Source organism: Streptomyces spectabilis (assembly GCF_008704795.1).
Taxonomy (GTDB): domain Bacteria; phylum Actinomycetota; class Actinomycetes; order Streptomycetales; family Streptomycetaceae; genus Streptomyces; species Streptomyces spectabilis.
In genome coordinates this window covers 3,990,951-4,221,636 of sequence record NZ_CP023690.1, presented here as the reverse complement: position 1 = coordinate 4,221,636, position 230,686 = coordinate 3,990,951, and the positions used below count along the sequence as shown (strand labels likewise).

Here is a 230,686-nt window from a genome sequence, read left to right as displayed (position 1 = left end):
CCGCCACGAGGGCCGCGAGCGGACCCTGGAGTGCGCGTACGTCGCCGGGTGCGACGGCTTCTGGGGCGTGGCCCGCGCCGCCGTGCCTGCCGCGCTCTCGCGGACGTACGAGCGCGCGTACCCCTACGGCTGGCTCGGCGTCCTCGCCGACGCGCCGCCCTCGCACGACGAGCTGGTCTACGCCCGCCACGACCGCGGCTTCGCGCTCCTCAGCCACCGCTCGCCCACGGTCTCCCGGCTCTACCTCCAGGTGCCCGCGGACACCGACCCCGCCGCCTGGGGCGACACGCAGATCTGGGACGAGCTGGAGCGCCGCTGCGCGACCGAGGGCGGCGGGCGGCTCACCCGCGGGCCGCTCACCGCGAAGTCGGTCACGCCCCTGCGCTCCTACGTGCACGAGCCGATGCGGTACGGGCGGCTCTTCCTCGCCGGGGACGCCGCGCACATCGTGCCGCCCACCGGAGCCAAGGGCCTCAACCTCGCCGTCGGCGACGTCGCCACCCTCGCCCGCGCCCTCGTCGCGCACGCGCGCACCGGCGACACCGCGCTCCTCGACGCGTACTCCGCGACCTGTCTGCGCCGCGTCTGGCAGGCCGAGCGGTTCTCGAACGCGCTGACGGCCCTGTTGCACCGGCACCCGGACGCCACCCCCTTCGACGACCGCCTCCAGCTGGCCCAGCTCGACCGCGTCGCCACCTCGCGCCCGGCCCGCGCGGACCTCGCCGAGGCCTATACGGGGCGTCCCCTGGACGGCGTACTGTGACCTGCGACACCACCCGATGGGAGGACCGCGGGCGGGCCGGGAACAGCGCGCCCGGTCCCGGGCGTTCTCCGGGCGAGGAGTAAGGGCGAGACAGGGATCCCCCGCCACCTGGCGGGAAAGATCCTCCCCAAGCACTAGGCACATCCTTTTGCCTACGCATTACCCTTGAACCAAAGCCACGCACGGTGGCCATGGAGGAGTGAGATGAGGAGCAGCAACCCGGTCTTCTCGCGACGGGGGTTCAGCCGCGACAACGGCTATGCGGGCTTCAACGCGCAGCCGCAGGCCGGGGGCCCCGCAGTCGCGACCCAGGGCAACGCATACGCCCCGGGCAACCCGTACGCGGGCCAGCAGGCCCCCACCAACCCGTACGCCGCGAACCCGTACGGCCAGCAGGACCTCCAGGGCGCCCCGCCCCAGGCCCCGGTGACCACCGGCCGCATGACGATGGACGACGTCGTCATGCGCACGGCCACCACGCTCGGTGTCCTCGTCGTGACGGCGGCGCTCGCCTGGGCGCTGCTCCCCGTCGACGACGCGAACATCAGCAAGTCGTACGGCATCGCGATCGGCGCCGGCCTCGTGGCGATGGTCCTGGGCTTCGTCCAGGCCTTCAAGCGCAAGGCGTCCCCGCCGCTGATCCTGGCGTACGCCGCCCTGGAAGGCGTCTTCCTCGGCGTCGTCTCCAGCGTCGTCGACAACCGCATCGCGAGCGGCGCGGCCATGCAGGCCGTGCTCGGCACGATGGCCGTCTTCCTCGCCGTCCTGGTGGCGTACAAGGCGGGCTGGATCCGCGTCAACCGCCGCTTCTACGGCTTCGTGATGGCCGCGGCCCTCGGCTTCGTGCTCCTGATGGCGGTGAACCTGCTGTTCTCCGTCTTCGGCGGCGGTGACGGCCTCGGCTTCCGCAGCGGCGGCCTCGGCATCATGTTCGGCATCATCGGCGTGCTGCTCGGCGCGTGCTTCCTGGCCCTGGACTTCAAGCAGGTCGAGGACGGCATCGCGTACGGCGCCCCGCGCGAGGAGGCCTGGCTCGCCGCCTTCGGCCTCACGATGACGCTGGTCTGGATCTACCTGGAGTTCCTGCGCCTGATCGCGATCCTGCAAGGGAACGACTGAGCGCCGCCGACCGGCCGGTGACCCCACCGGCCGGCCGGCGCCACAGCGGCCGAAGGGCCCGCGGATCGCTTTCCGCGGGCCCTTCGTCGTGTCGTGGCGGGGATCGGAGTCGGGGGAACTCGGGGGAACTCTCGGGGGAACTACGGGTGCCGGTCAGCCCAGTTTGCGCGCGGCGCGCCTGAGGTCGTATTCGTGGATGATCGCCTTGGCGTGGCCGTAGGCCAGATTGTGCTCGCCGCGGAGCCAGCTGACCTTCTCCTCGAATCGGAAGAGGGAAGGGCCCTCGTCGACGGTGCGCAGCCAGTCGGAGACTTCACGACCGGTGCAGTGGGGGATGCGAGCGAGCAGATTCCGGTGGGTCTCCTCGGAGAAGACTTGGGACATCGGCGCCTCCGGACGCGTTCGATGTGGTCCGTCCTTCACGCCACCGTGCCTGAGCGTTCGGACATTGGCAACAGTCCCGGCTCGGCGCATAGGGTCGCGGTGTGCTCGATACGACGCCTTTGATCGCCGCCGTGGACCGGTTCGCCGACCGGCTGCGGGCCGCGCCCCAGTCCCGGCTGCAGCGCGGCGCGGCCGCGGAAGCCCTGGCACTCGCCCGAGAGTTGGCGGTGCGCTCCCAGCTCAGCGAGGAGCCGGGGGCCGAGCCCCGGGTGATGCCGGACGCCGGGATGTTCGCGGCCGCCGACCAGATCACCGTGGCGGGACGCGACTTGGCGGTCGTCCTGCGGGACGAGGAGGAGCTGACGGAGGCGGTGCGCCTGGTGGAGGAGGCGCTGGCGCGGGCCGGGGTGTGACCGGAAGCCGGGGGTCGGCGGGTCTCGGCCCCGCCGCTCAGACCGAGGCGATGACGCGGTCCGCCAGGATGTAGACGTTCTCCGTGCCGCACGCGAACGTCAGTGCGTACGCGCCCGAGACGCCGGAGCCGCCGAGCAGCACCGGGGCCTTGCCGTCGCGCAGGGCCGCGGCGAGCAGCTCCGCGGTCTCGCGGTGGCCGGGGGTCATGCACAGCGTCGTACCGTCCGCGAAGACGTACACGTCGAGGGTGCCGAGCGGTCCCGGGCGGACGTCGGCGAGGGCGGTGCGGGCGTCGGCGAGCTCCTCCAGGCAGGCCACCGTGCGCTCGTGGTCGGTGTACGCGGGGGACTGCACCGGCACGAAGTCGGGGTGCGAGGGGTGGCGGCGGCGGGCCGCGGCCAGCTCGGCGGAGTCGCCCGCGAACTCGTCGGGGTCCGCGAAGGGCTCGACGACCGGTTCGAGACTGTCCGATTCCAGACCCGCCAGATCGGCCTGGCGCGGCAGGAACAGCTCGTCCGCGATGCTCTCCGGAAGGCCGCCGAGCAGCGAGGGGGCGTCCGCGATGTCGCGGGCCTCCTGCGCGGCCCAGAACGCGCGCGCCTCGGCCAGCTCCCGCTCCCGCTCCTCGGCGAGGGCGTCGGCCACCGCGGCGCGTATCTCGTCGGTGTCCACCGTCGTACGGGCGGCCGGCACGGTGGCGCGGCCGCCGGTCGTCGCGTGGCTCTCGGCGAGCTCGGTGCGCAGGTCGGTGATCTGCTGCCGCAGGCCCCGCACGGTGTGCAGGGACGCGGCACCCACGGCCGTGGCGGCGGCCGCGGAGAGCAGCAAGGCAAGACTCATGGCGCTCACTGACGTACTCCCGGTTTCAAGTCGACCCCCGACTTACTACATCAGCTTGAAGCCTGCACCATCTCGCTGTCAGTGCATTACGTCACGAATTGGACAGGACTTTTGGCCCGGTGTTTATCGGTCGATGAGCGCTGACCTGGGCATATGTATCTCCCCCAGGAGATTGGTCACATCCTGGGGGAGATTGGGTCACGAATGTGTGGAGAGGGCGGAGGTGCCGCCGTTTCCCGCCTGGTGAGACGGGCGGCCCGGGGCGCGGGCCGCGCGCGTCAGCTGAGGCGCTCGATCACCATGGCCATGCCTTGGCCGCCGCCCACGCACATCGTCTCCAGGCCGAACTGCTTGTCGTGGAACTGGAGGCTGTTGATCAGCGTGCCGGTGATGCGGGCGCCGGTCATGCCGAAGGGGTGGCCGACGGCGATCGCGCCGCCGTTGACGTTCAGCTTGTCGAGGGGGATGCCCAGGTCGCGGTACGAGGGGATGACCTGGGCGGCGAAGGCCTCGTTGATCTCGACCAGGTCGATGTCCCCGATGCCGAGCCCGGCGCGCTTGAGGGCCTGCTTGCTGGCCTCGACCGGGCCGAGGCCCATGATCTCGGGGGAGAGGGCGGAGACGCCGGTCGACACGATCCGGGCCAGCGGGGTCAGGTCGAGCTCGCGGGCCTTGGTGTCGGACATGATCACGAGGGCCGCGGCGCCGTCGTTCAGGGGGCAGCAGTTGCCCGCCGTGACGAGCCCGTCCGGGCGGAAGACCGGCTTGAGGCCCGCGACGCCCTCCATGGTGACGCCCGCGCGCGGGCCGTCGTCCTTGGCGACGACCGTGCCGTCGGGGAGCGTCACCGGGGTGATCTCGCGCTCCCAGAAGCCGTTCTTGAGGGCCTCCTCGGCGAGGTTCTGGGACCGTACGCCGAACTCGTCCATGTCCTGCCGGGTGACGCCCTTGAGCCGGGCCAGGTTCTCGGCGGTCTGGCCCATCGCGATGTACGCGTCCGGCACGAGGTCGTCCTCGCGCGGGTCGTGCCAGTTGGTGCCGGTCTGCTCGGCGCGGGCCGCGGTGCGGGCCTCGGCGTCGGCGAAGAGCGGGTTGTGGGTGTCGGGCAGGCCGTCCGAGCTGCCCTTGACCGAGCGCGACACCATCTCGACACCGGCCGAGACGAAGACGTCGCCCTCGCCCGCCTTGATGGCGTGCAGGGCCATGCGGGACGTCTGGAGCGACGAGGAGCAGTAGCGGGTGATCGTGCAGCCCGGCAGGTGGTCCATGCCCATCTGCACGGCCACGATCCGGCCGAGGTTGTGGCCCTGCTCGCCGCCGGGCAGGCCGCAGCCCAGCATCAGGTCGTCGATGTCCCGGGGGTCGAGCGCGGGGATCTTGGCGAGGGCGGCCTGGACGATCGTGGCGGTCAGGTCGTCGGGGCGGAGCTCCTTGAGCGACCCCTTGAAGGCGCGGCCGATGGGGGAGCGGGCGGCGGAGACGATCACTGCTTCGGGCATCAGGGGGCTCCAGGGGTAACGGGCAGGGCTTAGTGGGAAGTTACCCGTACGTATCGTGAGGGTCACGGGGTGCGCGCTGTGACTCGGGCCGCATTTCTAAGCGGGTGCTCAGGGCGCGGGCGGGGGCGGGTCGGCTTCGGCTCGGCGCGGGCGGGGGTGTCGCCACTGCCGCGGCGGGGCCTTTCCCACCCACCCGCCCATGGCTCCCCAGCTTCGCCCGCGCGGCCTTCCGGCTCCGCTGCTCGTGCCCCGCCCGTGGCCGCTACCCGATCGGTGACGGGTCCGGGGTCTGGATGCGGCGGCGGCGCCTGCGCTTGAGGAGGGCGAAGGGGCCTCGGGGGCCGGAGGGGATGGCTCCGGTTACCTCCGTGCCGCCCTCCGCCGCGGCCCGCGCGGCCGCCCGGGCCACCGGCAGGAAGCCCTCGCGCCGCGACACGTCGGGGCGCTCCTCCTCCGGCCACAGGCCGAGCGCGGCGCAGAGCGTGGGCAGGACCGCCATCGCGGCCGTGGCGTACCCCTCCGCGGAGGGGTGGTAGTTGTCGGGTCCGAACAGCTCGCGGGGGTTCGCGGCGAACTCCGGGCCCAGCAGGTCCCCGAGCGACACCGTGCGGCCGCCCTGCTCGACCACGCCGATCGTCTGCGCGGCGGCGAGCTGCCGCGACACCCTGCGGGCCAGCCACCGCAGCGGCTGGTAGACGGGCTCGATCGTGCCGAGGTCCGGACACGTGCCAACGACCACCTCGGCGCCCGCGGTGCGCAGCCTGCGCACCGCCGAGGCCAGCAGCCGCACCGACCGCGTCGGCGGCATCCGGTGCGTCACGTCATTGGCCCCGATCATCACGACGCACACGTCGGGCACCGGGCCCGTCTCGTCGGACAGGACCAGCGTCACCTGTCGGTCGAGGTCGTCGGACTGCGCCCCGGCCTTGGCCACGACCCGCAGATCCACCGGCCGCTCGGCCACCGCGGCGAGCCCCGACGCGAGCAGCGCGGCGGGCGTCTGCCGGGCCCGGTGCACCCCGAGCCCCGCGGCCGTGGAGTCCCCGAGCATCGCGAACCGCAGCGGCTCCCCGCACGCCGCCCGGGCCGCGAACGCCGCCCCGTACCGGCCGTCGGCCCGCGGCGGCGCCCCGTGCCCGCCGTTGCCCACGGACCGCTTGGCCAGCTGCACCTCGGCGAGGACGAGCCCGACCGTGGCCGCGCCGAGCAGCCCGATGCCTCCGCCGCCGTACGCCGCACCCGCGGCGATGCGCCGCGCCACCCTCGCCCTCGACATCCCCGCTGTCACCTCTGCCAGGTCCTTGTGGAGCCGTTCGTCCCTTACATCCAGTCATTGCCCCGTGGGGACGGTCGGCCAATCGCGACAGGAGGTGACTCGGGCAGATGGCCCCGTAGTCTGACGGTTACCGAAAACCGAAATACGAACACCTCGTGCGAGCAGCCATGCCCTCACGACGTCGCGCCCCGGATACCCGGCCGGATACACGGAGACAACGTGCAATTCCACGACTCGATGACCAGCCTCGTCGGCAACACCCCGCTGGTCAGGCTCAACAACGTGACGCAGGGCCTGAAGGCCACCGTCCTCGCCAAGGTCGAGTACTTCAACCCGGGCGGTTCCGTGAAGGACCGCATCGCCCTGCGCATGATCGAGGCGGCCGAGGCCAGCGGCGAGCTCCGCCCCGGCGGCACGATCGTCGAGCCGACCAGCGGCAACACCGGCGTCGGCCTGGCGATCGTGGCCCAGCAGAAGGGCTACAAGTGCGTCTTCGTGTGCCCGGACAAGGTGAGCACCGACAAGATCAACGTGCTGCGCGCCTACGGTGCCGAGGTGGTCGTCTGCCCGACCGCCGTCGACCCGGAGCACCCGGACTCGTACTACAACGTCTCCGACCGCCTGGTCCGTGAGATCCCGGACGCCTGGAAGCCGGACCAGTACTCCAACCCCAACAACCCGCTGTCGCACTACCACTCCACCGGTCCCGAGCTGTGGGAGCAGACGGACGGGAAGATCACCCACTTCGTCGCGGGCATCGGCACCGGCGGCACGATCTCCGGCACCGGCGGGTACCTGAAGGAGGTCTCGGGCGGCAAGGTCCGGATCGTCGGCGCCGACCCCGAGGGCTCCGTGTACTCCGGCGGCTCCGGGCGGCCGTACCTGGTCGAGGGCGTCGGTGAGGACTTCTGGCCGACGGCCTACGACCGCAACGTCACCGACGAGATCGTCGCCGTGTCCGACAAGGACTCCTTCCAGATGACGCGGCGCCTCGCCAAGGAGGAGGGCCTCCTGGTGGGCGGCTCCTGCGGCATGGCCGTCGTCGCGGCGCTGCGCGTCGCCGAGGGCCTCGGCCCCGACGACGTCGTGGTCGTCCTGCTGCCCGACAGCGGCCGCGGCTACATGAGCAAGATCTTCAGCGACGAGTGGATGAACGACTACGGCTTCCTGGAGGAGGCCGGCGACCAGCCGCGCGTCGGCGACGTCCTGAGCCGCAAGGAGGGCGGCGAGCTGCCCTCGCTCGTCCACATGCACCCGGAGGAGACCGTCGGCGAGGCGATCGAGGTCCTTCGCGAGTACGGGGTGTCGCAGATGCCCATCGTGAAGCCGGGCGCCGGGCACCCCGACGTCATGGCCGCCGAGGTCATCGGCTCGGTGGTGGAGCGCGAGCTGCTCGACGCGCTGTTCGCGCAGCGGGCGTCGCTGCACGACCCGCTGGAGAAGCACATGTCCGACCCGCTGCCGCAGGTCGGCTCCGGCGAGCCGGTCGGCGACCTGATGTCCGTGCTCGGTGGCGCGGACGCGGCGATCGTCCTCGTCGAGGGCAAGCCCACGGGCGTCGTGAGCCGCCAGGACCTGCTCGCCTTCCTGGCGGAGCAGCAGGGCAGCTAGGGCCCCCGGGGCCGGACTTCGCGGAACCGGTACGTACGCGACACGTGCGCGCAGCACCCCCTTAACACGGCTCCGGCACGGTAGGGGGTGTCGGCGTCAGGACTTCCGGAGCGGCTCCCGGACCTCCAGCGACGCCCCGGACGCGAGCGCTCGGCCCTGACCCCGCGCCCGTCCCTCGCGGGGACCGCCGTCGTCCCGCCCCTCGGCCACGCCCGGGGGTGCGGCGGTCCCCGCGCACCCGCTCCCCTTCAAGAACCGCGCTACCGCGCTTGTCCTCAAACGCCGGACGGGCTGGATGATCTCGGCTGCCCGCCATCGCCGACGACGGCGTGCAAGCCGCTAGGTCGGGGCCGGGCCGGATGGCTGGGGTGTCACGGGTGGGCGGGTGGGGGAAGGCAGGCGACGGCGTGCAAGCCGCTAGGTCGGGGCTCGCACGGCGTGCCGGGGCAGGTACGGGTGGGTGGGTGGGAGAAACCCCCCAGCGGGGGAGGCTCAGTCCTCCCAGTCGGGCTTGCGGGGGGAGCGGCGGAGGAGGGGGAGGAGACCCGTGCCCCGCACGGCGTGAACCGCGTTGACGCCGACGATGCCGAACCACGTCACGAAGAGCCCGGAAAGACCCGCGTTCACCACACCGATCGCCGAGAGGGGGATCGCGAGGATGAGCGAGACGATGCCGAAGCCGAAGCGCTCGCCCCAGGAGTCGACTCCGCTGGAGGGGTTGCGCGCGCTGCGGGCCATGATCATCTGCTGCTCGGCCAGGTGACGGCGCATCTGCCGGTCGATCGTCCCGTCGAGCCGCTTCTCGACCTTTTCGAGGAACGAGTCGACGAGCGCGGACTCGTACTCTTCGCCGAGATCCTTGCGCGCGTGCAGGGCGGCGTCGAGTTCCTTCTTGAGTTCGGCGTCACGTGTGGCTTCCATATCCCGTACGGTACGCAGCCCCCGCCGTCCGTGCAGTGGGGCTAACCCCCCATTCCGTCCTGGGCGAGACCCCCGGTCGCCGGCGCGCGCCGGGCGAGCAGCCAGTACAGGAGGGCCGGGACCACGAGCCCCACGATCCAGGAGACGTCCGCGCCGCCGAGCGGGTCCACCAGCGGGCCGGTGTAGAAGTGCGTGACGAGGAAGGGGAGTTGGGCCAGGAGGCCGACCCCGTACACGGTGAGCGCGTCCCAGCGCCAGGCGCCGTACCGGCCGTGCGGGTCGAACAGGGCCGGGATGTCGTACCGCTCCTTGGAGATCAGGTAGTAGTCGACCAGATTGATCGCCGACCACGGGGTGAAGAACGTCAGAAGGAAGAGCAGGAAGTCCTTGAACGACGTCAGGAAGCTGTCCTTGCCGAGGAGCGCCACCGTGGTGCCCACGACCATGATCAGACCGATGTACGCGGCCCGGCCGCGCGGCGAGATCTCCTTCTGGGTGCGGAAGCCGCCGATGCTGGTGACCATCGACATGAAGCCGCCGTACGTGTTGAGCACGTTGATGGTCAGCTTGCCGAGCGCGATCACGAAGTACAGGAGCGAGGCCACCAGGCCGGTGCCGCCGAGCTCCACGACGTACGCGACCTGGTCGTCCAGGAACACCCCGCCCGCGCTCGCGGCCACCAGGACGCCGAACGTCATCGACCACTGCGACCCGAGCGCGGAGCCGGACAGCGTCCACCAGAACGTGGCGCGGGCCGACGTCGTACGCGGCAGATAGCGCGAGTAGTCCGCGACGTACGGGCCGAACGCCAGCTGCCACGAGGCCGAGAGCGAGACCGCGAGCAGGAACACCGGCAGGTCGAAGCGGGCGTCGGCGAGGAGGGCGGAGAGGTCGACGCGGTCCAGGAGGCGGATGCCCAGATAGACGAAGGCGAGCGCGCAGACGACGCTCGCGATCCGGCCGAGGACGTGGATCACGCGGTAGCCGACCGCGGCCGTCACCGCCGTGACCGCGGCGAAGAGGACGATCCCGGTGGTGTCGCCGGTGTGCGTCAGCTCGGCGGTGGCCTGCCCGGCGAGCACGCTGCCGCTGGCGAAGAAGCCGACGTACATCAGGATGACCAGGAGGAGCGGCACGACGGCGCCGCGCACGCCGAACTGGGCCCGGGACTGGATCATCTGGGGCAGGCCGAGCTTGGGGCCCTGGGCGGAGTGCAGGGCCATGACGGCGCCGCCCACGACGTTGCCGAGGGCCAGGCCGACGACGGACCACACCACGTCGCCGCCGAAGACGACCGCGAGCGCGCCCGTGACGACGGCCGTGATCTGGAGGTTCGCACCGAGCCAGAGCGTGAACTGGCTGAAGGCGCGGCCGTGCCGCTCCGCGTCCGGTACGACGTCGATGGAGCGGCGCTCCACCAGGGACTTGGGTGACTCTGTCATGGTGCGCCGGTCCTCGTCTCGCCGGACTGTATATGGTCATGCAGAGTTCTGGTTTGCTGAATACTTTGTCAATGGTCGGGTGGCGACAAGAGCGGGAGCGGCGTGAGGAGTCCGGCATGAGTGACAGTCCAGCGGCACGGCTTCAGGTGCTCTTCGAAGGGCACCGGCTCACGCCGACGCAGCGGCGCATCGCCCACTGCATGGTGCGGCGCGCCGCCGACGCGCCCTTCCTGTCCAGCGTCGAGCTCGCCGAACTCGCGGGCGTCAGCCAGCCGTCCGTGACCCGCTTCGCGGTCGCGCTCGGCTTCGACGGCTACCCGGCCCTGCGGCGGCACCTGCGCGACGTGGCCCCGGCCGAGGCGCCGGAGGACGCCGAGGCGAACGAGTACCAGCAGGCCGTAGAGGCCGAGATCGAGAACCTGCGCCACCTCGCGGCGGTCCTCGCCGACCCCGCGCCCGTCGAGCGCGCGGGCCGCCTCCTGGCCGCCTCGCGCCCCCTGCCGGTCCTCGGCCTGCGCGCCGCCGCCTCCCAGGCCTACGGCTTCTCGTACTTCGCCGCGAAGGTCCACCCCGACGTGCGGCTGCTCGACGAGGGCGGCTCCATGCTCACCGACCGCCTGGACGCGGCCGTGCGCGCCGGGGCCACCGTGCTGCTGTGCTTCGCCCTTCCCCGGCATCCGCGCGAGGCCGTGGACGCCCTGGCCCACGCCCAGGGCGCGGGCCTGACCGTCGTCACCGTCGCCGACTCCGCCTTCGCGCCCGTGGCCGCGCACTCCGACCTGCTGCTGCCCGCCGCCGTCGGCACCGGCCTCGCCTTCGACACGGCCTGCGCCCCGATGCTGCTCGGCCGGGCGCTCCTTGAGGCCATGTGCGACGCGCTGCCCGACGCGCAGGCACGCCTGGAGGAGTTCGACGCGGGGGCGGCGGAGCGGGGCCTCTTCGTGGAGTAGCGCCCGCTCCGTCAGGCGACGCGGGCGCCGCGCCGCCAGACCGCGGAGACGAGCGGTACGCCCGGCCGGTAGGCCAGGTGGACATGGCTCGGCGCGTCCAGGAGCGCCAGGTCGGCGCGGGCTCCGGGGGAGAGCCGGCCGACGTCCGTGCGGCGCAGCGCCGCCGCGCCGCCCGCGGTGGCCGCCCACACCGCCTCGTCGGGGGTCATCCCCATGTCCCGTACGGCGAGCGCGACGCAGAACGGCACGGACGACGTGAACGACGAGCCCGGGTTGCAGTCCGTCGACAGGGCGACGGTCGCGCCCGCGTCGAGCAGCCGCCGGGCGTCGGGCCACTCGGCGCGCGTGGAGAACTCCGCGCCCGGAAGCAGCGTGGCCACCGTGCCGCTGTGGGCGAGGGCGTCCACGTCGGCGTCCGTCAGGTGCGTGCAGTGGTCGGCGCTCGCGGCGTCGAGCTCCACGGCGAGCTGGACGCCCGGGCCGTAGCTGAGCTGGTTGGCGTGCACGCGTGGGTGCAGACCCCTGGCCTTCCCCGCCGTCAGGATCGCCCGCGCCTGGTCGCCGTCGAAGGCGCCCTTCTCGCAGAACACGTCGATCCAGCGGGCGTGCGGGGCGCAGGCGTCCAGCATCTCGCCCGTCACCAGGGCCACGTACGCCGCCGGGTCTGCGGCGAAGTCCGGCGACACGATGTGGGCGCCGAGGAACGTGACCTCGTCCGTGTGGCGCCGCGCGATGCGCAGGGCGCGGGCCTCGTCCTCGGTCGTCAGGCCGTACCCCGACTTCGTCTCGAACGTCGTCGTGCCCTGGCGCAGGGCCTCGGCGAGGTAGCGGGCGAGGTTCGCCTCCAGGGCCTCGTCCGGTGCGGCGCGGGTCGCCGCCACGGTGGTGCGGATGCCGCCCGCCTCGTACGGGCGGCCCTCCATGCGGGCGTTGAACTCCTGGGTGCGGTCGCCGGCGAAGAGGAGGTGGGAGTGCGAGTCCACGAAGCCGGGCAGGGCCGCCCGGCCCTCGGCGTCGTACGCCTCGTCCGCCGCCGGGGCCTGCGCGCCCGGGCCCACCCAGGCGACCTCCTCGCCGTCCAGGACGACGGCCGCGTCCTCGACGAGCCCGAGGGGGCCCTGGCCGAGGGCGGGGTCGTTGGTGACGAGGCTGCCGATGTTGCGGATGACGGTGGTGGTCATGGGGGTGTGTCCTGTTCGTGGGTGGGTGCGGGTGGTGCCCTCGCGGCGCGCCCCTGACCCGCCCCTTCCCGACCTGGGGGCTCCGCCCCCAGACCCCCGCTCCTCAAACGCCGGAGAGGCTGGAAGACCCAGCCCGTCCGGCGTTTGAGGACGAGGCGCGGAGCGCCGAAAAGGGGGTCCAAGGGGGCGGAGCCCCCTTGTTCGGGAAGGGGCGGGTCCGGGGCGCGCCGCGAGGGCTAGTGCAAGGCTGCCACCGCTCGGGCCAGGGACGACGGCACGTCGGGGAGGAGGGTGTGGGCGCCGTCGCGGACCACGTGGCGGCCCCCGACCACGGTGTGCCGCACGTCCGCCGCGCTCGCCGCGAACACCGCCACCTCCGCCCCGAGCCGCGCCGCGGCCCCCGCGGTCCGCACGGAGTCGAGCGCGACCGTGGCGAAGTCGGCGAGCGCGCCGGGCGCCAGGGCCCCGGCGTCGGCCCAGCCGAGCGCCGCGTGCCCGTCGGCGGACGCGGCCCGCAGGAGCGCCGCCGCGGTCCAGTGCCCGCGCGTATGCGAGCGGAGCCGCTCGTTCAGCTCCATCGCCCGCGCCTCCTCGAAGAGGTCGATCACGGCGTGGCTGTCGCTGCCGAGGGACAGCGGGCTGCCCGCCCGCTGGAGGGCGGGCGCGGGCCCGATGCCGTCGGCGAGGTCCCGCTCGGTGGTGGGGCACATACAGGTGCCGGTGCCCGAGCCGCCGATGAGGGCGATGTCGGCGTCCGTGAGGTGCGTGTTGTGGACGCCCGTCGTGCGCGCGCCGAGCGCCCCGTGGTCGGCGAGCAGCCGCGTGGGCGTGCACCCGTGCACGGCGAGGCACGCCTCGTTTTCGGCGGTCTGCTCGGAGAGGTGGACGTGCAGCGGGACGCCCCGCGAGGCGGCCCACTCCACCACCGTGCCCAACTGCCGCGCGGGCACGGCCCGCACGGAGTGGACGGCCGCGCCGACCCGGGCGTGCTCGCGGTCCTTGAGCAGCGCGGCCCGCTCCGCCCACGCCTCGGCCGTGCCGTCGGAGAACCGCAGCTGGTGGTGGTTGGGCGGCTCGCCCTCGGTGGCGTCGCGCAGCCCGGCGGCCACGTACGCGGTGTCGAGCAGCGTGATGCGGATGCCCGCGTCGGCGGCAGCCGCGATCAGGGCCTCGCCCATGGCGTTGGGGTCGGCGTACCGCTTGCCGCCGGGCGCGTGGTGCAGATAGTGGAACTCGCCGACGGCCGTGACGCCCGCGAGCGCCATCTCCGCGTACACCGCTCGCGCGAGCTCGTGGTACGTCTCGGGCGTGAGCCGGTCGGCGACGGAGTACATGACCTCGCGCCACGTCCAGAACGTGCCGCTGCCGACCTGCACGGTGGAGCGCAGCGCGCGGTGGAAGGCGTGGGAGTGGGCGTTCGCCAGGCCCGGGATCGTCAGGCCGCGCAGGACCGTCGCGCCCGGCGGCGGGGCCTCGACGCCGGTGCGGACGGCGGCGATCCGCCCGTCCGCGCCCACGTCGAGCGCCACGCCGGGCTCCACGACCGGATCGAGCCAGGCCTGCTCTGCCCAGTACGTGTGCGTCACCGGCACGCCAGGCCCTCCAGTACGTCGGCGAGCGCCCGCACCCCGGCGAGGCAGTCGTCCTCCGCCGCGTGCTCGGCGGGGGAGTGCGAGACGCCCGTGGGGTTGCGGACGAACAGCATGGCGGTCGGCACGGACGCGGAGAGGATGCCCGCGTCGTGCCCGGCGCCGGTGCCGAGCACGGGCACTTCGCGGCCGGTCCGCCCGCGCAGGATCGCGCCCAGCTCGTCGCGCAGCGCGTGCTCGAACTCGATGACCGGTGTGAACGACTCGCGCACGACGGCGAGGTCGACGCCGTGCCGGTCCGCGTACTCGCGGGCGGCCTTCTCGACGGCCGTCACCACCGTGTCGAGGGTGTCCTGGTCCGCGGCGCGCGAGTCGAGCCAGCCGCGCACCAGGGACGGGATGGCGTTGACGCCGTTCGGTTCGACGGAGATCTTGCCGAACGTGGCCACCGCGCCCGCGAGTTCCGCCTCGCGGCGGGCGGCGAGGACCGTCTCCGCGTAGCTCAGCATCGGGTCGCGGCGGTCGACGAGGCGGGTGGTGCCCGCGTGGTTGGCCTCGCCGCGGAAGTCGAAGCGCCAGCGGCCGTGCGGCCAGATGGCGCTGGCGATGCCGACCTCGTCGCCGGACAGGTCGAGGGCCCGGCCCTGCTCCACGTGCAGCTCCACGAACGCGCCGATCCCGGCGAGCCGCTCGGGGTCGGGGCCGATCGCGGACGGGTCGTACCCGGCCGCCTCCATCGCCTCCGGAAGGCGTACGCCGTCGCCGTCGCGCAGCTCGTACGCCTGCTCCTTGGTGAGCTGCCCGGCAGTGAGCCGGGAGCCGACGCAGGCAAGGCCGAAGCGGGCGCCCTCCTCGTCACCGAAGTTGGTGAGGGCGAGGGGGCGGGTGAACTCCACGCCCCTGGCGCGGAGTTCGTCGAGCGCGGCGAAGGAGGAGACGACGCCGAGGGGACCGTCGAAGGCGCCGCCGTCGGGGACGGAGTCCAGGTGCGAGCCGGTGACGACGGCGTCCCCCGCGGCCGGGTCGCCGAGCCACGCCCACTGGTTGCCGTTGCGGTCCGTCTCGTACGCCAGACCGCGACTCTCCGCCTGCTCCTGGAACCAGGTGCGGCAGTCGGCGTCGGCCCCGGTCCAGGCGTAGCGGCGGTAGCCGCCCGTTTCGGCATCGCGGCCGATGGGGCTCAGATCGGCCCACATGCGCTGGAAGGAATCAGCCCGTCCGGCGTTTGAGGACGAGGCCGCAGGCCGATCGGTGGCGGTCACTCGCCCTCCCGCATGGGGATGCGCACACCCCGGTCGTCGGCCACCGCGTCCGCGGACTCATAGCCCGCGTCGACGTGCCGGATGACCCCCATCCCGGGGTCGTTCGTGAGGACCCGGCGCACCTTCTCACCGGCCAGCTTCGTACCGTCGGCGACGCTGACCTGGCCCGCGTGGATGGAGCGGCCCATGCCGACGCCGCCGCCGTGGTGCAGGGAGACCCAGGAGGCGCCGGAGGCCACGTTGACCATGGCGTTCAGCAGGGGCCAGTCGGCGATGGCGTCGGAGCCGTCGCGCATGCCCTCGGTCTCGCGGTACGGCGATGCCACCGAGCCGCAGTCGAGGTGGTCGCGGCCGATCGCGAGCGGGGCCTGGAGCTCGCCGGAGGCCACCATGTCGTTGAAGCGCTCGCCCGCCTTGTCGCGCTCGCCGTAGCCGAGCCAGCAGATGCGGGCCGGGAGGCCCTGGAAGTGGACGCGCTCGCCCGCCATCTTGATCCAGCGGTGCAGCGACTCGTTCTCCGGGAAGAGGTCGAGGATCGCCTTGTCGGTCTTGTGGATGTCCGAGGCCTCGCCGGAGAGGGCCGCCCAGCGGAAGGGGCCCTTGCCCTCGCAGAACAGCGGCCGGATGTACGCGGGGACGAAGCCGGGGAAGGCGAACGCGCGCTCGTAGCCCGCCAGTTGGGCCTCGCCGCGGATGGAGTTGCCGTAGTCGAAGACCTCGGCGCCCGCGTCCATGAAGCCGACCATGGCCTCGACGTGCTGGGCCATGGACTCGCGGGCGCGCTGCGTGAAGCCCGCCGGGTCCTTCTCGGCGGCCGTGGCCATGTCGTCGAAGTCGACGCCGACCGGCAGATACGCGAGCGGGTCGTGGGCGCTCGTCTGGTCCGTGACGATGTCGACGGGGGCGCCCTCGGCGAGCATGCGCGGCAACAGCTCCGCCGCGTTGCCGAGCAGGCCGATGGAGAGCGGGCGGCGGGCGTCGCGGGCCTCGGTGGCGAGCTGGAGCGCGTGCTCCAGGGAGTCGGCCTTCACGTCGAGGTAGCGGTGCTCTATGCGGCGCTCGATGGCGCGCGGGTCGCAGTCGATACAGATCGCGACGCCGTCGTTCATGGTGACCGCGAGGGGCTGGGCGCCGCCCATGCCGCCGAGGCCGGCGGTGAGGGTGATGGTCCCGGCGAGCGTGCCGCCGAACTTCTTCGCCGCGACCGCGGCGAACGTCTCGTACGTGCCCTGGAGGATGCCCTGGGTGCCGATGTAGATCCAGGAACCGGCGGTCATCTGGCCGTACATGGTGAGGCCGAGGGCCTCCAGGCGGCGGAACTCCTCCCAGTTCGCCCAGTCGCCGACCAGGTTGGAGTTGGCGATGAGCACGCGCGGCGCCCACTCGTGGGTCTGCATGACGCCGACGGGGCGGCCGGACTGGACGAGCATCGTCTCGTCCTGCTTGAGCGTCTTCAGGGTGCGCACCATCGCGTCGAAGGAGCGCCAGTCGCGGGCCGCCTTGCCGGTGCCGCCGTAGACGACGAGCTTGTCGGGGTGCTCGGCGACCTCGGGGTCGAGATTGTTCTGGAGCATGCGGAGGGCGGCTTCCTGCTGCCATCCCAGGGCGCTCAGTTCGGTGCCGCGCGGCGCTCGTACGGGGCGGGGTCCTGACATGGCGGGTGCCTCCTCCGGGCTGTGACCTTGTTATTCACATCCTCGGCCGATGAATAGCTCTAGTCAATAGCACCGTAGGGCCAGCGGGCGCGGCGCTCGGGTGATTGTGTGGATCACATGAGCCTCGACGACGCGACGGTTCCCGGCCCCACCGTCGATCCCACCAGTCCCCCGGGCGCGGAGGCCGCCGCCCGCCGCGACCAGGCCGTGCGCGCCGCGATCGAGCAGGGTCTCGTCAGCCCCGAGAACCCGCTCGCCGGCCTCATCGACGTCACCGGCGTCCGCGCCGCCGCCACCGCCCTGCGCGCCGCCTTCGCCGGGGTCACCCCGCCCGGCACCCCCGTCCTGCACGCCTTCGCGGTGAAGGCGACGCCCCTGGTGCCCGTCCTGCGGCTGCTGCGCGAGGAGGGCATCGGCGCCGAGGTCGCGAGCCCGGGCGAGCTGGCCCTCGCCCGCGCCGCCGGGGTGCCGCCCGCGCACACCGTCCTCGACTCGCCCGCCAAGACCCCCGCCGAGCTGCGCGAGGCGCTCGCCCTCGGCATCGCCGTCAACGCCGACAACTCGCAGGAGCTGGCCCGCATCGACGCCCTGGTGCGCTCGGCGCCCACCGGCGCGCCGCTCGGGGTGCGGGTGAACCCGCAGGTCGGCGCGGGCTCCATCGGCGCGCTCTCCACGGCGACCGCGACCTCCAAGTTCGGTGTGCCGCTGCGCGACGAAGGCGCCCGCGAGTGGCTCGTGCGGGCCTACCTCGACCGGCCCTGGCTGACCCGGGTGCACGCGCACACCGGCTCCCAGGGCATCCCCCTCGACCTGCTCGTACGGGGCGTCGCGGCGGTGTACGAACTCGCCGAGGAGATCAACGCCCGCGCCGGGCGCCGCCAGGTCGACACCCTCGACATCGGCGGCGGACTGCCCGTCAACTTCGCGTCCGACGAGGCGGATCCGACCCACGGCGCCTACGCGCGCCTGCTCAAGGAGCGCGTCCCCGGCCTGCTCGACGGGCGCTACGGCCTGGTCACCGAGTTCGGCCGCTCGCTGCTCGCCAAACAAGGGGTGCTGCTGGCCCGCGTCGAGTACGTCAAGGAGGCGGGCGGGCGCCCCATCGCGCTGACCCACGCGGGCGTCCAGGTGGCGACCCGCACGGTGTACGCGCCCGAGTCCTGGCCGCTGCGGCTCGCCGCGTACGACGCCAAGGGCCGTCCCAAGCAGGGGCCCGCCGTCGGCCAGGACGTCGCGGGCCCGGCCTGCTTCGCGGGCGACCTGCTCGCCGCCGACCACCCGCTGCCACGCCTGGAAGCGGGCGACCACGTGGCGGCCCTGGACACCGGCGCCTACTACTTCGCCCAGCACTACTCGTACAACAGCCTCCCGCGGCCCGGGATCCACGGCTTCGCCGCGCGGGCGGACGGCACGGTCCGGTTCGCCACCGTGCGGGCGCCGCAGCCGGTGGCGGAGCTGGTCGCGGAGGCGGGCGGCGGCGTGCCGGACGCGCTGGACGGCTTGTGAGGGCCGCGCCGAGGGCTCTGATGTTCCTCAACTCCGGCATCGTCGCGGCGTGTCCCGGGCAAGAGATCCTTCCCAAGTGCCCGGTCACGTTCGGGGGAGGCTCGTGTGACGACTTCAGGAACGAGCGGTAGCACCACACACCCGGCCGAGGAGGAGCCCGGCCTGCGCCGGGTCCTCGGCCCCAAGCTGCTGATCCTCTTCGTGATCGGCGACATCCTCGGCACCGGCATCTACGCCACCACCGGCAAGGTGGCGGGAAAGGTGGGCGGCGCCCTCTGGCTGCCCTTCCTCATCGGCTTCGTCGTGGCGATCCTGACGGCCGCGTCGTACGTGGAGCTGGTCGGCAAGTACCCCAAGGCGGCGGGCGCCGCGCTCTACACCCAGAAGGCCTTCAAGGTCCCCTTCCTGACCTTCATCATCGCGTTCATGGTGATGTGCTCGGGCCTGTCGTCCGCGAGCGCGGCCGCCCGCGCCTTCAGCGGGGACTATCTGAGCGAGCTGACCGACGACGCCCTGCCGCCGACGCTCGTGGCGATCGCGTTCATCCTCGCCCTCGCCGCGCTGAACCTGCGGGGCGTGTCGGAGTCGGTGAAGACGAACGTCGTCCTGACGGTGGTCGAGCTGACCGGCCTGCTGATCATCCTCGCGATCGGCGCGTGGGCCGTGCTCACGGGGGACGGGGAGCCGTCGCGCCTCACCGAGTTCGAGGCGAGCGGCACCGGATACGCCCTGCTCACCGGCGTCCTCGGCGCCACCGCGCTCGGCTTCTTCGCCTTCGTCGGCTTCGAGGACTCGGTGAACATGGCGGAGGAGACCAAGGACCCCACCCGCACCTTCCCGCGCGCGATCTTCATCGGCGTGGCGGTGACCGGCACCATCTACGTCCTGGTCGCCCTGGTCTCCTCGCTCCTCGTGGACTACGAGACCCTGGAGGGCTCCAGCGGCCCGCTCCTGGAGGTCGTGAAGGCGGGCGGCGTCGACTTCCCGCACAAACTCTTCGCGCTCATCGCCCTGTTCGCGGTCACCAACTCCGCCCTCATCAACATCATGATGGCGTCCCGCCTCTGCTACGGCATGGCCAACGAACGCATCCTGCCGCGCGCCATGGGCCGCGTCCTGGCCGGCCGCCGCACGCCCGTCGTGGGCATCGCGTTCGTGTCCCTGCTGGCCATCGGCCTGGTCTCCACCGGGGAGATCGAGGGGCTCGGCGACACCACGGCGTTCCTGCTCCTGTGCGTGTTCGCCGTCGTCAACGTCGCCGTCCTGGTGCTGCGCCGGGACCCCGTGGCGCACGACCACTTCCGCGCGCCGACGGTCCTGCCCGTGCTCGGCGCGATCACCGCGCTCGTCCTGGCGAGCCCGCTCGCCGACCGCCCCGCCGAGGTCTACATCCGCGCGGGCGTGCTCCTCGTCATCGGCATCGCCCTGTGGGCGGTGAACAAGCTGGCCATGACCGTTCGGGCGTAGGAGAGGCGAACGCCGGACGGGCTGGAACTCTGCCGCGAGCGGCACGATCCAGCCCGTCCGGCGTCCGGCGTTCGAGGGCGCGGCGGCGGCCCCCTACTCCTCGACCGTCAGGCCCCGGCGCAGTCGCACGAGGGTGCGGGACAGCAGACGGGAGACGTGCATCTGGGAGATGCCCAGCTCCTCGCCGATCTCCGACTGGGTCATGTTCGCCACGAACCGCAGGGAGAGGATCTTCCGGTCCCGCGGCGGCAGGTCGGCGATCAGCGGCTTCAGCGACTCGACGTACTCGATGCCTTCGAGGCCGTGGTCCTCGTAGCCGATGCGGTCGGCGAGCGCGCCTTCGGAGTCGTCCTCCTCGGGCTGCGCGTCGAGCGAGCTCGCGGTGTAGGCGTTGGACGCCGCCATGCCCTCGACGACCTCGTCGTGCGAGATGCCGAGGCGCTCGGCGAGCTCGGCCACCGTCGGCGAGCGGTCGAGCTGCTGCGCGAGTTCGTCGCCCGCCTTGGCGAGGTCGAGGCGGAGCTCCTGGAGCCGTCGCGGCACGCGCACCGACCACGACGTGTCGCGGAAGAAGCGCTTGATCTCACCGACGATGGTCGGCATCGCGAAGGTGGGGAACTCGACGCCGCGGCTCAGCTCGAAGCGGTCGATCGCCTTGATCAGGCCGATGGTGCCGACCTGGATGATGTCCTCCATCGGCTCGCTGCGGGAGCGGAACCGGGAGGCGGCGAACTTCACCAGGGCGAGATTGAGCTCGACGAGGGTGTTGCGTACGTACGCGTAGGCGTGGGTGCCTTCTTCGAGGGAGTCGAGCCGCTCGAAGAGCGTCTTGGAAAGGGCTCGCGCGTCGAGGGGGCCCACCTCGTCGAACGGGGGGATCTCGGGGAGCCCGGAGAGTGTCTCGGGCCGCTCACCGGTGTGCGACGGGTCCGTCGCGGCCGGCGGCAGCGCCTCTTCGGCGGGGCCGGGGATCGTGGTGCGGGTGCGGTTCGGCGGGGGTGTCGACGTCGCTTGGTCAGTACGCGATTCGTCGAGCCGGGGTGACATGGTGTCCTCCATCGTTCTCGGCATATGGCTGCCGATGCCACTACGTGCACTGCGGTGTGCGGCGCCTCCATGGCCGTCCGGGTCGGGTGGTGTCCCTTCTACCCCTACCCGCTTCCGGCGCGGAGTCGCAAGTGCGTTGCGTGGCGAAATGTCCGAATTCAGGGGGATGTTCGGGTACCCCGGAACGTAGGGAAGGCGTAATGTTCAGGGGCGTCATCGCGCGTCACGGCGCGCGCCTGTAACAGCCCAACGGTCGGAAGAGAGTGACGGCATGGACCGCGGGACAGTCGGCAGCGCACACAGGGGCCGACTTCTGGTCGAAGTCCGAAAAGAGGGCCGCAGCGCCGTCGTGACTCCGGCGGGTGAGCTCGATCACCACACCGCCGATCTGCTGCGCGAGCCGCTCGAGGGCTGCGTCGACGAGGGCTTCTCGCGCCTCGTGGTCGACTGCTCACGGTTGGAGTTCTGTGATTCCACGGGTCTCAACGTGCTGCTCGGGGCCCGCCTCAAGGCCGAGGCCGCGGGGGGCGGGGTGCATCTCGCCGGGATGCTGCCGGTGGTGGCCAGAGTGTTCGAGATCACTGGGGCCGACGCCGTCTTCACCGTCCACGAGACGCTCGAAGCGGCGCTGGCTGACTGAGTCGGACCTCTCTTCGAGTGGATTACGAGGTGTGTGGGGGGCGATGTGATGGATGACGTGAAGCGTTATGTGTCAGTTGCCGCTGTGTGATCAATGCGTTACCAGCGTCACACGGTTCCCACCGAATCCATGGGTGTTCGTCCGGTTCGACCGGGCAGAAGTCACCCTGAATCCGGAGTCGGCCGTCGTCCGGCGGACGCCGGACCGCACAGCAGACCAACGTCGGATCAAACGTCAGAAACGGCAAGCGGCCGAGGAGCGGCCGGGCGGGCAGCAGGCCCGCCGTCGGGCTCCCGAGGTCCGTCACTTGTCCAGAGTCCTCTTGTCGGTGAGGTGAAGTGCTGATGAGCGCCACCCGGCCTTACTCGCCGGGCGACCGTGGCCCGGAGCCGGAGGCCGCGGTCGCGGACGCTCCCGCGCACGCGGCAGGCCCCGGGTCCGGGGGCCGCCAGGTCCGCAGGCTGAGCCTGGACGGCGCGAGCGGCGTGGTGCCGCTCTCGCGGGACTTCACCCGCGAGGCGCTGCACGCCTGGGGCTGGCTGCCCGCGGCCGCCGCCGACCGGCGTGCCGCGGCGGAGGACGTCCTGCTCGTGGTCTCCGAGCTGGTGACCAACGCCTGCCTGCACGCCGAGGGCCCCGACGAGCTCTGGCTGTCCTGCGACAACGGCAAGAAGGTGCTGCGCATCGAGGTCTCCGACCGCGGTGCGGGGCAGCCCGCGCCGCGCACGCCGCACCGGGCCGGGCGGCCCGGCGGGCACGGCATGTTCATCGTGCAGCGGCTCTGTCTGGACTGGGGGGTCGTGCGGACCCCCGGGGCGACGGGCAAGACGGTGTGGGCGGAGCTGGGGGCGCCGGGCTAGCGCCCGCGCCCGCAAGGGTTACCCACGGTTCACAGGACGCGCCGGATCTCCACGGATCCGGCGCGTCCTTTGTCTTCCCTCGACAAGGTCCCCGGCGTACCTTGAGCGCCCGATCTGATGTGCCGTCAGCAAATCAGTGCGCGCGGCACGGATTTCGCCACCGGCATGAGGGGACAACGAGGTGCCGTACCAGAGGAAGCCCACCGCGCTCGCACTCACCGCCGCCCTGGCCGGATCGGCGCTGCTGTTGACCGCACCCGTCGCACGGGCCGAGGTCCAGGACGTCGACTACCAGTGCAAGACGCCCATCGGGAACAAGGGCGCCGTCTCGCCGATCGACATCAAGAGCGTGAAGAGCGGCAGCGGCTACAAGCTCACGATGTCCTTCCAGAAGGGCGTCTCGTCCAGCCCCGTCGAGCTCGGCAAGGGCGCCATGAAGCCGAGCGCGCTCATCGAGCTCGGCGGCGCGGAGAGCGGCACCGTGCCGGTGTCCGGGCCGCCCAACTCCGGGCCGATCCCGGCCAACACGCCCATCAAGATCAGCACCCTGACGGGCACCTACACGCCCAAGAAGTCCGGCAAGGTCACCTTCACCGCCGGGGTCCTCACCATCAAGGCGCTCGGTACGACGACGACGTGCACGCCCGGGAACGACCCGAAGCCGTCGCTGACCCTGACCGTGAAGGGCAGCGGCTCCGCCCCGGGGTCGGGCGGCGGCTCCGGCGCGGACTCGGGATCCGGCGCCGGTGACAAGTCCGGCTCCGGCTCCGGCTCCGGTTCTGGCTCCGGCGATACGTCCGACGGCTCGCGGGGCACGCCGTCCGACGGCGAGGACCTGCCGCAGACAGGGCCCGCCGACTCCGCGATCGCGCTCGGCACGCTCGGCGGCACGGTGCTGCTCGCGGGCGCGGCCGGAGTCCTGTGGCTGACGCGCCGCAACCAGGCGCCGCGCTGAGGGCGGGGACACGGGCGATGCGGGCCACGCGGGCGCTCGGCGCGGGCGTCGCGCTGCTCGCGTGCGGCGCCGCGCCGCTCGCCCACGCGGCCGACGGCGCCTGGTCGCTCGCGCCCGCGGGCTCCGGGCGGCCCTCCCTGTACGCGGAGGGCGCCCCCGGTGCCGTCCTCGAGGACAAGGTGTCCGTCACGAACCGGAGCACCGAGCCCCGCACGGTGACGCTGCGCGGGACGGGCCCCGGCGGCATGGACAAGTGGTTCGCGTTCGCCCGGCGGAAGGTGACGGTCCCGCCGCGCACGCGCGCCGACGTGCCGTTCACGGTGGCGGTGCCGAAGGGGGTCGCGCCGGGCGACCGCTCGGGCGCGGTCGTCGCGCGCGGCGGCGCCGTGGACGCCCGGGTGCCCCTGCGGCTCCGGGTGGCCGGGCCCGCCCTCGCCGCCCTGACCGTGGAGCGCGTACGCCTCGACGCGGACGCGGGGCGGATCACGTACGAGCTGGTGAACCGGGGCAACACGGAGCTCGCGCCGCGCGTCGCGGTGCGGGCCGACGGCGTCTTCGGGGAGCTGCTCGACCGCGCGCCGCACCGGGTGCCCGCGCGGGTGGCGCCCGGGAGCCGGGTCGCGCTGAGCGAGCCGTGGTCCGGCGTGCCGTCGTTCGACGTCGTCGACGTGCGCCTGACGGTCACGGCGGCGGGCGGGGTCAGGGCCGAGGGGTCCGCGTCCGCGCGCCTCGTGCCCTGGCCCGCCGTCGCGGGGGCGGGCGCGGGCGCCGTCGCCGCGGGCGTCGCCGCGGGGTTCGCCGTTCGGCACGTCGTACGCCGCAGGAGACGCCGAGCCCGCCTACCGGAGGCGGAATCGGCAGCGACGGAGGCGGCGGCGCAGCGGGATCCTGCGGCCACGGGGACGGGAGGCAAGCCGTGAACGTACAGCGGACGTGGCCGCGCGGCTGCGCCGTGGCCCTGGCACTGGCCCTGGCCTTCGCCCTGCTCGGAGCCGCCCCGGGCGCCGGGGCCGCGGCGGAGCCGAAGCCGGCGGTCACGCTCTCCAAGTCCCAGGCGGGGACCGGCGGCTCGGTCACCGTGACCGGCAAGGGGTGGCGGCCCCGCGCGCTGCTCATGATGCTCGTCTGCGGACAGGGCACGCCCGCCGCGGGCGTGCCGGGCGGCACCAACTCCTGCGCCAACGCCGAGGGCCGTGCCGTCACCACCGGCGGCGACGGCACGTTCCGCAAGCGGCTGCCCGTCGCCGAGCCGCCCGCGCCCTGCCCGTGCGTCGTGCACGTCGCCACGGTGACCGGTGAGAAGGCCGCCGTGGACGCGGCGTTCACGGTCGCGGGGCACCCGGTGAAGCCGCTGTCGAAGCCGCGCGGTGGCCGTCTCGCTGTGGTCGCGGACACCCGCCTCGACGGGTCGAGCGGCCTCCTGACGTGGTTCGGCTCACCGCCGTCGCGGCACCTGGTCGTCACCGTCGGCAACATGGGCACCGCGCCGGTCAAGGACCCCGTCTTCCAGGTCGGCACCTCCCACGGCGTGTTCGCCCCGCAGTGGGAGGAGCAGCAGTGGCGCGGCACCATCGCGCCCGGCGCGAAGGCCAGGGTCAGGCTCTCGGTCGAGCTGCCCGCGGGCGCCCACGGCGACTATCTGGTCTCGCTCCGGTACGGCAGCGAGGTCCTCGCCGAGCAGCCGTGGGGCGTGGGGCGGCCGTGGGGCGTGACCCTGTTCTGGGTGCTGCTCGCCCTCGTCGTGCCCGCGGCCGTCTTCCGCGTCGGCATGGTGGCCGTCGACCGGCTCCGTCCCGCCAAGGGGCGCACCCGCCCGCCGGGCCGCCACCGCACGCGGCGCGTCGGCGGGGCCCTGCCCGGCGTCACGAGGCTCACCAAGAACGCCCTGCTCGCCAGGGCGGCGCTGCTCAGGAGGACGGACACCGCCCCCGGCGACGCCGCGCACACCTCCCGGGACACCGGGTCCACCGGCCTGCCGTGGTTCACCCCGGACACCGATCCGGGCGCCCCGGCGGGACAGCTCTCCGCACCGTCCGACAACGGCCCTCCGACGAAGGGAAAGCCGTGACGAGGACACCGTCCCGCCGACCGGCACCGCCACGGTCGGCGACCGTGAAGGCCGCCGCGACCATTAAGGCGACCGACGGCGGCGGTACGACCTCCGGCGGCGGCGACAGCGGCGGCACTTCGGGAGGTACGACGGGCGGCTCCGCCGGGCGGCGCGGTGTTCACGTTCCCGCCCCGAGGCCGCAGGCGGCCGCACCGAGCGCCCCGAAGGGGCGCGGGGAACTGCGCGACCAGCCACACTCAGCGGTCAGTTGTCGCGGGACGTCCGGGCGTGGTCCCGCAGCCAGCGCAGCACATCGGCGGCGAGCCCCCGTTCCTTGAGGAGCGGGCCACCGTGCGACGCGCCCGGCAGGGTGCGCACGGTCACGTCCCGCAGACCCGCGCGGCGCTGGGCCGCGGCGAGGTCGGCGGAGTGCGCGGGCGGCACGAAGTCGCCCTCCGAGTGCACCAGGTACAGCGGCGCGTCCCGCGCGCCCGACGCGTGCGAGGCGGCCGCCAGATCGCCCCACCGCTCCCAGCACACCCGCCCGGCGCGGTCCGGATCGCAGCCGGCGAGACGTTTCGCCGCCCGCGCGAGCGCCCGCCGCTGAGCCGGGGCGCCGGGCGCGGTGCCGTCGCGCCAGGCCCGGTACGGCGAGGCGACGGGGGAGAGGGCGACCACGCCCCGGGTGTAGGCGCGCCCGTCGCCGTACGCCCCGACGCTCACCGCGAGGTGCCCGCCCGCCGACGAGCCGAGGAGCAGCGGCCGGGCGGCGCCCGGTCCCTCGCGGCGGGCGACCCAGCGCAGCGCGGCCAGGACGTCGGCGCGCTGCGCGGACCACACGGCGTCCGACGAGAGCCGGTAGTCGGCCTCGTACACGGTGAAGCCGCGCGCGGCGAACCACCGGGCCGGACCGCTCCAGTCGGTGTCCCGCGCCCAGGAGCCGCCGTGCAGGACCACGAGGGCCGGGCCGCGGGCGCCGTACACGGTCACCGTCTGGCGCGGGTGCGGGCCGTAGGAGTACGCGCGTCCCGGCTGCTCGCGGGCGGGCGTGTGCGAGGCCTCGGCGGCCGCGCTGGACGACAGGAGCGTGCCGCACAGGGCGAGCGCCAGGAGCGTACGACGTACGGTCATGGCCCGATGCTGCACCGGGCGGGCCCGCGCCGCCCGGGGAAAGCCCGAGGGCCACCGCACCGGGTGGTGCGGCGGCCCTCAGTTCGTACGCGGGGTGGGCGCGGCTAGTGGACGTCGCCCATCAGCGCCTTGACCTTCTTGCGGTACATGAACACCGCGACGGCCGCGATGATCGCCATCGTGGCCTCCATGGCGACCACGCCCGACTTGTTCAGGTCGACGCCCGCGATGGACAGCAGACCCGTGGTGCAGTCACCGGCGGTGACGGCGAGGAACCAGACGCCCAGCATCTGCGAGGCGTACTTCTCCGGGGCCATCTTCGTGGTGACCGACAGACCGACGGGGGAGACGCACAGCTCACCGATGGTGTGGACGAAGTAGATCGCGACGATCCAGTACGCGCCGACCTTGTCGCCGTCGCCCGCCATGGACAGCGGGATGAGGAAGACGAAGAAGGAGATGCCGACCAGGAAGAGACCGGAGGCGAACTTCACGACCGAGTTCGGCTCCTGGCCGCGCCGGTTGAGCGCCAGCCAGATCCAGGCGACGACCGGGGCCATCGCCATGATGAGGACCGGGTTGACCGACTGGAACCAGGAGACCGGGAAGTCGAAGCCGAAGATCGAGGTGTCCGTGGAGTTCTTGCCGAACAGGGCCACGGTGGACGCGCCCTGGTCGTAGATCATCCAGAAGATCGCGGCGGCCACGAAGAACCAGATGTACGCCGTCATCTTGGACTGCTCGGTGTCGTTCAGCGACTTGTCGCGCTTGATCTTGGTGAGCACCCAGATCGGGATGAGCAGACCGGAGACCGTGATCGGGACGATGGCCCAGTTCAGGGTGTAGACGTCCGTGGCGACGGCGACGCCGTAGAAGACGACGGCGGCGATGATCCAGAGCATGGCCTTGCGGACCAGGCCCATCAGCTCGGCGCGCGGCACCGGCTTCGGCACGACGCTGCTCTGCGGGCTCAGGTGGCGGCCGCCGAGCAGGAACTGGATCAGGCCGAGGCCCATGCCGAAGGCGGCGATGGCGAAGCCGAGGTGCCAGTTGACCTTCTCGCCGACGGTGCCGATGGCCAGCGGGGCGAAGAAGGCACCGAGGTTGATGCCGATGTAGAAGACCGTGAAGCCACCGTCGCGGCGCGGGTCGTCCGGGCCGTTGTAGAGGTGGCCGACCATCGTGGAGATGTTGGCCTTCAGGAGGCCGGAGCCGATCGCCACGAACACCAGGCCGAGGAAGAACATCGCCTGGCCCGGCAGCGCGAGCGTGAGGTGACCGAGCATGATCACCAGAGCGGCTATCGTGATCGTCTTGCGCGGGCCCCAGAGGCGGTCCGCGAACCAGCCGCCCGGCAGGGCGAGCAGATAGACCATCGCCATGTAGATCGAGAAGATCGCCGTGGCTGTGGCGGCATTCATGTCCATGCCGCCGGGCGCGACCAGGTACAAGGGGAGCAGGGCCTTCATGCCGTAGAAGCTGAAGCGCTCCCACATCTCGGTCATGAAGAGAGTGGCCAGGCCGCGGGGGTGGCCGAAGAAGGTCTTCTCGGAGCCAGGAGTGCTGGCCGAGTCCTTCGTCAGGCTGGACGCCATGGGTCGATCCTCGTGGTGTACGGGACGCGCGTGACGAAAAGCCGCCGTGGGCGCGCCCGGTGGGGGCGGTCGGCACCGGCGCCGGGCCGTCCACCCCCCACGCCTGCGAGGGGATCCGGTCCGCTGGGCGGAGCACGAGAGACGGCGACACCGAGATCCACACCCCGGACGCATCTTCGCGAGCGGGGCCCGACCACAGGTCATTGCTTCAGGCTGGTGATCACCAGCCCACACACAGAAGAGACCCTTGGCGCGCAATAGCGGGCCAAAGGTCCTTGAGTAGTGCTACAGGCGTCTCGCCACCATACGCCACGACAGAGCGCGATTTGGAAGGACTTGAGACATGGATCACAGGTGACCAAGGAACCAATGGAACACATTCCAAGGTGTCCACTAGTTGTATCCAAGGATCGCATCCTGGATTGTGATCTTCCGGTCCTGGGGAGTCACCCCGGACGGTCCCTCGGCGGGTGCCGCGCCCGCACCCGGCGATCACCCCTCGACGGCCGTCCGCAGCGGACTACCATCACCCCATGACCCGTGTACTGCTCGCCGAGGACGACGCGTCCATCTCGGAGCCGCTGGCCCGCGCACTGCGCCGCGAGGGCTACGAGGTCGAAGTGCGCGAGGACGGTCCCGCCGCCCTCGACGCCGGGCTGCAGGGCAGCGTGGACCTGGTCGTGCTCGACCTGGGCCTGCCCGGCATGGACGGCCTTGAGGTCGCGAGGCGGCTGCGGGCCGAGGGGCACACGGTGCCGATCCTCATCCTGACCGCGCGAGCCGACGAGGTCGACACGGTCGTCGGGCTCGACGCGGGCGCCGACGACTACGTCACCAAGCCGTTCCGCCTCGCCGAGCTGCTCGCCCGGGTCCGGGCCCTGCTGCGGCGCGGCGCCACGGAGCCGGCGCAGCCGCCCGCCACACACGGGGTGCGGATCGACGTCGAGTCGCACCGGGCCTGGATGGGCGAGGAGGAGCTCCAGCTCACGGCGAAGGAGTTCGACCTCCTGCGCGTACTCGTCCGGGACGCGGGCCGGGTCGTCACCCGGGACCAGCTGATGCGCGAGGTCTGGGACACGACGTGGTGGTCCTCCACCAAGACCCTCGACATGCACATCTCCTGGCTCCGCAAGAAGCTGGGCGACGACGCGGCGAACCCCCGCTACATCGCCACGGTCCGAGGAGTCGGCTTCCGCTTCGAGAAGTCTTAGGCGCTCTCCCGGCCGGGGCGGGCCCACCCACCCGCCCCACCCGGGGCACGCGGGCACCGGCCGGCAGCGCTCCGCGTCGGGGCCGGCCCTTCGCAGCCGGGGAGTTTCGGGCGGGAGGGTGGGAAAGGCCCCGCCGCGGCAGCGGCCGGGCACGGTGCGCGCCGAGCAACCGGAAGCCGAGGCCCCGCCCAGGCCAGACCCGGGGCCCGGGACAGGCAGGGCCGGGGCACACTGGTCAGGTCCGTCCCCCTGCCCGGCCGGAGGGCCCCGTGCGTCGTCGTCTCATCAACTCGACCCTCGCAGTCGTACTCGTAGTGATCGCCGTCTTCGGCGTCTCACTCGTGATCGTCGAGACCCGCACGATCAGCAACAGCGCCCAGGAGCGCGTGAACTCCGAGGCCGTCCGCCTCGCGAGCATCGTGGACAGCCGGCTGATCAGCGACGAGCGGGTCAGCGGGGCGATCCTGCGGGAGCAGGTGGACACCGAGCGGTACGCCCGCATCGACATCCCGGGCCGCGCCCCCATCGAGGTCGGCACCCGCCCCACGGGCGACGTCATCCGCGCCACGGAGGACGGCGAGGAGGGCGAGAAGGTCACCGTCGAGGAGCCCCGCACCGCCGTCACCCAGGAGGTCGGCCGCACCCTGCTGATCATCGGCGGCGTCGCCCTGCTCGCCATCGTGGCCGCGGTCCTGCTCGCCGTACGCCAGGCGAACCGCCTCGCGTCCCCGCTCACGGACCTCGCGGAGACCGCCGAGCGCCTGGGCTCGGGCGACCCGCGCCCCCGCCACCGCCGCTACGGCGTGCCGGAGCTGGACCGGGTCGCGGACGTCCTGGACGCCAGCGCGGAGCGGATCGGCCGCATGCTCACCGCCGAGCGCCGCCTCGCCGCCGACGCCTCGCACCAGCTGCGCACCCCGCTGACCGCCCTGTCCATGCGCTTGGAGGAGGTCGCCGTCACCGACGACCTGGACACGGTGAAGGAGGAGGCGACGATCGCCCTGACGCAGGTGGAGCGGCTCACCGACGTGGTGGAGCGGCTGCTCACCAACTCCCGCGACCCCCGCACCGGCTCCGCGGTCTCCTTCGACCTGGACGAGGTGATCAAGCAGCAGCTGGAGGAGTGGCGCCCCGCCTACCGCAGCTCGGGCCGCGCCATCGTCAGCTCCGGCAAGCGCCACCTCCAGGCGGTCGGCACCCCGGGCGCGGTCGCCCAGGTCCTGGCGGCGCTGATCGAGAACTCCCTGATGCACGGCGGCGGCACCGTGGCCCTGCGCACCCGCGTCACCGGCAACCAGGCCGTCATCGAGGTCACGGACAGCGGCCCGGGCGTGCCCGCCGACCTCGGCGCGCGGATCTTCGAGCGCACCATCAGCGGCCGCAATTCGACAGGGATCGGCCTCGCCGTGGCCCGGGATCTGGCCGAAGCGGACGGGGGCCGTCTGGAGATGCTCCAGGCGAAGCCGCCGGTGTTCGGCCTGTTCCTGTCCCGTACGCCGGTCCACCGGGAGGACCGCCACGAGGGCGAGACCGTGCGCTGAGCACGCCGCCGCACGGGCTCCTGCCGGCGCGGGTCAGGCCGGGCGCCGCCCGCCCGACGCGGGCTCCCGGCCGTCGTCGGCGCCCTGGGCGCCCTCCAGGAACGATTCGGCATCCGCGACCGCCGCGCGCGCGGGCAGGGCCCGGAACACCCAGGTGCGGTACGACCAGAAGCGGAACAGCGTGGCGATGCCCATGCCGACGAACTTGAAGACGTTCGTCTGGAGCTTGCTGTCCCAGTCGAACCCGTACGTCGCGACGTACAGGACGCCGTTCTCGATCACCAGGCCGACGACGCTGAACAGCAGGAAGAGCGTCAGCTCCTTGGTGCGGCCGCTCTTGTCCCGGTCACGGTAGGTGAAGTAGCGGAACCCCACGTAGTTGAAGCAGATCGCGACCACCGTCGCGATCACGCTGGCGCGCACCACCTGGAGGTCGGTGACGTGGCGCACGAGGTTGAAGACGGCGAAGTTGACGAGCGTCCCCACCGCGCCCACGGCCCCGAACTTGGCCACTTCCCGCGTGAGCTGGTCCAGTCGCACCCGCAGTGCGCCGCGGTCCGTCATGGTTGGTCGCCCCAGCCCCCGTGTTTGGTGTCCATCGGTCGTGTTGTCGGTGTCCGTCGGTCGTACCGGCCGGTCGTGCCGGTGGTGCCGTGGTGCCGATCGCGCTGCCGCCTCGTTTGCGGTTTCCCCGGTCGCGTCAACCCAGCCATGCTAACCAGCACCTCCGGTCGGCGCGCGGGGACGCCGCTGATTCCGTGGCACGCCTGTGACGCCGGAGCACGGGAACGGGCCGTTCCCGGATGGCCGATACCCTGTGGGTGTGACGTTCCCGGTAGTCGGCATGGTCGGCGGGGGGCAGCTCGCTCGTATGACCCACGAGGCGGGCATCCCGCTAGGCATCAGGTTCAAGCTCCTCAGTGACACTCCGCAGGATTCCGCGGCGCAGGTCGTCAGCGACGTCGTCATCGGCGACTATCGCGACCTGGACACGCTGCGTGACTTCGCGCGGGGCTGCGACGTGATCACCTTCGATCACGAACATGTACCCACCGAGCATCTACGGGCCCTGGAGGCGGACGGCATCCCCGTGCGCCCGGGGCCCGACGCGTTGGTGCACGCCCAGGACAAGGGGGTGATGCGCGCGAAGCTGGACGATCTCGGGGTGCCCTGCCCCCGCCACCGCATCGTGAAGGACCCGGCGGACGTCGTGGCCTTCGCGGCGGAGGGGGCCCCGGAGGGTACGGAGGGTGACGGATTCCCGGTCATCCTGAAGACCGTGCGCGGCGGGTACGACGGCAAGGGCGTCTGGGTCGTGCGCTCCGCCGCCGACGCCGCCGAGCCGTTCCGCGCGGGTGTGCCGGTCCTCGCCGAGGAGATGGTGGACTTCGCCAGGGAGCTGGCGGCGAACGTCGTGCGCTCGCCGCACGGCCAGGCCGTCGCGTACCCGGTCGTGGAGTCCCGGCAGGTCGACGGCGTCTGCGACACCGTGATCGCGCCCGCCCCCGACCTCAGCGACGAACTGGCCGGTCAGGCCCAGGAGCTGGCCCTGCGCGTGGCCCAGGAGCTGGGTGTGGTCGGGCATCTCGCCGTCGAGCTGTTCGAGACCCGCGACGGCCGCGTCCTGGTCAACGAGCTGGCGATGCGACCGCACAATTCCGGCCACTGGAGCCAGGACGGCGCCGTGACCTCCCAGTTCGCCAACCACGTCCGGGCGGTCCTCGACCTGCCCCTCGGCGACCCGCGCCCGCGCGCGAAGTGGACGGTCATGGCGAACGTCCTGGGCGGCGACTACCCCGACATGTACACCGCGTACCTGCACTGCATGGCGCGCGACCCGCAGCTCAAGATCCACATGTACGGAAAGGACGTGAAGCCCGGCCGCAAGGTCGGACACGTCAACACCTACGGCGACGACCTGGACGAGGTCCTCGACCGCGCCCGTCACGCTGCCGGCTACCTCCGAGGAACGATCACCGAATGAGCACTTCCGTGAGCAGTCCCGTCGTCGGCATCGTCATGGGTTCGGACTCCGACTGGCCCGTCATGGAGGCCGCCGCCAAGGCCCTCGACGAGTTCGAGATCGCGTACGAGGTGGACGTGGTGTCCGCGCACCGCATGCCGCGCGAGATGATCGCGTACGGCGAGCAGGCCGCGGAGCGCGGTCTGAAGGCGATCATCGCGGGCGCGGGCGGCGCCGCGCACCTGCCCGGCATGCTGGCGTCGGTGACCCCGCTGCCCGTGATCGGCGTCCCGGTCCCACTGAAGTACCTCGACGGCATGGACTCCCTGCTCTCCATCGTGCAGATGCCCGCGGGCGTGCCGGTCGCGACGGTCTCGGTGGGCGGCGCGCGCAACGCGGGCCTGCTCGCCGCCCGGATGCTCGCCGCGCACGACTCCGAACTCCTCGGCCGGATGCGGGAGTTCCAGCAGGAGCTGAACGACCAGGCCAGCGAGAAGGGCAAGCGCCTGCGCGCCAAGGTCGAGGGCGCGGGCTCCGGCTTCGGCTTCGGGAAGTGACCCCCGTGACAGCGCGGGCGTTCGAGGGAACAGTGGCCGCATGACGAAGCTGCTCGACTCCCTGGACCGGGCCCGTGCCCTGCTCGCCGAGTTCCCCGTCGTGGACGGTCACAACGACCTGCCGTGGGCGCTGCGCGAGAAGGCCGGGTACGACCTCGACCGCCTGGACATCGCCGCCGACCAGGCGGGCCGGCTCCACACCGACCTGGCCCGGCTGCGCGCGGGCGGCGTCGGCGCGCAGTACTGGTCGGTGTACGTGCGCACCGACATGGCGGGCGACGACGCGGTCAGCGCGACGCTCGAACAGATCGACTGCGTGCGGCGGCTGCTCGACCGCCATCCGGCCGAGCTGCGCCGCGCGCTGACCGCCGCCGACATGGAGGCGGCCCGCGCGGAGGGCCGCATCGCGTCCCTGATGGGCGCCGAGGGCGGCCACTCGATCAACAACTCCCTCGCCACGCTGCGGGCGTTGTACGCGCTCGGCGTGCGCTACATGACGCTGACGCACAACGACAACATCGCCTGGGCGGACTCGGCGACGGACGCCCCGGGCGTCGGCGGCCTGTCCGCGTTCGGCCACGAGGTGGTCCGCGAGATGAACCGCCTCGGCATGCTGGTGGACCTCTCGCACGTGGCGGCGACGACGATGCGGGCGGCCCTGGACACCTCCGAGGCGCCGGTGGTCTTCTCGCACTCCTCGGCGCGCGCGGTGTGCGACCACCCGCGCAACGTCCCGGACGACGTCCTGGAGCGGCTGCCCGCGAACGGCGGCATGGCGATGGCGACCTTCGTCCCGAAGTTCGTCCTGCGGGCGGCGGCGGACTGGACCGTCGCGGCCGACGACAACATGCGGGCGCACGGCTTCCACCACCTGGACACCACTCCGGAGGCCATGAAGGTGCACGCGGCCTTCGAGGAGTCGCACCCGCGGCCCGTCGCCACCGCGGCGACCGTGGCCGACCACCTCGACCACATGCGCGAGGTCGCGGGCATCGACCACATCGGCATCGGCGGGGACTTCGACGGCACGGCGTTCACCCCGTCCGGCCTCGACGACGTCTCCGGCTATCCGAACCTCGTCGCGGAGCTCCTCGACCGCGGCTGGTCCGAGCCCGACCTCTCCAAGCTGACCTGGCAGAACGCGGTCCGGGTGCTGGGCGCGGCGGAGGACGTGGCCCGCGACGCGCAGGCCCGCAGGGGCCCGTCGATCGCGACCCTGGAGCAGCTCGACGGCTGACGGGGCGTCAACGGACAGCAGGGGCGCGGCTCTCGGGCCGCGCCCCTTCGTCGTCCATCATTCTTGAACGGTCGGTCCACATGGGTTACCGTCCTCGCAGAGGTTATGAACTGACCAGTCCAAAACTGCGATCCGCAATGCTCCGAGGAGACGACGTCATGTCCGACACCGTAAACACCGTGCCCACCGACGAGGAGCTGGCCCGCTCCCTGGAGGGCGACTTCACCAGCGCGCACGCCGAGGTGAACGGCGTCCGGCTGCACTACGTGGCGGGCGGCAGCGGCGACCCGCTCGTCCTGCTCGGCGGCTGGCCGCAGACCTGGTGGCAGTTCCACAAGGTCATGCCGGCCCTCGCGCGCCGCTACCGGGTCATCGCCGTGGACCTGCGCGGCATGGGCGGCTCGGCGAAGCCCGAGTCCGGCTACGACAAGAAGACGATGGCTCAGGACGTGTACGAGCTGGTCCGCCACCTCGGCCACGGCCGCGTGCACATCGCCGGGCACGACATCGGCGCGATGGTCGCCCACGCCTTCGCCGCCAACCACCCCGAGGCCACCCGCAAGCTGGCCCTCCTGGACGTGGCGCACCCCGACCCGACCCTGCGGGAGCTGACCCTGCTGCCGGCGGTCGACGCCGGGACCGACTGGGAGACCGCTCCCGGCATATACCTGTGGTGGTTCGCGTTCAACCAGGTCAAGGGGTTGCCGGAGCAGCTGCTCGACGGCCGGTCCCGCCTCCTCGTCGACTGGCTCTTCGGCTACATGCTCAAGGACCAGTCCTCGATCGACGAGCGCTCCCGGGCGGTGTACGCCGCGGCCTACGCCACGCCCGACGCGGTCCGCGCGGGCAACGCCTGGTACCAGACGTTTCGGCAGGACATCGACGACTTCGAGACGTACGACCGGGTGGGCGCCCCCGTCCTCGCACTCGCGGGAGACCGCAACCACGCGTATCTGAGCGCCATCCTGCCCGGCCACGCCAAGGACGTCCGCGTCGAGCGGATCCCGGACAGCGGCCACTACCTCCCCGAGGAGCAGCCGGAGCAGGTGACGGCGAAGCTGACGGACTTCTTCGCCTGACACGCGACGGCCCCGCGAAAGGTGATCGCCCCCTCCCCGCACGCACGGGAAGGGGGCGACGGCAGCGCCCTACGGCAGGTTGCGCGCCATCACGATCCGCTGGACCTGGTTCGTGCCCTCGTAGATCTGCGTGATCTTGGCGTCGCGCATCATGCGCTCGACCGGGTAGTCACGGGTGTAGCCGTAGCCGCCGAGGAGCTGGACGGCGTCCGTGGTGACCTCCATGGCGATGTCGGAGGCGAAGCACTTGGCCGCGGCGCCGAGGTAGGTGAGGTCGGCGTCGCCGCGCTCGGACGCGGCCGCGGCCTGGTAGGTCAGGGCGCGGGCGGCGGAGATCTTCATCGCCATGTCGGCGAGCATGAACTGGACGCCCTGGAAGTCGGCGATCGGCTTGCCGAACTGCTTGCGCTCCTGGACGTAGCCCTTGGCGTAGTCGAGGGCGCCCTGGGCGATGCCGAGGGCCTGGGCGGCGATGGTGATGCGGGTGTGGTCGAGCGTCTTCATCGCCGTGGCGAAGCCCGTGCCCTCCTCGCCGATCATGCGGTCGGCGGGGATGCGGACGTTGTCCAGGTAGACCTCGCGGGTGGGCGAGCCCTTGATGCCGAGCTTCTTCTCCGGGGCGCCGAAGGAGACGCCCTCGTCGCCCTTCTCCACGACGAAGGCGCTGATGCCCTTGGACCGCTTCTCGGGGTCGGTGACGGCCATGACCGTGTAGTAGTCGGAGACGCCCGCGTTGGTGATCCAGCGCTTCACGCCGTTCAGGACGTAGAAGTCGCCGTCGCGCACGGCCTTCGTCTTCATGCCCGCCGCGTCCGAGCCCGCGTCCGGCTCCGAGAGGCAGTACGAGAACATGCCGTCGCCCTTGGCCAGCGGCGTCATGTACTTCTTCTTCAGCTCCTCGGACCCGGAGAGGATCACGGGCAGCGAGCCCAGCTTGTTCACGGCCGGGATGAGGGAGGACGACGCGCAGACGCGGGCCACCTCCTCGATCACGATGACCGTGGCGAGCGCGTCGGCGCCCGCGCCGCCGTAGCTCTCGGGGACGTGCACGGCGTGCAGGTCGGCGGCGCGCAGGGCGTCCAGGGCCTCCTGCGGGAAGCGGGCCTCCTCGTCCACGGCGGCGGCGAACGGCCCGATCTTCGACTCGGCGAGCGAGCGGATCGTGTCGCGGAGCATGTCGTGCTCCTCGGACGGGCGGTACAGGTCGAAGTCAGCCGATCCGGCCAAGGTCTCTCACGCTCCAAGGACGCTGTGGACGCTAGTCACCCTTGCTAATTACCGTTAAGTAACACGATGGGTACCCGAAGTTTAGGGTGCCGCCCGCGCCACCGGTACGTGAGCTTGACGACAGGGGGAATCGTGCCCGGTGAGAGCCCCCGGCACGCCTGACCGCGGCCCGACTATGCTCGGGCAGCGCACCCCGGCCAGTACACCCCTGGAGCACCTCATGGCCCTGAAGATCACCGTGATCGGCACCGGCTACCTCGGCGCCACGCACGCCGCGGCCATGGCGGAGCTCGGCTTCGAGGTCCTCGGACTCGACGTCGTGCCCGAGAAGATCGAGATGCTCACACGGGGCGAGGTCCCCATGTACGAGCCCGGCCTCGAAGAGCTGCTGCGCCGCCACGTCGCCGGGATCGAGGGGTCGAGCGGCCGGCTGCGCTTCACGATGGACTTCGCCGAGGCCGCGGCGTTCGGCGACGTCCACTTCGTCTGCGTCAACACCCCCCAGAAGCACGGCGAGTACGCGTGCGACATGAGCTACGTCGACGCCGCGTTCGCCTCCCTCGCCCCGCACCTGAAGCCGGGCGCGCTCGTCGTCGGCAAGTCGACGGTGCCGGTCGGCTCGGCGCAGCGCCTGGCCGCGCTGCTGCCCGAGGGCGCCGAACTGGCGTGGAACCCGGAGTTCCTGCGCGAGGGCTTCGCCGTGAACGACACGCTGCACCCGGACCGGATCGTGGTCGGCGTGGACAGCGAGCGGGCCGAGAAGCTGCTGCGCGACGTGTACGCGAAGCCGGTCACCGAGGGCGCGCCCTTCGTCGTGACGGACTTCCCGACGGCCGAACTCGTGAAGACGGCGGCCAACTCCTTCCTCGCCACGAAGATCTCCTTCATCAACGCCATGGCCGAGGTGTGCGAGGCCGCGGGCGGCGACGTGGTGAAGCTGGCCGAGGCCCTCGGCTACGACGACCGCATCGGCGCCAAGTTCCTGCGCGCCGGGATCGGCTTCGGCGGCGGCTGCCTGCCCAAGGACATCCGCGCGTTCATGGCGCGCGCCGGTGAACTGGGCGCCGACCAGGCCCTCACCTTCCTGCGCGAGGTCGACTCCATCAACATGCGCCGCCGCGGGCACATGGTGGAGCTGGCCCGCGAGGCCGTCGGCGGCGGCTCCTTCCTGGGCAAGCGGGTGGCCGTGCTCGGCGCGACGTTCAAGCCGGACTCGGACGACGTGCGCGACTCGCCCGCCCTGAACGTGGCCGGGCAGATCCACCTCCAGGGCGGCCAGGTCACCGTCTACGACCCCAAGGGCATGGACAACGCCCGCCGCCTCTTCCCGACGCTCGGGTACGCCGCGTCCGCCGAGGAGGCCGTCCGCGGCGCCGACGTCGTCCTCCACCTCACGGAGTGGCGGGAGTTCCGCGACCTCGACCCCGAGGCGCTCGGCGCCGTCGCGGGCCACCGGGTCCTGCTCGACGGCCGCAACGCCCTCGACCCGGAGCGCTGGCGCGCCGCCGGCTGGACCTACCGGGCCATGGGCCGCCCGGCGGCCTGACGCCCGCCCGTCGCCGGCCCGGCTAGCCGTCGAGACGGGTGATCGTCGCCGTCGACGCCTCCCGGCGCTCCCGGGCCGCCCGGGCCGTGAAGTCCGCCCCGCGCAGCGCGCGTTGTACGTTGCCCCAGGTGAGCGCCCCGATCTCGGCGTCGCTCCAGCCCTGCCCGAGCAGCTCGGCGACGAGCCGCGGGTAGCACGAGGCGTCGTCGAGCTCCGCGGGGTGCGCGGCCGTGGTGTCGTACGTCCCGGCGATCCCGACGCACTCAGGGCCCGCGACCCGGCGCACGTGCTCCAGATGGCTCACGACGTCCCGCACCGAGGTCCCCGTCTGCTCGGCCGAGAGCGGCACCAGACACAGGCCCTTGGCCGCGCCCACGGCGGCGAGCAGGTCGTCGCTGAGGTTCGCCGGGTGCTCGCGCAGCGCCCGCGCCCCGGACCGGGTGAACAGGACCGGCGCCCTGGACACCGAGAGCACCCGCCGCGCGGTCTCCTCCGGCGCCCCGGACAGATCGGCGAGGACGCCGAGCCGGTTCATCTCCCGTACGACCTCCTCGCCGAAGGCGCTCAGGCCCGCGCCGCCCGCCCACGACGTGTCGGCGAGCGTGAGGACGCTCAGGCCGAGCGCGTGCAGCGAGCGCAGCGCGCCGAGCGAGTCGCCGATGGCGCGGGCGCTCGCCGGGCCGACGACGGTGGCGACCCGGCCGTGGTTGCGGGCGTCGGCGGCCTCGGAAGCGTCCCGGGCGAGCCGCAGGGCGTCCCCGTAGCGGGTGACGACGTGCCGCACCAGGTCGAGCTGTTCGAGGGTCGCGCTCACCGCGCGGTCACCCGCGATCTCCTCGGGCACGTGCAGCGACCAGAACTGCGCGCCGACGCCACCCGCTCTCAGCCTCGGCACATCGGTCTCCAAACAGCTGTCTCCGGACTCCAGGTCGCAGTACGGAAGGCCGCGCAGCGCCCAGGGCAGGCCGCTGTAGCCGTCGGCGACGGGATGCGCGGCCAGCAGGGCACGGGCCTTGTCGGGCACTTCGCCGAGGCGCGCCCCGGGTTCGGGCTCGGCCGCCTCGGCGCCCGGTGCGTCCGCCGGGAGCCGGTCGAGCTCCCCGGCCTCGGCGGTGGTGTCGAATTCGTCCTGCAGGTCCGCCATGGCAGCTCCGCGGTCCGGTGGGCACTTTCTCGCTGGTCCACCACCGTCGCACGGCAAGCGCCCGGCTTCACGGCGGGCGGAGCGTTCGGGGTACGGCCGCCGCCGGAACGCCTCCGGAACCCCGCCGCGAAGCCGTGGGCCCCGCCGTCGGTGACGGCGGGGCCCACGGGCTTCGGGTGTCCGGTCAGTTGCCCGACACGGTCACCTCCTCGTCGTTGTTGAGCTGCTCGACGAGCTGCTTGACCTTCGCCTTGTCCCAGACGAGGTTGCTGCCCACCGTGCCGGAGATCGGCATGTTCATGGACTTGCCGTCGCCGCCCGTGACGCCCTTCATCGCCCAGAACATCGACGCCACGTCGAACAGGCCCATGTCCTTGTCGACGACCAGCGTGTCCAGGCCCGCGCCCATCGTCGGGTACAGCTTGAACGGGTTCATGACCGTGCCGGGCGTCGCCACCTGGTGGGCGAGGGCCGAGAGGAACTTCTGCTGGTTCTTCGTACGCTCCAGGTCGCTGCCGAAGGCGTGCCGGGTGCGGACGAAGGCGAGCGCCTCCTGGCCGCTCAGCTTCTGCTTGCCCGCCTTGAAGTCGGCGCCCGACCACTTGTCCTTGAAGGCCTTGGGGATGTCCATCTCGACGCCGCCGACCGAGTCCACGATCTTCGCGAAGCCGCCGAAGCCGATCTCCGCGTAGTGGTCGATGCGCAGGCCCGTGTTGGCCTCCACGGTCCGGACGAGCAGCTCGGGGCCGTCCTCGGCGTACGCGGCGTTCAGCTTCGTCTGGCGGCCCGTGGCCGGGTAGAGCTTGCCCGACTCGGCGCCCTTGAAGGACGGGATCGTGACGTTCGAGTCGCGCGGCAGCGAGATCATCGTGTTCCCGCCGTCGTCCGCGACGTGCAGGATCATCATCGAGTCGGTGCGCTTGCCCGCGGCGGAGCCGGTGTGGAGCTTCTTCTTCTCCTCGTCGGACATGCCCGCGCGGCTGTCCGAGCCGACGATCAGGTAGTTCGTGCCCTTGCCGCCCGCGGGCCGCTCGATCACCTTCGACAGGTCGACCTCGCGCTTGAGCTTGGAGTCCGCCCAGAAGTACGTGCTCACGGAGACCACGATCAGCAGGGCGAGGAACGTGACCAGGCCCCAGGTGATCCGCTTCTTCCAGTTGACCGGGGGCTTCGGACGCGGCGGGGCCTGCGGGCCGGGAGGTCCCTGCGGGCCGCCCGGCGCCTGGCCGCGGCCTGCGGGCGAGCCGTACACCTGTCCGGTGTTGTAGCCGCTGTCGTAGCCCCCGGGGCCGCCGGGGCCCTGGGCGTGCTGCTGGCCCGGCTGGGCCCGCTGGTCGCGGTACAGGTCGTCGTACACGTCGTCGTCGTACGAGGTTTGGCGCGGGACCCCGTCGGGCCGCTGGACGTGGCGCATCACGCGGGCGCCGTCGGGCTGTGCGCTGCCGCTGCCGTACCCGTGGCGGTCTCCGTTGTTGCCGTTCCGCGCGTCTGGCCAATCGCTCATGTGGCTTAGTGTGCAGTGCCGCGCGCCCTGCCTTACAGGGAGGGCGTGATTTCGGGTCACGCCTGTTGCAGAGCTGTGGCAATGCGCCCGTAACCGGCACGGTGCCCCCGCCGACATAGGGTGGAGGGCATGACAGATCAGGCCACGGGTTCGGAGTCGGAGATTCCGGGCAAGCCGACCTCGGTGTCCCGCACCACCCTCAGCCACATCATGACCCACGCCGACACCAACCTCCTCGGCTCGGTGCACGGCGGCGTGATCATGAAGCTCGTGGACGACGCGGCGGGGGCGGTCGCCGGGCGTCACTCCGGCGGGCCCGCGGTCACCGCGTCCATGGACGAGATGGCCTTCCTCTCACCCGTGCGCGTCGGCGACCTCGTCCATGTGAAGGCCCAGGTCAACTGGACCGGGCGGACCTCCATGGAAGTCGGCGTACGGGTGCTCGCCGAGCGCTGGAACGAGTCGACGCCCGCGCAGCAGGTGGGCTCCGCGTACCTCGTCTTCGCCGCGGTCGACGCCGACGGCAAGCCGCGGCTCGTGCCGCCGGTGCTGCCCGAGACCGACCGCGACCGGCGCCGCTACCAGGAGGCCCAGATCCGCCGCACCCACCGGCTGGCACGCCGCCGCGCCATCAAGGACCTCCGCGAGTCCCGGGCCCGGGAGGGCTACGACGACTGACCCGGGGCCCACCCACGGCCCCGGGCCCGCCGCCCGCCCGCCTTTCCCACCCGCCCACCCGTCTCTCCTCGGCTGCGCGAGGCTCGGCCCCGACGCGTTGCGCTGCGGCTGGTGCCCTCTGTTACCCGCCGCTGCCGCGGCGGCGTCTCCCACCCGCCCACCCGTCTCTCCCCGGCTGCGTGAGCCGGGCCCCGACGCGTTGCGCTGCGGCTGGCGCCCTGCGTTGCCCGCCGCTATCGCGCCCGGATACTCCCCAGCTGCGCGAGGCCCTGCGGCCGGTGTCTCACGGCCGGTGGGGGCGGGTGGGTGGGACTGGCCCGACGTGTGGGGCGCGGCCCCGCTGGCAGGCGTACGGCTGGCGGCAGGGTCAGGGGCACACGACCTGGTCGCCCGTGATGGCGCCGAATTCGCCCTGGTGGGCGTCCTGCGCCCGGACCGCACGGGTCCCGCGGAAGTCCGTCCCGGCCAGCACCCTGAGCATCGCCCCCTGGCCGTTCACGCGCCGCATCTCGCACCCGGGCAACGCGGTCGCCAGGGACTTCGCGGAGCGGTCCCAGCGCGGGTCGTAGGCCACGACCGTGCGGGCGAGCGGCTTGGCGCCGGGGGCGAGCGGGACGGAGCCGGGCACCCCGGTGGTGCGGAAGCCGGACCGCCGTAGCGCCGAGTCGACCCGGCGCCCGAGCCCGGACGTGTGCGTGCCGTTGTCCACCTGCACCCGGATCTGCTGCGGGGACACCGGCACGAGCGCCACCTTCCGCCGCTCCCGGTGCGGCGCCAGCGGCTTGTCGTCGCGCAGCGCCTGGAACAGCTTCGCCGACTGCCGCGGGTCCCACTTCAGCGTCGAACCGACGCCGGGGATCAGCTGCCCCTTGCGGGCGAGCGGCACGGTCGTGAACTCCGACGACGACGGGGAGAAGTTCCGCATGGCCCGGCCGAGCGCCAGCATGTCCTCCGTGCCGAAGCCCTTGTCGGCCCGTACGGAGCCGAGCAGCGTCTTGGTGACGTCACGGAACTTGACCGGATTCAACAGCACGCCGCTGCTCGTCGCCTTCGCGATGAGCGCCGCGAGGAACCGCTGCTGGCGCTGCATCCGCCCGAGGTCGGCGGCCCCGTCGACGTGCCGCGAGCGCACGTACTGGAGCGCCTCGCCGCCGCTGAGCCGGTGCGTGCCGACGGACAGGTCGAGGCCCGTGTTGGAGTCCTTGAGGGGGGTCGTGGTGCAGATCTCCACGCCGCCGACGACGTCGACCGTCTCCATGAAGCTGGTGAAGTCGACCTCCAGATAGTGGTCGATCTTCACCTTGGTCATGCGCTCCACCGTGCGGACCGTGAGGTTCGGGCCACCCTCCGCGTACGCCGCGTTGAGCTTCACGGGGTGCGACCTGTGGTGCTTGCGGGAGTTCTGGTCGACGTGCGGCGGCAGCTCCGCGTACGAGTCCCGGGGCAGGCTCACCACGCTGGCGCGCTCCCGGTCGTCCGAGATGTGCACGATCATGATCGTGTCCGTGCAGTGGCAGGGCGCGCCGCCGAGCCGGTACTTCCTCTTCTCCGCGCGGCTGATCCTGTCGCGCCCGTCGGTGCCGACGAGCAGCACGTTCGTGCCGTGGCTGCCCTCGGGCCTGTTCTTCATGTCCTTGAAGGCGTCGACGCGTCTGATGCCGGTGTCCAGGCTGGAGACCACGGAGTGCCCGATCCCGGCGGCCCCGAGCACCGTGACGGACAGCGCCGTCGCGATCCGCATCGCCCAGCGCGGCCGCCTGCGCCGGGCCGCCGGTCTGACCGGGGGGCGCGGCGGCCGCGGCGGGTGGGGCCGGCGCGGGGGCGGGGCGGGGGAGCGGTGCGGTGCGGGCACGTGCGAGGACACCTCCGCGGTCGCGGCTTGAGCCGGGGGACGCCAGAACCGTAGGCCCATACGATCTGCGGCCCGGGGTAGCGACCCGGACGGCGCGCGCCGGTGTCCCCCGTTCGCGGTAACGTGACGCCCGATGCTGCACTTTCCGGGGGCGTCCCCCCGGTATCCCGGGCCGCGAGACGAGAAGGAAACTCCGCACGTGAATTCTGACGGTCAGCCTCCCGCCGTCTCCGTGATCATGCCGGTCCTCAATGAGGAGCGGCACCTGCGCGAAGCCGTCCACGCGATCCTCAAGCAGGAGTACGCGGGCGAGATGGAGGTCGTCGTCGCACTCGGCCCCTCCACCGACCGCACGGACGAGATCGCCGCCGAGCTGGTCGCCGAAGACCCCCGCGTCCACACGGTCCCGAACCCGACGGGGCGTACGCCCGCGGCGCTCAACGCGGCGATCAAGGCCTCGCGTCACCCGATCGTGGTGCGTGTCGACGGCCATGCCGCGCTCTCGCCGGGGTACATCACGACCGCCGTGCGCCTCCTGGAGGAGACCGGCGCGATGAACGTCGGCGGCATCATGCACGCCGAGGGCGAGAACGACTGGGAGCACGCCGTCGCCGCCGCCATGACCTCGAAGATCGGCGTGGGCAACGCCGCCTTCCACACGGGCGGCGACGCCCAGCAGGCCGAGACGGTCTATCTCGGCGTCTTCCGCCGCGAGGCCCTCGAACAGCAGGGCGGTTACAACGAGGAGTTCATCCGCGCCCAGGACTGGGAGCTGAACTTCCGCATCCGCGAGGCGGGCGGCCTCATCTGGTTCTCGCCCGAGCTGAAGGTCTCCTACCGGCCGCGCCCGAGCGTGAAGGCCCTCGCCAAGCAGTACAAGGACTACGGCCGCTGGCGGCACGTCGTCGCCCGCTACCACGAGGGCTCCATCAACCTGCGCTACCTCGCGCCGCCGACGGCCGTGTGCGCCATCGCCGCGGGCCTGGTCGTGGGCGCCGCCCTGACGCCGTGGGGCCTGGTGATCCCCGGCGGCTACCTGGCGGCCATCGCCGCCGGGTCCGTGCCCGCGGGCAAGGGCCTGCCCCTGAAGGCGCGCCTGCAGATCCCGGTGGCCCTCGCCACGATGCACATGTCGTGGGGCTGGGGATTCCTCACCAGCCCCCGCTCGCTCGCCAAGAAGGTCATCGCCTCGCGCCGCCCCGCGGTCCTGGGCACGGACCGCAAGCCCCAGGAAGCCTGATCCGGGAGCGGCGCCGGGACCTGGACTCCCGCCTCACCAGGTGAAGTTCGGGTCCACCCGCATGCACGCCTTCTTGTCGGAGCCGTTCAGGGCGTCCGCCGACTTCGGCGTCGAGTCGTCCTGCTTCTTCGTCTTCTCGGGCTTGTCGCCCTCGCGCCAGTCCGCGCCCACGACCAGCGTGACGCCGGAGACGTCGGTCGACTTCTTGGCCGCGCTCAGCGGCAGGCCGAGGGACTTCGCGACCCGCTGGGCGTCGCCCTCCAGCTCGACCGAGGGATAGCGGACCACCGTCCTGGCCTCGGTGAGGGCCGTCGCCGTGTCCGGCGCCGCCTTGGTGAAGCCCCCGGCCGCGAGCAGCTGCGCGACCGCGCCCGCCCGGCCGCTGACCGGCGGCTCGGTGGCGGTGCGGGTGCCGTTCTGGACCTGCACCGCGATGTCGGCGTCCGGCGCGGCCGGGTCGTCGGACGGCTTCTCCTTCGCCGTCTTCCTCTTGTCCTTGCCGTCCAGGGCGATGTCGTCGCGTACGAGCCGGAAGAGCTGCTCGGCGTCGCCCGGCTTGGGCACCACGCGCGAACCGGAGTACTCGAACGGCATCGTGGTCATCGTCGTGCGCTCCGGCGAGACCTTCTTCAGCTCGTTGCCCAGGTCGTAGAGCTTGAGGACGGAGCCGAGGCCGGGGTCGACCTTCAGGGCCTTCGTGGCGTTCTCGGCGAGCTTGCGCAGGCGGTTGGGGCTGGTCAGGCTCGCGTTGTCGCGGAGCGTGCGGACCAGCGAGTTCATGTACATGTGCTGGGCCTTGGCGCGACCGATGTCGCTGCCGTCCTCGAAGCCGTAGCGCGTGCGCAGCCACTGGAGGGCCTGCTCGCCCTGGATGTTCGTGGTGCCCTTCTTCAGCTTCAGGCCGGAGCCCTTGCCCGCGCTGGTGCGGGAGTGGATGTTCTTGTCCACGCACACGGGCACGCCGCCGATGGCGTCGGCCATCGACACCACGCCGGAGAAGTCGACCATCATGAAGTGGTCGATGCGGATGTTGGTCAGCTTCTCCCAGGTGGCGACCGTGCAGCCGGGGCCGCCGCGCCCCAGGGACTCGTTCGTCATCGTGCGCGGACCGGTCTCCCGGTACACCTTGCCGTCGTCCGGGTCCGTGCACTTGGGGATGGTCAGGAGCGTGTCGCGGGGCATGCTGATCATCGACATGTTGCTGCGGTCCGCCGACAGGTGGAGCAGCATCTGGACGTCGGCGAGCGCGGGGCCGCCGAAGGTGTCCTTGGCGCCGCCGAGCTTCCGGTTCTCCTTGGAGTCCCGCGCGTCCGAGCCGATCAGGAGGATGTTCAGCGGGGTCTGGCCCTCGGCGTTGGGCGTGGGCGCGGGTGCCCGGTGGTCGCCCAGGTTCAGGTCGTCGGTCTCCAGATTGCTGTTGAGGTGCTGGTAGTAGAGGTATCCGGCGCCGGCCGTGCCGAGTATCAGCACCGCGAGGACGGTCGCCGACCAGCGGAGCACCCGCCGCTTGCGCCGGGGCGCCGTGCGCCGCGCGCCGCTTTGCGAGCCCCGGGCCCCTTTTCTGCGGGGCCGCCCTTTGTCCTCGGCGTCCGGGCCCTTGCCGTCGGTGCCCCGTCCCGTGCCGTCGGTGCCCCGTCCTGCGCCGTCGGTGTCCCGTCCTGCGCCGTCGGTGTCCCGCGCGTGCGGCTCCGCGTCCCCGGTGTCGCTCTTCGGACGGCTGCCTTCCGCGCGGGACCGCTCACTCGCGGCGTCGCGAGTGCCCGCCCCCGAGGACACTCCCTCCCCACGCACGCTGTTCTGCCCCATCCCCTGTCCCTCCCCGCCGTGCTTCCCAAGTGTGGCTCACCCGCGGCCACTTGCGGCGAGCTGCCGCCGCCCCGGCAGTCCGCGCGGTATGTCGCGCTTCAACCACCGGGGCGTTCTGTGAGACGTGAAACGACCGCCTCAGGTCACTTGGCACACACGGTTTTGTCGGCCTCGACCTTCTGGATGCCGTCCGGAGCCTTCGACGGAGCCTTGATGGGCGTCCCCGCGCCCTTGAAGTCGGCACCGAGGGTCAGCACCATCGCCGGGAGCCCCTGCGCGTTCTTCTCGCTCTTGCCCGGCTTCAGGGCGGCGGCGGGCAGCCCCATGAGGTCGGCCAGCTTCCGGGCCTCGTCGGCCTGGCCCGGGCCGTACTCCACGGTCGTCTTGCCCTGCTTGCCCGCGTTGCCGAGCTGGCTGGACTTCGTCACGCCCTCAGTGTTCTGCAGCCAGCTGAGAGTTTCCTGAGCGGCGCCGTTCCTCTCGCTGCCGTTGTAGACGTCGACGCGGACGTCACCCGCCTCGGCGCGCGGGCCCTTGAGCCGCGCGGCCACGGCGGCCTTCTCCTTCTTCTCCTGCTTCTTGACCTCGGTCAGCGACACGTCCTCGCGCATCATCGAGAACAGCTCGTCGGACTTGGGCTTGTTCAGGACGACCGTGACGGGCTTCTTCTCGGCGGGGTTGTCGACCACCGGGGCCGTCGCGAAGGTCAGGTTCTTCATGTCGAGCTTGCCGAGCTCCATGCCGAGGTCACGGAGTTTCATTATGTCGGCGATCTTGGAGTCGACGGTGAGCGCCTTCGTGCCCGCTTCCGCCAGACTTATCATCTTCTTCGGGTTCGTCAGGGTGTCGTTCGACTTCAGCTTGCGCATCAGCGAGCTGAGGAACTGCTGCTGGAGCTGGATCCGGCTCAGGTCGCCGCCGTTGCCCACGGTGTACCGGGTCCGGACGAACGCCAGCGCGTCCTCGCCCTCGATCGAGTGCTCGCCCGCGGGCAGCTTCAGATGCGACTTGGGGTCGTCGATGTCCTTGGCGAGGCACACGTCCACGCCGTCGACCGCGCTGGACAGCGTCTTGACCGCGTTGAAGTCCGCGACCATGAAGTGGTCGAGCTTTATGCCGGTGATCTCCGTGACCGTGCGCATGACGCAGCTGGGCGTGCGCTCGCTCTGTCCGAGGCTCTCGTTGAAGCGGACTTTCTGCGAGCCCGGGATGGTCTTCATGGAGCCGTCGTCCTGCTCGGTGGGGCAGTCCGGGATGTCCGTGATCATGTCGCGCGGGATGCTCAGGGCCGTCGCGTTGGAGCGGTCCTTGGAGACGTGCAGCAGCAACGTGGTGTCCGCGTGCCCGACGCTGCCCTCGTCGCCGTAGCCCTTGTTGCCCGAGCCGCTGCGCTTGTCCGTGCCGATGAGCAGGATGTTGATGGCGCGGTCCTTGCTGAACCCGCCGGTGCCCGCGCCGTCGTCGGAGACGGACGTGATGTTGCCGTTCAGGTGCTGGTAGTACAGATAGCCGCCGACGCCGGCCGCGACGAGCACGAAGGCGACCGTGCCGCCCGTCCACGCCAGTATCCGCTTGCCGGTGGACTTCTTCTTGGTCTTGCCCTTGCGCCGACTGCCCGCCGCCGCCTCCGGCTGCGCGGCACGGCGCCTGCGCTGGCCCGGCACCTGCTCCCGGCCGCCGCCCCGGCCCCCCGGCCGTTCGGGCCCGCGCGCGCCGGGGCGCGGGGCGCCCTCGTGCGGCGTGCCCTGCTGCGGGTCCGCCGGGCGCGCGGCTCCCCGCCGCGGCGCCGCCCTGCGCGGTCCGGGCACGCCGGTCTGGGGTGCCGACTGCTCTGCGGAAGGACTCAGTCGCAGCTCGTAGTCGCCGGTCTGCGGATTGAGTACCCACTGGTCTGCGGGATCGATGTTCTCTGCCCGCCCACGGCCTTGCGCGTCCACGGTTGTTTGCGTCCTCCGTCAGGGCCACGCGGCGCCTTTCCCCCCTCAAGAAGGCGCTCGGTCCAGTCGTACCAGCGGTGTGCGGCCCATCGGCCGGACACCGGATCGGCTCACACTATCCGCCCAGTTCAGCGTCCAGCGACGCCGGTGACAAATTCCACTCCCCTACAACTGGGCAATCCGCCCAATTTCTTTGGCGCGAGGCCCGGTCCGGTCGCTGTTCGGATTACGTACAGGTGGATCCGGCAGCCGTGTTGCCCCGGAATGTGGGGGCCGGACTCGGCGTGTGCGTGGGGTCGTCCGGCTTCCCGTCGCTCCACTCGCCGTCCTCTTCTTCGTACTCCCCGCCGTCGTCGCCGCTCTCGTACGCGGATTCGTCGCTGTTCGAGGTGGTCGAGGCGGCCGAGGCGTCCGGCCGTGCGCGGGTCACCTGCACCGGTTCGTCCTGGCGGAGCCGGGTGAAGAGTTCGTCGGCCGCGGGCTCCACCAGCTCGTCCCGATTCGCGTCGTACGTGTACGAGCGGCGCGGCACCGTGAGGAATTGCACCCGTTCTGTAGGGATATTGCGTAGTCCGCGCACCAGTTCGTACAAACCGCGCAGGCTCGCGATCCCCGGGTCCGTGGTGAGTGACGACGTGGCCGCGTCCAGGACGGGATAGAGCTTCACCGGATTCAGCAGGACGTCATTGCTGCGCACTTTGTTGACGAGCGCGCCGAGGAACTCCTGCTGCCGGTCCATGCGTTCGGTGTCGCTGCCGTTGCCGAGCGACTTGCGCGCGCGGACGAATCCCAGGGCCTGTTCGCCGTTGAGCGTCTGCCGCCCCGCCGGAAGCCGCAGCTTCGCCGCGGAGTCGTCCACCGGCTCCTTCAGGCACACCTGCACGCCGTCGACGGCGTCCACCATGTCCTTGAATCCGGCGAAGTCCACGACCATGTGGTGGTCGACGCGGATGTTCGTGAGCTTCTCCACCGTACGGATCGTGCAGGCCGTGCCGCCGAACTCGAACGCCCAGTTGAACTGCGCGAATTGGGCCCGGGTGCGGGAGCCGTCCGGGCGGCGGCAGCTGGGGATGTGCACCATCAGGTCGCGCGGCAGCGACACCGCGGTGGCGCTCTGCCGGTCGGCTGCCAGGTGCAGCAGGATCGTGGTGTCCGAGCGCTGGGTGCCGAGGTCGCGCCCGTACTTGCGGTTGCCGCGCCCCGTGCGGGTGTCCGAGCCGATCAGGAGGATGTTCTGCGCGTCGTGCACGAGCGGGGTCGGCCGCTCCTTCTCGTAGCGCGCGAGCTCGGCGGCGGCGTCGGTGTCCTCCGTGATGTTCCCGTCCAGCTTCTGGTACACGGCCCAGCCCGCGCCGCCCGCCGCCAGTACGACCACGGCCGTGGCGACCCCGGCGTACCGCAGCCAGCGTCGTCTGCGGCGCCGCGCGGCGAGCCCCGACGGACTCGCCCCCGCGCCCGGTCCGTACGTGCTGTCGGTCACGTGTGAGTCCACCCCTCGTGGCTGCGTCGGTGCATGGCGCTCCTACGACCATGGACCGAGCGGCGGCGGGGGGCCCGGGGATGGTGGGCCGAACGGGTGAGCGGCTCCCGGGGTCCGGCCCGCCCCGGCTACCCCGCCGTCACGGTGACCCGCTCCGCCTCCACCCGCTTCTCCAGGCCGCCCTCGGCCAGGCGGTCGAGGTGCCGGCACAGCACCACGGACCCGCCGGCGGCGAGCGGCGCGTAGAGGCCCGCGCTCAGCCCGTCCCAGCCGTCGTAGGGGAGGCCGGACAGCAGCCGCGCCCCGGCGGAGAGCCCGAGCCCGGCGGCGTCGTCCAGGGCCCGCGCCACCACCTCGGCCCCTGTCAGCTCGGCCCCGGCGACGGCGAGGGCGGGCTCGTCCGGGTCCACCGGCGCGTACGGCGCGAAGCGGTCGCCCTGGCTCGGCACCTCGACCGCGTAGTCGACGAAACCGTCCGGGGTCTGCGGGAAGCGCCCGCCGAGCGGCCGCAGCGCGAGCGCCACCCGCTCCCCGGAGCAGGCCCGCGCCGCCTGAAGGGTGTCGGGGCCGGAGACGACGAGGTCGGCGCGGGCCGGGTCGCCGCCGACGTCCGCGACGACGCCCACCGAGGAGCAGGCGAGCAGCCACACGGCCGTCTGCCAGTGCGCGGGCAGGAGCAGGGCGAGCCGGTCGCCGGGCTCGGCGGCGAGGTCGCCCTGGAGCAGATTGGCGGTCTTGGCCACCCAATTGGCGAAGGTGGCCACGGACAATTCCACGCGCTCACCGGTGGCGTCGTCGTAGTACGTGACGAGCGGGCGCGCCGGGTCGGCGGCGAGCGCGGATCGCAGCAGGTCGGCAGGGGTGCGGTCGTTGGCGTTCACGGCCGCAAGGGTACGCGGGGCCCCGCGTGTCGCCCGTGCGGGCGGGGCAGTTGGGGCCACCGGTTCGGCCGACTCCGGGCCGACGGACCGTCAGTTCCCCAATGGACATATATGCCCGTTATGCCGACGATCGACTGCATGCGTGGATTCCTTGCTTCCTCGATCGGTGTCACCTGCGCGGCGGCTCTGGCCCTGCCCCTCGCCCTCCCGTCGGCGGCCGCCGCCACGGCCGCCGGGCCGCCCGCGGCGGGGGCGCTGCCCGGCAGCACCCAGTCGCTCCCGCTGGCCCCGCTCGGCTCGGACCGGGCGGGCGGGGCGGCCCGTGCGGAGGGCCTGCCGCGGCGTGACGTACGGCCGTTCTCCCTGCTCGGCGTGGTCTGGGACGACCCGGACGCCGAACTGCGCGGCAGCGTCCAGGTCCGCACCCGCGCCACCGGCACCACGGTCTGGTCCGCCTGGCAGGACGTCGAGACGCACAACCACGAACACGCCGCCGACCCCGGCACGGCCGAGCGCGACTCCGGCCGGGTACGCGGCACGACGGCACCGCTGTGGGTGGGCGACTCGGACGGCGTGGAGGTACGCGTACGAGCGCTCGCCGCGCAGCGCGCGACGGGCGCACGCGCCGGGGAGCCGGGCGAGGCGGACGCTCGGGCCTCCGCGGCGGCCTACGACCCGCCCGGCCGGGCCCCGGCCCACGACCCCCACGCCCAGGCCTTCGCGGGCGACGTCGTGAACCCGCTCCCCGCCGGGCTGCGCCTCGAACTCGTGGACCCCGGGGCGGAGCCCCCGCCCGGCGGCACCCCGGCCGACGCGCCGCGCGCGAACACCATGACCGCCGAGGCCGCGGCCTCCTCCGCCGTGAACGCCGACCTCACCCCGCTCGGCGCCCTGACCGTCCCCGAGCTGACGAAGGAGCGTACGGAAGCCGACGTGCTCGCGGCCCGCGGCGCCGGGGCCCGGCCCTACGTCGGCCCGCGCCCGCGCATCGTCACGCGCCGCGGCTGGGGCGCCGACGAGCGGCTTCGCGAACGGGACTTCGCGTACACGAAGACCGTCAAGGCCGCCTTCGTGCACCACAGCGCCACCGGCAACAACTACCGCTGCTCACAGGCGCCCTCCGTCCTGCGCAGTATCTACCGCTACCACGTGATGAGCAGCGGCTGGCGCGACATCGGCTACAACTTCGCCGTCGACAAGTGCGGAAACATCTACGAAGGCCGCGCCGGGGGCGTGGCGAAGGCGGTCCTCGGCGCCCACACCCTCGGTTTCAACACCAACAGCATGGGCATCGCCGTCCTCGGCACCTACACCAGTGCCGCACCGCCGAAGGCCGCGGTCACCGCCGTCGCCCGCCTCACGGCGTGGAAGCTCGGCCTGTTCGGGGCCAATCCCCGCGGAACCACATACCTGAAGTCGGGAGGTGGCAACCTCTACAGGAAGGGCACGAAGGTCCGGCTGCATGTGATCTCCGGCCATCGGGACGGGTTCGCCACCGAGTGCCCGGGGCGCCGCCTTTACAGCAAACTCGGCACGGCCCGCAGCGCGTCGGCTCGCTACCAGGGCCGCTGAGGCCGATCGCACCGCACGGTCCGCATACACGTCTGCATACACTGGCCGGCCGAAACACAGTTCCGCCGGCCCCAGCAGGAAGCAGAGACGACAGGTGACAGAAGCGATCCTCCTGGTCGGCGGCAAGGGCACCCGGTTGCGGCCGCTCACGGTGAACACACCCAAGCCCATGGTCCCGGCGGCGGGCGTCCCGTTCCTCACCCACCAGCTCGCCAGGGCCCGTGCGGCGGGCGTGGACCACATCGTCCTCGCCACGTCGTACCTGGCGGAGGTGTTCGAGCCGTACTTCGGCGACGGCTCGGCGCTCGGTCTCCACATCGAGTACGTCACCGAGGAGGAGCCCCTGGGCACCGGCGGCGCCCTCCGCAACGTGGCGTCGCGCCTCCGCTCGGGCCCGCAGGACCCCGTCCTCGTCTTCAACGGCGACATCCTCACGGGCCTGGACATCCGCGCCCTGGTCGCCGAGCACGAGCGGACGCGGGCGGACGTCTCGCTGCACCTGACCCGGGTCACGGACCCGCGCGCGTACGGCCTGGTCCCCACGGACGAGTCGGGCAAGGTCCTCGCCTTCCTGGAGAAGCCGCAGACCCCCGAGGAGATCGTCACCGACCAGATCAACGCGGGCGCGTACGTGTTCCGCCGCTCGGTCATCGACACCATCCCCGCGGGCCGCCCCGTCTCCGTCGAGCGCGAGACCTTCCCCGAGCTGCTCGCCTCCGGGGCGCACCTCCAGGGCATGGTCGACTCGACGTACTGGCTGGACCTCGGCACCCCGCAGGCCTTCGTGCGCGGCTCCGCCGACCTCGTCCTCGGCCGCGCCCCGTCGCCCGCGGTGCCCGGCCGCTGCGGCGACCGCCTGGTCCTGCCGTCCGCCCGGGTCGCCTCCGACGCCAAGCTGACCGGCGGCACGGTGATCGGCGAGCACGCGGTGGTCGGCGAGGGCGCCCGCCTCTACGGCAGCACGATCCTGTCCGGCGCGGTCATCGAGCCCGGCGCCGTCATCACCGACTCGCTCATCGGCGCCCGTGCCTCGGTGGGGGCCCGCTCGGTCCTCACCGGCGCGGTGGTGGGCGACGGCGCGCGGATCGGCGCGGACAACGAACTGCGGGACGGCGTACGCGTCTGGTGCGAGGCCACGCTCCCGGCGGGATCGGTCCGCTTCTCCTCGGACCAGTAGGCCGCCCCTTTTCTCCCACCCACCCGCCCTTTCATCGCGCTGGCGCGCTCGTCCTCAAACGCCGGACGGGCTGAATACCCACGGCGCGCGCCGAAGACTTTCAGCCCGTCCGGCGTTTGAGGACGAGGCGCGGAGCGCCGACAAACGGGGGTCCAAGGGGGCGGAGCCCCCTTGATCGGGAAGGGGCGGGCCCGGGGCGCACCGCGAGGGCTACCCTCGACGGATGTCCTCCCGCCGCACCTGGGCCCCCAGGACCCCCCTGGACCTGGGCCTCACCCTGGGCCCCCTGCGCCGCGGGCCCGCCGATCCCACCTTCCGCACCACCCCGGACGGCTCGGTCTGGCGAGCCACCCGCACCCCGCAGGGCCCCGGGACCCTGCGCGTGGCGCTGCGCGCGGGCACGGCGGAGGCGGAGGCCTGGGGTCCGGGGGCGGACTGGCTCCTGGAGGGACTTCCCGGGCTGCTCGGCGCCGCGGACGACCCGGACGCCTTCACGGCCCGCCACCGCCTGGTCGCGCACACGGAGCGCCGCCGCCAGGGCCTGCGCCTGACCCGCACGGGCCTGGTCCTCGAGTCGCTGATCCCCTCGGTCCTCGAACAGAAGGTGACCACGGACGAGGCGTACCGCGCCTGGCGCCTGCTGGTCCGCAAGTACGGCGAACCGGCCCCGGGCCCGACGCCTCCGCAGGCCCGCATGCACGTGATGCCGGACCCGGCGACGTGGCGCCGCGTCCCGTCCTGGGAGTGGCACAAGGCGGGCGTGGACGACAAGCGCGCCTCGGCGATCCTGCGCGCCGCGCGGGTGGCGGGCCGCCTGGAGGAGGCGGCGGCGATGCCTCCGGAAGAGGCCAGGGCCCGTCTGGAGCTGGTCCCCGGCATCGGCCCCTGGACCTCGGCGGAGACGGTCCAGCGCAGCAACGGCGCCCCCGACGCCGTCACCGTCGGCGACCTGCACCTCCCCGGCGTCATCGGCTACGCCCTGGCGGACGAACGCGACGCCGACGACGCCCGCATGCTGGAACTCCTGGCCCCCTACGAGGGCCAGCGCCACCGGGCGGCCCGGCTGATCCTCCTCAGCGGCCGCACCCCGCCACGACGCACCCCGAAGATGCCCAGGACCGACATCGCGACCCTCTAGGGCCCGCGCCCGGGAGGGCCCGGCTACCGCACCACCAAGAACTCCGCGGCGTCCCGCCCGACCCGGGGGCTCGGCGCCACCGCGGGGTGCCCCACCGCGACGGCCCCCATCGGCTCCCACTCCCGCGGCAGCTCCAGCACGTCCCGTACGACATCACGGCAGAACATCGTCGAGGACACCCACGCGGACCCGAGGCGCTCCCCGGCAAGGGCCACGAGGAAGTTCTGCACGCCGGCCCCCGCGGCGACGACGAACATCTCGCGCTCGGCCGCGTCCCGCCGCTCGTCGCCGTATGTGTGCGCCCCGTCCATGACGAGGCAGGGGACCACCAGACAGGGCGCGTTGCGCAGCACGTCTCCGCGGCGGACGCGGCGGGCGACGGACTCCTCGGACTTGCCGTCCCGCCGCAGGTCGGCGACCCACGCGTCCCGCATGGCGTCGAGCAGCCGCACCCGGGACCGAGCCGACTCCAGGAGCACGAACCGCCAGGGCGTCGTGTGGTGCGGCGCGGGCGCGGTCACGGCGGCGGCCACGGCGCGCCGCACGGTCCCGGGGTCGACGGGCTCGTCGGTGAACTCCCGCACCGTGCGCCGCAGCGCGAGCGCCTCCCGTACGGCCTCGCTGGTGCCGAGCCGGAACATGTCGTCCCGGGCGTCCCGCACCAGGGCCCGCGCCCCGGCGTCCGGGGCGTCGGTGCCGTCCGCGCCGCGCACCGCGTGCGGCAGCCCCCGCACGACCGCGACGGGAAGGCCCGCCGCCTTGCCCTTCACCAGGTCACCGGCGGCGGCCAGCTCGTCGGCGGTGGCGACGACGGTGGCCTGGAGCGGATTTCCGTACGTGTCCACGCCGCCGCGCAGGTCGTCGAGGACCCGCACTCCGGCGGAGCCGATGGCGACGTCCGTCAGGCCGGCGCGCCAGGGGCGCCCGAACGTGTCGGTGACGAGCACGCCGACGTCCACGCCGAGCGCGTCGCGCAGCCCTTCGCGCAAGGCGCGCGCGGACGCGTCGGGGTCCTCGGGCAGCAGCAGGACGGTCCCGGCGGGCGTGTTGGAGGCGTCGACCCCGGCGGCGGCCATCACCAGGCCCTGGCGGTTCTCGACGATGCGCAGGGCGCCGCGCCGCGCCACGACGCGCACGGTCTCCGCGTCGATCGCGGCCTCGCGGTCGGTGGCGGCGACGACGCGCCCCTCGGCCTTGCTGACGATCTTCGAGGTGACGAGGACGACGTCCCCGTCGGCGAGCCCGGGCTCGGCGTCGGCGATGAGCTTCGCCAGGTCGTCCCCCTGGCGGATCTCGGGCAGTCCGGGCACGGCCCAGACCCGGAAGGCCGGGGCGCCGGCCTCCGGGGCGGTCACGCGCGGACCTCCTCGGCCAGGGAGAGCGCCTCGCGGGCCATGGCAGCGGCGGCGTCGAGGTCCGTCATCATCAGCGGGATGGCCCGGCACCGGATGCCCGCGGTCTCGACGCGCTCCACGGTGGCGGCGTCGACGGTGTCGACGAGCCAGCCGTCGAGCAGGCCGCTGCCGTAGTGCTCGGCGACGGCGGCGGCCGTCGAGTCGACGCCCACGGCGGCGAGCACCTTGTCGGCCATGCCGCGCACGGGCGCGTCCCCGACGATGGGGGACAGGCCCACCACGGGCACCCCGGCCTCGGCGATGGCCTCGCGGATGCCGGGCACGGCGAGGATCGTGCCGACGCTGACCACGGGGTTGGACGGCGGGAAGAGTATGACGTCGGCATCGGCGATGGCTTCGAGGACGCCGGGCGCGGGCTTGGCCTGGTCGGCGCCGACGGGCACGATCGCGTGGGCGTCGACGGCGGCCCGCAGGCGGACCCAGTACTCCTGGAAGTGCACGGCCTTGCGCTCGCCGTCCAGGTCGACGGCGACGTGGGTCTCCACGCGGTCGTCCGACATGGGGATGAGCCGTACGCCGGGCTGCCAGCGCTCGCACAGCGCCTCGGTGACCGCGCTGAGCGGATAGCCGGCGGCGAGCATCTGGGTCCGCACGATGTGCGTGGCGAAGTCGCGGTCGCCGAGGCCGAACCACTCGGGTCCGACGCCGTAGGCCGCGAGCTCCTCCTTCACCTTGAAGGTCTCGTCCTCGCGGCCCCAGCCCTGCTCCTCGTTGATGCCGCCGCCGAGCGTGTACATCACCGTGTCGAGGTCGGGACAGACCTTCAGGCCGAACAGGTGGATGTCGTCACCGGTGTTGCCGATGACGGTGATCGCCGCGTCGGGCGCGGCCTTCTTGAGTCCACGGAGGAAACGGGCGCCGCCGATGCCGCCGGCCAGAACCACAATGCGCATGTGCCCAGCATCGCAGGCGGGTGTGACAGCGCGGCAGGCGGTCGGGGGATCAGCCGTGAGGCTGGCGGGATCGCGCCGGTTGTGCGCCCTACGCGGTGAGTGCGTCGTGCGCCGTGTCCCGCGGCGCGTGGGCCTCGCAACGAGCCGTGTGCATGGGCATTTCGGTGAGGCCGGGGTAGTAGACGTGCAGGCTCACGGCGGGTTCCAGGGAGTCGTTGACGACCTCGTGGACGTAGCCGGGCGCGAAGACGCGCTGCGCCCCCGCGGCGAGGGTGCGGGCGCCGCTCTGGCTGCGCTCGGTCAACTCGCCCTCCAGGAGGGTCAGTACGCCGGAGGAGCGGCCGTGGCCGTGGAAGCCGCTGCTCTGGCCCGGCACCCAGGAGAGCAGCCACACCTCGTAGCCGGGCGCGGTGCGCAGGCGGTGGTACCAGCGGCTGGTGGCGTCGTACTGGACGAGGGGCGCCCACTGGGCGCGGTCGGCGGCGATGGCGCGGGCGAGCCCGGCGAACTCCGCCACGGTGACGGGGTGCTCGCGCGGGGGCTGCAGCAGGTGCGGGACTTCGAGGATGTCGCCGGCGATCTGGAGGTCGCTGTCGCTGTTCATGGGGTGCGGTGGTTCCTCAACGTAAGAGTGCTGGGGTGTCGCGGGCAGAAAGCGGAGGTACTGCGGAGGGGTGCTGGCCGAGTACGGAGCGACGCCGGGGAACGGGGTGACCGGGGGCCCGGCGGTGGCTCAGTGGTTCAACAGCTGGAGACGGTGTGGCTCAACAGCTGGAACAGGCACACGCACGGGTACAGCGACAGCGCGCGGGGGCAGCACCGGAAGACCCGCTGTTGCGGGTCACGGAAAGCGCCAAGTTCGCGAGCATGCCCACCAGGACAGCGGCTCACACCTCGGCTGTCAACTCGATGTCCGGAATGTGGACAATGTTTCACCGCATCCGGTTGTTCTGTCAGGCGAAAGGTTTGTGCGGCGCTTCCGGGGACACAAGCCGCACCAACCGGCGCTCGAACCGGCGCGTCAACCGGCGCTCGACCGTCGTCACGATCCTGCGGTCCCTGTGTGATCCGGTTCGCTTCGGCGAGTTCGCTGCAACGGGAGTGCGAGTCGCGGCGTCCCTGTCAGTGAGCGGACGCGGTGCGACACCCTGTCGGACGGTCGCTGGCGGGTGTCACGGTTTAGGTAGATATGAACACTTTCCGCAAAGCCTTGGTTCCGCAGAGTGAATAAGGGGCTCAATAGCAGATCCCGGCTTGACTGCCCCGGATCGGCGCACTTGTAATTTCACTCGTGTCGTTCAGCCGAAATCGGTAACGGCAGCACCACGGGGACGCGAAGACAGACGAGGGGCGCATATGACCGAGCTGGTTCAGGAACTGCTGGTCGAAGACGCGGACGACGAACTCGGCTGGCAGGAGCGCGCACTGTGCGCCCAGACCGACCCCGAGTCCTTCTTCCCGGAGAAGGGCGGCTCCACGCGCGAGGCCAAGAAGGTCTGCCTCGCCTGCGAGGTCCGCTCGGAATGCCTTGAGTACGCGCTTGCGAATGATGAGCGCTTCGGCATCTGGGGCGGCCTCTCGGAACGCGAACGCCGCCGTCTGAAGAAGGCGGCCGTCTGAACTCCCCGCCCACGGCCGCCCCGGCCCCGCTCGACCCCGCTTACCGGACGGGCCGATTCCTGCGACGCGCAGGCATCGGCCCGTCCGGTGTTTTGGAGGGGCGCGCGGCGGCGTCGGGCGCCCTCGCGATCCATACCGGCCAGGCACTCCTCAGTTGTCCACAGGCGGCGGGCCGTTGCGCTGCCAGCCGTTAGTGTGGGGCCCCGTCCGAGACGCCACGGCGCCCCCACAGGGCACGGGCGTCCACCGCAGTCCAGCGAACCGGGGCCCGTACCTCGATGTCCGTGCACAGCCACCCCGCAGCCCACGACGGCGCTCCCGCCGGCTTCGACCCGTCCCGCGCGGCCGGGTTCGACCCGGCAAGCCCACCCGAGTTCCCGCGGCACGTGGTGACCGCGGTGCTCGTCTCCCACGACGGCGCCCGCTGGCTGCCCGACGCGCTCGCCGGACTGCTCGGCCAGGACCGCCCCGTACAGAACGCGCTCGCGGCCGACACCGGCAGCGCGGACGACTCCGCGCGCCTGGTCACCGAGGCCCTCGGCGACGACCGGGTGCTGCACCTGGCCCGCCGCTCCGGCTTCGGCACCGCCGTCGAGGAGGCCGTCCGCACGGCCCCCGTCCTCACCCCGGAGGACCTGCCGTATCTGAAGCGCCCCAGCGGCTGGGACCCGGTGAGCCGCACCTGGCGCGACGACGCGTACGACCTGCCGGACCTGCCGCACGGCGAGCCCGAGCAGTGGCTGTGGCTCCTGCACGACGACTGCGCGCCCGAGCCCGGCGCCCTCGCCGAACTGCTCCGCGCCGTCGAGGCGGAACGCGAGGCGGGCAGCGAGGTCGCGATCGTAGGCCCCAAGCTCCGCGGCTGGTACGACCGCAGACAGCTGCTCGAAGTCGGCGTCTCCATCGCCCACTCGGGCCGCCGCTGGACCGGACTCGACCGGCGCGAACAGGACCAGGGCCAGCACGACCACGTGCGGCCCGTGCTCTCCGTGTCCACCGCGGGCATGCTGATCCGCCGCGAGGTGTTCGAGCGGCTCGGCGGGTTCGACCGGCGGCTGCCCCTCATGCGCGACGACGTCGACCTGTGCTGGCGCGCCCACGCGGCCGGACTCCGCGTCCTGGTCGCTCCTGACGCCGTCGTGCGGCACGCGGAGGCGGCCTCGCGCGAGCGCCGCGCCGTCGACTGCGTGGGCCGTACGGCGACCTCGCCGCACCGCGTCGACAAGGCGGGCGCGGTCTACACCCTGCTCGCCAACTCCCGCACCGCCGTGCTGCCCTGGGTCCTCCTGCGGCTCGTCGTCGGCACCCTGCTGCGCACGCTCGGCCTGCTCCTCGGCAAGGCGCCGGGCCAGGCCCTCGACGAGGTCGCCGGGCTCTTCGGCACGCTGCTGCGGCCCGAGCGGATCCTCGGCGCCCGCAAGAAGCGCGGCAGGCCGCAGCCGAGCGGCGCCGAGATGCGCCCCCTGTTCCCGCCGCCCGGCGCCACGGTGCGCGCCACCGCCGAGCAGCTCGCGAGCCACCTGGTCGGCGGCTCCGACCCCGAGGTCTCCGCCGCGGGACGGCACGGAGCCGTCGAGTCGGGACCCGGCGGCGACGACGCCGACTTCCTGGAGATCGAGCAGTTCGCCCGCCTCAAGCGCGTCGCCCGCAAGCCCGGACCACTGCTCTTCGTCGTCCTGCTCTTCGTGTCGCTCGTGGCGTGCAGGTCGCTGCTCGGCAGCGGCGCGCTCGCGGGCGGCGCGCTCCTGCCCGCGCCCGCCGACGCCTCGTCCCTGTGGTCGCGGTACGCCGACGCGTGGCACCCCGTGGGCATCGGCGGCACGGACGCCGCGCCCCCCTACCTGGCCGTCCTGGCCAGTCTGTCGACGCTCCTGTTCGGCTCCACCGGGCTCGCCGTCACCGTCCTCCTGATCGGCTCGGTGCCGCTCGCGGGCTTCACCGCCTACTTCGCGTCCCGGCCGCTGGTCACCTCCCGGCTGCTGCGCGCGTGGGCGTCCGTCGCCTACGCCTTCCTGCCCGCCACCACCGGCGCGCTCGCGGGCGGGCGGATCGGCACCGCCGTCCTCGCCGTCCTGCTGCCGCTCATCGCGCGCGCGGGAGCCTCGGCGGCCGGCCTCACGTCCCCCGACGGCACCCGCGGCAGCTGGCGCGCCACATGGGCGTACGCGCTGCTCCTGACCGTCACCACGGCCTTCACGCCCATCGTGTGGCCCATCGCCGTCGTCGTCGGCCTCCTGGCGCTCGCGCTGCGCCGCGGCGACCTCGTCGCGTACGGCCCGCGCTTCCTGGCCGCCGTCGGCACGCCCCTGCTCGTCCTCGCGCCGTGGTCCCTGACGCTGCTGCCGACCGGCTTCTTCAAGGAGGCCGGTCTCGCGTACGGCACGGGGTCCGCGTCCGCGCTCGACCTGCTCGGCGGCAGCCCCGGCGGCCCCGGCACCGTGCACGGACTGCTGCTCATCGGCATCGTCCTGGCCGCGCTCGCCGCCCTGCTGCGCGGCGAGCGGCAGCTGGCCGTCCGCACCGCCTGGGCGGTCGCGCTCGTCGCCCTGGTCTTCGCCGCCCTTTCGAACGGCTCGGCGTGGGCGGGCCCGGCCACGCTCGCGTACGGCATCGCGCTGCTCGCCGCCGCCGCGCTCGGGGCCGACGGCGCCCGCGCGCGGGTCGCCGAGCAGAGCTTCGGCTGGCGCCAGCCGGTGGCCGCGCTCATCGCGTTCGCCACGGCCGCCGGGCCGCTGCTCGCCGCCGCCGGGTGGATGATCCGCGGCGCCGACGGCCCGCTGGAGCGGCGCGACCCCGTGCAGGTGCCCGCGTTCGTCGCCGAGGAGAGCCGCACCCAGGACCAGGCCCGCACGCTCGTCCTGGACAGCGCCTCCCCGGCCGAGGTCGCCTACATGCTGGTGCGCGGCTCCGGCGCCCGCCTCGGCGACGCCGAGCTCGCCGCCAAGGACGGCACCGACGCCCGCCTCGACCGCATCGTCGCCCGCCTCCTCGCGGGCTCCGGCGCCGACCAGGCCGACCAGCTCGGCGGCTACGCGGTGCGCTACGTCCTCGTCCGCGACGGCGCGCCGCGCCAGCTGAGCCGCACCCTGGACACCACGCCGGGCCTGACCCGGCTCAGTCAGGAGGACGGCAGCGCGCTGTGGCGCGTGGACCGGCAGGTCGCCCGCGCGGCCATCGTCTCCGGCTCCCAGGACCCCGAGCCGGTCGCGGCCGGTCCCGTGGAGGTGCACACCGAGGTCCCGTCCGGCGACGAGGGCCGCGTGCTGCGCCTCGCGGACGCGGCGGACCCGGGCTGGACGGCGACCCTGGACGGCCGCGCGCTCACCAGGACCACCGTGGACGGCTGGGCCCAGGGCTTCGAACTGCCCGCTTCGGGCGGCCGCTTGGACATCGCGTACGAGCCGTCGGCGACCCACACGGCGCTGCTGTGGACGCAGGGCGCGCTCTCGCTCGTCCTGGTGGTCCTCGCGCTGCCCGGACGCCGCCGCGACGTGGACGACGACCTCCCGGAGGAGGAGCTGGTGCCCGCGCAGGCCGCGTCGGGCGAGGGCCGCAGGGCGCGCAGGCTGCGGGCCCAGGGCGAACAGGCCGCCCAGGAGGGCGCGTTCCCGGACGGCACCCCCGAAGAGGCCGCTCTGGGCGCGGTCCCGCCCCAGTACACCCCGTCGCCGCCCCAGCACGCGCCCGCCCAAGGGGAGTGGCAGCCCCCCGCCCACGCGGGCGCCGACCAGGGCGCGTACGGCGGCGAGCAGCACCAGCAGAGCGGCCAGTACGCCCCCGGAGGCTACGACCAGGCGTACCAGGCGGACCCCTACCAAGGCGGCCAGTACGACCCGTACGCCTACGAAGGCACGTACGGCACGTACGGGACGACCCCGGGCTACGGCCAGCCGTACGACTCCGCGGACGCCGCACAGGCGCAGCACCCTCCGGTGCCGCCGCGTCCCCCGCACGGCACCGACAGTGAGCGCCCCGACGGGAGCCAGCAGTGAACCGCACCACCCTGTCCTTGATCGCCGCGGCGGCTGCCCTGGCCGCCGTCACCGGCTTCGCCGCCGTCAACGCCCCCGCGGGTGACGACGGCGTCACGGCGGCGAAGCGGCTGCCCGTGGAGCGCACCCGGCTGCTGTGCCCGGAGCCCAGCACGTCCGACCTCGCGGAGACGACGTACACGGCCTTCACGCCGAAGTCGGAGGCCGCGGGGCGCGCGGGCGGTGCCGCGCTGTTCCCCGTCGTCAAGCAGCTCACGGACGCCCCGCAGGGCGGCAAGGGCAAGGGCGCCAAGCCGTTCCTGACCCAGAAGGAGCCCGGGAAGCCCGTCTCCGGCGAGGAGTCGGGCGCGGAGGCCCCCACGCTCATCGGCAGCGCCGACGGCCGCCTCGCGCCCGGCTGGACCGCCCAGCAGACCACCTCGGTCAGCGCGGGCGCGGGACGCGGCCTGCACGGCACCAACTGCACCGCTCCGGACACCGACTTCTGGTTCCCGGGCGCCAGTACCGCCAAGGGCCGCAACGACTACGTCCACCTGATGAACCCGGACGACGCGGCGGCGGTCGTGGACATCGAGCTGTACGGCCCGGGCGGCGCCCTGAAGGCCGAGGTCGGCGAGTCCATCCAGATCCAGCCGCGCTCCAGCGTCCCCGTGCTCCTGTCCACGCTCACGCCCAAGCCGCAGACCAACCTGACGATGCACGTCACCGCGCGCAGCGGCCGTGTCGCTGCCGCGGTGCAGTCGTCGGACGACGAGCTGGGCGGCGACTGGCTGCCCGCGGCCGCCGACCCGGCGCCCCGCCTGGTGCTGCCCGGCATCCCCAAGGACGCGACCTCGGTCCGCCTCGTCGCCTTCGCGCCCGGCGCCGACGACGCGGACCTGAAGGTCCAACTCGCCTCGCCCACCGGCTCGATCACCCCGGCCGGGCACGAGACCCTGCACGTCAAGTCCGGCATGACGACGGCGGTGGACCTGGGCGACGTGACCAAGGGGGAGGCGGGCTCCCTCGTCCTCACCCCCACGGAGGACCCCGTGCCGGTGGTGGCGGCGCTCCGCGTCACCCGCGGCAAGGGCGCCAAGCAGGAGACGGCGTTCATCCCCGCGACCGCTCCGGTGGGCGCCCGCGCCACGGTCGCCGACAACCGCGCCAAGGGCACCACGCTCTCCTTGACGGCCCCCGACAAGACCACCCGCGTCAAGGTGACCGCGTCCCCGGGCACGGAGGCGGGCGAGCCCACCAGTAAGACGTACACGGTCAAGCAGGGCACGACGCTCGCCGTCACCCCGCCCGTGCCCGCGGGTCTGAAGGGCTCCTACGCCCTCACTCTGGAGCCCCAGTCGGACGCCCCGGTCCACGCGTCGCGCATGTTGGAGATCCCCGAAAACGGCATCCCCATGTTCACGATCCAGTCCCTGCCGGACGACAGGGGGACGGTGGAGGTGCCGAAGGCGAAGCAGGACCTGAAGGTGCTGCAGCGGGGGTGAGGCCGGGGCGCGCCCGCGGGGGACCGGGCGGTCAGTCCTCCCCGTACCGCGGATCCACCGACTCCGGCGAGAGCCCAAGGAGCTCGGCGACCTGCTCGACGACCACTTCGTGGACGAGCGCGGCCCGCTCGTCGCGCCCCTTGGTGCGGATCTCCACGGGCCGCCGGTAGATGACGACCCGGGCGGGCCGCCCCTCGGACGCGGTCACGGTCCCGCCGAGCGGCACGGTCTCGCCCGCCCACTCCTCGTCCGGGCCGCCCCCGACGGTGGGAGGCACCTCGAGCACCAGGAAGTCGATCTCGGTGAGCTGCGGCCAGCGCCGCTCGAGGCGCTCCACCGAGTCCTGCACGAGGTCGGTGAAGGCTTCGGCGCGGCTCGTGGAGAGGGGGACCTGGGGCGGCGCCACGGGGCCGCGCATGCCCCTGCCGTGGCGGTCGCGGCGGCGGGGCCTCGGCTCGGCGGCGCGGGGCTGTACGGGGTCGTCCATCACTGACGAAGCGTAGTCCCCGAGATCGCCCTTTCCGCACGGAGCACGGCATGTCGCTTCCTGACCATTCCAGCCAAGCTTGGGCTCGATTGTGTATCTCTCCTGTACGGCCGATCTCGCCCTGATTGGCAGTATTTGTTCCGAGTGGTGACCGGGTTCAACACCACAAGCCCCGTTGGTCCCTTGTGTCACCGCAGGTCAGAGCGGCGCTTTCCGGACACCCCGCGTGCGGGATCACGACACGACACGGGGGAGTGACCTGGTGGAGAGTCGTCGCGGCCCGCTCAAGAGTGCGGTACCGTCCAACGTCGTGAGCCCTGTACGTCGCTGTTCGCGCACCGCTTGCGGCCGACCCGCCGTCGCGACGCTGACGTACGTCTACGCCGACTCGACCGCGGTCCTCGGCCCCCTCGCCACCTACGCCGAACCCCACTGCTACGACCTGTGCGCCGAGCACTCCGAGCGCCTGACCGCGCCCCGCGGCTGGGAGGTCGTCCGGCTCGCCGACGCCTCAGGACCGGCCCGGCCCAGCGGCGACGACCTCGAAGCGCTCGCCAACGCCGTGCGCGAGGCCGCCCGGCCCCAGGAGCGCGCCGCCGAGGCGGGCGGCGGGTCGCGCGGAGCGGACCCGATGGAGGTCGCGCGCCGCGGCCACCTGCGGGTGCTGCGCTCGCCCGACAACTGAGGGCAGCTCTCGCCCGACGACTGAGGGCACCCGAGGGCAGCCGAGGACGGCTGTGGGCACATTCCAGCCAGTCGGCTTCCGCGCCGCCGCGCACGCGGTCCGTACGCCCGTGAGTGAATCTTCACCGGCACACGGATTGACGGCTGTTTGTCGAGGCCACGACTATTTCGCCACCCCGTGATCAAGAGGTCATCCAGGGAGGCACCCGTGTTCGTGCAGCAACTGGAGCCCGTGGCCGACTCGCTCGGCCTGTCCGCACTCGTCGCGACCCTGCCCCTGCTCACCGTCCTCGTCCTCCTCGGCGCCGTGCGCATGAAGGCGCACCGGGCCGGGCTCATCGGCCTCGCCGTGGCCGTCGCCGTCGCCTGGCTCGTGTTCGGCATGCCCCTCGGCCAGACCGCGTCCAGCGCCGCCCAAGGTGCCGTGTTCGGGCTCTTCCCCATCCTGTGGATCGTCGTCAACGCCCTGTGGGTGTACCGGATGACCGTCCGCACCCGGCACTTCGACATCCTCAGACGCTCCTTCGGGCGCCTCTCCGACGACCCGCGCATCCAGGCGCTCGTCGTCGCCTTCTGCTTCGGCGCGCTGCTCGAAGCGCTCGCCGGCTTCGGCGCGCCCGTCGCGATCAGCGCGGTCATGCTCGTGGCGCTCGGCTTCGACCCGGTGCGCGCCGCGGTCGTCGCCCTCGTCGCCAACACCGCGCCCGTCGCCTTCGGGGCCATGGGCACGCCCGTGGTGACGCTCGCGCAGGTCACCGGCATCCCCTTGGACACCGTCGCCACCGTGGTCGGCCGTCAGACGCCGCTGCTCGCGCTCGTCGTGCCGCTGCTCCTGGTCGCCCTCGTGGACGGGCGGCGCGGTCTGCGCGAGACCTGGGTGCCCGCCCTCGCCTGCGGTTTCGCCTTCGCCGCCGCGCAGTTCGCGGCCTCCAACTACGTCTCCGCGCAACTGGCCGACATCGGTGCCGCCTTGGCGGGTGCGGGCGCCCTCGTGGCGGTGCCGCACGCGCGCAGGCCCGCCGCCGAACCCGTACGCGCCGCGGTCCTGACCGGCGCGCGCAGCGAGGACCTCGACCGCGACGACCCGCGCGCGGACGTCCTGCGCGCCTACGCCCCGTACGCCCTGATCGTCGCGATCTTCTCCGTCGCGCAGATCCCGCCCGTCAAGGACCTCCTGGCCGAGGCCACCCGCACCTTCGACTGGCCCTTCCTGGACGTCGCGGGACCCGCGGGCGACCCGGTCGGAGGCAACGTCTTCTCGCTGCCCCTGGTGGCCACCGGCGGCACGCTCGTCCTGCTCGCCGGGTTCGGCACGGCCGCCGTACTCGGCGTGCACGCGCGCGTGGCGGCACGGGAGTGGGCGGCGACCGTGCACGAACTGCGGTTCGCGATCCTCACGGTGACGAGCGTCCTCGCGCTCGCGTACGTCATGAACCTCTCCGGGCAGGCCGCCACCATCGGGCACTTCGTGGCCGACGCGGGCGCGGGCCTCGCCTTCCTGTCACCGGTGCTCGGCTGGTTCGGCGTCGCGGTGACCGGATCGGACACCTCCGCGAACGCGCTGTTCGGCGCGCTCCAGGTGACCGCGGCCGAACAGTCGGGCCTGTCGCCCGAACTCCTCGCCGCCGCCAACAGCTCGGGCGGGGTGCTCGGAAAGATGATCTCCCCGCAGAACCTGACCATCGCGTGCGCGGCCGTCGGACTCGCGGGCAAGGAGGGCGACCTGCTGCGCAAGGTGCTGCCCTGGAGCCTCGGCCTGCTGCTCGTGATGTGCCTGATCGTGGTGGGCCAGAGCACGGCGGTGCTCGGCTGGATGCTTCCCTGACGTCCTTGGGTAACGCCGCCACAACCCACTGTCAGTGGTTGGAGGTAGTTTGGGGGCGCCGTAGGAGTCCGTAGGAACATCGCCGTAGGAAGTCCGCCGCGCGCGGCCGCCCGCCCGGGCGCCCCGGCGCGTCGCCGAAGTACGTAGAGAGAGGCTTGGCCGTGGCTGCTGATCTGTCCCAGATCGTGAAGGCGTACGACGTGCGCGGAGTGGTCCCGGACCAGTGGGACGAGACCCTGGCCGAGCAGTTCGGCGCCGCCTTCGCGCGGGTGACGGGCGCGGACGCGATCGTGGTCGGGCACGACATGCGGCCCTCGTCGCCCGGCCTCTCGGGCGCCTTCGCGCGCGGCGCCGCGGCCCTCGGGGTGGACGTCACGGAGATCGGCCTGTGCTCCACCGACCAGCTGTACTACGCCTCGGGCGCGCTGGACCTGCCGGGCGCGATGTTCACGGCCTCGCACAACCCGGCGCAGTACAACGGCATCAAGATGTGCCGCGCGGGCGCCGCCCCGGTCGGGCAGGACACCGGCCTGGCCGACATCCGCGCCCTGGTGGAGCGCTGGGCGGAGGAGGGCGCCCCCGAGCCCGCGCCGACGCCCGGCACGCTCACCCGCCGCGACACCCTCAAGGACTACGCGGCCCATCTGCGGTCCCTGGTCGACCTGTCGGTGATCCGTCCGCTGAAGGTGGTGGTGGACGCGGGCAACGGGATGGGCGGGCACACGGTGCCCACCGTCTTCGAGGGCCTGCCGCTGACGCTGGTGCCGATGTACTTCGAGCTGGACGGCACCTTCCCCAACCACGAGGCGAACCCGCTGGATCCGGCGAACATCGTGGACCTGCAGCAGCGCGTGCGCGAGGAGGGCGCCGACCTCGGCATCGCCTTCGACGGCGACGCCGACCGCTGCTTCGTCGTCGACGAGAACGGCGACCCGGTCTCCCCGTCGGCGGTCACCGCCCTGGTCGCCGCCCGGGAACTGGCCAAGCACGGCGGTTCCGGCACGGTCATCCACAACCTCATCACCTCCTGGACGGTCCCGGAAGTCGTGCGGGAGAACGGCGGCACCCCCGTGCGCACGCGCGTGGGCCACTCCTTCATCAAGGAGGAGATGGCCAAGAGCGGCGCGATCTTCGGTGGTGAGCACTCCGCGCACTACTACTTCCGCGACTTCTGGAACGCCGACACGGGCATGCTGGCCGCCCTGCACGTCCTGGCCGCCCTCGGCGGCCAGGACGGCCCCCTGTCGGCCCTCGTGGAGCAGTACGACCGCTATGTGGGCTCCGGCGAGATCAACTCGACGGTGGCCGACCAGCAGGACCGCCTCGCCGCCATCAAGGCCGCGTACGAAGGCCAGGACGGCGTCACCCTCGACGAGCTGGACGGCCTGACGATCACGACGGCCGACTGGTGGTTCAACGTCCGCGCCTCCAACACCGAGCCGCTCCTCCGCCTCAACGCGGAGGCCCGCGACCAGCAGACGATGGAGAAGACCCGGGACGCGGCCCTGGCGATCATCAGGGCGTAGCCGCGCCACCGGTGGGCCTCGCGTCTGTGCCCACCGGCCCGCACCCGAAAGTCCACAGCAAGCCGGGGAGAGGCCGGGGGCGGGGCCAAGCCCCGCCCCCGGCCAAGGCCCCCCGGCCAGCGATAGGCTGGACGGGCCGCACCGCCCGACCCACCACCCCCGAAGGGACCACCCCATGCCGCTCGAAGCCGGCCTCCTGGAGATCCTCGCCTGCCCGGCCTGCCACGCCCCCCTCAAGGAGACGGACGCCGAGCTGCTCTGCACCGCCGAGGGCACCGACTGCGGCCTCGCGTACCCGATCCGCGACGGCATCCCCGTACTCCTGGTCGACGAGGCCCGCCGCCCCGAGTAAGGATCAGAAGAGGGCCGGGCGTACCCCTCACGCGGGCGCCGGGCCGCACCCCCTGCCGCGCACGGCGATCGGAGGCCGCCCCCCATGCTCGACGAGTCGCTCCTGGACGCCCCCGACGAGCTGGCCCGCGCCGACCTGCGCGACCTGCTGCGCGGCGCCGCCGAAGCGGGTGCCCGCGTACGGACCGCGGTCCGGCACGCCACCGAGTCCGGGGTCACGGAGCTGAAACCGGACGGCCGCCCCCGCGCCGTCCTGATCGCGGGACCCGGCACCGCGGCCGCCGGCGTCGCCGACCTCGTCGGCGCCCTCGTGGGCACCGGCTGCCCCGTCATCAGGCTCGCCCCCACGGGCGTGGCCCCCGCGGCGGGCGCCCTGCGCTGGACCCTGCCCGGCTGGACGGGCCCCGTCGACCTGCTGCTCATCGCCACGCCCGACGGCACGGAGCCGGGCCTCGCGCTCCTCGCCGAGCAGTCCTACCGCCGCGGCTGCACCGTCGCCGCGGTGGCCCCGGCCCGCTCCCCGCTCGCCGAGAGCGTCAGCGGCTCGCACGGCCTCACCGTCCCGATGGCCCAGTCGCCCCAGCCGAGCGCCGCCGCGGGCGACGACCCCGAGGCCCCCACCGCCGCCCCGGGCACCCTGTGGTCCCTGCTCGTCCCGCTGCTCGCCCTGCTCGACCGCACCGGCCTGGTCGCCGCCCCCGTGGAGACCCTCCAGAAGGTCGCCGACCGGCTCGACGGCGTCGCGGAGCGCTGCGGCCCCGCCGTCGCGACGTACAGCAACCCCGCCAAGACCCTCGCCACCGAGCTGGCCGAAGCGCTGCCGCTGATCTGGACCGAGGGCGAGACCGCGGGCCCCGTCGGCCGCCGCTTCGCCGCCGCGCTCGCCGAGCTGGCCGGACACCCCGCGCTCACCGCCGAGCTGCCCGAAGCGCTGCCCGCGCACGCCGCACTGCTCGCGCGCGGCCTCACCGGGAGCCCCGACGGCGACGACTTCTTCCGCGACCGCGTCGACGACCCGGCGCCCCTGCGCGCCCGCGCGGTCCTGCTGCGCGACCGCCCCGCCGACGCGGGCGGCCTCACCGCCGCTCCCGCCGCCCGCGAGCTGGCCCAGAGCCACGACGTCGCGCTCAGCGAGCTGGACCCAGAGGACGGCGGAGACCTGGAGCGCCTCGCCGAGCTGATCGCCATCACGGATTTCGCCGCCGTTTACCTGGCGCTCGCCTCCGGCGGCCGATCATGACCGCGGCCCCCGTACCGGCGCCCTCGCGCGCATGCCCGTACCCGTAGGGGGCACGCGCGTACCCGCACCGAAGGACGCGCCCGCCCGCGTCCCCGCACGCCCGTAAGGGAGACCCCTCCGTGGACCGCCTCACCAACACCATCCGCCCCTACGCCTGGGGTTCCACCACTGCCATCGCGGGCCTCCTCGGCGTCGAGCCGACCGGCGAACCGCAGGCCGAGATGTGGATGGGCGCCCACCCGGGCGCGCCCTCGCGCACCGGGCGCGGACCGCTCAACGAGGTGATCGACGAGGATCCGCGCGGCGAGCTCGGCCCCCGCGCCGTCGACAAGTTCGGCCCGCGCCTGCCCTTCCTCCTGAAGATCCTCGCCGCGGGCGCCCCCCTGTCCGTACAGGTGCACCCGGACCTGGAGCAGGCGCGCGAGGGCTACGAGGACGAAGAGGCCCGCGGCATCCCGCTCGACGCCCCCCACCGCAACTACAAGGACGCCAACCACAAGCCCGAACTGATCTGCGCGCTCACGCCGTTCGACGGGCTGTGCGGCTTCCGCCCGCCCGCCGAGGCCGCCGACCTGATCGAGGGCCTCGGCGTGGACTCCCTCAAGCCGTACGTCGACCTGCTGCGCGCCAAGCCCGAGGACGCGGCGCTGCGCGAGGTCCTCACGGCCGTACTCACCGCCGACCGCGAGGACATGGCGCGCGCGGTCACCGAGGCCGCGGCCGCCGCCGAGCGCCTCGGCGGCGCTTACGCCCCGTACGCCGACGCCGCCCGCCACTTCCCCGGCGACCCCGGCGTCATCGCCGCCATGCTGCTCAACCACGTACGCCTGAACCCCGGCGAGGCCCTCTACCTCGGCGCCGGAGTCCCGCACGCCTACCTCGACGGCATGGGCGTCGAGATCATGGCCAACTCCGACAACGTGCTGCGCTGCGGCCTCACCCCCAAGCACGTCGACGTGCCCGAACTCCTGCGCGTCGTCCGCTTCGAGGCGAGCGATCCGGGCGTCCTGCGCCCTGAGGCCTCGGCCGACGGCGAAGAGGTCTACGACACCCCGATCGACGAGTTCCGCCTCTCCCGCTACGTCCTGCCCGAGGGCGACGCCCGGCACGACCTCACCGCCGAGACGCCGCAGATCCTGCTCTGCGTGGCGGGCGAGGTCCGCGCGGGCGACATCTCCCTCGGCCCCGGCCGGTCCGTGTTCGTCCCCGCGGGTGAAAAGACCGACGTTTCCGGCAGCGGCACCCTTTTCCGCGCCACCGTGGTGGCCTGACCCACCCCATGCCTCCCGTGCTGCAACAATGACGCACCGCACCGGCCGGGCCCCACGGCGCCCGGCCGTCGCGGAACGGAGAACGTACGCGAGTCACGCGGCAGGCGCGGCACGCAACGGAAGGGACAACGGGCACACATGAGTGCGTCAGGCGGAACAAAGGCGATCGTGGCGGCACTCGCCGCCAATCTGGCGATCGCGGTGGCCAAGTTCGTCGCGTTCCTCTTCAGCGGCTCGTCGTCGATGCTGGCCGAGAGCGTGCACTCGGTCGCCGACTCCGGCAACCAGGGCCTGCTGCTCCTCGGCGGCAAGAAGGCCCAGCGCGAGGCCACCCCGCAACACCCCTTCGGCTACGGCCGCGAGCGCTACATCTACGCGTTCCTCGTCTCCATCGTGCTCTTCTCCGTCGGCGGCATGTTCGCCCTCTACGAGGGCTACGAGAAGATCAAGCACCCGCACGAGATCGAGCACTGGTACTGGCCGGTCGGCGTCCTGGTGTTCGCCATCATCGCCGAGTCGTTCTCCTTCCGGACGGCCATCAAGGAGTCCAACACCCTGCGCGGCAACCTCTCCTGGAAGGAGTTCGTCCGCCGCGCCAAGGCGCCCGAGCTGCCCGTCGTCCTCCTGGAGGACCTCGGCGCGCTCGTCGGCCTGGTCCTCGCGCTCGGCGGCGTCGGCCTCGCGCTCGCCACGGGCGACGGCGTCTGGGACGGCATCGGCACGCTGTGCATCGGCGTCCTGCTGATCCTCATCGCGATCGTCCTCGCGGCCGAGACCAAGTCGCTGCTCCTCGGCGAGTCCGCGGGCATCGAAGAAGTCGAGAAGATCGAGAAGGCCCTGGTCGACGGCGACACCGTCACCCGCGTCATCCACATGCGCACGCTCCACCTCGGCCCGGAGGAACTGCTCGTCGCCGCCAAGATCGCCGTCCAGCACGACGACACCGCCCGCGAGGTCGCCGACGCGATCAACGCCGCCGAATCCCGCATCCGCGAGGCCGTCCCGATCGCCCGCGTGATCTATCTGGAGCCGGACATCTACAACGCGGAGGCCGCCGCGGCGAGCAGCCCGGCCAAGTCCCCGGGCGGCCCGGCCCCGGCGAGCGACTACTGACGTCGTACGCGTCCGTGCGGTGAAGGGGCCCGCACCACCCGGTGCGGGCCCCTTCGCGCTGACTGCGGGCGCGGTCACCGCACCTCGCGCAGGACCTCCAGGATCGCGGCCTCGTCCGGCGCCGCCACGAGCCGCTCCCGGAAGCCGGTGACCATCAGCTTGCGGGAGAGCAGCGCGAGGATCCGCAGGTGCTCGTCGCCCGCGGCCGCCTCCGGCACCGAGATCATGAAGATCAGCTTGGCCTTCGTGCCGTCCAGGGAACCCCACTCGATGCCCTCGGCGGACCGCGCGAACCCGACGACCGGCGCCGTCACCGCGTCGGTCTTGGCGTGCGGGATCGCGATCTCCTCGCCGAGCCCCGTGGTTCCCTGAGCCTCGCGCGCCAGCGCGGTCCGTACGAGCTCCTCGACGTCGTCGACCTTGCCGGTACGGGCGAGCAGCCCGGCCATCTCCCGGATCGCGGCCTCCTTGTCCCCGGAGTCGAGCTGGACCTTCACGGTCTGCCCGGTGAGATAGCCGGAGAGGACCTCAGGCGCGGAAGCGGGAGCCGCCGCGACGGGGGAGGGGACGGACGCGGAGGCCGCAGCACCAGCACCAGCACTAGGCCCAGCACCCGCACCGACCCCGGCAAGGACCGGCTCCGGGCCGCCCGCTCCGCCGAGCGGCGCCACCCCGCGCCGCCTCCGCTCGCTCAGGTCCACCAGCGAGACCGTGGCGAGCGCGGTGACGACCGTTCCGGCGGCCACGGCGACGAAGAACATCGGCACCCCGCCGACCGCACCGAGCACCGCGACGATCGGCCCGCCGTGCGGCACCGCGTCCTCCACGCTCGCGAGGCCCGCGATCGCCCCGGCCACCGCACCGCCGAGCATGTTCGCGGGAATGACCTGCGCGGGCCGCGCGGCAGCAAACGGAATTGCACCTTCCGAAATGCCGAACAGCCCCATGAAGAGCGCCGCGAGCCCGGTCTCCCGCTCCTGCTCCGAGTACAGCCGCTTGCGGATCAGCGTCGCGAGCCCCTGCCCGAGCGGCATCACCGGAATCGCGGCCGCGCACATGCCCATGACGGTCTGGTTGCCGGTGGCGATGAGCCCCGCGCCGAACAGGAACGCCGTCTTGTTGACCGGACCGCCCATGTCGAAGGCGATCATCAGCCCCAGGATCGCGCCGAGCAGGATCGCGCTCGTGCCCGTCATCCCGCTGAGCCAGTCCGTCAGATGCTCGAAGACCCACGCGATCGGCTTGCCGATGACGTAGATGAAGAAGAGGCCGAGCGCGCTCGTCGCCAGGATCGGGATCACGATGATCGGCATGATCGGCTGGACGAACTTCGGGACCTTGACCTTCTTGATCCACAAAACCAGGTAACCGGCCAGGAACCCGGTCACGATCGCCCCGATGAAGCCCGCCCCCGCCTTGGAGTCGTACAGCTCACCGGTGTTGGCGATCCACCCGCCGATCATGCCCGGCACGAGCGCGGGCCGGTCCCCGATCGCGTACGCGATGTACCCCGACAGGATCGGCACCATCAACGTGAACCCGATGACCCCGATCTGGTTCACATGCATCCAGAACGAGTCGTCCGGGATGACGAGCCCGCCCTTCGGGTCGGTGTGCCCGCCGAGCGACAGCGAGATCGCGATCAGCAGACCACCGACCACGACGAACGGGATCATGTACGAGACGCCGTTCATCAGCGCCTTGTACGCGACGCTCCGCTCCCGGCCGCCGCCCCCGCCGCCTCCGGCCGGACCCGTGCCGCCGCTTCCGGCATCGCCGCCGCCCTGGACCGGCGCGGTCCTGACCTGCTCGATCAGCTGCTCGGGCCGGCTGATGCCCTCGGAAACCCCGACGGACAGCACGCGCTTGCCCGCGAACCTGTCGCGGTCCACGTCCTTGTCGGCCGCGATGATGATGCCGTCCGCCTCTCTGACATCGTTGTCAGACAGTACGTTCTCGGCCCCGATCGAGCCTTGCGTCTCCACCTTCATGTCGATGCCCAGCCGGTCCGCGGCCTGCTGGAGCTTCTCCGCCGCCATGTACGTGTGGGCGATGCCGGTCGGGCAGGCGGTCACGGCGAGCAGCTTCAGCCTCTTCTGCCCGCTGGCGCCGGTCGGGGGATCGGCCGGACTGGTCACGTGGTTCTCCTAACGCCTTGACCGAACAAGGTCGCGCAAATGTTCCCGATCTCCAGGCATCCTGCAACAGACAGGTACAGGAGCAAAAGCGCAAAGGTCCTGGTTCGTCAGGGACTGATGGCCTTTGCTTACCCCTCTGGAAGGTCGCGATTCAGCCACGGCCCATCTCTCCGCACCCTTGTGGCCCACTGCGCCGATCGGTGTAGATTCGTGACAGTGCCAGACGTCGCTGCTGATGGCGGTCGGGCGGTCCGCTTCTGGACCGGCCGAGGGAGAGAGGGCCTCCGACGGACTGCGCTGCGCGCGCCGGTGCGCCTCCGTGCCCCGACGCCGCAGATCAGCCATGCCCACCCTCGACCCCATCACGAGGAGCAGCTCACCATGACGACTGCCGTCAATGGCAAGGACTTCAAGGTCGCCGACCTCTCCCTGGCCGAGTTCGGCCGCAAGGAGATCACCCTCGCCGAGCACGAGATGCCCGGCCTGATGTCGATCCGCAAGGAATTCGCCGCCAGCCAGCCGCTCGCCGGCGCGCGCATCATGGGCTCGCTGCACATGACCGTGCAGACCGCCGTCCTCATCGAGACCCTGGTCGCCCTCGGCGCCGAGGTCCGCTGGGTCTCCTGCAACATCTTCTCGACCCAGGACCACGCGGCCGCGGCCATCGCCGTCGGTCCGAACGGCACCCCGGACAACCCCCAGGGCATCCCGGTCTTCGCCTGGAAGGGCGAGACCCTGGAGGAGTACTGGTGGTGCACCGAGCAGGCCCTCACCTGGCCGAACTCGCCCACCGGCGGCCCGAACATGATCCTGGACGACGGCGGCGACGCCACCATGCTCGTCCACCTCGGCGTCCAGTACGAGAAGGACGGCAAGGTCCCCGGCGTCGAGACCGCCGAGAACGACGAGCACCGCGTCATCCTCCAGGTCCTGAACCGCACCCTGGGTGAGAACCCGCAGAAGTGGACCCAGGTCGCCTCGGAGATCCGCGGCGTCACCGAGGAGACCACCACCGGCGTCCACCGCCTGTACGAGATGCAGCGCGACGGCACCCTCCTCTTCCCGGCGATCAACGTGAACGACGCCGTCACCAAGTCGAAGTTCGACAACAAGTACGGCTGCCGCCACTCGCTCATCGACGGCATCAACCGCGCCACCGACGTCCTCATCGGCGGCAAGACCGCCGTGGTCTTCGGCTACGGCGACGTCGGCAAGGGCTGCGCGGAGTCGCTGCGCGGCCAGGGCGCCCGCGTCATCGTCACCGAGGTCGACCCGATCTGCGCCCTGCAGGCCGCGATGGACGGCTACCAGGTCACCACCCTGGACGAGGTCGTCGAGACCGCCGACATCTTCATCACCACGACCGGCAACAAGGACATCATCATGGCCGCCGACATGGCCAAGATGAAGCACCAGGCCATCGTGGGCAACATCGGCCACTTCGACAACGAGATCGACATGGCCGGCCTCGCGAAGATCGACGGCATCGTCAAGGACGAGGTCAAGCCGCAGGTCCACACCTGGACCTTCGCCGACGGCAAGGTCCTCATCGTCCTCTCCGAGGGCCGCCTGCTGAACCTGGGCAACGCGACGGGCCACCCGTCCTTCGTGATGTCCAACTCCTTCGCGGACCAGACCCTGGCCCAGATCGAGCTCTTCACCAAGCAGGACGAGTACCCGATCGGCGTCTACACGCTGCCGAAGCACCTCGACGAGAAGGTCGCCCGTCTGCACCTGGACGCGCTCGGCGTGAAGCTCACGACGCTCCGCCCCGAGCAGGCCTCGTACATCGGCGTCAAGGTCGAGGGCCCGTACAAGCCGGACCACTACCGCTACTGATCCGGCCCGCGTACCGCCCCCGGTCACGGAGCCGCCCCACTCGGGCCGCTCCCGATCCCCGGGGCGGTGCCCGGCCCGTCCGGCCGACCTCGGCCGTACGTCTCCAGCAGGCCCTCGCCGTCCCGGCGGGGGCCTGTCGGTGTACTGGCCCGAGCCGCGCCAGGCCCGGCCGCCCCGCCGCCAGGGCGCCCGACTCCGCGTTCCCGGCCGCGCGCCGCCCAGGCGCTCCGTACGCTCGGGCCACGACGCTTCCGCCTCGACGACGCCCTACCGCACGTACCCCGACAAGGACCGAGCCCCATGCCCCGCGGTCGCTATTCGCTGCACGATCCGCACGATCACACCCCCCTCGGTGAAGAACACTTCCAGTGCGCGCCCGGCCCCTCCGGCTGGCGCTACGTCGCCCAGCGCACCACCCCCTCCGGCGACCACGCGGGCTCCGTCGACCTGACCCTCGACGAACTCGGCCGCCCCATCCGTCTCGAACTGCACGCCTCCGGCTGGCAGGTGCGGGCCGCGGCCCTCGACGGCGTCACCTGGGTCCGCACCGACGCCACCGGCGCGCACGCCACCGAGAACAACGCCCCCGCCCACGCCTTCACCGGCGCGTCCCCCGCCTTCCTCGTCGCCACCGCCCGGCTGCTGCGCCTCACCCCCGATTCCCCCGCGACCCGCGTCCGCTTGGTCGCCTTCACGGACCCGGTCCTGGCGCCGCGCACCCTCGACCAGTCCTGGGCCCTGCTCACGAGAGAAGCACACGCCACTGACAACGGCCCGCTGGCTGTGGACGAGTACCAGGTCACAGCTCTGGACACGGGCGAGCAGCACGCCGTCCACCTCAGCGGCGACGTCGTCCTCGCGGCCCCCGGCATCGAGCTGGAACACCTGGAGTCGCCGCCGTCGGCCTTCCCCTGACCCCTGCGCTACGCGGGCGGCACGAAGCCCGTCGAGGGCCGCCGCGGCTCGTCACGCGGGCCGGATCCCGGCGCGGCGTGCGGCACGGCTCGGGGCGCTTCCGCTCCCGTAGCCCCGGCCGACGGCGAAGCCCACTGAACTGCCGAGGGCTGCGGCGCGTGCGGGGTCGGCGGGGGATACGGGCCCGGCGCGCTCGGGACCCCCGGCGCGTAGGGGCTCGGGTACGGCGCACCGCCCTCGGCCGGTGCCCCGCCGAAGGTCCGCTGCGCCTCCCGCGTCTGCCGCTCGTGGACCACGGCGGCCAGGAACGCGGCGGGCGGCACCCCCACCGGCGCCGGAGCGCCCGTCCGCGCGACCACGTCGGCCGCGAGGCGCTCCGCCATGCCCCAGCCGACCTGCGGATCCAGCTGGCCCATGCGCGTCAGGTACTGCCGTACCGCCAGCCACAGACCGTCCGGAACCCCGGACAGGTCCAGCTCGGAGAACTGCCCCGCCAGCCACGGCGGCGGCGCGGGCACGTACCCGGTCTGCGCCGTGGGCACCCGCTCCCGTACGACGAGCGTCCCCGCGAACACGTCTCCGAGGCGCCGCCCCCGCGCCGAGACCAGGGACGCGATGCAGGCGATCACCCCGAACATCAGCAGAATCTCGACGACACCGACCGCACCGCGCACCAGGGCGTGCCGGAACCGGATCGGCCCGCCGTCGTCCCGTACGACCCGCAGCCCGCACGCCAGCTTCCCCAGCGACCGCCCGTGGCTGAGCGTCTCGATGGCGATGGGCACGCCCACGAGCACCAGGACGAACGTCCCCACGGCGATGGCGGCGGCCGCGGCGTCGTCCAGGGACGCCGTCGCCGCGAGCAGCCCCAGCGTCACGGCCAGATACACCGACCAGGCCACGACCATGTCGATCAGGAGGGCCAGCGCCCGGCTCGGCAGCTTCGCGGGGCGCAGCTCCAGCGCCACCGCCTCGCCCGTCACAAGCTCACTCACGCCGCCGCCCTTCCCGTCTCTGCCCCCGTCACCGCCAGTCTGCCAAGCTGATGAGTGATCGCGCCGCAGTAGGAGCAGTACGAGAAGCCGAGGAGCAGCCAATCCGATGGACCTCGACGTCTTCGTGTCGGCCCACCGAGCCGAGTGGGACCGACTCGACGCCCTGGTACGCCGCCAGCGCCGGCTCACCGGCCCCGAGGTCGACGAGCTCGTCACGCTCTACCAGCGCACCGCCACGCACCTCTCCCTGATCCAGTCCAGCGCCCCGGACCCTCAGCTCACCGGACGCCTCACACAGCTGGTGGCACGCGCGCGTAGTGCGGTGACGGGCACGCGCCGCGCCTCCTGGAGAGACGCCACACGCTTCCTGACCCACGGTTTCCCGGCGGCGGTCTACCGGTCGCGGCGCTGGTGGGTCCCCACGGCCCTGCTGTCCGTGGCCCTCGCGGCCGTGATCGGCTGGTGGGTCGGCACCCACCCGGAGGTGCAGTCCTCGATCGCGGCCCCTTCGGAGCTGCGGGACATGACCCGCCCCGGAGGCGAGTACGAGACGTACTACTCCAGCCACCCGGCGGCGTCCTTCGCCGCCCAGGTGTGGACGAACAACGCCCAAGCGGCCGCGATGTGCCTGGTCCTGGGAGCCTTCCTGTGCGTCCCGGTCATCTGGATCCTCTTCCAGAACATGCTCAACGTAGGGGTGGGTCTCGGCCTGATGTCCTCCGCCGACCGGCTGGACACCTTCCTGGGGCTGCTCCTGCCGCACGGCCTGCTGGAACTGACCGCCGTCTTCGTAGCCGCCGGAACGGGGCTGCGCCTCGGCTGGACGCTGATCGACCCGGGCCCGCGCACACGCCGCGCGGCCATGGCAGAGGAGGGGCGCTCAGCCCTGGGGATGGCCATCGGCCTGGCCCTGGTCCTTCTCGTGTCCGGCGCCATCGAAGGCTTCGTCACCCCCTCCGGCCTGCCCACCTGGGCCCGCATCACCATCGGAATAGCCGCCGAGCTGGCCTTCCTCGCGTACGTCTATGTCCTCGGCGGGCGGGCGGCCCGCGAGGGCGAGACCGGCGACGTCGACGAGTCCGAGCGGAGCGCCGCGGTCCCCACTGCGGCGTGATGTGCGTACGACCCTTCTGACCTGCTAGTCTCCTCATCGCTCCGGAAAAACCGTTGACACGGAAGGACCGGGGAGGTAGATTTGAACAGTTGCCTAGAGCTCGACAGCTCGTCCGGTGACAGTGACAATCTGTCTGCTTCTCGAATCACATCAACCGAGAAGCCGCACCCGATGAATCGGAATCCTGAGCCGGTCAGACCGGCCCAAAACCTCTGATAAAGTCGGATCCGCCGGAAAGGGAAACGCGAAAGCGGAAACCTGAAAGGCACCGATGAAAATCGGAACGGATCGGGAAGCCGAGAAGATCTGATAAAGTCGGAACCGCCGGAAGGCCGAAAGGCCGGAAAGCGCCGAGGAAGTCGGAACGGACCGGGAAGCCGGAAAGAGTCTGATAGAGTCGGAAACACGAAATACCGAAGGGAAGCGCCCGGAGGAAAGCCCGAGAGGGTGAGTACAAAGGAAGCGTCCGTTCCTTGAGAACTCAACAGCGTGCCAAAAGTCAACGCCAGATATGTTGATACCCCGTCTGCCGGACATCAGTCCGGTGGCGAGGTTCCTTTGAAAAAGTCCTCCCGCATTGAGTGGGAGGCGCACAGCGAGGACGCTGTGAACGACCGGGATTATTCCTCCTGGTTGTTCCGCTCTCGTGGTGTTGCACCCGATTACGGGTACACATTCACGGAGAGTTTGATCCTGGCTCAGGACGAACGCTGGCGGCGTGCTTAACACATGCAAGTCGAACGATGAAGCCCTTCGGGGTGGATTAGTGGCGAACGGGTGAGTAACACGTGGGCAATCTGCCCTGCACTCTGGGACAAGCCCTGGAAACGGGGTCTAATACCGGATATGACACGGGATCGCATGATCTCCGTGTGGAAAGCTCCGGCGGTGCAGGATGAGCCCGCGGCCTATCAGCTAGTTGGTGAGGTAATGGCTCACCAAGGCGACGACGGGTAGCCGGCCTGAGAGGGCGACCGGCCACACTGGGACTGAGACACGGCCCAGACTCCTACGGGAGGCAGCAGTGGGGAATATTGCACAATGGGCGAAAGCCTGATGCAGCGACGCCGCGTGAGGGATGACGGCCTTCGGGTTGTAAACCTCTTTCAGCAGGGAAGAAGCGAAAGTGACGGTACCTGCAGAAGAAGCGCCGGCTAACTACGTGCCAGCAGCCGCGGTAATACGTAGGGCGCGAGCGTTGTCCGGAATTATTGGGCGTAAAGAGCTCGTAGGCGGCTTGTCACGTCGGTTGTGAAAGCCCGGGGCTTAACCCCGGGTCTGCAGTCGATACGGGCAGGCTAGAGTTCGGTAGGGGAGATCGGAATTCCTGGTGTAGCGGTGAAATGCGCAGATATCAGGAGGAACACCGGTGGCGAAGGCGGATCTCTGGGCCGATACTGACGCTGAGGAGCGAAAGCGTGGGGAGCGAACAGGATTAGATACCCTGGTAGTCCACGCCGTAAACGGTGGGCACTAGGTGTGGGCGACATTCCACGTCGTCCGTGCCGCAGCTAACGCATTAAGTGCCCCGCCTGGGGAGTACGGCCGCAAGGCTAAAACTCAAAGGAATTGACGGGGGCCCGCACAAGCGGCGGAGCATGTGGCTTAATTCGACGCAACGCGAAGAACCTTACCAAGGCTTGACATACACCGGAAACGGCCAGAGATGGTCGCCCCCTTGTGGTCGGTGTACAGGTGGTGCATGGCTGTCGTCAGCTCGTGTCGTGAGATGTTGGGTTAAGTCCCGCAACGAGCGCAACCCTTGTCCCGTGTTGCCAGCAGGCCCTTGTGGTGCTGGGGACTCACGGGAGACCGCCGGGGTCAACTCGGAGGAAGGTGGGGACGACGTCAAGTCATCATGCCCCTTATGTCTTGGGCTGCACACGTGCTACAATGGCCGGTACAATGAGCTGCGATACCGCGAGGTGGAGCGAATCTCAAAAAGCCGGTCTCAGTTCGGATTGGGGTCTGCAACTCGACCCCATGAAGTCGGAGTCGCTAGTAATCGCAGATCAGCATTGCTGCGGTGAATACGTTCCCGGGCCTTGTACACACCGCCCGTCACGTCACGAAAGTCGGTAACACCCGAAGCCGGTGGCCCAACCCCTTGTGGGAGGGAGCTGTCGAAGGTGGGACTGGCGATTGGGACGAAGTCGTAACAAGGTAGCCGTACCGGAAGGTGCGGCTGGATCACCTCCTTTCTAAGGAGCACTTCTAAGCCGGGCTTGCCCGGTTCAGAGGCCAGTACATCGGCGAATGTCCGATGCTGGTTGCTCATGGGTGGAACGTTGACTACTCGGCACACTCGGCCGTCTTGTCCTGCTAGTACTGCTCTTCGGAGTGTGGAACGCGGAGGGAAGCGGTGAGGGTGTCGGGCACGCTGTTGGGTATCTGAGGGTACGGAACTTGTTCCCGACCTCAATGCCGACCCCGGTAAAGGCCTGCTTTGGTGGGTTGTGACGGGTGGTTGGTCGTTGTTTGAGAACTGCACAGTGAACGCGAGCATCTGTGGCCAAGTTTTTAAGGGCGCACGGTGGATGCCTTGGCACCAGGAACCGATGAAGGACGTGGGAGGCCACGATAGTCCCCGGGGAGTCGTCAACCAGGCTTTGATCCGGGGGTTTCCGAATGGGGAAACCCGGCAGTCGTCATGGGCTGTCACCCACCGCTGAATATATAGGCGGTGTGGAGGGAACGCGGGGAAGTGAAACATCTCAGTACCCGCAGGAAGAGAAAACAACCGTGATTCCGGGAGTAGTGGCGAGCGAAACTGGATGAGGCCAAACCTCAAGCGTGTGAGACCCGGCAGGGGTTGCGCTTGGGGGTTGTGGGATCTCTCTTTCACAGTCTGCCGGCTGTGAGACGAGTCAGAAACCGTTGATGTAGGCGAAGGACATGCGAAAGGTCCGGCGTAGAGGGTAAGACCCCCGTAGTCGAAACGTCAGCGGCTCGTTTGAGAGACACCCAAGTAGCACGGGGCCCGAGAAACCCCGTGTGAATCTGGCGGGACCACCCGTTAAGCCTAAATATTCCCTGGTGACCGATAGCGGATAGTACCGTGAGGGAATGGTGAAAAGTACCGCGGGAGCGGAGTGAAATAGTACCTGAAACCGTGTGCCTACAAGCCGTGGGAGCGTCGGACATCAAGCTTGCTTGGTGTCTCGTGACTGCGTGCCTTTTGAAGAATGAGCCTGCGAGTTTGCGGTGTGTTGCGAGGTTAACCCGTGTGGGGAAGCCGTAGCGAAAGCGAGTCCGAATAGGGCGAATGAGTAGCGCGCCCAAGACCCGAAGCGGAGTGATCTAGCCATGGGCAGGCTGAAGCGGAGGTAAGACTTCGTGGAGGGCCGAACCCACCAGGGTTGAAAACCTGGGGGATGACCTGTGGTTAGGGGTGAAAGGCCAATCAAACTCCGTGATAGCTGGTTCTCCCCGAAATGCATTTAGGTGCAGCGTCGTGTGTTTCTTGCCGGAGGTAGAGCACTGGATAGGCGATGGGCCCTACCGGGTTACTGACCTTAGCCAAACTCCGAATGCCGGTAAGTGAGAGCGCGGCAGTGAGACTGTGGGGGATAAGCTCCATGGTCGAGAGGGAAACAGCCCAGAGCATCGACTAAGGCCCCTAAGCGTACGCTAAGTGGGAAAGGATGTGGAGTCGCAGAGACAACCAGGAGGTTGGCTTAGAAGCAGCCACCCTTGAAAGAGTGCGTAATAGCTCACTGGTCTAGTGATTCCGCGCCGACAATGTAGCGGGGCTCAAGCGTACCGCCGAAGTCGTGTCATTCCAGCATGAGGGCCAACGCCCGCTGGGATGGGTAGGGGAGCGTCGTGTGCCGGGTGAAGCTGCGCCGGAAGGCAGTGGTGGACGGTTCACGAGTGAGAATGCAGGCATGAGTAGCGATACATACGTGAGAAACGTGTGCGCCGATTGACTAAGGGTTCCTGGGTCAAGCTGATCTGCCCAGGGTAAGTCGGGACCTAAGGCGAGGCCGACAGGCGTAGTCGATGGATAACCGGTTGATATTCCGGTACCCGCTTTGAAACGCCCAGTATCGAGCCCATTAATGCTAAGGCCGTGAAGCCGTTCCGGACCCTTCGGGGAAAGGAAAGTGGTGGAGCCGCCGACCCAAGGTGGTAGTAGGTAAGCGATGGGGTGACGCAGGAAGGTAGTCCAGCCCGGGCGGTGGTTGTCCCGGGGTAAGGGTGTAGGCCGTGTGATAGGCAAATCCGTCACACATTAAGGCTGAGACCTGATGCCGAGCCGATTGTGGTGAAGTGGATGATCCTATGCTGTCGAGAAAAGCCTCTAGCGAGTTTCATGGCGGCCCGTACCCTAAACCGACTCAGGTGGTCAGGTAGAGAATACCGAGGCGTTCGGGTGAACTATGGTTAAGGAACTCGGCAAAATGCCCCCGTAACTTCGGGAGAAGGGGGGCCACACCCGGTGACGAGTTTTACACTCTGAGCTGGGGGTGGCCGCAGAGACCAGCGAGAAGCGACTGTTTACTAAAAACACAGGTCCGTGCGAAGCCGTAAGGCGATGTATACGGACTGACGCCTGCCCGGTGCTGGAACGTTAAGGGGACCGGTTAGCTCCATTTCGGTGGGGCGAAGCTGAGAACTTAAGCGCCAGTAAACGGCGGTGGTAACTATAACCATCCTAAGGTAGCGAAATTCCTTGTCGGGTAAGTTCCGACCTGCACGAATGGCGTAACGACTTCTCGACTGTCTCAACCATAGGCCCGGTGAAATTGCACTACGAGTAAAGATGCTCGTTTCGCGCAGCAGGACGGAAAGACCCCGGGACCTTTACTACAGTTTGATATTGGTGTTCGGTTCGGCTTGTGTAGGATAGGTGGGAGACTGTGAAGCGGGCACGCCAGTGTTCGTGGAGTCGCCGTTGAAATACCACTCTGGTCGTGCTGGATGTCTAACCTGGGTCCGTGATCCGGATCAGGGACAGTGTCTGATGGGTAGTTTAACTGGGGCGGTTGCCTCCCAAAGGGTAACGGAGGCGCCCAAAGGTTCCCTCAGCCTGGTTGGTAATCAGGTGTTGAGTGTAAGTGCACAAGGGAGCTTGACTGTGAGACTGACGGGTCGAGCAGGGACGAAAGTCGGGACTAGTGATCCGGCGGTGGCTTGTGGAAGCGCCGTCGCTCAACGGATAAAAGGTACCCCGGGGATAACAGGCTGATCTTCCCCAAGAGTCCATATCGACGGGATGGTTTGGCACCTCGATGTCGGCTCGTCGCATCCTGGGGCTGGAGTCGGTCCCAAGGGTTGGGCTGTTCGCCCATTAAAGCGGTACGCGAGCTGGGTTTAGAACGTCGTGAGACAGTTCGGTCCCTATCCGCTGTGCGCGCAGGAGTCTTGAGAAGGGCTGTCCCTAGTACGAGAGGACCGGGACGGACGAACCTCTGGTGTGCCAGTTGTCCTGCCAAGGGCATGGCTGGTTGGCTACGTTCGGAAAGGATAACCGCTGAAAGCATCTAAGCGGGAAGCCTGCTTCGAGATGAGGACTCCCACCCACTTGATGGGGTAAGGCTCCCAGTAGACGACTGGGTTGATAGGCCAGATATGGAAGCCTGGTAACGGGTGGAGTTGACTGGTACTAATAGGCCGAGGGCTTGTCCTCAGTTGCTCGCGTTCACTGTGTTGGTTCTGAAACCACGAACAACCCCACACCTTCAATGCGTGTGGTGCGGTAGTTCACAGTTTCATAGTGTTTCGGTGGTCATAGCGTGAGGGAAACGCCCGGTTACATTCCGAACCCGGAAGCTAAGCCTTACAGCGCCGATGGTACTGCAGGGGGGACCCTGTGGGAGAGTAGGACGCCGCCGAACAAATTGTGAGGGAAACCCCCGTGCCAGTGGGCACGGGGGTTTTCTGCGTTCCGGGCCAGAAAGCCAGGCCAGAATTCAGGCTGCCTCCTATGTGCGCCTCATGTGTGTATTAGAGGCGGCCCGCTGCCTTGAGGGAGAGATAGGCGTCTGCCAGTGCCGGGGCCAGGTCGTCAGGGGTGGCGTCCACGACCGTGACGCCATGGCGGATGAGTTGTTCCGCGGTGCGGCGACGCTCCGCCTGGGCCTGGGCGGCGGCTGCGGCGTCGTACACCGCCTCAACGGAGCCCCGGGACGCTGCCATCTTCGCGATGTACGGGTCCGCGACCGACGCGACGAGGACCGTGTGGCGCTGAGTGAGCCGGGGGAGCACCGGGAGCAGGCCCTCCTCGATGGGGGCCGTGTCGAGGCTGGTCAGCAGCACGATCAACGAGCTGCGCGGGGCCGAGCGGAGAGCCGTCGCGGTGAGGCCACGGGCGTCCGTCTCGACCAGTTCCGGTTCCAGGGTGGCCAGGGCGTTCACCACGGAGGGGAGCACGTCGCCCGCGGCCTTGCCCTGGACCAGGGCGCGTACGCGGCGGTCGTAGGCGAGGAGGTCGACGCGGTCGCCCGCCCGGGACGCCAGCGCCGCGAGGAGCAGGGCGGCGTCCATGGAGGAATCCAGGCGCGGAGCATCGCCGACACGGCCCGCGGAGGTGCGGCCCGTGTCGAGGACCAAGAGGATGTGGCGGTCGCGCTCCGGGCGCCAGGTGCGGACGGCCACCGCGGACTGGCGGGCGGTGGCGCGCCAGTCGATGGAGCGGGTGTCGTCCCCGGGAACGTACTCGCGGAGGCTGTCGAACTCGGTTCCCTGACCGCGGATCAGGACGCTGGTGCGGCCGTCGAGTTCGCGCAGGCGGGCCAATTTCGACGGCAGGTGCTTGCGGCTCGCGAAGGGCGGCAGGACACGCAGGGCCCAGGGGATGCGGTGGCCGCCCTGGCGGGTGAACAGGCCGAGCGGGCCGTACGAGCGGATCGTGACGCGGTCCGCTCGGTGGTCGCCGCGGCGGGTGGGGCGCAGACGCGTGGTGAGGCGGCGGCGCTCGCCGGACGGGACGTCCAACCGGTGCCGGGAGGCGGCGACTTCGGTGCCGGGCTGCCAGCTGCTGGGGGGCCAGGCGTCGCGGACGTCGGCACGCAAGGGGCGCTTGGTGAGGTTGGTGACGGTGAGCTGGACGTCCGCGGGCTCGCCGAGGCGCACGGTGGTGTCGCCGGAGCGGGTCAGACCGAGCCGGCGTACCGGGGCGGCCAGTGCGTAGTCGCAGGCGCAGGCCAGGGCCAGCGGGGCGTTGACGGCGAGGATGCCGGTCCAGCTGGGTTCCAGGAGGCCCACGGGGAGGGAGCCGAGCGCTGCCAGGAGGGCGGCGCGGCCGGTGGGGGCCATCAGCGGGGCACCGGGACGTGGTTCAGGATCGCGGTGATGACGGAGTCGGCCGTCACACCCTCCATCTCGGCCTCGGGGCGCAGCTGGACGCGGTGGCGGAGCGTGGGCAGGGCGAGGGCCTTCACGTCGTCGGGGATGACGTAGTCGCGGCCGGTCAGCCAGGCCCACGCGCGGGCTGTCGACAACAGGGCCGTCGCGCCGCGCGGTGAGACGCCGAGCGTGAGGGATGGCGATTCGCGGGTCGCGCGGCAGACGTCGACTACGTAGGCGGCGATTTCGGGGGAGACCGCGGTCTTGGCGACGGCGGACCGGGCGGCTTCGAGGTCGGCGGCGGTGGCGACGGGGCGTACGCCCGCGGCGCGCAGGTCGCGCGGATTGAAGCCTTCCGCGTGGCGCTGCAGGACGGCGATCTCGTCCTCGCGGGCGGGCAGCGGCACCGTCAGCTTGAGGAGGAAGCGGTCCAGCTGGGCCTCGGGCAGGGGGTACGTGCCCTCGTACTCGACGGGGTTCTGCGTGGCGGCCACGAGGAACGGGTCGGGCAGCGGACGCGGGGTGCCGTCGACGGTGACCTGGCGCTCCTCCATCGCTTCGAGGAGGGAGGACTGCGTCTTGGGCGGGGTGCGGTTGATCTCGTCGGCGAGCAGGAGGTTGGTGAAGACCGGGCCCGGCTGGAAGGAGAACTCCGTGCTGCGGGCGTCGTAGACGAGGGAGCCCGTGACGTCGCTCGGCATCAGGTCGGGGGTGAACTGGACGCGCTTGGTGTCGAGTTCCAGGGACGCGGCGAGGGCGCGTACGAGCAGGGTCTTCGCGACGCCGGGGACGCCTTCGAGCAGGACGTGGCCGCGGCAGAGCAGGGCCACGACGAGGCCGGTGACGGCGGGGTCCTGGCCGACCACGGCCTTGGAGATCTCGGTGCGCAGGGCCTCGAGGGAGGAGCGGGCGCGGTCGGAGCTCCCGGCGTTGTCAGTGGTCGGGTCCATCATGAACTACGTACCTCACTTTCGAGGGCGTCGAGTTGGTCGGCGAGGGCGATGAGCCCTGCGTCGTCGCCGGGCGGCGGGCCGAAGAGGAGGGGGTGCGGGTCCCGGCCGGGCGCGCGCAGGCGGCTGGCCAGGGCGGGCAGGAGCGCCTCGGGCGAGTGGGCCCGGGCGGTGGGGACGCCGACGAGGGGGGCGAGGCGGGTGCGGGTGGCTGAGCGAAGAGCCGTGGCGGCGCGGTCGCGTGCGTCGGCCTTGCGGTAGAGGCGGGCGCGGCCTTCGACGGCTTCGGAGGCGCGGATCGCGACGGGGAGCTTCTCGGGCACGAGCGGGCCGAGGCGGCGGGCGCGCCACAGGGCGGCGAGCACGGCGGCGACGGCGAGTTGCAGGGTGCCCCAGAGCCAGCCGGAGGGGATCAGGTCGAAGAAGTCCTCGTCGGCGCTGTCGTCGACGGCGTCGTCGGCGAGCGAGGGGAGGTACCAGACCAGGTGGGGGCGGGAACCGAGGAGTTGGAGGGCGAGCGAGGCGTTGCCGTGCTCGTCGAGGCGGTCGTTGTAGAGGATGTCGGGGGCCCCGAGGACGACGGTGTCGCCCTTCGTGTCGCCGGAGGCCGCCGTGGTGGGCAGGCGCAGGAGGCTGGGCAGGCCGTCGCTGGAGTAGCAGGCGTCGGCGCCCGGGGCGATCGTCTCGTAGCGGATGCCGCCGACGTCGGCGGTGCCCGCGCGGCGGGCGGCGGGCAGGGAGCAGCCGGGGGACAGCGTCGAGTCGAGGCTGCGGGCGGAGTCCGCGGTGACCCCGGGGGCGAGGGTCGAGACCGAGAGGGTGTTGGGGGCGACCAGGAGGGTGCGGCCTCCGGAGCGCTCGGTGGCGGCGTGCAGACGGGACTGCTGGCGCTCGGTGAGGACGTCCGGGTCGGCCACCAGGAGCGTGGTGTCCGGGCCGACGGCGGAGCGGGCCTCCTCGGTGGTGGTGACCACGCGCGTGGACACGCCCCGGTCGTCGAGGAGTTCGGCGACGGCGCGGCTGCCGTAGGGGTCGGCGGAGCGCGGGTCAAGGCGCCCGTGCTGGGCGCCGGAGCGGACGGCGGCGATGGCGATGCCCGCGGCCAGGAGGACGACGAATGCCAGGGCGATGCCCCGGGTGCGGGTCCAGAGCTGGCGAGGGGTGGGGGAGAGGGACGTTCCGGCGGGCGGAGAGGTGTGGTCCGGCGGCTCGGTGGGCGCGGCGGCCGTCTGTGGCGGGGTGTCCTCGGGGGCGCCCGGTGTGTTCGTGGGGTCCGCAGGGCTCGTGGGGCTCGTGGGGCCGGTCATCCGGTGGCTCCGGGGGAGCTGGTGGGGGTCGCGCCCGCGGTGGTGAGCACCGGCTTGGCGCGCTCCAGGGTCTGGTCGAGCCGGGCGAGACGGTGGTACGCCGCCGCGTCGGCGCTGCGACCGCCGTACGTGACGTCGTCGAACTCCCGGGCCGCGGCGCGCAGCTCGTCGGCGTGCGCGGGCAGGGTGCGGCCGGCCTCGGCGGCGGCCTCGTCCGCCGTGCGGCCGGGGCGCGGGTCGAGCAGGGCGCGCTCCTCGAGCGAGCGGACGACGGCGCGCATCCGCTCTTGGACGGCTTGGTTCCAGTGGCCCTGGGCGGCGTGTGCCTCGGCGGTCGCGCGGTGTTCGGCGGCGCTGCGGGGGCGGTCGTCGAAGAGGGCGGCCGAGAGGGCGGGGCCGCGGCGGGGCGTGCCGAGGCGCCACCACAAGGCGGCGGCGACGGCGACCACGGCGAGCACGATGACGACCAGGCCGACTCCGCCGCCCGGAGCCGCGCCGGAGGCGGCGTGGAGCAGGTCGCCCACCCACTCCCAGAAGCGGTTCAGGGCGCGCTGGAAGAGGCCTGGGTCGTTCTCGTGGTACGCCGGTTTGGACAGCTCGCTCTCGGCGGCCTCCCGCGCGGGGTCGCGCGGGACGGTCACCGGGGGTTCGTCTCCGGTGCGCGGCAGCGACGGAGCCGTCCCGAAGCCGGGGAGCGACGACGGGACGGCCGTGCCGAGCCTGCTGAGTACTGCCCCCGCCAGGGTCACCGCATCAGCTCCCCGGGGTGCTGCCGGGCGTCTCGGAGTCGCCGTGGCCGGGGACGCCGGCCGCGCGGGCCAGCTCCAGGTCCAGGGCCTCGCGGCGGATCCGCTGGTCGATGTAGAGGAGCACGGTGACGCCCGCGTTGATCGGGAACGTGAGCATGGAGCCGATCACCTGCCCGATGCCGCTGACGATCAGGAAGGTCCAGCCGACGTCCCCGGTGCCGCTGTCCAGGAGGTTGGAGACGCTGTCGCCGCTGAGCGCGCCCGCGATGACGGTGAACGGGATGACGATGATCGACGAGATGACGTTCGCGATGACGGCGGCGAGCAGCTGGATGCCGAAGACCCGCCACCAGGAGCGGTCGACCAGCTTCGCGGAGCGGCTCATCGACTTCTTCACGCCCTGCTTCTCCAGCATCAGGGCCGGGGAGGAGAGCGAGAGGCGGACCATCAGCCAGATGGCGACGATGCCCGCGCCGATGCCGCCGAGCACCGCGAGGGTGATGCCGGCGTCGCTGGGCCCGAAGGCGGCGATCAGTACGCCGGGCAGGGTGCCGACCGCGACGATGCCCACCGCGATGAGGGGCAGCAGCAGGGTGAGGCCGAGCAGCTTGGGGAGCATCGGGCGGGAGTCCCGCCAGGCCTCCGCCGTGGTCACCGACCTGCCGAGCACGGCACGGCTGGTGACCATGGTGAGCAGGGCGGTCGCCACGATCGTGCCGAGCAGGGTGATGACCAGGACGACGCCGCTGCTCGCGAGCGTGGCGCCGAGGGCGCGGGTCACCTCGCCGACGGTCGCGCTCGGGTCGTCCAGGGCGTCCGTGTCGGCGGAGTCGTTGAGGACGAGCCCCTGGAGGAGGATCACGACCAGCTCGGTGACGACGGCGACGGTCAGCGAGATGCCGAGGACCGTGCGCCAATACGTGCGCATGGTGGAGACCGCGCCGTCCAGGATCTCGCCGACGGCGAGCGGGCGGAGCGGGATGACGCCGGGCTTGGCGGCGGCGGGCGGGCCCTGCCAGGCGCCCCAGCCGCGGTAGGGGCCACCCGGGCCGCCTGGACCTCCGGGGCCGCCTTGGCCGCCGCCCGGGCCGCCGGAGGGGCCTCCCCAGCCCTGGCCGCCGCCCGCGCCCTGGCCGGGCGGAGCCGGCGGGGGCGGGGTCTGGCCCGGGCCGGGCGTGCCGGGTGCGGACCACTGGGCGGGCGGCGGCTGCTCCTTCGACCACTTCGAGGACGGGCCGCTCGGCTTGTCCTCGGGTGCCTTGGACTCCTGCTCGCCGGAGTCGTGGCCGTCGGAGGGGGCGGATCCGGGCGAGGCCCAGCCCGGAGTGTCGTTCATCGTCGCTCCTTCGCAGTGCCCGTCCGCGGTCGCGGCGGCGGGTTGGCTGCCATCGTGCCACGGGGCGGTGGCCCTGGGACCAGGCACGGTGGCCCGGAGGCCGCGCGCTGTCCGGGCTGCACACCTTCTATTGTCCGACGGGTAGCGGGCAGACTGGGCGGATGGCTGATCAGTACGCGCAATCCGGCGAGGACGTACGGCCGACATCGCCTCCGACGACCCCTGACGGCGCCCCTGGGGCCCCCGGCGGCTCAGGTGCCCCCGGCGCGCTCGGCGCCTCCGGCATCCCAGGACCTTCCGGCATCACCGGACCTTCCGGCGTCTCCGGAGGCGCCGAGACCGCCGCGGTCCCAGGCGGGCCGGAGAACTCCGCTGCCTCCGCGATTCCCACGATCCGGTGGGACGAGCCGCCCGAGGGCCCCGTTCTCGTCCTCCTCGACCAGACCAGGCTGCCGGGCGAGGAGACCGAGCTGGTGTGCACGGACGCGCCCGCCCTGGTGCAGGCGATCCGGACGCTCGCCGTGCGCGGGGCGCCGGTGCTCGGCATCGCCGGGGCGTACGGCGTCGCGCTGGCCGCGGCCCGGGGCTTCGACGTCGACGAGGCGGCCGAGGCGCTCGCGGCAGCGCGGCCCACCGCGGTGAACCTCGCGTACGGGGTGCGCAGGGCCCAGGCGGCGTACCGCGGGGCGGTCGCGGGTGGCGCCGGCCAGCGGGACGCGGCGAGCGCCGCCCTCGCCGCGGCGAGGGCGCTGCACCAGGAGGACGCCGAGGCCAGCGCGCGGATGGCGGTGCACGGCCTGGCGCTCCTCGACGAGCTGCTGCCCGGCGGCGGGCACCGCGTCCTCACGCACTGCAACACGGGGGCGCTGGTCTCCGGCGGCGAGGGCACGGCGTTCGCGGTGGCGCTCACGGCCCACCGCGCGGGCCGGCTGCGCAGGCTGTGGGTCGACGAGACGCGGCCGCTGCTCCAGGGCGCCCGGCTCACGGCGTACGAGGCGGCGCGCAACGGCATGCCGTACACCTTGCTCACGGACAACGCGGCGGGGTCGCTGTTCGCGGCGGGCGAGGTCGACGCGGTGCTCATCGGCGCCGACCGGATCGCGGCCGACGGTTCGGTGGCCAACAAGGTGGGGAGCTATCCGCTCGCGGTCCTCGCGCGCTACCACCACGTGCCGTTCGTCGTGGTGGCACCGGTGACGACCGTGGACCCGGAGACTCCGGACGGCGCCTCCATCGAGGTCGAGCAGCGGGCGTCCCACGAGGTGACGGAGGTCACGGCGCCCTTCGTGCCGGTGGCGGGAGCGGGAGTGGAGGCAGGAGGCGGAATTCCGGTGGCGCCGTTGGGGACGCAGGCCTACAACCCGGCCTTCGACGTGACGCCGCCCGAGTTGGTGACGGCCATCGTCACGGAGGAAGGTGTCGTGTCACCGGTGACAGCGGAGGCCCTTGCCGAGCTGTGTGCCAGGTCACGCCAGGTAACGATTAGCTAATGGGATGATGTCAGGCATGAAGGGACGAGTCCTTGTCGTCGACGACGACACCGCACTGGCCGAGATGCTCGGGATTGTGCTGCGTGGTGAGGGTTTCGAGCCGTCGTTCGTCGCGGATGGCGACAAGGCGTTGGCCGCTTTCCGGGAGGCCAAGCCTGATCTGGTGCTCCTGGACTTGATGCTGCCCGGTAGGGACGGCATCGAGGTGTGCCGTCTGATCAGGGCGGAGTCCGGAGTTCCAATCGTCATGCTCACGGCCAAGAGCGACACCGTGGACGTGGTGGTCGGTCTTGAGTCTGGGGCGGATGACTACATCGTCAAGCCGTTCAAGCCCAAGGAGCTGGTGGCCCGCATCCGGGCGCGCCTGCGTCGCTCCGAGGAGCCCGCGCCGGAGCAGCTGGCCATCGGTGACCTGGTCATCGACGTGGCGGGGCACTCCGTGAAGCGGGACGGGCAGTCCATCGCGCTGACGCCGCTGGAGTTCGACCTCCTGGTGGCGCTGGCTCGCAAGCCCTGGCAGGTGTTCACGCGCGAGGTGCTGCTCGAGCAGGTGTGGGGCTATCGCCACGCCGCCGACACCCGCCTGGTGAATGTGCATGTGCAGCGCCTGCGCTCCAAGGTCGAGCGGGACCCGGAGCGGCCGGAGATCGTGGTGACCGTCCGCGGTGTCGGTTACAAGGCCGGACCGAGCTGACGTGTCCAAGGACAGTTCCGCTCCGGCGCCCGGCGACCCGGGAGCGCGTCCGGGGCGGACTGTACGGCCGCCACGGCGAGGGTCCCGCTTCGGGGCCCTCGTCGACAGCGGCCTGATGCTTCAGGGCGGGGTGCAGGGCAGCCCCGTCGTGCGGCTCTTCACGCGCTGGGTGCGCCGTCCGCTGCTGCCCATGATGCGGCTGTGGCGGCGCAACATCCAGCTGAGGGTCGTCGTCACGACCCTCCTCATGTCGCTGGGCGTGGTGCTGCTGCTCGGCTTCGTCGTCATGAGCTCGGTGAGCAACGGCCTGCTCAAGGCGAAGGTCAACGCCTCCCAGAGCCAGGCCGACGGCGGCTTCAAGGTCGCCCAGGAGAAGGCCAACTCCGCGCGCCCGACCTCATCGCAGGGCGACGGCGCGGACGGCCCCACCGCGCAGAACGCCGCCGTGTGGATGTCGGAGCTGGCCGAGCAGCTCGCGAGCGGCGGGCAGAACGCCTTCTACGTAGTGACGCTGAGCTCCAACACGGGCGACGTCGGCAGCGTGCGCGGACCGCGCGCCTCCGGTGGCGTGGACCCGATCCAGAGCGTGCCCGAAGAGGTGCGCGAGAAGGTCGGCGACGGCACGCTCGCCTACCAGAGCAACACGCGCATCAACTTCATCGACCACCGCGAGTCGCAGGCCGGCCTGGTGATCGGCAAGCAGCTCAGCGACCTCAACGGAGACTCGTACCAGCTGTACTACCTCTTCCCGCTGACGCAGGAAGAGGAGTCGATGCGCCTGGTGCGCGGCACGCTCGCGACGGCGGGCCTGTTCGTGGTGGTGCTTCTCGGCGCCATCGCCTGGCTGGTCGTGCGCCAGGTCGTCACGCCCGTACGGATGGCGGCCGGGATCGCCGAGCGGCTGTCCGCCGGGCGTCTCCAGGAGCGCATGAAGGTCACCGGAGAGGACGACATCGCGCGCCTCGGCGAGGCCTTCAACAAGATGGCGCAGAACCTCCAGCTGAAGATCCAGCAGCTGGAGGAGCTGTCGCGGATGCAGCGCCGGTTCGTGTCGGACGTGTCGCACGAGCTGCGCACGCCCCTGACCACCGTGCGGATGGCGGCCGACGTCATCCATGAGGCCCGCGTGGACTTCGACCCGGTCACGGCGCGGTCGGCCGAGTTGCTCGCCGATCAGCTGGACCGGTTCGAGTCGCTGCTCGCGGACCTGCTGGAGATCAGCCGCTTCGACGCGGGCGCGGCGGCCCTGGAGGCCGAGCCGATAGACCTGCGCGAGGTGGTGCGCCGCGTGGTGGGCGGCGCCGAGCCGCTCGCGGAGCGCAAGGGCACCCGCATACGGGTCGTCGGCGACCAGCAGCCCGTGGTCGCCGAGGCCGACGCGCGGCGCGTGGAGCGGGTGCTCAGGAACCTCGTGGTCAACGCCGTGGAGCACGGCGAGGGCCAGGACGTCGTCGTCAGGCTCGCCGCGGCGGGCGGCGCGGTCGCCGTCGCGGTGCGGGACTACGGCGTCGGGCTCAAGCCCGGCGAGGCGACCCGCGTCTTCAGCCGCTTCTGGCGGGCCGACCCGGCACGCGCGCGTACGACCGGTGGTACGGGCCTCGGCCTGTCCATCGCCCTGGAGGACGCGCGGCTGCACGGCGGCTGGCTGCAGGCCTGGGGAGAGCCGGGCGGCGGCTCGCAGTTCCGGCTCACGCTTCCGCGTACGGCCGACGAGGTCCTCCGGGGCTCGCCGATACCCCTCGAACCCGACGACTCGCGGCGCCACCGCGACCGGGACGCCGCCGGACTGCCGCGCGGGGGCGGCGGCAAGCGGGCCACCGTGCCGCACCAGTCGCAGGAGCAGTCGCCCGTGCCCGTGCCCGCGAAGGCGCCGATCGCGCCGCGGCTCGCCCAGGCGGCCGCCCTGGACGTGGACCCGACGGCCCTGCCGGGCAACGGCGCGCGCGTGGTGCCGCGCCAGCCGCTGGTCCCGGAGGACGAGCGGATGGGGGAGCCGCGCGGTGACGCACCGGGGCCGGGAACGGACCGGGACGGCACCACAGCGGATCAGAACGACGAGCCGGGAGCGGGCAGTGGCGGCGGGCCGGATACGGGAGGCAACGGCAGGCCGGACACGGGCAGCAACGGCAGGCCAGGGGCCGACGAGGAAGAGGGAGCCTCGCGTGCGCGCTGAAGGCAACGGGCGCCCGCTGCGGGCCGGACTCGCGCTCACCGCCTGCGCGGTGCTGCTCGCCGGGTGCGCGTCCATGCCCGACGGGGGCAATCTGAAGAAGGTCGACGCCTCCCAGCGCCCGGACTCGCAGTCCCAGGTGCGCGTGTACGCCATCCCGCCGTCCGAGAACGCGCGCGCGGTGGACATCGTCCAGGGCTTCCTCGAGGCGCTGACCAGCGACGACCCGGACTTCACGATCGCCCGCAAGTACCTCACGAAGGACGCGTCCGCGGCCTGGGACCCGGAGCACTCCACCACGGTCCTCGCGGACGGCCCGAACACGGTCGCGGACAACCTGGGCAACGACAGCGGCGGCGGCAGGACGTACTCGCTGACCGGCCGCCAGGTCGCGATGGTGAACAAGCAGCACGCGTACGTGCCCGACGAGAAGTCGTACGCGCAGACCGTGCACCTGTCGCAGCAGAGCGGGCAGAACGGCCGGGTGTGGCGCATCGACCGGCTCCCCAAGGGCATCGTGCTCGGCGAGTCGGACTTCGAGCGGAACTACGAAGCGGTCAACAAGTACTACTTCGCCGAGCCGGGGGCGGGGACCCGCGGCGGCGGCCCCAAGGCGCTCGTCGCCGACCCCATCTACGTACGGCAGCGCATCGATCCCCTGACGGAGACGGTGAAGTCGCTCCTGGACGGGCCGACGCACTGGCTCGAACCGGTGGTCAACTCGCGGTTCGACACCGGGACGAGGCTCGCGCCGGACGCCAAGTCGCTGGCCCCGGACGACAAGAACAAGCTGGTGGTGCCCCTGAGCGGGCGCGGTGGCCGGGTCGACCAGGAGCGGTGCACCGAGATGGCCGCGCAACTGCTCTTCACCCTCCAGGACTTGGCGTCGTCCGGCGTGGAGCAGGTGGAGCTGCAGCGCGAGGGCGGCTCGCAGCTGTGCGTGCTCGGCAAGGACCGCGCCGGGACGGTCGCGTCGCCGCGCAGCACGAACCGCCCGTCCTACCAGTACTTCGTCGACGACAAGCGGCGCCTGGTGCGGATGCCGGGCAACGCGGGGAGCAACGCCAGGCCCGAGCCGGTGTCCGGGCCGTTCGGCCAGCCGGAGGAGGCGCTGCAGTCGGTCGCGGTGTCGCGCAACGAGGTGCGCGCGGCCGGGGTCTCGGCCGACGGGCACAGGCTGTACACGGCGTCTCTGGTCGGCGGTTCGCTCGGCGGTCCTGAGCTGCGCTCGCGCGGCAAGACGCCGGATCAGGGCCTGTCCACGCCCAGTTGGGACGGCCGGGGCGACCTGTGGGTGGCCGACCGGGACCGGAAGCGGCCGCGGCTGCTCTGGCTCGACCAGGGCACGGGCGAGCCGGTGCAGGTCCGCGTCTCGGGCCTGGACGGGCGCATCGAGGCGGTCCGGGTGGCGGCCGACGGCGTGCGCATCGCGCTCCTGGTGAAGAAGGGCGACAAGACGTCGCTGCGCATCGGCCGCGTCGAGCGTTCGGGCGGCAAGGGCGAGCAGCCGGAGATCTCCGTCGTCGAGCCGCGCGAGGCGGCACCGCAGATGGAGGAGGTCACCGCGATGTCCTGGGCGGGCCCGAGCCGCCTCGTGGTGGTCGGCCGCGAGTCCGGTGGTGTGCAGCAGATGCGGTACGTCCAGTGCGACGGCTCGGCGCGCGCGGGCGCGACGCTGCCCGGTCTGACCGGCGTGAAGGAGATCGCCGCGTCCGAGGACGAGACGCAGCCGCTGCTGGCGCACTCGGACGACGGCATCGTGCGGCTGCCTTCGGGGGCGCAGTGGCAGACGGTGGGCAAGGACGGTACGGGGCCGGTCTATCCCGGGTGACGGGCCCCTCGGCCGCCCCGGGCGACGCCGGGCGCGCGCCGTGTGTGCGGCTTGCGCGAAGGCGCGTCGACGCAGCCCAGCCGGGGTGCGGGCCGTTGTCCACAGGGGGTTATCCACAGGGGTGGCAGGGCGGCCCCCGCATTGGCACAGTGGTGGACATGCGGGGGTGGTGGCAGGACCTCACGGATCTGGTGCTGCCCGCCGAGTGCGGAGGCTGCGGGACGCCTCGGGTGGCGCTGTGCGCGCGGTGCCGGGCCGCTCTGTGCGGGGCCGCGCCGCGCAGGGTGCGGCCGGTGCCGGAGCCGCCGGGCCTTCCGGTGGTGCACGCGGCGGCGGCGTACGAGGAAGCGGTGCGGGCGGTGCTGCTCGCACACAAGGAAAGGGGCGCGCTGGCCCTCGTCGGGCCGCTCGGCGAGGCGCTCGCGGGAGCGGTGCGGGCCTCGCTGGCGTACGGCGACGAGGGGGCGCGCGGCGCGAAGGGGGCGCGCGGCACGACCGCCGGGGGAGCCGGTGCGGTCCCCGTGCTGCTGGTCCCGGTGCCGTCCGCCGGGCGGGCGGTGCGGGCGCGGGGGCACGACCCCGTGCGGCGGATCGCGCTCGCGGCGGCGGGTGAGCTGCGCCGCCGCGGAGTGCCCGCGCGGGTGCTCGGGGCGCTGCGGCAGCGGCGGCCGGTCGCCGACCAGGCCGGTCTCAACTCCCGTGAGCGGCGGGCGAATCTGTCGGGCGCCCTCGGGACGGTCCCCGGAGCCGGGCCGCTGCTGCGGGGCGCGGGGCACGTCGTCGTGGTGGACGACCTCATGACGACCGGCGCCTCCCTCACGGAGGCGGCCCGCGCGTTGGGTGGCGTAGATGGCGTACAGGGGGAAGGAGATGACCAAGCGCACCGGACCGGGCCGCACCGAGCACGGAACGGGGCGGAGAACCAGATAGGGAACCAGCCAAGCCGCGGCGAGGGGAACGGCACCGCGGGTGTACCCGCTAATGCCCTGGTGGCCCGGGCAAAGGGGGCCGCAAAGACGGTCAGCGCGGCGGTCGTGGCGGCTTCACCGGATTCCTTCAAAATAAACCGGAACTGACTGAGAACTTTCATCGTTGCAGGTAGTGAGAGGGCCAAGACGCCCGAATGGAGGTACGCCTCAGTAGAGGGTGACGACATCCGTCCGGGCGAGATATGTTCGGTTGTGAGGAACAGCGGACAGCACTTCCTCGCATATCGGAATGCCGACCCATGGGTTTTCCGCAATCACCCGGGGCCGGTGGGTGGAGATCTTGCCCATGGGGGAGGAGGAGGTGGAAGTCACCGAGTCCGAGACTCCGGGAGTTGCCGGAGTCTGGTGCAAAAGGGAGCAGCTCCGCCGAAGCAGCGGAGCGATCCGGGAACGGAGTTCTGCGTGGACATCGTCGTCAAGGGCCGCAAGACCGAGGTGCCCGAGCGGTTCCGCAAGCACGTGGCCGAGAAGCTGAAGCTGGACAAGATCCAGAAGCTCGACGGCAAGGTGATCAGCCTCGACGTCGAGGTGTCCAAGGAAACCAACCCGCGTCAGGCCGACCGTTCCGACCGTGTGGAGATCACCGTCCGCGGGCGCGGACCCGTGATCCGTGCCGAGGCCTCGGCATCCGATCCCTACGCGGCACTCGACCTGGCCACCGCCAAGCTCGAAGCCCGGCTGCGCAAGCAGCACGAGAAGCGGCACAACAGGCGTGGCACCGGCAGGCTCACCGCCGCCGAGGTCGCCAGCCGCGTGCCGGACGCGGCGCATCTCAACGGGGACGGCAGCCTGGCTCACGACGAAGAGCCCGAAGGCGTGCCGACCACCAGGATCGGCTCGCTGGAGATCCAGGGCGAAGGCCCCCTCGTGGTCCGCGAGAAGACACACGTCGCGGCCCCCATGTCGCTCGACCAAGCGCTCTACGAGATGGAGCTGGTCGGCCACGACTTCTACTTGTTCATCGACTCCGAGACCAAGGAACCGAGCGTCGTCTACCGTCGGCACGCCTACGACTACGGCGTGATCCACCTCAACGCGGACCCCATGGTCACCCAGGCGCAGGCGGCCGGCGGAGGCAGTGCCCTCGGCGGCTGACGCCCCTCGCGGAGCGCGTAGGTCGGTGCCCCTGGAGCGCGTGTGCGCCCCCAGGGGCACCACCGTGCGACCACTGCGCGCACGGCTCGGCCGCCGGGCATGGAATCATGGGCCCGACGGCCAACCCGCTTGACCCTGCCTAGGGTTGGTGCAGCCACGGCAAGACACTGGCCCTGGCCTTCAGGGGGAGGAACGATGGCGGACAGCTTCGGACCGATGCGGAACGAGGATGCCGGGGACGGCATCGGCATCGGCACGGACGCGGGCGCCCCGCGCAAGGAGCCCATCCGGGTCCTCGTGGTGGACGACCACGCGCTCTTCCGACGCGGCCTGGAGATCGTCCTCGCCGCCGAGGAGGACATCCAGGTCGTCGGTGAGGCGGGCGACGGGGCGGAGGCGGTGGACAAGGCCGCCGATCTCCTGCCGGACATCGTCCTCATGGACGTGCGGATGCCCAAGCGCGGCGGCATCGAGGCCTGTACCTCCATCAAGGAGGTGGCCCCCAGCGCAAAGATCATCATGCTGACGATCAGCGACGAGGAGGCCGACCTCTACGACGCGATCAAGGCGGGCGCCACCGGCTATCTGCTCAAGGAGATCTCCACGGACGAGGTCGCCACGGCGATCCGCGCGGTCGCCGACGGGCAGTCGCAGATCAGCCCGTCGATGGCGTCGAAGCTGCTCACGGAGTTCAAGTCGATGATCCAGCGCACGGACGAGCGCCGACTCGTGCCGGCGCCCCGGCTCACCGACCGGGAGCTGGAGGTCCTCAAGCTGGTGGCCACGGGTATGAACAACCGGGACATCGCCAAGGAGTTGTTCATCTCCGAGAACACCGTGAAGAACCACGTGCGCAACATCCTGGAGAAGCTCCAGCTGCACTCCCGGATGGAGGCCGTGGTGTACGCGATGCGGGAGAAGATCCTCGAGATCCGGTGACCCGCCCGGTCCGGCGCCGGGCGGGCCGAGGGAGCCGTCAGCGCCCCAGGGCGCGGACCAGGTCGGCCGTCAGCTCGGGGCGGTCCGCCACGCGCTCCACGCGCACCGCGTCGCAGCCCACCCACTCCGCCGCCTCCAGGAGCGCCTGGGCGACCGCGGGCACCGCCTTGGGGCCCTCCAGGGACACCTGCTTGGCGACCAGCGTGCCGCCCTCGCGCGCCGGGTCCACCCGGCCCACCAGACGGCCGCCCGCGAGGACGGGCATCGCGAAATAGCCGTGGATCCGCTTCGGCTTCGGGACGTACGCCTCCAGGCGGTGGGTGAAGCCGAAGATCCGCTCCGTGCGGGCCCGCTCCCAGACCAGGGAGTCGAAGGGCGAAAGGAGCGTGGTGCGGTGGCGGCCGCGCGGGGGCGCGGCCAGGGCCTCGGGGTCCGCCCAGGCGGGCTTGTCCCAGCCCTCGACCGTCACCGGGACCAGGCCCGAGTCGGCGACGACCGCGTCGAACTGCTCGCCCTTGAGTCGGTGGTAGTCCGCGATGTCCGCGCGCGTGCCCACGCCGAGGGCCTGGCCGGCCAGGCGGACCAGGCGGCGCAGGCACTCCCGGTCGTCCAGGTCGTCGTGGAGCAGGTCGTCGGGGACGGCGCGCTCCGCGAGGTCGTACACCCGCTTCCAGCCGCGGCGCTCCACGCACACCACCTCGCCGTGCATCAGCGCGCGCTCCACCGCGATCTTGGAGTCGGACCAGTCCCACCACTCGCCCTTGTTCTTCGCGCCGCCCAACTCGGTGGCCGTGAGCGGGCCTTCGGCGCGGAGCTGCTTGATGACCTGGTCGTACGCGCCGGCCGGGAGGTCGTGGTGCCAGTGCGGGCGGGCGCGGTAGGCGCGGCGGCGGAAGGCGAAGTGGGGCCACTCCTCGATGGGGAGGATGCAGGCGGCGTGGGACCAGTACTCGAACGCGTGGGGCCGTGCCGCGGCCGCGCCGGGGGACGCGGTCGTCCAGTACGCCCGCTCCACCGTCGTGCGGCCCACCGCGCCCAGGCGCGCGTACGGGATCAGCTCGTGGGAGCGGGCCAGGACCGAGATCGTGTCGAGCTGCACCGCGCCCAGGTGGCGGAGGACTCCGCGGACGCCTGCCTTGCGGTCGGGGGCGCCGAGGAAGCCCTGGGCCCGCAGGGCCAGGCGGCGGGCTTCGTCGGCGGTGAGAGTGGCCTCGGGGCGCGGGATGCGGGTGGGCTCGGTCATGGGGGAACGATAGGGGCAGGGTCTGACAGCGGGCGTGCGGGTGGGGACCTCCGGGGGGCACCCTCGGCCCCGCCCCGCCCCGCCCCTCCCCGATCCCGGGTCGTCGCCCAGGGCCCCCGCTCAAGAGCACTGGCGCTCAGCGCCCCGTCCTCACCCGCCGGACGGCCATGGTCCCGTGGGCGCGGGCAGATACGGCTGAGGGGACGGCAGGCCGATGTCCGTGGGCAGGAGGGCGCCGACCCAGCAGTCGCGGAGGGTGTTCTTGTTGGGCAGGGCCGCGCGGAGGGTGCCCTCGACGGTGAAGCCCGCCTTCTCGGCCACCGCGCGGGATCCCCGGTTGCCCACCTCGGCGCGCCACTCCAGGCGGGTGCAGCCGAGGCGCGTGAACGCCCAGTGGGCCATGGCCTGGACGGTCTCCGTCGTATAGCCCTGGCCCCGGTGCTCCTTGGCCGTCCAGAAGCCGATCTCCCAGCTGCCCGCGCGCGGGTGGTGCAGGCTCGTCGCGGCGAGCAGCGGGCCGCCCTCACGGGGGCGTACGGCGAAGGTGTACTCGATGTCGTGGCGCCAGCCGTCGGGGACCATGCGGCCGGTGAAGCCCTCGGCGTCCACGCGTGTGTAGGGCGACGGGATGGTCGTCCAGCGCTGGATGTCGGGGTCCTGGCACGCCGCGTACACCTCGTCCGTGTCGGCGGACGTGAAGGTGCGCAGCAGCAGGCGTTCGGTGGTGAGGGTGACGGGCTCCATCGGCCGATTCTGCTCGGGCCGCCCCGAGCGGCGCCAGCGGTTTGGGGGCTCGTCCCCGGTCCGGGAGGTGTCGGCGGGGTCGGGAGGCCGCCGCGGCCCGGTCCCGGCGCGGGCCGACGGCATCGGCGGAGCGATTCAGCGACGGGCTGATTCGTCGGCGGATGGTCCGGTATGCGGCACCTTCCAGGCCGCCCGAGCGTTGACGTACTGGCAGGCCTCCCGGCGTGGCCGGGTCCTCGCATACGATGGCCGTTGCCCGACGAGTACAACCGACCGTGCCAGGCCCGACCGGCAAGGAGACCAACCCTCGTGTCCGTCCTCTCGAAGATCATGCGTGCAGGCGAAGGCAAGATCCTGCGCAAGCTGCACCGCATCGCGGACCAGGTCAACTCCATCGAGGAGGACTTCACGGTCCTCTCCGACGCCGAGCTGCGCGCGCTGACGGCGGAGTACAAGGAGCGCTATGCCGACGGCGAAACGCTCGACGACCTGATGCCGGAGGCGTTCGCGACCGTGCGCGAGGCCGCCAAGCGCGTCCTCGGCCAGCGCCACTACGACGTGCAGATCATGGGCGGCGCGGCCCTGCACATGGGTTATGTCGCGGAGATGAAGACCGGTGAGGGCAAGACGCTGGTCGGCACTCTGCCCGCGTATCTGAACGCGCTCTCGGGCAAGGGCGTGCACCTGATCACGGTCAACGACTACCTGGCCGAGCGCGACTCCGAAATGATGGGCCGCGTCCACAAGTTCCTCGGTCTGAACGTCGGCTGCATCCTGGCGAACATGCCGCCCGCGCAGCGCCGCGAGATGTACAACTGCGACATCACCTACGGCACGAACAACGAATTCGGCTTCGACTACCTCCGCGACAACATGGCGTGGTCGAAGGACGAGCTGGTCCAGCGCGGCCACAACTTCGCGATCGTCGACGAGGTCGACTCGATCCTCGTCGACGAGGCGCGTACGCCGCTGATCATCTCCGGCCCCGCCGACCAGGCCACCAAGTGGTACGGCGACTTCGCCAAGCTGGTCACCCGCCTCACCAAGGGCAAGCCCGGCGAGCCACTCAAGGGCATCGAGGAGACCGGGGACTACGAGGTCGACGAGAAGAAGCGCACCGTCGGCATCCACGAGTCCGGCGTCGCCAAGGTCGAGGACTGGCTGGGCATCGACAACCTCTACGAGTCGGTGAACACCCCGCTCGTCGGCTACTTGAACAACGCCATCAAGGCCAAGGAACTGTTCAAGAAGGACAAGGACTACGTCGTCATCGACGGCGAAGTCATGATCGTCGACGAGCACACCGGCCGCATCCTCGCCGGCCGCCGCTACAACGAGGGCATGCACCAGGCGATCGAGGCGAAGGAAGGGGTGGACATCAAGGACGAGAACCAGACCCTCGCCACGATCACCCTGCAGAACTTCTTCCGCCTCTACAAGCGCGCCGACCACGAGGGCAAGGAAGTCCCCGGCCTCTCCGGCATGACCGGTACGGCCATGACCGAGGCCGCCGAGTTCCACCAGATCTACAAGCTGGGCGTCGTCCCGATCCCGACGAACCGGCCGATGGTCCGCAAGGACCAGTCGGACCTCATCTACCGCACCGAGGTCGCCAAGTTCGCCGCCGTCGTCGACGACATCGCGGAGAAGCACGACAAGGGCCAGCCGATCCTCGTCGGCACGACGTCGGTCGAGAAGTCCGAGTACCTCTCGCAGCAGCTGTCCAAGCGCGGCGTCCAGCACGAGGTGCTCAACGCCAAGCAGCACGACCGGGAGGCGACGATCGTCGCCCAGGCCGGCCGCAAGGGCGCCGTGACCGTGGCCACGAACATGGCCGGTCGTGGTACGGACATCAAGCTCGGCGGCAACCCCGAGGACCTCGCCGAGGCGGAGCTGCGCCAGCAGGGCCTCGACCCCGAGGAGCACATCGAGGAGTGGGCGCACGCGCTGCCCGCCGCCCTGGAGCGCGCCGAGCAGGCGGTCAAGGCCGAGTTCGAAGAGGTCAAGGAGCTCGGCGGGCTCTACGTCCTCGGCACCGAGCGGCACGAGTCCCGCCGCATCGACAACCAGCTGCGCGGTCGCTCCGGCCGTCAGGGCGACCCCGGTGAGTCGCGCTTCTACCTCTCCCTCGGCGACGACCTCATGCGCCTCTTCAAGGCCCAGATGGTCGAGCGCGTGATGTCCATGGCGAACGTGCCGGACGACGTGCCGATCGAGAACAAGATGGTCACGCGCGCCATCGCCTCCGCCCAGTCGCAGGTCGAGCAGCAGAACTTCGAGACGCGCAAGAACGTCCTCAAGTACGACGAGGTCCTCAACCGCCAGCGCGAGGTCATCTACGGCGAGCGCCGCCGCGTCCTGGAGGGCGAGGACCTGCACGAGCAGGTCCAGCACTTCATGGACGACACCATCGACGCGTACGTCGCGGCGGAGAGCGCCGAGGGCTTCGCGGAGGAGTGGGACCTCGACCGCCTCTGGGGCGCCTTCAAGCAGCTGTATCCGGTGAAGGTCACCATCGAGGAGCTGGAGGACGAGGTCGGCGACCGCGCGGGCCTGACCGCCGAGTTCATCTCCGAGGCCATCAAGGAAGACGTCCGCCAGCAGTACGAGGCCCGGGAGGCGCAGCTCGGCTCCGAGATCATGCGGGAGCTGGAGCGCCGCGTGGTCCTGTCGGTCCTCGACCGCAAGTGGCGCGAGCACCTCTACGAGATGGACTACCTCCAGGAGGGCATCGGCCTCCGCGCCATGGCGCAGAAGGACCCGCTGGTCGAGTACCAGCGCGAGGGCTTCGACATGTTCAACGCCATGATGGACGGCATCAAGGAGGAGTCCGTCGGCTATCTGTTCAACCTGGAGGTCCAGGTCGAGCAGCAGGTCGAGGAGGTCCCCGTGGCGGACGCCGCGCCGTCCCTGGTGAAGGACGGCGTGCAGGACGCGGTTCCGGCCGGTGCTGCCCGCCCGGAGATCCGCGCCAAGGGCCTGGACGCCCCGCAGCGCCCGGACCGCCTGCACTTCCAGGCGCCGAACGCCGAGGGCGGTGTCGACGAGGGCGACTTCACGACCTCCGGCGAGCCCACGGGTGCGGCTGCGGCCGCGGCCGGTGACGGCATGACGCGCGCGGAGCGCCGCAAGGCCCAGAAGGGCGGCCGGCGCCGCAAGAAGTAAGCGCTGAGCGGACCGAGTGGGGCCGGGTGCCGGTGGGTGCCCGGCCCTTCGGCGTCCGTAGGGGTTCACACCTGGTGCCGTACGCCGCTGTCGACCTCCACGGCGGTGCAGCGCCAGCGCTCGTCGTCGCCCCGGTGCAGCCGGAACGCCAGGGCGCGCAGGGCGGGGCCCGCGCCGACGCGGGCGAAGACCTCGTAGACGCCGGGCCGCACCTCGTAGTGGCCGACGCGCCGCACGGCGGGCCGGTGGCCGCCGACCGAGCGCAGCGGCAGCAGCTCGGCGAGCCGGACCAGGTCGTCGTAGGCGGTGTGGGCGACGTGGCGGGCCACCGCGTGGACCGGGCGCTGGCCGCTGAGCACCAGTAACAGCAGCTCCGTGAAGAGCTCCGCCGGGTGCGGGGGAGGCTGCGCGGGCACGCGGTGCGACCGGGAGCCCGGGCGGCGCGGATCGGGGCGGCCGGGCGGACGGCCCGCCGGAGGCCGGGACGCGGCGGGGCGGGTGCTCGCGGGGCGGCGGGGGCGGGTCATGACCTTCGGCATGCCGGGCGCGGCGGCCGTCGGCGGCGGAGTGGGCGACTGGGGCACGGCTGGACCTCCGTAAGGGCAGGAGCGGCCCCCGGGAGGCGCGGCCGGGGCCGGAATACCGAGGGGTAACTTCACTGGGATCTTGTACGGCGGCGAGGGCGGCCGTGGCAACGCTTCCGAGGGGGCGGCGGGCGTGCCCCATCGATTCGCTCATCAGGGTGAGCGGAGGGGGCCGCGGCCGCCTGGCCACGGGGCCGGGGCGGGTGACGCGCCGGACGGGCGTGGACGCGGCGACGGGCTCGGGCGGCACCTCGAAGGGGGACCCGCGCACGTATCCTGAAGGCCCTGCCAGGAGCCTTCGCACCTACGAAAGCGGCCAAGCCATGCGCGTGTACGTACCCCTGACACTGCCCCGTCTCGCGCAGGCGCACGAGGCGGGCGAGGTGGGTCCCGGGCCGCTGACCGCGTACGCCGTGACGCCCGCGCTGCGCGAGTGGTACGTGTCCGACGACATCGAGGAGCTGGAGTACGCGGCCCTCAACCGGGCGGCGCTCGCCTCGCTGCGGCTGCTCGCGGGCGAGCCGGGCACCGCGCGGCGCCGGGTCGTCCTCGCGGCGGACGTGCCGGACGGCGCCGCCGTGGCCGACCCCGACCGGGGCCTGGACGCGGGGGCGCTCGGCGAGGTGCGGATCGCGGGCGCGCTGCCGCTGGCCAAGGCGGCGGCCGTGCACGTCGACGCGGACGACGCCGACGCGGACGTGACGGCGGCGGCGGACGCCCTCGGGGCTGCGGACCAGGGCGACGACGACGCGCAGTTCGTCGTGGACGGCGCGGAGGACCACGAGCTGCTCTGGTACGCGACGCAGGAGATCCCGAACCTGGTCGGCCCCGGGGCCTGAGCCGGACCGCCCGCACCGGCCCCGGGTGGGCTGTGGGGGCGGTGCTGTCAGTGGGGCCGGGTACGGTTTTGTGCATGGGGAAGCAGCAGCACGGGGCCCACATCGTCTGGGACTGGAACGGCACACTTCTGCACGACATCCACGCCGTGATCGACGCGACGAACGCGTCGTTCGTCGAGATAGGCCTGGAGCCGATCACTCTTGAGCGGTATCGCGAGCTGTACTGCGTGCCGGTGCCGCTGTTCTACGAGCGGCTGATGGGGCGGCTGCCCACGGACGCCGAGTGGCTGATGATGGACGCCGTCTTCCACAAGCACTACGGGGCGCGGGTGGACGCGTGCGTCCTCGCCGAGGGCGCGGCGGAGCTGCTCGCCGCGCGGCAGGCCGCGGGGCGGACGCAGTCCCTCCTCTCCCTAGCGCCGCACGAGCAGCTGGTGCCGCTGGTGCGCATACACGGGATCGCCGAGCGCTTCGTACGGATCGACGGGCGTACGGACGGCTCGCACACGGGGAAGGCCGAGCGGATGGTGCGGCACCTCGCGGCGCTCGACGGCGTCGAGGCGTCGCGGATCGTCGTGATCGGGGACGCGGTGGACGACGCGGTCGCCGCGGCGCACGTGGGGGCGCGCGCCGTGCTGTACACCGGGGGGTCGCACAGCCGGGGCAGCCTGGAGGCCGCCGGGGTTCCCGTCGTGGACTCCCTCGACGAGGCCGTGGACCTGGCGGAGAGCCTGGCGGCGTAGCCCGGGGCGGACCGGCTGCCCGCAGCGATGCCGGTGGCTAGGTCACGGGGGCCTTCGCCCTGAGCACCGTGAGGAACTCACGCATCCAGCGCGAGTGGTCCGGCCACGCCCGAGCCGAGACCAGCGTGCCGTCGACGACCGCCTCCGCGTCCTGGAAGGTGGCCCCGGCGGTCTGCATGTCGATCTCCAGGGCCGGATAGGCGGTGACGCGGCGGCCCGCGAGGCCGCCGACGGCCGCGGTGAGCAGGGGGCCGTGACAGATCTGCGCCACCGGCTTGTCCGCGTCGAAGAAGGCCTTGAGGATCTTGCGGAGCTCGGGGTCGCCGCGCAGGTACTCGGGCGCCCGCCCGCCGGGGACGACGAGGGCGACGTACTGGCCTGGGTCGACCTCCGCGAAGGCCAGGTCGGCCGGCCAGGTGTAACCGGGCTTCTCGGTGTAGGTGTCGAAGCCCGGCTCGAAGTCGTGCACGACGAACTGGAGCTTCTTGCGGGACGGGGCGGCGATGTGGACGTCGTACCCCTCCTCGCGCAGTCGCTGGAACGGGTAGAGGACTTCCAGTGACTCCGCCGCGTCACCGGTGACGATCAGGATCTTGGCTGCCATCGCTTCGCTCCCCTGCTCGGCCGCCTCGTGGCGCCCGTCCCGGCCAACGTGCATCCGGCGGGGACGTTTGCCAAGAGGGCCTCCCGGGCCGTACGGGGGCCGAGGGGGCCAGGACTGTGCAGACTGTCAAAGTTCGGGCCCAGGTTTTGTACACATACGGCTCATGACGAGTTCCCGGTGGGGGGCGATAGCCTTGTCCCGTGATCAGCGCGATATCCCGCGGAGGCACGGCCGCCTCCGCCTTGCGCCCGCTATGCACGGAGGACATCCGTGCCGGGCGCCGCGCTGACGTTTTCCCACGGTGCGGACAGCGCGGTCAGCGCGACGCCCAGGACCGGTCAACGATCACCCCGGAAATGGCGGAATCCCGCCCGCTCATCGCTCATCGCGGCATAACGTCGACACCGGCCGGAGACCCCGCGTCGCGGCGTTATGTCACATCACTTCCTTCTACGTCACGCAACGGCGCGCGACAGGAGTCAGAGGACAATGCAGACCAAGCTGGACGAAGCCAAGGCCGAGCTGCTCGCGCGGGCCGCCCGGGTAGCTGAGAACAGCCCGGTCGGGGGGCGCCTGCCAACGGGAGCACCGACCGGGTCGAAGGGCGGTGGCGGGTCAGACGCGGACCGGGCCGCCCAGGCCGACCAGGACAAGGTGCTCGCGTTCCTCCAGCGCTACTACCTGCACACCGCACCCGAGGACCTCACCGACCGCGACCCGGTCGACGTCTTCGGCGCCGCCTTCTCGCACCACCGTCTCGCCGAGACCCGCCCGCAGGGCACCGCGAACGTCCGCGTGCACACGCCCACGGTGGAGGAGAACGGCTGGACGTGCAGCCACTCCGTCGTCGAGGTGGTCACCGACGACATGCCCTTCCTCGTCGACTCCGTGACGAACGAGCTGTCGCGGCAGGGCCGTGGCATCCACGTCGTCATCCACCCGCAGGTCAGCGTGCGCCGCGACCTGACCGGCAAGCTCCTCGAGGTGCTGCCCGCGCAGGCGGCCGGGGCGGACAAGCCGCACGACACCCTCACCGAGTCGTGGATCCACGTCGAGATCGACCGCGAGACCGACCGCTCCGACCTGAAGCAGATCACCACCGACCTGCTGCGCATCCTGTCCGACGTCCGCGAGACCGTCGAGGACTGGGAGAAGATGCGCGACTCCGCGCTGCGCATCGCCGACGAGCTGCCGACCGAGCCGACCGCGTCCGACGTCGGCGGCGAGGACGTCGAGGAGGCCCGCGAGCTGCTCCGCTGGCTGGCCGCCGACCACTTCACCTTCCTCGGCTTCCGGGAGTACGACCTCACCGACGAGGACTCCCTGACCGCCGTGCCCGGCTCCGGCCTCGGCATCCTGCGCTCCGACCCCAAGCACAGCGGCGACGACCACCACCCGGGCGGCCCGTCCTTCAACCGGCTGCCCGCCGACGCCCGTGCCAAGGCCCGCGAGCACAAGCTCCTCGTCCTGACGAAGGCCAACAGCCGCGCGACCGTCCACCGGCCGTCCTACCTCGACTACGTCGGCGTGAAGAAGTTCGACGCCGACGGCAACGTGGTGGGCGAGCGCCGCTTCCTCGGCCTGTTCTCCAGCGCCGCGTACACCGAGTCGGTGCGCCGCGTGCCCGTCATCCGGCGCAAGGTCGCCGAGGTCCTGAGGGGCGCGGGCTTCTCGCCCAACAGCCACGACGGCCGCGACCTGCTCCAGATCCTGGAGACGTACCCGCGCGACGAGCTGTTCCAGACGCCGCCCGACGAGCTGCGGTCGATCGTCACCAGCGTCCTGTACCTCCAGGAGCGCCGCCGCCTCAGGCTCTACCTGCGCAAGGACGTGTACGGCCGCTACTACTCGGCCCTGGTCTACCTGCCGCGCGACCGCTACACCACCGGCGTACGGCTGCGGATCATCGACATCCTCAAGGAGGAGCTGAACGGCGCCAGCGTCGACTTCACGGCCTGGAACACCGAGTCGATCCTGTCCCGCATCCACTTCGTGGTCCGGGTGCCCAAGGGCGGCGAGGTCCCGGCGCTCTCCGACTCCGACGTCGAGCGCATCGAGTCCCGTCTGGTGGAGGCCGCCCGCTCCTGGGCCGACGGCTTCGCCGAGGCGCTGACCGCCGAGTGCGGCGAGGAGCGCGCCGCCGAGCTGCTCCGCCGCTACCAGGGCGCGTTCCCCGAGGGCTACAAGGCCGACCACACGCCGCGCGCCGCCGTCGCCGACCTGGTCCACCTGGAGCACCTCCAGCAGGGCCACAAGGACTTCGCGCTCAGCCTGTACGAGCCGGTGGGCGCCGCCCCCGACGAGCGCCGCTTCAAGATCTACCGCTCCGGCGGCCAGGTCTCGCTGTCCGCGGTCCTGCCGGTCCTGCAGCGCCTGGGCGTGGAGGTCACCGACGAGCGTCCGTACGAGCTGCGCTGCGCGGACCGTACGAACGCGTGGATCTACGACTTCGGTCTGCGCCTGCCCAAGCTGGGCAACGGCAGCGGTGACTACCTGGGCGACGACGGCCGCGAGCGCTTCCAGGAGGCCTTCGCCGCCGCCTGGGCCGGCGAGGCCGAGGTCGACGGCTTCAACTCGCTCGTCCTGCGCGCCGGTCTGAACTGGCGCCAGGCGATGGTCCTGCGCGCGTACGCCAAGTACCTGCGCCAGGCGGGCTCCACCTTCAGCCAGGACTATATGGAGGACACCCTCCGCAACAACGTCCACACCACGCGGCTGCTCGTCTCCCTCTTCGAGGCCCGGATGTCGCCGGACCGCCAGCGCGCGGGCACCGAGCTGACCGACGGACTGCTCGAAGAGCTCGACGGGGCCCTCGACCAGGTCGCGAGCCTGGACGAGGACCGCATCCTGCGCTCCTTCCTCACCGTCATCAAGGCGACGCTGCGCACCAACTTCTTCCAGGAGGCGGCGGGCGGCAGGCCGCACGGCTACGTCTCCATGAAGTTCGACCCGCAGGCCATCCCCGACCTGCCGGCGCCGCGGCCCGCGTACGAGATCTGGGTGTACTCGCCGCGCGTGGAGGGCGTGCACCTGCGCTTCGGCAAGGTCGCGCGCGGCGGTCTGCGCTGGTCCGACCGGCGTGAGGACTTCCGTACGGAGATCCTCGGCCTGGTCAAGGCGCAGATGGTGAAGAACACCGTGATCGTGCCGGTCGGCGCGAAGGGCGGCTTCGTCGCCAAGCAGCTGCCCGACCCGTCGGTGGACCGCGACGCGTGGCTCGCCGAGGGCGTGGCCTGCTACAAGATCTTCATCTCGGCGCTGCTCGACATCACGGACAACCTGGTCGCGGGCGAGGTCGTGCCCCCGGCCGACGTGGTGCGCCACGACGAGGACGACACCTATCTGGTGGTCGCGGCCGACAAGGGCACGGCGACGTTCTCGGACATCGCCAACGAGGTCGCCGAGAACTACAACTTCTGGCTCGGCGACGCCTTCGCCTCCGGCGGCAGCGCGGGCTACGACCACAAGGGCATGGGCATCACCGCGCGCGGCGCCTGGGAGTCCGTGAAGCGGCACTTCCGCGAGCTGGGCGTGAACACGCAGACCGAGGACTTCACGGTCGTCGGCGTCGGCGACATGTCCGGCGACGTGTTCGGCAACGGCATGCTCCTGTCGGAGCACATCCGGCTGGTGGCCGCCTTCGACCACCGGCACATCTTCATCGATCCGAACCCGGACGCGGCCACCTCGTACGCCGAGCGCCGCCGCCTCTTCGAGCTGCCCCGCTCCAGCTGGGCCGACTACAACAAGGAACTGCTCTCCCCGGGCGGCGGGATCTTCCCGCGCTCGGCCAAGGCGATCCAGCTCAACGCGCACATCCGCGAGGCCCTCGGCATCCAGACCGGCGGCGCCAAGATGACGCCCGCCGAGCTGATGCAGGCCATCCTGAAGTCGCCGGTCGACCTGCTGTGGAACGGCGGCATCGGCACCTATGTGAAGGCGTCCGCCGAGTCGCACGCGGACGTGGGCGACAAGGCCAACGACGCCATCCGCGTCAACGGCGCCGACCTGCGCGTGAAGGTCGTCGGCGAGGGCGGCAACCTCGGTCTCACCCAGCTCGGCCGGATCGAGTTCGCACGCTCCGGCGGCCGCATCAACACCGACGCCATCGACAACAGCGCGGGCGTGGACACCTCCGACCACGAGGTGAACATCAAGATCCTGCTGAACGCCGTGGTGCAGGCCGGGGACATGACCGTCAAGCAGCGCAACAAGCTGCTCGCCCAGATGACCGACGAGGTCGGCCAGCTCGTCCTGCGCAACAACTACGCGCAGAACACGGCGCTCGCCAACTCCGTCTTCGAGGCCCCCTCGCTGCTGCACGCGCACCAGCGCTTCATGCGGCGCCTGGGCCGCGAGGGCCATCTGGACCGCTCCCTGGAGTTCCTGCCGACCGACCGGCAGATCCGCGAGCTGTTGGGCTCCGGGCGCGGTCTGTCGCAGCCCGAGCTGGCCGTGCTCCTCGCGTACACGAAGATCGTGACGGCGGACGAGCTGTTCCAGACCTCGCTGCCGGACGACGAGTACCTGCGGCGCCTGCTGCACGCGTACTTCCCGAAGGCGCTGCGGGAGAAGTTCCCCGAGCAGGTCGACGGGCACGCGCTGCGCCGCGAGATCATCACCACGGTCCTGGTCAACGACACCGTGAACTCGGGCGGCTCGACCTTCCTGCACCGGCTTCGCGAGGAGACCGGCGCCTCCCTGGAGGAGATCGTCCGGGCGCAGCTCGCCGCGCGCGAGATCTTCGGGCTCGGCGAGGTGTGGGACGCCGTCGAGTCCCTGGACAACGTGGTGGCCGCCGACGTGCAGACGCGGGTCCGCCTGCACTGCCGCCGCCTCGTCGAGCGCGGCACGCGCTGGCTGCTCAACAACCGGCCGCAGCCGTTGCAGCTCGCCGAGACGGTCACCTTCTTCAGCGAGGGCGTCACGCAGGTGTGGGCGGCGCTGCCCAAGCTGGTGCGCGGCTCGGACCTGGAGTGGTACGAGAGCATCCGCGAGGAGCTGACCGGCGCCGGGGTGCCGGACGAGCTGGCCCGGCGCGTGGCCGGGTTCTCCTCGGCCTTCCCGGCCCTGGACATCGTCGCCGTCGCCGACCGCGTGGACCGGGAGCCGCTTGACGTCGCCGAGGTGTACTACGACCTCGCCGACCGGCTGCGGATCACGCAGCTGATGGACCGCATCATCGAGCTGCCGCGCAACGACCGCTGGCAGTCCATGGCGCGGGCCTCCATCCGCGAGGACCTGTACGCGGCGCACTCCGCCCTGACGGCCGACGTGCTCGCGGTGGGCAACGGCTCCTCGACTCCCGAGCAGCGCTTCAAGGCGTGGGAGGAGAAGAACGCCGCGATCCTCGGCCGCGCCCGCACCACCCTGGAGGAGATCCAGGGCTCGGACGCCTTCGACCTGGCGAACCTGTCGGTGGCCATGAGGACGATGCGCACGCTGCTGCGCACGCATTCGTAGTCCGTACGCGGCCGGGGCGCCCCGCACCGATCGGTGCGGGGCGCCCCGGCGTTTTCGCGTCCGTACACGCCGTACGCGCCGCACGCGCCTGCTCTGGCAAATCGGGCATTTGGGGTACGGTGGATGAGATTATTTCGGGAAGGTCACAGGGTAAGCCGATGACAGAAGCAAGTCCGCTGGACGCTGCGGAAAGCGCGGTCCGTGCCTTCGGAGCGCCGCAGCTGCCGGAGGAGTGGGGGGCCACCCCGCTCACCGTCGTGATGCCGACGTACAACGAGGCGGGCAGCCTGCCCGGCATGGCCAGGGCCCTCATGGCGCTGCCGCTGCCCGGCCTGCGCCTGCTCGTCGTCGACGACTCCAGCCCCGACGGCACCGGGGCCCTCGCCGAGGAACACGCGCGCCGCGTCGAGGAGACGTACGGGACGCGCCGCATGAGCGTGCTGCACCGCACCGAGAAGGACGGCCTCGGCCGGGCCTACGCGGCGGGCATGGCGCGCGCCGTCGCCGACGGCGCGCAGTACGTGCTGCAGATGGACGCCGACGGCAGCCACCCCGCGGACAAGGTCGCCGAGCTGCTCGGCGTGGCCCTCGCCACCGGCGCCGGCGTCGTCGTCGGCAGCCGCTACGTCCAGGGCGGCACCCTCTCCGACGCCTGGGGCGCCCACCGCAAGCTGCTGTCCCGCTGGGCCAACGCGTACGCGGGCACGATCCTCGGCACCCGGGTCCGGGACATCACCGGCGGCTTCAACCTGTGGCGCGCCGACGCCGTGCGCGCCGTGGACCTCGCGACGGTCGACAGCGCGGGCTACAGCTTCCAGGTCGAGATGAAGTACCGCGCGCTGCGCCACGGCTTCGGCCTGGTGGAGGTGCCCATCCACTTCGAGGACCGCACCGTCGGCGAGTCCAAGATGAATCTGATGGTGCAGCTGGAGTCGGTCGCCATGCCCTGGAAGCTGCGCCTTCGCGACACGCGCCGCGGGGCGCGCGACGCCCTCGTGGGCCGGGCGGCGCGGGCGGCGCGCGGCGACCGGGGGCCGCTGGGATGACGAGCACGGTCCACGAGGCGGCCCGGCTCGCGGCCGCGCCGCACGAGGCGCCCGCGGCGGCGCAGGGGCAGCGCCCGGCGCGGCCGCGGCGGGTCCCGGCGCGCCTGCGCCGCCTGTGCGTGGAGCTCGTCAAGTTCGGCGTGGTCGGCGGCAGCGGCGTCGCGGTCAACTTCCTCGTCTTCAACCTCCTGCTGCACGGCCTGGGTTCGGCCCCGATGGCCGCGACGGTCCTCGCCAGCGTGGTCGCCATGGGCACCAACTACCTGGGCTTCCGCTTCTTCGCCTACCGGGACCGGGCCCGGCGCACCCGGCGCCAGATCGTCCTGTTCTTCGCCTTCAGCAGCATCGGCGTCGCGATGGAGACCCTGCTCTTCTACGCGGCGTACCACGGGGCGGGGATGAACGGCCCCCTCGGCGCCAACGTCGCCAAGGCCCAGTCCATCCTCCTGGCGTCGGCCTTCCGGTTCCTGGTGTACCGGACGTGGGTGTTCCAGCACCGCGCGTCAGCGCAGCACGCCCTTCAGGAGCCGCGCCGCTCCGCGTAGCCGGGCCGTCGCGCCCACGGGCGTCCAGCGCAGCTGGAGGCGGCCCGCGCCCCGGCCCTCCGGCTCCACCGTGACCCGGTGCGGGGCGGTGCCGTGCCGGTAGCCGACGCGGGCCGTGACCGCGGGGAAGTCCAGGGGCGCGAGCAGCAGGCCGCTGTTGCGCAGCGGGCCCTCGGTCAGCTGGAGCACCGGGTGCCGGGCGCCCGCGAAGCCCCGCGGCGGCAGCGCGGCCGCGGCCAGGTCGAGGACGGCGTCGCCCGCGAAGACGCCGGGGCGTACGGGGTCCAGACGGAAGCGGACCGTCAGGCGCCGCCCGCCGGGGGCGACCACCAGGGACGCCACCTGCGGGCCCACCGGGAGCCGGAGCCCCGGGTCGTAGGTGCGCACGCGCAGGAGCAGGCGCGCACCGGGGCCCGGCTCGACGCGGGTCAGCTCGTGGCGGAACAGGGCGCTCGGGAACGGCCGGGTTTCCAGGCCAAGCTCTGTGAGGTCGAGGTCGCGCCGGGCCGCGGGGGTGTCCGGCACGCGCGCGCCCCAGTAGAGGCGGCCGTCGGCGTCCGCCGCCGCCTCGCGCGGGGCCAGGGCGTGGCCGAGGCCGCGGGCCGCGATGCGCGCCTCGGCGAGGCGCCCGTCCCGCACCAGGCGCAGGACCACGCGCTCGGCGCGCGGAAGGCGCTCGTACGCCGCGGGGGACAGGCCCGCCAGATACGGGTTCACGAGGTCCGCGAAGCCGCGCAGCCAGGCGTCGTCGCGGTAGGGCAGGTCGCCCGCGTACATGCGGAAGTCGTGCTTGAGGAACTTGTAGTCCTTGGCCTCGCGCAGGTCCGTGTGGCCGCTGGTGCGCAGGAAGTCGTCGATGAGGCCCTGGACGTGCACGCGGTCGCGCACGTTGCTCAGCTTGTGCCGCTGGTTGGAGATGGAGGCCGCGGACGCGGCTCCGTACGGCTCTATGTACCAGCGGTAGACGGGGTCGGGGATCACGGTGAAGGCCTTGGCCAGGCAGTAGGCCTGGGCCGAGAAGAGCTGGTCCTCGTAGTGGATGCCCTCGGGGAAGCGGAGGCCGTTCCGGTCGAGGAAGGACTTGCGGTACATCTTGCTCGTCGCCAAGTGCTCGAAGAGCAGGGCCGGTTCGGTCGCGATGCCCTCGACCGTGCGGCGCTCCGCGACCAGGTGGGGCATCCAGGTGGAGGTGCGCCCGGTGTCGACGCGGACGCGCTCCACCGCGCCCATCGCGAAGTCGGCCTCCCGCTCGGCGTGCGCGGCGAGCAGCGACTCCACGGCGCGCTCGGGGAGTTCGTCGTCGCTGTCGAGGAACATCAGGTACGGGGCGCGGGCGACGTCGATCGCGCGGTTGCGGGGCGCGCTGCAGCCGCCGCTGTTCTCCGGCAGCCGCAGATGGCTGACGCGCGGGTCCCGGGCGGCGAGTTCGCGGGCCACGCGCGGGGTGTCGTCCGTCGAGTGGTCGTCGCTGATGATCACTTCGATGTCGCCGTGGGTCTGGCGGAGCGCGGAGCGGACCGCGCGCGGCAGGCGGGCCGCGTCGTTGTGGACGATGACGGTGATCGTCACGTCGGGGGTCACAGGACCGCCTCCTCGGGGGTCGGGGCGGGGACGCGCTCGTCGAGCGGTACGACGGGCGGCAGCGCCGACTCCGGTTCGTCGAGGAACACGCGGCGCACCACCCGCTCCGCCGCCCGCCCGTCGTCGAACTCGCAGAAGCGGCGCCGGAAGGCCGCCCGCGCCCGCCGCGCCGCCGCGTCCCGCCAGGCGTCGGTGGTGAGGATCTCCGTCAGCTCCTCCTGGGTGCGCGCCACCGCGCCGGGGGGCTCGGCCAGGAGGTCGAAGTAGACCCCGCGGGTCTTCGCGTACGTCTCCCAGTCGTCGGCGTAGACGACGATCGGCCGGTCCAGGTTGGCGTAGTCGAACATGAGGGACGAGTAGTCCGTGACCAGGGCGTCCGCTGCCAGGGCGAGGTCCTCCACCGGGTCGTACGCGGACACGTCGACGATCCGGCCGGTGCGGCGCGGGGCGGCGGGGGAGGAGCCCGCGCCGCCGTAGAAGTAGTGGCCCCGGACGAGCAGGACGGTGTCCTCGCCGAGGCGGCTCGCCAGGGCGGCCAGGTCCAGGCGCGGGGTCCAGGTCGCCTCGTAGTCGCGGTGCGTGGGCGCGTAGAGCAGGGCGCGCTTGCCGGGGGCGATGCCGAGGCGGTCGCGGACGGCCCGGACGTCGGCGGCCGTCGCGGTGTAGTAGACGTCGTTGCGCGGGTAGCCGTGGTCCAGCTCGGTGTAGCGGGACTGGTAGGCGCGCTGCCACATCTGGGTGGAGTGGCTGTTGGAGCTGACGCTGTAGTCCCAGCGGTCGACGCGGGCGAGCAGCTCGTGGAAGTTCAGGCCCTGTGCGGCGGCCGGGTAGTCGAGCTGGTCGAGGCCCATGCGCTTGAGCGGGGTGCCGTGGTGGGTCTGGAGGTGCACGGAGCCCTGCCGCTTGACGATCGCGTTGGGGAAGTTGGCGTTGTTCACCAGGTACTTCGCCGTCGCCATGACGCGCCAGTAGCGGCGGGTGCCGGGGACGACGTGGTCCGTGCCCGGCGGAAGCAGCGGCTCGTTGGCCCGCGACACCACCCACACCGGGTGGATGTGGGGAGCGAGCTCGGCGAGCTTCGCCGCGATCGCGCCCGGGTTGCAGGCGACGCCCCGGTCCCAGTAGGCCGAGAACACCGCGAGGCGGGGGTCGAGGGGGCGCCTCAGGTCCTGGTGGTACTGGATGTCGCGGACCGTCTTCGCCGCCCTGCGCCTGCCGCCCGCCACCGCCGATCTCAGCTTGCGGCGCCGCTGGTCGGCCAGTTGGAAGGCGCGGTACTTCGTGTACGCGTCCTCTTCGAGCAGGCGGCGGCGCACACCCTCCAGGCCGCCGGGGCGCCGGTGCCCGGGCGGCCGGAAGGCGACCGCCGCGAGCGCGGCGCGGTGGAAGAACTCGCGGGCCTGCGGCTCCGGGAGCCCCGCGCGGGCGACGGTCCGCAGGCCCGCGGTGACCATCGCCACGTACAGGACGCCGAAGGGACCCGGGCCCGCCGCCCGCTGCTCGGCCAGGCGCAGCAGTCGCTCGTACGTCTCCAGGAGGGCGAAGTGGTCCTCGGCCGTCGGCGGCGGCAGGCTCTCGGGCCGCAACCGGCGCTCCTCCAGGGCGGCTTGGTCGAACACGGCGATCCGGTCGGCGGTCAGGAGCGCGGCGTACGCGGCGAACAGCTCGTCGTCCGTGGCAAGCAGGTCCTGGCGGTCCCGCCAGAAGTCCCGGCGCAGCACCCGGTTGCCCAGGACCGGGGTGACCTTGAGCAGGTCGGGGCAGTCCGCGAGCGACACCTCCCGGCGGCCCGGCTCCGCCAGGAACCGGCCGTCGGGGCTCGGCCGCCGTGTGTGGCGCCACGTCGACCTGGTGTGGTCGGTGAGCAGGACGTCCACGGTGTCCGGCAGCGCGGCCGCGCGCTCGGCGACGGCGCGGGCGGCGCCCGTCGGCACGCTGTCCTTGCTGGGCACGAAGTGCAGCCAGCGGCCCCCGGCGCGGGCGGCGCCCGCCGCGCGCGCCGCGCCGTCCGGGGTCTCCTCGGGCAGGGCGACGAGGGTGAGGCCGGGGTGGCGGGCGGCCGCCGCCCGCGCGGAGGTGCCGACGGCGGCGACGACGACCTCCACGTCGGCGCCGGCCTGGCGGGCGAGGGCGTCGAGGCTCTCGCCCAAGTGGCCCTGGACGTTGCGGCCGTGGACGACGACGCTCAGCTGTGGTCGCACGCGCACTCCTAACGTCGCTCAATGCCCCATAGTGTAATGATCTGGACATTGGTGGCACAAAGGGGGAGGGGGGAGAGGGCGAGGGGGCTCCTATTTGCCGGTGAACTTCTCGTACTCCTTGATGACCTCGTCGGTGGGCCCGTCCATGCGCAGCTCGCCGCGCTCCAGCCACAGGACCCGGTCGCAGGTGTCACGGATCGACTTGTTGTTGTGGCTGACCAGGAAGACCGTGCCCGCCTCCTTGCGCAGCTCGCGGATGCGGGCCTCGGAGCGCTTCTGGAACTTGCGGTCGCCCGTGGCCAGGGCCTCGTCGATCATCAGGACGTCGTGGTCCTTGGCCGCCGCGATGGAGAACCGCAGCCGCGCCGCCATGCCCGAGGAGTACGTCCGCATCGGCAGCGTGATGAAGTCGCCCTTCTCATTGATCCCCGAGAAGTCCACGATGTCCTGGTAGCGCTCCTTGACCTGCTCCCGGCTCATCCCCATCGCCAGACCGCCCAGGATCACATTGCGCTCACCCGTCAGATCGTTCATCAGCGCCGCGTTCACCCCGAGCAGAGAGGGCTGGCCGTCGGTGTAGACCTTGCCCCGCTCCGCGGGCAGCAGACCCGCGATCGCCCGCAGCAGCGTCGACTTGCCCGACCCGTTCGACCCGATAAGGCCGATCGCCTCACCCCGGTACGCGGTGAAACTCACCCCGCGCACCGCGTGCACCTTCCGCACCCCCGGCGACTCACCCCGCCGGATGATCCGGCTCAACGCCGCCGTCGCACTGCCCCTGCCCGTCTTCCCGCCATTCACCCGGTACACGATGTGCAGCTCGTCGGCGATCACAGTGGGGGTGCGTCCGTGCTGCTCAGCCGCGTCCATAGGTGTCCTCCGCCTTCCAGAAGAAGATGAATCCGCCGACCCCGGCGAGCAGCGCCCAGCCGACGGCCCACGCCCACACGTGCGCGGGCAGCTGGCTCGCGTGGAAGCTGTCGATGAGCGCGAAGCGCATCAGGTCGATGTAGACGGCGGCCGGGTTGGCCTCCAGGAGCACGGTCACCGCGTGCGGCAGGTTCCGGTCGGCGAGGACCTTGTCGATGCTCCACATCACGCCGGACGCGTACATCCACGTCCGCAGGACGAACGGCATCAGCTGGGCGACGTCCGGGGTCCGCGCGCCGAGCCGGGCGAGGGCGAGCGCGAGCCCGGCGTTGAAGGTGAACTGGAGCGCGAGCGCGGGCGGGACGAGGAGCCAGGACGCGGTGGGCGGCACGCCGAAGCACAGCAGGATCGCGAGCAGCGCGACCAGGGAGAAGAGCAGCTGCTGGAGTTGCTGGGCGCAGTACGAGAGGGGCAGTGCGGCCCGGGGGAAGTGCAGTGCGCGCACCAGGCCGAGGTTGCCGGAGACGGCCCGTGTGCCCGCGAGGGCGGACTGCTGCGTGAAGGTGAACACGAAGACGCCGGTGACCAGGAACGGCACGTAGTCGGGCACGTCGTGCTTGGTGTTCATCAGGACGCCGAAGACGAAGTAGTAGACGGCCGCGTTGAGCAGCGGCGTCATGACCTGCCAGAGCTGGCCGAGCTTCGCCTGGCTGTACTGGGCGGTGAGCCGGGCGGTGGCGAAGGCCGTGACGAAGTGGCGCCGCCGCCACAGCCTGCGCACATAGGTGCCGAGCGGGACGCGGGCGCCGCTGACCGCGAGGCCGTGGCGGGCGGCGAGCTCGGCCGGGGACGGGGCGGCGGCCGGGGCGGGGGGCTTCTCCAGGAGTTGGGTCACGTCCGCTGCTTTCGCTCGGGGGCGCGGGGACGGCGGACGACACGCGGAACCCGTACGCGTCGGGACGGGTCCGTATCGTCGTCACGTCGACAGTAGGGCGTGCCGACGTCGGGACGCAACCGTATCGTCGTCACGTTCTATGCTGTCCCCATGACGACGCGCGACAGGACGAGCGACAAGCAGCCGGGTGAGCAGGGCCGCAGGGCACCGGCCGGGGCCGCCGTGCTCCGCGAGGATGTGACCGAGGCCATCCGGGCCGCCGTCTTCGAGGAACTCGCGGCCGTCGGGTACGCCCGCATGTCGATCGAGGGCATCGCGCGCCGCGCGGGCGTCGGCAAGACCGCCGTCTACCGCCGCTGGCGCTCCAAGCTGCACCTCGTCCTGGACCTGGTCTCCGCGATCGCGGTCCAGGGCCTGCCCACGCCCGACACCGGCTCCCTGGAGGGCGATCTGCGGCTGCTGTACGAGGTGACGTCGCGCGCCCTGCGCCACCCCGTCGCCTCCCAGGTCATCCCCGACCTGATGGCCGAGGCGGCCCGCAACCCCGACATCGAGGCGGCCCTGCAGAAGGCGCTCCGCGAGGGCCAGCACGGCGTCGCGAGCGGCATCGTCGCCCAGGCCGCCGCGCGCGGCGAACTCCGCGCGGACCTGGACGGGGAACTGGCCCTCGACCTGATGTCGGGCCCGCTGTACTGGCGCGCGGTGGTGGTCCGCGGCGCGCTGCCCAAGGGCTATGTGGAGCGCCTGACGGGGGCGACGGCGGCGGCCCTCAAGGCGCTGTAGCGGCCGCGCGGCCACCCCGGGGTGTAGCGGGCTGCACCCCGGATCCGGGAGCGTCCTCCCTGGCCGCGCACCCGCGAGGACCGGCAGAGTCGAGCACGTACGGAAGCCCTCCGCGACCAGCGGACGCCCCGAAAGGCCTCGCCATGAAGTCCCTCCTCTGGCTCGTGCTCGCCCTCGGCGTGCTCGTCAACGCGGTCAGCAGCCTCGTCTTCGACGGCGTGCACCAGACCGTCGTCAGCGTCATCACCGGGATCGCCGTCGTCGTCTCGATCACCGGCCTGGTCCTGGCCCGTGAGCGCCACTCGTAACCTGTTGCCCATGCGAGAGACGCTGGAGCGCGCCGACCGCGCCTCCATGCAGCTGCTGACGGGGGCCGGACTCGCCCTCGTCTCCTATCTGTTCGTCGGCGTGCTGCTGTTCACGGCCGTCGCCTGCCTCATCGTCGTCGGCCTCGGCGTGCTGCCCGAGACGGTGCTGCTGCTGCGGCGGATGGCCCGGTTCAAGCGGCGGCAGGTCGCGCGCTGGTCCGGCGTCGAGATCCCCGAGGCGTACACACCCCTGACCGGCACGCTCACCGCGCGCGTGCGCGCCGCGCTCCGGGACCCCGGCACCTGGCGCGATCTGCGCTGGCTCGTCGCGCACTTCGCGTACGGGCTCGTGCTCCTCTACGCCATGCTCGTGCTGTGGGTCTTCGGGGCCTTCGTGGACGGCGTGTGGTGCGGCCTGCTGCGCCGCAAGGCCGTCGTACTGCCGCTCATCGGGCGGCTCGCCGCGCTCGACGCGGCCTGGTCGCGGACGCTGCTCATGCCCGCGCCGCAGGCGCTGCGCGCCGCCGAACTCGCCGAGCGCGTCGAGGAGCTGACCGCCACGCGCGCGGACGCCGTGGCCGCGCACGGCGCCGAACTGCGGCGCATCGAGCGGGACCTGCACGACGGTGCGCAGGCGCGCCTGGTCTCCCTCTCCATGCGGGTCGGCCTCGCGAAGCGCGCCTACGACAAGGACCCCGACGCCGCCCGCAAGCTCCTCGACGACGCGCAGCTCCAGGCTGAGGAGGCGCTCACCGAACTGCGGCACGTGGTCCGCGGCATCCACCCGCCGATCCTCACCGACCGGGGCCTGGTCGGCGCCGTGCGCGCGCTCGCCGCGGGCAGCGGGCTCGACGTGACGGTGCGGGACGACGGCGTCGAGGCAGGACCCCGGGCCCCGGCGGCCGTCGAGGCCGCCGCGTACTTCGTGGTCGCCGAGGCGCTCACCAACGCGGCCAAGCACAGCGGTGCCGAGCGTGCCTCGGTGGACCTGGCGCGGCGGCGCACGGGCCTGTGGATCGTCGTGCGTGACGAGGGGCGCGGGGGCGCCGACGGGGCGGGCGCCGGCAGCGGACTGCTCGGCATGCGGCGACGGGTCGCCGCGCTCGACGGGATCATGGAGGTGAACAGCCCCGCCGGGGGGCCGACCGCCGTCGAAGTGGAGCTGCCGTGCGTGTGGTGATCGCCGAGGACAACGCCCTGTTGCGGGAGGGCCTCGTGCTGCTGCTCTCGACGTCCGGGCACGAGGTCGCCGCCGTCGCGGCCACCGGGCCCGAGATCCTGCCCGCGCTCCTCGAACACCGGCCCGACGTCGCCGTCCTGGACGTCCGCATGCCGCCCGGCTTCCGCGACGAGGGGCTGCGCGCCGCCCTCGCCGCGCGCCGCGAGCTGCCGGGCCTGCCGGTGCTCGTCCTCTCCCAGTACGTCGAGGAGACGTACGCGGCGGAGCTGCTCGGCGGGGGCGCGGGCGGGGTCGGCTACCTCCTCAAGGACCGGATCGGGCGGGTCGACGAGTTCCTCGACGCGCTGGAGCGGGTGGCCGGGGGCGGCACCGCGCTCGACCCCGAAGTCGTCACGGAGCTCCTCACGCGCCGCCGTGACGATCCCCTCGACTCCCTCACCCCCCGGGAGCGGGAGGTGCTCCACCTCATGGCCGAGGGGCGGGACAACGCGTCCATCGCCGCCGCGCTCGCGGTCACCGACCGGGCCGTCAGCAAACACATCGGCAACGTCTTCCTGAAGCTCGGCCTCCCCCCGACGGACTCGGGGCACCGTCGGGTGCTCGCGGTCCTGGCTTATCTGGACCGGGGCTGACGCTCACCCGCCGGACGGGCCGGATCCCCCCGCCGTCCCGGCGGGGTTGCGCAACAGCTCCACCAGGGCCGCGATGCTCTGGTCGCCGCGGCCCTCGGCCATCGCCCGGCGCAGCAGGTCGTGCATCGGCTCGTGCCAGCGCACGTCGAGGCCGTTCTCGGTGCCCAGCTCCTGGTCGTACGGGATGCCCGCGTGGAAGATCTCGATGGAGGAGAGCGGGTCGGCGTAGTCGCCGCGGTCGATCTCCGCGGCGTGCAGCGGCAGCACGGAGATGATCATCTCCAGCCACTTCCTCGTGTGCGGCACCAGCGTCTCGGCCTTCAGGCCGCGCGCGGTGACCAGGGCCGCGCCCTGGTAGAAGCCGAGCAGGGCGGGCAGCAGGGTGCCGCCCACGGCCTGCTCGTACAGGGCGGCGAGGTCCGGCTCCGGGCCGAGGAACTGGGTGTCGCCGCCCAGGACCCGCAGCGTCGTCCCGTACTCGTCGAACACGGTCCGGTCGCCGCCGTAGTACAGCAGCGTTTCGGGCTCGCCGACGGCCGTCGGCACGTTCTTGACCGCGCCGTCGAGGAAGCGGGCGCCGTGCCCGGTGGCCCAGGAGGCCATGGCGCGGGCGCCGGACGGACTACCGGAGTTGAGGGTGACGAGGGCGCGTCCGGCGAGCTCGGCGGCGGCCGGCTCCAGGGCGGCGAGGGTCGCGTCGTACGTCGTCAGACAGGCGAGGGTCAGCGGGCTCGCGGCGACGGCCGCGCGGATGTCCGGGGCGTGCCTCGCGCCCCGCTCGACGAGGGGCGCGGCCTTCTCGGGGCTGCGGTTCCAGACGGTGGTGGGGTGCCCGGCCGCGAGGTACGCCGAGGCGAGTGCGGCGCCCATGGCCCCGAGTCCGACGACGGTCACGGGCGTGCGGGCAGGCGTGGGCATGGGGGCTCCAATGCTGGGGCGGGGAGGGGGTGTTGATCGCTCACCCCAGCCTGGATTCAGCCGCCGCATTCCTCAAGTACCGACTATTCGGTGCGGTACTCACCCTTTGGTGCGTGCCCGCGCGGGCGCCGCGGGGCGCCTACGCGTCCGGTGGGGCGCTTACGCGCGCTCCGCCTCGGGGTGCAGGCGCAGCCAGCCCGCCCACGCCGACTCGACCATCTCGCGCACGTCCCGCTTGGCGGACCAGCCGAGTTCGGCCGCCATGCGGTCGGCGGCGGCGACGACGCGCGCCGGGTCGCCCGCGCGGCGCTCGGTGACCTCGGGCGGAACGGCGTACCCGGTGACGTCGGCGATGAGGTCGACCATCTCGCGCACCGAGACACCCTCGCCCCGGCCGATGTTGAGCGTCAGATCGGTGCCCGCGGGCACCTCGGTGAGGCGCCGGGCGGCGGCGACATGGGCCTCTGCGACGTCGCTGATGTGGATGTAGTCGCGCACGCAGGTGCCGTCGGGCGTGGGGTAGTCGGCGCCGAAGATCCGCGGGGCCTCGCCGTGCGTGAGCTTCTCGAAGACCATCGGGACGATGTTGAAGACGCCGGTGTCGGCCAGGTCGGGGGAGGCCGCGCCCGCCACGTTGAAGTAGCGCAGGCAGGCCGTGCGCAGACCGGTGGCGCGGCCCGTCGCGCGGGCCAGCCACTCGCCCGCGAGCTTCGTCTCGCCGTACGGGCTCATCGGCAGGCAGGGGGTGTCCTCGGTGACGAGGTCCACGTCGGGCATGCCGTACACGGCGGCGGACGACGACAGGACGAAGGCCGGGACGCCCGCGTCCGTCATGGTCTCCAGGAGGACCCGGAGGCCTTCCACGTTCTCGCGGTAGTAGCGCAGGGGCTGCTCCACGGACTCGCCGACCTGCTTCTTCGCCGCGAGGTGGATGACGCCGGTGACCGCGTGCTCCTCCAGGGCGCGGGCGAGCGGCCCGGCGTCCAGGGTCGAGCCGGTCACGAGCGGCACGTCGGCGGGCACGCGCGCGGCGATGCCGGTGGACAGGTCGTCGTAGACCACCGTCCGCTCGCCCGCCTCGGTCATGGCGCGTACGACGTGCGCGCCGATGTAGCCGGCGCCGCCGGTGATCAGCCAGGTCATGGGTCAGCTCGTCCCGTCGTGTCGTCGGTCGTGTCGTCGGTCGTATGTCGCGGGTCGTCCCGGAAGGTGCAGTCTCGCAGAGGCGGGGTGAGGGGGATGTCAGTGGGCGTTTCGTCCCGGGCGCAGAGCGCGCAGCAGGCGCCCGAGCCGTCGCCGCGCGACCCCGGCGACGCCGAGCGCGCCCGGTGCGAGCCGCACGGCCAGGTTCCCGGCCTGGGTCGCGTACGGCTGGACGAGCAGGACGCCGCGCCGCCCGTCCGGCACCACCGTGCGGCGCAGCAGGCCGGGCCCGGGAAGCGCGCGGGCCGTGGTCTCGCGGGTCGTGCCGTCGTCGAAGAGCAGGCGCACCCGCAGGTCGAAGACGCCGGTGTCGAGCGCGCCGAGGTCGAGCCGCACCTCCGCGTCCCAGGTCCCGTCCGGTGTGCCGGGCCCGAACGCGGCCGTGCGGCGCAGGCCCGGGCGGCCGCCGTCCCGGGGCACCAGCTCCACGTCGACCACGGCGGGGCCGGCCTGTGCCACCCGCCCGTACAGCTCGTGCAGGCGCAGCCGCAGCGTGCCCGCGCGCGGGCGCAGCTCGGCGTCGACGGCGAGCGGGAGCAGCCGCAGCGGGCGGTGGAGGAGGTGGTCGAGGGCGATCTGGGGCAGGTCGTCGGACCAGACGGGCGTGGCGTCGCCCGCGCGCGCGTACGGCGGGGCGAGCCGGGCCGGGCGCGCGGCCACCTGCTGGAGCCGGGCCAGGTCGCGGGGGCGCGGCGAGGCGAGCAGGACCCGGGCGATGACCCGTCCGGGCGCGGGCGCGGCCTCCAGGTCGGCGGTGTCGAACTCCGTCAGGTACGCGCGCGTGAGCGCCCACCATTCGCGCTGGTACGCCGTGCCGCGCGCGGGCAGCTCGCGCGTGTACATGCGCAGGGAGTGGTCGAGGAACTTGGCGCGGGCGGCCCGCGCGAGCGCCTTGCCGCCGCTGTCCCCGGACGCGCGCAGGATGTCCACGGCCTGCCGGTGGGCCCCGACGCGGGCCTTCCAGTTGGCGATCCCGGACCGGTCGAGGGAGATCGACAGCTTGGCGGCGGAGCGCCGCACGTGCCATACGTAGACGGGGTCGGGGACGAGCGCGATGCGCGGCGCGGCGGCCAGGACGCGGGCGCCGAAGACGAAGTCCTCGTAGAGGAAGCGCCCTTCGGGGAAGCGGACGGCGTGCTCGCGCAGGAAGTCCGTGCGGTAGAGCTTGTTGACGCAGAGCGTGTCGTGGACCAGGCGCGGGCGCAGCTCGGGCCGGGCGACGAGCGCGGGCTTGCGGTACAGCTCGGGCTGCCAGGGCACCTCGCGCCCGGACGGCAGCTCGCGGCGTACGCACAGGCCGGACGCGACCTCGGCGCCGTGCCGCTCGGCGGCGGTGAGCAGGGCCTCGGCCGCGCCCGGCGGCAGCACGTCGTCGCTGTCGAGGAACATCACGTAGTCCCCGGTCGCGGCGTCGATCCCGTCGTTGCGCGGGGCGCCGCAGCCGCCGCTGTTGGCCGGGCGGCGCAGGACCTTCAGGAGCGGCTCGGTCCCGGCGAGGTCGTGCAGGACCGCGAGGCTGTCGTCGGTCGAGCAGTCGTCGACGGCGATCACCTCCCGGACGGCGGGGCCCTGGGCGAGCGCGGAGCGCACCGCGTCCGCCAGGTGCGGGGCGTCGTTGTAGCCGATCACGACGACGGTGACGCACGGGGCCGACGGCTGCGGCTGAGGTGAATTCCGTTCCACAAGGGAAATGTTAGAGGTTGCCAGGAATTATCCGATTAAGGGCCCGTGATGGGTCGTCTGCGGCATGTGCGGTTAATACCGGGCAGATCCGAGCAAAGCTCTTCTTCGTGCAGGTCAAGTGGGTCAAGTGGGCCAAGCGATTCCAGCAGGCAGGGCAGGCGGGGCAGGTGCGAGGGGCGGTCGTCGTCCTCGTGCCCGCCCTCGTCATGCTCGCCGTCGGCCTGTGGGGCGTCGAGCGCGGCAACGTCTGGCGCGACGAGGGCGTCACGCTCCAGGTGGCGCGCCGCTCGCTGCCCGAGATCTGGCGGCTGCTGCGCACCGTGGACGCCGTGCACGGCCTGTACTACCTGCTCATGCACACCGTGCTCCCTGCCGGTGCGGGCGAGGTCGCGCTCCGGCTGCCGTCGGTGCTCGCGGCGGCCGCCACCGCCGGGCTCGTCGCCGCCGTCGGGGCGCGCCTCACGCGCCCGCGCGTCGGCCTGTGGGCGGGGCTCCTGTACGCGGTGACGCCGCTCGCCGGGCAGTACGCGCAGCAGGGCAGGTCGTACGCGCTCGTCGCCGCCGGGGCCGCCCTGGCCACGCTGCTGCTCGTCCGGGCCGTCGAACGGCCCGCGCGGCCGGGCCCGTGGTGCGCGTACGCCGCCGCGGCCGCCGCCACCGCGCTGCTGCACGAACTCGCCGCGCTGCTGCTCGCCGCGCACGCCGTGACCCTGCTGCTCGGCCGCGCGGCGCCCCGCGTGTGGCGGGCCTGGGCGGCTGCGGCGGGGCTGGCCGCGCTGCCCCTCGTGCCGCTCGCCCTCGTCTCGCACCGGCAGGCGGCGCAGGTCGGCTGGCTGCGGCCGCCGGACGGCACGGCGGCGGTGCGGCTCCTGCGGGAGTTCACCGGGCCCACGCTCGCGGTCCTCGCCGCCGAACTCGCCCTCGCCGCGCTCGCCCTGTGCGGGCCCTGGACGCGCCGCCGCGCCGGGCTCTGTCTCCAGGCGGTGGCGCTCCCGCTGCTCGTCGTGCCGCCCGCCGCACTGCTCACGGTCTCGCAGCAGTGGCCGCTGTACCACGCGCGGTACGTGCTGTTCGCGCTCGCGGGCGGGCCGTTGCTGGTGGCGACGGGCGCGGACCGGGTGGTGCGGGCGCTCCCCGTGGGGCGCGGGCGCGGCGCGGTGGCCGCCGCCGGGGCGCTCGCCGTCGGCTGCGTCTTCTGGTGGCAGTTCCCCCTGCACCGGGGCGACCGGGCCGCCGGGCGCGGCGAGGACCACGCGGCGCTCGCCGCCGTCGCCGCCCGCGAACTGCGCCCCGGCGACCCGGTCCTGTACCTGCCGCTCATCGCCCGCCGCGTGCCGCTCACCTACCCCGACGCCTTCCACGGCGTACGGGACGTAGCCCTGCGGACGTCGGGGGCCGCGTCCGGCACGCTCTACGGCCGCGAGGCCGACCCCGCCGAACTGCGCCGCAGGCTCGCGGGCGTGGACCGCCTCTGGGTGCTCTCCGAGGCGGGCCCGCTGCGCGGCGCGGCCGGTGACCGGGGTTCCACGGAGGGCGTCAAGCTCGCCGTGCTGCGCCGGGAGTTCACCCGGCGCGCCGAGCACGTCACGGTGGGCGGGGCGCTGCGGCTCTACGTCCGCCGCTGACCCGCTCCGCCGACCCGGGCCAGGACCTCTCCCGTACGCGGCCCCCACGCCACCACCACCGCCTCCGGCGGCACCCGCTGCGCCGGGTCGAGCAGCAGCCAGCGCACGTCGTAGCGGCGGACGATCGCGGCGCGCTCCGCGCGCGTCGACTCCGGCGCGAGGTACGCCCGCACGGCGCGCAGGCGCCGCTGCCGCGCCTCCTCGGCGAGCGAGGTGTCCGGCCAGGCGGGCGCGACCAGGTCGGCGCCGAAGGCCGGGAGTGAACGCGTGGGCCGGTAGCCGTCGGTGAGCACCACGTCGCCGGGACGGATCCGGTCCGTCGCCCAGGCGTAGCCGGGCCAGCGCGGCGGCTGGTCGAAGCCGACCGGGTCTAGGGCGCGGGGCACCACCGCGCCCGCCTGGACCTGGCAGAACCCGACGGCCGCCCCGAGCGCGGCCGCCCCCGCGAGCGCGGCGCGGCGCGTCCCCCACGGGCGGGGGGCCGCCAGCTCGATCGCCAGGGCGAACTGGAGGGGGACCAGGGTCAGGCCGAGGATGCGGCCGTACGTGTAGTGGCCGCTGAGCCAGCCGTAGGCGACGACCGCGCAGTCCAGGGCGAACATCAGGACGAGGGGGTCCCTGCGGTCGCGGCGCCACCGGGCCCCGAGGGCGGGGAGTCCCAGGGCCGCCGCGAGCCAGAAGCGCTGGGGCATCTCTGTGTAGAGCTGTCGGTGGATGGCGTCGACGCTTTGGTCTCCGACCAGGGTGAACGGGTTGAAGTAGGGCCAGGTTGTCGCTACTGCCACGGCTGTCGTGGCGGCCAGGGCCCAGTGCACAGTTGCTCGGTGGGCGCAGCGAGTACTCGGCTGACCGCCGCTGACGGCGAACGCTGCTACCCCGATCAGCGCCGCCACCGATGAGATCGGGTGAATGAGCAGAATCAGGCCGCACAGCGCGCCCAGACCCCCGTACCCCCAGAGCGACTTCGGGCCCGTGGCTGCCCAGGACCAGGCCCAGAAGGCCAGGCCGATGGCGAAGGTCGACGGGTAGCCGAGGTTGCCCGTCATCGACATCAGGCCCAGGTAGCCGCTCCACCAGGCCATGCGGGTGCCCCACAGCAGGACCATCGCGGCAAGGGCCAGGACCGGCGCCCAGGGGCGGGGGGTCAGGGCGCGGACGAAGCGGTTCAGGCCGGTGAGCAGGACGAGCAGGTTGAGCGGCCCGGAGAGCTTGACCACCTCCCAGCCCGCGAGGCCCGTGGCCTTGGCGAGCAGGGCCTGGGCGACGGCGTACGGCGAGTAGTAGGCGCTGCCGTCGCCCGGCAGGTCCGCCATCGGGTGGGCGGGGTGGAGCAGGTCGGCCTTGAGGCGTTCGACGACCGCCGCGTGCTGGCCGAAGTCGCAGCACATCGGGACGCGCCAGTACGCGAGCGTCATGCCGAGCCAGAACAGGCCGCCGAGGACCAGGAACGGCGTCGGCCGCCACAGCCGCCCGGCGCCGGACGCGGTGGCGCCCGCCGGGGCGCGCCGGGTCAGGAGCGCGGTCACCGCATGAGCCTCTCCGCGACGCGGGCCGCCGCCCGGCCGTCGTCGAGGTCGCAGTACTCCTCGCGGAAGGACGCGTAGGCCGGGGCGTGCCGGGCGGTGACCGCGTCGAGGTCGCGCAGGGCGGCCACGACGTCGGCGGTGGAGGCGAGCAGCGGTCCCGGCGCGCGGGTCTCGAAGTCGAGGTAGAAGCCGCGCACGGTGTCGCGGTAGTGCTCCAGGTCGTAGGCGTGGAACAGCATCGGGCGGCCGGTGTGCGCGAAGTCGAACATCAGGGACGAGTAGTCGGTGACCAGGACGTCGGCGACGAGCAGGAGTTCGGCGGCGCGGGGGTGGGCGCTGACGTCGCGGACGAAGGGGGCGCGGGCGCCGGGCAGGCGGCCCGAGGTGAGCGGGTGCTTGCGGACGAGCAGGACGTGGTCGTCGCCGAGGGCGCGCTCGGCGGCGCGGAAGTCGAGGGCGGCCTCGTAGCGGAAGCGGCCGGGCGCGGCGGCGAGGTGGTCGCGGTACGTCGGCGCGTACAGGACGACCCGCTTGTCCGGGGCGAGGCCGAGGTCGCGCCGCACGCGCTCGGCGACCTTGGCGCGGTCGGCGGCGAACAGCACGTCGTTGCGCGGGGACCCGGCCTCAAGGACCTCACCGTCGTAGGCGAGGGCGCGGCCCAGGTGCCCGGTGGCGAAGCGGTTGGGGGAGACCAGGACGTTCCACTGCCGGGCCAGGTGCGGCAGGGCGTCGAGGTGGCCGTGGTCGGCGTACAGCGTGTCGGTCAGATCGGTGCCGACGCGCTTGAGGGGGGCGCCGTGCCAGGTCTGCACGACGGTCTGGCCCGCGCGCCGCTCGAAGAAGTCCGGCAGGTGGCCCGCGGTGACGACGCGGCGGCAGCGGGCCAGGGCCTCGTACCAGGCGGCGCTGTGCTCCTCCACGCCGCGCGCGCCGGGCGGCACCGGCGTCTGCTGGTCGTGCGTGACCCACAGGTGCTCGACGTCGGCGCCGCGCCGCACGAGTTCGTCGTGGACGGCGCGCGGCGAGTCGCCGTCGAAGTACAGGACCGCGTCGCGCAGGGACTTGGCGCGCTCGCGCGGGTAGTGCTCGGTGCGCAGCCGGTGACGCCGGTACGCGCCGCGCTCGGTGCGCGCGAGCACGGAGCCCGACTCGATCAGGAGCCGGTCGCCGAAGCGCCGGTCGACGGTGAACTCCCGGCCCTGAAGGGTGCGGTGGTCCGGCAGGGCCGCGCCGAGGGAGGCCAGGACCCGCACCGGCACGCCGGGACCGCTGTGGCCCGCCTCCCGCAGGAAGGCGTACCAGCGGCCCTGCCGCAGCAGGCCGCCGCCGGGTGCGAGGGTCGCGCGGAAGCGGCCGCCGACGCGCTCCACCGGCACGGTCACCTCGTCGTCGCGGCCGCTGTGGCGCAGCACGAGTTCGGCCGTGGGCCAGCTCGCGGGCGTGGCCGTGCCCTCCACGGTGAGGCCGCCGTCGTCCGTCCAGGCCACGTGGTCCGCGACGGGCTGCCGGGTGAGTTCGACCACGAGGCGGCCCTGGTCGTCGGCGGTGGCGCACAGCTCGCGCCCCGGCCGGGACGCGTACCGGCCGGGCGCGAGGCCGAGGGCGGCGGCGACCTGCACCTGCTTGCCGTCGGGCAGCACGAGGCGGGCCTGCCAGCGGTCGCCGTGCGGGGGCTCGACCTGGGCGGGCGCGTGGTGCGGCGCGGGCGGCACGTCCTCCAGGTCCGCGAGGCGGATCCGGGCGTCGAAGCGGTCGCCGCCGACCGTCACCGGGTAGCTGAACTCGGCCCCGCCGTTGGTGAGGCGCAGGGTCCGCGGCCGTGCGGGCCCGGTGAGCGTGCCGGTGAGCACGACGTCGCCGCCGTCGAGGCGGTGGGCGTCCACGCGCGCGGCGTACTCCTGGATCCGCAGGACGAGCCGCCCCTTGCTGAACCCTGCCGTGAGCCGGAGCCCGTCGTCGAGGTCGCGGACCAGGGACTGGGCGCTCGCGCCGTCCTGGGCGCGCACGGCCGCGCGCCGCACCGTGCCGTGGCCCGCGAGGACCACGCCGAACAGCCAGTTCCCGGGGCGCCAGCGGCCGCCGGTCCTCAGCCGCTCGGGGTCGACGGTCATCTCGAAGCCGGACAGGTCGTAGCTGTGCAGCTGCTGCCGCGAGGCCTCGGTGGCCTCGGGCATGGCGACGGTGCGGGTGGGCACGCGGCGGAACCTGCCCTTGCTGTGGGCGGACTTGAGGAGCCCGGTCTTCACGCTTCTCGCGGGGCGGTCGGCGGGGAGGTTGCGCACGTACGCGTAGCCGCTGACGCGCAGCTTCCCCTCGGCGTCCCAGGAGGCCTCGCGCAGCCGGGCCACGACGGGCAGTTCGCCGCGGCCGAGCCGGGTCAGCTCCCGCGGAAGGGCGCCGACGCCGGGGAACGCGGCGTGCCGGCGGCGGGCGCCGCGCACCGTGAACGCGCCCTTGCCGCCGCGCCGTTCGCGGGCGAGCAGCTCGATCAGCTCGTCGGTGCGCCGCTCGCGCACCAGCTGCCACTTCGCCCGCAGGTCCACGGGCAGCCGCCGGGTGAGCTCCGGCTCCGCGGCGGCCAGGAACTCCGCGGTGCCGTCGAGGAACGCCGCGCGGTACTCGGGCCCGCCCATCGGCAGGCCCTCCAGGAAGTACACGAAGTCGTCGCGCAGACAGGACGCGTCGTACGTCGCCTTCAGCTCGGGCGCGTGCCCGCCGAGGAAGGCGCTGACGTGCGCGCAGGCCGCGATCCGGTCGCGCACGCCCTTGACGTCGGTGCGCCGCCGCGTGATGGAGCCCTCGCGCACCCGCCAGTAGTAGACGTGCTCGCTCAGCACGTCCACGGCCTCGGCGAGGAAGTGCGCGGGGATCATCACCGGCGTGTCCTCGTACAGGCGGCCCTCGGGGAAGGCGAAGCCGTGCCGGTCCCAGAAGTCCCTGCGGAACACCTTGTTCCAGGCGACGCGGTCGGCGAGGAGGGCGAGGTCGCGGCCGATGTGGGTGCGGGTGCGCGGCTCGGTGAGCCACTGGTACTGCCAGGCCTGCGAGCGGCCGCGCTCGGTGAGCCGCCACACGTTTCCGGTGGCGAAGTCGGAGCCGCTCGCGTCCAGGCTCGCGATCATGCGGGCGTACGCGCCGTGCGGCACGACGTCGTCGCTGTCCACGAACGTCAGGTACGTGGCGCCCGGACTCGCGTGCCGCACGCCGGTGTTGCGGGCGGCGCTCAGGCCCGCGTTGGGCTGGCGCACATAGACGAAGCGCGGGTCGCGGGCGGCGAAGGCGCGCGCGATGTCCGGGCTCGCGTCGGTGGAGCCGTCGTCGACGAGGACGACCTCCAGACCGCCGACGGGGCCGGTGCCGCCCTCGGGGCCCGGTGTCTGCCGGGCGATCGACTCCAGGCACTCCTCAAGGAACTCCTCGACGTTGTAGATGGGTACGACGACGCTGAGTCGGGGCTGCACGGCGACCGGCCTTTCCTGGGCGTACGGGGGCAATACGTCCATTACGGGCGTATCCATCCCGTTTGCCCGGTCGTGTCGCCCTTCTCCGCGTCGATCACCCCTACGAGTGAGGGTTCTTCGGCGGTCCGTACGCATTGGCTACCGTCGGTGCGCATGTCGCGCTTCTCCGTAGTCGTGCCCGTCCACCGCGTCCAGGGCTATCTCAGGGAGTGCCTTGACTCGGTGCTCGACCAGACCTTCGACGACCTCGAACTGATCGTCGTCGACGACGCGTCCCCCGACGGCTGCGCGGACATCGCCGCCGCGTACGCGCGCCGCGACCCGCGCGCGCACCTCGTCCGGCTGCCCGGGAGCCGGGGCCCCGGCCCCGCCCGTGACGCCGGGGCCGCCCGCGCCACCGGCGCCTATCTGCTCTTCCTCGACGGCGACGACCTGCTCCTGCCGGGCGCGCTCGGCGCCGTCGACGCCGCGCTCACCGGGGCGGGCGACCCGGACGTCCTGGTGTTCGCGCACGACAGGATGAACTGGTGGGGCGACGTGCGCGCCGGACGCGACGACCTGACCGGCGACCCGCTCGGCGTGACGCCCGCCGCCTGGAACCGCGTCGTGCGCCGGGAGTTCTGGACCGGACAGCGCCTGGCGTTCTCAGCGGGCCCCTACGAGGACGTGGTGCCCGCGCACCGGGCGACCCTCCAGGCCGGGGACCGCGTCGCCGCGCTCGACCGGGTGTGCGTGCGCTGGCGGGAGCGGCGCGTCGGCGGCTTCGCCAACGCCCCCGGCGAGCGCCACCTCACCGTGATCGAACGCTACGAGGAGCTGTTCACCGGTGGCTACGACCGCCCGGACGCCGTCACCCGGCTCTATCCGCACGCCGTACGCCATCTGCTCGCCGTCCTCGGCGACCCCGGGCGCGTCGCCCCGCGCGACCGGCCGGAGTTCTTCCGCCGCGCCTCGGGGCTGCTCGGGGCGCACCGCCCGCCGGGCCACGAGCCCGCGTCCGCGGAGGAGCGCGCCCTGGCCGAAGGGGCGCACCGCGCCTACGAGCGCCTGGAGCGGTCCGCGAGCCGGGGCGCCGCCCTGCGCGCCCAGCTGGCCCGGCGCAAGAAGCAGCTCGCCGCCCGCGTCAAGCGCACCGCCTACCGCGCCGAGCTGCGCACGGCGCGCCTCGACCCGGAACTCGCCGTGTACGGGGCGTACTGGAACCGCGGCGTCTCCTGCAACCCGGCCGCCATCCACGCCAAGGCCCGCGAACTCGCCCCGCACGTCAAGGGCGTCTTCGTCGTCTCGTACCACCACCGGCACCGGGTCCCGCCCGGCGTCGACCACGTCTTCGCGGGCTCGCTCGGCTACTGGCGGGCCATGGCCCGCGCCACGTACCTGATCAACAACTCCAGCTTCCCCGGCGGCTTCACCAAGCGCCCCGGCCAGGTCTACCTCCAGACCCACCACGGCACGCCCCTGAAGAAGATGGGCATGGACCAGCGGCGCTACCCGGCGAGCACCCACAACCTCAGCTTCCAGCGCCTCATGGACCACGTCGACCAGTGGGACTTCAGCCTCTCCGCCAACCCGCACTCCACCGAGACCTGGGAGCGCGTCTACCCGTCCGCGTCCTACCGCGCCCTGGAGCTCGGCTACCCGCGCAACGACGTGTACTTCACGGCGACGGACGACGACGTGCGCCGCGTCCGCAAGGAACTCGGCGTCGAGGACGGCCGGACGGTCCTCCTGTACGCGCCCACGCACCGGGACTACCAGAAGGGCTTCCTGCCCCGGCTCGACCTGGAGCGCTTCGCCGCCGCGCTCGGCCCCTCGTACGTGATCCTGGTCCGCGCCCACTACTTCTACGGCTCCGACGCGGGCCTCGCCGCCCACCCCGGCATCGTCGACGTGACCGGCCACCCGCGCGTGGAGGACCTCTGCCTGGCCGCCGACGCCCTGGTGACGGACTACTCCTCGCTGATGTTCGACTACGCCTGTCTGGACCGCCCGATCGTCACCTACGCCCCCGACTGGCAGGCCTACCGCCTGGCCCGCGGCACGTACTTCGACCTCCTGTCGGGCCACGAGGGCGACACACCGGGCGCGGTGGCCACCACGGAGGCCGACCTCACCGCCCTGTTCCGCGACAACGCCTGGGACACCCCGGACACGACCCGCCTGCGCTCGGCCTTCCGCGCCCGCTTCTGCCCGTACGACGACGGGGGAGCGGCGGAGCGAGTGGTGCGACACCTCTTCCTGGGCGAGGCACAGCTGCCCTGTTTTTAGGGGCGCGGGGAACTGCGCGAGCAACCACAACGAACCCGCAGACGCTCAACACTCCTGACGACGCAGCACCAACCGCGCAACCACAACGGCCAGCACAACCCACAAAAGCAGCACCCCACCACCCGCCAAGGGAGTCAGATCCCCCGCGTCCTGATGGGTCTGCATCAGCCGAAGCCCGGCCCGGTCCGGCAGCAGCCGGGCGAGGGGCCGCAGCCGAGGCGCCGTAGCCATGACCCCGGAGACAACGAACAGCAGCGGAAGGAGCACCCCCAGCGCGGTCAGAGAGCGCCGCACCATGAACGTAAGGGCACCGGCGAGAACGGCGAGCAGCCCGGCATACGCGCCCGCACCGGCCACGGCACGCAGGCCCTCCCCGCCGAGGGGAAGCCCCGCGCCGAGCACGGCGCTCCCCGAGCCCAGCGCGAGCGCCCCCGTGACGAGTCCCCAGGCAAGCCCCGTGAGGCCGAGTACGGCGAGCTTCGCGGCGAGCAGCAGCCCCCGCCGGGGCACGGCGGCGAGGGTGGTGCGGATCATGCCGGTCCCGTACTCGTTGCCGACGGCGAGGACCGCGAGGATCACCAGCGGCACCTGGCCGAACTGCAGGCCGGTGAACGGAAGCCCCACCGGGTCGAGTTCGCGCCGGCGCCCGGCGTCCGCGGCGCGGTACTCCGGGCCGATCAGGGCGCAGAACAGCAGCCCCACGGCGACGGTGAGCGCACAGCCGAGCGCGAGCAGGGTCCAGGTGGAGCGCACGGAGCGGAGCTTGATCCACTCTGCGGCGAGCAGGTCACGCATGCGCGGCCTCCTTCCGGGAGTCGTCGGACGTGCTGGTGGCGGTCGCGGGGGCGGTCGCGCGGTACTCGGCGGCGCGCGCGGTAAGGCGCAGATACGCCTCCTCCAACGACGGCCGTACGGGGGTGAGTTCGTGCACGCTCCAGCCGTGCGCGGCGGCGACGTCCCCGATGCGGGCGCCGGTCAGGCCGGTCACGGTCGCGGTGTCCGGCTCGTCGGCGTACGCCACGTCGGCGCCCTCGGCACGCAGGGCGGGCGCGAGCGCGTCGAGCCGCGGCGACACGAGGCGGACCGCGTCCGGGCCCGCCGTCAGGAGCGCGGCCATGTCCCCGTCGGCGAGCACCCGGCCCCGGCCGATCACCAGGACGTGGTCGGCGGTGACCGCCATCTCGTGCATGAGGTGGCTGGAGACCAGGACCGTACGGCCCTCGTCGGCCAGGGCGCGCAGCAGCTTGCGCAGCCACTGGATGCCCTCCGGGTCCAGGCCGTTCATGGGCTCGTCGAGCAGCAGCACCTCGGGGTCGCCGAGCAGCGCCACCGCGATGCCGAGGCGCTGGCGCATGCCGAGCGAGAAGCCGCGCACGGGCCTGCGGGCGGCCGAGGCGAGGCCCACCAGGCCGAGGACCTCGTCCACGCGGGCCGCGGGGATGCGGTGCGTGCGCGCCAGCCAGGCGAGGTGGGCGCGGGGGCTGCGCGCCGGGTGGCAGGCGGAGGCGTCGAGCAGCGCGCCCACCTTGTGCAGCGGGTCGCGCAGCTGCGCGTACGGCACGCCGTGCACCAGGGCGCTGCCCGCGTCCGGGGTGCCGAGGCCGAGGACCATCCGCAGCGTGGTGCTCTTGCCCGCGCCGTTGGGCCCGAGGAACGCGGTGACGCTCCCGGGCGCGGCCGTGAACGACAGGCCGTCCAGGACGCGCCGGCCGCCGTAGGACTTGACCAGGTTCTCCACCTCGATCACGCGGCGGCCTCCAGGGTCAGGGTGCGGTCCACCAGGCCCGCGACCGAGGTGTCGGAGTGCGAGACGACGACGAGGGTGCGGCCCTCGGACCGCCACCGGGCGAGGTCCTCGCGCACGGCGGACTCGGCGGCCGCGTCCAGGCCGTTGAACGGCTCGTCGAGCAGCACGAGCCGGGGCGCGTGGGCGGTCGAGCAGACGTAGCCGAGCTTCTTGCGCTGGCCGAGGGAGAGTTCGCCGACGAGCACGTCGAGCCGCTCGCCGAGGCCGAGGGCCGCGGCGCGCTCGCGCAGCGCACCGGCCGGTACACCCCACACCCCCGCGGTGAAACCCAGCTGCTCGGCCGCGGTGAGGTGCTCGTACAGCGGCGGCGGCTCCTGGACGTAGCCGCGCAGGGCCCGCACCGCCGGGTCGCCGGGCGCCCGCCCGTCCACGGTGACGCGGCCCGCGTCGGGCGCGGTGAGCCCGGCGAGCACCCGCAGGAGCGTGCTCTTGCCGCTGCCGTTCGGCCCGGCGACACGGACGGACTCGCCCGGCGCGACCCGGGCGTTCAGACCGCTGAGGACGTCCGCCGTGCCCCGGCGGACGACGAGGTCGTCGATGTCTATCACTGCGGCGCTCCGGCTCTCTGCTGGTGGACGGGGGAGGCGGCGGCCGCCGGGGCGGCGGGTGCCGCCTTGGGGCCTGCCAGGTCGCGGGCGGCGACGGCGCGCAGCGCGGCCCAGGCGCCCGCGAGCGCGGCGGCGAGCAGCACGGCGTGCGCGAGGCGGGCCGCGGTGCCCTCGGCGAGGGCCTGGCAGAGCCCCGCGCCCGCCGTGACCGGCACGGTGAGCAGGGCCACGAACACGCCCTCCGTGACGTCCGCGGCCGGGGCCCGCGTCACCCGGCCGTCGGCGAACGCCTCGGCGCGCGGCACGCAGAAATAGGTGAGGACCGTGGCGCAGCCCGCGCCGCAGGCCACGGCGGCGAGGGCGAGCAGGGTCTGGGTCCAGGCGGCCGCGCCGCGCACCCCGCACAGCGCGGCCGCGCCCAGGGCGAACGGGCCGATCGCCGCGCCGACCGCGGCGGTGGCCGTCCACGCCTTCGCCGCCACCCAGGTGCCGGTGGGGCGCGGCGACTGGCGCAGCGCGTCCCAGCACTCCCGGTCCGCCTCGATGCCGCAGACCTGCACGACCTCGCTCGTCGTGATCAGCGCGACCGCCACGAACAGGGCGCCGACGGCGGCCGGGGGCAGCTGCCACACCGGCTGACCGTTCGTCACCACGACGGCCGCGCAGACCGCCCCGGCGAACACGCCGCACCGCTGGAGCCGCAGCAGGCCGCCGACGGTCTCCGGGTGCCCGCGCAGCAGGCGAAGGCGGGTCACACGCCACACCGCGCGGTACGGCGACGCGGGCCAGACCCCGGTGGAGCCGGTCGCCGCGCGGGCGGCCGGGCCCGCGTGCGCGTCGCGGCGGACCGTGGCCCGCACCCGCAGCACGGCGAAGACGGCGAGGAGCAGGGTGAGCGCGGCGTATCCGGCGGCGGCCACGACCAGGGCGCCCGGCTCGTGCAGCTCCGTCCACAGCCGGGGGCGCGAGGCCGTCACGGCGTCGCCCAGGAGGCGGGCCACGTCCTGTTCGGTCGGCCCGGAGCCGCCCCCGAGCGCGCGCACGAACGGCGCGGCCACGACGCCGACCAGGCCCCCGCCCACCAGGGCGACGGCCAGGCGCGGCAGCTGCGGCACGCGCACCACGCGCACCATGAGCGCCGTCACCAGGGCCGTGCGCAGGGCGACCCCGGTCACCGCCGCGCCCACTGCGTGCACGGCGAGGACCGGCAGGGCGTCGTGCCCCTCGGGCCCGGCCGCGAGCCACGGCACGGCGACCGCGGCCGCGGCGGTGAGCAGGCCGAGCGCGGTCCCGGCCGCCGGGACGACGAGCCGGGCGGTCACGAGCTGCGCGCGGGACACCGGCAGCGTCCGCAGCACGCTCGCGTCGGGCGGGCTCACCAGGGCGCGGGCCTTCGCCGGTTCCGCGCTGAAGAGCTGGAAGAGGAACCACAGGGCCACGGGCGTCCAGGTCCACGTGGCCAGGTCCGTACGGAGTCCGGGGCCCGGCGGCGCCAGGACGCCGAGGGTGCGGCCGAGCACGACCAGGGTGCCGAGCACCGCGGCCGCGCCCGCGCAGACGACGACGCGCGCGGCGCCGCGGCGGCGCCGCGCCGCGGGGCCCGTACCGGCGAGGAGGTTGAGCCGCCGCCGGGTGTCGGCGAGCCACAGGGCGAAGACGGTGCGCGGCCAGCTGCCGCCAGGGCGGGCCGTCATGCCGTCCCACCGGCGCGGGCCCCGCCGAACCGCTCGGCGGGGCAGAGCACGGTGGCGGGCACGATCAGCGCGACGAAGGCCGCGGCGAGCAGCTTGGGCGCCGTCGCGGACGGCAGATACAGGCCGAGGACGCCGAGCGGGGCCCACCACAGCACCCCGCCGACGATCATCAGGACGCTGCCCCAGCGGGCCACGGCGACCAGCAGGCCGACGGCGACGAGCACCACGCCGCTGATCAGCCAGACGACGCTGAGCAGCTGGAGGACGTCCAGCACGTCGTCGGGGTCGCCGCTCAGGTCGGCCGAGGCCTCGACGGCCCGCCGCGTCGCGTCGGCCGTGGCCCGGAACGCGGCGAAGTACGCCACCGCGCACACCCCGGCGGCCGCCGCGAGCACACCGCCCGCGATCCGCACCCCGGGCCGGGCGATGCCGTCCACGACCACGGTCCAGCAGCGCAGCGCGAACTGGAGGAGCCGGGGGTTTCCCAGGGTGGCGAAGAAGAGGCGGTGCAACATGGTTCTCCGGAGCGGTTCAGGAGGGGAGCAGCCAGAGCGCGGTGGCGTAGACGGCGGTGACCGCGGCGGCGGTCGCGGCGGCGCGCGGCCACGCGGACCCGGCGGCGCGGGCCGCGAGCAGCAGCGCGCAGGGCAGCAGGGGCAGATAGGCGTCGAGGTGCGTCACCGTGGGCACGGCCCGTGAGACGTCGTGGCCGAGCGCGAGGCCCGCCGCGGTCCAGACGGTGAGCTTGGCGAGGACGAAGGCGACCCAGCCGAGCGTGAACGCCCGCCGCGGCCGGGTGAAGTCGCCGGGCTCGGTCGCGGTGTTCAGGGCGCCGGGCAGCGGCAGGTGCCGCGTGGCGACCGCGCCGAGGGCGCCCACGAGGACGCCGAGCAGGCCGAGCGTCAGGACGTTGGCGAGCAGGCTGGTGCACCAGGCGATGCTGGTGCCGATGCCGACGGCGCCCTCGGACGCGGTGTCGAGGCGCTCCACGACCCGGTCGTGGATCTCGCCCCACAGCGGCACGCTGAACGCGGCCGTGGCGACGACCAGCGCACTCACGCCCAGGGCGTGCCCGCGCCGGGTCACGAGCCGCTGCCCGAAGCCCGCGCCGCCGTCGGGTGCTTCGGGTGTGCCGGGTGCGTCGGGCGCTCCTGGGGCGTCGTCCTCGTAGGCGGGAAGGCCCGCCGTACCGGTCGCCCTGGTGCTGCCGCTCGTCTCGGTCATGCCACCCATCCCCGTCGTACCGTCCGTCTCGCAAATCGCACCGATGGCCACGGACCTCCAGTAGTCCCAGTAGCCCCAGTAGCTCTAGTGATCCCAGTTGCTCCAGGCGCCCCCGCCGTCATGTGCTCACCCATGTCTCCACCGCCGCCGCCACCGTCAGGCCCGCAAGGGACACGCCCCACAGCAGGCACGCGTCCTGGAAGCCGAACCGGCCCCGCGCGGTCAGCTCACCCGCGGGCCGCCGTCCGAGTCCGGCGCGCGCCCACGTCACCAGGGGTACGAGACCGGCCGCCGCGGCGAGCGCGAGGCAGGCCAGTTCGAGCGGCATGTGCGGCAGCAGGTGCCGTACGACGCCCCGCGTGCCGAGGACGGCGCTGCCCTGGCCCCAGTAGTAACCGGCGAGCGTGCCGGTCAGGAGCGTGAGCGGGATCGTCATCACGCCGAGCGTGGCGACGCCGAGGAAGAGGGCCGCGGAGACGCCGACGTTCCGCGCGAGGATCTCCGCGAACAGGCCCCAGTCGGCCTGCTTGGGGGCACGGCTCACCCCGGTCGGGTCCGCGGGCGCGAACCACCAGCCCGCGCCGAACGCGGCGAGCCACAGGAGGGCGCCGCTGACCACGGCGGGCCACTGCCGCCGGAAGAGCCCCGCAAGCGCGGACTTCCATCCGCCCATGGCCGCGGGCCGGGCGATCGGCCCGGTCGTCGTATCCATCCGCCCCCGCCTCTCCGCGTCGTGTGGTGCCGTCGGTCGGTCCCGCCGGGACCCCGCGCCTGCGAGGTCCCGGCCGGATGCGCTGCCTTGGGACTTAGGCGATGACGGCCTTCTTGCCGCCCTTCTTGATGGCCTGCTTGACGCCCCAGATGATCACGGAGCCGACGGCCAGGCCGCCGGAGACCAGGCCGATCGCCGAGGCGACGTCCATGCCCGTCATGATCGACTGGTAGACGACCGAGGCGGAGTCCTTGCTCATGTTGAGCACGTTCTTCAGGAAGAACGGGGTGGCCGTGGCGGCCACCATGAAGGCGCCGAAGACGGTGGCGGCGACGGCGGCGGTGGTCAGGGGACGGCGGGTGGCCGAGCGGTTCATGTCGCGTGTTCCTTTGGATCGATTCATTACGATCGGACGCGTGCCCGCCCCGATTGGCGCGGGGCGGGCACGTCCGGTTCCGGGCCGGCGAGAGCGCCGGACCCGGTAACGATCTTGTGCGGGTTCCCCGGAGCGACCTACTGCCTGTTGACGGGGCCGTTCGGCAGTTACCGATGCGTAGGGGTGTTAAATCCGGACATACGCCTAGGAGTTGTCCGCGGGCTCATACGAGCGCATCGCCGAACGTCAACGCGGCGCCGCTGGGGTAGGTTGAAGCCCGACCACATATTGACGACTTCTTGACTAAATGGATCGCTCGGGGGAGCCCATGCTGAACGTGACGGTCGCGCACCACCACCCCTTGATCCGCAGGGGGCTCGCGCAGTCCCTCGCGGACGCCGGGGAGTTCACGGTCACCTCATACGGAGACGTCGACGGAGTGCTCGCGCGGGTGCGGTCGAGGCCGGACTCGGTCGTCCTGGCGTCGCGCTCCCTGCCCGGCATCGACCGGCTGCTCGACGCGGTCAGGGGCAGCGAACCGCCCCGCGTCCCCGTCGCGTTGCTCGGCGAGGCCGCCGTCACCCGGCCCACCGTCGTGGGCGTGCCCCGGGGGTCTCGGGCTACCTCCCGGAGGACGCCGACGTCCGCGCCCTCGCCCACGCCGTGCACACCCTGGCCTCCGGGGCCGCCGTGCTGCCCGCCGCGTGGATCCACCGCACCGGGGCCACCACGCCCCGGGCCGAGGCGCGCGACGCGCACGGCGGGGCCCCGCTCTCCCTGCGCGAGCGCGAGGTCCTCGCCCTGCTCGGCGAGGGTCTGACGAACCAGCAGATCGGACGGAGGCTCGGCCTCAGCGCCGGGACCGTCAAGTCGTACATCAGTGCCGTGTACGCGAAGTGCGGCGTGGACAACCGCGTCCAGGCCGCACTCTTCGCCCACGGCATCGAGGTGTCAGCGGCCTAGGCCCCGGCGCCCCGCTCGTAGGGCGACGGCACGGGGAAGTAGGCCGTGAGGAACGCCCGCAGGGCGAGGGTCGTCTCATCGTCCGACACGTCGCCGCCGGGCGTCTCGCCGACGCAGAACGCGGTCTTGTTGCGGGACTGGAGCAGCTGGCCGAGCCGGGCGTGGTCGGCGCGCGCGCCGATGTCCACGAAGTCGTACGCGAGCGAGCCGGGCACGGCCCGGCCCGTCAGATACGCGTAGTGCTGGTGGAGCGAGGAGACGACGGAGTGGTCGCCGTTGCCCCGGAAGGGGTTGCGGGCCGTCGCCGCGAGCTCGGCGCCGTACCGTTCGGCCAGCTCCGTGAGGACGTCGCGCCGCAGCGCGTACGGCACGTGCAGCAGGCAGTGCGTCGCGGTGCGGCCGAAGTCGCGGCGCAGCAGCGCCCGGTTGTTCTTCGCGGCGGCTAGATAGCCCTCGTCGGCGGCGGACACCGGCAGGTCGGGCACGGACACCGAGGACCAGAAGAACCGGGTGAGCCCCGAGGGCAGGAAGAACGTGTCCGGGGTCGTGGGGCGGCCGAGGAACATGTCGTCGTTGAAGTACAGGAAGTGCTCCGACAGGCCGTCGATCCGGTGCAGCTGGGTCTCGATGGCGTGCGAGTTGAACGTCGGCAGACAGGCGTCCGGGTCCGCGAACAGGTCGCGGTGGTCGACCACCGTCAGGCCCGGGTGGTCCTCGTCCAGCCACGCCGGGACCTGGCCCGCCGTGACCAGGTACACGTGCCGCACCCACGGCGCGTACATCGCGAGGGACCGCAGCGAGTAGCGGAGTTCGTCGCGGTTGCGGAAGCGGACCGCGCCGGTGTCGGCCGACGCGCCGTCGCCCGGGCCGCCCAGGGCGGCGGCGCGCGCCGCCCGCCAGGCCGGGTCGGTGTCGTCGACCCAGGTGTAGACGGCGTCGACGGGGAAGTCGACGTCCTTCATGAGCAGCTGGGTGAACACCTCGGCACTCGGGTACTCCCGCTCGCCGACCCGCAGCCGCGCGGTGGGCGCGAGGGAGGGCAGCTCGGAGCCCGCGAGCGTGCTCCCGAACGGGGCCCGCCACCCCCGCCCGCCGCCCTCCGGCTCGCCGGTCCGCGTCCAGAACGCCACCGTGCACGCCTGCTGCACGCCGTGGCGCAGCGAGAGCGTCGTCGTGGTGACCGGCTTGAAGACCCTGAGGCCCGCCATCTCGCCGACGCTGTCGAGGCGTTCGGCGAGCACCACGCCGGGCGCGGCGTCGCGTGGCGCCACCAGCTCCGCGTACACGGCCCGGCCGTGCAGCGCGTCGGCGAGCGCCTTCAGGGCGGCGTCCCGGTGGTCGTCCGCGACGGCGAGGGTGTGCGCGGTCGAGCCGCCGCTCGTCCGCACCAGGACGTACGGGACGTCCCACGCCTCCAGGGCGGCCGCGGTCAGCTCCAGGTTCCAGGCGGCCATGCGGGCGGTGCGGACGTCGTCGCGCTGCTCGGCGAGCCGCCCCACCGAGCGGATCAGCCCCTCGTGCGCGGCCAGGATCTCGTCCTCGCGGGCCCGCTCGTCCTCGGGCGCCGGGGCGTTGAGGGTGTGCGGCGCGGTCGGCCGGAAGCCCGGGCCGCCGGAGGCGACGCCGAGCGCCACCCGGTCGGCGCGCTCCGCGAGCCGCTCCGGCCGGTCGCGGCCCGCGACGAGGCGCGCGTACAGCTCCTCCCACAGCGCGGTGACGCGCTCGGACGAGAAGCGCGCGTACACGCCCTCGCGGGCGGCCCGCGCGTACGCGAGCCGGGTGACGTCGTCGGACATCAACTCGGCCATGGCGGTGGCCAGCTGCTCGATCTCGCCCGGCGGCACGAGGAGGCCGTCCACGCGGTGCCGCACGATCTCGGCGGGGCCCGTCAGGACGTCGTAGGCGATCACCGGCACGCCCGCCGCGAGGGCTTCGAGCAGCACCAGCGGGAACGCCTCGTTGTGGCCCGCCGTCATCAGGGTCAGGCCCGCCTTGGCCCACTCGGCGGCCATGTCCTGGCAGGGGCCGAGGAGTTCGACGCGGTCCTGGAGGCCGAAGGCGTCCACCAGGCGGCGCAGGCTCGGCTCCTTGTGCCCGCCGCCGAAGATCCGCAGCGTCCAGTCCGGGTGCGCGTCGGCGAGCCGCGCGAACGCGCGGACCGCGTGGTCGACCCGCTTCTCGCCGGTGAGCCGCGCGGCCATCACGATGACCTTGCTGCCGCCGTCGGCGCGCGGCCGGAAGCCGTCGGGGACCGCGTTGGGGATCACCGCCAGCTCCGGCGCCGTCGCGCCCAGGGACTCCGCGATCCACTCGCGGGTCCGCTCCGTCAGCGTCACCAGGGCGTCCAGGCGCGGCGCGAAGAGCAGCAGCGGCTCACCGGAGGGGCCGCGGCGCTGGGTCGGCCGGTGCTCCTGGTGCACGGTCACCACGCGCGCGGGCACGAGCCGGGCGGCCGCGGCGAGCAGCGCGGGCGTCGTCGTGACCAGGACGTCCGTGTCCAGGTCCGTGAGCGCGGCCGTCAGCTCCACGTCCGCGAGCCGGTCGAACGCCGACTCCCAGGCCGGTGCGATCAGTTCGCTGGGCAGCGCGGCGAGCGTCCGGCACGCGCCCTCGTCGAGCCGCGAGCCGCGCACAGGGCGCTCGGGCGTCGCCGTGCGGTCCACCAGATAGCGCACGGCCAGGCCCCGGGCCTCGGGGAAGAACGGCTCGGTCCGGGTGCGGAAGACCGAGAGGACCTCCACGTCGTGCCGCTCGGCGAGGTGCAGCGCCTGGGTGTACGTGGCGAGTTCGGTGCCGCCCATCTCGTCTCCCCAGCCGAGGAGGTACGTGATCTTCATGAGGTCTCCTTCTGCTCCGGGTCACGGCCCAGGTCCAGACAGGTCACGGCGAACGCGCCGGACGCGGTGACGTGCGGATGGGCGCGCACCAGGCCGCCGCCCTCGAGCGCGACGAGCCGGAACGGCGTGGGGAACGCCGCGGGCAGATCCCGTACGTCGGTCAGCCAGCGCCCCAGCGGCAGGCCGCCGACGCGGAAGTCCCACACCCACTGGCCGGGAGCCGCCCCGGCCATCGCCGCCAGCGGCAGCGCGAAGCGGAACCGGTCGCCCTCCCACTCGGGCCGCACCGGCACGGCCAGGCCGTCCCGCCGCCGCACGGCACTGGCCTGCCGCGCCGCGCGCGCCGCGACCATCCGGCCGTGCACCGTGATGCCGTCCCCGTACGGCTCGAACCGCACCAGCTCCGCGCGCGGCCGGGCCGCCGTGACCTGCACCGCGGCCCGCCCGCCGCGGCAGCGCACCAGACGCAGGAGCGTGCCGGTGCGCGGGTGCGGGGCGTGGGGGAGGGTCGGCGAAGGCGGCCCCGGCGTGTCGGCGAGGGTGAGCCCCTGCCGCCGTACGCGGCCGTCGGCCCCGGTCGTCTCGACCGTGAGCCGCCAGACGCCCTCGCTCAGGACGGGCCCGGCGCCGCCCGTGCCCTCGGCGGCGTCCCGCAGGCCGACGGTCGCGGTGAGCAGCGCCGCTTCCACGTCGAGCGGTACGCGGAAGCGGCGGGGGCCACGGCTGATCAGGAGCCGCGCGGCGCCGGGGCCGGGGGCCGGCAGGGCGAGATTGAGGGTGCGGCTGTCCCGCAGGGACAGATGGACGGCCACGAGCGGCTCGCCGCCCCCGCGCCCCTGCCGGCCTGCGGCGGCGCGCTCCACGCGGAACCTGGCCCTGCGGGCGGCCCGTCGGGCCCTGCGGGCAAACCCTCCAGTCAGAAAAGTCTGCATCGCCCTACTTTGCCCGCTCCTTGCCCGGAGCACCGGCAGCGCCGCGCTGCCGCTGGGTGGGTGGTGCCGCCGCTACCGCGGCGGGTTTCCCACCCACCCACCCACCCGAAACGCCCCAGCGTCACCGGCCGAACCCCGACGCGGAGCGCTGCGGGCGGCGTGTCGCCTGTCTCCGCTGTGGGCAATCGTCCCGCAGGGCGGGACGGGTGGGCACAGCCCCGGGTGCCGCCCAGTCGTTGGGCAGGGGCTAGCGCCTGCGGCCCGGGAGGAGTGCCGCCAGGCCCCGGCCGCGCGGGCGGCGGGTGCCCTCCGGGGCCCGGTGCGCGGGCGGCGCCCCGGCGTGGCGCGACCGGGGGTGGGCCGGGGTCCGGGCCTTGCGCCCGCTGATGCGGATCATCGGATGCCCGGCCACCTCCTCCGCCCCGTGCCACATGTCGTCCCGCCCCTTCAACAACCGCCCCAGCTCCCCGTGCACGGCCTCGTACCGCCCCCACGTCCCGTAGAACTTCGTGGCCGTGATGCACAGCGGCTTGAGCCCGGTCGTGGCCACGGCCCCCCACGTCGCCGCGGCCACCCCGGGACAGTGCTCGGCCCGGAAGTCGTCGAGGACGACGATCCCGTCCGGCGTGAGCAGCTCCCGCGCCGCCGCGATGTCCGCGTGCACGTGCTCGTACAGATGGGACGCGTCGATGTGGACGAAGCGGCAGCTCCGCTCGGCCACGTGCGTGGTGATCCCGGCCGAAGGGGCCTGCACGACCTGGGGCAGCTCGTCGTGGAAGGAGCGGTAGTTGGCCTCGAAGGCGCGCCGGGTCAGCGTCGCGTACGAGCGGCCCATCTCCTTGGAGTTGGCGGCGTCGGGCGCGGGCGAGTCGAACAGGTCGCAGACCGTGAAGGTCTCGTCGGGGCGCAGATAGGCCCCCATGAAGATCGCGCTCTTGCCCAGGTAGGCCCCGAGTTCGAGCAGGTCGCCCGATTCGCCGAGGTCCAGCTGACGGCTCAGGAACCAGTCGAAGAGAACCTGGTCGGCCGGGTGGAACCAGCCCTTCACATCGGAGAAGTCGGTGGGCACGGGCACGTCGTCCGGCTCCTCCACGGACGCGGGCGCGGACGTGGGCACGGAAGCGGAGGCTTCGGGCATCTCAGATCCTGGAGTTGGGGGGAGTGCGCTGCGACAGGAGCGCGGCGGTCTGCGCGACCCCGGAGTCCTCGGCCCCGGACACACGGGTGCCCTCGGGCCCCGCCGCCGGCGTGGGGTGCCGCTCCGGGAGCGCCACGACCGACGGTAGTGGGATCTTCGCCCCGAACACCACCCGTCGCACGACACGCTCCGCGGCACTCCCGTCGTCGTGGGGGCAGAACCGCTCCCGGAAGGCCCGCCGCAGCTGGGCCGAGCGCGAGCCCCGCCAGTGCCCCGAGGCGAAGATGTCGGCCAGCTCGTCCTCGCCGCGCGCCACCGCGCCCGGCGGGAAGGCGCGCACGTCGAAGTAGGTGCCGCGGGCGGCCTCGTACGCCTCCCAGTCGTCGGCGTGCAGGACGATCGGCCGGTCCAGGTTCGCGTAGTCGAACATCAGCGAGGAGTAGTCCGTGACCAGCGCGTCCGCCGCAAGGCACAGGCGCCCCGCGTCCGGCTCGCCGGACACGTCGACCCACCGCCCGGTGAGATCGTCGGGCAGCGGCTCCGCGTCGACGTGGGGGGCGTGCACCAGAACCGTGAAGCGGGGGCCGAGGCGGCGCAGGAGCCGCTCCAGGTCCACGCCGAGCCGCTGGGTGCGCCGGTAGTCGCGGTACTCCGGCGCGTACAGGATCGCCGTCGTGCCCGGCCGCACGCCGAGGCTCTCGCGGATCCGCGCCACGTCGGCGGCGGTGGCGCGCTGGTAGCGGTCGTTGCGCGGACAGCCGTACTCGAGCGTCGTGTACGTCGCCGGGTACGCCCGCTCACCCGCCAGGGTCGCGTGGCGGTTGGGGGACAGGACGTAGTCCCAGGTGTCGGCGGAGCGCAGCCGCGCGTCGACGTCCGTGCCGCAGACGGCCGCCGGGCGCTCCAGGAGGTCGGCGCCCTCGTGCCGCAGCGGCGTGCCCCGGTGGGTGTGCACGACGAGCTGCCCGGGGCGCTTGACCAGGCGGCGGTCGAACCCGGCGTCGCTCACCAGGTACGCGGCGCGCGCCAGGGCGGTCCAGGCCGCGGCCGTGCCGGGCGTGAGGCGCTGGGTCGCGGTCGGGAGGGTGTGGTGGTGCGCGGGCGCGGCGAGCCACGCGGTGCGCACGTGCGGCGCGTGCTCGCGGAAGGCGGCCTCAAGGGCGCCCGGGTCGCCGCTGTGCCCCCGCCCGTCACCCGCCGTGAAGACCGCGAGGTCCGCGCGCACCGGACGCCGCAGCTGGATGCGGTAGTGCAGCCGCAGCAGGGACTCCCGGGCGCGGCCAAGGACCCCGGTGCCGTACCGCGCGAGCCTCGCGCCGAACCGCCGCACCGACCGCAGCGTCTGGTACGCGCGGTGCGAGCCGAGCCGCACCAGGGCGTGCTGAAGCCGGGCGCCCGCGCGCGGCCGGGAGCCCGGCACGTGGAAGCGGCGGTAGTGGGCGCGCGCCCGGCGCAGGAACTCGGCGCGGCTGTCGTGCGGGAGCCGCTCCGGCCTGGCGTAGATGGCCAGCAGGTGGTCGACCATGCGCCGGAAGACCAGGGCCCGCCACGCGTCCGGCAGGTTGCGGCGCGTGTCCAGGAACGCGAACACCCGCTCGTACTGGTCGAAGACGTCGAAGTGCGCGCGGCTCGCCGTGCCGAGGATCCCGCCGCGCCGCCGCTGCCGGTAGCGCACGCACACCCGGTCGAGCGTCGCGATGGACTTCGCCGACATCATCAGCGGGTACGTCCAGGGAGCGTCCTCGTAGGTGCCGGGCGGGAACGTGAGGCCCACCCGCTCGACGAACTCGCGGCGGTGCGCCTTGTTCCAGGCGACCATGAGCAGCCGCAGCAGGCCGCTCCTGTCGGCGAGTTCGAAGGGGGCGGGGCCGTCCTGGTGGAGGAGGTGCGCGAGCTGGTTGCGCACCCGTTCGCCCGTCCAGTACGTCCGCTCGTAGTCGTAGACCAGGACGTCCGGCTCGCCGGTCTCCTTCAGGCGGTCGGCGATGGCCTGGAGGGAGCCGGGCGCCATGCTGTCGTCGGCGTCGAGGAAGATCAGGTAGTCGCCGGTGGCGTGCTCCATGCCCGCGTTGCGCGCGCGGCCGAGGCCCACGTTCTCTTCCAGGTGGACGGCCCTGACGCGGGTGTCCCGGGCCGCGAACTCGTCGATGATCGCGGCGCAGCCGTCCGGCGAGCGGTCCTCGACCGCGATCAGCTCCCAGTCCGCGAAGCTCTGTTCCAGTACGGACGTGAGGCACTCGTGCAGATACGCCTGCACCTGGTACGCGGGGACGATGACACTGAACCGGGGCACGGCACATCCATGGGTCGGCGCGGGCACTCTGCCCGGGAACGCCCGGTGAGGTGATCTGGTTACGCCGGGGTGTCCCCTTCGGGGGACACCCGTCAAGCGGAAGGAAAGGGGACGATCCGGTGCCGGACCGTCCCCGTTCGGTCAAGTGGCGTTACCCGCCCGGCAGTTGATCATTTTTGTGGAGCCGGGCGCGCGGGCGCGTGCGCGTCCTCACTTGACGGCGCCCGCCATCACGCCGGAGACGAACTGCCGCTGGAACGCGAAGAACACGGCCAGCGGGATCACCATCGAGATGAACGCGCCGGGCGCGAGGATCTGCACGTTGTCACCGAAGAACCGCACTTGCTGCTGGAGCGCCACCGTGATCGGCGGGCTGCCCGCGTCCGCGAAGATCAGCGCGATCAGCATGTCGTTCCACACCCACAGGAACTGGAAGATGCCGAGCGAGGCGATCGCGGGCGCGCCGAGCGGCATCACCACGCGGACGAAGAGCCGCAGCTCACCGGCGCCGTCAAGACGGGCGGCCTCAAGGAGTTCACGGGGGATCTCCGCGAAGAAGTTCCGGAGGAGGAAGATCGCGAAGGGCAGCCCGAAGGCGGTGTGGAAGAGCACCACGCCCGTCGTCGTCTCGAAGATCCCGACCTTGCCGAAGAGGTCGGAGACCGGGACGAGCGCCACCTGCACCGGCACCACAAGCAGCCCCACGACACCGAGGAACCACCAGTCGCGGCCCGGGAACTCCATCCACGCGAACGCGTAACCGGCGAGCGAGCCGATCACCACGACGAGCAGCGTCGCCGGGACGGTGATGGACACGCTCGTCAGGATCGAGTCGGTGATCGTCTCGTCCTTCAGGAGGCTGGAGTAGTTGTCGAAGGTCAGCTGCGAGGGCGCGCCGAAGACCTTCCACCAGCCGGTCTCGCTCATGTCCTCCTTGGTGCGCAGCGAGCCGAGCAGCAGCCCGAGCGTGGGCACCAGCCAGAACAGGCCGACGAGGATGAGGAAGACCCGTACCGCGGTGCCGCCGAGCAGGCCGGCGATCCGCCCCCCGAGCGACTGCCGGGCCTTCACCGGGCCCGCCCCCGCGCCTGCCTTCGCGCCCGCCCTCGCGGCGGCCCGAGTGTGCGCGCTCATCGCTTCGCCTCCCGCCGCAGCCGCCGCATGTTGAACCACATCACCGGGATCACGAGCAGGAAGAGCAGCACCGCGATCGCGCTCGCCACGCCGTCGTTCTGGTCCCCGAAGGCGGAGTTGTAGAGCTGGACGGCGAGGACGTTCGCCTCGTCCTTGGAGGAGCCCGGCGGGATCACGAAGACCAGGTCGAAGATCTTCATCACGTTGATCATCAGCGTGACCAGGACCACCGCGAGGACGGGTGCGAGCAGCGGCACCGTGACCCGGCGGAACACCTGCCACTCGTTGGCGCCGTCCACGCGCGCCGCCTCCAGGAGCTCGCGCGGCACGCTCGCCAGGCCCGCCGCGATGAGCACCATCGCGAAACCGGCCCACATCCACACGTAGCTGCCGATGACGGCGGGGGTGATGAGCGAGGGGCCCAGCCAGTTCACGCCGTCGTACGGCTCGCGGAAGTTCGACGCGGGGAAGCGCAGCAGCGCCCCGTCGGCCTCCTTCGGCAGGGCGAAGGTGCCGTCGTCGGCGGCCTTCGTCGAGGCCACGACCTCGCCGTCCTTGACCGCCTCGATCTCGATGCCGGGGTAGCCGAGCTCGACGGCGTCCGGCGCGTTGACCTCGCCGCGGCCCTTGCCGCGGGTGAAGTCCTGCCAGGCGGTGCCGGTGACCTTGCCGGGGTCGGCCTGCGCGGGCTTCGCCGCCGCGGCGGCGTCGGGCATCCGGTTGGGCGGTACGCCGGTCAGCGGCAGGACCACCGGCTGCCCGGCGCGCACGGGCTCACGGGTGACGAAGGCGCCGCCGCCCGCCTCCTTCATCGGGGACCTCGCGGCGAGGTGCCCGCTCGGGAAGTGCGACGACTCGACGAACGTGTCGTGCACGCCCACCCACACGGCGTTGACGACCCCGCGGTCGGGGTTCGCCTCGTACACGAGCCGGAAGATGATCCCCGCCGCCAGCATCGAGATCGCCATCGGCATGAAGATCACGATTTTGAACGCCGTGGCCCAGCGCACCCGCTCGGTGAGCACGGCGAAGATCAGGCCGAGCGCCGTCGCCACGGCGGGCGCGCACACCACCCAGACCGCCGTGTTCTTGATGGCGGTACGGATCCCGGCGTCCTCGAACATCGTCTCGTAGTTGTCGATGCCCGCGAAGTCGCCGCCCTTGTCGAAGAAGCTGCGCAGGACCGAGAACCCGATCGGGTACAGCACGAGCGCGCCGAGCAGCACCAGGGCGGGCAGCAGGAACAGGGCCGCCACCGTCCTGCGCGTGCCGGTCACGCTCCTGCGGGGACCGGAGCCGCGCGGACCGGTCGTGGACGTACGCGCCGTCGGCCTGGCCGGGGGCACCGCGGCGGTGCCCCCGGCGTCCGGAGTCGTCATCGCCCGTCAGCTCTTCGGGTACGCCTTGGTCGCCGCGTCCTCCAGCGCCCGCTGGGTGCCCGCGACGTTCTTCGGGTTCTTCAGGAAGTCCTGGAGCGCCTTCCACTCGCCCTTGCCGGGCGTGCCGCCGAAGGCCGGGGGCGCCTGGTCGGACATGTCGAAGCGGATGTCGTCACCGGCCGCGATGAGCGCCTTGGCGATGCCGCGCTGCACGTCGTTCGGGTACGCGGCCAGGTCCAGGTTCTTGTTCGGCGACACGAAGCCGCCGGCCTCCGCCCAGATCTTCGCCGCGTCCGGCGAGGCCAGGAACGTGAGCAGGGCCTGCGCGCCCTCGCCGTCCTTCAGGGCGACCGCGGCGTCACCGCCCACGACCGCGGGGGACGCGTCCCCGACCGCCGGGAACGGGAACACCTTCGCGTCCGTGCCGACCTTCGCCTTCGTCTCGGAGATCGAGAGGGACACCATGTCGCCCTCGAAGACCATGCCCGCCTTGGGCTGGTCGCCGCCGACGAACGTCTGCTTCACCGACGCCGGGAACTCCGTCTGCAGCGCGCCGTCCGCGCCCCCGGCGACGAACCCCTTCTTCCCGAAGAGCCCGCCGAGCGTCGTCAGCGCCTCCTTGACGGAAGGGTCCGTCCACTTGATCTCGTGCTGGGCGAGCTCGTCGTACTTCTCGGGGCCCGCCTGCGAGAGGTAGACGTTCTCGAACCAGTCGGTGAGCGTCCAGGCCTCGGCGCCCCCCACGGACACGGGCGCGACGCCCGAGTCGTAGATCGTCTGGGCGGTCTTCATGAAGTCGTCCCAGGTCTTGGGCTCCTCGACGCCCGCGTTCTCGAAGACCTTGGTGTTGTACCAGACCAACGACTTGTTGGCCGCCTTGAAGTACACGCCGTACTGCTTGCCGTCGACGGACCCCAGGTCCTTCCAGCCCTGCGCGTAGTTCTCGTCCAGCTCCTTCTGCGCCGCCGCGCCCAGCGGCTTGGCCCACTTCTTCTCCACGGCCTGCTTCACCGCGCCGACCTGGGGCAGCATCGCCACGTCCGGGGGCTCGCCGCCCGCCACCTTCGACGCCAGGAAGCTGATGATCGGCTCCTGCGCGGGCACGAACGACACGTCGGCGCCCGTCCGCTTCTCGAACTCGTCGAGGACCCTGAGGAACACCTTGCGCTCCGCGCCGCCCCACACGGCCGAGACCGACAGCTTCTGCCCGTCGAGCTCGGGCAGTCGAACGGTGGCCGCGGCCTCCTTCTTGCCGCCGCCCTTGCCGTTGCCGTCGTCGTCCTTGTCGTCGTCACCGCCGCACGCGGTGACACCCAGCGCGAGGGCGCCCACCGCGATGGCGGCCACTGCCCTGCCGGTCGTCCGTGTCCGAAGAGTGCTGCGCATCACTGCCCCGTTCTCTTCCCCTGACAGTCCCGTTCCGGCCTGTCTACGCCCGGGGGCGTGGGGCGGCAAGACGGCCTACGCTGTCAAGTCGCCGATCGTGATGCCGTTGTGACGGTCCGTCCGCTTCTGCCCACCCGCCCGCAACGCCCCGGCCCCGGTGTCACAGCAGGGACGGCACCTGGTCGGCCGAGACCTCGCGGGCCGCGCGGTCGAGGGCGCTGGCCAGGAGGGCCAGATCCGTGGGTCCGTTGCCCAGTTCGCGGACGGGGCGGCGGGTGGGGGGATCGCCCATGCGGTCCCACTCCAGGGGGACCACGGTGGGTCGCAGGGTCGCCGTACGGGGGATGCGTCCCGTGACCCGCCCCGCCTGGAACGCGGTCACCCGACCGTCGGCACCGCCCAACACCCCCCGCCCGGGCGCCGCGTCCTCCACCTCGCCGCCCGGCGCGTCCAACGTGACCCGGAGCCCGGCCCGCCGCCCCACCTCCGTCTCGGCCACGCGCTCGGCACCCCGCACGGCGGCCACCAGATGCACCCCGAGCCGCTCCCCGTCCCGCGCCACCGCGTCAAGGGCCCGTACGACGGATCCGGCGGCGGGCCGCCCCGGCGACCCGAGCGCGGGCGCGAGCAAGGAGTCGTAGTCGTCGACGACCACGACGAGCCGCGCGAGCGGCGGACCCGGCTCGGGCCGCGCCACGGCCCCGGGCGGCCGCAGCCGCAGCGTCGCGCTGCTCGGCACCTCGATGTCCCCGGCCCCGGCGGCTCCGACGGTCCCGCCTGCCTCGGCGTCCGGCGCTCCCCGAGGCGCCACGATCCGCCCGGCCACGGCCCGCCCCGTGTGCCACTCGGCGAACCCCTGCCGCCCGAGCAGCTCGGCGCGCCGCTTCAGCTCCGCGGTGAGGGACTGGGCGAACTCCCGCATCCGCACGGGGTCGTTGGCGGCCAGGTGCGTACCGACGTGGGGGAGGTCCGTGCAGGCCCGCAGCCCTTCGCCGGGCCGCTCGCCGCCACCGGTGCCGCCCGCCGCGCCGCCGTCCCGCCCGTCGACCCCGCCGTCCACGAGGACGACACCGAGCCGGTCGGGCCGCTCGGCGGCGGCGAGGGACGCGGCGACGGACCGCAGCAGCTCCGTGCGCCCGCTGCCGGGCGGCCCCGCCACCAGCAGGTGCGGGCCGTCCGCGGCGAGGTCCACCACGACGGGCCCGCGCGCGCCCGCGCCGAGCACCGCCCAGGCCCGCCCGCCGAGGGCACCCGCGTCGTCCCCCGCGGCCGCCCACCGCGCCATCAGGGAGGCGGGCGTGGCCCGGGCGAGACCCAACTCGTCCAGGAGCCGCGCGGCTTGCGGCAGCGGCGCCGCCACGCGCGCGTGCCCGCCGCCCGTGCCGTCCGGCCGCAGCGGGGCGAGCGCCCGCGCGAAGCGCTGCGCCCAGGCCGCGGAGACGGCGTCCACCACGGCGACCGTGCCGTGCCCCGCGGGCTGTCCGTCTGCCGCGCGCAGCACCCGCAGGGCCGTCGCCACGTCACCGCTGAGCAGCGCGACCGCCCCGCAGGCGCGGAAGGCGGGCGACACCGAGCACGCCGCCTCATACGTCTCCGTCACCGGCGACGCGGGCGAGGCCGCGGCGGTCTCGGCCAGGCACACGACGTGGATCCCGGCCCTGCCGCCGTCCCGCGCGAGCCGCACGGCGGCCTCCCGCAGCGCGGCGGAACCGGGGTCGCCGTCGACGACCACGACCGTGCGCGGCCCGGACACCGCCGGGCCCCGCGCCTCCTGCGGCTCCGCGTCGCCGGGCCCCGCCGCGGCCGTCTCCGGCTCGTCCAGGCGGCGCAGCAGCTCGGCCGTGCGCGCCGCCGCCTGCTCGCGGTCGTACGCGAGCAGCAGTCGGCAGTCCTGGCCGTGCGCGGGCCGCAGATGCGGCAGCCAGCCGAGCCAGGCCCACTCCGCGGCCCGCTCGCCCGGCGTCCGCGCGCGGTCCGTGCTGATCAGCACGATCTCCAGGTCCGTGGGGGCGTGCAGCGCGGCCAGCTGCGCGAGCACCGAACGGGCGAGGCCCGCGAGCCGCTCGCGCGGCCCGGCGAGACCGAGCGCCCCCGTCTCCCGGAGGCTCACCGTCACCGGCACGGCGGGCAGCAGCGCGCTCTGCCCGGGCGCCGCCCGGTCGACCGTGCCGAGGCGCACCGCGAGCGCTTCCGGGTGCTCGGGCCCGCGCTCCCACAGCCGCGTCCCGGGCCCGAGCGCCGTCAGGAGCAGCGCCGCCGCGTCGGGCCACACCTCGGGCACGGACTCCGGGAGCGGCCCGGCGTCGCTCCAGTCCTCGTACGCCCCGGGGCCTTCCGGGCCGTCGTACGCCTCGTCGTACGCCCCGTGCTCGCGTGCCGTCTCGTCGCCGCGGCCGCCGGTCAGCCGCCGGGCCCAGGCGGAGAGGCCGCCCCGCTTGCGCAGGCCGCGCGGCAGGGGCGTCCCGCGCGCGGGGGTGCCGGTCCGGCTCCGCTCGGCCTCGGGCGCTCCGCCCTGCCGGGGCACCACGGGGGACTCCGCGCCCCCGCTGCCTCCGGAAGCGCCCCACTCGGCCGTGCCATAGGCATGCTGCGTCACACCGTCCCCGGAGGCGGCGGGCCGGGCGGGGGAGTCGTACGAAGCGGGCGGGGCCGGGGAGCCGGGGGACGCGGGCGCGGCGTGCGCACCCGGCGCGGCCGGGAGGCCGGGCGCCCCGGAGCCCTCCGCGGCCCTGGTGCCCCACGCGCCCCCGACGGCCCCCGTGCCGGCCACGGTCGCGCCGCCCACCGCACCTTCCCCGGCGACGCGCACGCGCACGTGGCCCTCGCCGTCCGCCGCGGTGTCGAGCACGCCGCCCATGCCGCTGCCGGTGGTCAGGCGGAGCACGGACTCGCCGATGCGCAGGAGCGAGCCGGAGGCGAGCCGCACCGGCCGGTCGGTGAGCGCGCGGCCGTCCACCGCCGTGCCGTTCGTCGAGCCGAGGTCCTCGACCGTGACCCGGCCGTCCGGGGCGAGCGTGACCGCGCAGTGCAGCCGGGACACGTCCGGGTCGTCCAGGGGCACGTCGGCCTGCGCGGAGCGGCCGACGCGGATCTGGCCGCCGTGCAGCAGGTGCACGCCGCCCGCGTCCGGACCGGCGACGACATGGAGCTGGGCGGCGGCGTCCGCGAGCTCGGGGCCCGGCTCCGCGGGGGTGCCCACGCACAGCACCGCACCGTCGACCAGCGGGGGCTCGCCGAGCGTGCAGCGCTGGAGGTCGAGCCGCTCCGACTCCGCGTAGAGGACGGCGGGTCCCTCGCCCGCGGCGACGGCGGCGGCGAGGCCGGAGGCCACGGCGGCGAGCGCCGTCCCGGCGGGCGCGGTGACCAGCACGTCACAGGCGGCCGCGGGGCGTCCCCCCGGCTCGGTCTGGCCGCCACGCGGCCCGAGGACGGTCAGCCGGATCTGCATGCCGTCAGCGGTCCCTTCTGCGCTGGGCGCCCGGCACGGGGACTCGCGCTGTGATTCCCCCCACCGCACACGGGCACGTCGGCCAGTACGGAAGCATCCTCGCACCTGCCACTGACAACACGCCCGTCCCCCACCCGTAAGTGATCTTGATTGGTCGCCTCTGTACGGAAACGTGCCCGGAAAAGTGCGGGAAGCGGGCCAGAAGGAAAATCGTCACCCCATGAGCACGGAACCTCCGGCAGGCCCCCCTGCCGAGCCCCTGCCGAGCCGTTGCGGAACCCTGCTGCGAGCCCCTTTCGAACCCCGGTCCGAGGCCGTCGGCAACCAACGGCCCTGGTAGCGCGTCTTCCCTGCGAACAAAGGTCCGCACGGGCGGCGGCCACTGGCAAGATCGTCGTCCGGTGCCCCGTCCGGCGGCACTACAGTGGGTCGGAACGCCCAGCGCGGCGAGGGCCGACCGGGATCCCCGGGTCACCGGGAGCCCAAGGACCACAGATCCAGACCGATCCAGCAGGGAGCGCATGACGTGCGGCCGGTAGGCAGCAAGTACCTGCTCGAGGAGCCGCTCGGGCGCGGCGCCACGGGCACCGTCTGGCGAGCCCGCCAGCGGGAGACCGCGGGTGCCGAGGCGGCCGTGCCCGGCCAGCCCGGCGAGACCGTCGCGATCAAGGTCCTCAAGGAGGAGCTCGCGAACGACGCGGACGTCGTGATGCGCTTCCTCAGGGAGCGCTCCGTCCTGCTCCGCCTGACGCACCCGAACATCGTCCGCACCCGCGACCTCGTCGTCGAGGGCGATCTGCTCGCCCTGGTCATGGACCTGATCGAGGGTCCGGACCTGCACAAGTACCTGCGCGAGAACGGCCCGTTCACCCCGGCCGCCGCCGCCCTGCTCACCGCGCAGATCGCCGACGCGCTGGCCGCGAGCCACGCCGACGGCGTGGTCCACCGCGACCTCAAGCCCGCGAACGTCCTGGTCAAGCAGGACGCCAACGGCATGCACCCGATGCTCACGGACTTCGGCATCGCCCGCCTCGCCGACTCCCCGGGCCTCACCCGCACCCAGGAGTTCGTCGGCACGCCCGCGTACGTCGCGCCCGAGTCCGCCGAGGGCCGCCCGCAGACCAGCGCGGTCGACATCTACGGGGCCGGCATCCTGCTGTACGAGCTGGTCACCGGCCGCCCGCCGTTCGCCGGCGGCTCCGCTCTCGAAGTCCTGCACCAGCACCTGAGCGCCGAGCCGCGCCGCCCCTCCACCGTCCCCGACCCCCTGTGGACGGTCATCGAGCGCTGCCTGAGCAAGGACCCGGACCGCCGCCCCAGCGCCGAGAACCTGGCGCGCGCCCTGCGCACCGTCGCCGACGGCATCGGCGTGCACGCCTCCGCCGCGCAGATCGCCGCCGCCGAGGGCGTCGCCGCGCTGCTCGCGCCCGACCCGGCGCCCGCGCCGGTGCCGGACAGCCCCGGCGCGGCCGACCCCACCCAGGTCCTGCCGCACACCGGCGCCCCGGGCGGCTTCGACCCGGCCGCGGCCACCAGCGTCATGCCGCACACCGGCGGGCCCCAGGGCGCCGACCCCACGGCCGTCATGCCCCCCGTGGGTCCCGGCCAGGGCCCGGACGACCCGCACCCCTGGCAGAGCCAGATGCGCGCCGCCCGCGACCGCAACGACCAGACGCAGGTGCAGCACCTGGACCCCAGCCAGGACCCGCTGCGCCGCCGTCCGCAGCGCCAGGTCGCCCGCCCTCAGCAGCAGCGACCGCCGCAGCCGCAGCCGTACGCCCCGCAGCACCAGCCGCAGCCGTACCCGCCGCAGCAGCAGTACGCGCCGCAGCACCAGCCCCAGCCCTACGCGCCGCAGCAGCCGCAGCCGTACGCGCCCCCCGCGCCCCAGCAGCCGCAGCCGCCCCAGCCCGAGCCGCCCCGGCAGCGCCGCCAGCGCGGCGCGAACCCGACGAAGATCCCGGGCCTCGGCTGCCTCAAGGGCTGCCTGGTCGTCCTCGTCATCCTGTTCGTCGCGAGCTGGCTGGTCTGGGAGCTGAGCCCGATCCAGGACTGGATCGGGACCACCAAGGGGTACTGGGACCAGCTCCAGGACGTCTGGAACAAGGTCTCGGAGTGGAGCTCGAAGATCAACGGATGAGGGTGGTCCTGGACCCCGGTACGGGCCGCGGTCCGGACCCCGGTGCGGCAACATCCTCACGACCTAGGGGATTTGTCGACATCTGAGGGGTGATTTCCGCTCCCGGAGTGAAGGTTGGCGTCACGGACGCGTACTTTTGACGCCAACACACATCCGTAGGAGCAGTCTTGGCACGCAAGATCGGCAGCCGGTACACCGCCCATCAGATCCTGGGCCGTGGCAGCGCCGGCACGGTGTGGCTCGGCGAGGGGCCCGAGGGGCCCGTCGCCATCAAGCTGTTGCGCGAGGACCTGGCCTCCGACCAGGAGCTCGTCGGGCGCTTCGTCCAGGAGCGCACGGCCCTGCTGAGCCTCGACCACGCGCGCGTGGTGGGCGTCCACGACCTGGTGGTCGACGGCAACGACCTCGCGCTCGTCATGGACCTCGTCCGCGGCACGGACCTGCGCACCCGACTGGAGCGCGAGCGCCGCCTCGCCCCCGAGGCCGCCGTCGCCATCGTCGCGGACGTCGCCGACGCCCTGGCCGCCGCGCACGCCGCCGGCATCGTGCACCGCGACGTCAAGCCCGAGAACGTACTCCTGGACATGCAGGGCCCCCTCGGCCCCGGCGGTGCCCACCCGGCCCTCCTGACGGACTTCGGCGTCGCCAAACTCATCGACACCCCGCGCCGGACCCGCGCCACGAAGATCATCGGTACGCCGGACTATCTGGCGCCCGAGATCATCGAGGGCCTGCCCCCGCGCGCGGCCGTCGACATCTACGCCCTCGCGACCGTCCTCTACGAGCTGCTCGCGGGCTTCACGCCCTTCGGCGGCGGCCACCCCGGCGCGGTCCTGCGCCGCCACGTCACCGAGACCGTCGTCCCCCTGCCCGGCATCCCCGAAGAGCTCTGGCAGCTCATGGTCCAGTGCCTGGCCAAGGCACCCGCGTCCCGGCTGCGCGCCTCCGAGCTGGCGGCCCGGCTGCGCGAGCAGCTGCCGCTGCTCGCGGGCATCCCGCCCCTGGAGGTCGACGAGCCGGACGCGGAGGCGCAGGAGGCGGACGCGCGCGAGGAGCCCCCGCAGGAGCCCCGGCCGCGCGCCCCGCGGCGCGGCGCGGTCCCCCTGGTCCCCGGCGCCACCTCCGCCGACGCCAACCGCGACACCCACACCTCCATGCGCGTCCCCGGCCCCGAGGAGCTGGCGGGCGGCGCCCTGGGCACCGCCCGGGTCCCCCGCGCCACCGGCACTGCCCGGCCCGGCTCGGCCCGCCACCGCTCCACGACGCGGCGGCGCCGGATCGCCCTGGGGGCGGCGGGGGCGGCGCTGGCCGCCGCGATAGGCGCAGGCGCCTGGTACGCCACCACGGACGACCCCCCACCCCCACCACCCCCCAAACAACAGCCCCCCCGGCCCCCTAGCCCCGGCCCTGGCTTTACGTCGGCCCGGCTCGGCCCTGGCCTGGCCCCAGCCGGGTGCCCCCGGGGCCACGGCACCGAGGCGGCACCCCAGCCGCACCGCAGAGCCCCACCAGCCGAGCACGCTCCGCAGGAACCCCGCCCCACCCCCGGCCCGGACCCACCCACCCGCCCCAACCATGTACTCGCGGAGCCCTCCCCGGCCCCGGAACCGCGCACCGGCCCCAGCCTCCAGGCACCGCAGAGCCCCGCCCCCCCACGCCGCAGTCCCACCCACCCGCCCTCACTGGCCCCAGGCAGCGAACCACCACAGCGGCAGCGTTGCTCCCGGCCTGTAGCGGGCCTCGCACCGGGCGCAGCCGAGCACGCTCCGCGTGACCCTCGTCCCACCCCCGGCCCAGTCCCACCCACCCGCCCCCACCGAACCGGAAAGCCCCAGGCCGCAGCGCCCCGCGCCGGACCCGCGCCCGCGAAGCCGGGGAGTTTCGGGTGGGCGGGTGGGAGAAACCCGCCGCGGCAGCGGCGGGACGGCGAAAGGATCAGCCGCAGCGCTCCGCGTCGGGGCCGGGCCCGCGAAGCCGGGCCGTGACGGGTGGGAGGGCGGGGAGCATCCCCATGGGGCCCGGCGCAGGGGCTCCCCGGCCCCATGGGGGGAGGGACGACAGCCGCAGCCGTTACGCTGGTGTCGTGGCAGTCGTCGACGTATCCGAAGAGCTCAAGTCCCTCTCCTCGACCATGGAGTCGATCGAGGCCGTCCTGGACCTCGACAAGCTGAGGGCAGACATCGCCGTGCTCGAGGAGCAGGCGGCCGCGCCGTCCCTCTGGGACGACCCGGACGAAGCGCAGAAGATCACCAGCAAGCTGAGCCACCTCCAGGCGGAGGTGCGCAAGGCGGAGACCCTGCGCGGGCGCATCGACGACCTGGGCGTGCTCTTCGAGATGGCCGAGGAGGAGGACGACCCGGACACCCGCGCGGAGGCCGAGTCGGAGCTCACGGCGGTCAAGAAGGCGCTGGACGAGATGGAGGTCCGCACCCTCCTCTCCGGTGAGTACGACTCGCGCGAGGCCGTCGTGACCATCCGCGCGGAGGCCGGCGGCGTCGACGCCTCCGACTTCGCCGAGAAGCTCCAGCGCATGTACCTGCGCTGGGCGGAGCGCCACGGCTACAAGACGGAGCTGTACGAGACGTCGTACGCGGAAGAGGCCGGCATCAAGTCGACCACCTTCGCGGTCCAGGCGCCGTACGCGTACGGCACGCTCTCCGTGGAGCAGGGCACGCACCGCCTGGTGCGCATCTCGCCGTTCGACAACCAGGGCCGCCGTCAGACGTCCTTCGCGGGCGTCGAGATCCTGCCCGTGGTCGAGCAGACCGACCACATCGAGATCGACGAGAGCGAGCTGCGCGTCGACGTGTACCGCTCCTCGGGCCCCGGCGGCCAGGGCGTCAACACGACGGACTCCGCGGTCCGCCTGACCCACCTCCCCACCGGCATCGTCGTCTCCTGTCAGAACGAGCGCTCGCAGATCCAGAACAAGGCGACCGCGATGAACGTCCTCCAGGCGAAGCTGCTCGAGCGCCGCCGCCAGGAGGAGCAGGAGAAGATGAACGCCCTCAAGGGCGATGGCGGAAACTCCTGGGGCAACCAGATGCGTTCGTACGTCCTGCACCCGTACCAGATGGTGAAGGACCTGCGTACGGAGCACGAAGTCGGTAACCCGGAAGCGGTGTTCAACGGCGAGATCGACGGCTTCCTTGAGGCCGGAATTCGCTGGCGCAAGCAGCAGGAGAAGTAACAGCGGGAGAATGCTTCGGCGCTTTGTCGACAAGGCGGATTCCGCCGGGTCGCCGGGCACCGCGCGAATTCCACGGCAGCCACGGCCCCGAGGGCCGTGGCTGCCGTGTTTCCGGGCGCTCTTCGGGTGCCCCCAGGGCCAGTTGTGGGCTTCTCGCGCTCGTTTCGTCACAGTCGCATGTCCGCTCGACGGTCAACTGAGCGCATAACGGGCATCGCGCGCGCAACGTCCTTGACGGTGCTCAGAAAAGTGGAAAGGCTAGCGGGCGGCATGCGCATCTCTGGGGCGCGTGTGATCCGGAGGGCCGATCGAGAGCCGCTCCGTGACCGGGGCCCCGGGCGCTGCCTCACTGACGTATCAGCTACTGGGGGTAGCAGCCTGATGACCAAGAAGACGCGGATCCGCATCGCGCGGATAGCCGCCGGCGCGGTGATCGCCGCCGGTGCGTCGCTCACCGCCGCGGGCGCCGCCTCGGCCCTGGACGTGGGCGTCGACCTGGGCGGCGCGGGCGCGAGCGCCTCCGCCGACGAGAACGGCATCGGTGTCGACGTGGACCTCCCGGGTGACGACGAGGACCCGCCGGAGCCCAGCAACCCGCCGGAGCCGACCGACGAGCCGACCGAGCCCACGGAGCCGCCGGAGCCGAGCGATCGGCCGACGCAGCCGACGCGCCCGCCGGAGCCGTCCGACCAGCCGACGCAGCCGACGGAACCGCCGCGGCCGACCGAACCGCCCAAGCCCACCAGCGACCCGAGCAAGCCGGGCGAGGGCGGCACGGGCGGCGGCGGCAACGGCGGCGGCAACGGCGCCGACCCCGCGGGCGGCGGCGAGCGGCCCGTCGAGCAGGGCCAGGGCAAGGACAGCCTGACCGACACGGGCACCTCCCCGCAGCAGGTCGACCAGGTGGCCGACAAGGGGCAGGGCAAGAACGACGGTGAGCTGGCCGACACCGGTGCGACCGAGGTGACCTTCCTGGTCATCGGCGCCGCGACGATGATCGCGGGCGGCATCGGCTTCCGCCTCCTGCCGCGCCTGGCCGGCAACCGCGGGGCAGCCGCGTAACCCTCCCGGGTGGACAAGCGGAAAAAGGCCCGGAGCCATATGGCTCCGGGCCTTCTCCGTATGCGGCGCCAAAAGGCGCGAACGGCCACCGGTGACCATCGGCGCTCACATTCGGTCACGGTCGGTCGCGACCGGTGGTCATCGGTGGTGATCGGCCGCGACCGGGGCGGCTCGGCCCCGTATCCGGTCCTTACGCGCTCCGGTGCCTACGCGCTCTGGTGCGCGAGCAGCGCCATCGCGGCGATCAGGACGACGAGCAGCCCTATCAGGGTCGCGGGGCTGAGGCCGCCGAAGGGGCCTTCCTGCTGCTGCATGCGCTCCCGGTTGGCCCGGCACACGGGGCAGCGGCCCTCGCTCACAGGCGCCGCGCAGTTCGCGCACACCAACCTGTCAAAGGTCATGCGCTTCTCCTCCCGCACAGTCTCAGCCTGCCCAACGCTCTGGGAACCTCAACCGTTCCCCCTACCACTGTGCCAGCTTCCACGGATTTCGGCGCGGCCCACCGTCCACCGCCGGTTTCCGGCCGATCCGCCCCCTCCTCCGTCCGCGACAAATCGCGCAACTCAGGACGCCGACTGCGCTCGCGTACCGCATTCGCGTATGGTCACGCTCACCTACCCCCGGCTACCCGTGGTGCATCCGTGATCCGATTCGACAACGTCTCCAAGGCCTATCCGAAGCAGAACCGTCCGGCGCTCCGCGATGTGTCGCTGGAGATCGAAAAGGGCGAGTTCGTCTTCCTGGTGGGGTCATCCGGCTCCGGAAAGTCCACCTTCCTGCGGCTGATCCTCCGCGAGGAGCGCACCAGCCACGGCCAGGTGCACGTCCTGGGCAAGGACCTGGCCCGGCTCTCCAACTGGAAGGTGCCGCACATGCGCCGCCAGCTGGGCACCGTCTTCCAGGACTTCCGGCTCCTGCCGAACAAGACCGTCGCCGAGAACGTGGCCTTCGCCCAGGAGGTCATCGGCAAGTCGCGCGGCGAGATCCGCAAGTCCGTGCCCCAGGTGCTCGACCTCGTCGGGCTCGGCGGCAAGGAGGACCGGATGCCCGGCGAGCTCTCCGGTGGTGAGCAGCAGCGCGTGGCGATCGCCCGCGCCTTCGTCAACCGGCCGAAGCTCCTGATCGCCGACGAGCCGACGGGCAACCTCGACCCGCAGACCTCCGTCGGCATCATGAAGCTGCTCGACCGCATCAACCGGACCGGCACCACCGTCGTGATGGCCACCCACGACCAGCAGATCGTGGACCAGATGCGCAAGCGGGTCATCGAGCTGGAGAAGGGCCGTCTCGTCCGCGACCAGTCCCGCGGCGTCTACGGCTACCAGCACTGATACGACGACTGCCCCCGTCGGCGGCCGGCCCCTGGTGTCCCTCGGCCGGCCCCGACGACCCGCCTGCCGGAACCATCTGTTCCACCTGATCCACCGAAAGGCCGCCATGCGCGCCCAGTTCGTCCTGTCGGAGATCGGCGTCGGTCTCCGCCGCAACCTCACGATGACCTTCGCCGTCGTCGTGTCGGTCGCCCTCTCGCTCGCCCTGTTCGGCGGCTCGCTGCTCATGCGCGACCAGGTGAGCACGATGAAGGGCTACTGGTACGACAAGGTCAACGTCTCGATCTTCCTCTGCAACAAGGCGGACGCCGAGCAGGACCCCAAGTGCGCCAAGGGTGCCGTCACCAACGAGCAGAAGGACCGGATCCTCACCGACCTCAAGAAGATGTCGGTCGTGGACACCGTCGAGCACGAGACGGCGGACGAGGCGTACAAGCACTACAAGGAGCAGTTCGGCGACTCCCCGCTGTCCAGCTCCCTGACCCCGGACCAGATGCAGGAGTCGTACCGCATCAAGCTGAAGGACCCGGAGAAGTACCAGGTGGTGGCGACCGCCTTCTCCGGGCGTGACGGCGTGCAGTCGGTGGAGGACCAGAAGGGCGTCCTGGACAACCTCTTCGAGCTGCTCAACGGCATGAACAAGGCGGCGCTCGCGGTGATGGCCCTGATGCTGGTCGTCGCCCTGATGCTGATCGTCAACACGGTGCGGGTCTCGGCGTTCAGCCGTCGCCGTGAAACCGGGATCATGCGTCTGGTGGGCGCGTCCAGCCTCTACATCCAGATGCCGTTCATCCTGGAGGCCGCCGTCTCCGGGCTCATCGGCGGCGGGCTCGCCTGTGGGTTCCTGCTGCTCGGCCGGTACTTCATCATTGACCACGGCCTGGAGCTTTCCGAGAAGCTGACGCTGATCAACTTCATCGGCTGGGACTCCGTCTTCGCGGTCCTGCCGCTGGTCCTCGTCATCGGACTGCTCATGCCTGCCCTTGCCGCTTTCCTCGCGCTGCGCAAGTACCTGAAGGTGTGAGGTGACGGGCGGCGCGGGGTGCCGCTGATGTGAGGAGTGCCTCGGGCGCCGTGCGGTCAACCGACCGTACGGCGCCCCTCGTTGTCCTAGACTCACCGACATGTCAGGCCCCGATTGGCTCGCCTCGCCCCGCCGCATCCGCCACGGGGCGGCCCTGACATTGGTGTTCGCGAGCGTCCTGGCAGCCGGCGCGGCCACCGGCTCCTGGAGCGAGGACCCCCCGGAAGGCCGGAACCCTGCGGCCCCCTCCACCCGTTCCGTCGCCTCGTCCCGCGAGCCCGACCCCGACCGGGATCGGGACCGGGACCCCGCCGAGGACGCGGCGGACGCCGCCGCCGAGGCCATGGCCGACGGCAAGTCCGGCACCGAGGCCGCCGAGGACGCCGTCAGCCGCAGCGGCGACCGCTGGGCGTCGGTGTACTCCCAGGGCGAGTACAAGGAGTTCGAGCAGGCCCTGGACGGCGCCTACACCGGCGTCGGCCTGTGGGCCCGGCGCGCCGCCGACGGCCGCATCGAGGTGTCGAAGGTGCGCGCCGAGGGACCCGCCGCCCGCGCGGGCATCCGCCAGGGCGACCGCCTCACCACCGTCGACGGCCGCAAGGTCAAGGGCCGCCCGGTGACGGAGGTCGTCTCCCTGCTGCGTGGCGCCCGCGAGGGCACCCCGGTGGCCCTCGGCCTGGAGCGCGGCACGCGCGCGTGGCGGACGACGCTGCGCCGGGAGCGCCTGTCGACGGACTCGGTGAGCGTGACCCGGCTCCGCGACGGCGCCGTGAAGATCAAGGTGGACGCCTTCACCAAGGGCTCGGGCGCGGCCGTGCGCGACGCGGTGCGGCGGGCCCCCCGGGGCGCCGGTGTCCTGCTCGACCTGCGGGGCAACGCGGGCGGTCTGGTCACCGAGGCCGTCACCGCCGCCTCCGCGCTCCTGGACGGCGGCCTGGTGGCGACGTACGACGTCCGCGGGCGGCAGCGCGCGCTGCACGCGCGCCCCGGCGGCGACGCCGCGAGACCCGTGGTCGCGCTCGTCGACGGCGGCACGATGAGCGCGGCCGAGCTGCTCACCGGGGCCCTCCAGGACCGCGGGCGCGCGGTCGTCGTGGGCTCCAGGACGTTCGGCAAGGGCTCGGTGCAGATGCCGAGCCGCCTGCCCGACGGCTCCGTCGCCGAGCTGACCGTCGGGCACTACCGCACCCCTTCGGGGCGGGGGGTCGACGGCCGGGGCATCACCCCGGACCTCGAGGTCGACGGCGGGGCCCAGGAGCGGGCCGAGACAGTATTGACTGGCCTCGGACCCCCCTCGTAGTGCGAAAATGGCCGCACTATGGCGAAGGAAAAGGTAAAGCGCAAGGCCGCGAAGGCCAACGAGAAGGCCGCCAAGCCCAAGATGATCGCGCAGAACAAGAAGGCGCGGCACGACTACCACATCCTGGACACGTACGAGTGCGGCGTGGTCCTGATGGGCACCGAGGTCAAGTCCCTCAGGCTCGGCCGGGCCTCCCTGGTGGACGGCTTCGTGCAGATCGACGGCCACGAGGCCTGGCTGCACAACATCCACATCCCGGAGTACGTCCAGGGCACGTGGACCAACCACTCCGCCAAGCGCAAGCGCAAGCTGCTGCTGCACCGCGCGGAGATCGACAAGCTGGAGGCGAAGTCCCAGGAGACGGGGCACACGCTCGTACCGCTCGCCCTGTACTTCAAGGACAGCCGCGTCAAGGTCGAGATCGCGCTGGCCAAGGGCAAGAAGGAGTACGACAAGCGGCAGACGCTGCGCGAGAAGCAGGACCTGCGCGAGACGAACCGCGCGATCTCCGCCGTCCGGCGGCGCCAGGGCATCGCCTAGGCCCCCCGCACCGGCCCGGGTCCCCCGTGGCGGGGAAATGCGCTGGCACGCGACGGCGTCGGTCACGTACGATGGACATGCTCCGCTGGTGACGGGGCGGCCCCTCCTCGGAGGGTTTGAAAAATCAACATGGGGATGATCGGTTTCGACAGCGGATGTCGAAGCAGGGGAAGCGTGTCGAGGAAGCGGCAATGATCTCGTTAACCATATGTCGCAACCAATAATCGCCAACACCAAGCGCGATTCCTTCGCCCTCGCTGCCTAAGTAGCGACTTTGCGAAGTGTCAGCCCGGGGCTGTTCCCGACCCGGATCCTGGCATCAGCTAGGGGACTAAACTTCTAGACCCGGTCACGGGGCCTAGGAGGAAATCAAACAGTGACTGAGCCCGTCGGAGACTTGTCCACGTGATCTCCGGGGCTGAGAAAATCGCAGTGGACTGCACACGGAGAAGCCCTGATTCTGCACCGTTGGACGCGGGTTCGATTCCCGCCATCTCCACAATTCCCATGTGAGACGAAGGCCCGGTGGTCACCCGACCGCCGGGCCTTCGTCGTGTGCTCTTTTGCTTCCGGCCGTCATCCGGGATCCTCCAGGGTCATGAGTAGACCCGTGAGTCGCGTCAACACCCGTATGCGCCACTGGATCTGGCCCGCCGTCCTCGGCGTCGCCGCCTCGCTGTCCCTCAGCGCCCCGGCCGGGGCCGATGCCGAGCGCAGCGGGCTCCCCGAAGCCATCGACACCATCCTCGGCGACCCCCGTATGGAGGGCGGCGTCGCCAGCGTCGTGGTCGCCGACGCCAAGAGCGGCGACGTCCTCTACCAGCACCGGCCGACCGGGCGGCTCATGCCCGCGTCCAACACCAAGATGCTCACCTCGGCCGCCGCCCTGGAGGTCCTCGGCCCCGACCACCGGTTCACCACGGACGTCCTCGCCGACGGCGAGCGGCACGGGCCCGTGCTCAAGGGGGACCTCTACCTGCGCGGCACCGGCGACCCGACGACCCTCGCCAAGGACTACGACGCGCTGGCGGCGAAGGTCGCCGCGGCCGGTGTCCGGCGCGTCTCGGGGCGGCTCGTCGCCGACGACACCCGGTTCGACGACCGGCGCGTCGGCGACACCTGGGGCGCCGACGACGAGTCGTCGTACTACGCGGCCCAGATCTCGGCCCTCAGCCTCGCGCCCGACACGGACTACGACACCGGGACCGTCGTCGTCGAGGTGACGCCCGGCGCGGGGCCCGGGGACGCGCCGCGCGTGTCCCTCACCCCGAAGACCGACTACGTGGACATCGACCTGCGCGCCACCACGGGCGCCGCGGGCAGCGCCAACAGCCTCGCCGTCGAGCGGCGGCACGGCGAGAACACCATCACCGTCACCGGCTCCATTCCCCTCGGCGGGGCCGCCACCAAGGAGTGGGTGACCGTCTGGGAGCCGACCCGGTACGCCGCCGCCGTCTTCCGGGACGCGCTCGCCGCCCACGGGGTGAAGGTCAGCGGACCGACCAGGGCGGGGCGCGCGACACCGAAGGACGCGCGCGCACTGGCCTCGCACGCCTCCATGCCGCTCAAGGACCTGCTCATCCCGTTCATGAAGCTGTCCAACAACATGCACGCCGAGCACCTGACCAAGGCCATGGGGCACAAGGCGACCGGGCGGCCCGGCAGTTGGGGCGACGGGATCGCGGCGATCGGCGGCTATCTGAAGACGGCGGGCGTCGACCCGGGCAAGCTGCGCCAGGTCGACGGCTCCGGCCTCTCGCGCAAGGACAACATCCCGGCCCACCAGCTCATCACGCTGCTGCGCTCGGCCAAGGGCGAGCCCTGGTTCGCCGACTGGTACCGGTCCCTGCCGGTGGCGTGCGAGCCGGACAAGTTCGTCGGCGGCACGCTGCGCACCCGTATGTGCGGGACGCCCGCCGCCCGCAACGCGCGCGCGAAGACGGGGACGCTGACCGGCGCGTCCGGCCTCTCCGGGTACGTGACCGACGCGGGCGGGCGCGAACTGGTCTTCAGCATCGTCCTCAACAACCACCTGGCTTCCTCCGTGAAGCCCGTGGAGGACGCGATCGTCGTCACGCTCGCCAAGTCCACCGCGGACAAGGCGGTCCTGGTGGAGCCGCGCGCGCGGCGGGCCGGAGCCGGGGAGCCGGGCGGCGGGGACCTGGAGTGCTCGTGGGTCAAGCCCGCCCGGTGCTGACGGCCTCCTTGGCGGGGTCCCCGCCGAGGAGCGTGAGCAGGAGCGCGCAGCCCGCGGCGGCCACCGGCACGGCGTAGCCCGTGGTGGCGCCCAGGTGCTCCACGGTCCAGCCGCTCGCCGCCGCGCCGCAGGCGATGCCCCCGAGGAGGCCGGTCACGGCGAGGGTCATGCCCTCGTTGGTCCGCCCCTCGGGGGTGAGCTTCTGGACCAGCGTCATCGCGGTCACCATCGTGGGCGCGGTCGCCATCCCCGCGCACAGCAGCGCGCCCGCGAGCACGACGAGCGAGCCGGTGGCGGCGGCCGCGAGCAGTGGCAGGCACATCAGGGCCGCCATCGCCGCCGCGCACAGCAGCCTGCGGCGGTGCAGCGGGCCGCGCGGCCGGACGGCGCCGAAGACGAGCCCCGCGGCGCACGAGCCCGCCGCCTGGAGCGCCAGGACGAGGCCCGCGGCCGTCTTGTGGCCCCGCTCGTCGGCGTAGGCGAGGGTGACGACCTCCATGGCGCCGAAGACCGCGCCGGTGGCCAGGAAGACGACGAGCAGCGCGGGCATGCCCCGTGCGCGGAGGGGTGATCCCGTCTTCGACGCGGGGTCCGTACGACCGTGGGGCGGCGGTTCCGTCGTGCGCTGGGCGGCGAAGAGCAGCACGCCCGTCAGGAGCAGCGCGGCGGCCACGAGGGTGCCCGCCTCCGGGAAGAGCGCCCCGCACAGGAAGGCGGCGAGCACCGGGCCGAGCATGAAGCACAGCTCGTCCGCGGCCTGCTCGAAGGAGTTGGCGGTGTGCAGGGCGCGCGCGTCGCCCTTCAGGAGGTGGGCCCAGCGGGCGCGTGACATGCCGCCGGTGTTCGGGACCGTGGCCGTGGCGGCGTACGAGGCGAACAGGGTCCAGTCGGGGGCCCCGTACCGTACGCACAGCAGCAGCGAGAGCGAGCCGAGCACGGCGAACGCGGTGGCGGGCACGGCCACGCGGGCCTGCCCGTGGCGGTCGACGAGCCGCGCCGTCCAGGGCGCCACGAGGGCGGTCGCCGCGAGCCCGGTGGCGGTGACGGCGCCCGCGAGCGCGTACGAGCCGCGGGATCCGGCGATCATCGTCACCGCGCTCACGCTGAACATGCCCATGGGCAGCCGCGCGATGAGGTTGCCGACGGTGAAGGCGAGGGCTCCGGGGACGGTGAAGAGGCGGGCGTAGGGGTTGCGGCGGGCGCCCCGGTCCCGGAGAGCGGTGTGGGATGCCGCCGGGGCGGTGGGGTCGGTGGGGTCGGCGGGGCCGGCGGAAGGGGATATGTCGGGGGCGTCGGAAGGGGCCTGCGGCGAAGGGGCTTGCGGCATGGCTCAAGGCTCATCGCTGCCCCTAGGAGTGGTCCAACACCTTCTTGAGGGCGATTAACGCGTCTGTGTTGTAAATTCCCCGGATGGTCACCTCACCGCCCGGGGCGCCCCGCGACGTGGAGCCCCGGCTGCTCCGCGCCTTTGTCGCCGTCTCCGAGGAACTGCACTTCACGCGCGCCGCCGCCCGCCTCTACGTCGCCCAGCAGGCGCTGAGCCGCGATGTGCGGCGCCTGGAGCGGGAGTTGGGGACGGATCTGTTCGTACGGTCCACGCGGCAGGTCGTGCTGACGGCCGACGGCGAGCGACTGCTCCCGTACGCCCGACGGGTCCTGGCGGCGCAGGACGAGCTGACGGCCGCCTTCGCGCGCGGGAGCGCCGCTGCCGCCCGCCCCCTCCTCGTCGACCTCAACAGCCCCGGCCTCGTCTTCGGGCGGGTCCTGGAGCGGGCCCGCCAACTGGTCCCGCACTGCGAGCTGATGGCCCGCTTCGAGAGCGGTCTGACGGGCGCGGCGGCGGAGATCGCGGCGGGCAGGCTCGACGCGTCGTTCGGCCGGTACGCGGGGCTGCCCGCCGCCCTGCGCGCCCCGCTCGCGCAGCAGCCGGTGCGGTACGAGCCGATGGCGGTGCTGCTCCCGGCCGGGCATCCACTGGAGGCCCTGGACGAGGTGCCGCTGGCCCGGCTCGCGGGCGAGCGCGTGTACGCGGGCGCGGGCAACGACCGCACCCTGGAGTGGACGGACCTGGCCGAACGCCTCTTCGCGGGCCGGGGCATCGAGGTCGCGCCGCCCGCCCCGCTGGCCGTCGGGCCCGAGGAATTCGCGCGGATCATGGCAAAGCACCGCAACCCGGTCCTCGCCGTGGTCGGTTTCCCCGGGATGCCCGGCGCCGTGCTGCGGCCGCTCGTCGACCCGGTGCCGCTGTCGCCGGTGTCCCTGGTGTGGCGGCGCGGCCTGGACCACCCCGGTCTCGACGCGCTGCGGCGCGCGGCGGCCGAACTCGCTGCGGCGGAAGGATGGCTGGTCAGGCCCGCGAATGCATGGATTCCGGACAACGATGCACTCATCATGGTGAGTTAAGTCTGGCGAGAAAACACTGTTGTCCCCGGCGTGCGCTACATTCGTCGCCCGGGTGCGGTGTGATAGTGGGGGCGCTCGGGCCGGGTGGGGGCCCGGTCCGGACGGCGAGGGCCCGGCGAGTCGTACGCGCACCCGCTCCGTTCCAGTGGGGGGTTGCGCGTGCGCGGCGAGAATTGGCGTGAGAACACGCTGTCGGACGACCCGGCGAGCGTGCTGACAGGCGGTCTACCAGGCGATTCGTCGGGTGACCCGCGCGGTGGTCCGACGGTGGGTCCGCCGGTCCCGACGGCGGGCCCCGCGGGTCGCACCTTCGCCTCGGCGGGGTACGTCCACGACCCGCACGAGGTCACGGTCCAGATCGACGGTGTCGGGCGGCACTTGGCGGGAGAGTCTCCCGCCGGGGTCGGCGGCACGCGAGTCATGGGAACAGTTTCAGACAGCACCGATCTGGCCGAAGGCCCGGTGTTCGTCGACGAGACGGGCCGCCGCGGCCGCAGATACCGCCGCATCGGCACCTTCGTCGGCCTCGCCTGCGCGGGGTACGCGGTGGTCATCGTCGCCACCCTCGCCTCCGGCAACTCCAGCGCGCCCTGGCTGCCGGTGCCCGACCCCAAGGACGAGCAGCCCGCGAGCAAGGTGGACACGCCGAACGTACCGGCGGAGTCGACGGGTTCGCCCGATTCCGCGCCCTCGTCCGGTACGACACCCTCGCCCGGCCCTTCGCGGACGACGAGCGGGACGGCCCCTGACCGGGTCGTCGTGCCCTCCGGCGGTCCGGGCGCGGCCGTGCCCTCCAGGGCCCGTGACGGCCGCGGTCCCGACGCACCGGCGGCACCGGCACCGGCCCCGACGCGCGGCGGCGACCGGCGGGCTCCGGCTCCCCGCCCGACGGACGGCGGCGGCGCTCCCGCCCCGGCGCCCACGAACGACCCCGAACCCCCGGCCGCCGAGCCCTCGCGGGACCCCGAGCCCCCCGCCGCCCCGCCCACCCCCTCGCCCGAGGGCGAGAACCAGGGCGGAGGCGACGGCGCGGGTGACGGCGCGGGTGACGGCGCCGAGGCGGGCGGCGAGGCGGGCGGCGAGGCGGGCGGCGGGGCCGCCTCCGGATCGCCGCCCGCGAGCGACACGAGCGCCGCCCCACCGGAGGAAGCCCAGCCATGAACCCCCGCTCCAGCGGGCGCGGCGCCGACCGCCGCGCCGCGGGCCCCGCTGCCCGCACGCGGGCCGCCCGCCGCCTGCCCATGCGCTATCTCCTGCCCAGCCTCCTGCTCGTGGCCCTGCTCGCGATGCTGCTGCTCCGCGGGTACGTGCACAGCGAGATCCTCGCCGACCACCGCGTCCGCCCGCCCGCCGCCACCGACCAGGTCCCGAAGGAGGTCCTGCGGGGCGGCCCGGTCATCGACACCCGCGGCGACCGCCCGAAGACCCTGCGCGTGCCCGACCGCCGCATCGTGCTGACCTTCGACGACGGCCCCGACCCCGAGTGGACCCCGAAGGTCCTCGACGTCCTGGCCGAACACGACGCGCACGGCGTCTTCTTCGTCACCGGCACGATGGCCTCGCGCCACCCCGGCCTGGTCGCGCGCATGGTCCGCGAGGGGCACGAGGTCGGCCTGCACACCTTCAACCACCCCGATCTTTCGTACCAGTCGAAGGGCCGCATCGACCGGGAGCTGTCCCAGAACCAGCTGGCGCTCGCGGGCGCCGCGGGCATCCGCACCTCGCTCTTCCGCCCGCCGTACTCCTCCTTCGCCGACGCCATGGACAACACGTCGTGGCCGGTCGCGCGGCACATCGGAAGCCGTGGCTATCTGACCGTCGTGAACGACACCGACAGCGAGGACTGGAAGCGCCCCGGCGTCGCCGAGATCATCCGCCGCGCCACGCCCGCCGACGGCAAGGGCGCCATCGTCCTGATGCACGACTCGGGCGGCGACCGCTCCCAGACGGTGGCGGCCCTGAGCCGCTTCCTGCCGACGCTGAAGCAGCAGGGCTACGAGTTCACCAACCTCACCCAGGCCCTGGAAGCGCCCAGCGCCCACGCGCGCGTGACCGGCCTCGCGCTGTGGCAGGGCCGGATCTGGATCGCCCTGATCACCGCTGCCGAGCACATCACCGACATCCTGGTCGTGGGCCTCGCGGTGATCGGCTTCCTGGTCCTCGGCCGGTTCGCCCTGATGCTGGTGCTCTCCGCGATCCACACCCGTCGCGTCCGCAAACGCGATGCCACGTGGGGCGCGCCGGTGACGGAGCCGGTCTCGGTCCTCGTGCCCGCGTACAACGAGGCCAAGTGCATCGAGAACACCGTCCGCTCCCTCATGGCGAGCGACCACCCCGTCGAGGTCCTCGTCATCGACGACGGCTCGACGGACGGCACCGCCCGCATCGTCGAGGGCCTCGGCCTGCCGAACGTACGCGTCGTCCGCCAGCACAACGCGGGCAAGCCGGCGGCGCTCAACAGGGGCCTGGCCAACGCGCGCCACGACCTCGTCGTGATGATGGACGGCGACACCGTCTTCGAGGCGTCGACGGTCCGGGAGCTGGTGCAGCCCTTCGGCGACCCGCGCGTGGGCGCCGTGGCGGGCAACGCGAAGGTCGGCAACCGGGACTCGCTCATCGGCGCCTGGCAGCACATCGAGTACGTCATGGGCTTCAACCTCGACCGCCGCATGTACGACGTGCTGCGCTGCATGCCGACCATCCCCGGTGCCGTCGGCGCCTTCCGCCGCTCCGCCCTGGAGCGGGTCGGTGGCATGAGCGACGACACGCTCGCCGAGGACACCGACATCACGATGGCCCTGCACCGCGACGGCTGGCGCGTCGTGTACGCCGAGAAGGCCCGCGCGTGGACCGAGGCCCCCGAGACCGTGCGCCAGCTCTGGTCCCAGCGCTACCGCTGGTCGTACGGCACGATGCAGGCGATCTGGAAGCACCGGCGCGCGCTCATCGACTCCGGGCCCTCGGGCCGCTTCGGCCGGGTCGGCCTGCCCCTGGTGTCCCTGTTCATGGTCCTGGCCCCGCTCCTCGCCCCCCTGATCGACGTCTTCCTCCTCTACGGCCTTGTCTTCGGGCCCACCCAGAAGACGGTCGCCGCCTGGCTCGGCGTCCTCGCCGTCCAGGCGGTGTGCGCGGCGTACGCCTTCCGCCTGGACCGCGAGCCCCTGACCCACCTGCTCTCGCTCCCGCTCCAGCAGATCCTCTACCGGCAGCTGATGTACGTGGTCCTGCTCCAGTCCTGGATCACCGCCCTCACCGGCGGGCGGCTGCGCTGGCAGAAGCTGCGGCGCACGGGCGTGGTGGAGGCGCCGGGCGCCCCGGCGCGGCGGTGGCCGGCGGGCGGCGCGGAAGGGGGGACGGTGGCATGACGCACCACCCCACGCGCGCGGCCGCGCCCCCGGCCCCGGTGCCGTCCCCGGCTCCCCGTGACCGCTATCTCGACCTCCTCCGCACCCTCGCCCTGGTCCGCGTCGTCGTCTACCACCTCTTCGGCTGGGCCTGGCTGACGGTCCTGTTCCCGTCGATGGGCGTGATGTTCGCCCTCGCGGGCTCCCTGACCGCGCGCTCCCTGAAGCGTCCGGCGTGGCAGGTCATCAAGTCCCGCGTACGCCGCCTCCTTCCGCCCCTGTGGGTGTTCAGCGCGGCCGCCCTGTTCCTGCTCCTCGCGGCGGGCTGGAAGCCGGGCGACGACCCGGACCTCGGCGGCACCTGGGGCCTGCTGAGCCTCGCCAACTACGTCCTGCCGGTCGGGGCGCCGCCCTTCCCCTGGCACCTCGGCGACAAGGCGGGCCTCCTGGAGGACACCTGGGCCGTGCAGGTCGTGGGCCCGCTCTGGTACCTCCGCACGTACCTGTGGTTCGTGGTCGCCTCGCCGCTGCTCCTGTGGGCCTTCCGGCGCGCGCCCTGGGCGACGCTCCTCGCCCCCTTGGCCCTGACGGCCCTACTGACCACGGAGATCGTCCGCATCCCCGGCCAAACGGGCGACGCCGTCTGGGACTTCGCCGTCTACGGAGGCTGCTGGATCCTCGGCTTCGCCCACCACGACGGCGTCCTCGCGCGGGTCCCGCGCTACCTCGCCGTCTCCCTCGCCACCCTCACCATGGCCTTCGGCCTGTGGTGGGCCTCGGGCCACCTCGGTCCCGACGGCTGGGACCTGAACGACATCCCCCTCGCCCAGGCCACGTGGTCGCTCGGCTTCGTCGTCGTCCTGCTCGTCCACTCCCCGTCCTGGCACCGGCTCCCCGGCCGCCTGGCCAGGTGGGACGGGCTCATCACCCTCTCCAACAACCGTGCCGTCACGATCTACCTCTGGCACAACCTCTTGATCATGGCGACGGTCCCACTGATCGACATGGCGTACGACGTCCCGTTCATGACCGAGCGGACGATGGCGGCGCTCGACTCGACGTACATGATGTGGATGTTCATGCTGGTGTGGCCGCTGATCGGATTGATGGTGCTGGCCGTGGGGTGGGTGGAGGACCTGGCCGCGCGGCGGAGGCCGCGGGCGTGGCCGGACGGCCGCGCGAAGCGGGGCCGGGGCGGGCCGTAACCGCCCCTCCCGGGTTCTGCGACCGTTGCGCAACAACCCCCGCCGCGCGACGGGGGTATGCCCCCATCTGCCCCCGTCCTCGGCAAACCTCACCCTCGCGCGCCGCTTTGCCCGTGGATAGCGTGGGTTCACTCAAGTGAACCCACGTCCCATGGGAGCTGACTGTGAACCGCCGACCCACACTGCTCGCTGCCGCGTCTCTGACCGCTGCCGCAGTCCTGTCACTCTCCGCCTGCGGCGGCGGAGACGGCGGCTCCAAGAACGACGACAAGATCGAGGGCGCCGGGAACGGCAGCAGCGAGAGCGCGACACCGTCGCCGAAGGCTTCGGACGACGCGATAGACCGCCCGCAGATCAAGTTGCCCAAGGGCGTGAAGAACGTCTTCGAGGGCGGGCGGACGGGCGACGCGAAGAAGGACGTGATCCTCGCGGACAGCGAGCGGCGCATCGACTCTCTCGATGAGGCGGTCACGGTGAATGCCAAGGAGCACCCGGCGCTGAAGTTCTACTCGGCGGGGGATGCCCTGGTTTCGGCGGCGACGTACATCAAGGGCTTCTATGACGACGGTAGGTCGTTCGTCGGCACGACGCGCTACTACAAGCGAAACGTCACCATCCTCAAGAAGGGAACCGCCGCGGTGACCTACTGCATGGACTCCAGCAAGACGTACCCCCTGGATCGCAAGACCAAGAAGGTGGACAAGTCCATCCCGGCCTCGGACAAGGACTACGCGTTCTTCAACACGAGGCTGGAGAAGAACGCCGAAGGGGTCTGGCAGACGACGTCCGTCACGTCCATCGAGGCGGCGAAGCAGTGCCTGTGAACCGGCGGACCATTCGGCACGCGCTCGTACCGATGCTCGCGCTGGCCGTGGTGGTCGTGCCCGGCAGCGCCTACGCGAGTGGTGGCAAGGGCGGTGGAAAGCCGATCGAGGGCAGCGGCAAGGGCGGGAACAACAACGGCGCCATCTTCGCTCAGACCAAGATTCAGACCACGACCAACGGCAACTCGCGTTCTACGAAGACCGGCACGCTCACCCCTGCCAACAGCAACTGGACGCCGCCTGCCTGCTGGTACGAGCCCGCGTTCTCGCCGAAGCAGCTCGAATCCACGGTGAAGGCGCTGCGCAGCCTGGACTCCCTGCCGTTCATCGGGGGCATCGGGGGCGTTCTCGGAGATGCCCTCGACAAGCGATACAAGGACGGCGAGTACAAGGACTACAACCTGGACAAGCAGGGCAAGGGGATGTTCTGGGCGGCGGTGAAGAACAAGAACCGCCTCGACGATCCGCAGGTCAACTCCTGTAACAAACCGCCCTTCTGGGTGGACGAGAAGAAGACCCCGGACGAGCCCCTCGCCGTCAGCCCGCGAATTCTCGCGGAGTACGCCTACGACGAACTCCCCATCCCCGGCACCGAGATCACGATGGCCCCCAAAGCCGAGACCAAAGTGAATCTGCCGACCTGGGTCTGGTTGGACCGGGCGACGTTCAAGGAGGTCTCGGTGACGGCGAGTCTGCCGGGGACGGGGCTTTCGGCCACGACTACGGCGAAGCCGGTTTCGCTGCGGATCGACCCCGGTACGAAGGACGCCGAGACCTATCCGGCCTCGGGGGAGTGCCCGGTCGTGAAGGGGCGGATCGGTGAGCCCTGGGCCGAGGGGAAGAGCGAGGAGACGCCGCCGTGCGGGGTGAAGTACCTGCGGTCCTCGGGGGACGGCTCGTACGGCCTGCGGGCCACGGTCACCTGGGAGATCAGCTGGACGAGCACCACTGAGAAGGGCGACGACCTGCCGGACGGCGAGTTCGGCGCGGACCAGGACGTCGTGGTCAAGGAGATCCAGTCCGTGAACCGCTGAGGCCGCGCGGGCGGCCCTCTCACCGCCCGCCCCCTCACCGTGAGCCCAACGTTCCCCCGTGGTCATCCGTCGGCACGGGGCCGAAACGAGCCGTCCCTACCTTCGGGAGCACCAGTCGTTGGCCGGGGAGGCTTGACATGCGGGTGCCGGGTAAAGGGAGCAGGTGGATCCAGCGGTGGGATCCGGAGGACGGCGCGTTCTGGGAGCGGGAGGGGGAGCGCGTCGCCCGACGGAACCTGGTGTTCTCGGTCCTTTCCGAGCACGTGGGGTTCTCGGTGTGGACCCTGTGGTCGGTCATGGTGCTCTTCATGGGGCCGGAGTACGGCATCGACCCGGCGGGGAAGTTCTTCCTGGTGTCGATGGCGACGCTCGTGGGCGCCGTCGTGCGCGTGCCGTACACCTTCGCCGTCGCCCGGTTCGGGGGACGGAACTGGACGGTCATCGCGGCGGGCCTCCTGCTGCTGCCCACCGTGGCCGCGTTCGCCGTCATGGAGCCGGGCACCTCGTACGGCACGTTCATGGCGTGCGCGCTGCTCACCGGCATCGGCGGCGGGAACTTCGCCTCCTCCATGACCAACATCAACTCCTTCTTCCCGCTGCGGAAGAAGGGGTGGGCCCTCGGCCTCAACGCGGGCGGCGGCAACATCGGCGTGCCCGTCGTGCAGCTCGTGGCGCTCGCCGTCATCGGGGCCGGCGGCGGGCCCCGGCTACTGCTCGGCGTCTACATCCCGCTGGTCGTCGTGTCCGCCGTCTGCGCCGCGCTGTTCATGGACAACATCGCCTCCGTGCGCAACGACACGGGCGCCGCCCGGGAGGCCGCGCGCGACCCGCACACCTGGATCATGGCGTTCCTGTACGTGGGGACCTTCGGGTCGTTCATCGGCTTCAGCTTCGCCTTCGGCCTCGTGCTCCAGACCCAGTTCGGGCGCACGCCCCTGGAGGCCGCGCAGCTCACCTTCGTCGGGCCGCTGCTCGGCTCGCTGATCCGGCCCGTGGGCGGACGGCTCGCCGACCGCTACGGCGGGGCCCGGATCACCTTGGGGAACTTCGTCGCCATGGCCGTCGCCACCGGCGTCGTCGTCCTGGCCTCCGTCAAGGAGTCGCTCGGGCTCTTCACCGGCGCGTTCGTGGTGCTCTTCGTGCTCAGCGGCCTCGGCAACGGCTCGACGTACAAGATGATCCCGGGCATCTTCCAGGCGAAGGCCCTGCGCAAGGGGCTCACCGGGGACGAGGCCGACCGGTACGGGCGGCGGCTCTCGGGCGCCGCCATGGGGCTCATCGGGGCCGTCGGCGCGCTCGGCGGGCTCGGGATCAACCTGGCCTTCCGGCAGTCGTTCCTGAGCGTCGGCTCGGGGACCGCCGCCTACGTCTCCTTCCTCGCGTTCTACGCCCTGTGCCTCGGGGTCACCTGGGCGGTATACCTTCGCCGCCCCGCCGCCCGCACCCGGCCCGTGGCCGCCGCGAGCGCCGAGCGGGAGCCGTCGTACGCCGAGGTGTGACGTAACACGGCGGACATCGGGGTGATCCAGGACCGTCACCCGCCGTTGGCAGGCTCGATGGCCCGTCGACCTGGGGAGACGGCCGCGACGGGGCGGAGGGACTCCGGGACGGACGGGCCACTACTACGAGCGGGACGCCAGACATGAACGTGATCCACGAGCACGGTCCCCTCGCCGGTTTCACCGTCGGCGTCACCGCCGCCCGCCGCGCCGACGAGCTCGGCGCGCTGCTCCAGCGGCGCGGCGCCACCGTGCTGCACGCGCCCGCGCTGCGGATCGTGCCGCTGTCCGACGACGGGCAGCTCCTCGCCGCCACCAAGGAGCTGATCGACCGCGCGCCGGACGTGGTGGTCGCCACCACCGCCATCGGCTTCCGCGGCTGGGTGGAGGCCGCCGACGGCTGGGGCCACGGTGAGGCCCTGCTCGCGCGCCTGCGCGGGGTCGAACTGCTCGCGCGGGGGCCGAAGGTGAAGGGCGCCGTGCGGGCCGCGGGCCTGGTCGAGCACTGGTCGCCGACGTCGGAGTCGATGGCGGAGGTCCTGGACCGGCTGCTCGCCGAGGGCGTCTGCGGGCGGCGCGTCGCGCTCCAGCTGCACGGCGAGCCGCTGCCCGGGTTCGTGGAGGCCCTGCGGGCCGGGGGAGCGGACGTCGTCCTCGTACCGGTGTACCGATGGCTGCCGCCCGCCGACCTCGCGCCCGTGGACCGGCTGCTCGACGCGGCCGTGGCGCGCGGCGTCGACGCGCTCACGTTCACCAGCGCGCCCGCCGCCGCCTCGCTGCTCGCGCGGGCCGAGGACCGGGGGATGGCGGAGGAGCTGCGCGCCGCCCTGGCGCACGACGTGCTCGCGGCCTGCGTGGGCCCGGTGACCGCGCTGCCGCTGCAGGGCCTCGGCGTGGACACCGTGCAGCCGGAGCGGTTCAGGCTCGGCCCGCTCGTGCAGCTCCTGTGCCAGGAACTGCCCGCGCGGGCGAGGGCGTTGCCGGTCGCGGGGCACCGGGTGGAGATCAGGGGGCACGCGGTCCTGGTGGACGGCGAGCTGCGGGCCGTGCCGCCCGCGGGGATGGCGCTGCTGCGGTCGCTCGCGCGGCGGCCCGGGTGGGTGGTCGCGCGCGCCGAACTGCTGCGGGCCCTGCCGGGCACGGGCCGCGACGAACACGCCGTCGAGACCGCGATGGCCCGTCTGCGCACGGCACTCGGCGTGCCCAAGCTCATCCAGACCGTGGTCAAACGGGGCTACCGGCTCGCGCTCGACCCGGCGTCCGGGGCCAAGTACGGGCTCTGAGCCGGGGCTCCCGGGAGTCGGCCGCGCAGCACGAGGGCCCGGCCGAGCAGGCCGAACGCGAGCGTGCACAGGGCCGCCCGCACGATGTTCCACGCCACCCAGGGGTCTTCGAAGTCCGCGCGCACGGCGGCCGGGTCGGCGATCCGCGCCGGGTCGCCCGCCGCGGCCAGGTCGTCGTTCAGGGGCACGTTCACCACGGCGGTGAGCACGAAGGCGAGCGCGTACGCGGCCAGGGCGCCAAGCACCCACCACCGCAGCGGCGTGCGCCGCAGCCGCCACGCGGCGAGCCCGGTGCTCAGCAGCGCCCCGACGAAGCCGAAGAAGAACACCGGGTTCTGGATGACGTCGTTGATGTGCTGCATGACCTCGATGTACGCGCGGTCCGAACTGCGCGCGAGGCCGGGCATCACCGCGCACGCGAAGACGTAGAAGGATCCGGCCATCAGACCCGTGGTGAGCGCTGCCGCGCCCAGGAGGACACCGCCGGCAGGGCGGTCGGAGTGGGGTGTGCCGTCGCTCGTCATGGCATCGAGTCAAGCCGTCCGCGGCCGCCGGGGCCATGGCCGACGAGCGCACCGGCATAAGCGCGCGTCTTCGGCCCGCGGCGCGTCCGTCCACCGGTCCGCGGCGCGTCCGACTCCTGCCACAGTGGCGTCCGCGCGTGGTGGCAGGGGTTCCGGACCCGCGCCCGGACGGGCACTGTAGGGGTACGGACGGGCGTACGGACGGCGCGCACCCGCATGTCGGCACGCACCGGAACGGCCCCCGGACGCACCGGCGACCCCAAGGCGGTGACACGCGCATGGCGTTGAGTGCGGCCCCCCAGAGGGCGCCTCAAGAGGCCCCCCAGGAGGCCCCGCACAAGGTCGCGTACGGCGAGCTGCGCTTCGACTCCGGCCGGAGCTGCCTCGACCTCCTCGCGACGACCCACCCGGTGGAACGGCTCGACGACGTGGACCGGCTGTGCGCCTGGCTGGCCGGGGCGGGCCTGGTCCCGCCGGGCACGCCGCTGCCGGACGCCGACCAGGACTGGCTCGCCGGATTCCGCGAACTGCGGTGCCACATCGACCGGTTGGTCGGCGGCGAGCTGGCCGGACGGCCCGCCGACGCCGCGCTCGCCCGGGTGAACGCGCTGGCCGCCGCGGCCCCGCCCGCCCCGCGCGCCGTCCGCCACGCCGACGGCAGCCTCACCCGCGCCCTGCACGGCGCTCCGGGGCGCGCCGCGCTGCTCGCGGCCGTGGCCCGCGACGCCGTCGAGCTGCTCACCGACCCGGTGGCCCGCTCGTTGCTGCGCCGGTGCGAGGGCGACCGCTGTCCCATCGTCTACCTCGACACCTCGCGGGGGCACCGCCGTCGCTGGTGCTCCAGCGAGGTGTGCGGCAACCGGGAACGGGTGGCCCGGCACCGCCGCCGCGCGGCGGCGCTCACGCGCGCGTGAACGAGGCGGCCGGGAGATCCGGGAAAGCCGCCCGGGAAAACTTCGCCGCCGTCTTGAACGCACCTCGCGCCCCGTCCGTACGTCCCTGGTGACCGGCCAGCGACGCCGAGTCGGGCAGCCGAGACGAACAGCGGACAGCGGAGGCAGACGTGCGCAAGGATTCCGCCGTGGCCGATGAACGCCCGCACCGACATCGTGCGGCGCCCGTGCCGGAGCCGGACGAGGAGCTGATGCGCGCGCTGTACCGCGAGCACGCGGGCCCCCTTCTCGCCTATGTGCTCCGCCTGGTGGCGGGCGACCGGCAGCGCGCCGAAGATGTCGTACAGGAAACGCTCATCCGTGCCTGGAAGAACGCCGGTCAGCTCAACCGTGCGACCGGTTCGGTACGCCCCTGGCTGGTGACGGTCGCGCGTCGCATCGTCATCGACGGCCACCGCAGTCGGCAGGCCCGGCCGCAGGAGGTCGACCCGTCGCCGCTGGAGGTCATCCCCGCGGAGGACGAGATCGATAAGGCGCTGTGGCTGATGACGCTGTCGGACGCGCTGGAGGACCTGACTCCCGCGCACCGGGAGGTACTTGTCGAGACCTACTTCAAAGGGCGTACGGTCAATGAGGCGGCCGAGACCCTGGGCATACCCAGTGGGACGGTGCGCTCGCGGGTCTTCTACGCGCTGCGCTCGATGAAGCTGGCTCTGGAGGAGCGGGGGGTGACGGCATGAGTACGCCGTACGACGCACACGGCCGTGACCAAGGGGGTCACGACCCGCAGGATCCCGGCGCGGTGCACGAGACCGTCGGCGCCTACGCCCTCGGCATCCTGGACGACGCGGAGGCCACCGAGTTCGAGGCGCACCTGGCGGGCTGCGGGAGCTGCGCGCGGCAGCTGGAGGAGTTCTCCGGCATGGAGCCGATGCTTGCCGCCCTGGCGGACCTGCCCGGGGCCCGCGGCGCGCTCGGGGCGCCCACAGGCCAGGACGCGGCCGTGCCGCGGCCGCGCGGCCTGCCCGACGTCGGCGAGCAGCTCGCCGCCCGGCCGAGCCCGCGCCTGGCCGAACGCCTCGTGGACGAGGTCGCGGACCGGCGCGCGCGGAAGCGCAGGCATGGCCTGTACCTGGTCGCGGCCGCGGCCGCGCTGATCATCGGCGGGCCGCTCGCGGTCGTCGCGGCCGACGGCGGTGACGACGGCTCGAAGGGGCAGGTGGCGATCGACCCGCACCCCACCTCGCCCGCCGAGGACGCCTTCTTCCACCACATGGAGGAGAAGACCACCGCCACCGACCCCGCGACCAAGGTCACGGCCACGGTCGGCACCGAGAAGAAGGCCTGGGGCACCCACACGGTCCTGGAGTTGAAGAACGTCAAGGGCCCGCTGAAGTGCTCCCTCGTCGCGGTCGGCAAGGACGGCAGGCGCGAGACGGTGTCGTCCTGGTCCGTGCCCAAGTGGGGCTACGGCATCAAGGACAGCTCGAACAAATGGGCCCGCAATCCGCTGTACGTGCACGGCGGCGCGGCCTTCGACCGCGGCGACATCGACCGTTTCGAGGTCACCACGTTCGACGGCGAACGCCTCGTGTCGGTGGACGTCTGAGCCCGCCCCCGCCCCTTTCACCGCCCTGACCAGCAACGCCCCGGGTCACGGCCCGGCGTCGGACGGCGTACGAGACTGCACAAGCGGGGCCCCTTTCGCGTACGGTGGACGGCTGCTCAGTACGAGCAGCAGCACGTCAGGAAAGGGGCCCCGGTGGCCGACGTACGCGACCGCGAGATCAGCGTCGAACAGGAACACCTCGACCAGGTCTACCGCCGCCTGGAGGAGAAGATCCACGAGGCCGAGTTCCTGATGAACGACGCCGCCCAGCGTTCTCAGGTCGGTACGCCGGGCGCGCTCGCCGAGCGCGACGCGCAGGTCTTCCGCGCGGGCATCCATCTCAACCGCCTCAACAACGAGTTCGAGGACTTCCTCTTCGGCCGCATCGACCTGTTGCTCGGCAAGGACGGCAAGAAGGGCCCGGACGGCGCCTACACGGCGGTCGAGCCCGCCGAGGGCGCGGTCCGCGAGGACGCGTCGGGGCTGCGGGCCGACATCGCCGAGACCCTGCACATCGGGCGCATCGGCGTCCTGGACGCGGACTACTCCCCGCTGGTCATCGACTGGCGCGCGCCCGCCGCCGCCCCCTTCTACCGCTCCACCCCCGTGGACCCCGGCCGGGTCGTGCGCCGGCGCGTCATCCGCTCCAAGGGCCGCAAGGTGCTCGGCGTCGAGGACGACCTGATGCGCCCCGAACTGACGGCGTACCTGGGCGGCGAGGCGCTGCCCGTCATCGGCGACGGCGCGCTCATGGCCGCGCTCGGACAGGCCCGCAGCCACACCATGCGGGACATCGTGGCGTCCATCCAGGCCGAGCAGGACATGGTGATCCGGGCCCCCGCCGCGTCCGTGACGTACGTCGAGGGCGGCCCCGGCACCGGCAAGACGGCGGTCGCGCTGCACCGCGCCGCGTACCTCCTTTACCAGGACCGGCGCCGCTACGCGGGCGGCATCCTCATCGTCTCGCCGACGCCGCTGCTCGTCGCCTACACGGAGGGCGTCCTGCCGTCCCTCGGCGAGGAGGGGCAGGTCGCCATCCGCGCGGTCGGCTCCCTCGTCGACGGCGTGGACGCCACGGTCTACGACACGCCCGCGGTGGCCCGCGTCAAGGGCTCGTCGCGCATGCTGAAGATCCTCCGCAAGGCGGCCAGAGGGGCTCTGGAGACCCCGCCCGCGCCGGCCCCGGCCGTCGACGAGGACGCCCTGTTCCCGATGGAACCGGTGGCCGCGGTGGCCCCGCACCCGCCGACAGCGCCCGGCACCCCCACCAGGCTCCGCGTGGTGGCCTTCGGCCGCCGTCTGGAGCTGGAGGCGGGCGACCTGGCCCGCATCCGGCGCAACGCGCTCGGCGGCACCGCCCCGGTCAACCTCCTCCGCCCCCGGGCCCGCAAGCTCCTCCTGGACGCGCTCTGGGACAAGTCGGGCGCGGCCGGCCGCCACAGCGACCCCGAACTCGCCGCCGAACTGCGCTCGTCGTTCGACGAGGACGTCACCACCGAGGACGCGTTCATCGCGTTCCTCGACGCCTGGTGGCCCGTCCTCACGCCCCGCGGCGTCCTGGGCGCGATGGCCGACGAGAAGCGCCTGGGCCGCTGGGCGCGCCGGGTGCTCAACCCGGGCGAGGTGCGCAAGCTGGCCCGCTCGCTGCGCCGCGAGGCGTACTCCGTGCACGACATCGCGCTCCTGGACGAGCTCCAGGCGATCCTCGGCACCCCCGCGCGGCCGAAGAAGAAGCGCGACCTCGACCCGCTCGACCAGCTCACGGGCCTCGACGAGCTGATGCCCGTGCGCGAGGAGTCCCAGCGCGAGCGCGCCGAGCGCCTCGCCGCCGAGCGCACCGAGTACGCGCACGTCATCGTCGACGAGGCACAGGACCTCACCCCCATGCAGTGGCGCATGGTGGGCCGCCGCGGCCGCCACGCCACCTGGACGGTCGTGGGCGACCCCGCGCAGTCCTCCTGGTCCGACCCGGACGAGGCCGCCGCCGCCCGCGACGAGGCCCTGGGCTCCCGCCCGCGCCGCCGCTTCACGCTGACCGTCAACTACCGCAACCCCGCCGAGATCGCCGACCTCGCCGCCAAGGTCCTGGCCCTGGCGATGCCCGGCTCGGAGTCCCCGTCCGCCGTCCGCTCCACGGGCGTCGAGCCGCGCTTCGCCGTCGTCCGGGGCAAGGACCTGGGCGGGTCGGTGCGCGAGGAGGCGGCCCGGCTGCTCGACGAGGTCGAGGGGACCGTGGGCGTCGTCGTCGCCATGCACCGCCGCGAGCAGGCGGCCCGCTGGCTCGCCGGGCTCGGCGAGCGCGTCGTCGCGCTCGGCAGCCTGGAGGCCAAGGGCCTGGAGTACGACGCGACGGTCGTCGTCTCGCCCGCGGAGATCGCCGACGAGTCCCCGGCGGGCCTGCGCGTCCTGTACGTGGCGCTGACCCGTGCCACCCAGCAGCTCACGGTCCTGTCGGGCGAGCGCGACGAGCCGGACGCGGACGGCGTGCCGGACCTGCTCCGGGAATGACCCCCTGCTACGGGAATTGCCTTACGGGATTCGTTTGTTACCGTTGATGTGGCACCGGCTCGATCCAAGCCCCCGGGCCCAACCTTCGTCGCTACGAGCGACCACTTGCCGCGAGGCGAGCATGGCGGGTCGGTGTCACTCAACGTGAGAAGAGGTCCGCGTCATCCGTGACGCGGACCTTTTCCTTTGCCCGCTCCCGATTTTCTTCGCCCGCTCTCGACGTCCGCGCCTCTTCCCCGGACCCTGCCACTTCTCGTATGGTGGAAGTAGTTTTCCAAAACTACGGTGAACAAAACGTTCTCAATCCGGGGCGGCTACCACGTACTCAGGGGTAGGTGCGACCATCGGACGGCAACAGCTACAAGGTGAAAGCAGAGGAAGTCCGCCATGGCAACGGCGCCCAGCGTCTCCTACTCGATGACGGTCAGGCTGGAGGTGCCCGCGAGCGGAACCGCGGTCTCCCAGCTGACCACGGCCGTGGAGTCCTCCGGCGGCTCCGTCACCGGCCTCGACGTCACGGCGTCCGGCCACGAGAAGCTGCGCATCGACGTCACGATCGCCGCGACGTCCACCGCGCACGCCGACGAGATCGTCGAGAAGCTGCGCGGCATCGAGGGCGTCACCCTCGGCAAGGTCTCCGACCGTACGTTCCTGATGCACCTCGGCGGCAAGATCGAGATGGCGTCCAAGCACCCCATCCGCAACCGCGACGACCTCTCCATGGTCTACACCCCGGGCGTGGCCCGCGTGTGCATGGCGATCGCCGAGAACCCCGAGGACGCCCGCCGCCTCACCATCAAGCGCAACTCCGTCGCGGTCGTGACGGACGGCTCGGCCGTCCTCGGCCTCGGCAACATCGGCCCCAAGGCCGCGCTGCCCGTCATGGAGGGCAAGGCCGCCCTCTTCAAGCGCTTCGCGGGCATCGACGCCTGGCCGCTCTGCCTGGACACCCAGGACACCGACGCGATCGTCGAGATCGTCAAGGCCATCGCCCCGGGCTTCGCGGGCATCAACCTGGAGGACATCTCCGCGCCCCGCTGCTTCGAGATCGAGGCCCGGCTCCGCGAGGCCCTCGACATCCCCGTCTTCCACGACGACCAGCACGGCACCGCGATCGTCGTGCTCGCCGCGCTGACCAACGCCCTGCGCGTGGTCGGCAAGCACATCGGTGACGTACGGGTCGTCATGTCCGGCGCCGGCGCGGCCGGTACGGCCATCCTGAAGCTGCTGCTCGCCGCGGGCGTCAAGCACGCCGTCGTCGCCGACATCCACGGCGTCGTGCACGCCGACCGCGCGGACCTGGTGGACGCCGCGGCCGATTCGCCGCTGCGCTGGATCGCCGACAACACCAACCCCGAGGGCATCACCGGCACCCTCAAGGAGGCCGTGCGCGGCGCCGACGTGTTCATCGGCGTCTCCGCGCCGAACGTGCTCGGCGCCGAGGACGTCGCGGCCATGGCCGAAGGCGCCATCGTGTTCGCGCTCGCGAACCCCGACCCGGAGGTCGACCCGGCCATCGCCCGGCAGACGGCCGCGGTCGTGGCCACGGGGCGTTCGGACTTCCCGAACCAGATCAACAACGTCCTGGTCTTCCCCGGCGTCTTCCGCGGCCTGCTCGACGCCCAGTCGCGCACGGTCAACACCGAGATGATGCTGGCCGCCGCCACCGCCCTCGCGGACGTGGTGACCGAGGACGAGCTCAACCCGAACTACATCATTCCGAGCGTCTTCAACGACAAGGTCGCGGGAGCCGTCGCCGGAGCGGTGCGCACCGCGGCCAAGGCCGCGGGCGCGGCGGGCTGAGCCGCTTTCCCGGCCTGTGACAGGTGCCACGGCGCGTCAGCACGGCGCGTCGTGGAACACCGCCCTCAGCGGGCCTCTAGGGTGGCCTGGGCACGGGCCTGAGGGTCCGCGCCGCCCTGACCAGGCCCGCATGCCCTGCGGCACGGCTCCGGGAGCGGACGGAGCGTCACCATTTCGAGGCACCTAGACGAAATGGGCGCTTTTCGTGTGACTCCCAGGGGTGCCGGATTGGCTTTCCCGCCGCAGGTGGGGGCAGGATGCGTCTCTGGGCGCGAGGGTCTGACCAAGACCCGGGTCCTGGGCCTGACCGAGACCCTGGCAGCATCGGCTTCGCTGTTGCCTAACATGCGGCTCCGCCGCGTGGCACGCCTCAACGGCAAGAAGAACACGGGAGTACAAACATGAACCGCAGTGAGCTGGTGGCCGCGCTGGCCGACCGCGCCGAGGTGACCCGCAAGGACGCCGACGCCGTGCTGGCCGCGTTCGCCGAGACCGTCGGCGAGATCGTTGCCAAGGGCGACGAGAAGGTCACCATCCCCGGCTTCCTGACCTTCGAGCGCACCCACCGTGCCGCTCGCACCGCCCGCAACCCGCAGACCGGCGAGCCGATCAACATCCCGGCCGGTTACAGCGTCAAGGTCTCCGCGGGCAGCAAGCTCAAGGAAGCCGCCAAGGGCAAGTAAGTCCGTCTGCAGCCCTGAGGCTCATTCGGTACGCAGAAGGGGCGGCCACCCGTTGCGGGCGGCCGCCCCTTCGGCATGCCCCGCAGGGGCGCGGGGAACTGCGCGACCAGCCACGACGGCGCAGCAGTCGAAAGACGCCAGGAAACCCCGAAGGGCGCCCACCCGCGCAGGGTGAGCGCCCCAGACCGGTCCAGCAGGGCGGCTAGCCCACAGGCTTGCCCGGAAGCTCGACCTTCGCGCCGAGCTCCTGGAGCTTGTCCATGAAGTTCTCGTAGCCGCGGTTGATCAGGTCGATGCCGTGCACCCGGGACGTGCCCTGGGCGGCGAGCGCGGCGATCAGATACGAGAAGCCGCCGCGCAGGTCGGGAATGACCAGATCGGCGCCCTGCAGCTTCGTGGGGCCGCTGACGACCGCGGAGTGCAGGAAGTTGCGCTGGCCGAAGCGGCAGTCGGAGCCGCCGAGGCACTCGCGGTAGAGCTGGATGTGGGCGCCCATCTGGTTCAGCGCCGAGGTGAAGCCGAGCCGGGACTCGTAGACCGTCTCGTGGACGATGGACAGGCCCGTCGCCTGCGTCAGGGCGACGACCAGCGGCTGCTGCCAGTCGGTCTGGAAGCCGGGGTGGACGTCCGTCTCCAGGGCGATGGACTTCAGCTGGCCGCCGGGGTGCCAGAAGCGGATGCCCTCGTCGTCGATCTCGAAGGCGCCACCGACCTTCCGGTACGTGTTCAGGAAGGTCATCATCGAGCGCTGCTGGGCGCCGCGGACGTAGATGTTGCCTTCGGTCGCCAGGGCCGCGGAAGCCCAGGAGGCGGCCTCCAGACGGTCCGACAGGGCGTGGTGGTTGTAGCCGCCGAGGCTGTCGACACCGGTGATCCGTATGGTCCGGTCCGTGTCCATGGCGATGATCGCGCCCATTTTCTGCAGGACGCAGATCAGGTCCTCGATCTCCGGCTCGACCGCGGCGTTCGAGAGCTCCGTCACACCCTCGGCGAGCACGGCCGTGAGCAGGACCTGCTCGGTGGCGCCCACGGAGGGGTACGGCAGACGGATCTTGGTGCCGCGCAGGCGCTGCGGGGCCTCCAGGTACTGGCCGCCCTCGCGCTTCTCGATGGTCGCGCCGAACTGGCGGAGCACCTCGAAGTGGAAGTCGATCGGCCGGCCGCCGATGTCGCAGCCGCCGAGGCCCGGGATGAAGGCGTGGCCGAGGCGGTGCAGGAGCGGGCCGCAGAACAGGATCGGGATCCGCGAGGAGCCCGCGTGCGCGTCGATGTCCGCGACGTTCGCACTTTCCACATGCGAGGGGTCGAGCACCAGCTCGCCCGGCTCCTCGCCCGGGCGGACCGTCACGCCGTGCAGTTGCAGCAGGCCGCGTACGACACGGACGTCGCGGATGTCGGGAACGTTGCGCAGGCGGCTCGGAGCGCTGCCGAGCAGCGCGGCGACCATGGCCTTGGGCACGAGGTTCTTCGCGCCGCGGACACGGATCTCACCCTCGAGGGGGGTTCCGCCGTGGACAAGCAGGACATCGTCGGTGACGGTCATGAATCTCGCGTTCCGATGAGGTGGACGGGGGGATCAAAGGGAAAGCGTAATGGCCGCCCGGCCCCCGTCCGTAGGTCCGAGGGGGCACAAGCACGTCATGACTCCGCTACAACACGAACCGTGCGGAACCGGACGCTCAGGGTCACCTTCCCCGCGCGCCGTCCGAGCCGCCCGCGTACGCCCTGAACTGGGCGCACTTCCGTAGGCCCATTGCCTCCCCGCGCGGGCCCAAGATGCGGGATCATGTCTGGCATGACCGAGGTGTCCTCGCTCACAGGGCGGTTGCTCGTGGCCACGCCGGCCCTGTCGGACCCCAATTTCGACCGTGCGGTGGTGCTGCTCCTCGACCACGACGAGGAGGGCTCCCTGGGCGTGGTCCTCAACCGCCCGACCCCGGTGGGCGTCGGCGACATCCTGGAGGGCTGGGGCGATCTCGCGGGCGCGCCGGGCGTGGTCTTCCAGGGCGGCCCGGTCTCCCTCGACTCGGCGCTCGGCGTCGCGGTGATCCCCGGCGACGAGGGGGCCGCCGCGCGCTCCCGGCGGCGCCCGGGGCGCGACGACCCCATCGGCTTCCGGCGGGTGCACGGCGCGATCGGCCTGGTCGACCTGGAGGCCCCGCCGGAGCTGCTCGCCGCGGCGCTCGGCTCCCTGCGGATCTTCGCGGGGTACGCGGGCTGGGGCCCGGGCCAGCTGGAGGACGAACTGGTCGAGGGTGCGTGGTACGTGGTCGAGTCCGAGCCGGGCGACGTCTCGTCGCCCGACCCCGAGCGGCTGTGGCGGTCCGTGCTGCGGCGCCAGCGCAGCGAGCTCGCGATGGTGGCGACGTATCCGGACGACCCGTCGCTGAACTGACCCGGCGCCCGCCCGGTCAGACGGCGGCCGCCCGCCCGGCGCACTCCCGCAGGTACCGCTCGGCGAGCGGGTGCGGATCGCGGGCCGGGACGGCCAGGTGGACGGTGACCGGCGGCGCGTTCTTCAGGCGCAGATAGCGCAGGCCCGGGTGGGCGTACCGGCGGGCCACCGGCTCCGGGGCAACGCCGACGCCGTGGTCGGCGGCGACGGCCTCCAGCCACTCGTCGAAGTTGTCGGCGGTGCAGGCGAGCCGGGGGCGGCGGTCCGCGGGCCACAGGTCGGGGCGCGTGGTGCCGGTGACGGTGTTCACGACCAGCGGGTGCGCGGCCAGCTCCGCCCAGTCGACGACGCGGCGGCCCGCGAAGGCACCGGAGCCGCGGGCCACGACGGCGACGCGCGGCTCGCGCAGCAGCACCCGGCCGCGCACCTCGGCCCCGGGCGGCAGGTCGCCGCGGACGACCGCCACGTCGCAGGCGCCCGAGGTGAGCCCCGCCAGCGGCTCGTCGCGCCGCACCAGGCGCACCAGCGCGCCGGACGACGCCTTGAACGCGGTGGTGAGCGGTCCGCAGACCTCCGGAAGCATCGAGGTGAAGCCGAGCCGGAGGACCGGCCGCCCGGCGCCCGGGGCGCGCAGCGCGGCGCCGAGCCGGGTGAGCAGCGGCGCGAGCTCGTCGCGCAGGCGCCGTCCGGCGTCGGTGAGCTCCACGTGGCGCGTGGTGCGGTCGAGAAGACGGGTGCCGACGGCCTCCTCGAGGGCCCGCACGGTCCGGGTGAGGGCGGGCTGTCCGATGCCGAGCGCGGCCGCGGCGTGCGTGAAGCTCAGCTCGTCGGCGACGGCGAGGAAGCCGCGCAGATGCCGCAGTTCCACGGTGTCGAGGGGACCCAGATCATCCATGCCGCCCGAGCATAAACGCACCGTGGCGGGCATTTCCCCGCCGAACCGGAGACTGCCTACGTTTCCGTCCGGACGACGGACCGACCGGGAACGAAGGGAGCTGGTGACCCGTGCGGAAGATCTGGCTGTTGATGCTGGGGGCCTTCACGCTGGGGCTCGACGCGTATGTGATGGCGGGCCTGCTGCCCGTGGTCGCGGACGACCTGGACACGACCGTGTCCCTCGCCGGGCAGATGGTGACCGTCTTCACGCTCGCGTACGCGGTGAGCGCGCCGCTCGTCGCGGGCCTGTCCGCGGGGGCGCGGCCGCGGATGCTGATCATCGCCGCCCTTTCCGTGTTCACGGTGGGCAACGCCCTGACCGCGCTCGCGCCCGGCCTCGCGGTGCTGCTGCTCTCCCGTGCGGTGGCGGGCGCGGGGGCCGGGGTGTACTCGGCGCTCTCCACGGCGGCCGCCGCCACGCTCGCCGGACCCGAGCGGCGCGGCCGGGCGCTCGCCCTGGTGATGGGCGGGATGAGCTCGGGCACGGTGCTCGGCGTGCCCCTCGGCGTGCTGCTCGCCGACCACACCTCGTGGCGCTCGACCATGTGGCTGGTGACGGGGCTCGGCGCGGTCGCCCTCGCGGGCCTCGCGGTGGGCCTGCCCGAGATCCCCGCCCCGCCCGCCGTGCCGGTGCGGGCGCGGCTCGGGGCGCTCACCGACCGGGCCGTCCTTCCCGTGGTGAGCGTGTCCTTCCTGGGGGCCGTGTCGAGCCTCGGCCTGTACACCTACCTCGCGCCCGTCCTGGAAGCGGTGGGCGGCGTCGGCGAGGGCGACGTGGCGCCGTACCTGTGGGCGTGGGGCATCGGCGGGGTGCTCGGCAGCGTCCTCGCGGGCCCGCTCGTGGACCGCACGGGCCGGGTGCTCGCCCTGGTGACGGGCGTGACGGCGCTCCTCGTGGTGTCGGAAGCCTCCCTTCCGCTCCTGGGTGCCGGGGCCTTCCCCGCGCTCGTGGTCTGGGGCGCCGCGGGCTGGGCCTTCCAGGTGCCGCAGCAGCACCGCCTGTTGGCGATCGGCGCCGAGCGCGGCACGGTGGCCCTCGCCCTGAACAACTCCGCCCTCTACCTGGGCAGCGCGGTCGGCTCGGGCGTCGCGGGACTCGCCCTGTCGGCGGGCCTCGGCGCGGGCGCGCTGCCCTGGGCGGCGGCCGGGGTCGCGGCCCTGGGTCTGGCCGTGCACCTGGTGGCCGGGCGCGGCCCCCGCGGAGCCGACAGGCGCTGCCAGGACGCGCCGGGCGTGAGTACCCTTGGCACCTATGAGCACTCTTGAGCCCGAGCCCGAGCGCGGGGCAGGTACGGGGACCCTCGTAGAGCCGACGCCGCAGGTGTCGCACGGTGACGGCGACCACGAGCGCTATGCGCACTACGTCCAGAAGGACAAGATCATGGCGAGCGCGCTCGACGGGACCCCCGTCGTGGCGCTCTGCGGCAAGGTGTGGGTCCCCGGCCGCGACCCGAAGAAGTATCCCGTCTGTCCCATGTGCAAGGAGATCTACGAGTCCATGGGCGCCGGCGGCGACAAGGACAAGGGCGGCAAGGACGGCGGCAAGAAGTAGCCGTTCTCCAGCTCTGTCGACCTCCGCGAGCCCCCGCCGCGCCTGACCGTGCGCCGGGGGCTCACGCATGTCAGGGCCTGGTCGGGTCTCCCGGTGGGGGTGTTTCAGCCCGTCCGGTGTTTGAGGACGAAGCGCGCAGCGCTGATGGCCGCTCAAGGCCCAGGGGCCAGCCTCCGTTGCATATGCCGCAAAGGCTCTTTTGCCCCGTGCAATGCCGTGGCAGCCTCCTCCCCATGACCTTCGAGCAACTGATCCCGGCGCCCTCGCGCGCCGAGGCCACGCAGGGCGGCACCGGCTTCACCGTCGACGGGTCGACCACGCTCTGGGCGGGCCCGGGTACCGAGTCCACCGAGCGCTGGCTGCGCGCGACGCTGGGCGCCGCGTTCCAACTCCCGCTCGCGCCGGGCGCGGAGACCGAGCCGGGCACCATAGTCCTGCGCGTCGACGACGAGGGCGGGCAGCTGGCGGCCGAGGCGTACCGCCTCACCGTCACCGCCGACCGCGTCGAACTCCGCGGCGGCGGCCCCGCCGGCGTCTTCTGGGGCGCGCAGACCCTGCGCCAACTCCTCGGCCCGGAAGCGTTCCGCCGGGCCCCGATCGCGGGGGACGCCGTACTCAGCCTCCCCGAGGGCGTCGTCGAGGACGCCCCCCGGTTCGGCTGGCGCGGCATGATGCTCGACGTGTCGCGGCACTTCATGTCCAAGGAGGGGGTCCTGCGCTATCTGGACCTGCTCGCCGCGCACAAGCTGAACGTCTTCCACTTCCACCTCACCGACGACCAGGGCTGGCGCCTGGAGATCAAGCGCTACCCCCGGCTCACCGAGGTGGGCGCGTGGCGGTCGCGCACCAAGTGGGGCCACCGCCAGTCGGACTTGTGGAACGAGAACCCGCACGGCGGCTTCTACACCCAGGACGACATCCGCGAGATCGTCGCGTACGCGGCCGCGCGGCACATCACCGTCGTACCGGAGATCGAGGTTCCGGGGCACTCGCAGGCCGCCATCGCCGCCTATCCGGAACTCGGCAACGCCGACGTCATCGACACGAACGCGCTGACCGTCTGGGACAACTGGGGCGTCACGCCGAACGTGCTCGCGCCCACCGAGGGCACCCTCCGCTTCTACGAAGGGGTCTTCGAGGAGGTCCTGGAGCTGTTCCCGTCGACGTTCATCCACGTCGGCGGCGACGAGTGCCCCAAGGAGCAGTGGAAGGACTCCCAGGTCGCGCAGGAGAACATCGAGCGCCTCGGGGTCAGCAACGAGGACGAGCTGCAGAGCTGGTTCATCCGGCACTTCGACAAGTGGCTGGCCGCGCGCGGGCGTCGGCTCATCGGCTGGGACGAGATCCTGGAGGGCGGGCTCGCCGAGGGCGCGGCCGTGTCCTCCTGGCGCGGGTACGGCGGCGGCATCGCGGCGGCCAAGGCGGGCCACGACGTCGTCATGTGCCCCGAGCAGCACGTGTATCTGGACCACCGTCAGCACGGCGGCGCCGACGAGCCGGTGCCCATCGGCTGGGTGCGCACCCTGGAGGACGTCTACCGCTTCGAGCCGGTGCCGGACAAGCTCACCGCCGAGGAGGCCGAGCACGTGCTCGGCACCCAGGCCAACGTGTGGACCGAGGTGATGGAGAACGAAGGGCGCGTCGACTACCAGGTCTTCCCCAGGCTCGCGGCGCTCTCGGAGGTCGCCTGGAGCCGGCTCCCCGCGTCCGCCGAGCGCGACTTCGAGGGCTTCGAGGAGCGAATGACGGCCCACTACGCACGACTTGACGCCCTCGGCGTGGGCTACCGCCCGCCGGGCGGTCCGCTGCCCTGGCAGCAGCGCCCCGGCGTGTTCGGACGCCCGATCGAGGGGGCGCCCCCAATCGTGTGAGGTCCGCCCCGCGCACGTGCTCCTGGCGGTCCGCCCTGCGACTGTGGGCCGCCAGGAGAAAGCCGTACAAGGCTCACCGAAGATGGCAATTCCCGCTGACGGGCGAGGGAGTGCGAAAACGGCATATCCCCCAGGTCTGCGGACGAACGTCTCCTAGCGGACCCCCGCGCCGGGGCCCGGTGAAGATGTGCCAGAGTTGCCACGTCCGGGTTGTGAGCACGTACCGTACGGCGGAACAGGCGTAACGGTGGGCACGGCACGCAAGCGGCCGGGCCATCGGGAAGGGGCAGCCGGTTTTGACCACGCACGCACCGCGGGCGGCGCAGGGGGCGCAGTCTGTGTCGCTGCCCGCCACGCTCGACGAGGCCGTCGCGGCGCTCGCCGCCGTGCCCGCCGCCGTGCCCGTCGCGGGCGGCACGGACCTGATGTCGTCGGTCAACGCCGGCCTGCTGCGCCCCGCGGCCCTCGTCGGCCTCGGCCGCATCAGCGAGATCCGCGGCTGGCAGTACCAGGACGGACACGCCCTGCTCGGCGCAGGGCTCACGCACGCGCGCATGGGGCGTCCGGACTTCGCGGCGCTCATCCCGGCGCTCGCCGCGGCCGCGCGCGCCGCCGGGCCGCCCCAGATCCGCAACGCGGGCACCCTCGGCGGCAACATCGCGTCCGCCGCCCCCGCCGGTGACTCGCTGCCCGTACTCGCCGCGCTCGAAGCCGTGTTGATCATCGTGGGCCCCGGCGGTTCGCGCCGCGAGGTCCCGGTCTCGCACCTGCTCGCGGGCATGGAGATGCTGAACCCCGGCGAACTCATCGGATTTGTCCGCGTACCGCTGCTGCACGCCCCCCAGGTCTTCCTGAAGGCCACGGGCCGGACCGGGCCCGGCCGCGCCATCGCGTCCGTCGCGCTGGTCCTCGACCCCGCGCGCCGGGGCGTGCGATGCGCGGTGGGGGCGATCGCGCCCATGCCCCTGCGCCCCCTGGAGGCGGAGCAGTGGGTGGCCGGGCTCATCGACTGGGACGGCGAGCGCGGGCTCGTGCCGGATGCCCTGACGGCGTTCGGTGAGTACGTGGCCGCGGCCTGCATCCCGGACCAGCCGCCCGCCGAGGACGGCAGCGAGCGGCCGCATCCGCCCGCCGTACTGCACTTGCGGCGCACCGTCGCCGCGCTGGCCCGACGAGCACTGGGGAGGGCGCTGTCGTGACCGACGCTCAGAGGAACGGGGCGGGCGGCGGCTGGCAGCCGCACCCGCAGGGCGAGTACGACGCCGACGCCACGGCGTTCGTGCAGCTCCCCGAGGGCGCTGTCGACGCGGTGAGCACGCCGCTCGCCGCCCCCGGACACGGCTACGTACCGCCGCAGATAACGGTCGCGCCGACGGCCGCGGACGCCACCGACCCGGCCGCCACGGGCGTGTGGGTGCTGCCCCCGGAGATCACCGGAGCCGCGCCCGCGACCGGCGACGCCCCGGTCGCGGGCTGGCCGGACCCCGCCGCGGGGGCCGGAGCCGGGTTCCACGAGGCGTACGGCGAGCCGGTCCGCGACCCGCACGGCCCGCACGATCCGTACGAGCAGCACGTCCAGGACGCCTACGACCCGCGGGCCACCGGCCAGTGGACCTTCCCGGAGGCGGCGACGCCGGAGCCGCAGCCCGCTCCGGGGCACCCGCACGCGCCCGCGCCTGCCGCTCATGACGTGACCGGGCAGTGGTCCATTCCCGTGGCGAATGGCGATCTTCCGGACGAATCGGGCGAGTTCACCGCGTCGTCCCTCGCGCAGCAGTGGGGCGGTACGCCGCCCGCCACGCTGCCCGGCGGTGCGCCCGCGCCCTGGGCGCACTTGCTCGACCAGCCCGTGGTCGAGCAGCCCCCTGTCGAGCAGCCCCCTGTGGAGCCGCCCGCCGCCGAGGAGACCCCCTTCGAGCGGACGGCCAAGCTGTTCGTCGTCGAGCGGCGCCCGGACGGGTCGCTCGGCCCCCGGGGCGGCGTACCGGAGGAGGCGGCGGAGCCGCAGCCGCTGGTGGCCCCGGAGCCGTTGGTGGCCCCGGAGCCCTTGGTGGTCCCCGAGTCGCAGCCGGTGTCCGCTCCGGAGTCCGTGATCGCCCCGGAGCCCGTGGCCGCCGTGCCCGAGCCGCAGCCGTCGGCGGTCCCGGAGCCCGAGCCCGCCCCCGAGGAGTCCGCCGAAGCCCCGGCCCCCGAGGCCGAGCCCGAGCCGGTCGAGCCCGAGCCCGCCCCGGAGCCCGCCCCCGCGCCGGAATCGGAGGCAATCCCTCCGGCCGAGGTCGAAGCCGAGACCGCGGTCGAGACCGCGACCGAGACCGTGGTCGAGGCAGCCACCGACGTCCAGGTGACGGAGGCGGAGGCTGAGCCGGAGCCGGAGCCCGAGCGGCACCCGCAGGCCGACGCCGAGGTCGAGGCCGCGGTCGAGATCGAGGCCGAGCAGCCCGAAGCCGGGGCCGGTCCGCCGCAGCCCCTCCACGACGAACACCCCCTCGTCTCCTACGTCCTGCGCGTCAACGGCGCCGACCGGCCCGTCACCGAGGCGTGGATCGGCGAGTCGCTGCTGTACGTGCTGCGCGAGCGGCTCGGCCTCGCGGGCGCGAAGGACGGCTGCTCGCAGGGCGAGTGCGGGGCCTGCAATGTCCAGGTGGACGGCCGCCTCGTGGCCTCCTGCCTGGTCCCCGCCGCCACCACCGCGGGCAGCGAGGTGCGCACCGTCGAGGGCCTCGCCGCCGACGGGCAGCCCTCCGACGTCCAGCGGGCGCTCGCCAACTGCGGCGCCGTGCAGTGCGGCTTCTGCGTCCCGGGCATGGCCATGACGCTGCACGACCTCCTGGAGGGCAACCCCGCGCCCAGCGAGCTGGAGACCCGCCGCGCCCTGTGCGGCAACCTGTGCCGCTGCTCGGGCTACCGCGGCGTGCTCGACGCGGTGCGCGACGTCGTCGCCGAGCGCGCGGCCAAGGGCGCCGCCGAGCAGGAGCAGGACGAGCAGACCGCCGGGCAGCCGCACATCCCGCACCAGGCGGGCCCGTACGGGCAGGACGGAGACCAGGCGTGACCGGCGTGACCAACGAAGCCGTCACCACCCCCGGAGGGGCCGAGCAACTGCCGCACGGCATCGGCTCCTCGCTGCCGTCGGCCGACATCAGGGCCAAGACGGAGGGCACCTTCCCCTACGCCGCCGACCTGTGGGCCGAGGGCCTGCTGTGGGCGGCGGTGCTGCGCTCTCCGCACGCGCACGCGCGCGTGGTGTCCATCGACACCACCCACGCGCGCGAGCTGCCGGGCGTCCGCGCGGTCGTCACGCACGAGGACGTGCCCGGCGCGGTCCGGCACGGCCGCGGGAGCGCCGACCGGCCGGTCTTCGCCTCCGAGGTCGTGCGCCACCACGGCGAGCCCATCGCCGCCGTCGCCGCCGACCACCCGGACACCGCGCGGATGGCCGCCGCCGCGATCATCGTCGAGTACGAGGCGCTCGACCCGGTCACCGACCCGGAGCAGGCCTTCGAGGCGCCGCCGCTGCACCCGGACGGCAATCTGATCCGCCACATCCCGCTGCGCCACGGCGACCCGGAGGCGACCGGCGAGGTCGTCGTCGAGGGCCTGTACCGCATCGGCCGCCAGGACCCGGCGCCGATCGGCGCGGAGGCGGGCCTCGCGGTGCCGCGCCCGGACGGCGGCGTCGAGCTGTACGTCGCCTCCACCGACCCGCACGGCGACCGCGACCGGGCGGCCGCCGTCTACGGCCTCGCGCAGGACCTCGTGAAGGTCGTCGTCACGGGCGTGCCCGGCGCCACCGCCGACCGCGAGGACCCGGGCTTCCAGCTGCCGCTCGGCCTGCTCGCGCTGAAGACGGGCTGCCCGGTCAAGCTCACCGCGACCCGCGAGGAGTCCTTCCTCGGCCACGCCCACCGCCACCCGACGCTCCTTCGCTACCGCCACCACGCGGACGCGGAGGGCAAGTTGGTGAAGGTGGAGGCGCAGATCCTGCTCGACGGGGGCGCGTACGCGGACACCTCGGCGCAGGTGCTCGCCGCCGCCGTGTCCTTCGCCTGCGGCCCGTACGTCGTCCCGAACGCCTTCATCGAGGGCTGGGTGGTGCGCACGAACAACCCGCCGTCCGGCCACGTGCGCGGCGAGGGCGCCTTCCAGGTCTGCGCGGCGTACGAGGCGCAGATGGACAAGCTCGCCAAGAAGCTGGGGATCGACCCGGCCGAGGTGCGGCTGCGCAACGCGATGGCGACCGGCGACGTCCTGCCCACCGGGCAGACCGTGACGTGCCCGGCCCCGACGGCCGAACTCCTCACGGCCGTACGGGACTTCCCGTTGCCGGAGCTGCCGAAGGACACCCCCCCGGAGGAGTGGCTGCTGCCCGGCGGCCCCGAGGGCGCGGGCGAACCGGCCGCCGTGCGGCGCGGCGTCGGCTACGGCCTCGGCATGGTCCAGCTCCTCGGCGCGGAGGGCACCGACGAGGTCTCCACGGCCACCGTGAAGGTCCACGACGGCGTGGCGACGGTCATCTGCGCGGCCGTCGAGACCGGCCAGGGCTTCACGACGCTCGCCCGCCAGATCGTCCAGGAGACCCTCGGCATCGACGACGTGCGCGTGGCCCCCGTGGACACCGACCAGCCCCCGGCGGGCCCGAGCTGCCACGGCCGCCACACCTGGGTGTCGGGCGGGGCGGTGGAGCGGGCCGCGAAGATGGTCCGCACCCAGCTGCTCCAGCCCCTGGCGCACAAGTTCGGCATGTCCACGGAGCTGCTCCAGATCACCGACGGCAAGATCACCTCGTACGACGGGGTCCTCTCCACGACCGTGGAGGAGGCGATGGAGGGCAAGGAGCTGTGGGCCACGGCCCAGTGCCGCCCGCACCCCACCGAGCCGCTCGACGCCGACGGGCAGGGCGACGCCTTCGTGGGCATGGCCTTCTGCGCGATCCGCGCGGTCGTGGACGTGGACATCGAGATCGGCTCGGTCCGGGTCGTGGAGCTGGCGGTCGCGCAGGACGTCGGCCGCATCCTCAACCCCGCGCAGCTGCGGGTCCGCATCGAGGCGGGCGTCACCCAGGGCCTCGGCGCGGCGCTCACCGAGAACCTGCGCACCCCGCGCGGCATCGTCCGCCACCCGGACCTGACCGGCTACGCCCTGCCGACCTCTCTCGACGCCCCGGACATCCGCATCGTCAAGCTCGTCGAGGAGCGCGACGTCGTGGCGCCCTTCGGCGCGAAGGCGGCCAGCGCGGTGCCGGTGGTCACGTCCCCGGCCGCGATCGCGTCCGCGGTCCGGGCGGCGACGGGCCGCCCCGTGAACCGGCTGCCGATCCGGCCGCAGGCCGCGGTGGGGGCGGAACTGGCCTGAGCCGCGTTCCACCCCGCGTTCCACCCCGCGTTCCACTCAGCGAAAAAGGGGAGGAACGCCGGACCCGCCCTGCGATACGTTCGCGCGTGTGAACGCACAGACGGGTACCGCGGACGACGGCGTCGAGGGCGTCGTCCTCATCACCGGCATCATGGCGGCGGGCAAGTCCACGGTCGCGCAGGCCCTCGCGGAGCGCCTGCCGCGCGCGGCGCACGTGCGCGGTGACGTGTTCCGCCGCATGATCGTCTCCGGCCGCGAGGAGTACGAGCCCGGCGCGGGCGGCGAGGCCGAGGCCCAACTGAGGCTCCGCTACGGCCTGTCGGCGGCCGCGGCCGACGCGTACGCCGCCGCGGGCTTCACCGCGATCGTCCAGGACGTCGTCCTCGGCCCCGAGCTGAAGCGCTACGTCGACCTGGTGCGGACCCGTCCCCTGTACGTCGTCGTCCTCGCCCCGCGCCCCGAAGCGGTCACCGCCCGCGAGGCCGCCCGTGCCAAGACCGGCTACGGCGAGTGGACCGTCGAGGCCCTCGACAGCGGCCTGCGCGCCGAGACCCCGCGCATCGGACTGTGGCTGGACAGCTCGGAGTTGACGGTGGATCAGACGGTGTCGGCGATCCTCGCACGCCTGGGCGAGGCGGCGGTGGCCTGAGTGCGGAATGTCTCGGACCGGTCCCGAGGGCGTTCCAGCTGACCCATGACGCCATAAATCCCTTTTAAATCGGGCGAGTTGCGAGGCACCATCGAAGAGTCCCGAACCATTCACCGCACGATCCGACTCGTTACGGGGGAGAGACGTCATGGGGGATGACAACGACACCGGCTGGGGCTGACGGCCTCACACTCTGAAGACGCGCAAAGGGCGGCTCCGGTTGGAGCCGCCCCATATTTGTGTTGTCAGCCCTCCCGGCCCCGGGGAGCCCCCGGCAGGGCCCTACCCCCGCACCGTCACCACCGCGCCCACCGGCAACCGCTCGTACACCCACCGGGCATCCGCGGACCGAAGCCCGATCGCCCCCCGGGTGGAGTCCCGGGCGCCCGGCGCCCCCTCCGCGTACGTCATCGCGAGGATGAAGTCGGCCCGCCCGTCGGGCCCCCGCAGCTCCACGACCCACGGCAACTTCACGTCGTACTCGTCCCCGAGCCCCACCGACTCACTGGTGAGCCGCTTCACCCGGTGCTTGGCGACGACCGTCATGCGACCGGTCCGCGTCGGGTGGGCGGTGCTCCCGGAGGACACGGGCACGCGCCGCCCGTCCAGGGTCAGCGTGCGCGCGCCGAGGTCGACGGTGGCGGCGGGCGCCGCGGAGCGCGTACTGGGCGCGGCGGGCGGCGCGGGCCGGGCGTCGGAGCCGCCGCCGATGGCACTGGTGAGGCCGAACGTGAGGGCGGCCACGGCGACGGCGGCGCCCCCCGCGAGGGCGGCGTGCCGGCGCCGCCGCCGGGCCACGGCGCGGCGCCGGACCTGGGCCCCGGCCATGGGCGCGGGCGCGGCGCCGCTTCCGGCGAGCGACCGGAGGGAGGCGGACAACTCCGGGACGGGCATCTCGGGATCGGACACCCCGGGAGTGGGCATCTCGGGGTCGGACACTCCAGGGGTGGGCATCTCGTGGGCGGACGGCTCGCGGGACAGGTCATCGGACACGGCCGGTCTCCTTCTCGCTGGGCGGCCCGCCGAGGGCGTCGTTCTCGCTCGCCGACAGGATCCGGGCGAGGGCCGCGCGGCCGCGCGCGAGGCGGGCCTTGACCGTCCCCGTGGGGGCACCGGTCTCCGCGGCCACCTGCTCCACGCTGAGGTCGCACAGGTGGTGCAGCACGATCGCGAGGCGCTGCGCCTCGGGGAGCTGCCGCAGGGCGTGCACGAGGGCGAGGTGTTCGGGGCCGGGGCCCGGCGCGTGCTCGGGCGGCGGCGTGCGGCGCACGAGGTCGAGCCAGCGCCGGGCCCGCCGCCAGTGGCTGACGGCGAGCCGCATGGCGACCGTACGGATCCACGCCTCAGGCGCCTGGGTGGCGAGGAAGTCGCGCCGCCGGTCCCACGCGCGGACGAACGCCTCCTGGACGACGTCCTGGGCCTGCCCGTGGTCACCGGTGAAGGCGTACACCTGGCCGACGACGCGGGGGAACGCCGACGCGTAGAACGCGTCGAACTCGTCCTCCGTCATGCCGCCCCCGAGCGTCCCGGAAACGTCCCGACGACGTCCCGAAAAGTTTCTCGTACGCCATGCAACCCGGTGACCCCTGGCATGCGTACAGATCGCGTACATCGAAGCACACCACACAGGGGGGCTCTGTTGACCAGGGGAAACAAGGGAACCAGGGGACAGCGCGGGACCAGGGGCAACGCCCGGATCTGGGGGCGCGGGGGAGCGGCGGCGGCGCTCGGCGCCCTGCTGCTCACGGGCTGCGGCCTCGGCGGCGGCGGGGGCGAGGGCGGCACGGGCGGCGGCACGGGCGACAAGCCGGCCGCGGCGGCCCCGGCGGCCAAGCCGTCCCCGCGCGCGAAGCCGCTGCCGGAGGCGCTGCGCGAGGGCGCAAAGGTCAACGTCTTCGACGGCCAGACGGTCGGCGTCGGCATGCCGGTGTCGGTGACGTTCGCGCGCCCCGTCCCGGCGGCGGAGCGCGCGGCGGTGGAGAGGCGCCTGAAGGTCACCACGGACAACGGCACCACCGGCTCCTGGAGCTGGGTCAAGGACCGCAACCTGCACGAGGGCCAGCGGATCGACTACCGCCCCGAGACCTACTGGAAGCCCGGCACGAAGATCACCGTCCGGGCGGGCAAGGCCATCGACAGGACCGTCACGGTGGGCCGCTCCCTGGTGGCCACGGTGGACGTGCGCAAGCACACCATGACGGTCGTGAAGGCCGGTGCGACGCGGCGCGTGCCCATCACGGCGGGCGCCCCGGGCATGGACACCTGGAACGGCACGATGGTCGTCTCCGACAAGCAGCGCCGCGTCCTCATGGACTCCCGGACCGTCGGCTACGGAGACGCGTACAAGGGCTACTACGACTACGCGGTGCACCTGACGACGTCGGGGACGTACCTCCACCAGAACCCGAAGGCCAACACGTTCGCGGGGAACACCAACGTGACGCACGGCTGCATAGGCCTCGCCACGGACGGCACGGCGCGGCGCTTCTACGAAGAGGTGATCCCCGGGGACGTCATCCGCGTCACCGGCTCCACGGACACGGTGGCCGCGGGGAACGGGTACGGCGACTGGAACGTGCCGTGGGACCAGTGGAAGGCGGGCAGCGCCCTGTAGGCGCCGCCCGCCGGGCCATGCTCGGACGTGGAGGCCGTGACCGGAATCGAACCGGTGTGCTTCGCTTTGCAGGCGAATCCCTAAACCACTCGGGCACACGGCCAAGCTGTGCTCTCTTGTCCTCGACCGTAGGCCGGGCCGCGACCTCTCTCAAGGCCGCGACCCGGCTTGCAACGGGACCGCCATACGGCGTTCATGAACCCCTGTGCGGAGCTACGGCGTGGGGCCGAGCTTCTTCCAGGGGCGGCTGCCGTCGGCCTCGGCCTTGCCCGGTTCTGTGGTGGTGTACCACTGGGCGTACCAGTAGAAGCCGTCGTGCTTGACGTAGGCGCCGGTGGCACGCTTGGGGTCGCCGGTCAGGATGTGGGTCTCGTGGTCGTTGTCGCCGTTGGCGGCTTCGGCCTCCTGTCCGGTGGCGGCGCGCAGTTTGAACAGCTTGCCGTGCTTCGGACCACCGGGCGAACCCTCGGTGCCGTCGTCGTTGACGGGGACGAAGCGCCAGCGCTGCTGTTCGCCGTCGCCGCAGTCCCGGGTGGCGAGGTCCTTGCCGGGGTCGGTGGCGGTGAGGCACCTGTCACCGTTGCCGATGGTGTACCAGCCGTCGCCGACGTCCTTGACCTGCCAGAACTGGTTGGGGTTGGTCGTGGAGGGGGAGACGAGATGGACCCGTGACTGGTCGGGGAAGTGGTCCATGTTCATCTGCTGGTACTCGAACTGCCAGCCCTTGTCGCCCTTGTCGAACGCGCCCCACAGACGGCCGGCCGCCGGGGTGTACGTCTTGCCGGGCTTCCAGTCGACGGCGGGGCAGCCACCGGCCGCCGGGGCCGGGGGCTCCACGGTGTCGGTGCCGCGGCGCTGGTCACCGGTGACGCCGTACTCCTTGTCGCCGATCTTGACCGTGGTGTTCGCGGGCCCTGTGATCGGCAGGTAGTACTTGACGTCGATGTCCAGGGATTTGCCCGGCGGGATGTCCTGGCAGTAGTCGAGCTCGATGGTCACGCGGTGGAAGTCGGCCTTCAGGCCGCCCTGGTTGGGCCCGGTGCGGCCGGGCTTGATGATGGGCATCTCCTTGTAGTCGCCGTCCTTGATGACCGGTGGGGCGGAGGTGGGGATGTCGAAGGAGATCTCGGTGCCCTGGCCGAGGCTCTGCCCGCTGTTGTTGGTGATGCGCAGCTTGGGCTGGAGGGGGTAGAAGTCGTCCTTCCCGGTGGGGAAGTCGACGAGTTCGACGTCGGCGTCGATGACCTGCCGGGGCAGGGTGCGCCCCTGGCCCGCCTTGGTCGACCCGTAGGGGCCCGCGGCGCGCATCGCCTTGTCCAGGCGCGTCGTCAGGTCGTAGCCCATGCCGTACTCGCCGCCGGGGCGCTCGGCGTAGTCGCCCGCCAGCTCCCACAGCATGACGCCACCGATGCCGTTGTCCTTCACGTACTCGGCCTTGGCGTCGATGGACCGCTCGTTCTCGGTGGACAGGAACACCTTCTTGTCGGCGTTCCACAGCCACGGGGCTTCCAGCTCGGAGCTGTACTTCTCGGCGTAGTCGCCGCGCAGTTTGTTCCGCTGCTGCGTGGTGTCGAGTCCGTAGGACTTCAAGTAGCCCGGCGCGGTGCCGCGTTGGAGGTTCTTCGCGTGCCACAGCGGGTTGGAGCCCGCGGCGACCTCCTTGCCGTCCTCGATGTCGTGCCAGATGTTGTCGATGCCCTCGGCGCCCATGCCGCAGTCCGAGTGGCCGCCACGGCCACCGGTGCCAAGCGGGCAGTCACCCTGCTGCGGCAGCGACGAGGTGCCCCACAGGCCGTCCTGGCCGCCCTGTACGTCGCGCCAGCCGCGCGTGTAGTAGGGCAGGCCGAGGTTGATGCGGCCGGCGGGCAGCGCGCCCCGGTAGTAGTGGTAGGCCCAGTCGGTGTTGAAGTAGCCGTGCTTCTGGAAGTCCTTGGTGTCCGCCTTCTGGTCGTCGTAGACGCCGGCGTCAGCCAGTTCGTTGTCCTTGCCGTCGTCGTACAGCGGCGCCTGCGGGCCGACGTACTTGTTCCAGGAGCCGTGCAGGTCGTACGACATGACGTTGACGAAGTCCTGGTACTGGAAGGCCTTCCCGGCGTCGAGGCCGCGCACCAGGTAGCCCGACGAGGAGCCCGCCGAGGTCAGCTGGAAGTACCGGCCCTTGTCGGCCCCGGCCCGGTCCAGCTTCTCCCGCAGCGTCTTCATCAGGGCGTTGTAGCCCTTGGTCAGGCCCTTGCGGCGCGGGTCGGCGACGTCCCAGTCCTTCGGGTTGCCGGTCTTGGGCAGCGCGGTGGGGTACTCGTAGTCGATGTCCACCCCGTCGAACCCGTACCGCTGGAGGAAGTCGACGACGGAGTCCGCGAAGGTGTCGATGCCCCCCTGGTTGACCGACCCGTCCGCGTGCGTGGCCATCGAGTAGAACTCACGGGTCTCCGCCCAGCCGCCGACCGAGATCAGCGTCTTCACCGACGGATGCCGCTTCTTGTACTTGTTCAGCAGGTTGAAGTGCCCCTTGTACGGCAGCGAGTCGTCCATCTCGGCGCGCGGATTGCCCGGCCAGGTCATCCCGGTCGCCGGGTTCTTGGGGTCCGAGGTGTCCCCGACCGAGATCTTGTCGTCCTTGATGTGCGCGAACGCGTAGTTGATGTGCGTGACCTTGGTCCACGGGATGTTGCCGACCAGGTACTTCGGGTCGCCCTTCGCGCCCGTGCGCCAGCCGGTGAAGTAGCCGACCACGCGCCGGGACCGGCCGTTGCCGAGCCATTCGCGGCCCTGCTCGTCGTAGACGTCGCAGTACGGCGTGTTCACCCCGGCGGTCTTCGCCATCCCGTCGGGACGGCAGTCGCCGGAGGCGGCGGGCTTGTCGTCACGCACGGGTTCGGCGTCGTCGTAGGGGTCTCCGGCGTCGCCGTCCTTGCCCTGGTCGTCGTCGCGCGACGCGTCGGGCAGCGTCCACTTCTGGGCTTCGCTGCCGTTGCAGTTCCAGATCTGGGTCTGCCGCCCGTTCTCCGCGACGCTGGAGGGCACGTCCAGACACTTGTCGGAGCCGGGGTTGCGCAGCTCTTTGTTCTCGCCGGGCCGCCACTGCTGGGCGCTGCTGCCGTTGCAGTTCCACAGCTGCGTCAGCGTCCCGTTCGCCGTCCCGGAGGACGCGACGTCCAGGCACTTGTCCAGCGCGCGTACGGTCCCGTCGCCGGGCAGCGTCCACTTCTGGGCCTCGCTGTTGTTGCAGTCCCAGATCTGCACGGGCGTGCCGTTCTCGTTCGACCCGGACTTCACGTCCAGGCACTTGCCGCTGAGCCCGACGATCTCGCCGCTGCGCTCCTTCGGCTTGTCCGGGGTGAGGCCGGTGGCCTTCCACCGCTGCCCGGCGTCGCCGGACGCGCAGTCCTTGACGCCCAGCGTCTCGTCCGCGCCACCGGCGGTCAGACACCGGCCGCCGTTGCGCAGCCGCGTCCACCCGTCGCCCGCGTCCTCGGCCTGCCACAGCTGGGCTCTGTCCCCGTCGTCGTCCTTGGCCAGGCGCGCCTCGTGCTTGTCGGTGTCATGGGCGAGTACGGGGGCGCCGTCCAGGGCGCTGATGAGCTGCCACCCCTTCGGCGTGGACCGCGCCCACCACTTCTGGGCGGGGTCGTCCTTGGGCGCGAGCGCCTTCACGCGGGTGCCCGGCTCGGTGTTGCCGTTGTCGACGTCGGCGACGAGGTCGTCCTTGGCGGACTTGAGGGGGCCGGTGCGGTCGATGGGCTGGGGGCGGGGGGTGATGGTGACGTCCGCGTTATCGATGTACCACAAGTGGTTCGTCCTGGTGTCGCCCACGCACGGCTCCAGGAAGCCCCAGTCGTCAGAGAAGCTCTCGGCGGACAAGCACCACTTCTCGTCATCCGTGGTGATGCGATACAGATTGCCCCTGTGCGTCCCCTTGATCTTCCAGACGCGGGGTGTGTCGGTGACGGACGCCCACTGCCGCGACTTTCCGCCGTCTCCCTGGAGGTACCGTCCCGTCTGGTTCCTGATGGTCGTCTCCAGCTCCCCGTCCTCCTTCAGGTCACCGGTGATGTACCACCGTCCTGTGCTGGCGTTGTCCGGGCCTGTGGACACCCACTCGGAGCGGGGTCCGTGGCGCTGCAGCACCCTGTCGCGATTGGTGCCGTTGTCCGACCCGAGGTTGCGAGTCCAGGAGGAGATGCGCACGCTGCGCGGAGAGCGCGGGCCCTCGCCGGAGAAGATCGAGCCCTTCAGGGACGGCCACATCTCCGTGACGGGCATCGGCCCCTTCTCGACCTTGCTCTTCGACAGGTCCTCGTCGAGGTACAGGCGCAGGGCCTGGGCGCCGTTGATCAGGTAGACGTCGGAGCCGTTCGGCTCCGGGTCGTACACGGTCCGCTGCATGGCGGTGCCGATGCCGCTCTCGAAGCCGGTGCCCTTGAGGACGGGCAGGCCCTCGGAGATGGCCCGGGGTTCCATCACCCACTTGTCGCCGGTGCCGTCGATGTCCAGCTTGAAGATGGCCATCTGGCCGCCCCTGAACAGCATGATCCGGTCGTCGCCGATCTCCACGGCGGCGTCCACGCCGGTGGCGAAGGGCGTCCCCTCGAAGAGCTTGAAGCCGGTGGTGATGGACATCGGCCCCTTGGCGAGGGAGTCGTCGGTGCCGTTCATCGGGATCTCGACGCGCACGTACTGGTCGCCGCGGAAGAGGATCAGCTGGCGCTTGCCGTACTTCTCCGCTTCGAAGGCCGCGTCGAAGCCGCTGGCGAACGGGGTGCCGTTCAGGCTGGACCACCCCGCGGCGATGTCCTTCACCTCGCCGAGCGGATTGTCCGTGCCCTCTTCGAAGCGGGCGTACTGGTGGCCGCGGAAGAGGTACTGGTTAGGGGAGCCGCTGTCGGCGGTGCGGACGGCGGCCTCGATCGCCGGGTCGCCGGACACGCCGACGTCACCGGGCTCGCTGCCTTTCTCGCCCCGGCAGGTGTACGTCCACGGCTTTGTGTCGCCGCCCGTCGCCGCCGCGAACTTGGTCAGACAGGCGCTCAGGGCCTTCTGGCCGTAGGCGTTGGGGTGGATCGCCTCCTGCGTCTCGCCCGGCGTGGTGAAGCCGGAGACGAAGCGCACCCACTCCGCGTCCTCAGCCGGAAGGGGCTTGGCGAGGGTGTGGTCGGACGACGCCTGGCGCGTCGACTTGGCGCACAGCTCGTGCCCCGCGAGGGCGTCGCGCAGATCGAGGAAGGACACCCCCGACTCCTCGGCGGCGCCGCGCAGCATGGTGCTGATGTTGGTGATGGCGTATTCGCGGGTCCAGTCCGCGTCGGCGTCGTAGAAGGGACACCCGCCCTTGTTGTACCGGTCGTTGTTCTCTTCGCCGTACTTCATGTCGGCGGACGCGGGCAGCGGGGACGGGTAGGACTGGAGCACCAGGCGGTAGCTGCCCGGCGACTGTCCTGCCTTGGACATGGTGGCGCGGATGGCGTCGATCGACTTGACGACGTTCTTGCGTACGCGCTCCAGGTCACGTCGGATCTGCTCGCCCGCCTTCTTGGCGCAAGGGCCCAGGTTCAACTCGAAGCCGACCGCGCAGCCTTTGACGATGCCGGAGAACCCGAGGTCGTTGCCGCCGATGGAGAGCGCGATGGTGTCGACGTCATACCGCCCCGCGATGCCGGCGAGCTGCTGGACCTGGGGCTTCTCACCGTTCTGCTCCGTGTCGATGACGTGCTTGGTCTCCGCGCCGGAACAGGCGATGTTGAAGCGTCGCTCCTTGGGGATGCCGGAGATCTCCGCGCCCTTGATCTCGGCGACGTCGGAGCGGTGGCAGTCGTCCTTGCCGTCCGTGCCCTTCTCGTAGACCTCGCGCCCTTCGGCGGCACGGTCGGTGCCCCAGGAGCCCTTGTCCCGGGTGTTGGCGTTGCCCTGCCAGCGGCCGCCTTCACCGGAGATGTAGCTGTCGCCCATGGAGACGGCGGCCGATGGCTTCTTGCAGGCCTTGGCCAGTGTGGTGGTGGAGCGGGGCACGACATTTCCAGCGGTGCAGAACGTCTCGAACGACACCGCGTGGTGATCGGAGTAGACGTCGTCCAGGCGTACGCCGCCGTAGTCGGCCGGTGGCGCGGTGCTGCTGATCGCGTAGTCCAGGTTCTTTCCGTGGGCGAGCGTGGGGAGTGGCGCCTCGTGTGTGGCCGCTTCGGAGTCCACGACATGCGCCCCGCCGAGTTCAGCAGCAGTCCACGCAGTCGCTTTCTTGTTGAAGTCACCGAGCACCGTCCAGCTGTCATTGCCCGCGTCAGCCTTGGCTGCGCGGATGCGGTTGACGGTGTCGCCCTGGTCCCTTCTCGTGTGGTCGTTGTTTGCCCCGTGCACGGTGTAGAACCATGTGTCACCGCCCAGTTTGATGCCGAGCATGGGCTTGGGGCTGTCGTACTGGTTCCCGTCATCGGCACGGCCGATGACGTGGACGTTGTCGTTGTCGTTGTCGTCGAACGGCACGTCCTCACGGACTACGAGACCGAGGTTCCTGGTGGCGTTGCCGCTGCCGATGGTGAGGTAGAACAGGTCGTAGTCGTCAGCCACTTCGAACGGTGCCTCGCACTTGGTCACCTCCCAATCTATCGGGGGCTCGGTGTCGTCGAGCTCCTCGCTCTCGACCTGCCGCGTCACGGCGTTCGCACGGCAAGGCGCGTAGCTGCCGATCTCCTGAAGGGCCACGACGTCCGGCTCTTCGGCGAGCAGGATGTCGGTTTCCAGGTTTCCCTTGCCCTTTACCTTCGGGTCCTTGCCGACGGGCGAGCTCTCGTCCCAACGGTTTCCGTTCAGCATGTTGAACGTGACCGCCTTGTAGGAATGCATGGCGGCGACGGCGGGTGGTGCCTGGGTGACCGTGAGGGCCCCCAGCAGCGTCGTCAGCAGGGCCAGCGCCACGGCCCCCGCCAAGCCCTGCCGGGCTGGGGCCCCGCGTGGGCGATATGGGTGTCTCATGGTGCCGGAATGTAATCAAGGCTGGTCAACACCCGATCAACAGTCCAGCTCCGCCCAGACCGTCTTGCGGGGGTCGGGGCCGAACTCCGTGCCCCAGCGGTCCGCGATCGCCGCCACGATCAGCAGGCCCCGGCCCGACTCCGCGTCCGGGTCGGCGGGCCCGGGCCCTGGAGCGCGTGGCAGGCGTTCGGCGCAGGTGTCGCTCACCTCCACGCGCAGCACCCCGCTGGCCGCGAGGCGCAGGGTGAGCCGGAAGTTCCGCCCCGGCACGTGCCCGTGCCGCACCGCGTTGCTCGCCAGCTCGGCCACGACGTGTTCCGCGCGCTCGAAGGGGCGCTCCCAGGAGGTGAGTTGCCGCACCGCGGCGTGGCGGGCGAGCTGCGCGCCGCGCGGGCTGGACGGCATCAACGCGCTGAACTGCCGTACGGGGGCCAGGGCTTGTGTGGTCTCTGTGTTCATGCGCCACAGCGTGACGCAAGCCACTTAGCCTGCACCGTGGTGCGCTGTGCACGTACGGTGACTGTCCCGTCGCTGTCCGGCCCTGTCCCGGCTGTCCAGGGTGTCGTACGGGTACGGCTGCGCGTTGGAGCGGGGCGGTACTTCGGAGGTATGCGTGATGAGTGCGGACGGCGAGAGTGTGGACGAGGCGGGCTGGGACGTCGAGCCCGAGGACGAGATCGCGTCGGTGGTGGAGGCCCTCGGTCACCAGCAGAAGCGGTGGCGCGAGGGCGCGGGCCTCAGCGCGGCGGAGCTGGGCGAGGCGATCGGCTACGGCGAGGACCAGGTGCGCAAGGTGGAGCGCGGGGCGAGGATCCCGCGCCCCGAGTACCTCGACGCGGCGGACCGGGTCCTGGGGGCCAACGGTTTCATCTCTGCGATGAAGGAGGAGATGGCCAAGGCGAGGTACCCGAAGAAGGTTCGGGAGCTGGCGAAGCTGGAGGGCCGGGCCGTAGAGATCGCCGCGTACGGCAATCACAACCTGCACGGACTGTTGCAGACCGGTGAGTACGCGCGGGCTCTGTTCGGCACTCGTCAGCCCGCCTACTCGCCCGACCAAGTGGAACGAGGATTGGCCGCGCGCATGGCGCGTCAGGCGATCTTTGAGCGGTCGCCTGTCCCTGACATGACCTTCGTACAGGAGGAGGTGACGCTCCGGCGGCCCATCGGGGGCAGAATGATTCTGCGTGCTCAGCTCGAACGCCTGCTGGAACTCGCGCAGTTGCCCAACGTCACCATCCAGGTGATGCCGACCGACTGCGAGGAACACGCCGGGATCGAAGGCGGGCGAATCCAGCTGCTGAAATTCGGAGACGGAACGGCAGTGGGGCGCTCCGAGGGGGAGTTCCACGGCCGCCCGGTCTCCGACCCGAAGCAGCTCCGGATCCTTGAGCTGCGGTATGGCATGATCCGGGCCCAGGCTCTCACGCCGCGGGAGTCGCTGGCCTTCATCGAGCGAGTGCGGGGAGAGACATGACTCAGAAGCCCCCTGCCGGGCGCGGTCCCGAACTCACCTGGTTCAAAAGCAGCTACAGCGACAGCAGCAACATCAACGACTGCGTCGAGGTCGCCCTGGAGTGGGTCAAGAGCAGCTACAGCAGCAGTAACAATGGTGAGGACTGCGTTGAGGCCGCGATAGGCGTTGGAGCCATCCACATTCGGGACTCCAAGAACAGACAGGGCGCCCAACTGGCGTTCGCCTCGCGCGCGTGGCGCGACTTCGTAGCGGGGTACGCGATCGGGTAGCGCCCCGAAGGGGCGCGGGGAACTGCGCGACCAGCCGCGACGGACCCGCAGGCGAACAACGGCCCGTCGCGGCAAGGCCAGCGCAGCGCTCGGCTCAGGCGGCCACGTCGTAGGTGTAGTACCTCGTGTGGTCCAGCATGTCCGCAGGAGTCACGTTGCCCCACGGGCGCATGGTCTCGCGGAGGTCGACGACGTCGCGCGTACCGGCTGCGGGCAGGTAGGGCGAGTTGGGGTGGCGGGCCTGCCACTGGGTCCACAGCCGGTCCACATAGGCGTGGTGGAGCCAGAAGACGGGGTCGTTGGGGGAGGCCCCGGTGGCCATGTGGCCGCCGACCCAGACGTGGACGCGGTTGTGGAGGTTCACGCCGCGCCAGCCTTCGAGGTGGTTGCGGAAGCCGTCGGAGGCGCTGTTCCACGGCGGGGCGTCGTAGACGGGCATGGCGAGGACGGAGTCGACCTCGGCCTTGGTGGGGAGCTGGACGCCACCCCCGCCCAGGCTGCGCCGCAGGAAGTCGCGGCCGTCGACGCGGACGTTGATGCGCCAGCCGCTGCCGGAGAAGGCGAACGCGCCGTCGGTGACCTGGCCGTCGCGGGGGCGCCCGGTGCCGCCGAGGAAGTCGGGGGCCCAGAGGGAGGCGGCGGGGGTGCGGTCGGCGGTCCAGTCCCAGTAGGGGAGGGCGACGGAGGCGTCGACGGACTGGAGGGCCTGCTCGAACTGTATGAGGAAGCGGCGGTGCCAGGGCAGGAAGGAGGGGGAGCGGTGGCCGACGCGGTCGCTGTCGTCGCGGTCGCTCATGATGAAGTCGTTGTGGGTGGAGACGAAGGAGTCGTAGCGGCCGTCGCGCTTCAGCGCGAGAAGCGCGTTGACGAAGCGGCGCTTCTCGTCGGCGGTGAGCTGGGCCTGGTTCTTGCGTACGGTCATGGCGGCGGGGCTCCGGATCAGCGGGTGGCGGCGGCGAGCGGGACCAGGGCGGCGCCCTGGAGGTCGTCGACGGCGGCGCGGGCGAGGGCGCGGGGCGTGGCCTGCGGGTCGTAGTGGTTGATGACGCTGATCCAGGTGCCGTCGGCGTTGCGCATGATGTGGAGCTCGTCGCCGTCGATGCGCACGGAGTAGCCGTCGCCGTGGTCGCCGTGGTGGCCGCCGTGGCCTCCGGCGGGCCCGCCCTGGATGCGGCGGCCGAGGTAGACCTCGTCGAAGGAGGCGGGTTCGGCGGGGCGGGTGCCGCGCGGGGCGGCGGAGACGTGAGCGGCGCCGAGGCCGACGACGGTGGCCCCGGCGACGGCGCTCGCGGCGCCGATGGCCTGGCGGCGGGTGATTCCGGACATGCGTGGTACCCCCAAGTGTGCGTGGTGGAGAGGAAGTTCCGGTGGTCGGGCCGGAGTTCCTGAGGCCATGCGTACAGGGAGGGAGACGGGAGGCCTAATCGGCACGAGGAGTTGCCCGCCATTACGGACACCTATGTGCAAATGGTGCATTCTTTAACGAAGTCGATCCTGCGGCGTGTTCGCCTGCGCGGCGCGCGGGCCACAGATCCTGCGGTGAAAGTGGCGATATTGTGGAAGATCTTCACGGGTGTGCCACGGCTCGTGCGCGGCGTCACAAGGGAAACGTGACTGAAAAGCCACGCCGTGTGAGTAGCCGTTGAGTACGCGTACTCAAGGCCGTTCCATGGCCGTTGGCGACACTGGGGCCCATGACGACACCGCCCTCGCAGGCCCCGGTTCCGCCTCCGCCTCCCTATGCGCCGCAGCCGCAGCCGCAGCCGCAGCCGTCTCCGCCGGGGCGGTCGCGGCGGCGGGGGATCGTCGCGGTCGTGGTCGTGGCCCTGTTGGGCGCCGGGCTCGGGGCCTGGTGGTGGAGCAAGGACGGCGGGGGCGACGACCCCCTGGCGGGGCGGCCCTGGGCGACGGACCTGAAGGCCGGGGTGTCGTACCGGCTTCCCGAGGGCTGGAAGCGGGACGAGGGGGATCTGGTCAGCGCCTTCACGAGCTCGATCCGGACGGAGGCCGAGGGGGAGAGTGACGAGAGCAGCCGGTTCGGCATGGTGCTCACCGGGCGCGGTGGCGCCGTCGCCGAGTCGGACCTGAAGGCGCAGACGGAGCGCGCCGCCCGGTCCAACGCGGAGTTCTTCAACCCGGACGGTTCGGCGGAGCAGACCGAGTCCGAGCCGACCACGGTCGGCGGGCACCCCGCCCACACCGTGGTCCTCGTGATGAAGGGCGGCGAGGACGGCGAGACCCGGCTGCGTCTGACGGTGATCAGCGCGGACGCCGCCCGGTCGGTGTTCCTGATGGGCGTGGCGAAGCCGGGCGAGGGGGACGAGCAGGAGACGGCGGACGCGGTCCTGGAGAGCGCGAAGGTGCTGTGAGCCCGGCCCGCTGACCTCCGGCGGAGCCGCCGGGCCCCGTCCCGGAGACGGAGAGAGCAGCTGGGCGTCCGCCGTGGAAGGGGCCCGGGGCGTACGACCAAGGGACCAGGTCGGGCCCGTCTCCAGACAGGCGCCGGGTGTCGGTGGCCGCTCCTACGCTGACCGGCATGACCACCCACGACTCCCGCGACTCCAGCGACTCCCGCGACACCGATGTCGCCACCGCACCGGCCGCCCCGCAGGCGGCACCGCGCGAGGTGCCCGAGGGTGGTGTGCTCGCGGCACCGTATCGGGCGCTGAGCATCGGGATCGTGTCCGTCGTGCTGCTCATCGCCTTCGAGGCCACCGCCGTCGGCACGGCGATGCCGGTGGCGGCCCGGGAGCTCGACGGGGTGTCGCTGTACGCGTTCGGATTCTCCGCGTACTTCACGACCAGCCTGTTCGGGATGGTGCTCTCCGGGCAGTGGGGAGACCGGCGCGGCCCCCTGGGCCCGCTGACCGCAGGCATGTCCGCCTTCGTGGCGGGCCTGCTCCTCTCCGGCACGGCGGGCGCGATGTGGCAGTTCATCCTGGGCCGGGCCGTGCAGGGCTTCGGCGGCGGCCTCGTCATCGTGTCCCTGTACGTGGTGGTGAGCCGGGTGTACCCGGAGCACCTCCGCCCGGCGATCATGGCGGCGTTCGCGGCCGCCTGGGTGGTGCCGTCCGTGGTCGGCCCCCTGGTGTCGGGCACGGTGACGGAGCACCTGGGCTGGCGGTGGGTGTTCATCGGCGTGCCGGCCCTGGTCGCCGCGCCGCTCGCGCTCGCCCTGCCCGCGATACGGCGCGAGGCCTCGGGCCCCCTCGACCCCGACGCCCCGGCCGAGCCCCTGGACCGCCGCCGGGTCCGGCTCGCCCTCGGCATCTCGCTCGGCGCGGGCCTGCTCCAGTACGCCGGACAGGACCTGCGCTGGCTGTCCCTGCTCCCGGCGGCGCTCGGCGCGGCAGTCCTGGTCCCGTCCGTGCTCGGCCTGCTTCCGCGCGGCACCTACCGCGCCGCGCGCGGCCTCCCCTCCGTGGTGCTGCTGAGGGGCGTGGCCGCCGGGTCCTTCGTCGCCGCCGAGTCCTTCGTACCGCTGATGCTGGTCAGCGAGCGCGGTCTGTCGCCGACGCTCGCGGGCCTCTCGCTCGCGGCGGGCGGCGCGACCTGGGCCCTCGGCTCGTACGTGCAGTCGCGGCCGCGCATGGAGCCCCACCGGGAGAAGCTGGTGGCCGCCGGGATGGTCCTGGTCGCCGCCGCCATCGCCACCGCGCCCAGCGTGCTCGTCGACGCCGTCCCGGTGTGGGTCGTCGCGGTCGCCTGGGGCGTCGGCTGCCTCGGCATGGGCATGGTCATCGCCTCGACCAGCGTCCTGCTGCTCCGGCTCTCGCCCCCGCAGGACGCGGGCTCGAACTCCGCGTCGCTCCAGATATCCGACGGCCTGTCCAACGCCCTGCTGCTCGCCGTGGGCGGCGCCGCCTTCGCCGCGCTGGGCGGCGGCACGATCGGCGGCCACGGCGCGGACGCCGGAGCCGCGGGCTCGCACCCGGGCGCCTTCACCGCCGTGTTCCTGCCGATGGCGGCCGTGGCGCTCGCCGGGGCGTGGCTGGGCACACGCCTGCGGGGACCTGCGGAGAAGGCCTGAATCATCCCCGGCGGGCCGGTGTGAACCATGTCGCACCCCGGGGCGGACCCGAGCGTCAGCCCCGGAGTGCGGTCATCCCACCGGTAGGGTGGCCCGGTTGTCGTACGTACCCCAGCGTCAAAAACGGAGACCGTGACTACCACCGCCGCCTCCAACCACCACCTGTCGCCCGCCTTCCCCGGACGCGCTCCCTGGGGCACCGCCAGCAAGCTGCGCGCCTGGCAGCAGGGGGCGATGGAGAAGTACATCCAGGAGCAGCCGCGCGACTTCCTCGCGGTCGCGACGCCCGGCGCCGGCAAGACCACGTTCGCGCTGACGCTCGCGTCCTGGCTCCTGCACCACCACGTGGTGCAGCAGGTCACCGTGGTCGCCCCCACCGAGCACCTGAAGAAGCAGTGGGCCGAGGCCGCGGCCCGGATAGGCATCAAGCTGGACCCGGAGTACAGCGCGGGCCCGCTGAGCAGGGAGTACCACGGCGTCGCCGTGACGTACGCGGGCGTCGGCGTGCGGCCCATGCTGCACCGCAACCGCGTGGAGCAGCGCAAGACCCTCGTCATCCTCGACGAGATCCACCACGCCGGTGACTCCAAGTCCTGGGGCGAGGCCTGCCTGGAGGCCTTCGAGCCCGCGACCCGCCGCCTGGCGCTCACCGGCACGCCGTTCCGCTCCGACACCAACCCCATCCCCTTCGTGGCGTACGAGGAGGGGAACGACGGCATCCGCCGCTCCTCCGCCGACTACACGTACGGCTACGGCAGCGCCCTCGGCGACGGCGTCGTGCGGCCCGTCATCTTCCTCTCCTACAGCGGCAACATGCGCTGGCGCACCAAGGCCGGTGACGAGATCGCCGCCCGGCTCGGCGAGCCGATGACCAAGGACGCGGTCTCGCAGGCCTGGCGCACCGCGCTCGACCCGCGCGGCGACTGGATGCCGAACGTCCTCAAGGCCGCCGACCGGCGCCTGAGCGAAGTGCGCAAGGCCATTCCGGACGCGGGCGCCCTGGTGATCGCCTCCGACCAGGACTCGGCGCGCGCGTATGCCAAGCTCATCCGGGAGATCACCGGGACCAAGGCCACGCTCGTGCTCTCCGACGACACCGGGGCCTCGCAGCGCATCGACGACTTCAGCGGCAGCGACGACCGCTGGATGGTCGCCGTCCGCATGGTGTCCGAGGGCGTCGACGTGCCCCGGCTCGCGGTCGGCGTGTACGCGACGACGATCTCGACCCCGCTGTTCTTCGCCCAGGCCGTGGGCCGCTTCGTGCGCTCCCGGCGGCGCGGCGAGACCGCCTCCGTCTTCCTGCCCACGGTCCCCGACCTGCTCGGCTTCGCCAACGAGATGGAGGTCGAGCGCGACCACGTCCTCGACAAGCCGAAGAAGGAGGGCGAGGAGGACCCGTACGCCGAGTCCGAGCAGGAGATGGACGAGGCGAACAAGCAGCAGGACGAGGACACCGGCGAGCAGGAGCAGTTCTCCTTCGAGGCCCTGGAGTCCGAGGCCGTCTTCGACCGGGTGCTCTACGACGGCGCCGAGTTCGGCATGCAGGCCCACCCCGGCAGCGAGGAGGAGCAGGACTACCTCGGCATCCCGGGCCTCCTGGAGCCCGACCAGGTGCAGCTGCTGCTCCAGAAGCGGCAGGCCCGGCAGATCGCGCACAGCAAGAAGAAGCCCGCCGACGAGGCCGACCTCCTGGAGCTGCCCGCGGAGCGGCGGCCCGTGGTCTCCCACAAGGAGCTGCTCGAACTCCGCAAGCAGCTGAACACGATGGTCGGCGCGTACGTCCATCAGAGCGGGAAGCCGCATGGTGTGATCCACACCGAGCTGCGGCGGGTGTGCGGTGGTCCGCCCAGTGCGGAGGCTACGGCTGGGCAGCTTCGGCAGCGCATCGCCAAGGTGCAGGAGTGGGCTACGCGGATGAGCTAGCCGTGCGTTTCCCCGTCCTTGTCTGCGGGCCGTCTGTGGCTGGTCGCGCAGTTCCCCGCGCCCCCAAAAGGCCGCTCCCGTGAGGCCCGGTCGTTACCGGAAGGTCTGGAAACGTGCGCAGTGCGTGCAGGCATTGTGCGTTCCGCGTACACATACCGGGGTGCATAGCGGGGCGATAAGGACCGTCTTTCCGTCCCCTTGACCGGATTCTGGACGGAGTCTTCCGCTGAGCGGGACGCCCTCGCTACTGTCCCCGCTACACAACGCCCCGTGGCAGCGCCGCCCCGGAGCGCAGCCGGTGCCCGCCGCAGAGGGGGCCGTCGACCCTCACGACTAAGGAGTGGGCGTCGTGACCGCGGAGACATCTCAGACGCTCGACCGAGGACTGCGCGTCCTCAAGCTGCTCGCCGACACCGATCACGGCCTGACCGTCACCGAGCTGTCCAACAAGCTCGGGGTGAACCGGACGGTCGTCTACCGGCTTCTCGCCACCCTCGAACAACACGCCCTCGTACGACGGGACTTGGGCGGCCGGGCCCGGGTGGGCCTCGGCGTCCTGCGCCTCGGCCGCCAGGTGCACCCGCTGGTGCGCGAGGCCGCCCTTCCCGCGCTCCGCTCCCTCGCGGAGGACATAGGGGCGACGGCCCACCTGACCCTCGTCGACGGCACGGAGGCGCTCGCCGTCGCCGTGGTCGAGCCGACGTGGACCGACTACCACGTGGCCTATCGGACCGGCTTCCGCCATCCCCTGGACCGGGGCGCCGCGGGCAAGGCCATCCTCGCCGCGCGGCAGGGCCACATCACCGACCCCGGGTACGCGCTCACCCACGGGGAACTGGAGGCCGGCGCCAGCGGCGCGGCGGCGCCCCTCGTCGGCGTCACCGGGCTCGAGGGCAGCGTGGGCGTGGTCATGCTGGCCGACTCCGTGCCCGAGCGGGTGGGCCCGCGGGTGGTGGACGCGGCCCGCGAGGTCGCCGAGGCCCTGCGCTGAGCGGCTTGTGGGGCTTGATCCCGCGCTCGCGTAGATTGGGCACGTGCTGTCTCGTCTCGCTCAGCTGAGCCGCCCCAAGGTCCTCGCCCTCGCCGCGACGCCCGTCGTCGCTCTGCTCGCGGTCGCCGCGTTCGCCCCGCTCCCCTTCGCCGTGGCGCAGCCCGGTGGCACCGCCGATGTGCTGGGGGAGTACGAGGGCAAGCCGGTGCTCACGATCACCGGGGCGACCACGCGGAAGACCGAGGGGCAGCTGCGGATGACGACGATCGTGGCGACGGGGCCGCAGATGACCGTGCGCCTCGGCGACGTGGTCGACGGCTGGTTCCGTACGGACCGGGCCGTGATGCCCAAGGACTCGGTCTATCCGGAGGGCGACAACGAGAAGGAAGTCGAGCAGCACAACCTCGGCGACATGCGGGAGTCGCAGGACGACGCGACGAAGGCCGCACTCCGCTTTCTCCGGGCGGACGGCGTGGACGGCACCGGCAAGGTCAAGGTCAATGCCGACCTGGGGAAGATCGGCGGGCCGAGCGCAGGGCTCTTCCTGGCGCTCGGCATCATCGACAAGCTGGACGGGAACGGCAGCGGCGGCGATCTGACCGGCGGCCGCACGATCGCCGGGACCGGCACGATCAAGGCGAACGGCAAGGTCGGCGCCGTCGGCGGCGTCTCCCTGAAGACGCAGGCCGCGGCCCGTGACGGCGCCACCGTCTTCCTCGTGCCGAAGGCCGAGTGCTCGGACGCCGAGGCGGAGAAGCCGAAGGGGCTTCAGCTGGTGCCGGTCACCACGCTGTCCGGTACGGTCGACGCGCTGCGGGCCCTGCAGAAGGGCGAGAAGGTCCCGAGCTGCTGACCAGGCGCAGGCCCAACTCGACCATGGTCCAGCCCAGTTGGGTGCGGAACGCCGCGCGCGGCGGTCTGCGCGGGGCTGTCGCACGCCGCAGCTCGGCGGCGCGGACCTCGTGCAGGAACAGATGGACGTCGGGGTGCATGGTGGTGCGCTCCTCTCAGTCGGTCGAGTCGTCGGCCGAGTCGTCGGTCGCGGGCTTCGTCGGGAACGCGTGCAGATGGATGCGGACCCGGGCCGCGTCCGGGGTGCCGTCCTCGGGCGCCAGGTCCCGGTAGCTCTCGATCAGGTCGTGGAGCTTGCGGCCGAGCTCCGCGTTGAGCGCCGGGGTGAGCCGCAGCGTGAAGTCGCTCATGTCCGAGGACTCGACCCACTCCTTGGACCAGTCGCCCTCCGTGCCGAGCCAGGTGGACAGCTCCTGCGCGTGATACGTCGCCCACTCGTGCAGATAGGCGTTGAGCGCACCCCGGACCTCCGGGGTCGAGTCGGTGCGCAGGTCGTCGTCCAGGTATGTGCCCTGGTGGACGGCGCGCCACCAGCGCTCCCTGCCCTTGCCGCGCTCCGGGTCGTCCTCCGCGAAGCCGTACTCCGCGAGCTGACGCAGGTGGTAGCTCGTCGCGCCGCTCGACTCGCCCAGACGGGCGGCGAGTTGGGACGCGGTGGCCGGGCCGTCGAGCCGCAGGGAGGCGAGCAGTCGTATGCGCAGCGGATGCGCGAGCCCCCGCAGCGAACGGGCGTCGAGATGGTGGATCTTCCGGGGCTTCGGGTCCTGCGTCATGGCCACAGCGTACGCATGCAAAGAAAGCGTTGCAACGCTTTCTTTGCAACGGAGTCTTTGTAAGTCAGGTCACTCCTTCACGAACCCCTGCTCCACCAGCCAGTCCTTCGCCACCTCGTGCGGGTCCTCGCCGTCCACGTCGACCTTGGAGTTCAGGTCCTGCGCCACCTTGTTGTCGAGCTTCTTGGTGATGGGCGCGAGGACCTCCGCGATCTCCGGGTACTTCTTGAGGGTCTTGCTGTTGATCTCGGGAGCCGCGTTGTAGTTGGGGAAGAAGCGGCGGTCGTCCGCCATCGTCGTCAGGTGCATCGCCTTGATGCGGCCGTCCGTCGTGAAGACCTCGCCGTAGGTGCAGCTGCCCTTCTCCGCCTGGGTGTAGATGATCCCGGTGTCCATCTGCGTGATGTTCCCGGCCGGGAGCTTCATGCCGTACGCCTTCTGCATGCCGGGCAGGCCGTCCGCGCGGTTGGCGAACTCGCCCTCCACGCACACCGTGACGGCCTTGGGGTCCTTCTTGGAGAGCGCGGCGACGTCCGAGAGCGTCTTCGTGCCGTACTTCTTGGCGTTGGACTCGTTCATCGCAAGGGCGTAGGTGTTGTTGAGCGCGGCGGGCGGCAGCCAGGTCAGGCCGTTCTTCGCGTCCGCCTCGCGGACCACCTCCCACTGCTGGTGCGGGTCGGTGACGGGCTTGGAGTTGCCGAGGTACGTGATCCACGCGGTGCCCGTGTACTCGTACATGCCGTCCGCGTCCCCGCCCTTGACCGCCTCCCGGGCGCCGATCGAGCCCTGGATCCCCGTCCGGTCCAGGACGTCCGCGCCCGCCGCCTGGAAGGCGATGCCCATGATCGCGCCGAGGATGAGCTGTTCGGTGAACTCCTTCGACGTGACGGTGAGATCGGCGCCCTCCAGCGGCCTGCCCTGGCCGACGATGCCGGGCTTCACGTCGTCCACCATGGGCGAGCCGCTGGTCAGGCCGCAGCCGCCGGCGGCCAGGAGCACCCCGGCCACCGCGCCCCACGCCTTCGTACGCGACGTGAGCCTCATGAGCGCACCTCCAGGCCGCGGGGACTGAGGACCACCTCGGCGAGCGACGCCAGCCAGTCCACGAGCAGGGCGAGCACCACCGTCAGGATCGAGCCGAGCATCAGGACCGGCATGCGCTGGTTGGTGATGCCCGTGGTGATGAGGACGCCGAGGCCGCCCCCGCCGCCGAAGGTCGCGAGCGTCGCCGTGCCCACGTTCAGGACGAGCGCGGTGCGCACGCCCGCGAGGATCAGCGGGACGGCCAGCGGGAGTTCGACCTTGGCGAGCACGCCGAGCGGTGACATGCCGATCCCGCGCGCGGCCTCCAGGAGGGTGGGGTCGTTCGCCTTCAGGCCCGCGATCGTGTTGGAGAGCACCGGCAGGACGGCGTAGATGATGATGCCCGTCAGGGCCGCCTTCTCGCCGATGCCCATCCAGATCACCAGGAGGGCGAGCAGGCCGATCGCGGGGGTCGCCTGGCCCATGTTCGCCAGGGCCATCGCCACCGGGGCGCCCTTGCGGAACCGGCGCCGCGTCAGCAGGATCCCCAGCGGGATCGCGATGATCAGTACGAAGAAGGTGGAGATCGCCGTCAGCTCGACGTGCTGCCGCAGGGCCTTGCCCACCTGGCCGTTGGACAGCGCGTTCTTGGAGATGTCGTCCAGGTCGGCCTGCTCGAACCAGAGCCAGGTGGCGATGAGCACCGCCGCGAGCAGCGCGGGCAGGAACGTCAGCTTCTGCCACGTCACCCGGCGCGGCTCGCGCGCCACCGGGGTCGCGGGCGCCTCCTGCTCGGCCTCGCCGTCGTCGCGGAAGGCCAGGCCCTTGACCTCGTGTTCGCCGCGCGGCCGGGACGCCTCCTGGGGGGCGTGTTTGCGTTCGGGGACGCGCGGCTCGTTCCCGGGCACCGGGTTCACGCCTTCGCCTCCCCGCCGCCGTCGCCTTCCTGCTCCTTGTGGGTCAACTCGGCGCGCCGATCCTCCAGTTCGTGCTGGTGCTCCATGGCGTCGAGGCGGTCGGCCTCCAGCATCTCGTGCACGGAGTTCATCAGCGTCTCCATGTCGACGACGCCCGTGTACTCGCCGCGCCGCCCGGTCACGGCGACCCGGCCCGCGTTGTCGGTGAGCACCGCCTCCAGGGCGTCGCGGAGCGTGGCGTCACGGGTCACCGTGTCGTGCACGAGGGTGCCCGCGCGGGCCAGGGAGCCCCTGGCGCGCATCAGGTCGCCGCGCCTGAGCCACTTGTAGGGGCGGCCGCGCTTGTCGAGCAGGAGCAGTTCGTTGGTGCCGCTCGCGCGCAGCTTGTCGAAGATGAGCTGGAGCGGGTCGTCGACCGTCACCGTCGGCACGTCGGCCATCTCCACGTCGCGTACGCGCGTCAGGTTCAGCCGCTTCAGGGCCGCGCCCGCGCCGACGAAGCCGGACACGAAGTCGTCGGCCGGGTTGGTGAGGATCGCCTCGGGCGTGTCGAACTGCGCGATGTGCGAGCGCTCGCGGAGCACCGCGATGCGGTCGCCCAGCTTGATGGCCTCGTCGAAGTCGTGCGTGACGAAGACGATGGTCTTGTGCAGCTCGTGCTGGAGCCGGATCAGCTCGTCCTGGAGGTGGTCGCGGGTGATCGGGTCGACCGCGCCGAACGGCTCGTCCATCAGGAGCACGGGCGGATCGGCCGCCAACGCCCGCGCCACGCCCACGCGTTGCTGCTGGCCGCCGGAGAGCTGACGCGGATAGCGGCCGTGGAACTCGGCCGGGTCGAGCCCGACCAGGTCCAGCATCTCCTCGACCCGGGACTTGATCCGCGCCTTCCCCCAGCCCACCATCTTCGGTACGAGCGCGATGTTCTGGGCGACCGTCATGTGCGGGAAGAGGCCCGAGGACTGGATGGCGTAGCCCACCTTGCGGCGCAGCTTCACCGGGTCGATGTCGGTGACGTCCTCGCCGTTGATGCGGATGCGGCCGCTGGTCGGCTCGATGAGCCGGTTGATCATCTTCAGGGTCGTCGACTTCCCGCAGCCGGACGGGCCCACGAAGATGACGATCTCACCCGCCTTGATCTCCATGTTCACGCTGTCCACGGCCGGTTCGGCGCTGCCCGGGTAGCGCTTGGTGAGGCTCTCAAGGTCGATCGTCGCGCCGGTGGTGGCGGAGGAGCCGCCCGTGGGGGCGGGCGTGGTCGCGGTGGAGCCCGCCTGGTCGGCGGTCGCGCCCGGCGCGCCGGGCGCGGGCGACGGGGTGGGCCTCTCCGGAGTCTCAGACACGGATCCCCCTCGGAATCGTCAGACGGCCGATCAGGACGTACGCGGCGTCGAAGAGCAGCGCCAGGACGATGATCCCGAGCGTGCCCGCGAGTACTTGGTTGAGCGCGTTCTTGCTGCCGAGCGAGGCGATGCCGCGGAAGATCTCGTTGCCGAGCCCGGGCCCCGAGGCGTAGGCGGCGATCGCGGCGATGCCCATCAGCATCTGCGTGGAGACCCGGATGCCGGTCAGGATCGGCGGCCACGCCAGCGGCAGCTCGACGCGCACGAGCCGGTGCAGACGGGACATCCCGATGCCCTTGGCCGCGTCCACCAGGGTGGGGTCGACGCCGCGCAGGCCCACGATGGAGTTGCGCACGATCGGCAGCAGGCCGTACAGCGTCAGGGCCGTCACCGTCGGCGCGACGCCGAGGCCCACGACCGGGATCAGCAGACCGATCATGGCGAGCGACGGGATGGTCAGGATCGTGGAGGTCGCGGTCGTGGCGAGGTTGCCCGCCCACTCGCTGCGGTACGTCACCACACCGATCAGCACGCCGATGACCGTGGCCACCACCATGCACTGGAAGACCGCGCTGGCGTGCTGGTACGCGTCCGTCAGCAACTGCTGGTGACGGTTGCCGAGGTAGTCCCAGAAGTTCACCGTGCCGCTCACCTCGCGGGGTGCGCCCAGACGGCGCGGGGAGTCTCCCCGCGCCCGCGTGCGTCGTACGGGTGGATCACGATCCGCGCGGCGTGCGCCGGTGCGTGCTCGGTGTCTACCCGGTGTGCCGCCCTACTCCCTACCCACGTCGCCCGTGCCGTCAGCCGCCGGACGCCTGCTCCACCAGCGGGATGATCCGCAGCGGAACGGGGTTCTCCATGACGATCGCCGTGGAGGCCCGGACGATGCCATCAAAACCCACCACCCGGTCGATCACACGTTGGAGATCGGCGTTCGAGCGGGCCACCAGGCGGCACAGCATGTCGCCGTGCCCGGTGATGGTGTGCAGTTCGAGGACCTCCGCCACACCCGCCAAATGCGCCCGTACGTCGGCGCCCTGGCCCTGTTTGATCTCCAGGGTCGCGAACGCCGTGACCGGGTAGCCGAGCGCCGTCGGGTCCACCTGGGGGCCGAAGCCGCGGATGACTCCGTTCGACTGAAGGCGGTCCATGCGGGCCTGCACCGTGCCGCGCGCGACGCCGAGCCTGCGGGACGCCTCCAGGACGCCGATCCGCGGCTCCCGCGCGAGCAGCACGATGAGCCTGCCGTCCAGATGATCGATCGTCATGCCGCCTCCGAAGTAGTCATGATGTACAGAACGCCCGGCGCTTCCAGGCCTCAGCTATGCAGATTGCCCAGCGATTACGCGAACTATTGCGCATCTTGCGGTTCGGCGGGAGCCTCGGAGTATGACTCAGACCACACACACCACGCCCGAAACCGCGCGCGAGGCCGACCCCTTCCCGGTCAAGGGAATGGACGCGGTCGTCTTCGCCGTGGGCAACGCCAAGCAGGCCGCGCACTACTACTCCACGGCGTTCGGCATGAAGCTCGTGGCCTACTCCGGACCGGAGAACGGCAGCCGCGAGACCGCCAGTTACGTCCTGGAGAACGGCGGCGCGCGGTTCGTCTTCACCTCCGTCATCAAGGCCTCCACCGACCGGGGCGCCTTCCTCGCCGAGCACGTCGCCGAGCACGGTGACGGCGTCGTCGACCTCGCCATCGAGGTGCCGGACGCCCGCGCCGCGTACGCGTACGCCGTCGAGCACGGCGCGCGCGGCATCGACGAGCCGTACGAGGTCAAGGACGAGAACGGCACGGTCGTCCTCGCGGCCATCGCGACGTACGGCAAGACCCGCCACACCCTGGTCGAGCGCAAGGGCTACGACGGCCCGTACCTGCCCGGCTTCGTGTCCGCGTCGCCGATCGTCGAGCCGCCCGCCAAGCGGACCTTCCAGGCCATCGACCACTGTGTGGGCAACGTCGAGCTCGGCAAGATGAACGAGTGGGTCGGCTTCTACAACAAGGTCATGGGCTTCACGAACATGAAGGAGTTCGTGGGCGACGACATCGCGACGGAGTACTCGGCGCTGATGTCGAAGGTGGTGGCCGACGGGACCCTCAAGGTGAAGTTCCCGATCAACGAGCCCGCCATCGCCAAGAAGAAGTCCCAGATCGACGAGTACCTGGAGTTCTACGGCGGCGCGGGCGTCCAGCACATCGCGCTCGCCACGAACGACATCGTCGCCACGGTGCGCACCATGCGCGCGGCGGGCGTGCAGTTCCTCGACACCCCCGACTCCTACTACGACACGCTGGGCGAGTGGGCCGGGGAGACGCGGGTTCCCGTCGAGATCCTGCGCGAGCTGAAGATCCTCGTCGACCGGGACGAGGACGGCTATCTGCTCCAGATCTTCACCAAGCCGGTCCAGGACCGGCCGACCGTCTTCTTCGAGATGATCGAGCGGCACGGCTCGATGGGCTTCGGCAAGGGCAACTTCAAGGCGCTCTTCGAAGCGATCGAGCGCGAACAGGAGAAGCGCGGCAACCTCTGACCGGGGCTCTCCCACCCACCCGCCCGTAGCACCCCGGCTTTCGCCCGCCCGGCCCCGACGCGGAGCGCCGCCCCTGGTCGGTCGGGTGCCCACCGCTACCGCGGCGGACGCTTTCCCACCCACCCGCCCGAAACTCCGTGGCTTCGCCGGGCCGGGTGGGGGCGGGTGGGTGGGACCGCCCTCGGCTCCCCGCTGTGGGCAATCGTCCCGCAGGGCGGGACGGGTGGGCACAGCGCCAGGTGCCGCTCAGCGTCGCGACGGGGCCCGGCTCGGGGTGGGGAGCTTCGGGATCGGGGCTCCCGGTGGGGCGTGGACCTGGGCGGGGCCGCCTTCGGGCGGGTCGCCCAGGGCCTCCAGGGCGCGGTGGGCGGCGGCGGACCCCAGCGGGGAGAAGTACGGGTTCACCCGCAGGGCCTCCGTGAGGTGGCGCCGGGCGGCCCCGTACCGCCCCAGCTCCCGCTCGATCTCCCCCCGGTGAAAGGCGAACGCCGCACTCCGCGGCCCCTTCTTCATCGCCCGCTCCGCCAGCTCGAGCCCGGCCTCCGGGTCCCCGGCCCGGTGCAGCGCCCACCCCAGCGCGTCCGCGTTCTCCGGACTCCCGTGCCGCGCGAACTCCGCCCGGAGCCGCCGCACCGCGGCCTCCGGGTCCCCGTGGTCCGCCTCGAAGAGCCCGAGCACCCGCTCGTCGTTCACGCCCCCGCGCCCGGCGTCCCGGACCCGCGCCCGCAGCAGGTCGTACTGCGCCCGCGCGGCCGGCATCAGCTTCAAGGACTCGTACAACTCGCCGAGCTCCAGGGCGTACCGGGGCTCGGGCCACTTGGCGAGCGCGCTCCGATAGGCCCCCAGCGCCTGGGACGTGCGGCCGAGCGCGGCGAGTGCGCGCCCCTTGCCCGCGAGCGAGGGATGGTGCCCGGGCTCCGCCGCGAGCGCCGCGTCGAAGTAGCGCAGCGCCTGCGCGGGCTCGCCCCGCTCCCAGGACAGCTCCCCGACCCGGTGCAGGCCCGCGGCCCGCTCGGCGGGGCCCTCGGCGAGCGCCGCCGCGTCGGCCAGGGCGGCCGCCGCGTTCTCGCGCCACCCCCGGTCGCGGTAGACCGTCCCGGCGAGGGCCCGGACGGCGGCGCCGGACCTCAGCTTCTGGAGCGTCTCCAGGGAGCGGGTCACGCCCTTGGCGTCACCGA

At 72.5% G+C, this 230,686-nt stretch carries 176 protein-coding genes, 1 tRNA gene, 3 rRNA genes, 1 other RNA gene and 2 pseudogenes (2 of these 183 only partly in view); 101 read left to right on the top strand and 82 right to left on the bottom strand.

The genetic code is table 11. The features are described from left to right. Nucleotides 1-763: the 3' portion of a 4-hydroxybenzoate 3-monooxygenase gene (locus CP982_RS18215; RefSeq protein WP_150511507.1), read on the top strand. It extends 422 nt beyond the left edge of the window; only the last 763 of its 1,185 coding nucleotides appear in the window; its start codon lies beyond the left edge, outside the window; the stop codon is at nucleotides 761-763. Between the two features lie 204 nt (nucleotides 764-967). Then, nucleotides 968-1,882, top strand: a complete 915-nt coding sequence (locus tag CP982_RS18210) for a Bax inhibitor-1/YccA family protein (protein WP_150511506.1) — start codon at nucleotides 968-970, stop codon at nucleotides 1,880-1,882. Nucleotides 1,883-2,035: 153 nt separating this feature from the next. Here the strand turns inward: CP982_RS18210 and CP982_RS18205 are convergent, their stop codons facing one another. Continuing rightward, nucleotides 2,036-2,266 carry a DUF4287 domain-containing protein gene (locus CP982_RS18205; protein WP_030672559.1) on the bottom strand — a complete coding sequence of 77 codons (231 nt, stop codon included), beginning with the start codon at nucleotides 2,264-2,266 and terminating at the stop codon, nucleotides 2,036-2,038. 101 nt (nucleotides 2,267-2,367) lie between these two features. Here CP982_RS18205 and CP982_RS18200 point away from each other — a divergent pair, with 101 nt between their 5' ends. Beyond that, nucleotides 2,368-2,679, top strand: coding sequence for a hypothetical protein (locus tag CP982_RS18200; protein WP_150511505.1), 312 nt, complete (start codon nucleotides 2,368-2,370; stop codon nucleotides 2,677-2,679). Between the two features lie 37 nt (nucleotides 2,680-2,716). On the opposite strand, the gene CP982_RS18195 is transcribed toward CP982_RS18200, so the two are convergent. The 3 genes from CP982_RS18195 to CP982_RS18185 all read right to left on the bottom strand — a co-directional run bounded on the left by CP982_RS18195 (nucleotide 2,717) and on the right by CP982_RS18185 (nucleotide 6,295). Continuing rightward, entirely contained in the window at nucleotides 2,717-3,529 is an 813-nt protein-coding gene (locus tag CP982_RS18195) for a hypothetical protein (RefSeq protein WP_372503380.1), read from the bottom strand. Between the two features lie 269 nt (nucleotides 3,530-3,798). Further along, on the bottom strand, nucleotides 3,799-5,019 hold the full coding sequence (locus CP982_RS18190) for an acetyl-CoA C-acetyltransferase (protein WP_150511503.1): 1,221 nt from the start codon (nucleotides 5,017-5,019) through the stop codon (nucleotides 3,799-3,801). A 262-nt stretch (nucleotides 5,020-5,281) separates the two neighbouring features. Beyond that, entirely contained in the window at nucleotides 5,282-6,295 is a 1,014-nt protein-coding gene (locus CP982_RS18185) for an SGNH/GDSL hydrolase family protein (RefSeq protein WP_184925698.1), read from the bottom strand. Between the two features lie 219 nt (nucleotides 6,296-6,514). On the opposite strand from CP982_RS18185, the gene CP982_RS18180 reads away from it, so the two are divergent. After that, nucleotides 6,515-7,906: a cystathionine beta-synthase gene (locus CP982_RS18180; protein WP_150511502.1), complete on the top strand. Its 1,392-nt coding sequence runs from the start codon at nucleotides 6,515-6,517 to the stop codon at nucleotides 7,904-7,906. 492 nt (nucleotides 7,907-8,398) lie between these two features. Here CP982_RS18180 and CP982_RS18175 read toward each other — a convergent pair whose 3' ends face one another. Next, a complete protein-coding gene (locus tag CP982_RS18175) occupies nucleotides 8,399-8,827 on the bottom strand; it encodes a hypothetical protein (protein ID WP_150511501.1) in 429 nt (142 codons plus the stop codon). A 41-nt stretch (nucleotides 8,828-8,868) separates the two neighbouring features. Next, the gene (locus CP982_RS18170; RefSeq protein ID WP_150511500.1) at nucleotides 8,869-10,269 is read right to left on the bottom strand and encodes a purine-cytosine permease family protein; all 1,401 of its coding nucleotides are present in this window, start codon (nucleotides 10,267-10,269) and stop codon (nucleotides 8,869-8,871) included. A gap of 116 nt (nucleotides 10,270-10,385) precedes the next feature. On the opposite strand from CP982_RS18170, the gene CP982_RS18165 reads away from it, so the two are divergent. Continuing rightward, on the top strand, nucleotides 10,386-11,219 hold the full coding sequence (locus CP982_RS18165) for a MurR/RpiR family transcriptional regulator (RefSeq protein WP_150511499.1): 834 nt from the start codon (nucleotides 10,386-10,388) through the stop codon (nucleotides 11,217-11,219). 11 nt (nucleotides 11,220-11,230) lie between these two features. Here the strand turns inward: CP982_RS18165 and hutI are convergent, their stop codons facing one another. The 4 genes from hutI to hutU all read right to left on the bottom strand — a co-directional run bounded on the left by hutI (nucleotide 11,231) and on the right by hutU (nucleotide 16,906). Beyond that, on the bottom strand, nucleotides 11,231-12,400 hold the full coding sequence (gene hutI, locus CP982_RS18160) for an imidazolonepropionase (RefSeq protein WP_150511498.1): 1,170 nt from the start codon (nucleotides 12,398-12,400) through the stop codon (nucleotides 11,231-11,233). Nucleotides 12,401-12,636: 236 nt separating this feature from the next. After that, nucleotides 12,637-13,986, bottom strand: coding sequence for a formimidoylglutamate deiminase (locus CP982_RS18150; protein WP_150515556.1), 1,350 nt, complete (start codon nucleotides 13,984-13,986; stop codon nucleotides 12,637-12,639). Next, a complete protein-coding gene (locus CP982_RS18145) occupies nucleotides 13,983-15,185 on the bottom strand; it encodes an allantoate amidohydrolase (protein WP_150511496.1) in 1,203 nt (400 codons plus the stop codon). The genes CP982_RS18150 and CP982_RS18145 overlap by 4 nt, the downstream gene beginning before the upstream one ends. Nucleotides 15,186-15,247: 62 nt before the next feature. After that, complete coding sequence (hutU, locus tag CP982_RS18140; RefSeq protein ID WP_150511495.1) at nucleotides 15,248-16,906, bottom strand: urocanate hydratase; 1,659 nt, start codon at nucleotides 16,904-16,906, stop codon at nucleotides 15,248-15,250. Between the two features lie 117 nt (nucleotides 16,907-17,023). On the opposite strand from hutU, the gene CP982_RS18135 reads away from it, so the two are divergent. Continuing rightward, nucleotides 17,024-18,412, top strand: coding sequence for a type III PLP-dependent enzyme domain-containing protein (locus CP982_RS18135; RefSeq protein WP_150511494.1), 1,389 nt, complete (start codon nucleotides 17,024-17,026; stop codon nucleotides 18,410-18,412). A 105-nt stretch (nucleotides 18,413-18,517) separates the two neighbouring features. After that, on the top strand, nucleotides 18,518-19,879 hold the full coding sequence (locus tag CP982_RS18130; RefSeq protein WP_150511493.1) for an APC family permease: 1,362 nt from the start codon (nucleotides 18,518-18,520) through the stop codon (nucleotides 19,877-19,879). Nucleotides 19,880-19,972: 93 nt separating this feature from the next. Here the strand turns inward: CP982_RS18130 and CP982_RS18125 are convergent, their stop codons facing one another. Further along, the gene (locus CP982_RS18125; protein ID WP_372503379.1) at nucleotides 19,973-20,938 is read right to left on the bottom strand and encodes an RNA polymerase sigma factor SigF; all 966 of its coding nucleotides are present in this window, start codon (nucleotides 20,936-20,938) and stop codon (nucleotides 19,973-19,975) included. Nucleotides 20,939-21,197: 259 nt separating this feature from the next. Between CP982_RS18125 and CP982_RS18120 the strand changes: the two genes are divergently transcribed. The 5 genes from CP982_RS18120 (at nucleotide 21,198) to CP982_RS18100 (ending at nucleotide 25,449) form a co-directional block, all read left to right on the top strand. Beyond that, nucleotides 21,198-21,566, top strand: a complete 369-nt coding sequence (locus CP982_RS18120) for an STAS domain-containing protein (RefSeq protein ID WP_030672612.1) — start codon at nucleotides 21,198-21,200, stop codon at nucleotides 21,564-21,566. A gap of 344 nt (nucleotides 21,567-21,910) precedes the next feature. Next, nucleotides 21,911-22,426 (top strand): ATP-binding protein, encoded by a 516-nt coding sequence (locus CP982_RS18115; RefSeq protein ID WP_150511491.1) that lies wholly within the window; start codon nucleotides 21,911-21,913, stop codon nucleotides 22,424-22,426. Between the two features lie 181 nt (nucleotides 22,427-22,607). After that, nucleotides 22,608-23,381: an LPXTG cell wall anchor domain-containing protein gene (locus CP982_RS18110; RefSeq protein ID WP_150511490.1), complete on the top strand. Its 774-nt coding sequence runs from the start codon at nucleotides 22,608-22,610 to the stop codon at nucleotides 23,379-23,381. A gap of 17 nt (nucleotides 23,382-23,398) precedes the next feature. Next, nucleotides 23,399-24,301, top strand: a complete 903-nt coding sequence (locus tag CP982_RS18105; protein ID WP_184925695.1) for a COG1470 family protein — start codon at nucleotides 23,399-23,401, stop codon at nucleotides 24,299-24,301. Beyond that, entirely contained in the window at nucleotides 24,298-25,449 is a 1,152-nt protein-coding gene (locus CP982_RS18100; RefSeq protein ID WP_372503378.1) for a hypothetical protein, read from the top strand. Before CP982_RS18105 ends, CP982_RS18100 begins: the two co-directional genes overlap by 4 nt. Before the next feature lie 246 nt (nucleotides 25,450-25,695). On the opposite strand, the gene CP982_RS18095 is transcribed toward CP982_RS18100, so the two are convergent. Then, nucleotides 25,696-26,562 carry an alpha/beta hydrolase family protein gene (locus tag CP982_RS18095; RefSeq protein ID WP_150511489.1) on the bottom strand — a complete coding sequence of 289 codons (867 nt, stop codon included), beginning with the start codon at nucleotides 26,560-26,562 and terminating at the stop codon, nucleotides 25,696-25,698. 104 nt (nucleotides 26,563-26,666) lie between these two features. Then, nucleotides 26,667-28,157, bottom strand: coding sequence for a peptide MFS transporter (locus tag CP982_RS18090; RefSeq protein WP_150511488.1), 1,491 nt, complete (start codon nucleotides 28,155-28,157; stop codon nucleotides 26,667-26,669). 533 nt (nucleotides 28,158-28,690) lie between these two features. Here CP982_RS18090 and CP982_RS18085 point away from each other — a divergent pair. Both CP982_RS18085 and CP982_RS18080 read left to right on the top strand, forming a co-directional pair. Then, nucleotides 28,691-29,368, top strand: coding sequence for a response regulator transcription factor (locus CP982_RS18085; protein WP_144003820.1), 678 nt, complete (start codon nucleotides 28,691-28,693; stop codon nucleotides 29,366-29,368). A 269-nt stretch (nucleotides 29,369-29,637) separates the two neighbouring features. After that, on the top strand, nucleotides 29,638-30,909 hold the full coding sequence (locus tag CP982_RS18080) for an ATP-binding protein (protein ID WP_150511487.1): 1,272 nt from the start codon (nucleotides 29,638-29,640) through the stop codon (nucleotides 30,907-30,909). 33 nt (nucleotides 30,910-30,942) lie between these two features. On the opposite strand, the gene CP982_RS18075 is transcribed toward CP982_RS18080, so the two are convergent. After that, entirely contained in the window at nucleotides 30,943-31,473 is a 531-nt protein-coding gene (locus CP982_RS18075; RefSeq protein WP_150511486.1) for a GtrA family protein, read from the bottom strand. A 280-nt stretch (nucleotides 31,474-31,753) separates the two neighbouring features. On the opposite strand from CP982_RS18075, the gene CP982_RS18070 reads away from it, so the two are divergent. From CP982_RS18070 to CP982_RS18055, 4 genes are all read left to right on the top strand, one after another. Continuing rightward, a complete protein-coding gene (locus CP982_RS18070; protein WP_221515764.1) occupies nucleotides 31,754-32,893 on the top strand; it encodes a 5-(carboxyamino)imidazole ribonucleotide synthase in 1,140 nt (379 codons plus the stop codon). After that, nucleotides 32,890-33,429: a 5-(carboxyamino)imidazole ribonucleotide mutase gene (gene purE, locus CP982_RS18065; protein WP_150511484.1), complete on the top strand. Its 540-nt coding sequence runs from the start codon at nucleotides 32,890-32,892 to the stop codon at nucleotides 33,427-33,429. Before CP982_RS18070 ends, purE begins: the two co-directional genes overlap by 4 nt. A gap of 40 nt (nucleotides 33,430-33,469) precedes the next feature. After that, nucleotides 33,470-34,666, top strand: a complete 1,197-nt coding sequence (locus CP982_RS18060; RefSeq protein WP_150511483.1) for a dipeptidase — start codon at nucleotides 33,470-33,472, stop codon at nucleotides 34,664-34,666. 158 nt (nucleotides 34,667-34,824) lie between these two features. Then, entirely contained in the window at nucleotides 34,825-35,745 is a 921-nt protein-coding gene (locus CP982_RS18055) for an alpha/beta fold hydrolase (protein ID WP_150511482.1), read from the top strand. A gap of 69 nt (nucleotides 35,746-35,814) precedes the next feature. Here CP982_RS18055 and CP982_RS18050 read toward each other — a convergent pair whose 3' ends face one another. Further along, on the bottom strand, nucleotides 35,815-36,972 hold the full coding sequence (locus tag CP982_RS18050; RefSeq protein ID WP_150511481.1) for an acyl-CoA dehydrogenase family protein: 1,158 nt from the start codon (nucleotides 36,970-36,972) through the stop codon (nucleotides 35,815-35,817). Between the two features lie 220 nt (nucleotides 36,973-37,192). Between CP982_RS18050 and CP982_RS18045 the strand changes: the two genes are divergently transcribed. Further along, a complete protein-coding gene (locus CP982_RS18045) occupies nucleotides 37,193-38,518 on the top strand; it encodes a UDP-glucose dehydrogenase family protein (RefSeq protein ID WP_150511480.1) in 1,326 nt (441 codons plus the stop codon). Between the two features lie 22 nt (nucleotides 38,519-38,540). Here the strand turns inward: CP982_RS18045 and CP982_RS18040 are convergent, their stop codons facing one another. Both CP982_RS18040 and CP982_RS18035 read right to left on the bottom strand, forming a co-directional pair. After that, on the bottom strand, nucleotides 38,541-39,662 hold the full coding sequence (locus tag CP982_RS18040) for a dipeptidase (RefSeq protein ID WP_150511479.1): 1,122 nt from the start codon (nucleotides 39,660-39,662) through the stop codon (nucleotides 38,541-38,543). Nucleotides 39,663-39,846: 184 nt separating this feature from the next. Beyond that, nucleotides 39,847-41,166, bottom strand: a complete 1,320-nt coding sequence (locus tag CP982_RS18035) for an LCP family protein (RefSeq protein WP_150511478.1) — start codon at nucleotides 41,164-41,166, stop codon at nucleotides 39,847-39,849. A gap of 129 nt (nucleotides 41,167-41,295) precedes the next feature. Between CP982_RS18035 and CP982_RS18030 the strand changes: the two genes are divergently transcribed. Further along, nucleotides 41,296-41,844 (top strand): acyl-CoA thioesterase, encoded by a 549-nt coding sequence (locus CP982_RS18030; protein WP_150511477.1) that lies wholly within the window; start codon nucleotides 41,296-41,298, stop codon nucleotides 41,842-41,844. 367 nt (nucleotides 41,845-42,211) lie between these two features. Here CP982_RS18030 and CP982_RS18025 read toward each other — a convergent pair whose 3' ends face one another. Then, the gene (locus CP982_RS18025; RefSeq protein WP_435862503.1) at nucleotides 42,212-43,696 is read right to left on the bottom strand and encodes an LCP family protein; all 1,485 of its coding nucleotides are present in this window, start codon (nucleotides 43,694-43,696) and stop codon (nucleotides 42,212-42,214) included. 199 nt (nucleotides 43,697-43,895) lie between these two features. Between CP982_RS18025 and CP982_RS18020 the strand changes: the two genes are divergently transcribed. Continuing rightward, entirely contained in the window at nucleotides 43,896-44,936 is a 1,041-nt protein-coding gene (locus CP982_RS18020; RefSeq protein ID WP_268255504.1) for a glycosyltransferase family 2 protein, read from the top strand. A 33-nt stretch (nucleotides 44,937-44,969) separates the two neighbouring features. On the opposite strand, the gene CP982_RS18015 is transcribed toward CP982_RS18020, so the two are convergent. From CP982_RS18015 to CP982_RS18000, 4 genes are all read right to left on the bottom strand, one after another. Then, a complete protein-coding gene (locus CP982_RS18015) occupies nucleotides 44,970-46,727 on the bottom strand; it encodes an LCP family protein (protein ID WP_245004349.1) in 1,758 nt (585 codons plus the stop codon). A 158-nt stretch (nucleotides 46,728-46,885) separates the two neighbouring features. Further along, on the bottom strand, nucleotides 46,886-48,679 hold the full coding sequence (locus tag CP982_RS18010; protein ID WP_150511475.1) for an LCP family protein: 1,794 nt from the start codon (nucleotides 48,677-48,679) through the stop codon (nucleotides 46,886-46,888). 226 nt (nucleotides 48,680-48,905) lie between these two features. After that, entirely contained in the window at nucleotides 48,906-50,159 is a 1,254-nt protein-coding gene (locus CP982_RS18005; protein ID WP_170316452.1) for an LCP family protein, read from the bottom strand. A 128-nt stretch (nucleotides 50,160-50,287) separates the two neighbouring features. After that, nucleotides 50,288-51,040, bottom strand: a complete 753-nt coding sequence (locus CP982_RS18000) for a TIGR03089 family protein (RefSeq protein WP_150511473.1) — start codon at nucleotides 51,038-51,040, stop codon at nucleotides 50,288-50,290. A 138-nt stretch (nucleotides 51,041-51,178) separates the two neighbouring features. On the opposite strand from CP982_RS18000, the gene CP982_RS17995 reads away from it, so the two are divergent. The 3 genes from CP982_RS17995 (at nucleotide 51,179) to CP982_RS17985 (ending at nucleotide 54,927) form a co-directional block, all read left to right on the top strand. Continuing rightward, nucleotides 51,179-52,612, top strand: a complete 1,434-nt coding sequence (locus CP982_RS17995) for a peptidoglycan recognition protein family protein (protein ID WP_150511472.1) — start codon at nucleotides 51,179-51,181, stop codon at nucleotides 52,610-52,612. Nucleotides 52,613-52,706: 94 nt separating this feature from the next. Further along, nucleotides 52,707-53,789: a mannose-1-phosphate guanylyltransferase gene (gene manB / locus CP982_RS17990; RefSeq protein ID WP_150511471.1), complete on the top strand. Its 1,083-nt coding sequence runs from the start codon at nucleotides 52,707-52,709 to the stop codon at nucleotides 53,787-53,789. 223 nt (nucleotides 53,790-54,012) lie between these two features. Then, the gene (locus CP982_RS17985) at nucleotides 54,013-54,927 is read left to right on the top strand and encodes a DNA-3-methyladenine glycosylase family protein (RefSeq protein WP_150511470.1); all 915 of its coding nucleotides are present in this window, start codon (nucleotides 54,013-54,015) and stop codon (nucleotides 54,925-54,927) included. A gap of 23 nt (nucleotides 54,928-54,950) precedes the next feature. On the opposite strand, the gene CP982_RS17980 is transcribed toward CP982_RS17985, so the two are convergent. From CP982_RS17980 to CP982_RS17970, 3 genes are all read right to left on the bottom strand, one after another. Beyond that, nucleotides 54,951-56,282, bottom strand: a complete 1,332-nt coding sequence (locus CP982_RS17980) for a coenzyme F420-0:L-glutamate ligase (protein ID WP_150511469.1) — start codon at nucleotides 56,280-56,282, stop codon at nucleotides 54,951-54,953. After that, nucleotides 56,279-57,235, bottom strand: a complete 957-nt coding sequence (cofD, locus tag CP982_RS17975; RefSeq protein WP_150511468.1) for a 2-phospho-L-lactate transferase — start codon at nucleotides 57,233-57,235, stop codon at nucleotides 56,279-56,281. The genes CP982_RS17980 and cofD overlap by 4 nt, the downstream gene beginning before the upstream one ends. 88 nt (nucleotides 57,236-57,323) lie before the next feature. Then, nucleotides 57,324-57,839: a cysteine dioxygenase gene (locus CP982_RS17970; RefSeq protein WP_150511467.1), complete on the bottom strand. Its 516-nt coding sequence runs from the start codon at nucleotides 57,837-57,839 to the stop codon at nucleotides 57,324-57,326. A gap of 752 nt (nucleotides 57,840-58,591) precedes the next feature. Here CP982_RS17970 and CP982_RS17960 point away from each other — a divergent pair. The 3 genes from CP982_RS17960 to CP982_RS17950 all read left to right on the top strand — a co-directional run bounded on the left by CP982_RS17960 (nucleotide 58,592) and on the right by CP982_RS17950 (nucleotide 64,331). Beyond that, nucleotides 58,592-58,855 (top strand): WhiB family transcriptional regulator, encoded by a 264-nt coding sequence (locus CP982_RS17960; RefSeq protein ID WP_030672713.1) that lies wholly within the window; start codon nucleotides 58,592-58,594, stop codon nucleotides 58,853-58,855. A gap of 278 nt (nucleotides 58,856-59,133) precedes the next feature. Beyond that, nucleotides 59,134-62,847 carry a glycosyltransferase family 2 protein gene (locus tag CP982_RS17955; protein WP_150511465.1) on the top strand — a complete coding sequence of 1,238 codons (3,714 nt, stop codon included), beginning with the start codon at nucleotides 59,134-59,136 and terminating at the stop codon, nucleotides 62,845-62,847. After that, on the top strand, nucleotides 62,844-64,331 hold the full coding sequence (locus CP982_RS17950) for a DUF5719 family protein (RefSeq protein WP_150511464.1): 1,488 nt from the start codon (nucleotides 62,844-62,846) through the stop codon (nucleotides 64,329-64,331). Before CP982_RS17955 ends, CP982_RS17950 begins: the two co-directional genes overlap by 4 nt. 31 nt (nucleotides 64,332-64,362) lie before the next feature. Here the strand turns inward: CP982_RS17950 and CP982_RS17945 are convergent, their stop codons facing one another. Beyond that, nucleotides 64,363-64,818, bottom strand: a complete 456-nt coding sequence (locus CP982_RS17945) for a metallopeptidase family protein (RefSeq protein WP_150511463.1) — start codon at nucleotides 64,816-64,818, stop codon at nucleotides 64,363-64,365. Nucleotides 64,819-65,080: 262 nt separating this feature from the next. Between CP982_RS17945 and CP982_RS17940 the strand changes: the two genes are divergently transcribed. From CP982_RS17940 to CP982_RS17910, 7 genes are all read left to right on the top strand, one after another. Beyond that, the gene (locus tag CP982_RS17940) at nucleotides 65,081-65,503 is read left to right on the top strand and encodes a DUF3499 domain-containing protein (RefSeq protein ID WP_144003794.1); all 423 of its coding nucleotides are present in this window, start codon (nucleotides 65,081-65,083) and stop codon (nucleotides 65,501-65,503) included. Nucleotides 65,504-65,710: 207 nt separating this feature from the next. Next, complete coding sequence (locus tag CP982_RS17935; RefSeq protein WP_150511462.1) at nucleotides 65,711-67,327, top strand: L-lactate permease; 1,617 nt, start codon at nucleotides 65,711-65,713, stop codon at nucleotides 67,325-67,327. A gap of 161 nt (nucleotides 67,328-67,488) precedes the next feature. Next, entirely contained in the window at nucleotides 67,489-68,853 is a 1,365-nt protein-coding gene (locus CP982_RS17930; protein ID WP_150511461.1) for a phosphomannomutase/phosphoglucomutase, read from the top strand. A gap of 175 nt (nucleotides 68,854-69,028) precedes the next feature. Continuing rightward, nucleotides 69,029-69,205, top strand: a complete 177-nt coding sequence (locus CP982_RS17925; protein WP_144003791.1) for a Trm112 family protein — start codon at nucleotides 69,029-69,031, stop codon at nucleotides 69,203-69,205. Between the two features lie 84 nt (nucleotides 69,206-69,289). After that, on the top strand, nucleotides 69,290-70,444 hold the full coding sequence (locus tag CP982_RS17920) for an SIS domain-containing protein (protein ID WP_150511460.1): 1,155 nt from the start codon (nucleotides 69,290-69,292) through the stop codon (nucleotides 70,442-70,444). Between the two features lie 119 nt (nucleotides 70,445-70,563). Continuing rightward, nucleotides 70,564-71,715 carry a mannose-6-phosphate isomerase, class I gene (manA, locus tag CP982_RS17915; RefSeq protein WP_150511459.1) on the top strand — a complete coding sequence of 384 codons (1,152 nt, stop codon included), beginning with the start codon at nucleotides 70,564-70,566 and terminating at the stop codon, nucleotides 71,713-71,715. A gap of 138 nt (nucleotides 71,716-71,853) precedes the next feature. After that, nucleotides 71,854-72,828 carry a cation diffusion facilitator family transporter gene (locus CP982_RS17910; protein WP_150511458.1) on the top strand — a complete coding sequence of 325 codons (975 nt, stop codon included), beginning with the start codon at nucleotides 71,854-71,856 and terminating at the stop codon, nucleotides 72,826-72,828. A gap of 74 nt (nucleotides 72,829-72,902) precedes the next feature. Here CP982_RS17910 and CP982_RS17905 read toward each other — a convergent pair whose 3' ends face one another. Beyond that, nucleotides 72,903-74,966 (bottom strand): fructose-specific PTS transporter subunit EIIC, encoded by a 2,064-nt coding sequence (locus CP982_RS17905; RefSeq protein WP_150511457.1) that lies wholly within the window; start codon nucleotides 74,964-74,966, stop codon nucleotides 72,903-72,905. 381 nt (nucleotides 74,967-75,347) lie between these two features. Here CP982_RS17905 and ahcY point away from each other — a divergent pair, with 381 nt between their 5' ends. Together ahcY and CP982_RS17895 are read left to right on the top strand one after the other, a co-directional pair. Next, nucleotides 75,348-76,805 (top strand): adenosylhomocysteinase, encoded by a 1,458-nt coding sequence (ahcY, locus tag CP982_RS17900; protein ID WP_150511456.1) that lies wholly within the window; start codon nucleotides 75,348-75,350, stop codon nucleotides 76,803-76,805. Between the two features lie 300 nt (nucleotides 76,806-77,105). Next, entirely contained in the window at nucleotides 77,106-77,720 is a 615-nt protein-coding gene (locus CP982_RS17895; protein WP_150511455.1) for a hypothetical protein, read from the top strand. Nucleotides 77,721-77,728: 8 nt separating this feature from the next. Here the strand turns inward: CP982_RS17895 and CP982_RS17890 are convergent, their stop codons facing one another. Further along, entirely contained in the window at nucleotides 77,729-78,715 is a 987-nt protein-coding gene (locus CP982_RS17890) for an RDD family protein (RefSeq protein ID WP_150511454.1), read from the bottom strand. Nucleotides 78,716-78,821: 106 nt separating this feature from the next. On the opposite strand from CP982_RS17890, the gene CP982_RS17885 reads away from it, so the two are divergent. The 4 genes from CP982_RS17885 (at nucleotide 78,822) to rrf (ending at nucleotide 85,669) form a co-directional block, all read left to right on the top strand. Further along, nucleotides 78,822-79,829, top strand: a complete 1,008-nt coding sequence (locus tag CP982_RS17885; RefSeq protein WP_150511453.1) for a stage II sporulation protein M — start codon at nucleotides 78,822-78,824, stop codon at nucleotides 79,827-79,829. 675 nt (nucleotides 79,830-80,504) lie between these two features. Then, a 16S ribosomal RNA gene (locus CP982_RS17875) occupies nucleotides 80,505-82,030 on the top strand. Nucleotides 82,031-82,339: 309 nt separating this feature from the next. Beyond that, nucleotides 82,340-85,461: ribosomal RNA gene (locus CP982_RS17870) — 23S ribosomal RNA — on the top strand. 91 nt (nucleotides 85,462-85,552) lie between these two features. Next, nucleotides 85,553-85,669: ribosomal RNA gene (gene rrf / locus CP982_RS17865) — 5S ribosomal RNA — on the top strand. The 16S, 23S and 5S rRNA genes sit together here, the layout of an rRNA operon. Nucleotides 85,670-85,778: 109 nt before the next feature. On the opposite strand, the gene CP982_RS17860 is transcribed toward rrf, so the two are convergent. Genes CP982_RS17860 through CP982_RS17840 form a run of 5 tightly spaced genes read right to left on the bottom strand, consistent with a single transcriptional unit; the run spans nucleotide 85,779 to nucleotide 91,461 of the window. Beyond that, nucleotides 85,779-87,089: a DUF58 domain-containing protein gene (locus CP982_RS17860; RefSeq protein ID WP_150511452.1), complete on the bottom strand. Its 1,311-nt coding sequence runs from the start codon at nucleotides 87,087-87,089 to the stop codon at nucleotides 85,779-85,781. Beyond that, the gene (locus CP982_RS17855; RefSeq protein WP_372503516.1) at nucleotides 87,089-88,069 is read right to left on the bottom strand and encodes an AAA family ATPase; all 981 of its coding nucleotides are present in this window, start codon (nucleotides 88,067-88,069) and stop codon (nucleotides 87,089-87,091) included. Before CP982_RS17855 ends, CP982_RS17860 begins: the two co-directional genes overlap by 1 nt. Continuing rightward, nucleotides 88,069-89,376 (bottom strand): DUF4350 domain-containing protein, encoded by a 1,308-nt coding sequence (locus tag CP982_RS17850; RefSeq protein WP_150511451.1) that lies wholly within the window; start codon nucleotides 89,374-89,376, stop codon nucleotides 88,069-88,071. The genes CP982_RS17855 and CP982_RS17850 overlap by 1 nt, the downstream gene beginning before the upstream one ends. Then, nucleotides 89,373-90,125, bottom strand: coding sequence for a DUF4129 domain-containing protein (locus tag CP982_RS17845; protein WP_372503377.1), 753 nt, complete (start codon nucleotides 90,123-90,125; stop codon nucleotides 89,373-89,375). The genes CP982_RS17850 and CP982_RS17845 overlap by 4 nt, the downstream gene beginning before the upstream one ends. A 4-nt stretch (nucleotides 90,126-90,129) precedes the next feature. Beyond that, nucleotides 90,130-91,461, bottom strand: a complete 1,332-nt coding sequence (locus CP982_RS17840) for a DUF7847 domain-containing protein (RefSeq protein WP_150511450.1) — start codon at nucleotides 91,459-91,461, stop codon at nucleotides 90,130-90,132. 161 nt (nucleotides 91,462-91,622) lie between these two features. Between CP982_RS17840 and mtnA the strand changes: the two genes are divergently transcribed. From mtnA to CP982_RS17805, 7 genes are all read left to right on the top strand, one after another. Beyond that, nucleotides 91,623-92,951 (top strand): S-methyl-5-thioribose-1-phosphate isomerase, encoded by a 1,329-nt coding sequence (gene mtnA, locus CP982_RS17835; RefSeq protein WP_229879813.1) that lies wholly within the window; start codon nucleotides 91,623-91,625, stop codon nucleotides 92,949-92,951. A 4-nt stretch (nucleotides 92,952-92,955) separates the two neighbouring features. Further along, complete coding sequence (mtrA, locus tag CP982_RS17830; protein WP_189176211.1) at nucleotides 92,956-93,645, top strand: two-component system response regulator MtrA; 690 nt, start codon at nucleotides 92,956-92,958, stop codon at nucleotides 93,643-93,645. Nucleotide 93,646: 1 nt separating this feature from the next. Next, a complete protein-coding gene (gene mtrB, locus CP982_RS17825; RefSeq protein ID WP_150511449.1) occupies nucleotides 93,647-95,818 on the top strand; it encodes an MtrAB system histidine kinase MtrB in 2,172 nt (723 codons plus the stop codon). Continuing rightward, the gene (locus CP982_RS17820; RefSeq protein ID WP_483409927.1) at nucleotides 95,808-97,646 is read left to right on the top strand and encodes an LpqB family beta-propeller domain-containing protein; all 1,839 of its coding nucleotides are present in this window, start codon (nucleotides 95,808-95,810) and stop codon (nucleotides 97,644-97,646) included. The genes mtrB and CP982_RS17820 overlap by 11 nt, the downstream gene beginning before the upstream one ends. A 158-nt stretch (nucleotides 97,647-97,804) precedes the next feature. Further along, nucleotides 97,805-98,722: a ComF family protein gene (locus CP982_RS17815; protein ID WP_150511448.1), complete on the top strand. Its 918-nt coding sequence runs from the start codon at nucleotides 97,805-97,807 to the stop codon at nucleotides 98,720-98,722. Between the two features lie 315 nt (nucleotides 98,723-99,037). Next, nucleotides 99,038-99,730: a ribosome hibernation-promoting factor, HPF/YfiA family gene (gene hpf / locus CP982_RS17810; RefSeq protein WP_372503376.1), complete on the top strand. Its 693-nt coding sequence runs from the start codon at nucleotides 99,038-99,040 to the stop codon at nucleotides 99,728-99,730. A gap of 195 nt (nucleotides 99,731-99,925) precedes the next feature. Further along, nucleotides 99,926-100,669, top strand: a complete 744-nt coding sequence (locus CP982_RS17805; protein ID WP_030686988.1) for a response regulator — start codon at nucleotides 99,926-99,928, stop codon at nucleotides 100,667-100,669. A 37-nt stretch (nucleotides 100,670-100,706) separates the two neighbouring features. On the opposite strand, the gene CP982_RS17800 is transcribed toward CP982_RS17805, so the two are convergent. Further along, the gene (locus CP982_RS17800; RefSeq protein ID WP_150511446.1) at nucleotides 100,707-101,912 is read right to left on the bottom strand and encodes a winged helix-turn-helix domain-containing protein; all 1,206 of its coding nucleotides are present in this window, start codon (nucleotides 101,910-101,912) and stop codon (nucleotides 100,707-100,709) included. Between the two features lie 150 nt (nucleotides 101,913-102,062). Continuing rightward, nucleotides 102,063-102,656 carry a GNAT family N-acetyltransferase gene (locus CP982_RS17795; protein ID WP_150511445.1) on the bottom strand — a complete coding sequence of 198 codons (594 nt, stop codon included), beginning with the start codon at nucleotides 102,654-102,656 and terminating at the stop codon, nucleotides 102,063-102,065. A gap of 309 nt (nucleotides 102,657-102,965) precedes the next feature. Between CP982_RS17795 and secA the strand changes: the two genes are divergently transcribed. Continuing rightward, nucleotides 102,966-105,821 carry a preprotein translocase subunit SecA gene (secA, locus tag CP982_RS17790; RefSeq protein WP_150511444.1) on the top strand — a complete coding sequence of 952 codons (2,856 nt, stop codon included), beginning with the start codon at nucleotides 102,966-102,968 and terminating at the stop codon, nucleotides 105,819-105,821. Between the two features lie 65 nt (nucleotides 105,822-105,886). Here secA and CP982_RS42540 read toward each other — a convergent pair whose 3' ends face one another. After that, entirely contained in the window at nucleotides 105,887-106,405 is a 519-nt protein-coding gene (locus CP982_RS42540) for an Rv3235 family protein (protein WP_229879815.1), read from the bottom strand. A gap of 323 nt (nucleotides 106,406-106,728) precedes the next feature. On the opposite strand from CP982_RS42540, the gene CP982_RS17780 reads away from it, so the two are divergent. Next, a complete protein-coding gene (locus CP982_RS17780) occupies nucleotides 106,729-107,244 on the top strand; it encodes a DUF6912 family protein (protein ID WP_150511443.1) in 516 nt (171 codons plus the stop codon). Between the two features lie 74 nt (nucleotides 107,245-107,318). Beyond that, complete coding sequence (locus CP982_RS17775; protein ID WP_150511442.1) at nucleotides 107,319-107,987, top strand: HAD family hydrolase; 669 nt, start codon at nucleotides 107,319-107,321, stop codon at nucleotides 107,985-107,987. A gap of 37 nt (nucleotides 107,988-108,024) precedes the next feature. Here CP982_RS17775 and CP982_RS17770 read toward each other — a convergent pair whose 3' ends face one another. Beyond that, the gene (locus CP982_RS17770; RefSeq protein WP_150511441.1) at nucleotides 108,025-108,591 is read right to left on the bottom strand and encodes a DJ-1/PfpI family protein; all 567 of its coding nucleotides are present in this window, start codon (nucleotides 108,589-108,591) and stop codon (nucleotides 108,025-108,027) included. Nucleotides 108,592-109,080: 489 nt separating this feature from the next. Here CP982_RS17770 and CP982_RS17765 point away from each other — a divergent pair, with 489 nt between their 5' ends. The 3 genes from CP982_RS17765 (at nucleotide 109,081) to CP982_RS17755 (ending at nucleotide 115,645) form a co-directional block, all read left to right on the top strand. After that, the gene (locus tag CP982_RS17765) at nucleotides 109,081-114,054 is read left to right on the top strand and encodes an NAD-glutamate dehydrogenase (RefSeq protein ID WP_150511440.1); all 4,974 of its coding nucleotides are present in this window, start codon (nucleotides 109,081-109,083) and stop codon (nucleotides 114,052-114,054) included. A gap of 260 nt (nucleotides 114,055-114,314) precedes the next feature. Further along, nucleotides 114,315-115,100: a polyprenol monophosphomannose synthase gene (locus CP982_RS17760; RefSeq protein ID WP_361836469.1), complete on the top strand. Its 786-nt coding sequence runs from the start codon at nucleotides 114,315-114,317 to the stop codon at nucleotides 115,098-115,100. After that, nucleotides 115,097-115,645, top strand: a complete 549-nt coding sequence (locus tag CP982_RS17755) for a GtrA family protein (RefSeq protein ID WP_150511438.1) — start codon at nucleotides 115,097-115,099, stop codon at nucleotides 115,643-115,645. Before CP982_RS17760 ends, CP982_RS17755 begins: the two co-directional genes overlap by 4 nt. Here the strand turns inward: CP982_RS17755 and CP982_RS17750 are convergent. The 4 genes from CP982_RS17750 to CP982_RS17735 all read right to left on the bottom strand — a co-directional run bounded on the left by CP982_RS17750 (nucleotide 115,604) and on the right by CP982_RS17735 (nucleotide 121,192). Beyond that, on the bottom strand, nucleotides 115,604-117,226 hold the full coding sequence (locus tag CP982_RS17750; protein WP_170316451.1) for a glycosyltransferase family 2 protein: 1,623 nt from the start codon (nucleotides 117,224-117,226) through the stop codon (nucleotides 115,604-115,606). The two genes, CP982_RS17755 and CP982_RS17750, sit on opposite strands and share 42 nt — an antisense overlap. Then, a complete protein-coding gene (locus CP982_RS17745) occupies nucleotides 117,223-119,427 on the bottom strand; it encodes a CDP-glycerol glycerophosphotransferase family protein (RefSeq protein WP_229879817.1) in 2,205 nt (734 codons plus the stop codon). The genes CP982_RS17750 and CP982_RS17745 overlap by 4 nt, the downstream gene beginning before the upstream one ends. Before the next feature lie 90 nt (nucleotides 119,428-119,517). After that, nucleotides 119,518-120,297: an ABC transporter ATP-binding protein gene (locus tag CP982_RS17740; protein WP_150511437.1), complete on the bottom strand. Its 780-nt coding sequence runs from the start codon at nucleotides 120,295-120,297 to the stop codon at nucleotides 119,518-119,520. Then, complete coding sequence (locus CP982_RS17735) at nucleotides 120,284-121,192, bottom strand: ABC transporter permease (protein ID WP_150511436.1); 909 nt, start codon at nucleotides 121,190-121,192, stop codon at nucleotides 120,284-120,286. The genes CP982_RS17740 and CP982_RS17735 overlap by 14 nt, the downstream gene beginning before the upstream one ends. Nucleotides 121,193-121,342: 150 nt before the next feature. Here CP982_RS17735 and CP982_RS17730 point away from each other — a divergent pair, with 150 nt between their 5' ends. The 4 genes from CP982_RS17730 (at nucleotide 121,343) to CP982_RS17720 (ending at nucleotide 124,095) form a co-directional block, all read left to right on the top strand. Then, a complete protein-coding gene (locus tag CP982_RS17730) occupies nucleotides 121,343-121,975 on the top strand; it encodes a TetR/AcrR family transcriptional regulator (RefSeq protein ID WP_150511435.1) in 633 nt (210 codons plus the stop codon). Nucleotides 121,976-122,118: 143 nt separating this feature from the next. Next, nucleotides 122,119-122,283 carry a hypothetical protein gene (locus tag CP982_RS41790; protein ID WP_170316450.1) on the top strand — a complete coding sequence of 55 codons (165 nt, stop codon included), beginning with the start codon at nucleotides 122,119-122,121 and terminating at the stop codon, nucleotides 122,281-122,283. A 10-nt stretch (nucleotides 122,284-122,293) separates the two neighbouring features. Next, the gene (locus CP982_RS17725) at nucleotides 122,294-123,463 is read left to right on the top strand and encodes a sensor histidine kinase (protein ID WP_150511434.1); all 1,170 of its coding nucleotides are present in this window, start codon (nucleotides 122,294-122,296) and stop codon (nucleotides 123,461-123,463) included. Continuing rightward, entirely contained in the window at nucleotides 123,451-124,095 is a 645-nt protein-coding gene (locus CP982_RS17720; protein ID WP_150511433.1) for a response regulator transcription factor, read from the top strand. Before CP982_RS17725 ends, CP982_RS17720 begins: the two co-directional genes overlap by 13 nt. Before the next feature lie 3 nt (nucleotides 124,096-124,098). On the opposite strand, the gene CP982_RS17715 is transcribed toward CP982_RS17720, so the two are convergent. The 3 genes from CP982_RS17715 to CP982_RS17705 form a co-directional block, all read right to left on the bottom strand. After that, a complete protein-coding gene (locus CP982_RS17715; protein ID WP_150511432.1) occupies nucleotides 124,099-125,013 on the bottom strand; it encodes an NAD(P)-dependent oxidoreductase in 915 nt (304 codons plus the stop codon). 159 nt (nucleotides 125,014-125,172) lie between these two features. Beyond that, nucleotides 125,173-126,156 (bottom strand): UDP-glucose 4-epimerase GalE, encoded by a 984-nt coding sequence (galE, locus tag CP982_RS17710; protein WP_150511431.1) that lies wholly within the window; start codon nucleotides 126,154-126,156, stop codon nucleotides 125,173-125,175. Nucleotides 126,157-126,255: 99 nt separating this feature from the next. Then, the gene (locus tag CP982_RS17705; RefSeq protein WP_150511430.1) at nucleotides 126,256-127,899 is read right to left on the bottom strand and encodes a glycosyltransferase family 2 protein; all 1,644 of its coding nucleotides are present in this window, start codon (nucleotides 127,897-127,899) and stop codon (nucleotides 126,256-126,258) included. Between the two features lie 107 nt (nucleotides 127,900-128,006). On the opposite strand from CP982_RS17705, the gene CP982_RS17700 reads away from it, so the two are divergent. After that, the gene (locus CP982_RS17700) at nucleotides 128,007-129,524 is read left to right on the top strand and encodes a glycosyltransferase family 39 protein (protein WP_229879146.1); all 1,518 of its coding nucleotides are present in this window, start codon (nucleotides 128,007-128,009) and stop codon (nucleotides 129,522-129,524) included. Here the strand turns inward: CP982_RS17700 and CP982_RS17695 are convergent. Both CP982_RS17695 and CP982_RS17690 read right to left on the bottom strand, forming a co-directional pair. Further along, a complete protein-coding gene (locus CP982_RS17695; protein WP_150511429.1) occupies nucleotides 129,509-131,050 on the bottom strand; it encodes a hypothetical protein in 1,542 nt (513 codons plus the stop codon). The genes CP982_RS17700 and CP982_RS17695 overlap by 16 nt on opposite strands. After that, nucleotides 131,047-134,553: a bifunctional glycosyltransferase/CDP-glycerol:glycerophosphate glycerophosphotransferase gene (locus tag CP982_RS17690; protein ID WP_184925516.1), complete on the bottom strand. Its 3,507-nt coding sequence runs from the start codon at nucleotides 134,551-134,553 to the stop codon at nucleotides 131,047-131,049. Before CP982_RS17690 ends, CP982_RS17695 begins: the two co-directional genes overlap by 4 nt. Nucleotides 134,554-134,664: 111 nt before the next feature. Here CP982_RS17690 and CP982_RS17685 point away from each other — a divergent pair, with 111 nt between their 5' ends. Further along, entirely contained in the window at nucleotides 134,665-136,779 is a 2,115-nt protein-coding gene (locus tag CP982_RS17685) for a bifunctional glycosyltransferase/CDP-glycerol:glycerophosphate glycerophosphotransferase (RefSeq protein WP_150511428.1), read from the top strand. A 45-nt stretch (nucleotides 136,780-136,824) separates the two neighbouring features. Here the strand turns inward: CP982_RS17685 and CP982_RS17680 are convergent, their stop codons facing one another. The 9 genes and pseudogenes from CP982_RS17680 to CP982_RS42530 all read right to left on the bottom strand — a co-directional run bounded on the left by CP982_RS17680 (nucleotide 136,825) and on the right by CP982_RS42530 (nucleotide 143,800). Further along, nucleotides 136,825-137,574 carry an ABC transporter permease gene (locus CP982_RS17680; RefSeq protein ID WP_150511427.1) on the bottom strand — a complete coding sequence of 250 codons (750 nt, stop codon included), beginning with the start codon at nucleotides 137,572-137,574 and terminating at the stop codon, nucleotides 136,825-136,827. After that, the gene (locus tag CP982_RS17675) at nucleotides 137,567-138,526 is read right to left on the bottom strand and encodes an ABC transporter ATP-binding protein (protein ID WP_150511426.1); all 960 of its coding nucleotides are present in this window, start codon (nucleotides 138,524-138,526) and stop codon (nucleotides 137,567-137,569) included. Before CP982_RS17675 ends, CP982_RS17680 begins: the two co-directional genes overlap by 8 nt. Further along, nucleotides 138,523-139,062, bottom strand: a pseudogene (locus CP982_RS41785) (ATP-binding cassette domain-containing protein); the annotation flags it as partial. The pseudogene CP982_RS41785 and the gene CP982_RS17675, both read right to left, overlap by 4 nt. 68 nt (nucleotides 139,063-139,130) lie before the next feature. Next, on the bottom strand, nucleotides 139,131-140,828 hold the full coding sequence (locus tag CP982_RS41780; protein WP_170316448.1) for a hypothetical protein: 1,698 nt from the start codon (nucleotides 140,826-140,828) through the stop codon (nucleotides 139,131-139,133). Next, the gene (locus CP982_RS17665; protein ID WP_150511424.1) at nucleotides 140,825-141,343 is read right to left on the bottom strand and encodes a hypothetical protein; all 519 of its coding nucleotides are present in this window, start codon (nucleotides 141,341-141,343) and stop codon (nucleotides 140,825-140,827) included. Before CP982_RS17665 ends, CP982_RS41780 begins: the two co-directional genes overlap by 4 nt. A gap of 16 nt (nucleotides 141,344-141,359) precedes the next feature. Further along, entirely contained in the window at nucleotides 141,360-142,052 is a 693-nt protein-coding gene (locus CP982_RS17660) for a hypothetical protein (protein ID WP_150511423.1), read from the bottom strand. A 118-nt stretch (nucleotides 142,053-142,170) separates the two neighbouring features. Beyond that, nucleotides 142,171-142,764 carry a stage II sporulation protein M gene (locus tag CP982_RS17655; protein ID WP_150511422.1) on the bottom strand — a complete coding sequence of 198 codons (594 nt, stop codon included), beginning with the start codon at nucleotides 142,762-142,764 and terminating at the stop codon, nucleotides 142,171-142,173. Nucleotides 142,765-142,858: 94 nt separating this feature from the next. Further along, nucleotides 142,859-143,140: a hypothetical protein gene (locus tag CP982_RS17650; protein WP_030687439.1), complete on the bottom strand. Its 282-nt coding sequence runs from the start codon at nucleotides 143,138-143,140 to the stop codon at nucleotides 142,859-142,861. 303 nt (nucleotides 143,141-143,443) lie between these two features. Then, entirely contained in the window at nucleotides 143,444-143,800 is a 357-nt protein-coding gene (locus tag CP982_RS42530) for a hypothetical protein (RefSeq protein ID WP_245004348.1), read from the bottom strand. Nucleotides 143,801-143,803: 3 nt separating this feature from the next. Between CP982_RS42530 and CP982_RS42525 the strand changes: the two genes are divergently transcribed. Then, nucleotides 143,804-144,103: a response regulator transcription factor gene (locus CP982_RS42525; RefSeq protein WP_245004347.1), complete on the top strand. Its 300-nt coding sequence runs from the start codon at nucleotides 143,804-143,806 to the stop codon at nucleotides 144,101-144,103. Here CP982_RS42525 and CP982_RS17640 read toward each other — a convergent pair. From CP982_RS17640 to CP982_RS17605, 8 genes are all read right to left on the bottom strand, one after another. Next, on the bottom strand, nucleotides 144,100-146,940 hold the full coding sequence (locus CP982_RS17640; RefSeq protein ID WP_150511420.1) for a stealth conserved region 3 domain-containing protein: 2,841 nt from the start codon (nucleotides 146,938-146,940) through the stop codon (nucleotides 144,100-144,102). The genes CP982_RS42525 and CP982_RS17640 overlap by 4 nt on opposite strands. Further along, nucleotides 146,937-147,872 carry a hypothetical protein gene (locus CP982_RS17635; RefSeq protein ID WP_150511419.1) on the bottom strand — a complete coding sequence of 312 codons (936 nt, stop codon included), beginning with the start codon at nucleotides 147,870-147,872 and terminating at the stop codon, nucleotides 146,937-146,939. The genes CP982_RS17640 and CP982_RS17635 overlap by 4 nt, the downstream gene beginning before the upstream one ends. Nucleotides 147,873-148,119: 247 nt before the next feature. Then, a complete protein-coding gene (locus CP982_RS17630) occupies nucleotides 148,120-149,010 on the bottom strand; it encodes a class I SAM-dependent methyltransferase (protein WP_150511418.1) in 891 nt (296 codons plus the stop codon). Nucleotide 149,011: 1 nt separating this feature from the next. Beyond that, nucleotides 149,012-151,303, bottom strand: a complete 2,292-nt coding sequence (locus CP982_RS17625; protein ID WP_150511417.1) for a bifunctional glycosyltransferase/CDP-glycerol:glycerophosphate glycerophosphotransferase — start codon at nucleotides 151,301-151,303, stop codon at nucleotides 149,012-149,014. 210 nt (nucleotides 151,304-151,513) lie between these two features. Continuing rightward, a complete protein-coding gene (locus CP982_RS17620; protein WP_150511416.1) occupies nucleotides 151,514-152,437 on the bottom strand; it encodes a carbohydrate ABC transporter permease in 924 nt (307 codons plus the stop codon). Further along, complete coding sequence (locus CP982_RS17615; RefSeq protein WP_150515545.1) at nucleotides 152,434-153,714, bottom strand: carbohydrate ABC transporter permease; 1,281 nt, start codon at nucleotides 153,712-153,714, stop codon at nucleotides 152,434-152,436. The genes CP982_RS17620 and CP982_RS17615 overlap by 4 nt, the downstream gene beginning before the upstream one ends. 108 nt (nucleotides 153,715-153,822) lie before the next feature. Further along, nucleotides 153,823-155,202 (bottom strand): ABC transporter substrate-binding protein, encoded by a 1,380-nt coding sequence (locus CP982_RS17610; RefSeq protein WP_150511415.1) that lies wholly within the window; start codon nucleotides 155,200-155,202, stop codon nucleotides 153,823-153,825. A gap of 160 nt (nucleotides 155,203-155,362) precedes the next feature. Beyond that, a complete protein-coding gene (locus CP982_RS17605) occupies nucleotides 155,363-158,650 on the bottom strand; it encodes an FHA domain-containing protein (RefSeq protein ID WP_150511414.1) in 3,288 nt (1,095 codons plus the stop codon). 526 nt (nucleotides 158,651-159,176) lie between these two features. Here CP982_RS17605 and CP982_RS17600 point away from each other — a divergent pair. The 4 genes and pseudogenes from CP982_RS17600 to CP982_RS17585 all read left to right on the top strand — a co-directional run bounded on the left by CP982_RS17600 (nucleotide 159,177) and on the right by CP982_RS17585 (nucleotide 165,042). Then, on the top strand, nucleotides 159,177-160,790 hold the full coding sequence (locus CP982_RS17600; RefSeq protein WP_150511413.1) for a serine/threonine-protein kinase: 1,614 nt from the start codon (nucleotides 159,177-159,179) through the stop codon (nucleotides 160,788-160,790). A gap of 167 nt (nucleotides 160,791-160,957) precedes the next feature. After that, nucleotides 160,958-162,193: pseudogene (locus CP982_RS17595) on the top strand (serine/threonine-protein kinase); the annotation flags it as partial. Nucleotides 162,194-162,873: 680 nt separating this feature from the next. Then, nucleotides 162,874-163,980, top strand: a complete 1,107-nt coding sequence (gene prfB / locus CP982_RS17590; protein ID WP_150511412.1) for a peptide chain release factor 2 — start codon at nucleotides 162,874-162,876, stop codon at nucleotides 163,978-163,980. A gap of 381 nt (nucleotides 163,981-164,361) precedes the next feature. Then, nucleotides 164,362-165,042 (top strand): hypothetical protein, encoded by a 681-nt coding sequence (locus CP982_RS17585; RefSeq protein ID WP_150511411.1) that lies wholly within the window; start codon nucleotides 164,362-164,364, stop codon nucleotides 165,040-165,042. Nucleotides 165,043-165,248: 206 nt separating this feature from the next. On the opposite strand, the gene CP982_RS17580 is transcribed toward CP982_RS17585, so the two are convergent. Further along, a complete protein-coding gene (locus CP982_RS17580) occupies nucleotides 165,249-165,443 on the bottom strand; it encodes a hypothetical protein (protein WP_150511410.1) in 195 nt (64 codons plus the stop codon). Between the two features lie 240 nt (nucleotides 165,444-165,683). Here CP982_RS17580 and ftsE point away from each other — a divergent pair, with 240 nt between their 5' ends. The 6 genes from ftsE to dacB all read left to right on the top strand — a co-directional run bounded on the left by ftsE (nucleotide 165,684) and on the right by dacB (nucleotide 171,434). After that, nucleotides 165,684-166,373, top strand: coding sequence for a cell division ATP-binding protein FtsE (gene ftsE / locus CP982_RS17575; protein ID WP_016644946.1), 690 nt, complete (start codon nucleotides 165,684-165,686; stop codon nucleotides 166,371-166,373). 106 nt (nucleotides 166,374-166,479) lie between these two features. After that, entirely contained in the window at nucleotides 166,480-167,397 is a 918-nt protein-coding gene (ftsX, locus tag CP982_RS17570) for a permease-like cell division protein FtsX (RefSeq protein WP_150511409.1), read from the top strand. A gap of 100 nt (nucleotides 167,398-167,497) precedes the next feature. Continuing rightward, nucleotides 167,498-168,697 (top strand): S41 family peptidase, encoded by a 1,200-nt coding sequence (locus CP982_RS17565; protein ID WP_150511408.1) that lies wholly within the window; start codon nucleotides 167,498-167,500, stop codon nucleotides 168,695-168,697. An 18-nt stretch (nucleotides 168,698-168,715) separates the two neighbouring features. Beyond that, nucleotides 168,716-169,237, top strand: coding sequence for an SsrA-binding protein SmpB (gene smpB / locus CP982_RS17560; protein WP_150511407.1), 522 nt, complete (start codon nucleotides 168,716-168,718; stop codon nucleotides 169,235-169,237). 131 nt (nucleotides 169,238-169,368) lie between these two features. After that, nucleotides 169,369-169,739: a transfer-messenger RNA gene (gene ssrA / locus CP982_RS17555) on the top strand. Between the two features lie 96 nt (nucleotides 169,740-169,835). Beyond that, nucleotides 169,836-171,434, top strand: coding sequence for a D-alanyl-D-alanine carboxypeptidase/D-alanyl-D-alanine endopeptidase (gene dacB, locus CP982_RS17550; protein ID WP_170316447.1), 1,599 nt, complete (start codon nucleotides 169,836-169,838; stop codon nucleotides 171,432-171,434). Here the strand turns inward: dacB and CP982_RS17545 are convergent. Next, nucleotides 171,415-172,761: an MFS transporter gene (locus tag CP982_RS17545; RefSeq protein ID WP_150511406.1), complete on the bottom strand. Its 1,347-nt coding sequence runs from the start codon at nucleotides 172,759-172,761 to the stop codon at nucleotides 171,415-171,417. The two genes, dacB and CP982_RS17545, sit on opposite strands and share 20 nt — an antisense overlap. 83 nt (nucleotides 172,762-172,844) lie before the next feature. On the opposite strand from CP982_RS17545, the gene CP982_RS17540 reads away from it, so the two are divergent. The 8 genes from CP982_RS17540 to CP982_RS17505 all read left to right on the top strand — a co-directional run bounded on the left by CP982_RS17540 (nucleotide 172,845) and on the right by CP982_RS17505 (nucleotide 183,026). Further along, entirely contained in the window at nucleotides 172,845-173,837 is a 993-nt protein-coding gene (locus tag CP982_RS17540; protein ID WP_150511405.1) for a LysR family transcriptional regulator, read from the top strand. Nucleotides 173,838-174,257: 420 nt separating this feature from the next. Next, entirely contained in the window at nucleotides 174,258-174,998 is a 741-nt protein-coding gene (locus CP982_RS17535) for a hypothetical protein (RefSeq protein WP_150511404.1), read from the top strand. 80 nt (nucleotides 174,999-175,078) lie between these two features. Then, nucleotides 175,079-177,202, top strand: a complete 2,124-nt coding sequence (locus tag CP982_RS17530) for a bifunctional polysaccharide deacetylase/glycosyltransferase family 2 protein (RefSeq protein ID WP_229879169.1) — start codon at nucleotides 175,079-175,081, stop codon at nucleotides 177,200-177,202. Beyond that, complete coding sequence (locus tag CP982_RS17525; RefSeq protein ID WP_150511402.1) at nucleotides 177,199-178,386, top strand: acyltransferase family protein; 1,188 nt, start codon at nucleotides 177,199-177,201, stop codon at nucleotides 178,384-178,386. Before CP982_RS17530 ends, CP982_RS17525 begins: the two co-directional genes overlap by 4 nt. A 164-nt stretch (nucleotides 178,387-178,550) precedes the next feature. Continuing rightward, nucleotides 178,551-179,210: a hypothetical protein gene (locus CP982_RS17520; protein WP_150511401.1), complete on the top strand. Its 660-nt coding sequence runs from the start codon at nucleotides 178,551-178,553 to the stop codon at nucleotides 179,208-179,210. Continuing rightward, complete coding sequence (locus tag CP982_RS17515) at nucleotides 179,207-180,244, top strand: hypothetical protein (protein WP_308294307.1); 1,038 nt, start codon at nucleotides 179,207-179,209, stop codon at nucleotides 180,242-180,244. The genes CP982_RS17520 and CP982_RS17515 overlap by 4 nt, the downstream gene beginning before the upstream one ends. A 137-nt stretch (nucleotides 180,245-180,381) precedes the next feature. Beyond that, nucleotides 180,382-181,743: a nitrate/nitrite transporter gene (locus CP982_RS17510; RefSeq protein ID WP_150511400.1), complete on the top strand. Its 1,362-nt coding sequence runs from the start codon at nucleotides 180,382-180,384 to the stop codon at nucleotides 181,741-181,743. A gap of 143 nt (nucleotides 181,744-181,886) precedes the next feature. Next, entirely contained in the window at nucleotides 181,887-183,026 is a 1,140-nt protein-coding gene (locus CP982_RS17505; protein WP_150511399.1) for a uroporphyrinogen-III synthase, read from the top strand. Here the strand turns inward: CP982_RS17505 and CP982_RS17500 are convergent. Next, nucleotides 182,978-183,550, bottom strand: a complete 573-nt coding sequence (locus tag CP982_RS17500; RefSeq protein ID WP_150511398.1) for an anthrone oxygenase family protein — start codon at nucleotides 183,548-183,550, stop codon at nucleotides 182,978-182,980. The two genes, CP982_RS17505 and CP982_RS17500, sit on opposite strands and share 49 nt — an antisense overlap. A gap of 278 nt (nucleotides 183,551-183,828) precedes the next feature. Here CP982_RS17500 and CP982_RS17495 point away from each other — a divergent pair, with 278 nt between their 5' ends. The 6 genes from CP982_RS17495 (at nucleotide 183,829) to CP982_RS17470 (ending at nucleotide 191,046) form a co-directional block, all read left to right on the top strand. After that, nucleotides 183,829-184,464, top strand: coding sequence for a CGNR zinc finger domain-containing protein (locus CP982_RS17495; protein WP_150511397.1), 636 nt, complete (start codon nucleotides 183,829-183,831; stop codon nucleotides 184,462-184,464). 149 nt (nucleotides 184,465-184,613) lie between these two features. Then, nucleotides 184,614-185,183: a sigma-70 family RNA polymerase sigma factor gene (locus tag CP982_RS17490; RefSeq protein ID WP_150511396.1), complete on the top strand. Its 570-nt coding sequence runs from the start codon at nucleotides 184,614-184,616 to the stop codon at nucleotides 185,181-185,183. After that, nucleotides 185,180-186,052 (top strand): anti-sigma factor family protein, encoded by an 873-nt coding sequence (locus CP982_RS17485; protein WP_150511395.1) that lies wholly within the window; start codon nucleotides 185,180-185,182, stop codon nucleotides 186,050-186,052. The genes CP982_RS17490 and CP982_RS17485 overlap by 4 nt, the downstream gene beginning before the upstream one ends. 153 nt (nucleotides 186,053-186,205) lie before the next feature. Beyond that, nucleotides 186,206-188,560 carry a HelD family protein gene (locus CP982_RS17480; protein WP_150511394.1) on the top strand — a complete coding sequence of 785 codons (2,355 nt, stop codon included), beginning with the start codon at nucleotides 186,206-186,208 and terminating at the stop codon, nucleotides 188,558-188,560. Between the two features lie 387 nt (nucleotides 188,561-188,947). Next, a complete protein-coding gene (locus CP982_RS17475; RefSeq protein ID WP_150511393.1) occupies nucleotides 188,948-190,363 on the top strand; it encodes an NAD-dependent malic enzyme in 1,416 nt (471 codons plus the stop codon). A 401-nt stretch (nucleotides 190,364-190,764) separates the two neighbouring features. After that, the gene (locus CP982_RS17470; RefSeq protein WP_016645140.1) at nucleotides 190,765-191,046 is read left to right on the top strand and encodes an HU family DNA-binding protein; all 282 of its coding nucleotides are present in this window, start codon (nucleotides 190,765-190,767) and stop codon (nucleotides 191,044-191,046) included. Nucleotides 191,047-191,248: 202 nt separating this feature from the next. Here the strand turns inward: CP982_RS17470 and murA are convergent, their stop codons facing one another. Beyond that, on the bottom strand, nucleotides 191,249-192,589 hold the full coding sequence (murA, locus tag CP982_RS17465) for a UDP-N-acetylglucosamine 1-carboxyvinyltransferase (RefSeq protein ID WP_150511392.1): 1,341 nt from the start codon (nucleotides 192,587-192,589) through the stop codon (nucleotides 191,249-191,251). A gap of 243 nt (nucleotides 192,590-192,832) precedes the next feature. Here murA and CP982_RS17460 point away from each other — a divergent pair, with 243 nt between their 5' ends. After that, the gene (locus tag CP982_RS17460; RefSeq protein ID WP_150511391.1) at nucleotides 192,833-193,441 is read left to right on the top strand and encodes a YqgE/AlgH family protein; all 609 of its coding nucleotides are present in this window, start codon (nucleotides 192,833-192,835) and stop codon (nucleotides 193,439-193,441) included. Between the two features lie 16 nt (nucleotides 193,442-193,457). On the opposite strand, the gene CP982_RS17455 is transcribed toward CP982_RS17460, so the two are convergent. Continuing rightward, the gene (locus CP982_RS17455; RefSeq protein WP_150511390.1) at nucleotides 193,458-194,336 is read right to left on the bottom strand and encodes a LysR family transcriptional regulator; all 879 of its coding nucleotides are present in this window, start codon (nucleotides 194,334-194,336) and stop codon (nucleotides 193,458-193,460) included. Nucleotides 194,337-194,446: 110 nt separating this feature from the next. Between CP982_RS17455 and CP982_RS17450 the strand changes: the two genes are divergently transcribed. From CP982_RS17450 to CP982_RS17420, 7 genes are all read left to right on the top strand, one after another. Then, nucleotides 194,447-195,643 carry an MFS transporter gene (locus CP982_RS17450; protein ID WP_150511389.1) on the top strand — a complete coding sequence of 399 codons (1,197 nt, stop codon included), beginning with the start codon at nucleotides 194,447-194,449 and terminating at the stop codon, nucleotides 195,641-195,643. Further along, nucleotides 195,630-195,929: a DUF3039 domain-containing protein gene (locus CP982_RS17445; RefSeq protein WP_037825937.1), complete on the top strand. Its 300-nt coding sequence runs from the start codon at nucleotides 195,630-195,632 to the stop codon at nucleotides 195,927-195,929. The genes CP982_RS17450 and CP982_RS17445 overlap by 14 nt, the downstream gene beginning before the upstream one ends. Nucleotides 195,930-196,162: 233 nt before the next feature. Beyond that, nucleotides 196,163-197,800 (top strand): beta-N-acetylhexosaminidase, encoded by a 1,638-nt coding sequence (locus tag CP982_RS17440; RefSeq protein ID WP_150511388.1) that lies wholly within the window; start codon nucleotides 196,163-196,165, stop codon nucleotides 197,798-197,800. A gap of 296 nt (nucleotides 197,801-198,096) precedes the next feature. Next, nucleotides 198,097-198,999, top strand: a complete 903-nt coding sequence (locus CP982_RS17435; RefSeq protein WP_150511387.1) for an FAD binding domain-containing protein — start codon at nucleotides 198,097-198,099, stop codon at nucleotides 198,997-198,999. Continuing rightward, nucleotides 198,996-200,852: a (2Fe-2S)-binding protein gene (locus tag CP982_RS17430; RefSeq protein WP_170316446.1), complete on the top strand. Its 1,857-nt coding sequence runs from the start codon at nucleotides 198,996-198,998 to the stop codon at nucleotides 200,850-200,852. The genes CP982_RS17435 and CP982_RS17430 overlap by 4 nt, the downstream gene beginning before the upstream one ends. Nucleotides 200,853-200,857: 5 nt before the next feature. After that, nucleotides 200,858-203,152: a xanthine dehydrogenase family protein molybdopterin-binding subunit gene (locus CP982_RS17425; RefSeq protein ID WP_372503515.1), complete on the top strand. Its 2,295-nt coding sequence runs from the start codon at nucleotides 200,858-200,860 to the stop codon at nucleotides 203,150-203,152. 151 nt (nucleotides 203,153-203,303) lie between these two features. Beyond that, nucleotides 203,304-203,801, top strand: coding sequence for an AAA family ATPase (locus tag CP982_RS17420; protein WP_150515541.1), 498 nt, complete (start codon nucleotides 203,304-203,306; stop codon nucleotides 203,799-203,801). 282 nt (nucleotides 203,802-204,083) lie between these two features. Here the strand turns inward: CP982_RS17420 and CP982_RS17415 are convergent, their stop codons facing one another. Together CP982_RS17415 and CP982_RS17410 are read right to left on the bottom strand one after the other, a co-directional pair. Then, nucleotides 204,084-204,794 (bottom strand): L,D-transpeptidase, encoded by a 711-nt coding sequence (locus CP982_RS17415; RefSeq protein ID WP_150511385.1) that lies wholly within the window; start codon nucleotides 204,792-204,794, stop codon nucleotides 204,084-204,086. After that, the gene (locus CP982_RS17410; RefSeq protein WP_150511384.1) at nucleotides 204,784-205,311 is read right to left on the bottom strand and encodes a SigE family RNA polymerase sigma factor; all 528 of its coding nucleotides are present in this window, start codon (nucleotides 205,309-205,311) and stop codon (nucleotides 204,784-204,786) included. Before CP982_RS17410 ends, CP982_RS17415 begins: the two co-directional genes overlap by 11 nt. A 129-nt stretch (nucleotides 205,312-205,440) precedes the next feature. Here CP982_RS17410 and CP982_RS17405 point away from each other — a divergent pair, with 129 nt between their 5' ends. Beyond that, entirely contained in the window at nucleotides 205,441-206,415 is a 975-nt protein-coding gene (locus tag CP982_RS17405) for a L,D-transpeptidase (protein WP_229879148.1), read from the top strand. A 28-nt stretch (nucleotides 206,416-206,443) separates the two neighbouring features. On the opposite strand, the gene CP982_RS17400 is transcribed toward CP982_RS17405, so the two are convergent. The 3 genes from CP982_RS17400 to CP982_RS17390 all read right to left on the bottom strand — a co-directional run bounded on the left by CP982_RS17400 (nucleotide 206,444) and on the right by CP982_RS17390 (nucleotide 213,840). Continuing rightward, nucleotides 206,444-206,518, bottom strand: a tRNA-Cys gene (locus tag CP982_RS17400). A 110-nt stretch (nucleotides 206,519-206,628) separates the two neighbouring features. Beyond that, nucleotides 206,629-213,324, bottom strand: a complete 6,696-nt coding sequence (locus CP982_RS42520) for a glycosyl hydrolase family 18 protein (protein ID WP_189719315.1) — start codon at nucleotides 213,322-213,324, stop codon at nucleotides 206,629-206,631. 93 nt (nucleotides 213,325-213,417) lie between these two features. Further along, the gene (locus CP982_RS17390; protein ID WP_150511381.1) at nucleotides 213,418-213,840 is read right to left on the bottom strand and encodes an ATP-binding protein; all 423 of its coding nucleotides are present in this window, start codon (nucleotides 213,838-213,840) and stop codon (nucleotides 213,418-213,420) included. Between the two features lie 157 nt (nucleotides 213,841-213,997). On the opposite strand from CP982_RS17390, the gene CP982_RS17385 reads away from it, so the two are divergent. Beyond that, nucleotides 213,998-214,855, top strand: coding sequence for a helix-turn-helix domain-containing protein (locus CP982_RS17385; RefSeq protein ID WP_150511380.1), 858 nt, complete (start codon nucleotides 213,998-214,000; stop codon nucleotides 214,853-214,855). Then, nucleotides 214,852-215,124 carry a DUF397 domain-containing protein gene (locus CP982_RS17380; protein ID WP_150511379.1) on the top strand — a complete coding sequence of 91 codons (273 nt, stop codon included), beginning with the start codon at nucleotides 214,852-214,854 and terminating at the stop codon, nucleotides 215,122-215,124. The genes CP982_RS17385 and CP982_RS17380 overlap by 4 nt, the downstream gene beginning before the upstream one ends. A 94-nt stretch (nucleotides 215,125-215,218) precedes the next feature. Here CP982_RS17380 and melC2 read toward each other — a convergent pair whose 3' ends face one another. Further along, entirely contained in the window at nucleotides 215,219-216,046 is an 828-nt protein-coding gene (melC2, locus tag CP982_RS17375) for a tyrosinase MelC2 (RefSeq protein WP_150511378.1), read from the bottom strand. A 17-nt stretch (nucleotides 216,047-216,063) separates the two neighbouring features. Next, nucleotides 216,064-216,450, bottom strand: a complete 387-nt coding sequence (gene melC1 / locus CP982_RS17370) for an apotyrosinase chaperone MelC1 (RefSeq protein ID WP_150511377.1) — start codon at nucleotides 216,448-216,450, stop codon at nucleotides 216,064-216,066. A 368-nt stretch (nucleotides 216,451-216,818) separates the two neighbouring features. Between melC1 and CP982_RS17365 the strand changes: the two genes are divergently transcribed. The 5 genes from CP982_RS17365 to CP982_RS17345 all read left to right on the top strand — a co-directional run bounded on the left by CP982_RS17365 (nucleotide 216,819) and on the right by CP982_RS17345 (nucleotide 222,921). Further along, a complete protein-coding gene (locus tag CP982_RS17365) occupies nucleotides 216,819-217,493 on the top strand; it encodes a hypothetical protein (RefSeq protein WP_150511376.1) in 675 nt (224 codons plus the stop codon). Nucleotides 217,494-217,660: 167 nt separating this feature from the next. Next, nucleotides 217,661-219,154 carry an MFS transporter gene (locus tag CP982_RS17360; protein WP_150511375.1) on the top strand — a complete coding sequence of 498 codons (1,494 nt, stop codon included), beginning with the start codon at nucleotides 217,661-217,663 and terminating at the stop codon, nucleotides 219,152-219,154. A gap of 132 nt (nucleotides 219,155-219,286) precedes the next feature. After that, a complete protein-coding gene (locus CP982_RS17355) occupies nucleotides 219,287-221,077 on the top strand; it encodes a DEAD/DEAH box helicase (protein WP_150511374.1) in 1,791 nt (596 codons plus the stop codon). Between the two features lie 349 nt (nucleotides 221,078-221,426). Beyond that, nucleotides 221,427-222,068 (top strand): IclR family transcriptional regulator, encoded by a 642-nt coding sequence (locus CP982_RS17350; protein WP_030680755.1) that lies wholly within the window; start codon nucleotides 221,427-221,429, stop codon nucleotides 222,066-222,068. A gap of 43 nt (nucleotides 222,069-222,111) precedes the next feature. Continuing rightward, nucleotides 222,112-222,921 (top strand): S16 family serine protease, encoded by an 810-nt coding sequence (locus CP982_RS17345; protein ID WP_150511373.1) that lies wholly within the window; start codon nucleotides 222,112-222,114, stop codon nucleotides 222,919-222,921. A 154-nt stretch (nucleotides 222,922-223,075) separates the two neighbouring features. Here CP982_RS17345 and CP982_RS17335 read toward each other — a convergent pair whose 3' ends face one another. The 6 genes from CP982_RS17335 to CP982_RS17310 form a co-directional block, all read right to left on the bottom strand. Further along, the gene (locus CP982_RS17335; protein WP_150511371.1) at nucleotides 223,076-223,693 is read right to left on the bottom strand and encodes an ArsR/SmtB family transcription factor; all 618 of its coding nucleotides are present in this window, start codon (nucleotides 223,691-223,693) and stop codon (nucleotides 223,076-223,078) included. A 69-nt stretch (nucleotides 223,694-223,762) separates the two neighbouring features. Continuing rightward, nucleotides 223,763-224,737 carry a glycine betaine ABC transporter substrate-binding protein gene (locus tag CP982_RS17330; RefSeq protein WP_150511370.1) on the bottom strand — a complete coding sequence of 325 codons (975 nt, stop codon included), beginning with the start codon at nucleotides 224,735-224,737 and terminating at the stop codon, nucleotides 223,763-223,765. Continuing rightward, nucleotides 224,734-225,624 carry an ABC transporter permease gene (locus tag CP982_RS17325; protein ID WP_150515540.1) on the bottom strand — a complete coding sequence of 297 codons (891 nt, stop codon included), beginning with the start codon at nucleotides 225,622-225,624 and terminating at the stop codon, nucleotides 224,734-224,736. The genes CP982_RS17330 and CP982_RS17325 overlap by 4 nt, the downstream gene beginning before the upstream one ends. Nucleotides 225,625-225,629: 5 nt before the next feature. Further along, entirely contained in the window at nucleotides 225,630-226,973 is a 1,344-nt protein-coding gene (locus CP982_RS17320) for a betaine/proline/choline family ABC transporter ATP-binding protein (protein WP_184925504.1), read from the bottom strand. Next, a complete protein-coding gene (locus CP982_RS17315; protein WP_150511369.1) occupies nucleotides 226,966-227,613 on the bottom strand; it encodes an ABC transporter permease in 648 nt (215 codons plus the stop codon). Before CP982_RS17315 ends, CP982_RS17320 begins: the two co-directional genes overlap by 8 nt. A 160-nt stretch (nucleotides 227,614-227,773) precedes the next feature. After that, on the bottom strand, nucleotides 227,774-228,241 hold the full coding sequence (locus CP982_RS17310; protein WP_144003696.1) for an Lrp/AsnC family transcriptional regulator: 468 nt from the start codon (nucleotides 228,239-228,241) through the stop codon (nucleotides 227,774-227,776). Nucleotides 228,242-228,362: 121 nt separating this feature from the next. Between CP982_RS17310 and hppD the strand changes: the two genes are divergently transcribed. Beyond that, nucleotides 228,363-229,508 carry a 4-hydroxyphenylpyruvate dioxygenase gene (hppD, locus tag CP982_RS17305; RefSeq protein WP_150511368.1) on the top strand — a complete coding sequence of 382 codons (1,146 nt, stop codon included), beginning with the start codon at nucleotides 228,363-228,365 and terminating at the stop codon, nucleotides 229,506-229,508. A gap of 246 nt (nucleotides 229,509-229,754) precedes the next feature. Here the strand turns inward: hppD and CP982_RS17300 are convergent, their stop codons facing one another. Continuing rightward, nucleotides 229,755-230,686, bottom strand: the 3' portion of a protein-coding gene (locus CP982_RS17300; RefSeq protein WP_150511367.1) for a tetratricopeptide repeat protein. It continues 631 nt past the right edge of the window; only the last 932 of its 1,563 coding nucleotides appear in the window; its start codon lies off the right edge, out of view; the stop codon is at nucleotides 229,755-229,757.

What these genes read in the sequence shown, in the direction of transcription:
- CP982_RS18210 (WP_150511506.1), top strand. Translation starts at nt 968, where the DNA reads ATGAGGAGCAGCAACCCGGTCTTCTCGCGACGGGGGTTCAGCCGCGAC.
- CP982_RS18205 (WP_030672559.1), bottom strand. Translation starts at nt 2,266, where the DNA reads ATGTCCCAAGTCTTCTCCGAGGAGACCCACCGGAATCTGCTCGCTCGC.
- CP982_RS18190 (WP_150511503.1), bottom strand. Translation starts at nt 5,019, where the DNA reads ATGCCCGAAGCAGTGATCGTCTCCGCCGCCCGCTCCCCCATCGGCCGC.
- CP982_RS18185 (WP_184925698.1), bottom strand. Translation starts at nt 6,295, where the DNA reads ATGTCGAGGGCGAGGGTGGCGCGGCGCATCGCCGCGGGTGCGGCGTAC.
- CP982_RS18175 (WP_150511501.1), bottom strand. Translation starts at nt 8,827, where the DNA reads ATGGAAGCCACACGTGACGCCGAACTCAAGAAGGAACTCGACGCCGCC.
- CP982_RS18170 (WP_150511500.1), bottom strand. Translation starts at nt 10,269, where the DNA reads ATGACAGAGTCACCCAAGTCCCTGGTGGAGCGCCGCTCCATCGACGTC.
- CP982_RS18165 (WP_150511499.1), top strand. Translation starts at nt 10,386, where the DNA reads ATGAGTGACAGTCCAGCGGCACGGCTTCAGGTGCTCTTCGAAGGGCAC.
- hutI (WP_150511498.1), bottom strand. Translation starts at nt 12,400, where the DNA reads ATGACCACCACCGTCATCCGCAACATCGGCAGCCTCGTCACCAACGAC.
- CP982_RS18145 (WP_150511496.1), bottom strand. Translation starts at nt 15,185, where the DNA reads ATGTGGGCCGATCTGAGCCCCATCGGCCGCGATGCCGAAACGGGCGGC.
- hutU (WP_150511495.1), bottom strand. Translation starts at nt 16,906, where the DNA reads ATGTCAGGACCCCGCCCCGTACGAGCGCCGCGCGGCACCGAACTGAGC.
- CP982_RS18135 (WP_150511494.1), top strand. Translation starts at nt 17,024, where the DNA reads ATGAGCCTCGACGACGCGACGGTTCCCGGCCCCACCGTCGATCCCACC.
- CP982_RS18125 (WP_372503379.1), bottom strand. Translation starts at nt 20,938, where the DNA reads ATGGAGGACACCATGTCACCCCGGCTCGACGAATCGCGTACTGACCAA.
- CP982_RS18120 (WP_030672612.1), top strand. Translation starts at nt 21,198, where the DNA reads ATGGACCGCGGGACAGTCGGCAGCGCACACAGGGGCCGACTTCTGGTC.
- CP982_RS18115 (WP_150511491.1), top strand. Translation starts at nt 21,911, where the DNA reads ATGAGCGCCACCCGGCCTTACTCGCCGGGCGACCGTGGCCCGGAGCCG.
- CP982_RS18105 (WP_184925695.1), top strand. Translation starts at nt 23,399, where the DNA reads ATGCGGGCCACGCGGGCGCTCGGCGCGGGCGTCGCGCTGCTCGCGTGC.
- CP982_RS18095 (WP_150511489.1), bottom strand. Translation starts at nt 26,562, where the DNA reads ATGACCGTACGTCGTACGCTCCTGGCGCTCGCCCTGTGCGGCACGCTC.
- CP982_RS18090 (WP_150511488.1), bottom strand. Translation starts at nt 28,157, where the DNA reads ATGGCGTCCAGCCTGACGAAGGACTCGGCCAGCACTCCTGGCTCCGAG.
- CP982_RS18085 (WP_144003820.1), top strand. Translation starts at nt 28,691, where the DNA reads ATGACCCGTGTACTGCTCGCCGAGGACGACGCGTCCATCTCGGAGCCG.
- CP982_RS18075 (WP_150511486.1), bottom strand. Translation starts at nt 31,473, where the DNA reads ATGACGGACCGCGGCGCACTGCGGGTGCGACTGGACCAGCTCACGCGG.
- CP982_RS18070 (WP_221515764.1), top strand. Translation starts at nt 31,754, where the DNA reads ATGGTCGGCGGGGGGCAGCTCGCTCGTATGACCCACGAGGCGGGCATC.
- purE (WP_150511484.1), top strand. Translation starts at nt 32,890, where the DNA reads ATGAGCACTTCCGTGAGCAGTCCCGTCGTCGGCATCGTCATGGGTTCG.
- CP982_RS18060 (WP_150511483.1), top strand. Translation starts at nt 33,470, where the DNA reads ATGACGAAGCTGCTCGACTCCCTGGACCGGGCCCGTGCCCTGCTCGCC.
- CP982_RS18055 (WP_150511482.1), top strand. Translation starts at nt 34,825, where the DNA reads ATGTCCGACACCGTAAACACCGTGCCCACCGACGAGGAGCTGGCCCGC.
- CP982_RS18045 (WP_150511480.1), top strand. Translation starts at nt 37,193, where the DNA reads ATGGCCCTGAAGATCACCGTGATCGGCACCGGCTACCTCGGCGCCACG.
- CP982_RS18040 (WP_150511479.1), bottom strand. Translation starts at nt 39,662, where the DNA reads ATGGCGGACCTGCAGGACGAATTCGACACCACCGCCGAGGCCGGGGAG.
- CP982_RS18035 (WP_150511478.1), bottom strand. Translation starts at nt 41,166, where the DNA reads ATGAGCGATTGGCCAGACGCGCGGAACGGCAACAACGGAGACCGCCAC.
- CP982_RS18030 (WP_150511477.1), top strand. Translation starts at nt 41,296, where the DNA reads ATGACAGATCAGGCCACGGGTTCGGAGTCGGAGATTCCGGGCAAGCCG.
- CP982_RS17995 (WP_150511472.1), top strand. Translation starts at nt 51,179, where the DNA reads ATGCGTGGATTCCTTGCTTCCTCGATCGGTGTCACCTGCGCGGCGGCT.
- CP982_RS17985 (WP_150511470.1), top strand. Translation starts at nt 54,013, where the DNA reads ATGTCCTCCCGCCGCACCTGGGCCCCCAGGACCCCCCTGGACCTGGGC.
- cofD (WP_150511468.1), bottom strand. Translation starts at nt 57,235, where the DNA reads ATGCGCATTGTGGTTCTGGCCGGCGGCATCGGCGGCGCCCGTTTCCTC.
- CP982_RS17970 (WP_150511467.1), bottom strand. Translation starts at nt 57,839, where the DNA reads ATGAACAGCGACAGCGACCTCCAGATCGCCGGCGACATCCTCGAAGTC.
- CP982_RS17960 (WP_030672713.1), top strand. Translation starts at nt 58,592, where the DNA reads ATGACCGAGCTGGTTCAGGAACTGCTGGTCGAAGACGCGGACGACGAA.
- CP982_RS17955 (WP_150511465.1), top strand. Translation starts at nt 59,134, where the DNA reads ATGTCCGTGCACAGCCACCCCGCAGCCCACGACGGCGCTCCCGCCGGC.
- CP982_RS17945 (WP_150511463.1), bottom strand. Translation starts at nt 64,818, where the DNA reads ATGGACGACCCCGTACAGCCCCGCGCCGCCGAGCCGAGGCCCCGCCGC.
- CP982_RS17925 (WP_144003791.1), top strand. Translation starts at nt 69,029, where the DNA reads ATGCCGCTCGAAGCCGGCCTCCTGGAGATCCTCGCCTGCCCGGCCTGC.
- CP982_RS17920 (WP_150511460.1), top strand. Translation starts at nt 69,290, where the DNA reads ATGCTCGACGAGTCGCTCCTGGACGCCCCCGACGAGCTGGCCCGCGCC.
- CP982_RS17910 (WP_150511458.1), top strand. Translation starts at nt 71,854, where the DNA reads ATGAGTGCGTCAGGCGGAACAAAGGCGATCGTGGCGGCACTCGCCGCC.
- ahcY (WP_150511456.1), top strand. Translation starts at nt 75,348, where the DNA reads ATGACGACTGCCGTCAATGGCAAGGACTTCAAGGTCGCCGACCTCTCC.
- CP982_RS17895 (WP_150511455.1), top strand. Translation starts at nt 77,106, where the DNA reads ATGCCCCGCGGTCGCTATTCGCTGCACGATCCGCACGATCACACCCCC.
- CP982_RS17885 (WP_150511453.1), top strand. Translation starts at nt 78,822, where the DNA reads ATGGACCTCGACGTCTTCGTGTCGGCCCACCGAGCCGAGTGGGACCGA.
- CP982_RS17860 (WP_150511452.1), bottom strand. Translation starts at nt 87,089, where the DNA reads ATGGCCCCCACCGGCCGCGCCGCCCTCCTGGCAGCGCTCGGCTCCCTC.
- CP982_RS17855 (WP_372503516.1), bottom strand. Translation starts at nt 88,069, where the DNA reads ATGGACCCGACCACTGACAACGCCGGGAGCTCCGACCGCGCCCGCTCC.
- CP982_RS17850 (WP_150511451.1), bottom strand. Translation starts at nt 89,376, where the DNA reads ATGACCGGCCCCACGAGCCCCACGAGCCCTGCGGACCCCACGAACACA.
- CP982_RS17840 (WP_150511450.1), bottom strand. Translation starts at nt 91,461, where the DNA reads ATGAACGACACTCCGGGCTGGGCCTCGCCCGGATCCGCCCCCTCCGAC.
- mtnA (WP_229879813.1), top strand. Translation starts at nt 91,623, where the DNA reads ATGGCTGATCAGTACGCGCAATCCGGCGAGGACGTACGGCCGACATCG.
- mtrA (WP_189176211.1), top strand. Translation starts at nt 92,956, where the DNA reads ATGATGTCAGGCATGAAGGGACGAGTCCTTGTCGTCGACGACGACACC.
- CP982_RS17815 (WP_150511448.1), top strand. Translation starts at nt 97,805, where the DNA reads ATGCGGGGGTGGTGGCAGGACCTCACGGATCTGGTGCTGCCCGCCGAG.
- CP982_RS17805 (WP_030686988.1), top strand. Translation starts at nt 99,926, where the DNA reads ATGGCGGACAGCTTCGGACCGATGCGGAACGAGGATGCCGGGGACGGC.
- CP982_RS17800 (WP_150511446.1), bottom strand. Translation starts at nt 101,912, where the DNA reads ATGACCGAGCCCACCCGCATCCCGCGCCCCGAGGCCACTCTCACCGCC.
- CP982_RS17795 (WP_150511445.1), bottom strand. Translation starts at nt 102,656, where the DNA reads ATGGAGCCCGTCACCCTCACCACCGAACGCCTGCTGCTGCGCACCTTC.
- CP982_RS17780 (WP_150511443.1), top strand. Translation starts at nt 106,729, where the DNA reads ATGCGCGTGTACGTACCCCTGACACTGCCCCGTCTCGCGCAGGCGCAC.
- CP982_RS17775 (WP_150511442.1), top strand. Translation starts at nt 107,319, where the DNA reads ATGGGGAAGCAGCAGCACGGGGCCCACATCGTCTGGGACTGGAACGGC.
- CP982_RS17770 (WP_150511441.1), bottom strand. Translation starts at nt 108,591, where the DNA reads ATGGCAGCCAAGATCCTGATCGTCACCGGTGACGCGGCGGAGTCACTG.
- CP982_RS17765 (WP_150511440.1), top strand. Translation starts at nt 109,081, where the DNA reads ATGCAGACCAAGCTGGACGAAGCCAAGGCCGAGCTGCTCGCGCGGGCC.
- CP982_RS17760 (WP_361836469.1), top strand. Translation starts at nt 114,315, where the DNA reads ATGCCGACGTACAACGAGGCGGGCAGCCTGCCCGGCATGGCCAGGGCC.
- CP982_RS17755 (WP_150511438.1), top strand. Translation starts at nt 115,097, where the DNA reads ATGACGAGCACGGTCCACGAGGCGGCCCGGCTCGCGGCCGCGCCGCAC.
- CP982_RS17740 (WP_150511437.1), bottom strand. Translation starts at nt 120,297, where the DNA reads ATGGACGCGGCTGAGCAGCACGGACGCACCCCCACTGTGATCGCCGAC.
- CP982_RS17730 (WP_150511435.1), top strand. Translation starts at nt 121,343, where the DNA reads ATGACGACGCGCGACAGGACGAGCGACAAGCAGCCGGGTGAGCAGGGC.
- CP982_RS41790 (WP_170316450.1), top strand. Translation starts at nt 122,119, where the DNA reads ATGAAGTCCCTCCTCTGGCTCGTGCTCGCCCTCGGCGTGCTCGTCAAC.
- CP982_RS17725 (WP_150511434.1), top strand. Translation starts at nt 122,294, where the DNA reads ATGCGAGAGACGCTGGAGCGCGCCGACCGCGCCTCCATGCAGCTGCTG.
- CP982_RS17715 (WP_150511432.1), bottom strand. Translation starts at nt 125,013, where the DNA reads ATGCCCACGCCTGCCCGCACGCCCGTGACCGTCGTCGGACTCGGGGCC.
- galE (WP_150511431.1), bottom strand. Translation starts at nt 126,156, where the DNA reads ATGACCTGGCTGATCACCGGCGGCGCCGGCTACATCGGCGCGCACGTC.
- CP982_RS17690 (WP_184925516.1), bottom strand. Translation starts at nt 134,553, where the DNA reads ATGGACGTATTGCCCCCGTACGCCCAGGAAAGGCCGGTCGCCGTGCAG.
- CP982_RS17685 (WP_150511428.1), top strand. Translation starts at nt 134,665, where the DNA reads ATGTCGCGCTTCTCCGTAGTCGTGCCCGTCCACCGCGTCCAGGGCTAT.
- CP982_RS17680 (WP_150511427.1), bottom strand. Translation starts at nt 137,574, where the DNA reads ATGCGTGACCTGCTCGCCGCAGAGTGGATCAAGCTCCGCTCCGTGCGC.
- CP982_RS41780 (WP_170316448.1), bottom strand. Translation starts at nt 140,828, where the DNA reads ATGACGGCCCGCCCTGGCGGCAGCTGGCCGCGCACCGTCTTCGCCCTG.
- CP982_RS17665 (WP_150511424.1), bottom strand. Translation starts at nt 141,343, where the DNA reads ATGTTGCACCGCCTCTTCTTCGCCACCCTGGGAAACCCCCGGCTCCTC.
- CP982_RS17660 (WP_150511423.1), bottom strand. Translation starts at nt 142,052, where the DNA reads ATGACCGAGACGAGCGGCAGCACCAGGGCGACCGGTACGGCGGGCCTT.
- CP982_RS17655 (WP_150511422.1), bottom strand. Translation starts at nt 142,764, where the DNA reads ATGGATACGACGACCGGGCCGATCGCCCGGCCCGCGGCCATGGGCGGA.
- CP982_RS17650 (WP_030687439.1), bottom strand. Translation starts at nt 143,140, where the DNA reads ATGAACCGCTCGGCCACCCGCCGTCCCCTGACCACCGCCGCCGTCGCC.
- CP982_RS17640 (WP_150511420.1), bottom strand. Translation starts at nt 146,940, where the DNA reads ATGAAGATCACGTACCTCCTCGGCTGGGGAGACGAGATGGGCGGCACC.
- CP982_RS17635 (WP_150511419.1), bottom strand. Translation starts at nt 147,872, where the DNA reads ATGCAGACTTTTCTGACTGGAGGGTTTGCCCGCAGGGCCCGACGGGCC.
- CP982_RS17630 (WP_150511418.1), bottom strand. Translation starts at nt 149,010, where the DNA reads ATGCCCGAAGCCTCCGCTTCCGTGCCCACGTCCGCGCCCGCGTCCGTG.
- CP982_RS17620 (WP_150511416.1), bottom strand. Translation starts at nt 152,437, where the DNA reads ATGAGCGCGCACACTCGGGCCGCCGCGAGGGCGGGCGCGAAGGCAGGC.
- CP982_RS17610 (WP_150511415.1), bottom strand. Translation starts at nt 155,202, where the DNA reads ATGCGCAGCACTCTTCGGACACGGACGACCGGCAGGGCAGTGGCCGCC.
- CP982_RS17605 (WP_150511414.1), bottom strand. Translation starts at nt 158,650, where the DNA reads ATGCAGATCCGGCTGACCGTCCTCGGGCCGCGTGGCGGCCAGACCGAG.
- CP982_RS17585 (WP_150511411.1), top strand. Translation starts at nt 164,362, where the DNA reads ATGACCAAGAAGACGCGGATCCGCATCGCGCGGATAGCCGCCGGCGCG.
- CP982_RS17580 (WP_150511410.1), bottom strand. Translation starts at nt 165,443, where the DNA reads ATGACCTTTGACAGGTTGGTGTGCGCGAACTGCGCGGCGCCTGTGAGC.
- ftsX (WP_150511409.1), top strand. Translation starts at nt 166,480, where the DNA reads ATGCGCGCCCAGTTCGTCCTGTCGGAGATCGGCGTCGGTCTCCGCCGC.
- CP982_RS17565 (WP_150511408.1), top strand. Translation starts at nt 167,498, where the DNA reads ATGTCAGGCCCCGATTGGCTCGCCTCGCCCCGCCGCATCCGCCACGGG.
- smpB (WP_150511407.1), top strand. Translation starts at nt 168,716, where the DNA reads ATGGCGAAGGAAAAGGTAAAGCGCAAGGCCGCGAAGGCCAACGAGAAG.
- dacB (WP_170316447.1), top strand. Translation starts at nt 169,836, where the DNA reads ATGAGTAGACCCGTGAGTCGCGTCAACACCCGTATGCGCCACTGGATC.
- CP982_RS17545 (WP_150511406.1), bottom strand. Translation starts at nt 172,761, where the DNA reads ATGCCGCAAGCCCCTTCGCCGCAGGCCCCTTCCGACGCCCCCGACATA.
- CP982_RS17540 (WP_150511405.1), top strand. Translation starts at nt 172,845, where the DNA reads ATGGTCACCTCACCGCCCGGGGCGCCCCGCGACGTGGAGCCCCGGCTG.
- CP982_RS17535 (WP_150511404.1), top strand. Translation starts at nt 174,258, where the DNA reads ATGGGAACAGTTTCAGACAGCACCGATCTGGCCGAAGGCCCGGTGTTC.
- CP982_RS17530 (WP_229879169.1), top strand. Translation starts at nt 175,079, where the DNA reads ATGCGCTATCTCCTGCCCAGCCTCCTGCTCGTGGCCCTGCTCGCGATG.
- CP982_RS17525 (WP_150511402.1), top strand. Translation starts at nt 177,199, where the DNA reads ATGACGCACCACCCCACGCGCGCGGCCGCGCCCCCGGCCCCGGTGCCG.
- CP982_RS17510 (WP_150511400.1), top strand. Translation starts at nt 180,382, where the DNA reads ATGCGGGTGCCGGGTAAAGGGAGCAGGTGGATCCAGCGGTGGGATCCG.
- CP982_RS17505 (WP_150511399.1), top strand. Translation starts at nt 181,887, where the DNA reads ATGAACGTGATCCACGAGCACGGTCCCCTCGCCGGTTTCACCGTCGGC.
- CP982_RS17500 (WP_150511398.1), bottom strand. Translation starts at nt 183,550, where the DNA reads ATGACGAGCGACGGCACACCCCACTCCGACCGCCCTGCCGGCGGTGTC.
- CP982_RS17495 (WP_150511397.1), top strand. Translation starts at nt 183,829, where the DNA reads ATGGCGTTGAGTGCGGCCCCCCAGAGGGCGCCTCAAGAGGCCCCCCAG.
- CP982_RS17485 (WP_150511395.1), top strand. Translation starts at nt 185,180, where the DNA reads ATGAGTACGCCGTACGACGCACACGGCCGTGACCAAGGGGGTCACGAC.
- CP982_RS17475 (WP_150511393.1), top strand. Translation starts at nt 188,948, where the DNA reads ATGGCAACGGCGCCCAGCGTCTCCTACTCGATGACGGTCAGGCTGGAG.
- CP982_RS17470 (WP_016645140.1), top strand. Translation starts at nt 190,765, where the DNA reads ATGAACCGCAGTGAGCTGGTGGCCGCGCTGGCCGACCGCGCCGAGGTG.
- murA (WP_150511392.1), bottom strand. Translation starts at nt 192,589, where the DNA reads ATGACCGTCACCGACGATGTCCTGCTTGTCCACGGCGGAACCCCCCTC.
- CP982_RS17460 (WP_150511391.1), top strand. Translation starts at nt 192,833, where the DNA reads ATGTCTGGCATGACCGAGGTGTCCTCGCTCACAGGGCGGTTGCTCGTG.
- CP982_RS17455 (WP_150511390.1), bottom strand. Translation starts at nt 194,336, where the DNA reads ATGGATGATCTGGGTCCCCTCGACACCGTGGAACTGCGGCATCTGCGC.
- CP982_RS17445 (WP_037825937.1), top strand. Translation starts at nt 195,630, where the DNA reads ATGAGCACTCTTGAGCCCGAGCCCGAGCGCGGGGCAGGTACGGGGACC.
- CP982_RS17440 (WP_150511388.1), top strand. Translation starts at nt 196,163, where the DNA reads ATGACCTTCGAGCAACTGATCCCGGCGCCCTCGCGCGCCGAGGCCACG.
- CP982_RS17420 (WP_150515541.1), top strand. Translation starts at nt 203,304, where the DNA reads ATGGCGGCGGGCAAGTCCACGGTCGCGCAGGCCCTCGCGGAGCGCCTG.
- CP982_RS17410 (WP_150511384.1), bottom strand. Translation starts at nt 205,311, where the DNA reads ATGACGGAGGACGAGTTCGACGCGTTCTACGCGTCGGCGTTCCCCCGC.
- CP982_RS17390 (WP_150511381.1), bottom strand. Translation starts at nt 213,840, where the DNA reads ATGAACACAGAGACCACACAAGCCCTGGCCCCCGTACGGCAGTTCAGC.
- CP982_RS17385 (WP_150511380.1), top strand. Translation starts at nt 213,998, where the DNA reads ATGAGTGCGGACGGCGAGAGTGTGGACGAGGCGGGCTGGGACGTCGAG.
- CP982_RS17380 (WP_150511379.1), top strand. Translation starts at nt 214,852, where the DNA reads ATGACTCAGAAGCCCCCTGCCGGGCGCGGTCCCGAACTCACCTGGTTC.
- melC2 (WP_150511378.1), bottom strand. Translation starts at nt 216,046, where the DNA reads ATGACCGTACGCAAGAACCAGGCCCAGCTCACCGCCGACGAGAAGCGC.
- melC1 (WP_150511377.1), bottom strand. Translation starts at nt 216,450, where the DNA reads ATGTCCGGAATCACCCGCCGCCAGGCCATCGGCGCCGCGAGCGCCGTC.
- CP982_RS17365 (WP_150511376.1), top strand. Translation starts at nt 216,819, where the DNA reads ATGACGACACCGCCCTCGCAGGCCCCGGTTCCGCCTCCGCCTCCCTAT.
- CP982_RS17360 (WP_150511375.1), top strand. Translation starts at nt 217,661, where the DNA reads ATGACCACCCACGACTCCCGCGACTCCAGCGACTCCCGCGACACCGAT.
- CP982_RS17335 (WP_150511371.1), bottom strand. Translation starts at nt 223,693, where the DNA reads ATGACGCAGGACCCGAAGCCCCGGAAGATCCACCATCTCGACGCCCGT.
- CP982_RS17330 (WP_150511370.1), bottom strand. Translation starts at nt 224,737, where the DNA reads ATGAGGCTCACGTCGCGTACGAAGGCGTGGGGCGCGGTGGCCGGGGTG.
- CP982_RS17310 (WP_144003696.1), bottom strand. Translation starts at nt 228,241, where the DNA reads ATGACGATCGATCATCTGGACGGCAGGCTCATCGTGCTGCTCGCGCGG.
- hppD (WP_150511368.1), top strand. Translation starts at nt 228,363, where the DNA reads ATGACTCAGACCACACACACCACGCCCGAAACCGCGCGCGAGGCCGAC.